At 70.6% G+C, this 196,129-nt stretch carries 166 protein-coding genes and 1 riboswitch (1 of these 167 only partly in view); of the genes, 95 read left to right on the forward strand and 71 right to left on the reverse strand.

The window, feature by feature from the left end:
- The 3 genes in view from ADK66_RS17565 to ADK66_RS17575 are tightly spaced (each overlapping or abutting the next) and all read right to left on the reverse strand, a layout consistent with a single transcriptional unit that may run on beyond the window.
- Positions 1–70: the 5' portion of an LLM class F420-dependent oxidoreductase gene (locus ADK66_RS17565; protein ID WP_053656605.1), read on the reverse strand. Its footprint begins 959 nt before the window's first position; only the first 70 of its 1,029 coding nucleotides appear in the window; it begins with the start codon at positions 68–70; its stop codon lies off the left edge, out of view.
- On the reverse strand, positions 70–1,227 hold the full coding sequence (locus tag ADK66_RS17570; protein WP_053656606.1) for a CaiB/BaiF CoA-transferase family protein: 1,158 nt from the start codon (positions 1,225–1,227) through the stop codon (positions 70–72). The genes ADK66_RS17565 and ADK66_RS17570 overlap by 1 nt, the downstream gene beginning before the upstream one ends.
- The gene (locus ADK66_RS17575) at positions 1,224–2,042 is read right to left on the reverse strand and encodes an enoyl-CoA hydratase-related protein (RefSeq protein ID WP_053656608.1); all 819 of its coding nucleotides are present in this window, start codon (positions 2,040–2,042) and stop codon (positions 1,224–1,226) included. Before ADK66_RS17575 ends, ADK66_RS17570 begins: the two co-directional genes overlap by 4 nt.
- 43 nt (positions 2,043–2,085) lie before the next feature.
- Between ADK66_RS17575 and ADK66_RS17580 the strand changes: the two genes are divergently transcribed.
- Positions 2,086–2,766, forward strand: coding sequence for a GntR family transcriptional regulator (locus tag ADK66_RS17580; RefSeq protein WP_053656610.1), 681 nt, complete (start codon positions 2,086–2,088; stop codon positions 2,764–2,766).
- Between the two features lies 1 nt (position 2,767).
- On the opposite strand, the gene ADK66_RS17585 is transcribed toward ADK66_RS17580, so the two are convergent.
- A complete protein-coding gene (locus ADK66_RS17585; RefSeq protein WP_053656612.1) occupies positions 2,768–4,258 on the reverse strand; it encodes an aldehyde dehydrogenase family protein in 1,491 nt (496 codons plus the stop codon).
- A 74-nt stretch (positions 4,259–4,332) separates the two neighbouring features.
- On the opposite strand from ADK66_RS17585, the gene ADK66_RS17590 reads away from it, so the two are divergent.
- From ADK66_RS17590 to ADK66_RS17600, 3 genes are all read left to right on the forward strand, one after another.
- Positions 4,333–5,484, forward strand: a complete 1,152-nt coding sequence (locus tag ADK66_RS17590; protein ID WP_053656614.1) for an acyl-CoA dehydrogenase family protein — start codon at positions 4,333–4,335, stop codon at positions 5,482–5,484.
- A 442-nt stretch (positions 5,485–5,926) separates the two neighbouring features.
- A complete protein-coding gene (locus tag ADK66_RS32335; protein WP_231640079.1) occupies positions 5,927–6,598 on the forward strand; it encodes a gluconate 2-dehydrogenase subunit 3 family protein in 672 nt (223 codons plus the stop codon).
- Positions 6,599–6,600: 2 nt separating this feature from the next.
- A complete protein-coding gene (locus ADK66_RS17600) occupies positions 6,601–7,872 on the forward strand; it encodes a GMC family oxidoreductase N-terminal domain-containing protein (protein ID WP_231640086.1) in 1,272 nt (423 codons plus the stop codon).
- Between the two features lie 4 nt (positions 7,873–7,876).
- On the opposite strand, the gene ADK66_RS17605 is transcribed toward ADK66_RS17600, so the two are convergent.
- Positions 7,877–10,021, reverse strand: coding sequence for a 3-hydroxyacyl-CoA dehydrogenase NAD-binding domain-containing protein (locus ADK66_RS17605; RefSeq protein WP_053656618.1), 2,145 nt, complete (start codon positions 10,019–10,021; stop codon positions 7,877–7,879).
- Between the two features lie 10 nt (positions 10,022–10,031).
- Complete coding sequence (locus tag ADK66_RS17610; RefSeq protein WP_053656620.1) at positions 10,032–11,246, reverse strand: acetyl-CoA C-acetyltransferase; 1,215 nt, start codon at positions 11,244–11,246, stop codon at positions 10,032–10,034.
- A gap of 184 nt (positions 11,247–11,430) precedes the next feature.
- Here ADK66_RS17610 and ADK66_RS17615 point away from each other — a divergent pair, with 184 nt between their 5' ends.
- Together ADK66_RS17615 and ADK66_RS17620 are read left to right on the forward strand one after the other, a co-directional pair.
- A complete protein-coding gene (locus ADK66_RS17615) occupies positions 11,431–12,627 on the forward strand; it encodes a TetR/AcrR family transcriptional regulator (RefSeq protein ID WP_053656622.1) in 1,197 nt (398 codons plus the stop codon).
- A 148-nt stretch (positions 12,628–12,775) separates the two neighbouring features.
- Positions 12,776–13,939 carry a TetR/AcrR family transcriptional regulator gene (locus ADK66_RS17620; RefSeq protein ID WP_053656624.1) on the forward strand — a complete coding sequence of 388 codons (1,164 nt, stop codon included), beginning with the start codon at positions 12,776–12,778 and terminating at the stop codon, positions 13,937–13,939.
- A 12-nt stretch (positions 13,940–13,951) separates the two neighbouring features.
- Here the strand turns inward: ADK66_RS17620 and ADK66_RS17625 are convergent, their stop codons facing one another.
- From ADK66_RS17625 to ADK66_RS17635, 3 genes are all read right to left on the reverse strand, one after another.
- Entirely contained in the window at positions 13,952–15,169 is a 1,218-nt protein-coding gene (locus ADK66_RS17625) for an oxygenase MpaB family protein (RefSeq protein WP_053656626.1), read from the reverse strand.
- Between the two features lie 146 nt (positions 15,170–15,315).
- Positions 15,316–16,407: an NAD(P)-dependent alcohol dehydrogenase gene (locus ADK66_RS17630; protein ID WP_053656628.1), complete on the reverse strand. Its 1,092-nt coding sequence runs from the start codon at positions 16,405–16,407 to the stop codon at positions 15,316–15,318.
- Between the two features lie 27 nt (positions 16,408–16,434).
- On the reverse strand, positions 16,435–16,905 hold the full coding sequence (locus tag ADK66_RS17635; protein WP_053656630.1) for a DUF4334 domain-containing protein: 471 nt from the start codon (positions 16,903–16,905) through the stop codon (positions 16,435–16,437).
- A gap of 109 nt (positions 16,906–17,014) precedes the next feature.
- Between ADK66_RS17635 and ADK66_RS17640 the strand changes: the two genes are divergently transcribed.
- Positions 17,015–17,953, forward strand: a complete 939-nt coding sequence (locus tag ADK66_RS17640) for an oxygenase MpaB family protein (RefSeq protein WP_053656939.1) — start codon at positions 17,015–17,017, stop codon at positions 17,951–17,953.
- 13 nt (positions 17,954–17,966) lie between these two features.
- Here ADK66_RS17640 and ADK66_RS17645 read toward each other — a convergent pair whose 3' ends face one another.
- Together ADK66_RS17645 and ADK66_RS17650 are read right to left on the reverse strand one after the other, a co-directional pair.
- A complete protein-coding gene (locus ADK66_RS17645; protein WP_053656632.1) occupies positions 17,967–19,835 on the reverse strand; it encodes a long-chain fatty acid--CoA ligase in 1,869 nt (622 codons plus the stop codon).
- A 246-nt stretch (positions 19,836–20,081) separates the two neighbouring features.
- Positions 20,082–20,849, reverse strand: a complete 768-nt coding sequence (locus tag ADK66_RS17650) for an SDR family NAD(P)-dependent oxidoreductase (protein WP_053656634.1) — start codon at positions 20,847–20,849, stop codon at positions 20,082–20,084.
- A gap of 335 nt (positions 20,850–21,184) precedes the next feature.
- Between ADK66_RS17650 and ADK66_RS17655 the strand changes: the two genes are divergently transcribed.
- The 3 genes from ADK66_RS17655 to ADK66_RS17665 all read left to right on the forward strand — a co-directional run bounded on the left by ADK66_RS17655 (position 21,185) and on the right by ADK66_RS17665 (position 25,356).
- Entirely contained in the window at positions 21,185–22,405 is a 1,221-nt protein-coding gene (locus ADK66_RS17655) for an oxygenase MpaB family protein (RefSeq protein ID WP_053656941.1), read from the forward strand.
- Positions 22,406–22,512: 107 nt separating this feature from the next.
- On the forward strand, positions 22,513–23,145 hold the full coding sequence (locus ADK66_RS17660; protein WP_053656636.1) for a molybdopterin cofactor-binding domain-containing protein: 633 nt from the start codon (positions 22,513–22,515) through the stop codon (positions 23,143–23,145).
- A 327-nt stretch (positions 23,146–23,472) separates the two neighbouring features.
- Positions 23,473–25,356 carry an alpha/beta hydrolase-fold protein gene (locus ADK66_RS17665; protein WP_053656638.1) on the forward strand — a complete coding sequence of 628 codons (1,884 nt, stop codon included), beginning with the start codon at positions 23,473–23,475 and terminating at the stop codon, positions 25,354–25,356.
- A gap of 105 nt (positions 25,357–25,461) precedes the next feature.
- Here the strand turns inward: ADK66_RS17665 and ADK66_RS17670 are convergent, their stop codons facing one another.
- Complete coding sequence (locus tag ADK66_RS17670; RefSeq protein ID WP_053656640.1) at positions 25,462–26,655, reverse strand: ROK family transcriptional regulator; 1,194 nt, start codon at positions 26,653–26,655, stop codon at positions 25,462–25,464.
- 383 nt (positions 26,656–27,038) lie between these two features.
- Between ADK66_RS17670 and ADK66_RS17675 the strand changes: the two genes are divergently transcribed.
- The 7 genes from ADK66_RS17675 (at position 27,039) to ADK66_RS17705 (ending at position 34,298) form a co-directional block, all read left to right on the forward strand.
- Positions 27,039–28,157: a substrate-binding domain-containing protein gene (locus ADK66_RS17675; RefSeq protein WP_053656641.1), complete on the forward strand. Its 1,119-nt coding sequence runs from the start codon at positions 27,039–27,041 to the stop codon at positions 28,155–28,157.
- Between the two features lie 117 nt (positions 28,158–28,274).
- Entirely contained in the window at positions 28,275–29,267 is a 993-nt protein-coding gene (locus tag ADK66_RS17680) for a phosphotriesterase (RefSeq protein ID WP_053656643.1), read from the forward strand.
- Positions 29,267–30,313: an ROK family protein gene (locus ADK66_RS17685; RefSeq protein WP_053656645.1), complete on the forward strand. Its 1,047-nt coding sequence runs from the start codon at positions 29,267–29,269 to the stop codon at positions 30,311–30,313. Before ADK66_RS17680 ends, ADK66_RS17685 begins: the two co-directional genes overlap by 1 nt.
- Positions 30,314–31,294 (forward strand): ABC transporter permease, encoded by a 981-nt coding sequence (locus ADK66_RS17690; RefSeq protein WP_053656647.1) that lies wholly within the window; start codon positions 30,314–30,316, stop codon positions 31,292–31,294.
- 19 nt (positions 31,295–31,313) lie between these two features.
- Complete coding sequence (locus tag ADK66_RS17695; RefSeq protein ID WP_053656649.1) at positions 31,314–32,561, forward strand: alanine racemase; 1,248 nt, start codon at positions 31,314–31,316, stop codon at positions 32,559–32,561.
- Positions 32,558–33,358: an ATP-binding cassette domain-containing protein gene (locus ADK66_RS17700; protein ID WP_053656652.1), complete on the forward strand. Its 801-nt coding sequence runs from the start codon at positions 32,558–32,560 to the stop codon at positions 33,356–33,358. Before ADK66_RS17695 ends, ADK66_RS17700 begins: the two co-directional genes overlap by 4 nt.
- A 640-nt stretch (positions 33,359–33,998) precedes the next feature.
- A complete protein-coding gene (locus ADK66_RS17705) occupies positions 33,999–34,298 on the forward strand; it encodes a MerR family transcriptional regulator (RefSeq protein WP_053656653.1) in 300 nt (99 codons plus the stop codon).
- Positions 34,299–34,319: 21 nt separating this feature from the next.
- Here ADK66_RS17705 and ADK66_RS17710 read toward each other — a convergent pair whose 3' ends face one another.
- Positions 34,320–34,754, reverse strand: coding sequence for a DUF6223 family protein (locus tag ADK66_RS17710; RefSeq protein WP_053656655.1), 435 nt, complete (start codon positions 34,752–34,754; stop codon positions 34,320–34,322).
- Positions 34,755–34,969: 215 nt separating this feature from the next.
- Between ADK66_RS17710 and ADK66_RS17715 the strand changes: the two genes are divergently transcribed.
- From ADK66_RS17715 to ADK66_RS17730, 4 genes are read left to right on the forward strand one after another with little or no spacing between them, the layout of a single operon-like run.
- Positions 34,970–36,088 carry a sensor histidine kinase gene (locus tag ADK66_RS17715; protein WP_053656657.1) on the forward strand — a complete coding sequence of 373 codons (1,119 nt, stop codon included), beginning with the start codon at positions 34,970–34,972 and terminating at the stop codon, positions 36,086–36,088.
- On the forward strand, positions 36,085–36,747 hold the full coding sequence (locus ADK66_RS17720; RefSeq protein ID WP_053656659.1) for a response regulator transcription factor: 663 nt from the start codon (positions 36,085–36,087) through the stop codon (positions 36,745–36,747). The genes ADK66_RS17715 and ADK66_RS17720 overlap by 4 nt, the downstream gene beginning before the upstream one ends.
- A 54-nt stretch (positions 36,748–36,801) precedes the next feature.
- Positions 36,802–37,716: a pyridoxal-phosphate dependent enzyme gene (locus ADK66_RS17725; protein WP_053656661.1), complete on the forward strand. Its 915-nt coding sequence runs from the start codon at positions 36,802–36,804 to the stop codon at positions 37,714–37,716.
- 39 nt (positions 37,717–37,755) lie between these two features.
- Complete coding sequence (locus ADK66_RS17730) at positions 37,756–38,658, forward strand: hypothetical protein (RefSeq protein ID WP_053656663.1); 903 nt, start codon at positions 37,756–37,758, stop codon at positions 38,656–38,658.
- A 430-nt stretch (positions 38,659–39,088) separates the two neighbouring features.
- On the opposite strand, the gene ADK66_RS17735 is transcribed toward ADK66_RS17730, so the two are convergent.
- On the reverse strand, positions 39,089–39,571 hold the full coding sequence (locus ADK66_RS17735; RefSeq protein ID WP_231640080.1) for a helix-turn-helix domain-containing protein: 483 nt from the start codon (positions 39,569–39,571) through the stop codon (positions 39,089–39,091).
- Positions 39,572–40,030: 459 nt separating this feature from the next.
- Between ADK66_RS17735 and ADK66_RS17740 the strand changes: the two genes are divergently transcribed.
- The 4 genes from ADK66_RS17740 to ADK66_RS17755 are packed head-to-tail and all read left to right on the forward strand — an operon-like array spanning position 40,031 to position 47,540.
- The gene (locus ADK66_RS17740; protein ID WP_053656665.1) at positions 40,031–41,035 is read left to right on the forward strand and encodes a multicopper oxidase domain-containing protein; all 1,005 of its coding nucleotides are present in this window, start codon (positions 40,031–40,033) and stop codon (positions 41,033–41,035) included.
- Positions 41,036–41,059: 24 nt separating this feature from the next.
- A complete protein-coding gene (locus ADK66_RS17745; RefSeq protein WP_053656668.1) occupies positions 41,060–44,995 on the forward strand; it encodes a ThuA domain-containing protein in 3,936 nt (1,311 codons plus the stop codon).
- Positions 44,996–45,003: 8 nt separating this feature from the next.
- The gene (locus ADK66_RS17750; protein WP_053656670.1) at positions 45,004–46,530 is read left to right on the forward strand and encodes a plastocyanin/azurin family copper-binding protein; all 1,527 of its coding nucleotides are present in this window, start codon (positions 45,004–45,006) and stop codon (positions 46,528–46,530) included.
- Positions 46,531–46,562: 32 nt separating this feature from the next.
- Complete coding sequence (locus tag ADK66_RS17755; RefSeq protein WP_053656672.1) at positions 46,563–47,540, forward strand: hypothetical protein; 978 nt, start codon at positions 46,563–46,565, stop codon at positions 47,538–47,540.
- An 87-nt stretch (positions 47,541–47,627) separates the two neighbouring features.
- On the opposite strand, the gene ADK66_RS17760 is transcribed toward ADK66_RS17755, so the two are convergent.
- The 7 genes from ADK66_RS17760 to ADK66_RS17790 all read right to left on the reverse strand — a co-directional run bounded on the left by ADK66_RS17760 (position 47,628) and on the right by ADK66_RS17790 (position 54,363).
- The gene (locus tag ADK66_RS17760; RefSeq protein ID WP_053656674.1) at positions 47,628–48,605 is read right to left on the reverse strand and encodes a cyclase family protein; all 978 of its coding nucleotides are present in this window, start codon (positions 48,603–48,605) and stop codon (positions 47,628–47,630) included.
- Positions 48,592–49,356 carry an IclR family transcriptional regulator gene (locus tag ADK66_RS17765; RefSeq protein ID WP_053656676.1) on the reverse strand — a complete coding sequence of 255 codons (765 nt, stop codon included), beginning with the start codon at positions 49,354–49,356 and terminating at the stop codon, positions 48,592–48,594. The genes ADK66_RS17760 and ADK66_RS17765 overlap by 14 nt, the downstream gene beginning before the upstream one ends.
- Positions 49,357–49,418: 62 nt before the next feature.
- Positions 49,419–50,489: an extracellular solute-binding protein gene (locus tag ADK66_RS17770; RefSeq protein ID WP_053656678.1), complete on the reverse strand. Its 1,071-nt coding sequence runs from the start codon at positions 50,487–50,489 to the stop codon at positions 49,419–49,421.
- Between the two features lie 159 nt (positions 50,490–50,648).
- Positions 50,649–51,785, reverse strand: a complete 1,137-nt coding sequence (locus ADK66_RS17775) for an ABC transporter ATP-binding protein (RefSeq protein ID WP_082377517.1) — start codon at positions 51,783–51,785, stop codon at positions 50,649–50,651.
- An 8-nt stretch (positions 51,786–51,793) separates the two neighbouring features.
- Entirely contained in the window at positions 51,794–52,663 is an 870-nt protein-coding gene (locus ADK66_RS17780) for an ABC transporter permease (RefSeq protein WP_082377518.1), read from the reverse strand.
- Positions 52,660–53,526, reverse strand: coding sequence for an ABC transporter permease (locus ADK66_RS17785; RefSeq protein WP_053656944.1), 867 nt, complete (start codon positions 53,524–53,526; stop codon positions 52,660–52,662). Before ADK66_RS17785 ends, ADK66_RS17780 begins: the two co-directional genes overlap by 4 nt.
- Before the next feature lie 51 nt (positions 53,527–53,577).
- On the reverse strand, positions 53,578–54,363 hold the full coding sequence (locus ADK66_RS17790; protein ID WP_053656681.1) for an IclR family transcriptional regulator: 786 nt from the start codon (positions 54,361–54,363) through the stop codon (positions 53,578–53,580).
- Positions 54,364–54,601: 238 nt separating this feature from the next.
- Here ADK66_RS17790 and ADK66_RS17795 point away from each other — a divergent pair, with 238 nt between their 5' ends.
- The 7 genes from ADK66_RS17795 to ADK66_RS17825 are packed head-to-tail and all read left to right on the forward strand — an operon-like array spanning position 54,602 to position 61,596.
- Complete coding sequence (locus ADK66_RS17795; protein WP_053656683.1) at positions 54,602–55,522, forward strand: DUF6282 family protein; 921 nt, start codon at positions 54,602–54,604, stop codon at positions 55,520–55,522.
- On the forward strand, positions 55,522–56,463 hold the full coding sequence (locus tag ADK66_RS17800; RefSeq protein ID WP_053656685.1) for a 3-keto-5-aminohexanoate cleavage protein: 942 nt from the start codon (positions 55,522–55,524) through the stop codon (positions 56,461–56,463). The genes ADK66_RS17795 and ADK66_RS17800 overlap by 1 nt, the downstream gene beginning before the upstream one ends.
- Positions 56,460–57,371, forward strand: a complete 912-nt coding sequence (locus tag ADK66_RS17805) for a hypothetical protein (protein WP_053656687.1) — start codon at positions 56,460–56,462, stop codon at positions 57,369–57,371. The genes ADK66_RS17800 and ADK66_RS17805 overlap by 4 nt, the downstream gene beginning before the upstream one ends.
- Positions 57,368–58,171, forward strand: coding sequence for an HpcH/HpaI aldolase/citrate lyase family protein (locus ADK66_RS17810; RefSeq protein WP_197281557.1), 804 nt, complete (start codon positions 57,368–57,370; stop codon positions 58,169–58,171). The genes ADK66_RS17805 and ADK66_RS17810 overlap by 4 nt, the downstream gene beginning before the upstream one ends.
- Entirely contained in the window at positions 58,168–58,941 is a 774-nt protein-coding gene (locus tag ADK66_RS17815; protein WP_053656689.1) for an SDR family NAD(P)-dependent oxidoreductase, read from the forward strand. The genes ADK66_RS17810 and ADK66_RS17815 overlap by 4 nt, the downstream gene beginning before the upstream one ends.
- The gene (locus tag ADK66_RS17820; RefSeq protein ID WP_053656691.1) at positions 58,934–60,172 is read left to right on the forward strand and encodes an iron-containing alcohol dehydrogenase; all 1,239 of its coding nucleotides are present in this window, start codon (positions 58,934–58,936) and stop codon (positions 60,170–60,172) included. The genes ADK66_RS17815 and ADK66_RS17820 overlap by 8 nt, the downstream gene beginning before the upstream one ends.
- Positions 60,169–61,596 (forward strand): NAD-dependent succinate-semialdehyde dehydrogenase, encoded by a 1,428-nt coding sequence (locus tag ADK66_RS17825; protein WP_053656693.1) that lies wholly within the window; start codon positions 60,169–60,171, stop codon positions 61,594–61,596. Before ADK66_RS17820 ends, ADK66_RS17825 begins: the two co-directional genes overlap by 4 nt.
- 76 nt (positions 61,597–61,672) lie before the next feature.
- Here ADK66_RS17825 and ADK66_RS17830 read toward each other — a convergent pair whose 3' ends face one another.
- The 3 genes from ADK66_RS17830 to ADK66_RS17840 all read right to left on the reverse strand — a co-directional run bounded on the left by ADK66_RS17830 (position 61,673) and on the right by ADK66_RS17840 (position 67,469).
- Positions 61,673–64,261 (reverse strand): nuclear transport factor 2 family protein, encoded by a 2,589-nt coding sequence (locus tag ADK66_RS17830; RefSeq protein ID WP_231640087.1) that lies wholly within the window; start codon positions 64,259–64,261, stop codon positions 61,673–61,675.
- Positions 64,262–64,652: 391 nt separating this feature from the next.
- Positions 64,653–65,981, reverse strand: a complete 1,329-nt coding sequence (locus ADK66_RS17835) for an alpha/beta hydrolase (RefSeq protein ID WP_053656698.1) — start codon at positions 65,979–65,981, stop codon at positions 64,653–64,655.
- 111 nt (positions 65,982–66,092) lie between these two features.
- Positions 66,093–67,469 (reverse strand): serine hydrolase, encoded by a 1,377-nt coding sequence (locus tag ADK66_RS17840; protein WP_053656701.1) that lies wholly within the window; start codon positions 67,467–67,469, stop codon positions 66,093–66,095.
- A gap of 238 nt (positions 67,470–67,707) precedes the next feature.
- Between ADK66_RS17840 and ADK66_RS17845 the strand changes: the two genes are divergently transcribed.
- Positions 67,708–69,084, forward strand: a complete 1,377-nt coding sequence (locus tag ADK66_RS17845; protein ID WP_082377535.1) for an NAD(P)/FAD-dependent oxidoreductase — start codon at positions 67,708–67,710, stop codon at positions 69,082–69,084.
- A gap of 34 nt (positions 69,085–69,118) precedes the next feature.
- Here the strand turns inward: ADK66_RS17845 and ADK66_RS17850 are convergent, their stop codons facing one another.
- The 3 genes from ADK66_RS17850 to ADK66_RS17860 all read right to left on the reverse strand — a co-directional run bounded on the left by ADK66_RS17850 (position 69,119) and on the right by ADK66_RS17860 (position 72,111).
- Positions 69,119–69,595, reverse strand: a complete 477-nt coding sequence (locus ADK66_RS17850) for a heme-degrading domain-containing protein (protein WP_053656702.1) — start codon at positions 69,593–69,595, stop codon at positions 69,119–69,121.
- Positions 69,596–69,630: 35 nt separating this feature from the next.
- Positions 69,631–71,085, reverse strand: a complete 1,455-nt coding sequence (locus ADK66_RS17855) for an SDR family oxidoreductase (RefSeq protein WP_053656705.1) — start codon at positions 71,083–71,085, stop codon at positions 69,631–69,633.
- A gap of 129 nt (positions 71,086–71,214) precedes the next feature.
- On the reverse strand, positions 71,215–72,111 hold the full coding sequence (locus tag ADK66_RS17860; RefSeq protein WP_053656950.1) for a siderophore-interacting protein: 897 nt from the start codon (positions 72,109–72,111) through the stop codon (positions 71,215–71,217).
- Positions 72,112–72,218: 107 nt separating this feature from the next.
- Between ADK66_RS17860 and ADK66_RS17865 the strand changes: the two genes are divergently transcribed.
- Positions 72,219–75,392 carry a BTAD domain-containing putative transcriptional regulator gene (locus tag ADK66_RS17865; RefSeq protein WP_053656707.1) on the forward strand — a complete coding sequence of 1,058 codons (3,174 nt, stop codon included), beginning with the start codon at positions 72,219–72,221 and terminating at the stop codon, positions 75,390–75,392.
- A gap of 2 nt (positions 75,393–75,394) precedes the next feature.
- On the opposite strand, the gene ADK66_RS17870 is transcribed toward ADK66_RS17865, so the two are convergent.
- Complete coding sequence (locus tag ADK66_RS17870) at positions 75,395–76,213, reverse strand: ABC transporter permease (protein WP_053656709.1); 819 nt, start codon at positions 76,211–76,213, stop codon at positions 75,395–75,397.
- Positions 76,210–77,190, reverse strand: a complete 981-nt coding sequence (locus tag ADK66_RS17875) for an ATP-binding cassette domain-containing protein (protein ID WP_053656711.1) — start codon at positions 77,188–77,190, stop codon at positions 76,210–76,212. Before ADK66_RS17875 ends, ADK66_RS17870 begins: the two co-directional genes overlap by 4 nt.
- A 223-nt stretch (positions 77,191–77,413) precedes the next feature.
- Between ADK66_RS17875 and ADK66_RS17880 the strand changes: the two genes are divergently transcribed.
- From ADK66_RS17880 to pdxY, 8 genes are all read left to right on the forward strand, one after another.
- Positions 77,414–78,196, forward strand: coding sequence for a trypsin-like serine protease (locus tag ADK66_RS17880; RefSeq protein ID WP_053656713.1), 783 nt, complete (start codon positions 77,414–77,416; stop codon positions 78,194–78,196).
- Positions 78,197–78,402: 206 nt separating this feature from the next.
- The gene (locus ADK66_RS17885; protein WP_082377521.1) at positions 78,403–79,431 is read left to right on the forward strand and encodes an iron-siderophore ABC transporter substrate-binding protein; all 1,029 of its coding nucleotides are present in this window, start codon (positions 78,403–78,405) and stop codon (positions 79,429–79,431) included.
- Complete coding sequence (locus ADK66_RS17890; RefSeq protein WP_053656717.1) at positions 79,428–80,471, forward strand: iron ABC transporter permease; 1,044 nt, start codon at positions 79,428–79,430, stop codon at positions 80,469–80,471. The genes ADK66_RS17885 and ADK66_RS17890 overlap by 4 nt, the downstream gene beginning before the upstream one ends.
- Entirely contained in the window at positions 80,468–81,502 is a 1,035-nt protein-coding gene (locus ADK66_RS17895) for an iron chelate uptake ABC transporter family permease subunit (protein ID WP_053656719.1), read from the forward strand. Before ADK66_RS17890 ends, ADK66_RS17895 begins: the two co-directional genes overlap by 4 nt.
- On the forward strand, positions 81,499–82,335 hold the full coding sequence (locus ADK66_RS17900; protein WP_053656721.1) for an ABC transporter ATP-binding protein: 837 nt from the start codon (positions 81,499–81,501) through the stop codon (positions 82,333–82,335). The genes ADK66_RS17895 and ADK66_RS17900 overlap by 4 nt, the downstream gene beginning before the upstream one ends.
- Before the next feature lie 5 nt (positions 82,336–82,340).
- Positions 82,341–84,047 (forward strand): ABC transporter ATP-binding protein, encoded by a 1,707-nt coding sequence (locus ADK66_RS17905; RefSeq protein ID WP_053656723.1) that lies wholly within the window; start codon positions 82,341–82,343, stop codon positions 84,045–84,047.
- Positions 84,044–85,873 carry an ABC transporter ATP-binding protein gene (locus tag ADK66_RS17910; RefSeq protein WP_053656725.1) on the forward strand — a complete coding sequence of 610 codons (1,830 nt, stop codon included), beginning with the start codon at positions 84,044–84,046 and terminating at the stop codon, positions 85,871–85,873. Before ADK66_RS17905 ends, ADK66_RS17910 begins: the two co-directional genes overlap by 4 nt.
- A gap of 129 nt (positions 85,874–86,002) precedes the next feature.
- The gene (gene pdxY / locus ADK66_RS17915; protein ID WP_053656727.1) at positions 86,003–86,854 is read left to right on the forward strand and encodes a pyridoxal kinase PdxY; all 852 of its coding nucleotides are present in this window, start codon (positions 86,003–86,005) and stop codon (positions 86,852–86,854) included.
- A gap of 53 nt (positions 86,855–86,907) precedes the next feature.
- Here pdxY and ADK66_RS17920 read toward each other — a convergent pair whose 3' ends face one another.
- A complete protein-coding gene (locus tag ADK66_RS17920; RefSeq protein ID WP_053656729.1) occupies positions 86,908–87,834 on the reverse strand; it encodes an acetamidase/formamidase family protein in 927 nt (308 codons plus the stop codon).
- Between the two features lie 329 nt (positions 87,835–88,163).
- Between ADK66_RS17920 and ADK66_RS17925 the strand changes: the two genes are divergently transcribed.
- Entirely contained in the window at positions 88,164–88,940 is a 777-nt protein-coding gene (locus ADK66_RS17925; protein WP_053656730.1) for a cellulose binding domain-containing protein, read from the forward strand.
- Between the two features lie 81 nt (positions 88,941–89,021).
- Here the strand turns inward: ADK66_RS17925 and ADK66_RS17930 are convergent, their stop codons facing one another.
- The 5 genes from ADK66_RS17930 to ADK66_RS32570 all read right to left on the reverse strand — a co-directional run bounded on the left by ADK66_RS17930 (position 89,022) and on the right by ADK66_RS32570 (position 93,689).
- On the reverse strand, positions 89,022–89,819 hold the full coding sequence (locus tag ADK66_RS17930; protein WP_053656732.1) for an SAM-dependent methyltransferase: 798 nt from the start codon (positions 89,817–89,819) through the stop codon (positions 89,022–89,024).
- 147 nt (positions 89,820–89,966) lie between these two features.
- Entirely contained in the window at positions 89,967–90,347 is a 381-nt protein-coding gene (locus tag ADK66_RS17935) for a YccF domain-containing protein (RefSeq protein WP_053656734.1), read from the reverse strand.
- 87 nt (positions 90,348–90,434) lie between these two features.
- The gene (locus ADK66_RS17940; RefSeq protein ID WP_053656736.1) at positions 90,435–92,351 is read right to left on the reverse strand and encodes a glycerophosphodiester phosphodiesterase family protein; all 1,917 of its coding nucleotides are present in this window, start codon (positions 92,349–92,351) and stop codon (positions 90,435–90,437) included.
- 82 nt (positions 92,352–92,433) lie between these two features.
- Positions 92,434–93,165 carry a cellulose binding domain-containing protein gene (locus ADK66_RS17945; protein ID WP_197281559.1) on the reverse strand — a complete coding sequence of 244 codons (732 nt, stop codon included), beginning with the start codon at positions 93,163–93,165 and terminating at the stop codon, positions 92,434–92,436.
- Between the two features lie 68 nt (positions 93,166–93,233).
- Positions 93,234–93,689 carry a DUF742 domain-containing protein gene (locus ADK66_RS32570; RefSeq protein ID WP_355630121.1) on the reverse strand — a complete coding sequence of 152 codons (456 nt, stop codon included), beginning with the start codon at positions 93,687–93,689 and terminating at the stop codon, positions 93,234–93,236.
- Positions 93,690–93,790: 101 nt separating this feature from the next.
- Between ADK66_RS32570 and ADK66_RS17955 the strand changes: the two genes are divergently transcribed.
- Positions 93,791–99,373 (forward strand): GH92 family glycosyl hydrolase, encoded by a 5,583-nt coding sequence (locus tag ADK66_RS17955; protein WP_231640082.1) that lies wholly within the window; start codon positions 93,791–93,793, stop codon positions 99,371–99,373.
- Between the two features lie 96 nt (positions 99,374–99,469).
- Complete coding sequence (locus tag ADK66_RS17960) at positions 99,470–100,129, forward strand: phosphotransferase (protein ID WP_053656742.1); 660 nt, start codon at positions 99,470–99,472, stop codon at positions 100,127–100,129.
- A 29-nt stretch (positions 100,130–100,158) separates the two neighbouring features.
- On the opposite strand, the gene ADK66_RS17965 is transcribed toward ADK66_RS17960, so the two are convergent.
- The gene (locus ADK66_RS17965) at positions 100,159–101,253 is read right to left on the reverse strand and encodes an ROK family transcriptional regulator (protein ID WP_053656744.1); all 1,095 of its coding nucleotides are present in this window, start codon (positions 101,251–101,253) and stop codon (positions 100,159–100,161) included.
- 41 nt (positions 101,254–101,294) lie between these two features.
- Here ADK66_RS17965 and ADK66_RS17970 point away from each other — a divergent pair, with 41 nt between their 5' ends.
- From ADK66_RS17970 to ADK66_RS17980, 3 genes are all read left to right on the forward strand, one after another.
- Positions 101,295–102,521: an MFS transporter gene (locus ADK66_RS17970; RefSeq protein WP_053656746.1), complete on the forward strand. Its 1,227-nt coding sequence runs from the start codon at positions 101,295–101,297 to the stop codon at positions 102,519–102,521.
- An 86-nt stretch (positions 102,522–102,607) separates the two neighbouring features.
- Positions 102,608–102,823, forward strand: a riboswitch (cobalamin riboswitch).
- A gap of 195 nt (positions 102,824–103,018) precedes the next feature.
- Positions 103,019–105,337, forward strand: a complete 2,319-nt coding sequence (locus ADK66_RS17975) for a ribonucleoside-diphosphate reductase subunit alpha (RefSeq protein WP_231640088.1) — start codon at positions 103,019–103,021, stop codon at positions 105,335–105,337.
- Positions 105,338–105,384: 47 nt separating this feature from the next.
- Positions 105,385–106,380 carry a ribonucleotide-diphosphate reductase subunit beta gene (locus ADK66_RS17980; RefSeq protein WP_053656952.1) on the forward strand — a complete coding sequence of 332 codons (996 nt, stop codon included), beginning with the start codon at positions 105,385–105,387 and terminating at the stop codon, positions 106,378–106,380.
- 82 nt (positions 106,381–106,462) lie between these two features.
- Here ADK66_RS17980 and ADK66_RS17985 read toward each other — a convergent pair whose 3' ends face one another.
- The 3 genes from ADK66_RS17985 to ADK66_RS17995 all read right to left on the reverse strand — a co-directional run bounded on the left by ADK66_RS17985 (position 106,463) and on the right by ADK66_RS17995 (position 112,440).
- Positions 106,463–109,282 (reverse strand): glycoside hydrolase N-terminal domain-containing protein, encoded by a 2,820-nt coding sequence (locus ADK66_RS17985; RefSeq protein WP_053656750.1) that lies wholly within the window; start codon positions 109,280–109,282, stop codon positions 106,463–106,465.
- A 202-nt stretch (positions 109,283–109,484) separates the two neighbouring features.
- Positions 109,485–111,272 carry a family 43 glycosylhydrolase gene (locus ADK66_RS17990; protein WP_053656752.1) on the reverse strand — a complete coding sequence of 596 codons (1,788 nt, stop codon included), beginning with the start codon at positions 111,270–111,272 and terminating at the stop codon, positions 109,485–109,487.
- A 421-nt stretch (positions 111,273–111,693) separates the two neighbouring features.
- Positions 111,694–112,440, reverse strand: a complete 747-nt coding sequence (locus ADK66_RS17995; protein ID WP_231640083.1) for a FadR/GntR family transcriptional regulator — start codon at positions 112,438–112,440, stop codon at positions 111,694–111,696.
- A 172-nt stretch (positions 112,441–112,612) separates the two neighbouring features.
- Between ADK66_RS17995 and ADK66_RS18000 the strand changes: the two genes are divergently transcribed.
- From ADK66_RS18000 to ADK66_RS18035, 8 genes are all read left to right on the forward strand, one after another.
- Entirely contained in the window at positions 112,613–113,881 is a 1,269-nt protein-coding gene (locus ADK66_RS18000) for an ABC transporter substrate-binding protein (RefSeq protein ID WP_053656753.1), read from the forward strand.
- 4 nt (positions 113,882–113,885) lie between these two features.
- Positions 113,886–114,869 (forward strand): carbohydrate ABC transporter permease, encoded by a 984-nt coding sequence (locus tag ADK66_RS18005; RefSeq protein WP_197281560.1) that lies wholly within the window; start codon positions 113,886–113,888, stop codon positions 114,867–114,869.
- Positions 114,869–115,696 carry a carbohydrate ABC transporter permease gene (locus ADK66_RS18010; RefSeq protein WP_053656755.1) on the forward strand — a complete coding sequence of 276 codons (828 nt, stop codon included), beginning with the start codon at positions 114,869–114,871 and terminating at the stop codon, positions 115,694–115,696. Before ADK66_RS18005 ends, ADK66_RS18010 begins: the two co-directional genes overlap by 1 nt.
- A gap of 1 nt (position 115,697) precedes the next feature.
- Complete coding sequence (locus ADK66_RS18015) at positions 115,698–116,933, forward strand: mandelate racemase/muconate lactonizing enzyme family protein (protein WP_053656757.1); 1,236 nt, start codon at positions 115,698–115,700, stop codon at positions 116,931–116,933.
- Positions 116,934–117,208: 275 nt separating this feature from the next.
- Positions 117,209–118,237, forward strand: a complete 1,029-nt coding sequence (locus ADK66_RS18020) for a (R,R)-butanediol dehydrogenase (protein ID WP_053656759.1) — start codon at positions 117,209–117,211, stop codon at positions 118,235–118,237.
- On the forward strand, positions 118,234–118,995 hold the full coding sequence (locus ADK66_RS18025) for an SDR family oxidoreductase (protein WP_053656761.1): 762 nt from the start codon (positions 118,234–118,236) through the stop codon (positions 118,993–118,995). Before ADK66_RS18020 ends, ADK66_RS18025 begins: the two co-directional genes overlap by 4 nt.
- A complete protein-coding gene (locus ADK66_RS18030; RefSeq protein ID WP_053656763.1) occupies positions 118,992–119,870 on the forward strand; it encodes an amidohydrolase in 879 nt (292 codons plus the stop codon). Before ADK66_RS18025 ends, ADK66_RS18030 begins: the two co-directional genes overlap by 4 nt.
- Positions 119,867–120,853 carry an aldo/keto reductase gene (locus ADK66_RS18035; protein WP_053656765.1) on the forward strand — a complete coding sequence of 329 codons (987 nt, stop codon included), beginning with the start codon at positions 119,867–119,869 and terminating at the stop codon, positions 120,851–120,853. Before ADK66_RS18030 ends, ADK66_RS18035 begins: the two co-directional genes overlap by 4 nt.
- 46 nt (positions 120,854–120,899) lie before the next feature.
- On the opposite strand, the gene ADK66_RS18040 is transcribed toward ADK66_RS18035, so the two are convergent.
- Positions 120,900–124,448 carry a ThuA domain-containing protein gene (locus ADK66_RS18040; RefSeq protein ID WP_053656767.1) on the reverse strand — a complete coding sequence of 1,183 codons (3,549 nt, stop codon included), beginning with the start codon at positions 124,446–124,448 and terminating at the stop codon, positions 120,900–120,902.
- Between the two features lie 509 nt (positions 124,449–124,957).
- Between ADK66_RS18040 and ADK66_RS18045 the strand changes: the two genes are divergently transcribed.
- The 7 genes from ADK66_RS18045 (at position 124,958) to ADK66_RS18075 (ending at position 135,025) form a co-directional block, all read left to right on the forward strand.
- A complete protein-coding gene (locus ADK66_RS18045; protein WP_053656769.1) occupies positions 124,958–126,469 on the forward strand; it encodes a sugar ABC transporter ATP-binding protein in 1,512 nt (503 codons plus the stop codon).
- A gap of 55 nt (positions 126,470–126,524) precedes the next feature.
- Positions 126,525–127,499, forward strand: a complete 975-nt coding sequence (locus ADK66_RS18050) for an ABC transporter permease (RefSeq protein ID WP_053656771.1) — start codon at positions 126,525–126,527, stop codon at positions 127,497–127,499.
- Between the two features lie 2 nt (positions 127,500–127,501).
- Complete coding sequence (locus tag ADK66_RS18055; RefSeq protein ID WP_053656774.1) at positions 127,502–128,476, forward strand: ABC transporter permease; 975 nt, start codon at positions 127,502–127,504, stop codon at positions 128,474–128,476.
- 11 nt (positions 128,477–128,487) lie between these two features.
- A complete protein-coding gene (locus ADK66_RS18060; protein ID WP_197281561.1) occupies positions 128,488–129,672 on the forward strand; it encodes a substrate-binding domain-containing protein in 1,185 nt (394 codons plus the stop codon).
- 6 nt (positions 129,673–129,678) lie between these two features.
- Complete coding sequence (locus ADK66_RS18065; protein WP_053656776.1) at positions 129,679–130,560, forward strand: sugar phosphate isomerase/epimerase; 882 nt, start codon at positions 129,679–129,681, stop codon at positions 130,558–130,560.
- Between the two features lie 47 nt (positions 130,561–130,607).
- Positions 130,608–133,001, forward strand: a complete 2,394-nt coding sequence (locus ADK66_RS18070) for an RICIN domain-containing protein (protein ID WP_231640084.1) — start codon at positions 130,608–130,610, stop codon at positions 132,999–133,001.
- A 362-nt stretch (positions 133,002–133,363) separates the two neighbouring features.
- Positions 133,364–135,025, forward strand: coding sequence for an alpha-galactosidase (locus ADK66_RS18075; RefSeq protein ID WP_082377526.1), 1,662 nt, complete (start codon positions 133,364–133,366; stop codon positions 135,023–135,025).
- Between the two features lie 209 nt (positions 135,026–135,234).
- Here the strand turns inward: ADK66_RS18075 and ADK66_RS18080 are convergent, their stop codons facing one another.
- A complete protein-coding gene (locus tag ADK66_RS18080) occupies positions 135,235–136,227 on the reverse strand; it encodes a family 43 glycosylhydrolase (RefSeq protein ID WP_255353041.1) in 993 nt (330 codons plus the stop codon).
- Between the two features lie 32 nt (positions 136,228–136,259).
- Entirely contained in the window at positions 136,260–137,285 is a 1,026-nt protein-coding gene (locus ADK66_RS18085) for a LacI family DNA-binding transcriptional regulator (protein ID WP_053656781.1), read from the reverse strand.
- A 359-nt stretch (positions 137,286–137,644) separates the two neighbouring features.
- Between ADK66_RS18085 and ADK66_RS18090 the strand changes: the two genes are divergently transcribed.
- Genes ADK66_RS18090 through ADK66_RS18105 form a run of 4 tightly spaced genes read left to right on the forward strand, consistent with a single transcriptional unit; the run spans position 137,645 to position 141,947 of the window.
- A complete protein-coding gene (locus ADK66_RS18090; RefSeq protein ID WP_082377527.1) occupies positions 137,645–139,000 on the forward strand; it encodes an ABC transporter substrate-binding protein in 1,356 nt (451 codons plus the stop codon).
- Complete coding sequence (locus tag ADK66_RS18095) at positions 138,997–139,968, forward strand: carbohydrate ABC transporter permease (protein WP_053656783.1); 972 nt, start codon at positions 138,997–138,999, stop codon at positions 139,966–139,968. Before ADK66_RS18090 ends, ADK66_RS18095 begins: the two co-directional genes overlap by 4 nt.
- Complete coding sequence (locus tag ADK66_RS18100) at positions 139,965–140,789, forward strand: carbohydrate ABC transporter permease (RefSeq protein WP_053656785.1); 825 nt, start codon at positions 139,965–139,967, stop codon at positions 140,787–140,789. The genes ADK66_RS18095 and ADK66_RS18100 overlap by 4 nt, the downstream gene beginning before the upstream one ends.
- Positions 140,790–140,792: 3 nt before the next feature.
- Positions 140,793–141,947: a serine hydrolase domain-containing protein gene (locus ADK66_RS18105; protein WP_053656787.1), complete on the forward strand. Its 1,155-nt coding sequence runs from the start codon at positions 140,793–140,795 to the stop codon at positions 141,945–141,947.
- A 75-nt stretch (positions 141,948–142,022) separates the two neighbouring features.
- Here the strand turns inward: ADK66_RS18105 and ADK66_RS18110 are convergent, their stop codons facing one another.
- Positions 142,023–142,907 carry an SGNH/GDSL hydrolase family protein gene (locus ADK66_RS18110; protein ID WP_053656789.1) on the reverse strand — a complete coding sequence of 295 codons (885 nt, stop codon included), beginning with the start codon at positions 142,905–142,907 and terminating at the stop codon, positions 142,023–142,025.
- A 291-nt stretch (positions 142,908–143,198) separates the two neighbouring features.
- On the opposite strand from ADK66_RS18110, the gene ADK66_RS18115 reads away from it, so the two are divergent.
- Entirely contained in the window at positions 143,199–144,785 is a 1,587-nt protein-coding gene (locus ADK66_RS18115) for a glycoside hydrolase family 43 protein (RefSeq protein ID WP_053656791.1), read from the forward strand.
- Between the two features lie 140 nt (positions 144,786–144,925).
- Here the strand turns inward: ADK66_RS18115 and ADK66_RS18120 are convergent, their stop codons facing one another.
- Positions 144,926–146,266: a hypothetical protein gene (locus ADK66_RS18120; protein ID WP_053656793.1), complete on the reverse strand. Its 1,341-nt coding sequence runs from the start codon at positions 146,264–146,266 to the stop codon at positions 144,926–144,928.
- Positions 146,267–146,922: 656 nt separating this feature from the next.
- Between ADK66_RS18120 and ADK66_RS18125 the strand changes: the two genes are divergently transcribed.
- The 3 genes from ADK66_RS18125 to ADK66_RS18135 are packed head-to-tail and all read left to right on the forward strand — an operon-like array spanning position 146,923 to position 149,841.
- The gene (locus tag ADK66_RS18125) at positions 146,923–147,930 is read left to right on the forward strand and encodes an ABC transporter permease (RefSeq protein WP_053656795.1); all 1,008 of its coding nucleotides are present in this window, start codon (positions 146,923–146,925) and stop codon (positions 147,928–147,930) included.
- A gap of 40 nt (positions 147,931–147,970) precedes the next feature.
- Positions 147,971–149,023, forward strand: a complete 1,053-nt coding sequence (locus ADK66_RS18130) for an ABC transporter substrate-binding protein (RefSeq protein WP_053656797.1) — start codon at positions 147,971–147,973, stop codon at positions 149,021–149,023.
- On the forward strand, positions 149,023–149,841 hold the full coding sequence (locus tag ADK66_RS18135) for an ATP-binding cassette domain-containing protein (RefSeq protein WP_053656798.1): 819 nt from the start codon (positions 149,023–149,025) through the stop codon (positions 149,839–149,841). Before ADK66_RS18130 ends, ADK66_RS18135 begins: the two co-directional genes overlap by 1 nt.
- A gap of 44 nt (positions 149,842–149,885) precedes the next feature.
- Here ADK66_RS18135 and ADK66_RS18140 read toward each other — a convergent pair whose 3' ends face one another.
- The 5 genes from ADK66_RS18140 to ADK66_RS18160 all read right to left on the reverse strand — a co-directional run bounded on the left by ADK66_RS18140 (position 149,886) and on the right by ADK66_RS18160 (position 154,126).
- Positions 149,886–150,578 carry a FadR/GntR family transcriptional regulator gene (locus ADK66_RS18140; protein WP_053656800.1) on the reverse strand — a complete coding sequence of 231 codons (693 nt, stop codon included), beginning with the start codon at positions 150,576–150,578 and terminating at the stop codon, positions 149,886–149,888.
- 8 nt (positions 150,579–150,586) lie between these two features.
- Complete coding sequence (locus ADK66_RS18145) at positions 150,587–151,981, reverse strand: enolase C-terminal domain-like protein (RefSeq protein WP_053656802.1); 1,395 nt, start codon at positions 151,979–151,981, stop codon at positions 150,587–150,589.
- A 201-nt stretch (positions 151,982–152,182) separates the two neighbouring features.
- Positions 152,183–152,590, reverse strand: coding sequence for an arsenate reductase ArsC (locus tag ADK66_RS18150; protein ID WP_053656804.1), 408 nt, complete (start codon positions 152,588–152,590; stop codon positions 152,183–152,185).
- Entirely contained in the window at positions 152,587–153,693 is a 1,107-nt protein-coding gene (gene arsB / locus ADK66_RS18155; RefSeq protein WP_053656805.1) for an ACR3 family arsenite efflux transporter, read from the reverse strand. The genes ADK66_RS18150 and arsB overlap by 4 nt, the downstream gene beginning before the upstream one ends.
- Positions 153,694–153,751: 58 nt before the next feature.
- Entirely contained in the window at positions 153,752–154,126 is a 375-nt protein-coding gene (locus ADK66_RS18160; RefSeq protein WP_053656808.1) for a helix-turn-helix transcriptional regulator, read from the reverse strand.
- 100 nt (positions 154,127–154,226) lie between these two features.
- Between ADK66_RS18160 and ADK66_RS18165 the strand changes: the two genes are divergently transcribed.
- Both ADK66_RS18165 and ADK66_RS18170 read left to right on the forward strand, forming a co-directional pair.
- The gene (locus ADK66_RS18165) at positions 154,227–154,724 is read left to right on the forward strand and encodes a GNAT family N-acetyltransferase (RefSeq protein WP_053656810.1); all 498 of its coding nucleotides are present in this window, start codon (positions 154,227–154,229) and stop codon (positions 154,722–154,724) included.
- A gap of 53 nt (positions 154,725–154,777) precedes the next feature.
- Complete coding sequence (locus tag ADK66_RS18170; RefSeq protein WP_053656812.1) at positions 154,778–156,196, forward strand: FAD-dependent oxidoreductase; 1,419 nt, start codon at positions 154,778–154,780, stop codon at positions 156,194–156,196.
- A gap of 77 nt (positions 156,197–156,273) precedes the next feature.
- Here ADK66_RS18170 and ADK66_RS18175 read toward each other — a convergent pair whose 3' ends face one another.
- Positions 156,274–156,627 (reverse strand): TraR/DksA C4-type zinc finger protein, encoded by a 354-nt coding sequence (locus ADK66_RS18175; RefSeq protein ID WP_053656814.1) that lies wholly within the window; start codon positions 156,625–156,627, stop codon positions 156,274–156,276.
- 59 nt (positions 156,628–156,686) lie between these two features.
- Positions 156,687–157,634, reverse strand: a complete 948-nt coding sequence (locus tag ADK66_RS18180; RefSeq protein ID WP_053656816.1) for an ion transporter — start codon at positions 157,632–157,634, stop codon at positions 156,687–156,689.
- A gap of 322 nt (positions 157,635–157,956) precedes the next feature.
- Here ADK66_RS18180 and ADK66_RS18185 point away from each other — a divergent pair, with 322 nt between their 5' ends.
- Positions 157,957–159,123: an epoxide hydrolase family protein gene (locus ADK66_RS18185; protein ID WP_053656818.1), complete on the forward strand. Its 1,167-nt coding sequence runs from the start codon at positions 157,957–157,959 to the stop codon at positions 159,121–159,123.
- Positions 159,124–159,184: 61 nt separating this feature from the next.
- On the opposite strand, the gene ADK66_RS18190 is transcribed toward ADK66_RS18185, so the two are convergent.
- The gene (locus ADK66_RS18190) at positions 159,185–160,042 is read right to left on the reverse strand and encodes an SDR family oxidoreductase (RefSeq protein WP_053656968.1); all 858 of its coding nucleotides are present in this window, start codon (positions 160,040–160,042) and stop codon (positions 159,185–159,187) included.
- Between the two features lie 87 nt (positions 160,043–160,129).
- On the opposite strand from ADK66_RS18190, the gene ADK66_RS18195 reads away from it, so the two are divergent.
- The gene (locus tag ADK66_RS18195) at positions 160,130–160,534 is read left to right on the forward strand and encodes a helix-turn-helix domain-containing protein (RefSeq protein WP_053656820.1); all 405 of its coding nucleotides are present in this window, start codon (positions 160,130–160,132) and stop codon (positions 160,532–160,534) included.
- 140 nt (positions 160,535–160,674) lie between these two features.
- Here ADK66_RS18195 and ADK66_RS18200 read toward each other — a convergent pair whose 3' ends face one another.
- Positions 160,675–161,637, reverse strand: coding sequence for a helix-turn-helix transcriptional regulator (locus ADK66_RS18200; protein ID WP_082377528.1), 963 nt, complete (start codon positions 161,635–161,637; stop codon positions 160,675–160,677).
- Between the two features lie 427 nt (positions 161,638–162,064).
- Here ADK66_RS18200 and ADK66_RS32340 point away from each other — a divergent pair, with 427 nt between their 5' ends.
- A complete protein-coding gene (locus ADK66_RS32340) occupies positions 162,065–162,727 on the forward strand; it encodes a hypothetical protein (RefSeq protein WP_231640085.1) in 663 nt (220 codons plus the stop codon).
- Positions 162,728–162,941: 214 nt separating this feature from the next.
- Here the strand turns inward: ADK66_RS32340 and ADK66_RS18210 are convergent, their stop codons facing one another.
- Positions 162,942–163,523: a MarR family winged helix-turn-helix transcriptional regulator gene (locus ADK66_RS18210; RefSeq protein WP_053656824.1), complete on the reverse strand. Its 582-nt coding sequence runs from the start codon at positions 163,521–163,523 to the stop codon at positions 162,942–162,944.
- Between the two features lie 116 nt (positions 163,524–163,639).
- Between ADK66_RS18210 and ADK66_RS18215 the strand changes: the two genes are divergently transcribed.
- From ADK66_RS18215 to ADK66_RS18225, 3 genes are read left to right on the forward strand one after another with little or no spacing between them, the layout of a single operon-like run.
- The gene (locus ADK66_RS18215; protein WP_053656826.1) at positions 163,640–165,208 is read left to right on the forward strand and encodes an LLM class flavin-dependent oxidoreductase; all 1,569 of its coding nucleotides are present in this window, start codon (positions 163,640–163,642) and stop codon (positions 165,206–165,208) included.
- Between the two features lie 54 nt (positions 165,209–165,262).
- Positions 165,263–165,916 carry a helix-turn-helix transcriptional regulator gene (locus ADK66_RS18220; protein WP_053656827.1) on the forward strand — a complete coding sequence of 218 codons (654 nt, stop codon included), beginning with the start codon at positions 165,263–165,265 and terminating at the stop codon, positions 165,914–165,916.
- Complete coding sequence (locus tag ADK66_RS18225) at positions 165,913–167,169, forward strand: MFS transporter (RefSeq protein ID WP_053656829.1); 1,257 nt, start codon at positions 165,913–165,915, stop codon at positions 167,167–167,169. The genes ADK66_RS18220 and ADK66_RS18225 overlap by 4 nt, the downstream gene beginning before the upstream one ends.
- Positions 167,170–167,206: 37 nt before the next feature.
- Here the strand turns inward: ADK66_RS18225 and ADK66_RS18230 are convergent, their stop codons facing one another.
- From ADK66_RS18230 to ADK66_RS18240, 3 genes are all read right to left on the reverse strand, one after another.
- Positions 167,207–167,902, reverse strand: a complete 696-nt coding sequence (locus ADK66_RS18230) for an alpha/beta fold hydrolase (RefSeq protein WP_053656831.1) — start codon at positions 167,900–167,902, stop codon at positions 167,207–167,209.
- 137 nt (positions 167,903–168,039) lie between these two features.
- On the reverse strand, positions 168,040–168,420 hold the full coding sequence (locus ADK66_RS18235) for a VOC family protein (RefSeq protein ID WP_053656833.1): 381 nt from the start codon (positions 168,418–168,420) through the stop codon (positions 168,040–168,042).
- 100 nt (positions 168,421–168,520) lie between these two features.
- On the reverse strand, positions 168,521–168,943 hold the full coding sequence (locus ADK66_RS18240) for an MmcQ/YjbR family DNA-binding protein (protein WP_053656836.1): 423 nt from the start codon (positions 168,941–168,943) through the stop codon (positions 168,521–168,523).
- A 153-nt stretch (positions 168,944–169,096) separates the two neighbouring features.
- On the opposite strand from ADK66_RS18240, the gene ADK66_RS18245 reads away from it, so the two are divergent.
- Positions 169,097–170,899 carry an acyl-CoA dehydrogenase gene (locus ADK66_RS18245; RefSeq protein WP_053656838.1) on the forward strand — a complete coding sequence of 601 codons (1,803 nt, stop codon included), beginning with the start codon at positions 169,097–169,099 and terminating at the stop codon, positions 170,897–170,899.
- A gap of 13 nt (positions 170,900–170,912) precedes the next feature.
- On the opposite strand, the gene ADK66_RS31905 is transcribed toward ADK66_RS18245, so the two are convergent.
- Both ADK66_RS31905 and ADK66_RS18250 read right to left on the reverse strand, forming a co-directional pair.
- The gene (locus ADK66_RS31905; protein ID WP_197281562.1) at positions 170,913–171,089 is read right to left on the reverse strand and encodes a hypothetical protein; all 177 of its coding nucleotides are present in this window, start codon (positions 171,087–171,089) and stop codon (positions 170,913–170,915) included.
- A gap of 94 nt (positions 171,090–171,183) precedes the next feature.
- The gene (locus tag ADK66_RS18250; protein WP_053656840.1) at positions 171,184–171,900 is read right to left on the reverse strand and encodes a spermidine synthase; all 717 of its coding nucleotides are present in this window, start codon (positions 171,898–171,900) and stop codon (positions 171,184–171,186) included.
- A 127-nt stretch (positions 171,901–172,027) separates the two neighbouring features.
- On the opposite strand from ADK66_RS18250, the gene eccB reads away from it, so the two are divergent.
- A complete protein-coding gene (gene eccB, locus ADK66_RS18255) occupies positions 172,028–173,404 on the forward strand; it encodes a type VII secretion protein EccB (RefSeq protein WP_053656842.1) in 1,377 nt (458 codons plus the stop codon).
- An 18-nt stretch (positions 173,405–173,422) separates the two neighbouring features.
- On the opposite strand, the gene ADK66_RS18260 is transcribed toward eccB, so the two are convergent.
- From ADK66_RS18260 to ADK66_RS18275, 4 genes are all read right to left on the reverse strand, one after another.
- Complete coding sequence (locus tag ADK66_RS18260) at positions 173,423–174,028, reverse strand: bifunctional 2-polyprenyl-6-hydroxyphenol methylase/3-demethylubiquinol 3-O-methyltransferase UbiG (RefSeq protein ID WP_053656972.1); 606 nt, start codon at positions 174,026–174,028, stop codon at positions 173,423–173,425.
- Positions 174,029–174,101: 73 nt separating this feature from the next.
- Entirely contained in the window at positions 174,102–174,968 is an 867-nt protein-coding gene (locus ADK66_RS18265) for a carbohydrate ABC transporter permease (protein WP_053656844.1), read from the reverse strand.
- Positions 174,968–175,924, reverse strand: coding sequence for a carbohydrate ABC transporter permease (locus tag ADK66_RS18270; protein WP_053656846.1), 957 nt, complete (start codon positions 175,922–175,924; stop codon positions 174,968–174,970). The genes ADK66_RS18265 and ADK66_RS18270 overlap by 1 nt, the downstream gene beginning before the upstream one ends.
- Positions 175,921–177,315, reverse strand: a complete 1,395-nt coding sequence (locus ADK66_RS18275; protein WP_053656847.1) for an ABC transporter substrate-binding protein — start codon at positions 177,313–177,315, stop codon at positions 175,921–175,923. Before ADK66_RS18275 ends, ADK66_RS18270 begins: the two co-directional genes overlap by 4 nt.
- 115 nt (positions 177,316–177,430) lie before the next feature.
- On the opposite strand from ADK66_RS18275, the gene ADK66_RS18280 reads away from it, so the two are divergent.
- The 4 genes from ADK66_RS18280 to ADK66_RS18295 all read left to right on the forward strand — a co-directional run bounded on the left by ADK66_RS18280 (position 177,431) and on the right by ADK66_RS18295 (position 181,387).
- On the forward strand, positions 177,431–178,468 hold the full coding sequence (locus ADK66_RS18280) for a zinc-binding dehydrogenase (protein ID WP_053656849.1): 1,038 nt from the start codon (positions 177,431–177,433) through the stop codon (positions 178,466–178,468).
- Positions 178,469–179,290 carry a sugar phosphate isomerase/epimerase family protein gene (locus ADK66_RS18285; protein WP_053656851.1) on the forward strand — a complete coding sequence of 274 codons (822 nt, stop codon included), beginning with the start codon at positions 178,469–178,471 and terminating at the stop codon, positions 179,288–179,290. It abuts the gene before it with no gap.
- Positions 179,287–180,624, forward strand: a complete 1,338-nt coding sequence (locus tag ADK66_RS18290; RefSeq protein ID WP_053656853.1) for a hypothetical protein — start codon at positions 179,287–179,289, stop codon at positions 180,622–180,624. Before ADK66_RS18285 ends, ADK66_RS18290 begins: the two co-directional genes overlap by 4 nt.
- A 142-nt stretch (positions 180,625–180,766) precedes the next feature.
- Positions 180,767–181,387, forward strand: coding sequence for a DUF2267 domain-containing protein (locus ADK66_RS18295; protein WP_053656855.1), 621 nt, complete (start codon positions 180,767–180,769; stop codon positions 181,385–181,387).
- Between the two features lie 111 nt (positions 181,388–181,498).
- On the opposite strand, the gene ADK66_RS18300 is transcribed toward ADK66_RS18295, so the two are convergent.
- Positions 181,499–182,815 (reverse strand): hypothetical protein, encoded by a 1,317-nt coding sequence (locus tag ADK66_RS18300; RefSeq protein ID WP_053656856.1) that lies wholly within the window; start codon positions 182,813–182,815, stop codon positions 181,499–181,501.
- Positions 182,816–182,867: 52 nt separating this feature from the next.
- A complete protein-coding gene (locus ADK66_RS18305) occupies positions 182,868–183,383 on the reverse strand; it encodes an NUDIX hydrolase (RefSeq protein WP_053656858.1) in 516 nt (171 codons plus the stop codon).
- A 62-nt stretch (positions 183,384–183,445) separates the two neighbouring features.
- Between ADK66_RS18305 and ADK66_RS18310 the strand changes: the two genes are divergently transcribed.
- Positions 183,446–183,937 (forward strand): type II toxin-antitoxin system PemK/MazF family toxin, encoded by a 492-nt coding sequence (locus ADK66_RS18310; protein WP_053656860.1) that lies wholly within the window; start codon positions 183,446–183,448, stop codon positions 183,935–183,937.
- Between the two features lie 112 nt (positions 183,938–184,049).
- Here the strand turns inward: ADK66_RS18310 and ADK66_RS18315 are convergent, their stop codons facing one another.
- Positions 184,050–184,703, reverse strand: coding sequence for a GGDEF domain-containing protein (locus tag ADK66_RS18315; protein ID WP_053656974.1), 654 nt, complete (start codon positions 184,701–184,703; stop codon positions 184,050–184,052).
- Positions 184,704–184,968: 265 nt separating this feature from the next.
- On the opposite strand from ADK66_RS18315, the gene ADK66_RS18320 reads away from it, so the two are divergent.
- Positions 184,969–185,208 carry a DUF397 domain-containing protein gene (locus tag ADK66_RS18320; RefSeq protein ID WP_053656862.1) on the forward strand — a complete coding sequence of 80 codons (240 nt, stop codon included), beginning with the start codon at positions 184,969–184,971 and terminating at the stop codon, positions 185,206–185,208.
- A gap of 139 nt (positions 185,209–185,347) precedes the next feature.
- Positions 185,348–186,235: a helix-turn-helix transcriptional regulator gene (locus tag ADK66_RS18325; RefSeq protein WP_157552628.1), complete on the forward strand. Its 888-nt coding sequence runs from the start codon at positions 185,348–185,350 to the stop codon at positions 186,233–186,235.
- Here ADK66_RS18325 and ADK66_RS18330 read toward each other — a convergent pair.
- Positions 186,223–186,636 carry a helix-turn-helix domain-containing protein gene (locus tag ADK66_RS18330; RefSeq protein ID WP_053656866.1) on the reverse strand — a complete coding sequence of 138 codons (414 nt, stop codon included), beginning with the start codon at positions 186,634–186,636 and terminating at the stop codon, positions 186,223–186,225. The two genes, ADK66_RS18325 and ADK66_RS18330, sit on opposite strands and share 13 nt — an antisense overlap.
- A gap of 76 nt (positions 186,637–186,712) precedes the next feature.
- Here ADK66_RS18330 and ADK66_RS18335 point away from each other — a divergent pair, with 76 nt between their 5' ends.
- The 4 genes from ADK66_RS18335 to ADK66_RS18350 all read left to right on the forward strand — a co-directional run bounded on the left by ADK66_RS18335 (position 186,713) and on the right by ADK66_RS18350 (position 190,730).
- Entirely contained in the window at positions 186,713–187,645 is a 933-nt protein-coding gene (locus tag ADK66_RS18335) for an NADP-dependent oxidoreductase (RefSeq protein ID WP_053656868.1), read from the forward strand.
- Between the two features lie 81 nt (positions 187,646–187,726).
- Positions 187,727–188,791, forward strand: a complete 1,065-nt coding sequence (locus ADK66_RS18340; protein WP_053656870.1) for a LacI family DNA-binding transcriptional regulator — start codon at positions 187,727–187,729, stop codon at positions 188,789–188,791.
- A gap of 2 nt (positions 188,792–188,793) precedes the next feature.
- The gene (locus ADK66_RS18345) at positions 188,794–188,997 is read left to right on the forward strand and encodes a hypothetical protein (protein WP_053656872.1); all 204 of its coding nucleotides are present in this window, start codon (positions 188,794–188,796) and stop codon (positions 188,995–188,997) included.
- A 122-nt stretch (positions 188,998–189,119) separates the two neighbouring features.
- Positions 189,120–190,730: a serine/threonine-protein kinase gene (locus ADK66_RS18350; protein ID WP_053656874.1), complete on the forward strand. Its 1,611-nt coding sequence runs from the start codon at positions 189,120–189,122 to the stop codon at positions 190,728–190,730.
- 4 nt (positions 190,731–190,734) lie between these two features.
- Here ADK66_RS18350 and ADK66_RS18355 read toward each other — a convergent pair whose 3' ends face one another.
- Genes ADK66_RS18355 through ADK66_RS18365 form a run of 3 tightly spaced genes read right to left on the reverse strand, consistent with a single transcriptional unit; the run spans position 190,735 to position 192,577 of the window.
- A complete protein-coding gene (locus ADK66_RS18355) occupies positions 190,735–191,232 on the reverse strand; it encodes a DinB family protein (protein WP_053656876.1) in 498 nt (165 codons plus the stop codon).
- A 34-nt stretch (positions 191,233–191,266) separates the two neighbouring features.
- Positions 191,267–191,707 carry a VOC family protein gene (locus ADK66_RS18360; protein ID WP_053656976.1) on the reverse strand — a complete coding sequence of 147 codons (441 nt, stop codon included), beginning with the start codon at positions 191,705–191,707 and terminating at the stop codon, positions 191,267–191,269.
- Positions 191,708–191,755: 48 nt separating this feature from the next.
- Positions 191,756–192,577 (reverse strand): helix-turn-helix domain-containing protein, encoded by an 822-nt coding sequence (locus ADK66_RS18365; protein ID WP_053656879.1) that lies wholly within the window; start codon positions 192,575–192,577, stop codon positions 191,756–191,758.
- A gap of 87 nt (positions 192,578–192,664) precedes the next feature.
- Between ADK66_RS18365 and ADK66_RS18370 the strand changes: the two genes are divergently transcribed.
- Positions 192,665–193,006 (forward strand): DUF1330 domain-containing protein, encoded by a 342-nt coding sequence (locus ADK66_RS18370; protein WP_053656881.1) that lies wholly within the window; start codon positions 192,665–192,667, stop codon positions 193,004–193,006.
- A gap of 98 nt (positions 193,007–193,104) precedes the next feature.
- Here ADK66_RS18370 and ADK66_RS18375 read toward each other — a convergent pair whose 3' ends face one another.
- Positions 193,105–193,803: a carbon-nitrogen hydrolase family protein gene (locus ADK66_RS18375; protein WP_053656883.1), complete on the reverse strand. Its 699-nt coding sequence runs from the start codon at positions 193,801–193,803 to the stop codon at positions 193,105–193,107.
- A gap of 82 nt (positions 193,804–193,885) precedes the next feature.
- Here ADK66_RS18375 and ADK66_RS18380 point away from each other — a divergent pair, with 82 nt between their 5' ends.
- Entirely contained in the window at positions 193,886–194,680 is a 795-nt protein-coding gene (locus tag ADK66_RS18380) for a DedA family protein (RefSeq protein WP_053656885.1), read from the forward strand.
- 1,059 nt (positions 194,681–195,739) lie between these two features.
- The coding region (locus ADK66_RS18385; RefSeq protein ID WP_053656887.1) for a hypothetical protein at positions 195,740–196,129 on the forward strand (390 nt) is incomplete at its 3' end.

The raw sequence follows: 196,129 nt of genomic DNA on the forward strand, positions 1-196,129 counted from the left end.
CCCAGGTGGCCACGGCGTCCGCCCCGCTTCTGGGGTCCGTGGCGTAGGCCAGGGGTGTCGCGATACGCATCAGTGGTCTCCTTGTCTCTGGCTGACGGCGCCGTTGTCGAGCCACCGCGGCAGGTCGGCGCCGAGGCCCCAGTCGGTGAGGGCTGTCGCGGTGTCCGCGCCCGGCTCCGGCGGGCTGCCGCCGATCGCCCCGGGTGTCCGCGACAGGCGGGGTGCCACAGCGGGCTGGCGAATGCCGAAGTGCTCCTCGAACGTCGCGCGTGCCACCAGGTGCGGATGGTGCTGCGTCTCGGCGAGCGACAGCACCGGCGCCACGCAGGCGTCGCCACCCTCGAAGAGTTCGGTCCACTCGGCGCGGGTACGGCCCGCGAAGACCTCCGCGAAGCGCGCGCGCAGCACCGGCCATCCGGTGACGTCGTGCTGCGCCGGCAGGTCCGCGTCGGCCAGCCCGAGCCCTCGCAGCAGCTCGGCGTAGAACTGGGGTTCCAGTGCGCCGACCGCCATGTGCCCGTCGTCGGCTGTCGCGTAGACGTCGTAGAACGGTGCGCCCCCGTCGAGCAGGTTGCGGCCGCGCTCGGGTTGCCAGGCGCCGTCGGCGAGCAGTCCGGCGAACAGCGTGGTGAGGTGGGCAGTGCCGTCGACGATCGCGGCGTCGACGACCTGCCCGCGGCCGGTGCTGCGGGCCGTGTGCAGCGCGGCCAGGCAGCCGACGACGAGGTACAGCGCGCCGCCACCGAAGTCGCCGACGAGGTTGAGCGGGATCTGCGGCGGCCCACCGGAGCGGCCGATCGGGTGCAGAGCCCCGGCGACGGCGATGTAGCCGATGTCGTGGCCGGCGGCGTGGGCCAGCGGCCCGTGCTGCCCCCATCCGGTCATCCGTCCGTAGATGAGGCTGGGGTTGCGCTCCAGCGCGGCCTGCGGGCCGACGCCGAGTCGTTCGGCCACCCCGGGACGCCAGCCCTCGATGACGATCGCGGCCCGGTCGGCCAGTCCGAGGACCACCTCGGCCCCGTCGGGATGCTTCAGGTCCACGACGACCGAGCGCTTGCCACGGTTGAGCAGGTCGCGCTTCGGGTCGCCGGCCGGCAGCGCGCCCGGCCCCGGTCGGTCGACCCGGACGACGTCGGCGCCGAGGTCGGCCAGCAGCATCGCGGCGAACGGGCCGGGGCCGATCCCGGCGAGTTCCAGGACCCGGACCCCGGCCAGTGGCCCGCTCACGCGCCGGCCCGGGGCGCGAAGCGGGGCGTACGCCTCTGGACCTGGCTGGCCAGGGCCTCACCGAAGTCGGCACCGCCCAGGGAGGCGGCCATGAGTCGACCGGCGTCGGCGGCCGCCTCGGCGATCCCGGACTCCAGGCCCGCGAACACCTGCCGCCGGATCACCGCCATGGAGGCCGGCGAGCAGTGTGCGGCAAGGTCGGCGGCGTAGGCTTGCGCCTCGGCCAGCACCTCGTCGCGGGGGAGTACGCGTTGCACGAGTCCGATCCGGAGCGCCTCCGCCGCGTCGATCTTGCGACCGGAAATCAGTAGGTCCAGCGCGTTGCCGACGCCGACCAGCCGGGGGAGCAGCCAGGCGCTGCCGTACTCGGCGATGAGACCGAGCCGGCTGAAGGCCGTGGCCAGGCGCGCCTGCGTCGCCATGAACCGCACATCGGCGTACAGGGCGTGGACCAGCCCGAGGCCGGCGGCGCCGCCGTTGACCGCCGCGACGATAGGCGTTCCCAGCGTGATCGGCAGATGTGGCTCGAAGCCGAACTCTTTGGTCAGTTGGTCGCGGTGACGCTCGTCGAGCAGCGCCTCCAGCGCCCCCGGATCGGCGCCCGCGCAGAACCAGTCGCCGGCACCTGTCACCACGATGGCCCGCACCTCAGGATCGCCGTCGGCTGCCAGCAGCGCCGTGTAGTAGTCGCGGAACATGTCGAGCGTCATCGTGTTCCGCTCAGCGGGCCGGTCGAACCAGATCGTGCGTACGCCGGCGTGGGTCGCGGCCCGCAGACCACAACCGGCCGGCTCGGCCTCAAGCACGGAGAACATCGGCGCGTCCCTTGTGATATCTGATATTTGATACTGTTATTGGGTGGCAACCCGGAGCAAGGTCCAAGACGTATCTCATCCCCAGCTCTCCGAGACAGTGGCGAGCCTGCTGCGCGACCGGATCATGTCCGGCCAGCTGCGCCCCGGTGAGCGGATCCGCCTCGAGGAGGTCGCCAAGGAGACCGGGCTGAGCATCACGCCGGTGCGCGAGGCCCTGCTGATGCTGCGCGCCGAGGACATGGTCGAGCTGCAACCACGTCGTGGCCACGTGGTCGCGCCGCTGTTCCGTCAGGACATCGTGGACGTGTTCGCGTTGCAGGGCGACATCGCCGGCGAGCTCGCCGCCCGGGTCGCCGTCAGCATCACCCAGGCCCAGCTCGACGACCTGCGGCAGCAGCACGAGCGGCTGCGCCGGGCCGCCCAGGCCCGGCAGGTCGGCCGGGTCGAGCAGCTCGAGTTCGAGTTCCACCGCGGCATCAACCGGCTGGCCGGCGCACGCAAGCTGTCCTGGCTGCTGCGGACCGCGACGCGCTACACGCCGTCGCGGTTCTACGCCACCGACGCCGAGTGGCGGGCGGGCATGATCGCCGACCACGAGGCTCTGCTGGACGCCCTCGAGGCCCACGACCCGGTCGCCGTGCGGCCGGTCATGGCCCGCCACTTCACCGACGGCGCTGAGCGGCTGGTCAAGCACCTGGACGGTCTGGGGGTGTGGAGCGAGTGAGTCAGTGGCGACCATGACGCCACTTGAACATCGCCAGCGAGGTCCGCATGGCGGAAGCGGCGGGTTGCAGCGCCATCACGTCGATCGGCGGCCGGAACCGCTGCCAGGTGACCGAGCGCGGTCGGCTGAACTCGCGCAGGCCGTCCGCGCCGTGGACCCGTCCGAAACCCGAGTCGCCCACGCCGCCGAAGGGCAGCGACGGCACCCCGGCGTACCCGAGCACCGAGTTGACCGACACGGCTCCCACCCGCAGCCGGGCCGCGAGTGCCAGCCCCTGGCGGCGATGCCGCGTGAAGATGGAGCCGGAGAGGCCGTACCGTGTCGCGTTCGTCCGACGTAGCGCCTCGTCGACGTCGGGCACCGGGTTGACCACCAGCACCGGGCCGAACGTCTCGTCGGTGACCGCCGCGCTGTCCTCGGGGACGTCGGTGAGCACGACCGGCTCGACGAACGGTGGCCGCACCGAACTCGCGTCACCGACCACGGCGCGGGCACCCCGGTCGATGGCGTCGGTGATGTGGCGCAGCACGATGCCGGGCTGGGCCGGCGTGCTCATCGGCCCGTACGGCGCGTCCGGCTCGGCGCCCGGCTGGACCTGCCGCACCAGCTCGGCCAGCTTGGCCACGAACGGCTCGTAAACGGCCTGCTCCACGTAGACGCGCTCGACACCGGCACACGTCTGCCCGGCGTTGCCCAGGCCGCCGAAGACCGCCGCCTGGGCGGCGGCATCGAGGTCGGCGTCGGCCGTGACGATGAGCGCGTCCTTGCCGCCGCCCTCGATCACGACGGGGATCAGGTTCTCGGCGCAGGCGGCCATGACCGTCCGGCCTGTCGCCGCCGACCCGGTGAACGCGATCTTGTCGACCCCTGCGCGGCACAGTGCTGCCCCGGTCGTGCCGTCACCCGTGACGACCTGCAGGACCGGCCGATCGGGGAGCAGCTCACTCCAACGCTCGGCGAGCCACACGCCGACGCCGGTGGTGAACTCGCTGGGCTTGAAGACCACCGCATTGCCGGCGGCCAGCGCGTGCGAGATGGCTCCCATCGGCGTGTAGACCGGGTAGTTCCACGGCCCGATCACTCCGACGACGCCGTACGGCACGTACTCCACGGAGCTGGCCTGGTTGAACGCGAGCAGGCCCGAGGAGACCCCGCGTCGCCTCAGCACGCGTCGGGCGTGCCGGGCGGCCCAGTCCAGGTGCTCGACGGCGAGCATCACCTCAAGCTGAGCCCCGGCGATCGACTTGCCTGTCTCGCTGCGGATCAGCTCGGCCAGCTCGTCGATGCGGTTCGCGATTGCCGCCTTGTAGGTGAGCAGGTGCTGCCGGCGTTGCCGCGCGTCCAGGCCGGCCCACCAGCCTGCCGCCTCGCGTGCCCTGTCGACGGCGGCGCGTACGACAGCTGCGTCAGCTATGTCGTAGTCGGTGCGGGACTCGCCGGTGATCGGGTCGACGAGGTGCAACCGGCGAGGTTGCTCAACGAGGGATGTCATCCGCAGCTCCTGACATTTGATATTCGATAGTTTAGCCTTGCTGTCAATCCCTTTGCGACGCTGGAGGTACAGCTGTGGAATGGAGCGACGAGCAACGATCACTGGTCGCCGCCGTGCAGGATTTCTGTCGTCGCGAGGCAGGTACTCGTGAGCAGCGGCAGCACCTCACGAACGGCGGACGGGAGCCCCACAGTCCCGAGCTGTACCGCAAGATGGCCGACCTCGGCTGGCTGGGCCTGTCGCTGCCGGAGGAGTTCGACGGCGGTGGGGCCGGCATGGTGGAGTTGTGCCTCTTCCTGGAGGAGACGGCCAAGGCGATGGCGCCGATCGGCGGCTTCACCACGTCGATCATCGTGGCCGCCACCTACGAGCGCTTCGGCTCGTCCGAGCAGAAGAAGCGCATCCTCAGCGGGGTGGCCCGTGGCGTCGTCGAGGCGGTCGCGATGTCCGAGCCGGAGGCCGGCTCGGACGTGGCCAACCTGAGTTGCCGCGCCGAGCACCGGGGCGACGTTTTCGTCATCAACGGCCAGAAGACGTGGTGCTCCAACGCCCATCTCGCCGAGCACATCCTGCTTGTCGCCCGGACGTCGGGAAGCGCCGGTGACCACCACGGCCTCACCATGTTCCTGGTCCCGGCCAACGCGCCCGGACTGACCATCTCCGGCATCGACACAATGGGCGGCCGGGAGGTGAACGACCTCTACTTCGCCGACTGCGTGCTGCCCGCCGACGCCGTGGTCGGTCAGGTCGACAACGGCTGGCGGCAACTGATGGCCGGGCTCAACATGGAGCGACTCATCCTGGCCAGCGTCATGCTCGGCACCGCGCAGCGGGCGTTCGACGACGTCATGGAATACGTCAAGAACCGGCAGCAGTTCCGCCGGCCCATCGGGTCGTTCCAGGTGATCCGGCACCGCCTCGCCGACCTGGCCACCGAGATCGAGTGCGCCCGGCTGCTGATCTACAACACCGCGGCCCAGGTCGACAGGGCCCCGGAGAAGGTGCTGCCCCGGGAGAGTTCGATGGCGAAACTCAAGGCCACCGAGACGGCCCGTCGCGTCGCCCTGGACGCCATGCAGATGATGGGCGGCTACGGGTACGCGACCGAGTTCGACATGGAACGCCTGGTCCGATCCTCGGTCGTCTCCACCGTCTACGGCGGCACCAGCGAGATCCAGCGCGAGATCATCGCGAAGACGTACGGGTTGTCCGACCACATGCGGTAAGGCTCAAGCGATACGCCGCCGATGGCACGTCCATCGGCGGACACCCCGGCCGACGAGTGTGCCGAACACTCGCCGGCCGGGGTGTTTTGTTAGGCATGGTTCGACATCACCCGCTCGTCGTCCCCACCTTCCGGTGGGCAGGGGGCCGCGCGCGCACTTATGCCGATCAGTGCGAGGCCCAGAACTCTTCCCAAGAAGTTACGTGTGATTTACAGTGCCGTAAGCACGAAGAGGGTGCCCGCGCCAACGATCGCGGGCCGATCGCCTGTCACCGCCGGTCCGACCGGGCGATGGTGCTTCATCACGGCCGAGTCGTGCTCACCGGGTCCGTCGCCGAACTCCGCGCCGACCGGCGCGCCGTCGCCGAGGCCTACTTCGGCACCGCCCCGCGCCTGGCGCCGGCCACGCGGGATCCCGCCCACCGCTCTGAACGGGAAAAATAATGGAATTATCTGCCAAACAGCGCGCCGCCCTGGCGAGCATCTGCGACACCTTCACACCGGGCGACGGGGCTGACCTCCCGCCGGCCAGTCAGCTCGGCGCGGTCGACATCATGGCCGCGCTGGTTCTGCACAACCCTCGCGCCGCCGAGGTCAAGCAGTTCCTCCAACTGCTGGAACTGTGGGACTCCCGCGCCACCCAGTTGATCCTCGGCGGCGGCGCACGGCGCTTCTCCCGGCAGACCCAGCAGCGCCGCGAGCGGATGCTGCTCGCCCTGGCCGAGTCGAACGTCACCCGCAAGCGGGCGCTCTTCCAGGCGCTCAAGGGCGCGGCCACCCTGTCCTACTACATGGCGCCCGGGCCGACCGGCCGATCGCCGGTGTGGTCCGCCATCGGCTACCCCGGCCCGCTCGGCACCAGGACCGACGCCCCCGAGCCCGCCCTGGCGCCGATCCGCCCGTCCGCGCCGACCACCCTGGACTGCGATGTCGTCGTCGTCGGGTCGGGCGCTGGCGGCGGCACCGCCGCGGCCGTCCTCGCCGGCCACGGTCTCGACGTGATCGTCGTGGAGAAGGGCGGGTACTACGACGACAGGGACTTCGACGGCGGAGAGCTGTCCGGATTGTCGCGGCTCTACGCCCCAGGCCCTCGGCCACCGCGGAGGGCCAGCTGAGCATCCTCCAGGGACAGTGCCTCGGTGGCGGCACCGTCGTCAACTACACCACGTCGTTCCGCACCCCGCCGCGGGTTCGCGACGAGTGGGCTGCGCTGGGCGTGCCACAGTTCGTCACTGACGAGTACGAGCGTTGCCTCGACGCGGTGTGGTCCCGGCTCGGCGTCAACAGCGACCACGGCAGGATCTCGTCTCGTGACGCGCTCATGGAGCGCGGACTGACAGCGCTCGGCTGGCATGTCGACGAGATGCCCCGCAACGTCGACGGCTGCGACACCGGCGTCGAGTGCGGGCGGTGTGGTCTGGGCTGCCGCATCGGCGCCAAGAAATCCGCGACAAAGACCTGGCTCGTCGACGCCCAGCGCGCGGGTGCGCGCCTCCTCGTCGACGTCGATGTCCGCACGGTCACCATCACGGCCGGCAGGGCGACCGGCGTCGCCGGCCACACCGCCGACGGTCACCCGGTGACCATTCGTGCCCGCGCGGTGGTCGCCGCGGCCGGCAGCGTGCAGACGCCGGCCCTGTTGCGCCGCTCCGGCCTCACGAACCCGAACATCGGCCGGCACCTCCATCTGCACCCGGCCACCGGCGTCTGGGGCGTGTTCGCCGAGGAGGTCCGCCCGTGGGAGGGCGGAATGCAGACCCGTTACTCCACCGAACACGCCGATCTCGACGGCCTCGGCTACGGCGTCATCTACGAGACCGCCGCCACCAACCCGGCCACCGCCGTGTCCTTCATGAGCTGGACGGGCGCCCGGAACCACCTGGACCAGATGCGGTCGCTGCCGAACCTCAGCGGGGTCGGCATCATCACCCGCGACCGCGACAGTGGACAGGTCAAGGTCGGCAGCGACGGCGAGCCGGTGGTGCACTACCGCCTCTCCGCCTACGACGCCGCCCACATGCGGGCCGGGATCGCCGGTGCGGCTCGTATCGTCGAGGCGGCCGGTGCCCGCAAGCTGTTCTCCGGCCATCAGCGCGGCAGGATCTGGGAACGCGGCAAGGGATCCATCGAGGACTTCATCCGCCAGACGGACACCTTGGGCACCGCGCCCGGTCAGGTCGCCATGGCCGCCCTGCACATCATGGGCGCGGCCCGCATGGGCGGCAGCAGGGCCACGTCGGTCGCCGGGCCCGACGGCGCCACGTGGGAGGTCCCGAACCTGGTCCTCGTCGACGCGTCCACCTTCCCGGCGTCGTTGGGCGTCAACCCGATGATCTCCGTCGAGGCCATCGCGTACATGAACGCCCAACGACTCGCCGCCGGGATCTGACCGCCTATTCGAACCGCTCGCCCCGGTCGGCCATTGCCAACAGCAGTGGGGGCGGGCTGAACCGGTCACCGTAGCGCTCCGCGAGCACCCGCGCGCGGGCCACGAAGCCCGGCAGCCCGCCCTCGTACTGGTTGATGTACTGCAGGACGCCGCCGGTCCAGCTCGGGTAGCCGATGCCCAGTATCGAACCGACGTTGGCGTCGACCACCGAGGTGAGCACCCCCTCTGCGAGGCACCGCACCGACTCGACCGCCTCGATGAAGAGCATCCGCTCCTTCAGGTCCTCGAAGGGTGTGTCGAGATTGGTTCCGCCGAAGTTGTCCCGCAGGCCCGGCCAGAGACCGACCCGTTTGCCGTCGCGGTAGTCGTAGAAGCCCGCGCCACCCGAGCGTCCCGGTCGACCGAAGTCGTCGATCATCCGGTCGATGACCGCGTCGGCGGCGTGTGGCTGCCAGGTGCCACCGGCGGCGACCGTCGCCGCGGCCGTCTCCTGCCGGATCCTGCGGGGCAGTGTGAGGGTGAGTTCGTCCATCAGCGCGAGGACCGGCGCGGGATAACCGGCCTGGCTGCTGGCCTGCTCGATGGTGGCCGCCGGGATCCCCTCGGCCAGCATCGCCACGCCCTCGTTGGTGAACGTCCCGATGACCCGGCTGGTGAAGAAACCGCGGCTGTCGTTGACGACGATGGGTGTCTTGCGTATCCGACGTACCAGGCCCAGGACCCGCTGGAGCGTGGCCTCGTTGGTGCGCTCGCCGCGGATCAGCTCGACAAGTGGCATCTTGTCCACCGGCGAGAAGAAGTGCAGCCCGATGAACTCCTCCGGCTTGCTGACGCCCTCGGCGAGCAGTGTGATGGGCAGTGTGGACGTGTTGGAGGCGATCAGCGCCTCCGGTGCGACCTGCTCGATCTCGGCGTACACCTTCTGCTTGAGCGCGGGGTCCTCGAAGACCGCCTCGATGGCGAGGTCGACGCCGGCGAGGTCGGCGATGTCCTCGGTGGGCTCGATCCGGGCCAGGATCGCGTCGCGCTCGTCCGGCGTGGACGTGCCCCGGGCGACAGCCTTGTCAAGGACGCCCACCGAGTACGCCTTTCCGCGCAACGCCCCCTCGACGGTCACGTCCTTGAGAACGACCCGCATCCCGGCCCGCGCGCACACGTACGCGATGGCGGCGCCCATCATGCCCGCGCCGATGACCGCCACCCGCCCCAGCGGTGGATGGTCCGCACCGATGTCCCGCGAGCCGGCGGCCTGTACGTCGAAGAAGAGCGCCTTGATCATGTTCTTGGCGATCTGGCCGGTGGCGAGTTCGGTGAAGTACCGCCCCTCGATGGTGAGGGCGGTGTCCAGGTCGACCTGTGCGCCTTCGACGGCGGCGGCGACGATGTTGAGGGGAGCCGGGTAGGGGGCGCCCTTGAGTTGCTTGCGCAGAATGGCCGGCACGGCCGGCAACTGGGCGGCGAGCGCCGGGGTGGACGGGGTGCCGCCGGGAATCTTGTAGCCCTTGCGGTCGTACGGCTGCATCGCGTCGGGGTTGGCGGCGATCCAGGCGCGGGCGGCATCCATCATGTCGGCCTCGTCGGCGGCGATCGCGTCGACCAGCCCGTGCGAGAGCGCGTCCTGCGGTCGGCGCCGCTGACCGCGGAGCAGCCAGTTGCTAAGCGCGTCGGTCACGCCCAGCAGGCGGACGCTGCGCACGACGCCACCACAGCCCGGCAGCAGGCCGAGGGTGACCTCCGGGAAGCCGGTCTCGATGGCCGGGTTGTCGAGGACGATGCGGTGGTGGCAGCCCAGGGCGAGTTCGAGCCCACCACCGAGGGCCGAGCCGTTGATGGCGGCAACGACCGGACGGCCGAGTGTCTCCAAGCGGCGTACGGTGTCCTTGAGCAGGCGGGTTTCCGCTTCCGACGCCTCGGCGTCGGCGGGCGTCAGCCGCAGCAGCGCGTCCAGGTCGCCGCCGGCGAAGAAGGTCTTCTTGGCCGAGGTGATGATCACGCCGGCGATGTGGTCGCGTTCGGCCTCGAGCCGGTCGACTGTCGCCGTGAGGCTCGCACCGAACTCGCTGTTCATCACGTTCGCCGAACGGCCGGGGTGGTCGAGGGTGAGCAGGACGACGTCGTCGTCGCGTTCCCACCGGATCGTGTTGACCATTCGTGACTCCTCAGACTCGTTCGATGACTGTCGCGATGCCCATGCCGCCGCCGGCGCAGAGGGTGGCGAGCCCGTAGCGGCCACCGCGTCGCTCCAACTCGTCGACGAGGGTGCCGAGGATCATGGCTCCGGTCGCTCCCAGGGGGTGCCCCATCGCTATCGCGCCGCCGTTGACGTTGACCCTGTCCAGGCTCAGGCCCATGTCGGCGACGAACCGCAGGACCACTGCCGCGAACGCCTCGTTGATCTCGACCAGGTCGAGGTCGTCGACGCCGAGACCCGCCTTGCTCAGCGCCTTGCGCGCGGCCGGCGCCGGGCCGGTGAGCATGATCGTCGGTTCGGCGCCACTGATCGCGGTGGCGACGATGCGTGCCCGCGGGACGAGGCCGGCGGCCGCGCCGACGGCCTCGCTGCCGACGGCCACCAACGAGGCGCCGTCGACGATGCCGGAGGAGTTGCCCGCCGTGTGGACGTGGTTGATGCGTTCGACCCAGTGGTATTTCTGGAGCGCGACCGCGTCGAAGCCGGCCTGCTCCCCGATGCCGGCGAAGGATGGACGAAGCGAGGCGAGGCTCTCGGCTGTCGAGTCCAGCCGGATGTGCTCGTCGCGGTCGAGGATTGTCAACCCGTTGCGGTCCCGCACCGGGACGACCGAGCGGGTGAAGTAGCCGTTGGCCCATGCCTTGGCGGTCCGGACCTGCGACTGCAGCGCGTAGCCGTCGACCACGTCGCGGTCGTAGCCTGCGATGGTCGCGATGAGGTCCGCGCTGATGCCCTGGGGCACGAAACCGGTGGTGTAGTTGGTTTCCGGGTCCAGTGCCCAGGCTCCACCGTCGGAACCCATCGGGATACGGGACATCGATTCGACGCCGCCGGCGAGGACGAGATCCTCCCAGCCCGAACGCACCTTCTGCGCGGCGATGTTCACCGCCTCCAGGCCCGAGGCGCAGAAGCGGTTGAGCTGGACGCCGGCCACGGTGTCGGGCAGGCCGGCGACGACGGCGGCCGTCCTGGCGATGTCGGCGCCCTGGTCACCAAGCGGGGACACCACTCCGAGCACGATGTCGTCGATCAGCGCCGGATCCAGACCGGGCATCCGCCGCAGGGTCTCCTCGATCAGGCCGGTGACGAGCGAAACCGGCTTAACCCCGTGTAGCGATCCGCTCGGTTTGCCCCGACCACGCGGTGTGCGCAGTGCGTCGTAGATGAACGCCTCGGTTGTCATAGCCAAGCTCCTCGCTACTCACCTCAATGCGAATCCCGCCTAACTTTCGTTGAGCTCGCGGCCGCTTGTCAAGCAACATCCGCCCCTCATGCCCGCTGGCCGCATTCGGCCTGGGTCGATGTCGGCAAGCGAGGCGGCTGAGGGCCATCGCCGCAATCCTGCGAGGTGGCGCTAACGTGTAGGGGTGCGAACAGCAGCCAGCGGCACCGGTCCCGCAGCGACGAAGCGTCCCAAGGATCGCAAGGACCGCATCGCGCTGGCCGGAGCCGAGCTGTTCTGCGAGCGGGGCTATCACGGCGTCTCCGTCGACGAGATCGCCGCCGTCGTCGGCATCAGCGGCCCGGCGGTCTACCGGCACTTCCCGAACAAGTACGCCATCCTCGTGCACGCCACGCGGGAGATGGTCGGCGCGCTGCTCGCCGCGACCGCCGACCCACCGGCGGTCACCGCCGAGGGCGTCCTCGACGTGCTGCTGGGCAGGCTCGCCGACGTCGCGGTGAGCAAGCGGCGCGTCGCGGGGCTGTACCAGTGGGAGGGCCGCTACCTCACCCCGGAGCATCGGCAGGAGTTCGCCGCGACTCTGACCACGCTTGTCGGCCGCCTCGCCGGGCCACTGCGCGAGCTGCGACCCGAACTGACCGCCGAGCAGGCCGAGTTGCTCGTCAACGCGGCTCTCAGCGCCTTCGGCAGTGTGACCACCTACCGCGCGGCGACCACCGGCACCGGCACCGAGCGACTGCTCACCCGGGTCGCCTGGACCCTGCTGCGCGGCGACGCGCCGCAGTTGCCGCCACCGCCGCGCGGCACGCCGGGCACCGCGCCGGTGCGCCCGGCGGCGCGCCGGGAACTGCTGCTCATCGAGGCTATCCGCCTCTTCCGCCGCCACGGCTACCACGCCGTAGCCGTCGAGGACATCGGACGCGCCGCCGGCATGCAGGCATCCAGCGTGTACCGGTACTTTCCCAGCAAGGCCGACCTGCTCGCAGCCGCCTACTACCGCGCCACGGACCGCCTCGCCGGAGCCACCAGCGAGGCGATCACCGAGGCGAGTGACCCGGCCGACGCCCTGCGCCGAGTTGTGCGGGCCTACGTCGCCTTCGCCTTCGGCCAGAGCAACCTCGTCGCGGTCTACCTCGCGGAGAACAACAACCTGCCGGACAAGGACCGCCACCAGTTGCGCGGGGCGCAGCGCCTGCACGTCGAGGAGTGGGTACGACTCGTCCGCGCGGTGCGACCGGACCTGCCGGCGACCGACGCCCGCGTGCTCGTCCACGCCGCTCTCAACGTCATCACCGACATCGGCCGGCTCGGCCGCTTCGACAGTGCCGAGGGTTACGACACCCAGACGGCCCACCTGGCCCTCGCCGTCCTGTACGCCTGACCAGCAGGCATCCGGGCCGGACACCTCAGGGCCGATCGCCCGGTGGCGCCCAGGTACGCCGGCCAGGCGGTGAGCACGGGTCGCGACAGCGCTGTGATTGACTAGCAGGCGTGCTCCTGTCTCCTCCGACGCCTGATCGACTGATCCGGTGACCACCGGGCCGACCGCGGCCACCCGACCTCGCAACCGCAGGCAGGTCATCCTCGAGGCAGCCGGTCAGGTCTTCAGCGAGCGCGGCTACCACGCGGCGTCCATGGAGGAGATCGCCGCCGTCGTCGGCATCAGCGCCGCAGCCCTCTACCGGCACTTCCCGAACAAGTACGCGTTGTTCGCCGAGTGCGCCAACGTCATCGTCGACAAGCTTGTCGCGGTCGTCGACGAGTGGCCGCACGAGGCTGCCCTGACCGACGTGCTCGCCGCCCTCACCCGGGTAACGGTGTCCCACCGCGCGTCCGGCGGCCTCTACCGGTGGGAGGCACGCTACCTCAAGCGCGCCGACCGCCAGCTGCTGCGGACGAAGTTCGCGCACGTCGTGGAGCGGGTCACCGACACGGTACGGCGCGAGTACCCGCTGCCCGACGAGCGCCTGCGGGCGATGGCGGCCCTCGGCGTGATCGGGTCCATCACCATGCACCGCACCTCGATCGCCCAACGCCGGATCGAGGATCTGTTGCTGGCGTCCGCCCTGGGCGTGGTGGCCACCGATCCGGCGACGGCGGAGGGCAGTGCGCGCCTTGTCGAACTGCCCGCCCAGCCCGTCCCGCGCACTCGACGTGCCGAGATCCTGGCGGCGGCCGTCCCCCTCTTCGCGCGCGACGGCTTCGCCAATGTCACGAACGCGCAGATCGCCCAGGCGGTGGGGTTGGCCCCGTCCGCGATCTACCGGCACTACCCCGGCAAGGTCGACATTCTGGTGGCCGCCTGCCTGCAGGCGGCGGGCCTGCTGGCCCAGGCGGTGGAGCGGAGCCTTCACCGGGCGACCGATCCACATCAGGCCGTCGTCGCGTTGGCGGCGGCGTACGTGGCCTACTGTTTCGAGCACAACGCGCTCAACAGCGTCGCCGAGGCCGAGGTCGCCGGCCTGCCGGCCGAGCTCCGGCGGCCCCTGATCCTCGCGCAGCGTGAGCACATCGCCGTCTGGGAGCAACAGGTACGAATGGTCCGCCCGGAACTGGACCCACGACAGGCCCGACTGCTGGTTCACGCCGGCTTCGGTGTGGTCGTCGAGGCCGGGCGCGCCCTGCGCTGGCAGGACGCGCCCGGCCACCGGGACGCGGTCACCGCTCTGGTCACCGGTGCCCTGACGCGGTGAGCACAGGCCGACTCAGCTGCCGGGCCGGTTCATCACCGGGATGGTGATGGGGGTGTGCGACGCCGAGGTGCCGTTGTTGAGGAAGAGCATCGCCAGGCCGCGCACGAAGTGGTCGAAGGTGGAGAAGGTGCGCGGCATGACCGGGGACAGCCCTTCGCGGAACATGATGTACGTCGGCCATCCGGCTTCGATCACGCCTCGCGAGATGAGGTCGCGCGGCAACCGCAGCCAGTTGCCGATCTGGTCGCTGAGCACGTAGCGCGCGAACTCGCGTTGGAATCCCTTGGTGATGCCCAGGTCGAGCGACGAGGTCAGGTTCAACAGGATGTCGGCCAGGTCGATCCCCTCCCGAGTCGGCGCGAGGATCGGCGTCAGCGCGTACTGCGACTGCTCGTGGGCGGCGGCCCAGGTGGCGGGGATGAACTCGTCCCGTACGCCCAGCAGGTGCAGCGCGACCTGCCACATGTGCAGGTACGCCTCCTCCTCCGCCGCCGAGACCCGCAGGCCGTAGCGACGCCACTCCACCAACTTGCTGTGCACGTAGGTGCCCAGGCTGTGGAAGGTGATCAGGATGTCGCCGTTGCTGATCGGAATCGGATGGTCGGTGACCCCCCGCCACGCCGCTGACTGCGGCAGCAGATGCCGCACCGCGGCGTGCGTCAGGCGGGTCTTGGTGGAGGTGGTGATGAAGTTGCCCGTCGGCTTGAAGGCGTCGGGGGTGTTCAGGTCGTAGCCGTAGGTGAAGGTCTTCGCCGCGCGTGACTTCATGTCGGCGCCGCCCTCGGACCAGTAGACGTTACGGGCCTCGCGGGGGATGACAGTGCTCATGATGCCGCTGCCCAGCCCGTACAGCAGGAACAGGTACATGCTCATGCGCTTGTTGAACTGGGCGGCACGGTCCAGCTTGGCCTGGTCGGCCCACGACGGCAGCTTGTTGAACTGCCTGAGGTAGGTGGTGAGTGCGGGGGGCAGACCGCTGGGCACCGGGTCGCCGTTCTTGATGAACGATTTGAACGCGTTGTTGACGGCCGGGATCTGGCCATTGTCGAGCATGGAGGCGACGAGCGGGTCGGTGTCGTCGTCCCACACGTCCCACGGGTCCGTGACCGCGTTGGTCCCGGCGATCGAGTTGGTCGACGACCACGCCCACGCCTTGGGCACGTCAGTCACGGCTACCAGACCCAGCGCCGCGCCGAGGGTCAGGGCGCTTCGTCTGCTGAGATTTTCCATTAGCCACCGCTTTCCGGGCTAGCCGGACATCGCCCTGAACACCAGCTTGAGGTGGGTGCTACAAGCAGGTTTCAAGTTATCCGGGCGTGTGATTTTCTATTAACATAGAGGACCGTAACTCGGTCGGCAAGGGGTAGCGACCCGGGTCAACCGAAGGTGAGCACAGGCTTGATCGCGGAGCCGTCGCGCATGCCGGCCACGGCGTCACCGATGTTGTCGAAGGGAAAGGCGGCGATGAGCCGGTCCAGCGGAAAGAGGCCGCGTTGGTGAAGATCGGCCAGTACGGGGATGAAGCGCGTCGGGTCCGCGTCGCCCTCGATCACGCCGTGGACCCGGATCCCCTTGGTGAGCAGGCTCATGACGTCGAAGGCGACTGTGGCACCGACACCGACGAGGGCGAGGTCGCCCCGGGGACGCAGGAAGGCGACGGCCTGTTGAAGCATCTCCGGACGGCTGGTGGTGTCCACGATGTGGTGTGCGCCGCCACCGGTGAGGTCACGCACGTTGGTGACGAGGTCGGCCGCTTCCGGGTCCAGGCCCGCCGTGGCGCCGAGCTCGACGGCCAGGGCGCGTCGCGAGGCGACCGGCTCGATGACGATGACAGGGGCGCAGCCGCGCACGAGCGCGGCCATGAGCGCGGTGAGTCCGACCCCGCCGGCACCGATGACGACCAGGGAACTCCCCGGCTCGGGGCGCAGGCGGTTGAGTACCGTACCCGCCCCGGTCTGCGCACCGCAGCCAAGCGGCGCGGCGACGACGGCCGGCAGGTCGTCAGGGACCCGGATGGCGTTGCGCTCGTGGGCGAGCGCGAACGTGGCGAAGCTGGACTGGCCGAAGAACCCCGCGTGTACGGGTGCGCCGTCGCGGGACAACGGGGTGGTGCCGTCGCCCCGCCCGCCGGAGGTGTTCAGGGCCCCTTGGCGACGGCAGTACGCCGGATGACCAGCCACGCACTGCTCACACGCACCGCAACTGTTGAAGGTCAGGCAGACACGGTCACCCGGCGCGAGAGTGGTCACTGCCGCGCCGACCTCCTCGACCACGCCGGCACCCTCATGGCCGAAGACCATGGGAGTCAGCCGGCGGGGCCAGCTCGCCTGCATGCTGAGGTCGGTGTGACACAGGCCGGCAGCTGCCATTCGGACCAGCACCTCGTACGGCCGTGGGGCCTCGAGATCCAGGGCCTGGACGACGAACGGCCCGCCTGGGGTGTCGGTGACGGCAGCTCGGATTCGCATGGCGGACTCCTTCGCGAGCGGTCAGCCTCAGGCCGCGCGCTCGAGGACGAAATAGAAGAAGGGACCGTCGGCGGGGACGTTCTTGCCGTTCATGATCCCCATGAGGGTGTTCTCGTCAGCTCGCTTGAAGTGATCGAAGACCGGCTGCCCGTCGTAGACCATGGTGGCGGTCGACTCGCCACGGAACTCGACGGTCCACAGGCTGGCCTCGCCCTTGCCGAGCACGGTGTTGGAGTACAACTCGCCCCTGTCGTCGCGGCAGATCAGCGGCTTGACGTCGGTGCGGGAGACGAAGCGCTTGCCGTACCACCGGACCCGGTCCAGCTGCCCGTTGAGGGGGTGCCCCGTGTCGAGCGCGCTGCCCTTCCACTCGCCGAGAATCTCCTCGGGGCGAACCGTGTCCAACGCGGCCCAGATGTCGTCGAGTTCGGCGGCGGATACCCGGCCGCCCTGTCGGCGCAGCTCGGAGAAGCGGGTTCGGGCCGTGCTCGTGTTCATCGTGGCTTCCTCTCGCCGTTTGTGAAGGTCGTTGGCACCCGGCCGGATGCCGCACGCGGCCTTGACATCGGGCCGCGCCGTCGCCGAACCTGCTGGGGAGGTGATCGCGATGGCTGATGGCGGCCGACGCCGCTGGTTGCGCCGTATCGAGGCACTCGATCCGGTCCGCGACCATCACGAGATCTACCGCATTTCGATCGGCTACGAGTTTCCCTTCGACTACCAGCGGGCGCTGGAGCTGGCACTGCTGCGCACGTACTGCGTGCCGAGCATCTCGGCGCTGCTCGATGCCACCGGCGAGTTCCGGCTCCGCGCCCAGCGGCGGTACGACGACACCGCGCTGCTGATGGCTGAGATGGCCGAGCACGGCTACGACTCGCCGCGCGGCCGGCAGGCGCTCAAGGCCATCAACCGGGCACATCATCGGTACGCCATCTCCAACGACGACATGCGCTACGTCCTGTCCACGTTCGTGTACGAGCCGATCGACTGGCTGGACCGGTTCGGCTGGCGCCGGCTGCACGAGCACGAGCGGCTGGCCGCGTTCCACTACTACCGGGCTGTCGGCGCGCGCATGGGTATCCGCGACGTGCCGGACGACTTCGACGCGTTCCTCGACTTCAAGCGCGAGTACGAACGGGCCACGTTCCGCTACGACCCGAGCAACCAGCGCATCGCCGCACACACCCTGGATCTGTTCGCCTCCTGGTACCCGCGCCCGCTGCGCCGCGCCGCGCGGCTCGGCGTGCTCGCACTGCTGCCCGCCGAGCTGCGCGCCGCCTTCGGGCTCCCGGCCGCGCCGCGCTGGGTGTCCGCCGTGGTCACCTACGGGCTGCGGGGCCGGGCTGCGGCGGTACGCCTGATGCCGCCGCGCGGCACCAGCAGGCTGACAATCGCGCCGGACAACCGCACCTACCCCGGCTACCCGCACGGGTACGAGCCCTCCGACCTGGGTGCACCGCCACCGCCGCCCGACCTCGACCCGAAGTGGCTGGCCCGCCCGGTGCCGCCGCCGAGCACCGGGCCGGAGCCGCCGACCGATCGCTGACAGTGGTGTACGGCTATCCGGTGGTGGACCCGGCCGCCGGGACAGTCGACTGGTAGAGGCCGTCGATGCTGTCGCCGTACCGGTCGACGATGACCCGGCGGCGCAGCTTCAGCGTCGGAGTCAGCTCGCCCGACTCCGGCGTCCAACTCGACGGCAACACCTCGAAGGTCTTCACCTGCTCCGGTCGCGCGAGCCTGGCGTTCGCGGCGTCGACGGCGGCCTGGATCTCGGCGAGCAGCAGGGGGTCCGAGGCCAGGTGGGGCAGCTGCGCGTCGCTGATGCCACGTGCCCGCGCCCACTGGGGAGCGACCTCGTCGTCGAGCACGATCAGCGCTGTCACGTACGGTCGCCGGTCGCCGATCGCGACGGCCTGACCGATGAGCGGATGTGCCCGAAGCAGTCCTTCGATGTACGCCGGCGAGATGTTCTTGCCGCTGGAGGTGATGATGATTTCCTTCTTGCGGTCGGTGATGGTGAGGAAGCCGTCGTCGTCGATCGTGCCGACATCACCGGTGGCCAGCCAACCGTCCGCGTCGACGACCGGCTCGACGCTGCCGTCGGCGCGCAGGTATCCGGAGCACACCAACGGTCCGCGTACGAAGATCTCACCGTCGTCGGCGAGGCGTACCTGCATGCCCAGATGAGGCCGGCCGACGCTGCCGGTACGGAAACGCTCCGGCAGGTTGATGGTGGCGGTGCCGGTGGTCTCGGTCATGCCCCACACCTCCAGCACGTCGACGCCGAGCCCGGCCAGGAACCGCAGAACGTCGACCGGGATCGGGGCGGCGCCGCTGCCGGCCCAGACCATGTTCTGCAGGCCCAGTGTGGACTGGATCGGGCGCAGCACCGTGGCCTCGGCCTGCGCCAACTGAGCAGCCAGATCGTCGGGCACGGCCTCGCCCGCCGCGCGCAGTTCGTACGCCTGGAGGGCGACGGCGCTCGCGGCGCTGAAGGCGGCATGCACGGCGGGCTCCGCGGCGGCCAGATGGGCCTGGACGCCTGCGGCCATCTTCTCCCAGATTCGCGGGACGCCGAAGAACGAGAACGGAGCGACAGTGCGCAGGGCCTTGACGAGCTGGGTGGGGTCCGGGCAGATGGTCACGTGGCCGGCGCGGTAGATGGGGTTGTAGATGCCCAGGAACCGCTCCGCGATGTGGGCGAGCGGCAGGTAGGCCACCGACGGCGCGTGGTCGGGGACGAACACGTTGGCCTCCAGGGCCACGGCCTGGTAGATCACGTTGTGGTGGCTGAGCACGACCCCCTTCGGGTCACCGGTCGTCCCCGACGTGTAGAGCAACGTCACCGGCTGCTCAGGTCGGATCGCGCGCCAGCGTCGCTCGAAGGCGGCGGGGTCGGCCCGGTGCGCGGCCTGACCGACGGAACGCACCTGCGACAGCGGCACGGTCTTCGGGGACAGATCGTCGGGCTCGGCCGCGTCGACCACCACGATCCGGCGCAGGTGCGGAAGGTCCGGCAGGACCGGACGCCAGCGGGCCAGCGCGGCGGCGTTCTCCAGCACTAGCACCTGGGCGCTGCTGTGTAGTGCCACGTAGCGCATCTGGTCGGTGCTCAGCGTCGGATAGATCGTGGAGGGCACCGCGCCCAGGTGGACTGCGGCGAGGTCGACAAGCCAGTGCTCCGGCCGACTCGACATCATGATCAGCATGTGGCCGCCCGGCTCCAGGCCGATGTCGGCCAGGCCGCCGGCGAGCTCGGCGACCTCGCCGTGCAGTTGCGCCCACGTGCGGGTGTCGTCGCGGTCGAGCGTGGTCAGCGCCGGCAGGTCGGCGAAGTCTGTGGCGTTGCGGTGCAGCAGGACGGGAACAGTCAGATTGGCGGCCGTCTTGGCGCATTGGTCGGCAAGAGCGTCGGCGGGGTCCATGGGGTTACTCCTTCAGCCGTAACCGGGCCTGGTGGGGTGAGGCCGGTGTACCCCTCATCGTGGTGGTGGCGAGGGTGCCGCAGCCTGTGACAGCACTGTAAACGAGGGCTAACTTTCTGGGAAGGACCGACTGTCCGCACGGGCTAATCTGGATCGCAGTCGTGACCCGCGCTAGAACTTCGCCTAACCAAACGGCCGCCCCGGGCAGGGGCGGCCGCAGCGGCGCTCGTCGGGACAGGACCGGTGTTACTGCGCGGTCCACCCGCCGTCGACGTGCAGGACGCTGCCGGTGACATAGCTGGCGGCGTCCGACGCCAGGAAGGCGACGGCGCCGACGACCTCGTGCGGCAGCCCGAAGCGGCCCATCGGAATCCGCTCGCGCAACCGCCTCGACCACTGGTCGTGGCTGCGCAGCCCTGCCGTCATCGGTGTCTCCAGGTAGCCGGGCGCGACCGCGTTCACCCGGACGCCGGCGGCCGCCCACTCCAGTGCCAGCGTCCGGGTGAGCTGCTCGACCCCGCCCTTGCTGGCGCTGTAGGCGGCCAGCCGCGGAAGACCGACCTGGCCGTGCACCGAGGACATGTTGACGATGCTGCCCGCGCCCTGCTCGATCATGATCGCGCCGGCGGCGCGGGCGCAGATGAACACCCCGGACAGGTTGGTGTCGATCACCTGCTGCCAGTCCGCGACGCTCAGTTGCTCGCTGCGGTGCAGCGCCGGGCTGATGCCGGCGTTGTTCACCAGGATGTCCAGGCGATCCCATCGTCGCCGGGCCAACGTCACGACGGCTTCGGCAACAGCCTCGTCGGTGACGTCGCCGGCCACGATGTCCGCCGTGCCACCGTTGGCGACTATCTTGTCGCGCACCGCCTCCAACGCGTCCAACCGGCGCGACTGGAGGATCACGGAAGCGCCCGCCTCCGCCAGCCCTTCGGCGATCGCCGCCCCCACGCCCTGGCCGGCGCCCGTCACCCAGGCGACCTTGCCCTGAAGCTGCCCGTCGACCACGCTCATCTCGTTTCCTCTCCTCGACGGTGTCCGTCACGAGCCAGCGTCGCGACGCCCCGCCGTCGACCACGCGCTGTCCCATGTGCACAAGCGCCTCTGCCGCCCGGCCATTTCCGCGGGGCGCCTCTTCGGTCATGGACCGTCCGATCGCGACGGAACACCGCAACCCCTTGCCACAGTGGGGATTGCGGACGGCGTGGCGTCCGTGCAGTTCAGGTTGGGCCGAACATCGACCGTCATCGCATTCGGCCTTGTGATCACCGGCACAGTGTGCTCTCATCTGATACACAGTCGCAACATTTGTTTCACCGTATCAATGGCCTCGACCCCGAGGAGTGAACGTGGAACCAGTCAGCAGACGCAGGATGTTGCAGGTCGGTGGGGCCTTGGGCGCGCTCGGCGCGTTGAGTGCCACCACGCCAGCGCAGGCCGCACCATGGTCCTGGTCCCCAATGGGCTCGGTCGCGGGCGCCGGGGCGGGCACCGATCCGCGATGGGTGTGGGACGAAGAGGCCGACCCTCTGGTCGCCTCGCTGCTCGACAGGGGCGACGCGCCGTTGGTCAACCGGGTGCTGCGGACCTGGACCAGGAACGGGCAGCCGCTGCCGGACGGTCTGCCCGCTGACGTACACCAGTTCATCCAACGTGCCCGTCAGCTTCCGTCCTGGGTCGACCAGGGCAAGCTCGCCACCGCGGTGCAGTTCAACGAGAAGCGGGGGCTCTACCTCGGCGTCCTGTACGGCCTGGCCAGCGGCATGATGAGCACTGTCATTCCGAAGGAGGCCCGCGCCGTCTACTACTCCGAGGGCGGCGCGGACATGAAGGACCGCATCTCCAAAACGGCAAAGCTCGGGTACGACATCGGCACGGCCAACGCCTACCAGCCCACCGGCTCGATGATCGTGACGGCCGTCAAGACCCGGCTGGCCCACGCCGGCGTACGTCATCTCCTGCCGCAGTCGCCGAGGTGGGTGGCCGTCGCCCCGGAGGACATCCCGATCAGTCAGCGGGACATGATGGTCACGTGGCACAGCCTGCCGACCACTGTCATGCGCCAGCTGAATGCGTGGCGGGTTCCGATCCCCACCCGGGAGTCGACAGCATTCCTCCACCTGTGGCAGGTGGCCGCACACATGCTGGGCATCAAGGACGAGTACATCCCTGCCACGTGGAGTGAGGCCAACGCCCAGGCCGACCAGGTCCTCGACCCGGTGCTGGCACCGACCCCCGAGGGCATCGCGCTCGCGGACATCCTGCTCGACCTCGGCAAGGAGATCGACGCCGGCATCCTGAGCAAGCCCATCCTCGGCTCGTTCACGAGGTTCCTGCTCGGCAACCAGATCGCCAACTGGTTGCAGATCCCCCGGGAACCGCTCTGGGACACCCTGTTGCAGACGGCCTGGGGGCCGTTCATCGCCGTCCGGGAGGCGCTGCTTCCGCTTCCCCTCGCGCCGCCGTCGTACTGGCTCTTCGACGAGTTCCTGCGCAAGCTGGCCCTGCTCTTCCTGTCCGAGGGGCAGCAGATCAACATCGAGATCCCGCTCGGCAACCGTCCATCCTGATCGTGCACGTCGCAGTCGGGGACGCGGCCGATGTCGCGTCCCCGACCCCTGCCGACGCACCACACCCAGTTCGCGAGACAGCACACCGATCAGCAGTGAGAACGGCCATGGTGGAGCGCAATTCCCGGGGACGCTTCCCCGGGTACGTGCTGGCCGCGCCGGTGCTGGTGACCGCTGCGGAACTGGTGACGACCCCCGGTGCTGCCGCGCTGCCGTCGTCGGACCCGATGGAGCTGCTCGGCCTCAACGACATCATGACCGCCGTGGCGCTGACCACATCGGCACTGATCGCCGTCGAGGTCAGTGAGGACGGAACCGTCTCGTTCGCGGTGCCCCGAGCCCTGATGGGGCAGACGGCCACCACCTCGACCGCCGCCCTGATCGCCGAGGAACTCTCTGTCCCGCGCGGACGGATCCGCGTCGCACTTGCCGACGCACGGCCGGAACGTGCGGGCACCCCGGCTGCCGGCGGGCCGTCCTATGCGCCGATCCGGGTCGCCGCTGCCATCGCCCGACAACGGCTCCTGAGGGCCGCGTCGACAGTGTTCGACGTACCCCTCGGCGATCTGCGGCTGGAGGCCGGCTTCGTCACCGACGGCGCCGGCCGGAGGGTCGACATCGGCGCCCTCGCCACGAGGGCCGCCAGCCCGAGCACCCTCGCCGTGGCTGTGGAACTCGCCCCGCGCGACGGCCGCACCGTCGTCGGCCATCCGGCGGTCGGGCCCGCGCGCGGGCGCTAGATCCCTTGACAGCGGAAGGTGTGCGCGGCCACACTAATTTTGCTAATTCGATTTAGCGCAGCATCAGGTCCAGAGAGTGCCGGAACGGGTCGTTATCGACGGGCGCGAGCCCGGGTGGCCCAGGAGGAGGCTCTTCACGTCCCACCACCACCAACCCGCGTCCCGTCCCCAGACGCCTTCAGCTCCGGTGGCTCCTCCGGTAGTGAGCCGAATCAAGCGCTGCGCCCCCGGTTGGGGCTCGATCAGTGCTGCCCTCAGTCGACAGTGTCCGAATAGAACCGTGGGTCTGAAAGGCCGTGATATGAGACTACAAAGGTGTGTGCTCAGATGAGGAAGGCGATCGGAAGGCGCGGGTTCGCGCGTGCGGTCGCGTTGCTCGCGTTCGCGTCACTCGGTGCCAGCGCGATCGTCTCCGCGCCGGCTGCCGCCGCCGCCACGACCGCGCTTGTGGAAGGTGCGACCGTCACTGCGGACAGCGCCTCACCGACCGGCTACACCGTCACGTTCGTCTACCACAACCCCAACGCCACGCAGGTCCGCCTGGCCGGCGACCTGACGCTGCTCGACGTCGGCACCGGCACCACGCGGTACCAGCCGGAAGCCTGGCAGCCGGGTCGGTACCACTCCGGAGGCACCGAGTTCCTCAGGGACATGACCAGGGACCCTGCCGGCTACTGGTCGGTCTCGCTCCCGCTGCACGCCGGCAGCCTCAGCTACTGGTACCGGGTCTGGGACCCCACCCAGGGTTGGGTCAACAAGCGCATCTGGGACCCGGCCTCGACCAACCCCCGGCCCCCGGGTGAGTCCTCGTTCCGGGTCCGGAACAACGACGTCCTCGACGCCGTGTACGTGCCGTACGCCGACAAGCAGAACGACCCGGTGCTGAAGGCGCGTTCTGAGTACGAGCTGCCAGTGGCCGACCCCGCGCGGCGGGGCACCGTCCGGTACATCCCCTACACCACGATCCTCGGCGACAGCGGCCACTACCTCGGTGTCTACCTGCCGCCGAACTACGACCCGAACCGCGCCCAGCCGTACAAGGTCGCGTATCTCGCCCACGGCATCTTCGGCGACGAGACCGACTTCATGGTCCCCGCGAACGTCCCGAACATCCTCGACAACATGACGGCCAAGGGCGAGATCGAGCCGACGGTGGTCGTCACCATGGGCAACCACTTCACGGGTACGAGCCTCGGGTTCGCCTCGTACAACCAGACCAACGCCGCGAACAACCTGGTCCAGACGATCCTGCCGCTGATCGAGTCCACCTACAACGTCTCCACCGAGCGGGAGGGGCGCGCCTACGGCGGGTTCTCCTACGGCGGGTCGACCGGCGGCTTCGTCATCCGTAACTACCCGACCACGTTCGGCTTCTACGGGCACTTCTCCGGCAACCCGTCCCTCACCCCGCAGGACTACGACAACATCGCCGCGGCGGTCGGCGACGACGATCTCTTCGTGTTTCTCGGCAACGGCGTCTTCGAGGGCAACCTCAACGCCCATAACGGCATCGCGAACAACTTCCGGGCACGCGGGTACGACGCCTACACCACCCAGGTGCCCGGTGCGCACGACGGGATGACCGCCGGCCAACTGTTCACGATCTTCGCGCGGGACTTCCTGTGGTCGGGGGTCGACTCGGTGTCGGTGACCCCCGCGACCGAGACCCTGACGCGGGGCTGGAACTGGACCCGGCAGTTCGCCGCCCAGGTCACCACCAACGACGGGGTGAGCCCGGCGGTCACGTGGTCGGTCACGGGAGCGACGTCGGCGGGTACGACCATCTCCGCGGACGGTCGGCTCTCGGTGGCGGCGAACGAGACCGCGTCGGCGCTCACCGTCGTGGCGACGTCGGTGGTCGACCCGACCAAGGCGGGCACGGCAGGGGTCACCCTGACGCCCCCGGGCGCGGCACGGGTCGTGGTGAAGGCGAAGGCCGCGCCCGCGTCGATCGTCAGGGGTGGCACGTTCACACTGGACGTCGACCTGCGGGCGCAGACCCAGCACAAGAAGGCGCCGCAGGTGACAGGTGAGATCGCCGTGACCTTCGGTGGCAGCACGCAGGTGGTGTCGCTCACCGATGGCGCGGCCGTCGTCAACCTGCCGACCAGCGGCCTGTCGGCCGGGGGATACCCGGTCCACGTCGCCTACTCCGGCGACACGACCTACGCCTCCACCGCGGCCGTTCATCAGCAGCTGCGGGTGCGGTAGCCCTTCGGCATGGTGGGCCGGCGATCGCACTGTCGTCGGCCCACCATCAGCGGCGCCGTCCGGCCGGAGCCCCGAGTCGGGGCACGGCCCGGCGGCGTCTGACGATCAGGCGTCCGCCGTGGCGGCCAACGCGCGCAGGTCGCAGCCGGCGAGCGCGTCCGACTGGGGTACGTGGGCGAGGTCGGCCTCGGCGAGCCCGAGCCGGCCGTACGCGTTGTGCAGCGCCGCCACCACGGCGCCCAACGCGCCGGAGAGGTCCCCGAGTTCGGCGCTCTGGACGACCGCCGGGGCGGAGGGCACGATCTCCCTCAGCCGACTCCCCAATCGGCCGAGATCGGGTGTGAGCGCGTGGGAGATGCCGCCGCCGAGGACGATCACCTCGGGTTCGTAGGCCACCACGGCGGCGGTGAGGATGATCAGCAGTGCCTGCTCGACGTACTGCTTGACCGGCACCAGGCGGGGATCGGTGGAGTGGAAGACGTCTGCCGCGTTGTCGAACGGTAGGCCGAGGTCGCGGGCGCGGGCGAGGATTCCGGGCCCGGTGATGATCTGTTCGAGTGCGCCGCCCAGCGGGCCGGCCGGCAGGTGCCCGAACTCGCCCACCATGCCGCTGCGGCCCCGGAACAGCCGCCGTTCGATGGCGACGCCGGCACCGAGCCCGGCCCCGATCGTGAACATCACAGCTGTCTGCGTGTCGCGCGCCGCGCCGAAGCGCAGCTCACCCAGCAGCGCGTAGTTGGAGTCGTTGTCCACCTCGATGCCGGTGGCCAGCCGCTTCTCCAGCAGGCGGAGGAACTCCGGATCCTCGACCTGGGGAAGGTTCGGCGCGTTACGGACGGTGCGGTCGTGCTGCCGGACGGCACCGGGCAGCCCCACCGCCACGCAGTCGAGCCGGTCGAGATGATCGCCGACGGTCTGCCGGATGAGGTCGGCCAGCCAGTGGGCCAGCCGGGGGGCGTCGTAGTCGGCCGGGGTGGGGACCGTGCGGCCCACCAGCGGCGTGGCGGCGAGGTCGGCCACCACCAGGCGGACGTTGGAACCGCCGACGTCGACTCCGCAGACCACGCCCCGTCCGGCGGCGATCGCCACCCGTGTCGCCCGCCGGCCCCGGGTGGTGCTCGGGGTGCCGTCGGTCTCGGTCAGCAGCCCTTCGTCGAGGAGTTGTTCGACGATGCGTGACACCGTGGCGGGGGAGAGGTCGGTCTCCTGGCCGATGGCGGTGCGGGTCACCGGGCCGTGGGTGAGGACGTGCGTCAGCACCGTCGACCGGTTCGCGCGTCGCGGCGCCTGTGCTTCCACGTCCACCTCCCCTATTTCTTTCCGACCGAATGTTAAGGCTGCGCCCTGGCCGCCGCAACACCCGAGCGCGTGTCGGTTCGCCCGGCTCCAGGGATACCGCCGGTAGCCCGCGCTGTCGGCCGCATTTCCGTCGTAGCCGGACAGATACCCATCTTTGCGGTCGAACCGCGTGGCCGAAATCTCCGAGCGGGCCTCTTGACGGGTGTGAGCAGGGACGTTAATACTTTCACCCTGAACGGAAATAGAGGCCGCCGCCCCGCCGGTACGGACCGGAGCCGGGGTGACGGCACGGGTCCCTTGTCACGTGCCGTGCTGGTCACGTCGGAACCCCGTCTCAGTCCGGAGCCACCGGCTCCGGGCCCGTTGCTGTGGAGGGAAGAGCTATGAATCTCACCCGTAGGCGTGGGGCAGTTCTGGGCGCGATCTGCGCCCTGGCGCTCATGGTCAGCGCCTGCTCGAACGAGACGTCCGGTGACGACGGCGGCGCGTCGAGCGGCCCTCGCACCGAACCGAGCCTGTCGTTCGTCGGCCCCGGCGGGGAGACGCCCACCGCCGCCGACCAGCTTTCGCTGACCCCCGAGGAGCAGCAGAAGGTCAAGGACGGCAACTTCTCGGCCGCGTTCGTCTGGCACGAGGGTTCCGCGCTGACCAAGGCTGTGGAGTCCGGCGTCCGCAAGGAGTTCGACCAGCTCGGCATCAAGGTGCTGGCCAGCACCAGCGCCGAGTTCGACGCCGCCCGGCAGGCCAACAACCTGCAGACCGTCCTGGCGCTCAAGCCCGACCTGATCGTCACGATCGCTGTCGACCCCACCGCGGCCGCGGCGGCCTTCAAGCCCGCTGTCGACGCCGGCGTCAAGCTGGTCGTGATGACCACCCCGCCGAAGGGCTACAAGGCCGGGGAGCAGATCGTCGGCATCGTCACCGCCGACCTGACCGCGTTCGGTAAGGCCAACGCGGAAATGCTCGGCAAGGCGCTCGGCGGTAAGGGCAAGGTCGGCTACATCTACCACGACGCCGACTTCTGGTTCACCAACCAGCGGGACAAGGCGTTCAAGGACTGGCTGAACTTCCTCTACCCCGACATCAAGATCGTCGAGGAGACCGGGTTCTCCGACCCGGCGCGGACCGAGGACATCGCCACCGCGATGCTGACCCGCCACTCCGACCTGAACGGCGTCTACGTCGCCTGGGCCACCGCCGCCGAGGGCGTGCTCGCCGCGACCCGGCAGCAGGGTCGTACCGACGTCAAGATCGTCACGAACGACCTGGAGGCGAACCTCGCCGCCGACCTGGTCAAGGGCGGCAACATCGCCGGCATCGTCGCCAACGGCTCCACCCGGCTCGGCCAGAGCCTGGGCATCGTCTCGGCCTACGGGCTGCTCGGCAAGAAGGCGCCGGAGCTGGTCGTCGGCTCGCCGATGGCCGCCACCAAGGAGAACATCGCCGAGGCCTGGCGCGACGACTACGGCCAGGAGCCGCCGGCCGAGGTGCGCGCCAACTAACGGCAGGTGACGCGAGGCCCGGGGTCTGTCCCCGACGGGACCCCGGGCCTCACTCCGGCCACGCGACACGGCCGGGTCCGCGAGCCCCCTGCGAAGCGCGATGGAAGGAAAAGTCAGATGGGGTACGTCCAGACAGTCCTCGGGCCAGTGGCCCCCGAGTCGCTCGGCAAGGTGCTGAGCCACGAGCACCTCGGCGCGCTGGTGCCCGGGCCGTGGCTGTCCGGCGGCGCCGGCGACGACCGCGCGGACCTCGCCGTCGACGCCGTACGTGGCCTGCCGGAACTGGGCTTCGGCACGATCGTGGACCTGTCCCCGTACGAGGTGGTGGGCCACGACGTCACACTGCTGCGCGAGGTGGCCGAACGCACCGGCCTGCACGTCGTCGCCGGATCGGCGATCTACCTGGAGCCGTACTCGCCGGGCTGGGCGCTGAACGCCAGCGTGGACGAGATGCGGGAGCGGTTCGTCGCCGACGCCACGATCGGGGTGGGCGACACCGGAGTCAAGGTCGGCATCTTCGGCGAGCAGGCCACCGGGCTCAACGAGATCACCCCGCACGAGGAGAAGTGCCTACGTGCCGCCGCCCGCGCCCACGTGGCCACCGGGCTGTCGGTGAACACCCACACGACGCACGGCACGATGGCGCTGGAGCAGGTCGAGATCCTCCGCGAGGAGAAAGCCGACCTCTCCCGCATCGTCATCGGCCACCTGGACATCAACCCCGACCCGGACTACCTGCGGGCGGTGCTCGCGACCGGCGTCAACATCGCCTTCGACACCCTCGGCAAGCAGTTCTGGGACTTCGTGCTCGCCCCGCTGCCGGACAACCCGCCCGAGGGCGAGTTCGGCAAGCGGGCGTACCACAGGCCCGACCGCGCCCGCCTGGACATGCTCGCGGGGCTGGTCCGCGACGGGTACGCCGACCGGATCCTGCTCTCGATGGACCTGACCGGCGCGGAGGCGTACCTGAACCCGGGCACGCACGGCCGCCTCGGCTACTCGTACCTCGGTCAGGAGATCGTGCCGGGTCTCGCCCGGCTCGGTGTGCCGCCGGAGGCGCTCGACGCGATGCTGGTGGCCAACCCGGCCCGACTCCTGACGGTCGGCTGATGGCCGGCCACCCGAACCCGCGGTCCGACTCGACCGGGTACGTCGCCGGTGTGGACCTCGGCGGCACCAAGCTCCGGGCCGCGATCGCGGATCTCACCGGTCACATCGTGGCCGAGGACGTGCTGGCCACCGACCCGCGCGGAGGGCTGGCCGTCGCCGCGCAGATCGACGCGCTGCTGCGCGACCTCGCCGTCCGGGGTGGCGTTCCGTGGTCCGACGTCCGGGTCAGCGCTATCGGCCTGCCCGGTGCCCCGGACCCGGCCACCGGCACCGTCGACCTCTCCCCGAACGTCTCCGAACTCGGGTCCTTCGACATCCGGGCCGAGCTGACAAGCCGGCTGGGTCACAGGGTCGTGCTGGACAACGACGTCAACATGGCAGCCGCCGGAGAGCGGTGGCTGGGCAGCGGACGTACCCATCGGCATTTCGTCTTCGTGGCAGTCGGCACCGGGATCGGCATGGGCATCGTGCTCAACGGCGAACTGGTCCACGGCGCCCGGGGCGCGGCGGGGGAGATCTCCTACCTGCCACTGGGTACCGACCCGTTCGACCCCGCGAACCAGGTCCACGGCGCGTTGGAGCAGGCGGTGGCCGGCGCGGCCCTGGCCGCCCGCTACCGGGCGGTGAGCGGCGAGCAGGCAAGCGTGCCCGATGTCTTCGACAGGGCCGCGGCCGGCGACGAGGTCGCCCGGACGGCCATCGACGAGGAGGCCCGCTTCATCGCGTTGGCAATCGTCGCGGTCACCGCCGTCCTCGACCCGGAGGCGGTCGTCCTCGGCGGCGGGATCGGATCCCGGGTCGAGCTTGTCGATCCGGTCCGGCGCTGGGTCGCCGCGTTGAGCGCGGACGCCCCGGAGATCAAGACCAGTCTGCTCGGCGACCGCGCCGGCCTGCTCGGCGCCATCGCTGTCGCCCGTACCGAGGCCGGCGTCCACAGCGGTCCGCCGACCCACCACGACCTGCCCGCCCACCTCGGTTCGGCGGCGCGGCCCGTTGCGACCCAGCCCGGCTGGACCGCCTCTTTGGAAACAGCGGAGGGACGATAGATGACCCAGACCGATGCTGCGGTGAAGGCCAGAAGCGGACCGGCCTGGAGCAGGTTCAACTGGCGCGACTACGTGGTCTACATCGGCTTCGCCGTCGTGTTCCTGTTCTTTGCCATCACGCAGGGCAGCAATGGCTTCCTCACCACCAGCAACCTCACGAACATCATCATCCAGACCGCGCCGATCACGGTCATGGCGGTCGGCCTGGTCTTCGTGCTGGCAGCCGGTGAGATCGACCTGTCCATCGGCTCGGTCGTCGCGCTCTCCGCGCTGGTCGGCGCGGTGACGTTGCGGGAGACCGACAGCATGCTGCTCGGCGCGGCGGCCGGGTTGCTCGCCGGCGCGGCGGTCGGCCTTGTCAACGGGGTCTTCGTCACCCTCGTGCGGCTGCCGTCCTTCCTTGTCACCCTCGCCACGATGGGTGCGGTGGCCGGTCTGGCCCGCGAGGTCACCGGCCTCCAGTCGGTGCCGGTCGGCAACGAGGCATTCCTTGCGATCTTCGGCCAGGGCGAGATCTTCGGCATCCCCGGCCTGGTGCTCTGGTCGGTGGCGGCAGCGGTCGTCGGCTACCTCGTGCTGCGCCAGACCCGCTACGGCGCGCACACTCTCGCGATCGGCGACAACGTGGGCGCCGCCCGGGTCAGCGGCATCAACGTGGTCCGCGTCAAGATCATGGTGATGATGGGCAGCGCCATGTGCGCCGCGATGGCCGGTCTGCTCTACGCCGGCCGCTTGCAGGGCGCCCGGTACACCCTCGGCGAGGCCGACCTGATGACCGTGATCGCCGCGGTGATCGTCGGCGGGACCAGCCTGTTCGGCGGCAAGGGCTCCATCGTCGGAGCGCTGCTGGGCAGCCTGCTCATGGGCATGCTCAACAACGGCCTGATCCTGGCCGGGCTGTCCGTGTCCCAGCAGATGATGGCGCGCGGCGCGATCATCCTCGTTGCCGTCTCCGTCTCGCTGCGCGAGCGGCGCAGCTGACCCGGAAGGAAGCTGACGCATGTTTCTGGATCTGCTGCGACGCCGCAACCCGGGCCTCCTGGCCGCTGCCGCGGACCTGCACGGCACTGGTGAGCTGCCAACCAACTGCTACGCGCTGGACCTGGACACCGTGGCGACGAACGCTGCCGCCATCCGGCGTGAGGCCGACCGCCACGGGCTCTCCGCGTACGCGATGACCAAGCAGGTCGGGCGCAACCCCGACTTCTGCCGGACGATCCGCGACGCCGGCATCACCGAGGCCGTCGGCGTGGACCTGCAGTGCGCCCTGGCCGACCGGCGCGGCGGGCTCGGCATCGGTCACCTTGGTCACCTGGTGCAGATTCCCCGGCACGAGGCAGCCACCGCGGCCGCGCTCGCCCCGCGATTCTGGACGGTCTTCAACGACACAAAGGCCGGTGAGGCGGCGGCCGCCAGCGCCGCCGCCGGCCGGGAGCAGGCGCTGCTCGCCCGGATCAGCGCCCCCGGCGACCGCTTCTATCGCGGTCACGAGGGCGGCTACCCGGCCGACGAGATCGTCGCGGTCGCCGACCGGCTCGACGCCCTTCCCGGGGCACGGTTCGCCGGTGTCACGAGCTTCCCGACCCAACTGTTCGATCCGGCCGCCGGCCGCGTGGTGCCGACTGCGAACCTCGACACCCTGCGGACCGCCGCCGCCGCGTTGCGCGCCGCCGGGCGGTCCCACGTCGAGATCAACGCCCCGGGTACGACGTCCGCCGCGATCCTGGGCATGCTCGCCGAGGCTGGTGCCACGCAGGTCGAGCCCGGTCACGGGCTGACCGGCACGACGCCCTGGCACGCTGTCACCGACCTGGTCGAGGAGCCCGCCGTGCTCTACGTCAGCGAGGTGTCCCACCTGTGGGACGGCCGGGCGTACGTCTTCGGTGGCGGGCTCTACGTCGACCCCGTACTGGGTCTGGGCGGCACCCGCGCCCTGATCGTGCCCCGGGGCGGTGGTCTCGACGACGCGCACCTGGTCGACGTGGAGATGCCCGCGCCGGAGGCGATCGACTACTACGCGATGGCCGACGTCAGCGCGGTGCCGTCCGTCGCGCCCGGTGACACCGTCCTGTTCGGATTCCGCCCGCAGGTCTTCGTCACCCGGGCACTGACCGCAGGCGTGACCGGCGTGCGTTCCGGCGTTCCGGCTGTCACCGGCGTCTACGCCGCCGACGGGTCGACGCCGATCCGGCTCGACGACAGCGACCCGCGCACCCACGCGTCCGGCAGCACAGGGAGGGCATCATGAGCACTGTCACCCAGAACACCGTCCCGGCCGGCGACGCGGCCGGCACGGCCGCCCCACCGTTGCAGCTGCGCGACATCCGCAAGCAGTTCGGCGGGGTCGTCGCGATCGAGCGGTTCGACCTCGAACTGGCCGCCGGTCAGATCACCGCGCTGGTCGGCGACAACGGCGCCGGCAAGTCCACCCTCGTGAAGATCATTTCCGGGGTGTACCAGCCGACCGAGGGCGAATTGCGGATGCACGGCCGACCGGTGACGTTCCGGGACGCCTCCGACGCCCGCCGGCAGGGTGTCGAGGTGGTCTACCAGGACCTGGCCCTCGCCGACTCGCAGCCGGTCTACATGAACATGTTCCTCGGCCGGGAGTTGACCCGCGGCCCGCTGCGGCTGCTGGACCGCCGCCGGATGGCGCGGGAGACCCAGGAACTTGTGGACGCCCTGGACGTCCGCATCCCCAGCGCGAAGGCGACGATCAGGGACCTCTCCGGCGGGCAGCGTCAGGCGGTGGCGATCTGCCGAGCCACCCACTGGGCGAGCGGCCTGGTGTTGATGGACGAGCCGACCGCCGCGCTGGGGGTGGCCGAGACCGCCAAGGTGGAGCAGCTGATCATGAAGCTGCGGGAGCGGGGCGCGGCAGTCCTCGTCGTCAGCCACAACCTCGACCAGGTGTTCCGGATCGCCGACCGGGTGGCAGTGCTGCGCCGCGGCCGCCAGGTCGGTGTCCGCAACATCGAGGAGACCAGCCGCAACGAGATCGTCTCGATGATCACCGGTGCGTCGGACGAGGCCGAGCGGCAGTGAGCCCGGCTGCTGCTGGCGATCCGGGGCATCGCCAGCAGCAGCCGGCCGGGCTGATGCCTGACACCTCGCGGCCAGAAAACTTGTGCCCGTTGTCGTAGATATTCTCGACCGGGCCGGTTAAAGTATCTCTCGTTGACAGCAGAGGAACGTAAAGACGCGGACGACCTGACCCGTTGCGAGGTCGCGACGGGCAGAGGGCGGGAAGCCGGCGCACAGCACCGCTTCCGCCCGCATGGCAGTGCAGGTATGCAAGCTCCGGTCGACATGACGGAGGGTCGCAGGTGGGGCCGAGGCACGTTCAGGGTTCCAGCTGACAGTTCGTCGCACGGGCGCGAGGCCATGAAGTTGCGTGGGGTCTCGACGCCAGCGAGCAGTTCAGGCAATGGAAGCAGAGGAAAGGGAGGGTTCTACACCGTTGGATCGCCCGCTGCCGGTCGCTGTTCGGGCCGGGCGGACACCGCAGTTTCCATCGAACGAGAGGTGGTCTCCGGTCACGCTTACGCGATCCTCGCAACCGACGTCTGCACAGCAGGCCGGTGCGGAAAGGACAAGCCGACGAACTCGTCGGTAGATGGTGTTTCAGACCCTGTAACCCTGGGCCCCGGCGCGTCAGCGCCGGGGCCCTCGACGTGGAGGTGAGATGGGCCAAGGACCCGAGGACATGTTCGGCGACGAGGACTTCCCCGCGTACACGATCGGTCGTGCCGCGGAGATCGTCGGCACTACCCAGGAGTTCCTGCGCAGGCTGGACGAGGCCAAGCTGATCCACCCGCAACGTTCGGCCGGCGGGCACCGCCGCTACTCCCGCTACCAGCTGCGGCTCGCGGCGAGGGCCCGGGAGATGGTCGACCAGGGGACGGCGCTGGAAGCCGCCTGTCGCATCATCATCCTTGAGGACCAACTCGAGGAGGCCCTGCGGCAGAACCAGAACAGTCGATGAGCACAGCCGCGCCCGGCCACGTCAGACGGTGCGCCGGGAGCGGCTCAGCGCGATCGAACCGAGACCCAGCGCGGCCACGCCCAACACCAGGGCCACGTACGCGCCGCCACGGCCGTTGCCCGTGCCGATCCCGCTGTCCGAGGTAACCACCACAAGCGCGCCGAGCGCCACGCCGACCAGCCCTGTCGCCAGCGCCACGGCCGCGCCGAGCCGACCGGTGCCGGTGCCGACGCGACTTGCGGGACGGGCCAGGGACAACGCGCCGATGATGACGCCGACCAGTGCCACCACGGCTGCCACTGAGGCCCCGAGCCGCCCGGCACTCATGCTGACGCTGGCGGCGACCGGCTGAGTCGCCGCGTACGCGGCCGCCGGAGCGGTGAGCCCGCCGGCAAGCGTGGACGCGACGACGGCGACCACCAGCCGGGCGGTTGACGGATTCCCTGACGCGTTCATGTGTCCACTCCTTCGTCGTCAATCGTTGTGCTCCGATCCTGGCGTCGGGCGGGCTGCCGGTCGTCCGGCGGCGGGACGCCTTCTCGCCTGCCGTCGAGGGCGTACCCGCCTGCCACGGTCGGGGCAGGCACGGCGTGCGCTACAGCGGGCGCGGTAGTGGTGGCTCGTCCGCCAGGGGGAGTCGCAGGCGGCGTACGCGGGGCTACGGTTCCGGCATGAGCACGGGACGGGTGGGTGTCCGAGACATCGGAATCGCCGTGTGCGTGACAGCGGCGCTGCTCGCCGCAGGGCTCGCCGAGGACCGCGCCCACATTTCCCTGGACCTGCTCGGCCTCGCGCTCCTGGCGGCCAGCGGTCTGGCTCTGGCAGCGCGCCGGCAGGCGCCCGTCGCCGTCCTCGCGGTCAGCGGGTTGTGCGGCGTCGGCTACCAGGCGGTGGGGTTCGACGTACCCGCCGTCGCCTTCCTGTTCGCCGTGTACGCCGCCGTGCGGGCAGGGCATCGCGCCGTCACGATCATCGCCGCCGTACTCATGTTGCTCGCACTGCCGCTCACGGCCCTGGCCCGGCCGTTGGACCTTCCGGTGGGCGAGGCGCTCACACGTGCCCGCGGCGCGCTCGAGGTGGCGTGGCTTGTCGCCGCCGCGGCCGCGGGCGAGGCGTTGCGGCAGGCCGAGCGGCGGGCTGACGAAGCCGAGCGCACCCGGGAACAGGTCGCGCGTCGCCGTGCCGACGAGGAACGGCTGCACATCGCGCGCGAGCTGCACGACTCGCTCACCCACCAGATCTCGATCATCAAGGTGCAGGCCGAGGTGGCCGTCCACCTGGCCCACAGGCGCGGCGAGGCGGTGCCGGAGGCGCTGCTGGCGATCCGGGAGGCCGGCCGTGAGGCGAGCCGCGAGCTGCGCGCGACCCTTGAGGCGCTGCGCGAGGACGGCGGCAACACGCAGTGCGGGCTCGATCACCTCTCCGAACTGGTGGAACGCGCCCGGATGGCCGGCCTGGACGCGACGTTGACGATCGAGGGACAGCGACACGAGGTGCCGGCAGCTGTGGACCGGACCGCCTACCGGATCGTCCAGGAGTCCCTCACCAACGTCGCCCGGCACGCCGCCGCCGCGACGGCGTCGGTCCGCGTCGACTACCGCCCGGGTGCCCTCGCCATCCGCGTCGACGACGACGGCACGGCCCGGCTGGGCACGACACCGACGCCCGGTGTGGGGTTGCTCGGCATGCGTGAACGGGTCACCGCCCTCGGCGGTCGGCTCCGTGCCGAGCCCCGCGACGAGGGCGGCTTCAGCGTCCACGCCGAGCTTCCCGTCGGCCCGACACCATGATCCGCGTCCTGCTTGTCGACGACCAGCCGCTCCTTCGCAGCGGCTTCCGCGCGCTCCTCGACGCCGAAGACGACATCGAGGTGGTGGGCGAGGCCGCCGACGGGAGGCAGGGAGTTGCCCTCGCCCGGCAACACCTGCCCGACATCGCGCTCGTCGACATCCAGATGCCGGTCATGGACGGCATCGAGGCGACAAGGCTCATCGCCGCGGACCCGACCCTGGCCGGGGTGCACGTCGTCATCCTTACCAACTACGGCCTCGACGAACACGTCTTCCACGCACTGCGCGCCGGTGCCGCCGGCTTCCTCGTCAAGGACATCGAGCCGGAGGACTTCCTGCACGCCGTCCGCGTCGCGGCACGCGGCGACGCGCTGCTCGCACCGTCGATCACCCGCAGACTCATCGACAGGTACGTCACCGAGCCGCCCCACCTGCGTGCCCACGCTGGCCTGGCCGGGCTCACCAACCGGGAACGGGAGACCGTCGCACTGGTCGCGCGTGGGCTCTCCAACGACGAGATCGCCGACCGCCTGGTGATCAGCCCGCTGACCGCGAAGACACACGTCAACCGGGCCATGGCCAAGTTGCACGCGCGGGACCGCGCCCAACTCGTGGTCATCGCGTACGAGTGCGGCCTGGTCGTGCCGCGCCCACGCTGAGGTGACCGACAGCAGTGCGGCCAGGCGTGGCGAGCGCCGTGATTAGCTGTCGGAATGATCGCACCTGTTCCCCTCGGCACGTGGCCGACTCCGCTGGAGGCCGCGCCCCGGCTCGCGGCCCGGCTCGGGCTGGCGGAGCTGTGGTTCAAGCGTGACGACCTCGGCGGGCTCGGCGGCGGCGGCAACAAGATCCGCAAGCTGCGCTACACCTGCGCCGAGGCGATCGCGGCCGGCGCCACCACGCTCATCACCTCAGGGGCGCCACAGAGCAACCACGCCCGGCTGACCGCAGCGGCGGCCGCGCGACTCGGCCTCGGCTGCGTGCTGGTGCTCGCCGGCCCACGCCCGCCGGATCGGCGCGGGAACCTGCTGCTCGACGAACTGGCGGGCGCGGAGGTCGTCTGGGCCGGAGACGCCCCGCTGGCCGAGGTGGTGGCGGTCGAGGCGACGCGGCGGTCGGCGTACGCCATCCCCTTCGGCGGCACCTCACAGGCGTCGGTCCAGGGCTATGTGGACTGCGCTCGGGAACTGCGCGACCAGGTGCCGGACATCGACGCGACGGAGGTCGTGGTGGCGCTCGGCTCCGGCGGGACGATGGCCGGGCTGGTACGCGAACTCGGCGCCGAGCGGGTCGTCGGGGTGGACGTCGGCGCCCTGCCCGATCCCCGTTCGACAGTCGCCGGCCTACTGCCCGGCGAGGTCGAGCCGGCCGCGCTGCGGATCGACGGGTCACAGGTGGGCGCGAGCTACGCCACCCTCACCGACGGGGTGCGGGAGGCGCTGACAACGACCGCCCGCGAGGAGGGGATCTTCCTGGACCCGACGTACACCGGCCGGGCCATGGCGGCGCTGCTGGCCGGCAGCTTCCCGCGCGGCGCCAACGTGGTCTTCCTGCACACCGGGGGCCTGCCGGGGCTCTTCGGCCATCCTGGGCTGTTCGGCGGCGGGAAAAGCCGCCAGGATCACTGAACGCAGGCACCTCGAACAGCTCGTGCCATGATTGCCCGCATGGGCAAGCAGCAGCACGTCGGCGGATCCGACCGGCACAGCGGATCGGACACTACCGGCCACGACGCGACAGACGGTGACGCGCGCCTCGCCGCGGCGCAGGACCCGACGACGTCGCAGATGACCCTCATCGATCTGGCGTCCGACCCGTCGCCGGCGGTCCGTAAGGCCGTCGCGAGCCGCGGCGACGCGCCCGCGCAGGCGCTGCGACCCCTGGCCCGGGATCACGACCGCCAGGTCCGCGAGGCCGTGGCGAGGAACCCGTCGACGTCGGTCGGCAACCTGCTGCGTCTGGTCAAGGACGCCGACCGGTGGGTCCGCTGGGCGGTGGCCGGCAACCCGGCCTGCGACGAGTCGGTACGCCAGGCCATGGTCGAGGCGCCCGACAAGGAACTTCGTGGCCTCCTCGCCGAGACCCGCGAGCTGGAGCCGGACCTGGCTGCCCGGCTTGTCAACGACGTCTCACCCGAGGTGCGGGAACGACTCGCCACCCACACCCACGACCCCGACGTGATCAACGCTCTGATGGCTGACCGCACCGGCCGCGTCCGCAAGGGGCTCGCCCGCAACCGGCGGACCACCGCCGCGCAGCGCAGCGCGCTGGCCGACGACCCGGTGGTGGACGTCCGTGCGGCGCTGGTCCGCTCGGTCGAGCTGGACGAGGCGGACCTGGAACGCCTCGTCGAGGACCGTTCGGTGCAGGTGCGACTGGCGATGGCGACGTCCGAGATCGTCCCGCCGCACATCCGCAAGGCACTTGAGCGCGACCCGGACGAGATGGTGGCCTCGGCGGCGCGGGACTTCCGCCCGGCGTCGGGCACCGCCTCCGCGGTGCGGGCGCCCCGCATCGCGCACCGACCGTCCGGCGGGGGTACCGCTCAGGCCGGCGGCGCCGCGCGCTGAGGCGGGGCCGTCCCTGCCCGCTCTGGCCGCCCTGCCCGCCCTGCCCGCTCTGGCCGCCTCCTCGGTACGTGTAGTGGCGCGCTGTAGAGCTGCCCCAAATCTGGGGCGCGCGCGACGCAGCTCGTATCGGATTGAGCCACATCCGGACAAGGGTGGGGCGCCGCCGCCTGCCCCACCGGTGGGGCAGCTCCACAGGACTTGCATGGGCAGCTCCGCAGGACTCGCATGGGCAGCTCCGCAGGACTCGCATGGGGAGCTCCACAGGAATCGCATGGGTATGGGCGACCTGACGATGGGGCGGCACAGGGAGCGGTCGACCTCGGCGCTCAGGCGGATCCACGGCGGTGGGTTGCGGCGACCGTGGTCGGAGTCCTACGCCGCGGGGATGAGGGAGGAAGGGGACGGCGCTAACCGAGGTGGACCGTCGGCGTTACAGGCGCGACGCCCTCGGCTGGGGTGGAGCGTTGCGGTGGGCGACCTGCGGCATCGATGACGGCCGGGCGTTCACCGGGACGTCGCGGCGGGCCAGGCGGTGCAGCAGGGCGCGGATCTGGCGCTTGTCCGAGGCTGGGACGGTCTCGTCGAGCAGCCGTTCGCGGATGCTGCCCATGTCCGCCTCGACCTGCGTGAGCGCCGGAGGACTGGCCGGGGCGGGGGTGCCGGCCATCGCGAGTGGCCGGATCGCGGCAGCGATGGGAAGTCCGAGTGTGGCGCAGAGGCTGCGGACCTTCGACAGTTCCGGGTAGCGCTGCCAGTCGCCGGCGAGCCAGCGGAACAGCGTCGATCGGCTGATGCCCGTGTGTCGCGCGATGTCGCCGACCGTCCAGCCGTGCTGTTCCCGTGCGTCCTCGACGGTCTGGCGAACGAACTGCGCGAACGCCATCTGCGGCGTCGTGGGAGTAGTGTCCGTCATCGGAGGTGCCCCCTCGGTGCTGTGGTGCTCGGCGTACGGCACTCGATCGGATTCGGCGTGGCTGTGGCCCTGATGTGATCTTCTCGCAGTCGATGCCGGAGCGCCTCGTCGTCGGGCACCGCTGGCTTACTCGTTCCAGGTTGGGCGGTTACTCAACCACTGATCGCGGGCGGTTTCCGCGGCACGGGCCGGGCGCTCTGCGGGCGCCGTCCGGAGGGGACGGCCTGCGCCGCTCGATCTTGTCAATCGACCGTTGCCGTGATGTCAAGGTAATCTTCTTGCAATCAGACCTGTACTTTCGTCGATGGATTACATAAGTTGCTGTCATCCACCGAAAGTTATGAGTCTTCCGAGCAAAGCCCGCGACGAGCCTCACCTCAGTCGTGCTTCCGCCCCGTGCTCGGCGGTTGATGCACCCTGCCCTTCGTCGCGTCTTCGCCCGGTCGGGAACGGAGACCCATGGACGATCATGCTGCTGGCCCTCACCGCCAGCTCTCCCGCAGATCGCTGATCGCCACCGGAGCACTGGCCGCCGGCGCGCTCGGCGCGTCCGCCCCGGCGATCGGCACCGCCTTCGGCGGCAGCCCCGCACAGGCCGCCGCCGGCGTCACGAAGAAGATCACCCTCTACGCCGAGCAGTTACCCGGCGGCCTGTTCGGGTACGGGCTGGCGCCCGGCCAGGCCACAGTGCCCGGACCGGTGCTGGAGATCTACGAGGGTGACACCCTGGAGATCATCCTCGTCAACACCACGAACCAGCGGCTGTCGATCCATCCGCACGGGGTGGACTACAGCACCGACTCCGACGGCAGCCCGCTCAACGCCTCGTTCAACAATCCCGGTGAGACGCGCACGTACGTCTGGCGCTCGCGGGAGATGTTCGCCGCCTCGGGCCGGCGGTACATGCCGGGCAGCGCCGGCTACTGGCACTACCACGATCACGCCATGGGCACCGACCACGGCACCGGCGGGATAGCAAAGGGCCTGTACGGGGCGCTGGTCGTCCGACGGCGCGGCGACATCCTGCCGGACAAGCAGTTCACAGTCGTGTTCAACGACATGATGATCAACAACAAGATGGCCCCGGACACCCCGATGTTCGAGGCGAACCTCGGCGAGCGGGTGGAGTGGATCGCCATCGGGCACGGCGGCACCTTCCACACCTTCCACCTGCACGCACACCGCTGGGCGGACAACCGCACCGGCATGCTGGAGGGCCCGGCCGACCCGAGCCTCGTGATCGACAACAAGGACCTCAACCCGGGCAGCTCCTTCGGCTTCCAGGTCCTCGCCGGAGAGGGCGTCGGACCCGGCGCCTGGATGTACCACTGCCACGTGCAGTTCCACTCCGACGGTGGCATGGCCGGCATCTTCCTGGTCCGCAACGCCGACGGCAGCATGCCGCCGGGCGCCGAGGAGGCGATCCACAGGTTCCAGGGCCACACCCACACGCATGGCAGCTGACCGAAACCGAGAGTGGGGACGGGCATGACCAGAAACGTACGACGAGCACTCGCCGCGATAGCGGCTCTCGCGACACTCATCCCGGCGACGTCGGCGGCAGCCGCGCCGCGACCGGCAGCGGCACCACAGGCGGCGCAGCCGCAGAAGACAGCGGTCCTGGTGTTCCACGGCCCGGTGGCCGAGCAGCAGGACCCGGTGGCGCGCGCCGCGGACACCATCCGGCAACTTGGCGCCGGTCATGACATCGATGTCATCACCACCAGTGACCCCAGCGTGTTCACAGCGTCCGGGCTGTCCGCGTACCGCAGCGTGGTCTTTCTCTCCGCGACGGGCGCCGCGCTCAACCGCGACCAGGAGTCGGCGCTACAGAGCTACATGAAGGCCGGCGGCGGCTTCGTCGGCATCGCCGACGCCGCCCGCGCGCAGGTCGACTCGGCCTGGTTCACAGGCCTGATCGGCGCCCGCCCGGCGGGCGCCATCCCGGTGGCCGAGCCGGTCGCCCGGGTGACCGCCAGCGGCGAGAACCCGCCGGACGAGACAAAGGAGAAGCTCACCGACGGCGACGCCAACACCAAGTGGCTGGTCCGCACCGCAACCGGCTGGGTCGCCTACGAACTGAGCGCGCCGAAGCAGGTCACCGGGTACGCGCTGACGTCGGCGAACGACTTCACCGGCCGCGATCCGAAGGACTGGACGCTCCAGGGCTCGGCGGACGGCCAGAGCTGGACCGACCTTGACCGGCGCACCGGTCAGGTCTTCCCCGAGCGCTTCCAAACCCGCCGCTTCGACATCACCACCCCGCGGGAGTTCAAGCACTTCCGGCTGAACATCACAGCGAACAGCGGGGAGCCTCTGATCCAGCTCGCCGACCTGCGGCTGTTCACCGGCGACACAAGCGCGCCGCAGATCCCACCGGTGAACCGGGCGGTGGTCAACATCCTGGACCGCCACCACCCGGCCACCGAGTCCCTGCCGATGACGATCACGCGGTCGGACCGCTGGGACAACTGGGACCCGAACCCGATCGGCACCGTGCACACCCTCGCCCAGGTCGAGGAGCGGCACTACAACCCCGGGCCGGGCGCCAACGGGCCGTTCCACCCGGTGTCCTGGTGCCGGGACTACGACGGCGGCCGGTCGTTCTACACGGGCATGGGCCACACCGAGGGCAGCTACGGCGAGGAGGCGTTCCGCACGCACCTGGCCGGCGCCCTCAACTGGACCACCGGCCGCGTCCGCGGCGACTGCCAGGCCACTATCGCGTCCAACTACAAGGTGGAGCGACTCACCGCTGCCAACCAGACCGGTCAGCTGGACCAGATCGGCGAGCCGCACGGGCTGACCATCGCCCCCGACGGCACCGTCTTCTACGTCGGCAAGGCGGCCTGCCCGACCGGCCCGATCGCGGACTGGAACGACCCGAACGTCGGTAAGGGCTGCGGCACCATCCACTCGTGGGACCCGCGTACCAAACAGGCAAAGCTGCTCACCACCCTCGAGGTGATGGGCAACCGGGGCAGCGGCTCGGAGCTGGTGAAGAACGAGGAGGGCCTGCTCGGCATCGTGCCCGACCCGAAGTTCGCCGAGAACGGCTGGCTCTACGTCTACTGGATGCCGCACGAGTCGATCGACAGGGTGAAGCGGGTCGGGCAGCGGACCGTCTCGCGGTTCACCTACGACCGCGAGGCGCAGAGGATCGACCAGGCCACCCGCAAGGATCTGCTGGAGTTCCCGGTGCAGATCCACAGCTGCTGCCACGCCGGTGGCGGCATGGCGTTCGACGCCAAGGGCAACCTGTACGTCGGCTCCGGCGACAACAACTCCTCCGAGGGGTCGCAGGGCTACTCCGGCAACAACTGGACCCAGGAGTACCAGGGGATCTCGTTCCAGGACGCCCGCCGTACGTCGGGTAACACGAACGACCTCGCCGGAAAGATCATCCGAATCCACCCGGAGGCGGACGGCACGTACACCATCCCGGAGGGCAACCTGTTCCCACCGGGCACCGAGAAGACCCGTCCGGAGATCTACGTGATGGGCGTGCGCAACATCGCCCGACTCCAGATCGACCCGGAGCACCAGTGGCTGACCGCCGGCTGGGTCGGTCCGGACGCCTCGTCGCCCAGCCCCACCCTCGGCCCGGCCAAGTACGAGACCGCCACGATCATCACCGAGGCCGGCAACCACGGTTGGCCGTACTGCATGGGCAACCGGCAGCCGTACCGGGACCGCAGCAACACCGACGCGAGCGTGCTGACCGGCTGGTACGACTGCGACAACCTGAAGAACACCTCACCTCGCAACACCGGTCTGGTGGACATCCCGGCGGCCCGGGACAACATGATCTGGTATTCGCCCGACGGTGGCGGACCGGTCTTCCCGAAGCGCACCGACGGCAGTGGCCTGCCGACGTACGTCGCGGCCGACGCCACATACACCCAGCCCTACCTGCGCGGCGGCGGACAGGCCATCATGTCCGGTCCGACCTACCACCGCGACCGCGTCGACACCGACAGCGGCGTGGCCTGGCCGGCGTACTGGGACGAGAAGTGGTTCATCGGCGACCAGTCGAACGCCAACAACCGCGTCGCCGTCACCGTCGACCCGGCCGGCGTGCCGCAGGCAACCCCGCCGGTGTACGCCGAGACGCTGCGGGCCATCATCCCCAGCGGCAACGGCGACACCCGGCTGCAGAGCTGGATGGACGCCAAGTTCGGCCCGGACGGCGCGCTCTACCTGCTGGACTACGGAGGCGGTTTCTTCAGCCTGCACCCCAACCAGAAGCTGATCCGGATCACCTACACCGGCGGGGCGCCCACTCCCGTACCGTCGGCGAACTCGGTGGCCGTGCAGAACAAGCCGCTGACCATCGCCTTCGACGGTTCCCGCTCCGGCGGCGTCAGCCACCGCTGGGAGTTCGGCGATGGCGCCACGTCCACCGAGGCGAACCCCCGGCACACGTACGCCACTGTCGGCACCTACACGGCGAAGCTGACAGTCACGTACGCCGACGGTGAGACGGCGACGGTGCAGTCCACTGTCACTGTGGGCTGTGCGGTGCCCGATGCCCGGCAGACCGTGTGGCTCGATGACACGGACAGCACGGTGCCGAACCGCACTGTGGGGCAGGGGTGCACCATCAACGACCTGCTCGACGACGAGAGCGCCTGGCCCGACCACAACAGCTTCGTGCGGCACGTGACAGCGGTGACCGACGCGTTGCGGGACGACGACCTGCTCAACGCCCGTGAGGCCGGCACGCTCACCCGTCTGGCCGCCGCGTCGGAGATCGGTCGGGAGGGACGCACCGGCTACGAGCCGCTCTTCGACGGCACGCCCGAGTCGCTTCGCGGCTGGCAGCAGGCGCCGACCGGGTCGTTCGCGATCCAGCCGGACGGGTCGTTGCGGTCCAGCGGTGGTCTGGGCATGCTCTGGCACACAAAGGAACTCGGGGACTTCTCCCTGAGGGTGCAGTTCCGCGACATCGCGCCCGGCGACAATCGGGCCAACACCGGCGTCTTCATCAGGTTCCCCGACCTGCGGACCCCGCTGGAGCAGCGCCCACCGGGCAGCTGCGGCACCGTCGGATCGGCCCGGACCTCGCAGGCGTGGATGGCCATCTACTGCGGACACGAGATCCAGATCTACGACGGTGAGACCGGTGAGCCGCAGAAGACCGGCTCGGTCTACAACTTCGACCCCGTGCCGCTGGCCCAGGCCGGCGTCACCCCGAAGAACCAGTGGAACGACTACGAGATCCGCGTGGTCGGCCAGCACTACACCATGATCCGCAACGGTGTGGTGATCAACGAGTTCGACAACACGCCGGGCAAACAGTCCTCCCGCGCCGGCGACCCACCGACGGACCTGCGGCAGTTCCTGCGCGGCTTCATCGGCCTGCAGAACCACGGTGACAACGACCTGACCGAGTTCCGCAACATCCGCGTGCGGGAACTCTAGGAGAGACGATGCCCCGACGACTGACGGCAGCGCTGGCGGCGCTCCTGCTCACGGTGACCCCGTGGGCAGCGACGCCCGCCTCCGCCGCCCCACGCGCCGCGGACCAGGTGCTGACCTGGACCGCCGACGACGACATCACCCGCTACAAGTCCGCTCCCACCCAGGCGGTGGCCGGTGCGACAACGATCATCTGGGAGAACAGCGCGGCCACCGGAAACACCACAGGGATGCCGCACACACTGACCTTCGACACCAGCACCGAGGGCTACAACCACGACGTCACGCTGAACATCCTTGCCAACCCGTTCGACGTCAACAACGGGCGCCACGAGGCGACAGTGACGCTGACCCCGGGCCGCTACCGCTACTTCTGCACCATCCCCGGCCACAGCCAGATGGTCGGCGAACTGGTGGTCACCGACGGCGGTGGCGGCGACGACACCACACCGCCGACGGTGACCGGCGCCGTGTCGGGTGACCGCGACCAGGACGGCAACTACGTCGCCGCCGCAACGGTGACAGTGACGGCCACCGACGCGGGCTCCGGCGTGGACACCGTCGAATACCAGGTCGACGACACGAGCTTCCAGCCGTACACGCAGCCGGTGCGCGTCACGGCGATCGGCGACCACTCGGTGCAGTTCCGCGCCACCGACCAGGCCGGCAACACCAGCGCTGTCGGCTCGGTGTCGTTCCGGATCGTCGAACCGACCCAGGAGGACACCACCCCGCCGGTGGTGACGGCCGCGCTGACCGGCGACCGCGACGGCGACGGCAACTACGTCGGTACGGCCACCGCCACGCTTACCGCCACCGACGAGGGGTCCGGTGTCGCCACCATCGAGTACTCCCTCGACGGGGGCGCCTTCACCGCGTACGCGAATCCGGTCGTCGTGAACACGGTGGGGATGCACATGCTGCACTACCGGGCGACGGACGTCGCCGGAAACACGTCGGCCGAGCAGATGGCGCACTTCACAGTCGTCGCACCGCCGGCCGAGGACACCACCCCACCCACGGTCTCCGCCACGGTGGCCGGTGACCGCAACGACGACGGCGCGTACGTCGGAGGTGCGACGGTCACAGTCACCGCCACCGACGACGAATCGGGCGTGGCGAAGGTCGAGTACGCGCTCGACACCGGAGCCTGGACCACGTACTCCGGGCCGGTCACCGTCCGTGCCGTCGGCGCGCACACAGTGCGGTACCGGGCGACCGACACCGCCGGAAACACCTCCACGGAGCAGTCGACGACGTTCACGGTGGTGGCCGACGGCACCGACGCCTGCCCCGAGTCCGACACCCGGCCCACGGTGATCATCGACGGCGACGACACAGGTGTGGCAAACGTCGACACCGGCGACGGCTGCACCATCAACGATCTGATCGACGAACACGCCGACCACCCCGGCCACGCCGAGTTCGTCAGGCACGTCGAGGCGGTCACCACCGCGCTCGTGACCGCCGGCACGCTCGACCGGCGGCAGCAGGGCGCCATCGTCCGGGCCGCGGCCCGATCGGACGTCGGCGCATGAGTCCTCGAATCTCACCGACAGGGAGTACAACGATGCCCGGACGTACCGTCGTCAAGCTGGCCACCGTGAGCGCCGTCGTCGCCGCCTCGGTGCTGGCGGTGGCGCCCTCCGCACACGCCGACCTGGTCACCCACTGCATCGGCACCGGCGGCGCGGTGACCGTCCCCAACGACCTACTCGTGCCGGCCGGCAAGTCCTGCTCGCTGACCGGCACCACGATCACCGGCAATGTCACAGTCGCGGCCGGCGGCAACCTGGTGGTCACCGGTGGTCGCATCAGCGGTGAGGTACGCGTCGCCGCGGACGGCTACCTCGACGCCACCGACACGAGCGTCGACGGCCAGGTGGTGCTGGCCGCCGGAGGGTACGGCGTCTTCCTCAAGGCCGCCCAGACCGGCACCGTGACGGTGCGGCCGAAGGGCACCGCGACCATCGACAGCTTCCTGTTCGTGGAGGAGTCGACGATCGTCGGGCACGTCAACGCGAGCGCCGGTGAGGTCCGGCTCGACAGTGGAACCCAGGTGCAGCGCAACCTGAGCAGCACCGGCACCTACTACACCGATGTGCACGACTCGTTCGTCGACGGCACCCTGTCGGTGCTGAACAGCTCCACGGGCAGCGTGGTGTGCGGCAGTGCGGTCCGGGGCCGGGCCACCTTCGCCGGCAACCTGGGCGGGGTGCAGCTCGGCCCGAACGGGGTCCTCGACAGCTGCGCCTCCGGTGGCTACTGGGGTGCGGACGTCAGCATCACCAGCACCACAGGTGGCGTCACCGTGGACGACAACATCATCAACGGCCAGTTGACGGTGACGTCGAACGACCCGGCCGCCCAGGTGGCCGAGAACAACCGGATCCGCGGCGGCGTGACGGGTGACCAGGCGGACGCGACCGCCAACCGGGCCGCCCGGGTGGCCGGCCCGGATCGGGAGGAGGCCGGCGAGCAGCGGGCTGAGGTTCGCCGTACCTCGGCCGAGCGGGCAGCCAGCGCGGCGGGCGCCGCCCGGCTGTAGGTAGCCGGCACCGTAACGCCGGGCCGGACGTCAGCAGGCGTCCGGCCCGGCGCTCGTCGCCGACGTGGCCTCAGAAGCGGTGGGCGCTCACTTGATGGCGAGCGCGTTGGGCGGGGAGCCGACCCCACCCGGGATGTTCAGTGGTTTGCAGGTCAGGAAGAAGTCGTAGCGGCCGTCCTGCGCGCAGCTCGCGGCGAGCTGGTCGAGCCTCCACAGCTCGCCCATTGCCATGCCGAGCAGGGCGATCAGCGGTCGGTGCAGCATGCCGCTGTGGTTCACGCCGCGCTCGGGCGCGCGTTCGCCTGTCACCCGGAAGTCCGAGTCGATGACGGGGTCGGCCTCGACGGCGGGTGTGTCACTGGCGACGAGCGCGATCTCGTGGTCCCACAGCCACCGCAGTGTCTGCTCGCGTTGGGCCAGCCCGGGGGACCGGTTGCGGGTGTTGAACTCGATGCGCTCCGGGCGTGACTTCGACACGTAGTTCTCGGCCCAGCCGGTGCGCAGCAGCAGGATGTCGCCGCCCCGCCACTGGACGCCCTGGTCGGCGGCTATGGCGTCAAGCGTCGGCGCGTCGAGGACCACTGTCGTCTCGCAGTCGTACTCGCGGCCGTGCGTCGCGAAGAAGCGTGCTACGTCCAGCAGCACGCCCCGGCCCGCGATGCCCGACTCGGCCCAGTTGTGGATGCCCAACCGCATCGAGTCGCTCGTGTTGTCGGAGGCCGCGAGCCCGTTGTAGAAACCGTGTCGCGGATGGCCGATGTGGCGCAGCGCGTCCAGCTGCGACGTGGACTGGAGATAGAACGAGTCGAGCCAGTCGTCGCGGTGGAACTCGTTGTTGGCGAACACGTGGTGCGCCGTGGCCGGGCGGGTGCCGGTCGGGTACGGGTCGAAGGCGTTGACGGGGTAGTCGAGGTTGAACCTGCGGCCGCTGCGGACGAGTCGCGCGGCCGCCGCCACCCGCTCGGGCGTCAGGAGGTTGATGGTGCCCAGTTCGTCGTCGCGGCCGAAGACGTCCCAGCTCGAGTGGGGCGGGTCCGCGGAGGAGAGTTCGTCATAGGTCGGCATGTGGCCCTTCACCTGGAGCCTTCAGTTCGTCGCTGAGCGCGGTGGCGGTTGCCAGGAGTTGGTCGAGTGCGGTGGCAAGGTCGAGTTCCCCGGCGCCGAGGATCGCCACGGTGGCGCACATTCCCTGCTCGTCGAAGACCGGCGCCGCCATGGCGAACAGGCCGCCGCTGTGCCGGGCGATGCTGAACCCCTGCCGGCGGGCGGAGTAGATCTCGGACTCCAGCCGGGCCTTGTCGACCGCCGACATTCCCTCGGTGGCGGCGTCAAGCGCTGACGGATCGGCGTACGCGAGGAACAAGTGGGTCTGGGCCGCGGTCATGTCGAGCTTCGAGCCGGCGTGCACGGTCACTACGACCATTCGACTCGTGTCCTCCTCGACGAGGGCGACCACCGGCTCCGTGGCGCCGCGGATGCTGAGCACCGCCGTCATGCGGACGGCGGTGCGCAGCTTCCGCAGGTGGGGGCCGGCGATCTCGACGATGCGTTGGCGTCCCAGGGCCTGGATGCCCAGCTCCAGCATCAGTCCGCCGAGCGCGAACGTTCCCCGACGGGTGCCTCGTTCGAGGATGCCTGCGGCCACCATCGATGCGCAGTACCGGTAGGCCGTTGTGCGGTTCAGGCCGGTGCGTTCGGCAACGTCCGCCGCTGTGAGCTCGAGGACCCGAGGGCCGAACAGCGCTAGGATCTGGCCGACGCGCGCAACGGCCCGGATGTCGGAGCTCGAAGCCTCGGTCGGGTCAAAGTTCGCCATCGCTGAATCGTAGTTCACAGAGGGAACGTTCAGGTTTCAGTGTGACCCGTGGGGGAGTGGCGTCATCCGGCCAACCAATTGGTGAGCTTCGTCGTCACCTCGTTGAAGTTGGTGGCGTACCAGCCGACGTCCTGAAGGACCGTTTCGCCGGTATTGGCGGGGCCGTAGACCTCTACCTTCTTGGCGTTCTGCGAGAGGTTCGACTTGGCGGCCAGGTTCACCGGCGCGGTGCCGAGGGCCTCGGAGATGCCGGCGACGGCTTCGGGGCTCACCACCGTCGGCAGGAACCGTTGTGCGGCCTGGACGTTCGCCGAGCCCTTCGGGACCGCGAAGGCGTTGATGGAGGCGACCGTCACGTCCCAGACGACCGTGACGTCGGTGCCCTCGTCCATCAGCGGTACGAGTCGCGAGTCCGCAAGGAGGAACATGTCGACCTGCTTCGATCCGACCGCCTGTTGCAGCGCGCCGACGTTCGGGGCGAACGTCGTGACGTCGCGGATGCTGTCGAGCTTCTTGAGCGAGCGGTCGACGTCTAGCGGGTAGAGGTCCTTCGGGGCCACGCCGTCGGCCAGCAGCGGATATTCAAGGATGCCGTTCTGGATGTTGGTGAGGATGCCGCGCCGGCCGGGGAACTTCTGGATGTCGAAGAAGTCAGCGATCGTCTTCGGCGCCTTGCTGGCGTCGGGGAACGCCTCGGTGCGATAGGCGAACGGTGACGCGTTGATGAAGTTGCCGATGTAGCACTCGCCGATGGTGCCCTCGACGAGGTCCTTCTTGTCGACAGCGGAGAAGTCGAGCTTCTCGAAGAGGGTCCCGCAGTTCTGGGTGGCGGCCGCGGGGGCGACCGCCACCACGTCCCACAGCACGGAGTTGCTCTGCACCTGGGCCTTCACCTGGGCGACGTCCGGCGGTGAGGAATTGACGAATGTGACGTTGGGGTTCGCGGCCGTGTAGGGCGTCTGGTAGTGCTGGATCATCGCCTCCTGGCCGACCCCGCCGTACGCGACGAACGTCAGTTTGACCGGGCCGTCCGGGTCTGTCGCAGAGGCCGTCTCGCCGCCACAGGCGGCCAGCAGGGCCACGGCGGTGATCGCGCTGATGGTCGCGAGACCGCGACTAGTTCTGGTCACCATCGTCACTTCCTTCGGTATAGGTCCGTACGCGAGCCTGATTGTTCAAAGTGCGGTTCATGACTTCGTAATATGAACGCTAAGCGAGGGTGACGTGGCTGTGCAAGGGCCGTTCAGGCACGATGTTTGGAATACGTCGACCGTTGTTCACGTAGTGAACGATCAGACGGCTACGACACGTTGCTTCTCGATCCGCCACCAGGCGACGATCGACTGGCCGACGCTCAGGTCCGTCTGCATGGCGTCGAACCTCGCGCGCCCCACCGTCCCGCCGCGGCCCAGCGAGAGCGCGGCCGTGCGGTAGGAACCCATGTAGCCGATGTCCCGGATGGTCGCGGCCACCGAGTTCGCCCCGGCCGGCACCGCGCCGCCGTCGGTGACGATGTGGACGTCCTCCGGCCGCACCACAAGGGCGACCTGCCCGCCGGCGCTCGCCCGGGACGACACGGTGCGGGAGTCGAGAGCCCAGACGTTGTCCTCCCACACCACGGTGTCGTCGGCGCTGCCGGACAGTTGGAAGACGTTCGAGTCGCCGAGGAAACGCGCGGTGAAGAGGGTCTCCGGTGCCTCGTAGAGTGATTCCGGCGTGCCCACCTGCTCGATGCGGCCTTCGTTGAAGAGCGCGATGCGGTCCGACAGGTTCATCGCCTCCTCCTGGTCGTGGGTGACGAACACGAACGTCGACCCCACCTCGCGGTGGATCCGTTGGATCTCCAGCTGCAACGAGGACCGCAGGTTGCGATCCAGCGCCCCCAGCGGCTCGTCGAGGAGCAGCGCTGTCGGGCCGAAGACGATGGCGCGGGCGAGCGCGACCCGCTGCTGCTGGCCGCCGGACAGCTGGGCGGGATAGTTGTCGTCCCGGCCGGTCAGCTGGACCAGTTCGAGCACCTCGGCGACCTTGCGCGCCGTCTCGGCCCTGGACACCCGGCGTTCGCGCAGCGGATAGGCGACGTTCTGCGCGACAGTCATGTGCGGAAAGAGCGCGTAGTTCTGGAAGAGCATCCCCAGGTTGCGCTTGTGCGGGGGAAGCGCGCTGACATCGGCCCCGTTGAACGAGATCGTCCCCGCGGTGAGCGTCTCGAACCCCGCTATCAGGTTGAGCGTCGTCGTCTTGCCGGAGCCACTGGGCCCGAGCAGCGTCATGAACTCGCCAGGTTCGATGGTGAGCGAGACGTCCGCGACGGCGGGAACCGCCAGGCCGTAGTCCTTTGTCACACCGTTGAGGCGGATCTGCGTACCGGCCCGCGGCGCAACGGATTCGGGCGCGGGCGCGACAGTGGGGGACGGCGTTGCAGGCATGCGTACTCCTAACGGGTCTTTCCTCGGCTACCCACGAACTGCAGGACGAGGCAGATGATGGTGACCGCGGTGACCACGAGGCTGGATGACGCGGCGATCGTCGGGTCGATCTCGACGGTGACGCTGTTGTACATCTGCACGGGCAGCGTCTGGAACAGCGGAGAGCGCAGGAAGAGGGCGATGACGACCTCGTCGAACGACGTCACGAACGCGAAGATGGCGCCCGTGATGATGCCCCTGCTGATCAGCGGCATCGTCACGCGCAGGAAGGTGCGGTGCGGCGGGGCGCCAAGTGACGCCGACGCGCGCAGCAGCTTCGGGTCGAACCCGCCGAGCGCGCTCGTGACCGACACCAGCACGAACGGCACGGCTATCGCGGCGTGCGCGAGCACGTAGCCGGTGATGGTCCCGACGAGCTGCCACTTCAGGAAGGAGATGTAGACAGCCACCGCGATGACGATCGCCGGCGTGACGATCGAGATCATCAGTACGGTCCGCGCGAAACGCGCCAGCCGCCCGGTCAGGTTGTGCAGGCCCAGCGCGGCGGCTGTCCCCACCACTGTCGCGAGCGTGGCCGAGAGCACTGCCACAAGCACCGAGTTGCGCAGCGAGGTCAGCCACACCGGGTTGGTGAAGAAGTTCTCGTACAGCTTGAGCGAGAAACCCTTCGGCGGGAACTGGAACGTCGACGCGGAGCTGAAGCTCATCGGGATGACGATGAGGGTGGGGAGGATGAAGTACAGCCCGACGAGGATCACGATGGCGGTCAGCCACCACGGGATCGGGTCCACCCCCCGTGCGCGTCGGCGGGTGCGGCGCGGGCGGGGCGCCGTCGTCTCGCCCGCCTCCGTCTGGATGTCACGCAACGCGCGGGTCATGGCTGATCCTTCGTACGAGTGGCGGCGACGACGCCGATAGCCGAGATGGTGCCCCCGAGGCGGTTCGCCCAGGCGACGAGCACGAGGGTGACGACGAGCACGAGCATCCCCAGCGCGCTGGCACCGGCGAAGTCGAGGAGCTGGGTCGTGCGCTGGCCGAGCAGTTGGGCGACGAGCGACTGCTGCGGCGAGCCGAGCAGGGCCGGCGTGACGTAGAAGCCGAGGCTCAGCGTGAAGACGAGGATCAGCCCGGCCACGACGCCGCCGCGCGACAGCGGCCAGTACACCTTCCAGAAGGCCCTGAGGGGATGCGAGCCGAGCCCGCGCGCGGCCAGCAGCAGTCGCCTGTCGATGCCGCTGAGCGCACTGAACAGGGGCAGCACCATGAACGGGAGCAGTACCTGGCTCATGGCGATCGTCACCCCGCCGACCGTCCCGTACAGGACGATGTCCAGGCCGAACTGCTCCAGGAACGAGTGCACCGGACCGTTGCGCTGCAAGATGATGATCCACGCGAAGTTGCGGGCCATCACCGACGTCCAGAACGGGATCAGGACGATCACCAGGAGGACGCCGCGCAGTCGCGGTCCGACCCGGGTCATGAGGTACGCGTACGGGTAGCCGAGCAGGAAGGCGATGACGGTGACCATTGCCGCCGTCATCGCGGTGCGGGCGAGCACCCGCAGCGTCACCCCGTCGGTGAACAGCGTCTGGTAGTGCTGGATCGTCCAGTCCGGACTTCCGGCGCTGCGGACGAGGCTCTGGCCGAGTGGGACGAGCAGGATCACGGTGATCAGTGCGAACGCCGGCACGAGCAGGAGCCACTGCGGGCTCGGGGTGCGCCGCCTCGCGGGACCTGGCATCTTCACGTCCGCCTTCCGCCCGTCATCCCGGGCTCGTGTGTCCTGCATGGGTCAGCTCGCAACCAGCGAGCCAAGGGTCTGCGCCGCCTGCTCGAGCGCGTGGACGCGCTCGGTCGACTGGTCCGCGGGGCGCAACATCGCTGTCGTGCCGAGAAGCGCCATCGCGGCCTGGACGTTGCGGGTGGCGAAGACGGGTACCGCCACCGACACGAAGCCCTCCCGGTCGAGGTCGGCCCAGGCGACCCGGTGGCGCCGTACGTCGACAAGCGCGTGCCGCTCCACTGCGGCCTCGGTCGGGGTGAGCCGCTCGTGTGCGCGGGCCACAGCGGCCGGGTCGGACTGGAATGCCAGGAGGACGCGGGTCTGCGCCGCCCTGTGTTCGAGCACGGTGCCGACGCGCACGGTGAGCACGATTGTTGCCTGGTTGGCCTCCTCGACGAGCGTCACCACAGCGCCTGACCGCCCGAGGAAACTCAGCACCGAGGTGAGCCCGGTCCCGTCCGAGAGCTGACGCATGACCGCGGGCGCGAGGGTGAGGATCTGCTGGCGCACCGACACCAGCGCGGAGAGCTGGTCGAGCAGTGGTCCCGGTCCGAATGCGGTGTTGAGGAACCCGGCACGCTGCAACGACTGGAGATACCGGTGCGCTGTCGTCCGGTTCAGGCCGAGCCTGTCTGACACGAGCGCCGGCGTGAGGCTGCCGGTGTCCTGGTCGAGGAGCGCGAGCACGCTCGCGGCGCGATCGATCGACTGGATGGTGGCCGTCCGGGACGGACCGGCGGGGAGGTCCTGCCTGCCGGTGCGGCGTGCGCGATGGCCGTGACGCTCGCCGCTCATCTCACACCGCCTCCGGGAGTCACGTCGGGCATGTGTCGTGCATGTGTCCGGGCTGTGTCGCAAGTAGAGCAGTCGAAAGTTCATAGGGCAACCCTCAACTTCGTATTGTGAACAGCCGTCGGTGCCTCCGGGTGGTCTGGAGTGCGCTCGGGGCTGTGGACACACATGAGCGTGATCCGTATATTGAACTTTCATTACGCATCCCGAACACGCACCACCGACTCAAGGAGGTACTCGCATGTCCGTCGCCGAGGAGACGCGCACGCCGACGCCCGGGCTGCTCAAGGTGCTGGACGGCGCCGTCGACCTCCATTGCCACTCCGGTCCGAGCCCTTTCCCCCGCCGCTTCGACCACGTGGAAGCGTCGTACGACGCGGCCCGGATCAACATGCGCGCCATCCTGTGCAAGTCGCACCACCACAACACCGTGATGGATCTGCTCGCCATGCGAACGCAGCTGGCGAACGCGCCGACGCCCATGTACGGCGGGGTGGCCCTCAACTCCGAGGTCGGCGGCGTCAACCCGTCGGCGGTCGCGGTGGCGATCAACATGGGTGGCCGCTGCGTGTGGGGGCCGACCGTGTCGGCGGGTCAGCACATCCGCGCCCACAGCCACGACGACGGTTTCCCGAGCGCCACAGGCAACCTCTACGAATCCGAGGTGTCGATCTTCAACGCCGCCGGTGACGTGTCCGAGGAGGCGGACCTCGTCACCCGCCTGGTCGCCGACGCCGGAATCCTGCTGACCGGGGGCCACCTCGACGGCGAGTCGATGTCCGCCTACTTCAAGACGGCAAGCGCGAACGGGGTCAAGCGCATCCTGCTGCACCACCCCGACTTCATCGTCGACGTCTCCGAACCCGACATCGAGACGATGCTCGGCTACGGCGCGTTCGTCGAGCACGAGCTCTCGATGTACCACCCACAGGTGCCCGCACCCCGCTGGCCCATCGAGCGACTCGTCGATTGGATCAACAAGATCGGCCCGGAGCGCACAGTGCTCGACTCGGACCTCGGTCAGCAGGGCAACCCGCTCCCTGTCGACGCGTACATCCTGATCGTCCAGCAGTTGCTCGACCACGGCATCTCCGCCGCCGCCATCCGCCAGATGATCTGCCGCAACACCGCCTACCTGCTCGGTCTCGAGGAGACCAACTGATGCGTACGGCTGAGAAGGTCATCATCACCACGGCGGTGACAGGCTCGGTGAACGTTCCCTCGCAGAGCCCTCACCTGCCGCTGTCGGCGGCGGACGTGGCGCAGGCCGCCGTCGAGGCGGTGGAGGCCGGCTCGGCAATCGTGCACATCCACGCCCGGCATCCGGACGGGCGGCCCGCCTTCGAACCCGAGATCTTCGAGCAGATCATCCCGCGCATCACCGAACGCACCGACGCCGTCATCAACATCACCACCGGCGGTTCGTCGGCGATGACGATGGAGCAGCGGCTCGCGGCGGCAGTCCGGTTCCGCCCCGAACTCGCCTCCATGAACATGGGGTCGATGAACTTCGTGTACTCCGGGATCGCCGACAGGGTGACCGAGTGGCGGTACGCGTGGGAGAAGCCCTACGTGCTCAACACCTACTCCCAGCCGTTCGTCAACACGTTCGACCGCATCGAGCACACGCTGCGCACGCTCGGCGCGAACGGAACCCGGTTCGAGTACGAGTGCTACGACATCGGTCACCTGTACTCGCTCGCCCACTTCGTCGACCGGGGCCTGGCCACGCCGCCGCTGCTGATCCAAGGTGTCTTCGGCATCCTGGGCGGCATCGGCGCCGACCACGAGAACCTCGAACACATGGTGCGCATCGCCGACAAGCTGTTCGGCGACGACTACTCGTTCTCCGCGTTCGCAGCGGGGCGGGACCAGATGCAGTTCGGCACGCACAGCGCCTGGCTCGGCGGGCACGTGCGGGTGGGCCTGGAAGACAGCCTCTGGATCGGCAAGGGGCGGCTCGCCGAGAGCAACGCGCAGCAGGTCCGCAAGATCCGCGATGTGATCGAGGACCTCGGCAAGGAGATCGCCACGCCAGCCGATGCCCGCGCGCTGCTCGCGCTGCGCGGCATCGAAACCGCCGAAGGGAGCCCACGCGCATGAGTACGTATGCCGCAGACGACATCCGGTCGCGCCTGACGACCTCGACCCCCACCCGGGCGGTGGACGTGTCCACGCCCATCAGGCCCGCGCAGTGGATCGAGTTCCACTCCTTCGCCCCGACGGTGGTCGGGCCGAACGGCAGCAGGACCTGGATCGCCCGCGCCGCCAATCTGGTGATCGCCTACACCGAGGCCAGGGCGGGCGACGTGTTCGCCCGCGCCGCGCAACCGGACGAGTACACGGTCCTCATGTACTCGTCCAGCGCCCCCGTCACGGTGTCCACCGCCGGCCGTACGGAGTCGGTGTCCGAGGAGGCGTTCGTCGTCGTACCGCCGGGCGACAGCGAGATCCGCGTCGACGGCGACGGCACACTCATCCGGCTGTTCTCCAACCGGGCCGAGGACCTGTGCGCGAGTGCTGTCAACGCCGCGGCGTACGCCGAACCCGACGAGCGGGTGGCTCCACTTGCGCCCTGGCCCGACCCGGTCGGCGGGTTCGCGCTGCGCGTCTACCGGTTGGCTGACACACCGATCGCCGAGGGCCGGTTCGGTCGCATCTTCCGGACCACCAACCTCATGGTCAATTTCCTCGCCGAGGAGCCGAAGCCCCGCGACGTCCGCAAGTTGTCGCCGCACCACCACGACGACTTCGAGCAGGTCTCACTGGCCGTCAAGGGCCGTTTCATGCACCACATCCGCTACCCGTGGGGCCCGGACTCGACGCGCTGGCGGCCCGACGAGAGCCGTGAGATCGCCACCCCGTCGATCTGCGTCATCCCGCCGCCCACAGTCCACACGACCCAGGGGGTCGGCCCGCACCAGCAGCTCATCGACATCTTCTCCCCGCCGCGCGAGGATTTCTCCGCCTCGGGGTGGGTGTTGAACGCCGACGACTACCCGATGCGGTGACCGGCCTGCCGGGGCAGTCGAGCCGATTCCGCGAGTCCCTCGCCGACGTCCACGCGCCGGCCCTCGGCACGTGGGTGAAGATCCCGGCGATGGAGATCATGGAGCTGGTCGCGCTTGCCGGCTTCGACTTCGCCGTCATCGACCTGGAACACTCGCCGATCACGCTGGAATCGGCGTACCAGCTCATCGGTACCGCGCTCTATCTCGGTGTCGCGCCCCTGGTCCGCGTGCCGGGCACCGACGCGGGTGTGGTGCAGCGGATGCTCGACGCGGGCGCCGAGGGCATCATGATGCCGCACGTCGACACGGTCGAGCAGGCCCGCGCGGCGGTGTCGCTCGTGCGCTTCCCGCCGCTCGGGTCGCGGGGTGTCGGCTCGACCAGCCGGGCCGGCGCGTGGGGTGCCCGCTCCCGCGCGGAGTACCTCCGGTACGGCCAGCGGGAGGTCGTGCTCATCGCGCAGATCGAGAGCGCCGTCGGCGTGCGCAACGCCGGGGCGATCGCCGCGGTCGAGGGTGTCGACGCGTTGCTCGTCGGCGCCGCGGACCTCTCGGTGAGCGAGGGTCGGACCGAATCCGACCCGGCCATCGCCGCCCTGATAGCGGTGACCATCGAGCAGGCGCGCGCGGCCGGCGTTCCGGTAGGCAACGCGGGCGGTTCCACGGTGGAGGCCGTCCGTGCGGCAGTGGACGCGGGATTCCGGTTCACGACCATGAGCAATGACGCGAGTTTGTTCGGCGCCGCCGCGAAGGCGGCCGTCGACGCGGCCAGGACCGTGACGTACGAGTTGGAGGGTCCATGACTGACGCACAGACGAACGCTGCGCCGCTGAGCGGCAAGGTCGTGCTCGTCGTCGGAGCGAGCGCGGGGATCGGCGCCGACACGGCGCGCGTCCTGGCCGCCGACGGCGCGGCGCTGATGCTCGTGGCACGCACCGAGGGACCGCTCGCCGCGTTCGCCACCGAGCTGACCTCGGCGGGGCACGACGTCGCGTATGCGACCGGCGACGTGTCGGACGCCCGGGACGTCGCCCGGTTCGTGGACGCCACCGTCGAGCGGTTCGGCCGGCTCGACGGCGCGTTCAACAACGCGGCGATGACGCAGGCCGGCCGCCTCGACGAGGTCTCCGAACCGGACTTCGACCGGATCATGGCGGTCAACGTGAAGGGCACGTGGCTGTGCATCCGCGAGGAGGTGCGGGTCATGCGGCGACAGGGTGCGGGCTCCATCGTCAACGTGAGCAGCATCGGCGGGATGCGCGGCAGCTCCGGCATGGGCGCCTACCAGGCCACCAAGCACGCCGTCATCGGCCTGACCCGCACCGCCGCCCACGACTTCGGCCCGCTCGGCATCAGGGTGAACGTCATCGCGCCCGGCCCCACCGAGACCCCCATGCTCGCCAAGACCCGGCTGGCCATCCCCGGCGGTGTGGAGGCGCGGGTCGCCGCCACGCCGCTGCGCAAGGTGGGAACCGGAACCGAGGTCGGTGCCACGGCGGCGTTCCTGCTCAGCGACCGGGCCAGTCACCTCAGCGGCGTCGTGCTGCCCGTCGACGGCGGTTTCAGTGCCTGACCCGGGAAACGGCACCGTCGGGACCCTCCGGCTCCCCGCACAGGTGCACTTCGGGTACGGCGCGCGGGCGCAACTGCCGGAGGCCGTCGGTGTCCACGGCCGGCGGGTGCTCGCCGTCGTCGACCCGTTCCTCGTGCGGACCCCGTTCCTCGACGACACCGTCGGCGCGCTCACCGCGGCCGGGCTCGACGTGCGCGTCTACTCCGACATCACACCGGAGTTGCCCGTCGACACCCTGGACACCGCCGCCGCGACGGCCCGGGCGTACGGCGCCGACGTCATCCTCGCGATCGGCGGCGGAAGCGCGCTCGACGCGGCCAAACTGATCGCGCTGCTCTGCGCCCACGGCGGCCCGCTCAGCAGGTACTACGGCGAGAACCTCGTGCCCGGCCCGGTGGTCCCGATCGTGGCGGTGCCGACGACGGCCGGCACCGGCTCGGAGGTGACACCCGTGGCCGTCGTGTCGGACCCGACGCGGGACCTCAAGGTGGGCATCTCCAGCCCGTTCCTGGTGCCGGTAGCGGCCATCGTCGACCCGGAGCTCACCATCGGGTCGCCCGCGACGGTGACCGCGTACGCCGGCATCGACGCGCTCGTGCACGCTGTCGAGTCGTACACGGCACGGCCCTTCGACCTCGACTGGTCCGCTCGCCTGCCGGTGTTCACAGGTCGCAACGCCCTCGTCGACGGCATCGCGCTGCGCGCCGCGGGGCACCTCGGCCCGTGGCTGCCGCTGGCCGTGCGGGAGCCCACCGATCGGCGTGCACGCCAGGAGGTCGCCATGGGCGCGCTGCTCGGGGGGATCGCGTTCGGCTCGACCGGCACCCACCTGTGTCACGCCCTGCAATACCCGATCGGCGCGCTCACCAGGACCCCCCACGGGCTCGGCACGGGACTGATGCTCCCGTACGTCCTCGACGCTCTGCGCGTCGATGCCGACGTCGCCGAGCGGACCGCGACGCTCGGCGCCGCGATCGAGGGGATCCCGCCCGGTGAGGCCTCTGCCGAGCGGACCGTCGCCCGGATCGCGCGGATCAACAGCGAGATCGGCGTGCCCGCGAGCCTCGCCGACATCGGCGTCGAGCGCGCGCACCTGCCGCGGCTGGCCGACCTGGCACTCGGTTCGACACGCCTGATCGCGATAGCCCCTGTCGCGCCGTCGCGGGAGCTGCTGCTAGACATCCTCGAACGCGCCCACGCGGGAGCCCTGGCGGATCGGAGTGCCAAATGACCCTGCACGCGGACCTGTTCATCGACGGGCAGTGGCGGGCCGGCTCGGACGGTGAGCGTTTCGACGTCGTCGACCCCGCCGACCTGTCGACAATCGCCCGCTTCGCCGTCGCCTCGGAGCAGGACTGCATGGACGCCGTCGACGCTGCGGCCGCCGCGCAGGACGGCTGGGCGGCGACCGCTCCGCGCGAGCGCGGCGAGCTGCTCCGCGCCGCCTACGAGATCCTCACCGCCGAGGTCGAGGTCTTCGCCGAACTCATGGTCCGCGAGAACGGCAAGTCCTGGGCGGACGCGATCGGGGAGGCCACCTACGCGAAGGAGTTCTTCCGCTGGTTCGCCGAGGAGGCAGTGCGTGTGCCGGGCGACTACCGGCTCTCGCCCGCAGGCGACAAGCGGATCATCGTGGACCGGCAGCCGATCGGTGTCTCGCTGCTCATCACCCCGTGGAACTTCCCGGCAGCCATGGCGACCCGCAAGCTCGGCCCCGCGCTCGCCGCGGGGTGCACGACGATCCTCAAGCCCGCCCGGGAGACACCTCTCACGGCGGCGTACGTCGTCGAGGTTCTGCGCCGTGCCGGGGTTCCACGCGGCGTCGTCAACCTTGTCACACCGGTCCCGACCGGCCCACTCGTACGGCGGATGATCGATCGTCCCGAGGTCCGGAAGCTGTCGTTCACCGGCTCGACCGAGGTGGGCCGCGAGCTGCTGCACGCCTGTGCCGACAGCGTGGTGAGCGCCTCGATGGAGCTGGGCGGGAACGCGCCTGTCGTCGTGCTGCCCGGTGCCGACCTGGAGACCACAGTCGCGGGCGCCCTGCTGGCGAAGATGCGCAACGGGGGCTCGGCCTGCACCGCTGCCAATCGCTTCTACGTGCACAGCTCCGTGCACGACGAGTTCGTCGCGCGGATGGACGCCGCGCTCGCCGCCGTCTCGGTGGGTCGGGGGCTGGACCGCAGCAACGACCTCGGGGCGTTGGTCTCCGTGCACGAGCGGGACAAGGTGGCCAGCCTCGTGCGGACCGCCGTGTCGGAGGGCGCGACGCTTGTGCGCGGGGGGCAGTCGTCGGCCGACGGTGCCTTCTACGACGCGACGTTGCTCACCGACGTTGCCCACGGCTCGACGATCACCACCACCGAGATCTTCGGGCCGGTGACCGCGGTGGTCCGCTTCGACGACGTCGACGAGGCGGTCCGGATGGCGAACGACACCATCTACGGCCTCATGGCGTACGTCTTCGGCGAGGAGCGCGAGGCCATCGCCGTGGCCCGCCGGCTCGAGGCCGGGATGGTGGCTGTCAACAGAGGTGTCGTGAGCGATCCGTCCGCACCGTTCGGCGGTGTCAAGCAGAGCGGCCTCGGCCGGGAGGGCGGCTCCGAGGGGATCCTGGAGTTCCTCGAGGAGAAGTACATAGCCCTCACCGCCTGACGGCACAACCACGAACCGCACCGGGTCAGCTGAAGTTCCAGCCAACCCGGTGCGGTGTCGTCCCGGGGGAGTCAGATCAGCAGGTGCCGACCTGCTGCCACGGCCCGTTCGGCGTGCCGGGCAGTTGGTTACGCGTCCACCACTGGGCCTTCCAGAGCTTGCCGCCGTGCACGACGGTCTCGCCACCGGTGTAGACCCACGACGAGGTCCAGCTCAGGTGGGTGCCTGTCGCGCACGCCGTCGACGCGCCGACCTGCATCCACGAACCCCACGGCGAGGAACCCGGCGCCTGGTTCTGCGTCCACCACTGCGCCACGTGTGCGGCGCCACCGTGGCTGACGTAGTCACCGCCGGTGTAGACGGTGCCGGCGTCCCACGTCGGGTAGGCGGCTGTCACCGGACCGCTGGTGGCGGTCGCCGGTGGACGTCCGGCGCCGGTCGCGGTGACCTTCACCCGCAGCTCGTGCCCGACGTCGGCGTGCTGCACCGTGTAGTGCTGCCCGGTAGCGCCGCTGATCGGTTCTCCGTCGCGCAGCCACTGGTACGCGAACGACAGTCCGTCGACGTTCCAGGTGCCCGGCGTGGCGGTGAGGCGCTGCTCCCACAGTGCGGAGCCGTTGATGCCTGGCGCGACCTTGTTGAGCGCCGGCGCGTCCAGGTCCCATCCGTCGATCTGCGGCCCGGTCGGCGGCTTCTGGTAGCCGTGGGCCGTCATCCGCCAGTCGGGGCGTACCTCGCACGGAGCACAGTCGGGCCAGTAGTGCGCCGGTTCCCGCCCGGTCACCGGGTTGCGGTAGTGGAACCACATGGGCACGATCGCCGGCCAGGCGATGAACCTGCCGGTGCCGCCCTGGAAGCCCTCCCCGCGTACGCCCATCTCGCTGAGCAGGACGTCCGGGCGGTACCTGGTCACCAGGGTGCTCGGCGCCGGGTCGGGCAGGTCCGGGTTGCGCGGGTTCGCCGCCGCCCAGCCGCCGGCCCAGTTGACCGACTGCCAGTAGAACTCGTCGATGGTCAGGCTCCACACCCGCCAGATGCCGTTCTCCAGCACGAACTCGTCGTTGTACATGGCGCCGTTGAAGGTGCCCGGGTTGTTGATCGACGTACGGGGCTGAAGCAGCCGCGCCCGCAGGGTCGCCGACCGGCCGTCCTCCGACACGATCACCACGGGCTGCGGACGCCAGTGCAGGGACAGGCTGTTACGCATCGTCGACGGGTTGTTTCCGTAGACGGTGCGACCGGCCTGCGCGATGCGTTCCGGCCCGATGAAGTAGCCGGCGAACGGCGAGAGCTTGTGACCGTTGGCCGCGTGGATCTGCGACATCTCCAGGATCCGCAGATCGTCCAGATAGGCGGTGTAGGCCATCGAGACGTTCTCGGCGCCGTCGAACGCCTGCGACCGGTCCAGCCGACGCTTGAGGTCGGCGAGGTCCGTGTTCGGCGGCGCGGTCCCCGCCGGCTTCGCGCTGCGCCCGGCGACGTCGAGGAACGCCGGTACGACAGTTGCTGGCGCGGCGACGCCACCGTTGCCCCAACCGTCGGCGTAGGTGGCGACGATCAGCGGGGTGATCGCCATGTCCTTGAGCTTCCACAGCCCGCCGTCCTTGACGAACGAGTTGCGGAAGACGGAGAACTCCCACGAGGCGGCGCGGGTGTTCGCGTCACCGACCATTGCGAACTCGATGCCCCGGGCGATGGCCTCCTGCCCGTTGGGGCTCACCTCGACGATCGTGTCGAATAGCGGCCGCTCGTTGAGGATGCCCTGGGAGAGGTTTTCCGGCCCCATCCGCTCCATGGCCTGACGGACGCCACTGCTGCCCTGGTAGGCGCCGACGCCGTCGATCCGGACAGTGCCGTCGGAGGTGAAGAGGTCGACGACGTCGGACCACATGCGACGGTCGACGTAGTAGCCGTAGGCGTGCTGGAGGTTGCGGACCGCGTCCTCGTCGTTGAGCCGGCTGATCCGGGCCGCCAACTCGCCGACGGTGGCAGTCGTGGCCGGCGCCGCGCCCGTCGGCGGCGGGATCGGTACGCCTGCCTCGTCGGGGGTGAAGTGGTAGGGAACGATCGGCAGCGCGCCGCCGACGTTGCGCCAGCCGGTGGCGTACGCGCCGGCGTACTGCGGGTAGTAGCGGAGAAGCTCGATCTGCCAGCGGCCGTCCCTGAGGACGTACTCGTTCTCGTAGATTCCGCCCTCGATCCGCGCCTGACCCTCGCCGTCACCCAGGAAACGCAGGCCCGACCAGCGGCCCTTGGCGGTGGTGCCGTCGGCCGAGAGGTTCACCAGAGGCTGGTCGATGACAACTGTGTGCAGCGAGCCCGGCCGGATGCCGTCCATGCCGCCGGCGTCTGCTTCGAGCCACGCCGCGATCGCCGAACGACCGGCCGTCGTCTGATCCCCCCACTGCAACGTGCCGTCGGTGGCGAACAGTTCGGCCATCTCCGACCACCGCCCGAACTGGGCCAGGTGGGTGTACGCGCGTTGGACGTCCTTGACCTCGCGCAGGGACTCGACCCGTTCGACATCCCGGGCCAGCGTGTTGATCGTCGTCGACACCGCCACGTTCGTGGTCGTGCCCTGGGTTTGTGCCGATGCTGCCGGTGGGTTGATGGCCACCCCGGCTATCAGGAGTAGCGCTGTGGCCACACTTGTCACACGTCTCATGCTCACGCCCCTATCCGTTGCCGTTGCCGTTGATTCGCGGAGCCCTCGGGCGAGGGTGTCGGGCAGATTCGCGCCACCGTCCCGGGCGGCAGGCGATGCCGCGAAACGTAACTGAAATGTTCGTCATACGCTAGATCGATTTCGATGGACGAACATTTGGGCGGCGAGGCGGCGCACTTTCGGCGGTTCGGGCAGCGCGCAGGGCTGATCAGGCGACACGGGAGGCGGAACGGCCGGCGTGCAATCCACTTAGCGCGGATACCGGATTGCCGGTATCGCTATCCGCACGCGCCTGGCCAGGCGTGCCGCGTCGGCAGCGCGGCTGGGGCGGTCACGCAGAAGGGCCCGGCCACCGTCACGAGCTGAGATGGCCGGGCCCTCCGACGAGCGGTCAGAAGTCGTCGACGTTGATCGTCACCCGATGGGCGCTCGACTTCCAGTTGGGCACGTTGATTACGTCGTACCCGCCGCCGCGCTGACCCACTGTGACTCGTACGACGCCGAGGTTCGCCGGGGTCGCCGGGATGAACACGTCCATGCCGGTGATGAAGGTCTGACTGAAGAACTCCGGCAGCGGGGCGGTCAGGTCGGTCACCCCGTCGCTGTCGTCGTCGAAGGCGAACAGGGCGATCGTCCTCTTGAGACGCGGCGTGTTCGCGGGGTTGAGGACGTCCCTGCCGTTGATCCAGAGCTTGTCGCCAGCGTCGCCCTGGTCGCCCCACCACTCCTTCTGGCGTTGGATCGTGAGCGCCGTGTGCCTGTCGCTGGTGTCGACAAGCGCGCCGAGACCCTCGCCCGGCACGCTTGTGGCCAGGCGCACGAACGAGTCCGAGCGGAGGAACGGCTGGAAGTAGAAGTGGTGCGTCGGGGCGCCGGAGCGGACGATCGCGAGCTCGTAGCGGGCCGTGGCGAGCACCGGGAACGGCCCGAACGAGCCGTCGCCGGTAAGCGGAACCCGATGCGTCGGCCGGGACGACAACCGGCCGCCGGTGAGGTAGCTGACCGGGTAGACCTCGACTGTCGCCCCGGTGACGCCGATGTTGCTCGGAAAGAGCACCGCGCGCCCGGAGACCCGGGCGGTGCCGAGGATCTGGGGCACGATCCGGGTCGTGTGGGGCTCGCGACCGCGCAGGAACCGGAAGATCTCGCCGAACGACTCCGTCGACGACACGGTCTGCGTGTGGGACTGGTCGGGGAAGTGGACGTTCGCCGCGCCGACGACGGTACGGGCCGGGTCGCCTTCACCCCAGATGGCGAGGGTGGGCACCCCGCCCGGCGGGGAGGCCGCGGTGCGCCCGTCCAGGTTGACGTAGTGCGCGACCCGGGCGGCCCGCGCGGGGGAACTGGCGAGGTAGCCCTGTGTGACGAAGGTGCCGAGGGAGTGCGCGATCAGGTCGACCTTGTCCGCGCCACTCGCGGTCAGGAGACGGGAGATCCGTGCGTCCAGTCCCGCGTACACCTGGGGCAGGATCGTCGCGATGTTGGGCGAGTCGTACTCGTGGGCCTCGATGATGTCGATGGGGTAGCCGTTGCTGGCGAGGCGTTTGGCCTGGGACTGGAACTGCGTGGCCGATCCGGCGCTACCGTGCACGAAGATCACCGGCCGGTACGTCGGTGGGGCGGCGGCTTCGGCGGCACGCGGGGCGGGGACGATGGACAGGCTGACAGCGAGCGCGAGCCCGGCCACCACGGAGAGCATTCTCCGGTGGGGTGTGTGCATGGATCCTCCACCTGACGGACGAAGTATTTGCACTGCTAGCGCAAGTATCGTGTCAGGGTGTGGCGCGACGGTCCACACCTTCCGGGCGGGCGCCGGTCGCGGTGGAGGCGATCAGTTGACCTCTCTGGCGAGCAGGTCGCCCACTGCGGCTCGGACCGGATCGGGGTTCGCCCAACTCCAGTTGGGGTGCGCGCGGTTGGTGAGCAGGGCCAGCACGAGCCGCCGGCGGGGGTCGACAAGGAGCGACGGGCCGGCGAAGCCGGTGTGGCCGAAGGTCCGGGGTGCGGCGAGCCGGCCCATGAACCAGCGCTGGTCGAGGACGACACCGAGGCCGTGCGCGGCGGTCCGGTTGGGACGCTCGGGGTCGACGGCGGGCTTCCCTGCGTTCTGGTTGCTGAGCATCCGGCGCACCGTCGCCGCGGCGAGGATCCGCCTGCCCTGGTAGGTGCCCCCGTTCAGGAGCATCTGACCGATGACCGCGAGGTCGGTGGCGCTGGCGAAGATGCCCGCGTGACCGGCGACGCCGCCGAGGTGGTTGGCGACGTCGTCGTGGACGGTGCCCCGCAGCAGCCCTCGCGACGAGCGGGCGTCGGTGGCGACCAGCCGGCTGGCCCGCGCACTGCCCGACAGCCAGGTGTTGGGGTTGAAGCCGGTGTCCCGCAGGCCGAGCGGGCCGGTGAGGTTGCTCTTGAGCGCCTGGTCGAGCCGCTGACCGGTGACCTTCTCGACGATCCTGCCGGCGACCATGAGCCCGACGCTCGAATAGCGGAACGTGTCGCCGGGCACGGCACCGGAGACCAACCCCGTGGTGAGCACGGCGTTCCACCGGGCCGCGTTGTCGGGCAGACCGGTGACCTTCGCGCCGACCGGCAGACCGCTGGTGTGGGTGAGCAGCATCCCGACGGTGATCCGCTCCTTGCCCGTCCCGGCGAAGGCGGGCAGGTAGTCGCGGACCGGGGCGTCCAGGGCGACACGTCCCTTGTCGACCTGCTGGAGCAGCAGGATCGCCGTGTACACCTTCGTGACCGAGGCGAGATCGAAGATGGAGTCGGGACGCATCGCGACGCGCTGGCCCGGCGGGAGGAGCTTCGGTCCAGCGCCGTAGCGCAGCGCCTCCCCGACAGCGGTGTGGACCGTCGTCTTCCCGTCCACGAGGACGACCGCGACGGCACCGGGGAATCCCTTGTGCTGGACGGTCTGACCGGTGGCGGGCAGCTGCTTGCGGAGCAGCGCCGTCACGTCCTGCGCGTACCGGGCCTGACCAGCCTGCGCGGCACCGCCGCTGGGGGAGGCGGTGGCGCTCGGCGAGCCGGACGGCGCCGCCGCCGAGCCGAAGCCCACCCGGTTTCCGGCCGCGTCGGTAGCGGTCACCGCGTCGCCGGATCCGGCAAGACCGGGCGCCGACGAGCCCTTGTCGCCGCAGCCGGCCAGGGCGGAGGTTGCGGCGGCCAGTCCGGCCCCGAGCAGAGTACGACGAGCCACGGGCATGCCCGAGATCCTGACAGCAGGTCAGGGCGCATTTCAATCGGCCCACCCGAACGTCGACAACGGGCACCCGGCCGGGCGTCCCGGTTGTCACCAGGTGGACACGGTCAGTGGGCGTACGCCTGTTGTGCGACGATCGACGGGAGTCACGCCAGCGACCCGTCCACCGCTCTGCCCGCGCCCCGTTCGCTGGCAGATACGGGGGAGGGCCACGCCCTTCGTACCCCTTTTGGAGAGCACGATGTCCCGCTCCGCCGTCCGGGCCTTCGCCGCGCTGAACGCAGTGCGACCCCCCGACCAGCCCTCCCCGGTCCTGGGTAAGGCAGTGGTGCTTGGCGGCAGCGTCGCCGGTCTGCTGACCGCCCGGGTCCTGTCCGATTACGCGGAGAGCGTGCTCATCATCGACCGGGACGACCCGCAGATCAGCGGCGCGCGGCCCGGCGTGCCACAGGGGACGCAGTTGCACGCGCTGCTGCCCGGCGGCCTGTTCCAGCTCGAGCGACTGTTTCCCGGCTTCCGGAAGCAGGCGATCGCCCAGGGCGCTATCGAGGCGCCCCCGGCCACCCGGCGCAGCTACCTCGACGGCCGCCTCAAGGTGGTCGTCCCCGACGACGCCGACAGCCTGGCGGGCAGCCGACCCCTGTTGGAGGGGCTGATCCGCCAGCACGTGCTGCGCCTGCCCAATGTCAAGACCTTCACCGCCCGCGCCACGGGTCTCGTTATCGAGGGTGAGGCGGTCACCGGTGTCCGCTGCGACGTCGGCGGGGTGCCCGGTGTCGAGGGTGGTGACCTGGTGGTGGACGCCATGGGGCGGTCGAGCCGTCTCTCCGACTGGTTGGAGCGCGCCGGCTGGGAGCGGCCCGCGACGCGGCGGATGCCCGTGCACCTGAACTATGCGACAGCCCTTTTCCGGCGGCCCGAGCAGGACCCACCGGCGAAGGTCGTCCTGGCGCTGCACACCCCGGCGACAATGACTGACGTGGCGGGCGCGGCATTCTTCGCCATCGAGGACGGCCGGTGGATGGCAATGATGGCCGGCTACGGCGACGACCGCCCGGGGAGCACCGCCGAGGACTTCGTCCGTCGGCTGCGGGAGCAGTTCCCGCCGGAGTTCGGCGAGGTCACCGCCAACGAGATGCTCGGCGACGTGCAGACCTACCACCACGCCGACAGCAGGCGTCGGGATTTCCACGCGCTGCGGCGCTGTCCGGCGCGGCTCGTCAGCGTCGGTGACGCCGTCGCCTCGTTCAACCCGGTCTACGGGCAGGGCATGACGGCGGCGGCACTGCATGCGGTCTGCCTGTCGGCGTACCTGCGGTCCGACCCCGACCTGACCACCCCCGCCCGCCACTTCCTCGCCCTACAGAAGGTGGTGGTCGACGCCGCCTGGTCGACGTCGACCTCGGCCGACCTGGCGCTGCCGCACTTCGACGGGCCGTACCCGCGCGGCTACCGCATCTCCAGCTGGGTCAGCCGGCAGATCATCGCGGCGACCATCACGGACGTGGAGACCGCGCGGCGGTTCAACGACGTCGTCTCCATGCAGGAGCACCCGCTCTCGCTCGCCACGCCTGGTGTGATCCTGGGGGCGATACGCGCGAACCGGCGCGCACGCTGACCGTGGACGGCGGCGGGGCGGCCGTCGTCGTCGGCTAGCGCGGGGTCTCGCGGAGGACGTTGACGACGAAGCGGTGGTCGTCCAGCTGCGGAAGCCCGGACACCCCCATCCAGCCGACGACGCCGGTGCCCCGCACCCGCAACGGCACCGCGCCGCCGGCTGCCGCGTACCGGGCGGCGGGCAGACCGTACTTCTGCGTCAACGTCACGTCCTTGTCCCGGCAGAGGCGGGCCATGTACAGCGACGAGCGCTCGAAGCGCATCACCACGCGTCCCTTGCGGCGCAGCCACGCGTCGTTGTCCCGCGTCGAGCCGGGCAGGCCGCAGTGGAACAGCTGACGCCCGGCACGCCACACACCGACCGCGACAGGGAGTTCCCGTTCACTCGCGGCTGCGACGGCACGCATGCCCAACTCGTACGCGTCGATCTCCGACAGGCCGGCCAGCTCCAGCTCCGCCTCCTCGCGCACCAGCTCGTCAAGCGTGGGCCACACGTCCTGGTCGGATGTCATCTGTCTACTCCTCGTCGTACGGGTCGGAACGTGGATCACCAGGCGCAGGGCGCGTAGTCCTTCAGGAAGCAGCCGTACAGGTCCTCACCCTGCTCGCCGCGCACGATCGGGTCGTACACCCGGGCGGCGCCGTCGACAAGGTCCAGCGGGGCGTGGAAACCCTCGTCGGCCAGCCGCATCTTCGTCGGGTGGGGCCGCTCGTCGGTGATCCACCCGGTGTCGACGCTCGTCATCAGGATGCCGTCGGTAAGCATCTCCTCGGCGCTGGTGCGGGTCAGCATGTTCAGCGCTGCCTTGGCCATGTTGGTGTGCGGGTGTCCGGGGCCCTTGTAGCCGCGCCCGAACTGGCCCTCCATGGCCGACACGTTCACTATGTACTTGCGCCGGGCCGTCGCCGCTGCCATCGCCGGTCGCAGTCTGCTGACCAGCACGAACGGCGCCGTCACGTTGCACAACTGCACCTCTAGCAGCTCGACCGGGTCGACCTCGTGCACCCGCTGCACCCAGCTGTTCACCGAATCGAGGTCCGGCACCAGGCCGCCCGCGTCGATGGCGGTGGACGCGGCGATCCGCTCCGGTGAGGCGGAGCCACTCGTCAACGCCAGCGCGGTGAGCGCGTGCGGGGTGAGCGCTGTCGACTCCGCGGCGGCGGTCAGGCTCCCGGCCGGGCCACCGCCCGGCTTGGCGAACGTGATCAGCTCCGGCAGCGGACCGTCCGGCAGGGCCGCGGCCTCCGCGGCGACGAGCTGCGCGTACGCCCCGGGGGAGCGACGCACGGTCTGCGCCGCGTTGTTGATGAGGATGTCGAGGGGACCCTGGCTGCTGACCGAGTCCGCCAGGGCGATCACCTGCGCGGGGTCGCGCAGGTCGATGCCGACGATGCGCAGGCGGTGCAGCCAGTCCGCGCTGTCCGGCATCGCCGCGAACCGACGGACCGCGTCGTGCGGGAACCGCGTGGTCACCGTCGTGTGCGCGCCGTCGCGCAGCAGCCGCAGCGCGATGTACATGCCGATCTTGGCCCGGCCTCCGGTGAGCAGCGCGCGGCGGCCGGTCAGGTCGGTGCGGGCGTCCCGACGCTGCCTGTTTAGCGCGGCGCAGGACGGGCAGAGCTGGTGGTAGAAGGCGTCCACCTCGCGGTAGCGCTGCTTGCAGACGTAGCAGCCGCGCGGGTTGTGCAGGACGCCCGCCGTGGCGCCGACGGTGGGCGACGCGAGCGGGATGCCCTGGGTCTCGTCGTCGATCCGACCGGGGGCGCCGGTGGCGGTGGCCTCCGTCACCGCCCGGTCGGCGGCCAGGATGGCGTCACGCCGCTCCTCGCGCCGACGCTGCTTGATCACCTTGTAGAGGCGCGCGGTGGCCCGCTGCACCCGCAGCACGTCGGGGTGGTCCGGAGGCAGCTCCTCCAATGCCGCGAAGACGCTGAGACAGGTCTCCAGCTGCGCACGGTCGATCGCGTGCTGGGCGTTCTTCGGGTGTGTGTCCGCCGTCATGCGTCTGTGTCTCGTCCCGTTCCCGGTGCCGGATGAGCCGGCCCACCTCAAGTCCGACCCGAAACTGTACGCACCGTACGGCGTCGAACGCATCCCGCGCTCCGTGCCCCGCCCGGAGCGGTGACGGCTTCAGGCAGCGCGGCCGAGTCGCCAGTAGCCCATGAACGCCACAGCCCGCCGGTCCAGACCCCGTTCGGCGACGAGGTGCCGCCGCAGGGTGCGGATCGCGCCGGCCTCTCCGGCCAGCCACGCGTACAGCGGCGTCGCGGGCACCTCGTCGGGGACCTCCCACAGGATCTCGGTGTCCACGTCCACGTCCGAGATCGACTGGGTCGTGCCGCACGGGTGGGTGAGCAGTTCCTCCGCCGCGGCGGCGACGGCGGGTACCAGCTGGCTGCCGTGCCCGCCCGTGCCCCGGGGCACCCAGCGGACCTCGACGCCGTGCGGTGCCGCCAGCGGCAGCACGTCGCCGGCTTCGGGCACCTCCAGCACGACGATGCCCCGCGTGTCCTGGGGGAGCCGCTCGCAGATGCCGCTGATGGCCGGTACTGCTGTCTCGTCGCCGGCAAGCAGCAGGCAGCCCGCCGTCGGCGGCTGGAACTCGATGCCGCCGTGGTCCCCGTCGTAGCCGGCGTCCGGGCCGACGAGGGCGACCTCGTCACCGACGCTCGCCCGCCGGGCCCAGCGCGTCGCCGGTCCGCTGTCGCCGTGCAGCACCAGGTCGACGTCGACCTCGGCCAGGTGCGGACGGACCGCGCGCACCGTGTAGGTGCGAATCGGGTTGCGCCGGTGCTCGGGCAGGGCCCGCCACGCGGCGTACCAGTCCGGCCCCTGCGGCAGGTCCACCCCGCGCCGTCCGGGCAGCGGCAACGCCAGCTTGATCCGCTGGTCGTAGCCGTTGTCGGCGAAACGGTCGAGGTCCGCCCCCGTGAACGTCACACGCGTGAAGGAGGGGCTGAGCCGCTCGACCGCGCGCACGGTGACGGCGAACGAACGCCACGGTGCGACGGGCAGGGTCTGGGTCAGGGTGCCTGGCATGAGGAAAGGCTTACCTAACTTGATGATGAGCTGTCAAGCCGTTCCCGCTTCCGGGCAGGCCACCGCCCCCCGAAAGGGTGAGGGATGCTGGGTCCGTGCAGATCACGATCCTCGGCCCGCTCGCTGTCGACGGACAGCCGATCCGGGGTGAACGGCTCGCCGCAGTGGTCCGCGCGCTCGTCGACGCGCGCGGGCGGGCGGTCTCCACCAGCCTGCTCGTCGACGCCGTCTGGGACGGCAGCCCGCCCGACGACGCCACGGGCGCCGTCCAGGCGTTGGTGTCGCGGGCGCGTCGGCTCGGGCTGCCCGTGGTCGCGGCGCCGGGCGGCTACCGACTGCCCGCCGACGAGGTGACCGTCGACGCGGTCGAGGCACGTGCCCTCGTCGACAGGGCGCGCGCCGCGATGCGGTCCGGCGACCTTCGCGCCGCCCGCGACACCGCCGATCAGGCCCGTGCCCTGTTCGGCGCTGTCCCGGCCCTCGACACCGCCGAGGACGCGAACCTGTTCGCGGACGTCGCCGCGCTGCGCGCCCAGACGGCGCTCGCCGGTGCGGGCCCGGTCGACGAGGCCGACCTGCGTCGGCTCGCCGCGCGTACGCCGCCGCACGAGCCGTCGGCAGCCCTGCTCGTGCGGGTGCTCGCCGCCCAGGGCCGCGAGGCCGAGGCGCTGGAGGTGGTCGAGCGGCTCCGCGAGGAACTGGCCGACCGGTACGGCACCGACCCGGCGCCGGTGATCACGCAGGTCCACCTGGCCCTGCTTCGTGGCGAGCTCACCGCACCGGAGGCCGCGACGACGACGCCCCGCCAGCCGGGGTTGCCCGCCGGGTGGCGCCGGCCGATGACCGCCCTCGTCGGCCGGGAGCGGGACGTCGAGGCCGTGCGGGACGCCCTCACCCAGGCGGCCCTGGTGACGGTCGTGGCAACCGGTGGCGCCGGCAAGACCCGGCTCGCCGCCGAGGTGGCGCGGCGCGCGGTCGAGGCCGGGCAGCCGGTCCGGGTGGTCGAACTCGCCGGCCTCCGCTCACCCGACGAGGTGCTGCCCACGGTGCTCGCGGTGCTCGGTGGCGCGGACACCTCGACCACCGGCGGCAACCTGGGTCTCGAACGGCGGGTGCTCAGCCCGGAGGAGCGGCTGCGGGCCGTGGCGCCGGACGTCGACGGGCTTGTCGTTCTGGACAACTGCGAGCACGTCCTCGGCGCGGCGGCCACCGTCGTCGCGGACCTGCTGGCCGTCACCTCGCCGGAGGTCGCCGTGCTCGCGACGAGCCGGGCACCGCTGGGCCTGGCCGGCGAGACGGTGCACCGGCTGCCCGTCCTGCCGGACTCCGACGCGCTCGGGCTGATCGAGTCCCGGGCGCGGGCCGGCGGCGCCGTGCCGACCTGGGACACCGAGCGGGCGCTCGCGCTGTGCCATCGGCTCGACAACCTGCCGCTGGCGCTCGAACTGGCCGCGGCGCGACTGCGCCACATGCCGATCGACGATGTGCTCGCGGGGCTGACCGACCGGTTCGCGCTGCTCGACGACGCCCTGCGGGGCCTGCCGGAGCGCCACGCGAGCCTGTGGGCGATGGTCGACTGGAGCCGCGAACTGCTCGCCCCCGACGACCAGGCGCTGCTCCAGCGGCTAGCTGTCATCCCCGCGCCGTTCACAGCTGACCTCGCCGCCGTCGTCGCCCAGAGCGCCGACGTCCGACGCGGCCTGGCGACGCTCGTCGAACAGTCCCTGCTGACCCTTGTCGAGGGCGAGAGCCCGCCCCGCTACCGGATGCTCGAAACGGTCCGCGAGTACGGCGAAGCCCGCCTCGACGCGGCCGGCGAGCGGGACCGGGCCATGGCCGGCCTTGTCGACTGGGCCCGGGAGCGGGCCGTCGCCCTCGGCGAGCGGTTCATCGGCCCCGGCCAGATCGAGGCGCTCGACGGCTGTGCCACCGAGCAGGACAACCTGATGGCGGGCCTGCGCTGGGCGCTCGGGCACGACGACGAGCCGGCGGCGGTCGACGTCGCCACCGCGTTGCTCCACCTCTGGACGGTGCGCGGCCTGCACCTGGAGGTCGTCGGGTGGGCGCGGGGTCTGCTGCACGTCGACGATCCGCGGCGGCGGCGACACTCGGCGATCCAGTCGGGCCGGGCCGCCGGCCGACCACTGCCCCACGCCGACCGGCTCGCCTGGATGTGCCTCGTGATCGGCCTGAACGCCGGCATCAGTGGCGAACTGCGCCTCGCCGCGCTGGCCCGCCGGGCCCTGCGGCGGCTCCTTGCCGAGCGGTCGTCCGAGATGTCATCCCGGATGACCGCGCTCGCGACGGCGTTGCCCGGCTTCGACGGGGCCGATCTGGAGAAGAGCCTGACGAGCGCGACAGGGCTGGTCGCGCATCCGGACCCGTACGTGCAGGGGCTCGGCCTGTTCGCCCGCGCGGCGGTACGGGAGAACGGCGGTATGCCGCAGGCGTCGATGGTCGACGCCGAGCAGGCGTACCTGCGCTTCGAGGCCGTCGGTGACCACTGGGGCATGGCGATGTCGGCCGGGGCCGTCGGGCAGTTCCTGATCCCGGCCGGTGAGGCCCGCTCGGCCGAATGGCTGGCGCGCAGCGTCCGGCACATGGAACTCGTCGGTGCCACGCAGGACGCGCGGTCGATCCGGGTGCGGCTGGACATGCACCTTGCCCTCGGCGGGGATCCGGAGGCCGCGCGACGGTTGCGCGAGACGGCGACATCGGGCCAGGCCGATCAGGCCGACGTCGCCCAGGCGCGCCTCGGTCTGGCGCATCTCGCCTGGCAGCAGGCCCGATACGACGAGGCGCTCGCGCACGCCGACGAGGTGAGCCGGACACTGGCCGAGTGGGTCGGGCCGCCGCCGCAGCCGCGTGTCATGCTCCGGGTCGGGTTGGCCGGTCTACACCTGCGGATCGCCGAGGCGCGGCCGGCGTCGGCCGGTGACGTCGACTCCCGGACGGTCGCCCTGCTGACGCTCGCCCGCGACGACGCGCTGGCCTCGCGCGATCTGCCGGTGATCGGGGCGTGGGCGCTGGGCGGCGCCGAACTCGCGGCGTACCGGGGTGACGTGGGCGTCGCCCGCGAACTGGCCGCGCTCGCCACGCGGATCGGCAGCCACGTCGAGTCGTTCTTCCCGCCCGGGTACGGCGAACGGCTCATCGCCACCCTCGGGGACGAGGAGCAGCGTGAGCCGTTGCTGGCCGCGTGGCGGGAGCGGCCGGTGGCCATGGCCACCGCCCGGATCCGCGACCTGATGGGCGACCTGCTCGCCTGAGGTCAGATCTTCCTGCGGTACGCCCGCAGCGCCAGCGGCATGAACAGCGCCACGAAGACGGCGCACCACGCGAGGGTCCACCACACGTGGGAGCCGAGTGGGGTGCCGAGGAACAGCCCACGTACCGATGCGACCAGGTGGGTCATCGGGTTGACGTCCACGAACGTCCGCATCCAGCCCGGCAGGGTGTCGGCGCTGACGAACACGTTCGACGCGAAGCTCAACGGCATGATCAGCGCGAACATCAGGCCCTGTACGGCACCCGGGGTGCGCACCTTCATCGACACGTAGACCGGCAGCCAACTGAGGCACAGGGCGAACAGCACAGCGAGCAGGCACCCGGCGATGGCCCGCACCGGGCCGGTCTCGATCCGGAAGCCCATGAGGTAGCCGATCGCGAGGGTCGAGACCGTGACGATGACGTACCGGACGACGTCGCCGAGAACCGCGCCGACCAGTGGTGCGGAGCGGGGGATCGGCAGCGACCGGAACCGGTCGAAGATGCCCTTGGCGATGTCGGTGTTGAGGTTGACGCCGATGGCGATGGCCCCGGTGGCGATGGTCTGCGCCAGGATGCCGGGCAGCAGGAACTGCAGGTAGTCGTGGGTCGAGCCGGCGACCGCGCCGCCGAAGATGTACACGAAGATGACGAGGAACAGCACCGGCTGCAACGTGACGTCGACGAGCGCCTCGGGCGTACGCCAGGTCTTGATGAGGCTCCGCTTGGTCAGCGCCAAGGAGTGCCGGACGAGCCGGAACGGGCGGGGTTGGCCGACGGCCGTCGGGCGCGCCGGCCCCGTGGTGCCGATCAGGGTGCTCATGCCGCGACCTCCGTGCGGTCTGTGGTGTCGTCGTCGGATGCCGTACGCCCGGTGAGGGTGAGGAACACCTCGTCGAGGCTCGGCAGATGCAGGGAGAGTTCGGTGACCGAGATCCCTGCGGCGGCGAAGCGCGCGACGCTCTCGGTGAGGGCCTTGTCGTCGGTGACCGGAACCGCGAGGACGCCCTTGCGGATCTCGTCGGCCCGCGTGCCGGAGCCGACCTCGGACAGGATCGCCGCGATCCGGGGTAGCTGCGCGGGGTCGCTCGGCCGGACCTCAAGGGTCTGCCCGCCCACCACCCGTTTGAGCCCGTCGGGTGTGTCGTGTGCGATGACCCGCCCGTGGTCGATCACCGTGATCGCGTCGGCGAGCGCGTCGGCCTCCTCCAGGTACTGCGTGGTGAGCAGCACTGTCGAGCCGTTCGACACCAGCGACCGGACCACGCCCCACATGTCCTCGCGCTTGGCCGGGTCGAGGCCGGTCGTCGGCTCGTCCAGGAAGATCACGTCAGGGGAGCCGACGAGGCTGGCGGCCAGGTCCAGCCGCCGCCGCATGCCTCCGGAGTACGTCTTGGCCGGCCGGTTCGCGGCGTCGGTCAGGTCGAACCAGTCGAGCAGTTCGGCGGCCCGCCGCCGGGCGCCGGCGCGCCCCAACTCCAGCAGCGTGCCGAACAACTCCAGGTTCTGCCGCCCGGTCAGGTCCTCGTCGACGGAGGCGTACTGGCCGGTGAGGCCGATGCTCTGCCGGACCCGCTCGGCGTCGCGGACCACGTCGAAGCCGCCGATCCGGGCGGTGCCGCTGTCCGGAGCCAGGAGGGTGGAGAGGATGCGCACGGCTGTGGTCTTGCCGGCACCGTTGGGGCCGAGCACCCCGAGCACCGTGCCCCGGGGCACGGCGAGGTCCACGCCCCGCAGCGCTCTCGTCTTCCCGAAGGTCTTGACGAGGCCGTCGGCCTCGATCACCAGGTCGTTTGTCATGCGGCACAGCCTGCGCGGGTCGCCTGACACCGCGCCGACATGACGCCGACACGACCTGACACCGCACGACCTGACACCGCGCCGGCACCGCCCGGGGGGTGGGCATACCGCCGAGGTACGACCCAGGGAAGATGAGCCATTCAATTCATGATTCTCAATATGATGGCGGCTATCTCGAATGAGGTGCGCTCACGAGGCGTACCGCCATGATGCGGAGGAATGCATGGTTCGCTGGCGTACCCTCACCGGCCTGGTGGCCGCCGCGCTGGCCGCGGCCAGCCTCACCCTCGCGGCCCCGGCCGCGGCCGACAGTCCGATCACGCCGAACGTCGTCGGCGGTAGCCGCGCCGCCCAGGGCGAGTTCCCGTTCATGGTGCGGCTCTCGATGGGCTGCGGCGGCGCCCTCTACAGCTCCCGACTGGTGCTCACGGCCGCGCACTGTGTGGGCGCCACCGGCACCAACACCAGCATCACCGCCACCCTCGGCGCGGTCGACCTCCAGTCGTCGAGCCGGATCACCGTTCGGTCGAACTACGTCTACCGGGCGCCCGGCTACAACGGCAGCGGCCGGGACTGGGCGTTGATCCGGCTGGCCACCCCCGTCACCGGGCTGAGCACTCTGAAGATCGCCACCACCACCGCGTACGACAGCGGCACCTTCACCGTCGCCGGCTGGGGGGCGGCGCGGGAGGGCGGCAGTCAGCAGCGGTACCTGCTCAAGGCGACGGTCCCGTTCGTCAGCGACTCCACCTGCAACGCCTACTACGGCGGCGACGTCATCGCCGCCCAGGAGATCTGCGCCGGCTACGCCAGCGGCGGGGTGGACACCTGCCAGGGTGACTCGGGTGGCCCGATGTTCCGCCGGGACGCCGCCAACGCCTGGATCCAGGTCGGCATCGTCAGCTGGGGCCAGGGCTGCGCCCGGCCCAACTATCCCGGTGTCTACACCCAGGTGAGCTACTTCGCCTCGTCGATCGCCTCCGCCGCGGCGAGCCTCGGCGGCTGAGCGCGACAGTGACCTGATCGACGGGTCAGCGGCCCCCTCGACGCTGGTCCCACGGGCGGCCCGGACGACTGTCCGGGCCGCCCGCCGGCGCGTGCCCCGCCTACCGGCTCCTCCGGCAAGATCGGCCGGTGACCCCGGGTTGCGAGAACGACTCACATCGTTATGTTAGGTTAGCCTCCCCTAACCAAGCGATGGAGTTTAGAGGCATGCGCTCACACCGTTTCCTGGCCGGGTTCGTGGCCCTGGCCGCGACATTGGCGCTGGCCGCCTGTGGCGACTCGACCGAGCCGGAGGAGGCCTCCGCCGCCGGCGGTTCCGCCACCTTCCCGGTCACGATCAAGCACGCGCTCGGCACCACGACGATCAACGAGAAGCCCGAGCGGGTCGCGACGGTGGCCTGGGCCAACCACGAGGTGCCCCTCGCCCTCGGCATCGTCCCCGTCGGCATGGCGAAGGCCAACTTCGGCGACGACGACGGCGACGGCGTCCTGCCGTGGGTCGCCGAGAAGCTCAAGACGCTCGGCGGCACCGCCCCCGTGCTGTTCGACGAGAACGACGGCATCAACTTCGAGGCCGTCGCCGACACCAAGCCGGACGTCATCCTGGCCGCGTACTCGGGCCTGACCCAGCAGGAGTACGACACCCTCAGCAAGATCGCCCCGGTCGTCGCCTACCCCGAGGCACCCTGGGCCACCGCGTGGCGCGACACCATCAAGCTGGAGAGCCAGGCCCTCGGCCTCGCCAAGGAGGGCGACGCGCTGATCGCCGACATCGAGAAGCAGATGACCGACGCCGCAGCGAAGTACCCGCAGTTGGCCGGGAAGTCGGCGATGTTCATGACGCACATCGACCCCACCGACCTGAGCAAGATCGGCTTCTACACGACGCACGACACCCGGGCGCAGTTCTTCGGCGACCTCGGCCTGAAGGTCCCGGCAAGCATCGCCACCCTCTCCGCAGGCACCGACAAGTTCAGCCTCAGCCAGAGCGCCGAGCAGATCCAGGTCTTCAACGACGTGGACGTCATCGTCGCCTACGGTGACGACAAGCTCCTCGCCGCCGCGCAGGCCGACCCGCTGCTGTCGAAGATCCCCGCTGTCAAGCGCGGTTCGGTGGTCATGCTCTCCGGCGCCACGCCGCTGGGCACCGCCGCGAACCCCACCCCGCTGGCCATCGGATTCGTGCTGAACGACTACGTCGCGATGCTCGCCAAGGCAGCCGACAAGGTGTCATGACCACGCTCGACCCGCGTACCGTGCCGGACGCCGCAATGGTGCGGCGTCCGGTGCCGGTCCGACTGCTGTGGTTCGTCGTCGCGATCGCGGTGCTGCTGTTGCTCATGGCGGCATCGGTGGCGCTGGGCTCCCGCAGCGTCGGGTGGTCCGACATCCTCGCCGCGTTCCAGGGCGTGGACGACACGATGGAACAGGCCGCCGTCACCAAACGGATCCCCCGCACCCTGCTCGCCGTGACCGTCGGAGCGGCGCTCGGCCTGGCCGGGGCCGTGATGCAGGGCGTGACCCGTAACCCGCTGGCCGACCCCGGGATCCTGGGCGTGAACATGGGGGCGTCGCTCGCCGTGGTCACCGGCATGGTGATGTTCGGCCTCTCCTCGCCGACCAGCTACCTCTGGGTCGCGATCCTCGGCGCCGCCCTCGCGGCCGTCTTCGTGTACGCCATCGGCTCTCTCGGACGCGGTGGCGCGACGCCGCTCAAGCTCGCGCTCGCCGGCGCCGCCACCTCCGCCGCGCTCGCCTCGCTGATCAGCGCCTTCGTGCTGCCCCGCAACGACGTGGCCGGCAACTTCCGCTCGTGGCAGATCGGCGGCGTCGGCGGGGCCACCTACGACAGCATCCGGCAGGCACTGCCGTTTCTCGCGGTGGGTCTGGTGGTCTGTCTCCTGTCCGGCCGGGCGCTGAACTCGCTCGCCCTCGGTGACGACCTCGCCGCCGGGCTGGGCGAGCGGGTCGCCGTGGTGCGAGGTGTCGCGGGCGCCGGCTCGGTACTGCTGTGCGGCGCCGCCACGGCGGTCGCCGGACCCATCGGCTTCGTCGGCCTCGTCGTACCGCACGTGTGCCGGCTGCTCATCGGGCTCGACCACAGGTGGCTGCTGCCGTTCTCCGCGCTGCTCGGCGCGTCGTTGCTGACCGCCGCCGACGTCGTCGGCCGGGTGGTGGCACGCCCCGCGGAGATCGACGTGGGCATCGTGACGGCGCTAATCGGCGCACCGTTCTTCATCTACATCGTCCGGCGGCAGAAGGTACGCGAGCTGTGAGCACTGCGACTCTGACGGCCGTCACCCACGGCCGGGTCCGCCGTACGCGTCGACGGCGGGTCGTCCTCGCCGTCCTCGCGACCCTCGTCGTCGCGGCGTTCGCCGTCTCGCTGATGGCGGGACGCACCTTCTATCCGCCCGCCGACGTCCTGGCCGTGCTCTCCGGCGAGGACGTCCCCGGCGCGTCCTTCACCGTCGGTACGCTCCGCCTGCCGCGCGCCGTTCTCGCGGTCCTGGCCGGCGCCTGCTTCGGGCTCGGCGGCGTCACCTTCCAGACGATGCTGCGCAACCCGCTCGCCAGCCCCGACATGATCGGCATCAGCTCCGGCGCGAGCGCCGCCGCCGCCTTCGCGATCGTGATGCTGAACCTCGGCGAGGCGGGCGTGTCCGCCTTCGCGATCGTCGTCGGGCTGGCGGTGGCGCTCGTCATCTACCTGCTGTCCTTCAAGGACGGCGTCGCCGGCATCCGACTCGTGCTCATCGGCATCGGCATGGCCGCCATGCTCGACAGCCTCACCGCGTACGTCCTGAGCCAGGCCGCCGAGTGGGATCTGCAGGAGGCGTTGCGCTGGCTCACCGGCAGCCTCAACGGCGTCACCTGGAAGCAGGTCACGCCGGTGGCCGTCGCCATGGTCGTCCTGGCACCGGTGCTGCTGGGTCAGGCCCGCAACCTGTCCATGATGCAGTTGGGTGACGACACCGCGGCGGCGCTCGGTGTCCGCCTCGAACGCACCCGGATCCTGGTCATCGTCGCGGCCGTCGGCCTGATCTCCTTCGCCACCGCGGCCACCGGACCGATCGCCTTCGTGGCGTTCCTGTCCGGGCCGATCGCCGCCCGGCTCGTCGGCCCGGTCGGGTCGCTGCTGCTGCCGTCGGCCCTGGTCGGGTCGCTGCTGGTGCTTGTCGCGGACTTCGTCGGCCAGTTCGCCTTCGACACCCGCTACCCGGTGGGTGTCGTCACCGGTGTGCTCGGCGCCCCGTACCTCATCTACCTGCTCATCCGGACCAACCGCGCGGGAGGCTCGCTGTGACCACCACCCACACGCTCGCGGTCGAGAGTCTCATGCTCGGCTACAAGGACCGCGTCGTCATCTCCTCGCTCGACCTCGTCGTGCCGCCCGGAAAGATCACGGCGATCGTCGGCGCGAACGCGTGCGGCAAGTCGACACTGCTGCGCTCCATGTCGCGCCTGCTCGCGCCCCGCGCCGGCCACGTCCTGCTCGACGGCAAGGCCGTGCACCGGCTGCCGGCCAAGCAACTGGCCCGTACCCTCGGGTTGCTTCCCCAGTCACCGACCGCGCCCGAGGGCATCACGGTGGCCGACCTGGTCGGGCGCGGGCGCAACCCCCACCAGCGGGTGCTCTCGCGCTGGAGCAGGCAGGACGACGCCGCCGTGGCGGCGGCCCTTGACGCGACGCACACCGCCGACCTCGCCGACCGTTCGGTCGACGAGCTCTCCGGCGGCCAGCGGCAGCGGGTCTGGATCGCCATGGCCCTGGCCCAGCAGACGGACCTGCTGCTCCTCGACGAGCCGACGACGTTCCTCGACGTCAGCCACCAGATCGAAGTGCTCGACCTGCTCACCGACCTCAACCTGACCCGCGGGACGACGATCGTGATGGTGCTGCACGACCTCAACCTCGCGGCCCGGTACGCGGATCATCTCATCGCGTTGGCCGCCGGTACGCTGCACGCTGCGGGTGAGCCGGCGCAGGTCCTGACGCGAGAGTGCGTCCGTGCCGTGTTCGGCCTCGAAAGCCAGGTCATCATCGATCCGACGTCGGAGAAGCCCCTCATGTTGCCCATCGGCCGCCATCACGTCGTCCCGTCCGCCGGTGCTCTCTCCCCGCTCGCCGGGGCCTGACGTCGATGGCGGACGACCTCACCAGCGGCGGCGCGGTGCTGCGGCGCGCCCTGCGCCGCCAGCGTGGCAAGGTGCTGGCCGGCACCGCGCTGCTCTGCACCCATCAGGCCGCCGAGGCGCTCGTACCGGTGGCCATCGGCGTGATCATCGACCAGGCGGTCGCCACCGGGGACGTGCCCGCCCTGCTGCTCTCGCTCGCCGGCCTCGCCGTCCTGTTCACGGTCCTCGCCTACGCCTACCGGTTCGGCGCGCGCCTGAACTACGCCGCCGTGGAGACCGAGGCGCACGCCGTACGGGTCGAGATCGCCACCAGCGCCCTGGATCCGCGCGGACACCGCTCCGGTATGCGTGACGGGGACCTGCTTGCCGTCACCGCCTCCGACGCCGAGTTGTCCGCGCTCGTCGTACGGGTCGCCGGGCTCTGCGCCGCGGCGGTCACCGCCATCGTCGTGGCGGCCGTCGCGCTGCTCGTCGTCGACGTCCCGCTCGGCCTCGGGGTGCTCCTCGGCGTACCCGTCGTGGTCATCCTGCTGCAACGGATGGCGCCGCTGCTCACCCGGCGCAGCGCCTCCCAGCAGGAGGCGCTGGCCGCCACGACCGCCCTCGCCGTCGACCTCGTCACCGGCCTACGGGTGCTGCGCGGCATCGGCGCACAGCACCACGCCGCGCGCCAGTACGCGGCGGCAAGCGGCCACGCCCTCGACGTCACACTGCGGGCCGCCACCACCAAGGGCCTGCACCTCGGCCTCACCACAACTGTCAACGGCCTGTTCCTCGCGGCGGTCGCCGGCGTCGCCGGCTGGCTCGCGCTCCAGGGCCGGCTCACCATCGGCGAGCTGGTCGCCGTCGTGGGGCTGGCCCAGTTCGTCGCCGAACCGGTGCAGACGCTCGGGTACTCCGTGCAGCTGTTCGCGATGGCACGCGCGTCGGCGGGACGGGTCGCCCGGATCCTCGGCGCCGCCCCGCTGATCCAGCCGGGCACCGGCGGGCAGCCCGCGCCGAGCCCCGCGCGCCTCGCCCTCGACAAGGTCGGGTACGCCGGGCTCGACGACGTGTGCGTGCGCGTCGACGCCGGTGAGGTGGTCGGCGTGCTCGCGTACGACCCGAGCGAGGCCGAGGCGCTCGTCGCGCTGCTGGCCGGCCAGGTGCCCCGGGAGGACTACCGCGGCACCGTGTACGTCGACGGGGTACCCGCCGAGGACCTGGACATCGACGCCGTACGCAGCACTGTCCTCGTCGAGCAGCACGACGTGGCGTTGTTCGAGGGGACGCTACGCGCCAACCTGGCAGCCGGCGCCACCGTCGACGACACCGTCCTGCACGCCGCCGTACGGGCCGCCGCCGCGCAGGACGTGCTGGAGGCGCACCCGCACGGCATCGACCGCGTACTCACCGAGCGGGGGGCGAACCTGTCCGGCGGGCAGCGACAGCGGATCGGGCTCGCCCGGGCACTCGCCGCCGACCCGCCCGTGCTGGTGCTGCACAACCCCACCACTGCCGTCGACGCGGTCACCGAGGCGCTGATCGCCGAAGGGCTCGCCGGCGCCCGTACGGTGGCCGGTCGGGGCACAGTGCTCGTCACCAACAGTCCGGCCCTGCTGCGGGTCACCCACCGGGTGGCAGTGCTCGACCGTGGACGGGTCATCGCCGAGGGCCCGCACGAGGAGCTGCTCGCCAGCGACGCCCGCTACCGGGAGGAGGTCCTGCGGTGACCGACGAGCCGACCACGACCGGCGCCGAACCTCGGCGGCTGCTGCCGACTGCCACCGCCGCACAGACCTGGGCAGCCCTGCGGGCCGAGTTCGCCCGCCTGCCCGGCCTCAGTGCCGCCGCCGTCACGCTGCTGGTCGCCGCGTCCGCGACAGGGCTCGTCGCCCCATGGGTGCTCGGCCGGCTCGTCGACGACGTCATCGCAGGCTCCGGCACGGCACGGATCGTCGCCTGGGCAGGTGTGATCGCGGGCGCTGCCGTCCTCGCCGGCCTGCTCACCGCGGCCGGTGCGGCGATCGCCGCCCGCCTCGGCGAGACCGTGCTCGCGCGCCTGCGCGAACGGGTCCTCGACCGCGCCCTGCACCTACCGTCGGCCACCCTGGAACGGGCCGGGACGGGGGACCTGATCGCCCGGGCCGGCGACGACGTGGCAGTCGTGACGAACGTGATCACCACGAGCGGGCCTGCCTTCGTCGGCGCGCTGCTGTCCACAGTCCTGACCGCTGTGGGGCTCTTCGCCCTCGACTGGCGGCTGGGCCTGGCCGGGCTGACCGCTGCCCCGATGTACGCGCTGGCGCTGCGGTGGTACCTCAAGTGGTCGGTCCCGTACTACGCCCGCGAGCGGGTGGCGACCGGCGAACGGTCACAGGCGATGGCCGGGGCACTTCGCGGCGCCGCGACAGTGCGCGCGTACCGGATGGAGGACGCCCACGTCGCCCGCATCGCCGACCGCTCCGCCACCGCCCGTGACCTGTCGCTGGAGATCTTCGGCCTGCACACCCGATTCGGGCTGCGGATCAACCGGTCGGAGTTCGTGGGGCTCGCCGCCGTGCTGCTCGCCGGCTTCCTGCTGGTCCGCAACGGCCTGTCGACAGTGGGCGCAGCCACCAGCGCGGCGCTCTACTTCCACCGCCTGTTCAACCCGATCGGCCTGCTGCTGCTCCAGTCCGACGCCGTGCTCCAGGCCGGTGCGAGCCTCGCCCGGCTCGTCGGTGTCACGTCACTGCCCGGAGCCGACGGCCCGGCGTCCGTACCGTCGCAGCCGTCGGCCACGAAGGGCGAGGCGGAGCCCGCGGCGCTGGAGGTGGTCGTCGCCCAGCACCGTTATGACGACGGACCTGTCGTGTTGCGGGACGTGCAGCTGCGACTCGCGCCCGGCGAGCGGGTCGCCCTGGTCGGTGCCAGCGGTGCCGGCAAGAGCACACTCGCCAGCATCGCCGCCGGCATCATCGCGCCCGCCGACGGATCGGTACGCCTGCGTGGCGTACCCCTGTCGCACCTGGGGGAGCACCGGGTCCGTCGGGAGATCGCCCTGATCAGCCAGGAGGTGCACGTCTTCGCCGGGCTGCTGCGCGACGACCTGCGCCTCGCCGACCCGGACGCCACCGACGCCGAGATGACCGCCGCGCTGGACCTCGTCGGCGCCACCTCCTGGCTGCGGACGTTGCCGGACGGCCTCGACACCGGCGTGGGGGAGGGCGGGCGGCAGCTCACCGCCGGCCAGGCTCAGCAACTCGCCCTCGCCCGCCTCGTCCTCGCCGACCCCACAGTGGCGATCCTCGACGAGGCCACCGCGGAGGCGGGCAGCGCGGGCGCGCGGGACCTCGACCGTGCCGCAGTGGCGGCCACCGAGGGCCGGACCACGCTTGTCGTCGCTCATCGACTCACCCAGGCCGCCACCGCCGACCGCGTCGTCGTGCTGGAGCACGGGCGCGTCACCGAAGAGGGCACCCACGAAGAGTTGCTGGAGGCCGGCGGAGGGTACAGCCAGCTCTGGCGGTCCTGGAGCAGCGCCGATCTCGTGGCACCGTCGAAGCCGCTCGCCTGACCGGGACCCATCCCGGCTGGTGCGGCGCGGCGCGCTCCTGTTCGAGCGCGGCCGGCACCGGGAGTGGGTCAGCCGACAGAACCGGCGGGCCGGACGCGCCGCGCCGGCCGCAGCAGCAATGATGGGGCGGTGCAGATCCTCTCCATCCAGTCGTCGGTCGCCTACGGCTACGTCGGCAACTCCGCGGCCGTCTTCCCCCTCCAGCGGCTCGGGCACGAGGTCTGGCCGGTCCTGACGGTCCACTTCTCCAACCACACCGGGTACGGCGCGTGGCGCGGCCCGACCCTCGCGGCGGCGGACGTGGCCGAGGTGATCGAGGGCATCTCCGACCGGGGTGTCCTCGGCACCGCCGACGCCGTGCTGTCGGGCTACCAGGGCGACCCGGCGGTGGGTGAGGTGATCCTGGCGACGGTGGACCGGGTCAAGGCCGCAAACCCGGCTGCGGTCTACTGCTGCGACCCGGTGATGGGCGACGCCGGGCGGGGGATGTTCGTCCGGCCGGGCATCCCCGAGTACCTGCGTGACACAGTCGTGCCGCGCGCGGACATCATCACGCCGAACCACTTCGAGCTGGACTTCCTCGCCGGCCGCACGACGACCTCGCTGGCGGAGGTGCTGGCGGCGGTCGACGACGTCCGCGCGACCGGGCCACGGCACGTGCTCGTCACAAGTGTCCTGCACGGCGATCTGCCGGAGGGTTCCCTGGAAGTGGTGGCCGTCTCCGACGAGGGCGCCTGGGCGGTGACCACCCCGCTGCTGCCGATCAACCCGAACGGCGGGGGCGACGTCACAGCGGCGCTCTACCTCGCGCACCTGTGGACCACCGGCTCACCGGCGACGGCGCTGGAGCACACCATCGCCTCGGTCTACACGGTCCTCGAAGCGACCCTCGCGGCGGGCACCCGGGAGATCCAGTTGATCGCCACGCAGGACGCCATCGCTGTCCCGCCAGCCCGGTTCGCCGCGCGCCAACTCCGCTGACCCGGCGCGGGTCCCCTGCGGTGATCCCGGCGTGCGGCCATCGTCGCGCTGGTTCAGCGCCACGCGTCGTCGCGCAGCACCGCGTGCGCGCCGACGGTCTCGTTGACGATCTGCGTCACCCGTACGTCGATCAGGACACTTGCCAGCGCCACAGCGTCCGGGCGGCTCAGCCCGTGCAGCCGTTGCATAAGGGTCAGCATCGAGTCCAGGGCCATGAACGTGGCGTCGTCCAGGGACGCGCCGACACCCAGGGTCAGCCAGGCGTCCGCGACGCGGGCCACCGGGCCGGTCAGCGGGAAGTCGTCGCGGACGTCGAGGGTCACCGTCACCTCGTCCATCGGGCACTCGATCGCGGTGCCGCCCACCTCACCGTCGCCCTGCGCGGCGTGCCCGTCCCCGACCGAGAACAGCGCACCGTCGACCGAGATGGGCAGCAGCAGTGTGCTGCCGACGGTCAGTTCCTTGCAGTCCAGGTTGCCGCCGCAGGCCCGCGGCGGGATGGTCGAGTGGCGTCCCGGCTCGGCAGGTGGCATGCCGAGCACCCCCATGAACGGGCGCAGCGTCACGGTGTGACCGTGCTGGTTGCGGCCCGTCATCGTCGCCGCGTCCAGCTCCCAGGCGTGCACCACTCCCTCTTCCTCGACGCCGTAGCGCTCGTTGAAACCGCTCGCCCAGCCGCCGGCCACAGTCGTTCCCCAGGCGCCGGGAACTATCGCGTCGAGGCGTACCGCGAGGGTCTGACCGGCGCGAGCGCCGCGGACCGCGACCGGGCCGATCAGCGCGTGCCCGTGGTCGGGCCGGTGCTGCGGGACGCGGGGCCGGTCCCGGTTGCGCCCGCCGGGGTACGGACCGGCGGACCACCAGCAGTCCAGGGTGCGGTAGGTGACGGTGTCGCCGGGGTCGACGGTGAGCACCGGCGGGGCGTCCGCGCGGAAGTGACCGTGCAGCGTCTCGTCGCCGGGGGTGAGGGTGTGCCGCATTCCAGGAGGCTATGCGCCGTGGCCCCGAAGGGACAGCGCCGCGCGGTGTGCGGTGGACAGCCACGGCGCCACCGCTCCGCGTCGGGCGCGACAATCGGTTGTTGTATTGATGTGCGTCGAATGGGATGCTGTGGTCCGGTCGCGCTCGGGAGCCAGCGCGCCCCTCTTTCGACGGACCAGAGGACGCACGAGGTGGCCACGCCATCCCGTGCCGGGCACGTCCTCGCCAACGGCCGCATGCTGATCGCCGTCGGGCGGCCGTCGCGCACGTCCGCACCCGCACGGCCGGTCATCCGCCGCGACGGCGACGTGTCTTTCCGGAGGTACCGATGCTGCGCAAGCTCCTGACGGTGACGACAGTCGTCCTGGCCGGCTGGGCCGCGACCACCGGCGTCGCCGCGGCGGCTCCGACACTCTCGCCGCCCACCGCCGTGGCGGCTCCGACGCCCATCGCCGTGGCCACGCCGACACCTGTGCCGACACCCGCACCGACGTGCCCTCCGGCGCTGCCGATCAGTGGCCGGGTGACAGGTGCGACCGCCACCAGCCTGACCATCACCTACGCGATAGTGCTCAGCCCGCCCTGCGGCTTCGACCCGCCGGTAACCGTCACCCTCTTCGCCGGCCGTGACGACGCCATGCGGTGGCAGAACCCGGTGGCCGAGGCCACCTCCGGGCCGGAGCGCAACGGCACCGTCACCATCGAGCGGCTGACACCCGACACCGAATACTGGTACCGGTTCAGCGACGACAACGACCTGCCCGACCCGTACGTGATCGGCGGAGCGGCCCGGACCCTGCCGCTGGCGGCGTGCCGGGCGACGGCCACCGTCGACTCCCGCTGGGGCGGCGGCTACGTCGCCACCGTCACCGTCCGCAACACAGGTGTGGAGCCGCTGGACCGGTGGCACGTCTCGTGGCGGTGGGCCGGTGACGAGCGCATCCAGGCGATCTGGGGCGGGCTGGCCGACACGGAAGGCGCCGACGTCACCGTCGGAAACGCCTCCTACAACGGAACGCTCGCGCCGGACGCTGTGACGACGTTCGGCATGCTCGTGGCGACGAGCACCGCACCGGCGGAGTTGACGCTGACCTGCGGTCGGTGACCGCCGGGCCGCCCGGGGGCCGGCGCCAGCGCGCCACCGGCGCCGGCCCCCGGGCTTGCGGGCGCAACGCGCCGCAGGTGGTCAGGGCTTGCGGCCCACCGCGCCGTAGGCGTCGATTCCGGTGGCGTCGGCGTCGTCCGGCCGCCACAGCGGGATCGGCACCAGGCCGGGCTCCACAAGGGTCAGCCCCGCGAAGCAGCTGGCGAGGTCCTCCGGGCTGCGCAGGATGTAGGGGACGCCGCCGCTCTCGGCGAGCCGCTGCGCGCCGTCGACCACCGCCGGGCTGGTGTTGGTGCCGTCCCAGAAGACAAGGTGGCTGCCGGAGGCCGTCGCGTCCATCGTCCGCCCGATGATCGAACGCACCACGTCCAGGTCCGGTTCGTAGCCGAGGACGCCCATGTACATCACGGCGATCGGCTCGTCGAAGTCCAGCGTCTGCGCGGCCTCGGCGAGGATCTTCTCCGGGTCGTGGTAGTCGGCGGGCACGTACGTGGTGACGCCCTGCGTCGTCGTGCTGGCCAGCAGCGCCCGGGCGTGCACGAGAACCATCGGGTCGTTGTCGACGTAGACGATCCGCGAATCTGGCGCGATGCCCTGGGCGACCGCGTGGGTGTTCTGCATGGTGGGCAGGCCGGTGCCGATGTCCAGGAACTGCCGGATGCCCGCCTCGGCGGCCAGGTAGCGCACGGTGCGCACCAGGAACCCACGGGACTGCTGGGCCATCAGGACGATCTCCGGATAGACCTCGGCCACGGCGTCGCCGGCCGCCCGGTCGGACTGGAAGTTGTCCTTGCCGCCCATCCAGTAGTTCCAGATCCGCGCCGCGTGCGGCACGTCGGGCTGAAGCTTCGCGGTGAGTTCGGCGTCCGGGCCGGCCATGCCAGGCTCCTATCGAGGGGTCTATTGGTGGCGCGTCCGCCACCGCCGTGGATCGGGGTCGCTTCACGGATTGTCCACTACCGACCGCGCCGGTGCGGACCGGCCCGCCATCGACATTGGGTCGCCGCTGCACCAGCGACCAGGCGATCACGGTACGTCGACGACCTCCCGACCCAGCGGCCAGAACGCGGCCGGAACGAGCTTGAAGTTGGCGATGCCGAACGGGATTCCGATGATCGAAACGCAGAGGGCGATGCCGGCGGTGATGTGGAACAGGGCGAGCCACCAGCCCGCCAGCACCACCCACAGCACGTTCGCCAGTCCGGAGCCGACACCCACGCCCGGCTTGGGCACCAGGGTGCGGCCGAACGGCCACAGCGAGTAGACGGCCAGGCGCAGCGACGCCACACCGAACGGGATGGTGACGACGAGGACGAAGCAGATCAGCGCGGCGAGGCCGTAGCCGAACGCCAGCACGATGCCGCCACCGAAGATGAGCCACAGTACGTTGAGCACGAAGCGAATCACCCCCCAATCATGAGCGACGCTCGCAACCGGGAGGGTGTGAGTCCCCGCCGTCCGGGCCGACGGCGGGGACTCCGGTGCCACGGCGGGCTACGGGCGGGCGAGGGTCCGCGCGTCGGCGGCGATGACGCGCGCGACATCAGCCGGTACGAGCTTGCCTGCCTGCCGCTCGACGTACGTGGCCAGCTGGGCGTACTGGCCGTGGGCCACGTGAGTGCTCATCGCGGTGAGGGCTCCGGGCTTGGCGCCGGAGGTGAGGATCAGGTAGCCGAGGCTCGCCTGGCTCGCCGTCACCGTGAATGTGCTGGTGGTGGTCGCCGTACCGGCGGGCCCGGTGACCTCGGCCGTGATGGTGTGCCGGCCGGCGGCCAGCGTGGTCAAGTCCAGCTCACGCCCGACCGTCGTCGTCGTGCCGTCGAGCGTGACGGTGACGGTGTCGGCGTTCGTGGCCGCGACCGCGAGCACCGGGGACTGCGCCCGGTCCAGGCGCGCGCCGTCGACCGGCGAGGTGATCGCCACTGTCGGCGACGTGTCGGGCCGCTGGAGAAGCGCCGCGTTCCACCCCACCAGCTCGGCCGGGCGGTTGGTGATGACACCGTCGACGCCGATCCGCTCCAACCGCTGCCACAGGCCGGCGGAGTCGATCGTCCAGGCCATCACCGCGACGCCGGCGGCGTGCAGCGGCGCCACGATCTCGGGCCTGGCCAGCAGCGCGTTGCCGTCCGGGTTGTACGCGGTCAGGTGCAGCTCCTTCGAGATCGCCACCGGGTCGGCGTCGAGGTTGCTACGGAGCAGGCCCAGCGGCAGCTCGGGGGCGAGTTCGCGGGTGTACCGCAGGGCGTCCACCTCGAAGCTCTGCACGAAGACGCGGCCCGCCATCTGCTCGTCGCGGATCACCTTGACGATCGTCGCGACCTCGTCGCGCGTGTGCCTGCCCTTGATCTCCAGGAGCAGGTTGCCGCCCCGGGTCCGCAGGTCGGCGAGCTGCTCGGCAAGGGTGGGCACCCGCACGCCGACGTAGTGCGGGCCGAACCAGGAGCCGGCGTCGAGCGCCTTGAGCTGCGCGGCGGTCAGGTTGCGGATGCTGCCCGTACCGTCGGTGGTCCGGTCGACGGTGCCGTCGTGCAGGACGAACGGGATGCCGTCCCTGCTCGGCTGGACGTCGTTCTCGATCCAGTCGGCGCCACCCCGGCGCGCGATCTCCTGCGCGACGAGGGTGTTCTCCGGCGCGGCGGCGGACGCGCCACGGTGCGCGATGACAGTGAACGGGCTGCCCGCCGGGCGGATGTAGCCGTTCGGCGGCAGCTCGGTGACGGTGACGTCGTCGTACGAGACGGTGGCGCCGTTGACGAAGAGCGCCTGCACGCCGTTTGCCGAGCGTTGCAGGCTGCTGGTGCGCATCGCCTCCCGCCCGTCGAAGATCCAGCGGGCCTGGTTGCCGTGCACCTCCACGGCGACGCGCACGTCCCGACCGGTGCCGGCGGCGTACGGCGCGGAGGCGGTGTTCGTCACGACCCAGGCGTTGCCGGTGGTCCGCTGGGCGAATTCGAGACCGTTGGCGGCGGTGGTGCCGCTGCGCATTGTGGCGATCCACCACGGGGTCGCGCCGCTGGCCGGCACGTCGATGCCGAGCGACGCCCAGCGGGTGGCCGCCGAGACCGACTCGAACCGCATCGTCGCTTCGAGCCGGAAGTCGTTCAGGTGCCGCCCGAAGGTGATCTTGTTGTTCTCGCCGGAGTTTGCCGAGGTGCCGTACAGCCGGCCGTTCTGGACCTTCCAGGTGCCGTCGACAGCGTTCCATCCGGCGGGCAGCGACCCGGAGGAGAAGCTCTCCGAGACGACAACGGTGCCCGGCTCGGCGGCGGCGGGCGGCGCGGTCGTCACTGTCACCGCGACGGCGGCAGCACCGGTGACGGCGAGGGCGGCCACGGCCGCGGCGGTCCGGGCGCGCACGGCGGCGAGCCGCGACGCGCGGCCGGGCGACGATGATGCGGGTGGGACAGTCATGGCCGCCACGCTAGGAAGCGCACCCGAACCAGTGATCAATCGAGTGTGGCTGCCGTCGGAACGTCCGGTGTACCACTACCGATCAGCCCAGCCCGCCACACGCGACGCCGTCGATCGTGCACGCCGTGGGGGTGGCGCCGACCGTCGAGCCGTTCACCCGGAACGTCACGCGGACCGACGCGCTGCCGGGCACCTGGCCGGAGCTGCCGTCCGGGACGAAGGTCCACACCGCACCGTCGTGGCTGACCTGCGCGCCCTGCACCGAACTCACCCGCAGTGACTCCCTCGGCAGCGTGACGGTGAGCGTCCACCGCGCCGACGGCACCGAACCGGGATTGCTTATCGTCACGGCGGCGCCGTAGCTGAGCAGCGCGTTGTCCTCGACGGCGAACTCGGCGGCGAGGGCCGCCGGCGTCGGCGGGGCCGTCGACGCATCAGGCGGGGGAGTCTTGGACGGCGACCCGGCCGACGGCGGCGCCGCCGTGACAGTCGACGGGACGGACGCCGTCGGACTGGCCTGGGCCGGCTGCGCCTGCCCCTGGGGCGTACCGACCGCGGGTGTGCCCACTTGGCCGACCGACGGTGGCGGGTCGAGGGTCACCGGCGCCAACTCTTCAGGCGACCGCAGCACGCCGACGACGGAGACCACGGTCGCGACCAGCACCCCCAGCGCCGCGATCACGGCCACCCAGGTCGCCCGCGAGACGTCGCCACGACCGGTGAACACCTGTCGTACGGCAGCGGCGGCGGCCACGATCCGGTCCAGCAGGATGATCGCCACAGTTCGCCGTGGCCGAGGCGGTGGTGCCGGCACTGCCTGTCTCCCCTTCACTTCGTCATCGGGCGTCCGCCCGCGACCGCTCGCGGGTGGCATCCGACCGGTCACAGGGCGCGCAGCCCGACGAGTATCGACTCCAGCAACTCCTGTGACGGCAGCTCCGACAGCGTCGGCGGCTCGTGCGTCTCGACAAGCCCTGCCGCGAGCAGGTCACCGAGGAGGACCCGGACCGTCCCGAGAGGTAGATCCAGCTCGGCCGCGACCTCGGCCACCGACACTGGATGGTGACACAGCTCGACGATCCGCGCCTGCTCGGGAAAGAGCGGCGCGCGCGAAGTCCGCAGTTGCGAGGGGATGCTCGCCGAGCTGGCCGCAGGGGGCCGGTAGGGGCGTCGAAAAGTTTTCAGGCCGGTTTCCTTCCAGTCAACCCATTGACACGGCAAAGGTCTGCGGGAAATATCTGCCACCATCCACCGGATACGCCGGCGCTTGTCTTCGAACCCGATGACAACGATGTCAGGCCGACCGGCCACGTACGACAAATCACTCACAACAACCATCACGACAAGCCCGGACGTTCGACGTACTCGACCGGTTCGAGTCGAAAGGCCCCGCCCCTATGCCGTATCTCCCCCGTGCGCGCACCCTGTCCCTCCGGCTGGTGGCAGCGACCACCGCCGCCCTGCTGCCGGTGGGGCTGGTCGTAGCCGCGCCCCTGGCCAGCGCCGCCCCCAACGCCGCGCCGCCCGGCGCCTTCAGCAGCTCGTTCGAGTCGGCCGACCCTCAGCCCGCCGCCAGTGCCGTCGAGGTCGACGCGAAGGGCAAGCCGGTCCAGGCGAACCTGACCGGGTCGACCCGCCGGGTGCTGCCCGGCACCCTGCTCGGCCAGGTCGCGGCGGTCACCGCCAGCGCCGAGAACCCGCCGAACGAGACGGCTGCCAAGCTCGCCGACGGCGAGCCGTCGACCAAGTGGCTGGCCTTCGACCGGACCGGCTCGGTGACGTACCAGCTCACCAAGCCGACGGCGGTGGTGCGGTACGCGCTGACCGCCGCCGACGACGAGCCGACCCGCGACCCCAAGGACTTCACGCTCCAGGGCTCCACCGACGGCAACACCTGGACCGATCTCGACCGGCGGACGGGGCAGAGCTTCGCCAAGCGGTTCGCCCTCAACACCTACAGCTTCACCAACACGACCGCCTACGGGTACTACCGGCTGGTCATCTCCGCGAACTCCGGCGCGTCCATCGTGCAGCTCGCCACCTGGGACATCAGCGACGGCTCGGACGTCCTGCCCCCGGCCGCGCCCATGAGCACCGCTGTGGGCGCCGGCCCGACCGGCGGGTACACCACGAAGCCGGGCGTCGGCTTCACAGGGCTCGCCGCCCTGCGCTACGCGGGTGGCGCCGAGAGCGACGGCCGGTCGTACGCGACGAACAAGCTGTTCGACGTCGACATCCCGGTCGGCCCGCACACCCGGCTGTCCTACAAGATCTTTCCCGAGTTCACCGGCGGCGACACCCAGTACCCGTCCACCTTCGCGGCCATCGACCTGCACTTCACCGACGGCAGCTACCTCAGTGGACGGGCTGTCGTCGACCAGCACGGCAACCCGCTGACCGCTGCCGGGCAGGGCACCTCGAAGGCGCTCTTCGCCGACCAGTGGAACGCCGTGCAGGCCGACATCGGCGCTGTCGCCCGGGGCAAGACCATCGACCGCATCCTGCTCGCCTACGACAACCCGCGGGCCACCGCTGACACCCGGTTCACCGGCTGGCTGGACGACATCGAGGTGACGGGCACGCCGACGCCGATCGACGGCTCCCGACTGACCAACTACGTCGACACCCGGCGGGGAACCAACTCGACAAGCGGATTCTCGCGCGGCAACAACCTGCCGATCACGGCGGTACCCAACGGCTTCAACTTCTTCACGCCGGTGACCGACGCGACGTCCGACTCCTGGGAGTACCACTACCACCGGACGAACAACGCGGCCAACCTGCCCACGCTCCAGGGCCTCGCGATCTCCCACGAGCCCAGCCCGTGGATGGGTGACCGCAACCAGATGTCGGTGATGCCGGTGGCCGGCGACGGTTCGCTGACCGGGACGCCGGCCAGCCGGGCGGTCGCCTTCCGGCACGCCGACGAGACGGCACAGCCCGACCTCTACCGGGTCACGCTTCAGAACGGCCTGGTCGCCGAGATGTCGCCCACCGACCACGCCGGCATCATGCGGTTCACCTTCCCGTCCGGGTCGCCGACCGGAAGCCTCGTCTTCCACAACGGCACCTTCACCATCGGTACGGACGGCACGATCACCGGCTGGGTCGACAACGGAAGTGGCCTGTCGGCCGGACGGAGCCGCATGTTCGTGTCCGGTGCCTTCGACCGCGCGCCCACGGCGTCGTCGGCGACGTCGGCGACCTTCGACGTCTCGGCGAACCGCCAGGTGACGATGCGGCTCGCGACGTCGTTCCTCTCGGTCGACCAGGCCCGCCGCAACCTCGACCTGGAGGCGACCGGGCGCAGCTTCGACCAGATCCGCGCCGCCGCCACCGCGGCGTGGAAGGACCGGCTCGGCCGCGTCGAGTTGCGCGGCGCGACCGAGGCGCAACTCGTGACCATGTACTCCAACCTGTACCGGCTCAACCTCTACCCGAACTCGCAGTCGGAGAACACCGGCACCGCCGCCAAGCCGCGCTGGCAGTACGCGAGCCCGGTGTCGGCGCCGACCGGCACGTCGACAGCCACCCGTACCGGCGCGAAGATCGTCGACGGGCAGATCTACGTCAACAACGGCTTCTGGGACACCTACCGCACCGTGTGGCCCGCGTACGCGCTGCTGTACCCGGACGTCGCCGCGAAGATCTCCGACGGCTTCGTCCAGCATTACCGCGACGGCGGCTGGATCGCCCGCTGGTCGTCACCCGGCTACGCCGACCTGATGACCGGCACCAGCGCGAACGTGGCGCTGGCCCAGGCGTACCTCAGCGGGGTCAAGCTGCCCGACCCGCTGGCGGCGTACGACGCGGCGGTCAAGGACGCGACTGTCGCGTCCGGACGCAGCGAGGTCGGCCGCAAGGGCATCGAGACCTCGCTGTTCCTCGGCTACACCCCGACCTCCACGGGGGAGTCGGTGTCGTGGGCGCTGGAGGGCTTCATCAACGACTACGGCATCGGCAACATGGCCGCAGCCCTCGCCAAGGACCCGGCCACCCCGAAGTCGCAGCGTGAACGCCTCAAGGAGGAGTCCCGGTACTTCCTGGAACGCGCCCGCAACTACGTGCACCTCTTCGACCCGAAGACGAAGCTCTTCCAGGGCCGCGACGCCTCCGGCGCGTTCCTCGCCGGTGACCCGCTGGACTGGGGTGGCGTCTACACCGAGACCAACGGGTGGAACTTCGCGTTCACCGCGCAGCAGGACGGCCAGGGCCTGGCCAACCTGTACGGCGGGCGCAAGGCGCTGCGGGACAAGCTCGACGAGTTCTTCGCGACCCCGGAGAACGCCGACCGCCCCGGCGGGTACGGCGGCATCATCCACGAGATGCTCGAGGCGCGGGCGGTGCGGATGGGCCAGCTCGGCATGAGCAACCAGCCGTCGCACCACATCCCGTACATGTACGACGTCGCCGGCGCACCGGCCAAGACCCAGGCGGCGGTACGCGAGATCATGCGGCGCCTCTACGTCGGCAGCGAGATCGGCCAGGGCTACCTGGGCGACGAGGACAACGGCGAGATGTCGGCGTGGTACGTCCTCAGCTCGCTGGGCATCTATCCGCTGCAGGCCGGGTCGACCCACTGGGCCATCGGCTCGCCGCAGTTCACCAGGATGACCGTCCGCCGCACCAGCGGCGACATCGTGGTCAACGCGCCGAACAACAGCACGCGCAACGTGTACGTGCAGGATGTGAAGGTCAACGGCAAGAAGCAGCGTGAGGTGTCGATCGACGTGGCCGCGCTCGTCAAGGGCGGCACCATCGACTTCCAGATGGGTCCCAACCCGTCGTCCTGGGGGACCGGCAAGAACGACGTACCGCCGTCGTTGACCAAGGGCGACAAGGCGCCGAAGCCGTTGCAGGACATCACGGGTCCCGGCCTGGGCACCGCCACGGCGACCGGCGGTCAGGACGCCGCGAAGCTGTTCGACGACTCGTCGACCACGCAACTGTCCCTCGGCTCCGCCACGCCGCAGGTCAGCTGGGTGGCCCGGGGCAGCCGGCAGAAGCCGAGCTACTACACCCTCACCTCCGGTGCGGGCGCGGGAGACGCGGCGGACTGGCGGCTCCAGGGCTCCAACGACGGCATCACCTGGAGCACCCTCGACTCCCGCGTGGGCGAGGTGTTCCGCTGGCGCAACCAGACCCGTCCATTCCAGATCGACAAGCCGGGCCGTTACACCCAGTTCCGTCTCGTCGTCACCAAGACCGCCGGTGCGGCACAACCGACCCTCGCCGAGATCGAACTGCTCGCCGGAGGCGACCTCGACCTGGGCGGCGGCGACATCACGGTGACCGCCACGGACGGCGTGCACGCCAGGTCGGGAGCACCGGTGTCGGTGCCACTGGCCACTGTCACCGGAGGCGCCGCCGACAGCTACCGGGCCACCATCGACTGGGGTGACGGCTCACCTGTCACCGACGGCACCCTGACGCTGAGCTCGCGGGCCGTCTACCGGGTCAGCGGCGAGCACACCTACACCACGCCCGGCTACCACCAGGCGAACGTCACGGTCACCGACGGCACCAGCCAGGCGTCGGCGACTGTCGGCGTCGACGTCGCGTACGCGCCGGAAGGCGGCCTCACCGCGGCGTTCGACACCGTCTGCATCGGTGACGAGGGCACCCTCGCGGCGGACTGCGACGCCAAGTCGTGGGCGTACTCGCGGGCCGCCCTGGCGGCGGCCGGTGTCACCCCCGGTCAGCGGCACGAGGTGCCCGGAACGGCGTTGGCCTTCACCCTCCCGGTGATCCCGGCGGGGCAGCCGGACAACGCCACGGGCAACGGCGCGACGATCGACCTGCACCTGCCGGCCGACGCCCGGAGCATCTCGTTCATCGGTGCCGGCACGCAGGGCAACCAGAGCACCACGGGCACTGCGACGTTCTCTGACGGCAGCACCGCCAGCATCCCGATCCAGATGAGTGACTGGACGCTCGGCGGCAACGCCAACGGCACCCCGTCGTACGGCAACGTCGTTGTCGCGAAGTCCGCGTACCGGTTGAGTGGCACCAGCCGGGACGGCGCCCAGCCGTTCCTGTTCGCCACCGCGCCGTACCAGATCCCGGCGGGCAAGACGCTCGTGTCGGTGACCCTGCCGACGCAGACCGGCGACCCCCGCTCGGCGGGCCGGATCCACGTGTTCGCCGTGGCCGACGACGGCACGCCGGCCCCCGCGCTGGCGACCACCGCCCCGGCCGACCAGAAGGCCACCGCCGGGCAGTCCCTCGCGGCGAACCTCGGTTCGGTGAGCGGCGGCGTCCCCGGTACGACGGGCTACCGCGCCCGCGTCCAGTGGGGCGACGGGACGGCTCCGGAGGACGTCACTATCGGCGCGTCCGGTGCGTTGAGCGGGCAGCACACCTACGCGCGGGAGGGCACCTACACGGTGCACGTCACGGCGTGGGACACGCTGGCGAGCAGCACCACGGCCTTCACCGTGACCGTCGCCCGTGGTGGATCGCAGCCGGCGATCGCACTGCCGGGAGCCGGCGCCGTCACGACCGGTGACGCGATCACCGTCGACGGCAGCGGGTTCGCCGCAGGCGAGCAGGTGACAGTCGTCGTCGGCACCGACCCGTCCCGGACCACGACTGTCGCGGCCTCCGCGAGGGGAACGGTACGGGCCTCGGTCCCGACCTCCGGTGACGCGCAGCCCGGCCGGTACGCCGTCACCGCGACGGGTGCGTCCACCCGTACGCCTGCCACGGCCACCGTCCAGGTGACCGGGCGGGCGCAGGCGCCGAGCTATCAGCCCCGGGTGGCGCTGATGACCACGGAGGGGCCGCGCGGTACGTCGATCACCGTTGACGGTTCCGGGTTCGTACCGAACGAGGAGGTCACCATCGCCTTCGGCGACCGCCTCGCGGTCAAATCCGTGCGGGCTAACGGCGACGGGGTGATCTCCGGCGCGACAGTCGTCGTCCCGGGTGCGGCGAAGGCGGGCGCGACAAGCGTCACGCTTACCGGCGCCAAGTCGGCGACGACGGTGTCCCGGCCGTTCACCGTCACCGGCGCGAAGTGAGTAGGCGGTAGCGCAGCCGCGGTGGGCGGGCCGTGACCACGGCCCGCCCACCGCGGGGCGGACAGAGCAGAGCGGCGCGGGCTAGCGTCCACTGCCATGGCCGATCTTCCACTGCTCGCGTCCGGGCGCGACGCCGATGTCTTCGCGCTTGACGAGCTGAGGGTGCTGCGCCGCTACCGCCAGGGCGGGGACACGGCGTCGGAGGCAGCGTTGATGCGCCACCTCCGCACATCCGGCTACCCGATCCCGGCCGTCCACGCTTCGGACGGCCCCGACCTGGTGCTGGAACGACTCGACGGCGAGACGCTCCTGGCCTCGATGCTCGCCCAGCGCACCGACGTCGACACGGCCGCCGACCTGCTCGTGGACCTGCACAACCGTCTGCATGCCCTGCCGCCCCGGTTCAGCGCCGACCCGGCCGCCCGCGTCCTGCACCTCGACCTGCACCCACAGAACGTCATGGTGACCTCGCGTGGGCCGGTCGTGATCGATTGGCGCAACGCCGCCGAAGGGCCGCCCGACCTGGACGTGGCAATGACCGCCCTGATCCTCGCCGAGGTGGCGGTCGGCCCGGACCCGCAACTCGCCGGTTTCGCCCACGCGGGGCTCGACGCCTTTCAGCGACGGGCGGAGCCACCCCGGGCCGGCCAGCTCCGGCGGGCGCTGGGCCTGCGCCGGGTCGACCCCGCGCTCTCCGCCACGGAGAAGGCGGCCCTGGTTCGGGCCGCCGCCCTGGTGCACACCCGAGAGGGCTGACCGGTCGCCGGCCTCGTCCGCCGGCGCCGCTAGAGCGGGGCGAGATCGGGAACGCCGTAGTGCTTGTCGAGGACCTGCATGGCGGCACCGGCGGCGATCACGTCCGGGCCGAGGCTGGACAGCGTCACGTCGGTGGTGAGCCAGTCCGCGCGGGGCACGTCGGTGTGCACTGCCTCCTCGACGGCCGCCAGGTAGGTCTGCGCGTGCCGCAGAAGGTCGGCGCCGGCCAGCACCACGCGGGAGAGGTCGAGGGTCTGGAGCAGGTTGACCACGCCGACGGCAAGGACGCGGGCCGCCCGAGCGATGTCGCCGGCCTCGGCGGCGTGGTGGTGCACGATCTCCAGGCATCCGTGGCGCCCACAGACGCACGGCGGCCCATCCAGGGCGACAACTGTGTGGCCGAACTCCCCGGCGTTCGTGTGCGCGCCCCGGTGGGCGGTGCCGCCCAGCCAGAAGCCTCCGCCGATGCCGGACTCGACCATGATGAGGACGGCGTCGCCGAAGGTCCCGCCGTGCCGCCACGCCTCGGCCGTGATCCCCGCCGTGACGTCCTTGTCGAGGTGCACGGGCAGGCCCAGGTGGGCCTCGGCGAGGTCGCGCAGCGGGACGTCGTGCCAGTGCCGCAGACCGTGGGCGTCCCGGACCAGGCCCCGCGCGTGGTCCAGTGGGCCGATCATGCCGATGCCCACTCCGGTCAGCCGGCCCCGCAGGTCGGCGCCGCCGGGCAGCGCGTCGATGCCGGAACTGAGCGCGTCGAGGAGCTGCTCCGGGGTGAAGTCGCCGGGAAGCGGGCTGACCGCGCAGTGGTGCACCGTGCCGGCAAGGTCGACAAGGACCAGCCGCAGCGTACGGCGGGCGACGTGGGCGCCGATGGCGTACCGGCTGTCGGGCACGATCTCGTAGACGACTGCGGGCTTGCCGATGCCGGGGCGGCGGACGCCGGCGGTGCGGATCAGGCCGTCGGCGCTCAGCCGGGCGAGGACCTTGGAGACGGCCTGCGGTGTCAGGCCTGTGGCGTCGACAACTGTCGACCGCTCGAACGTCCGCACGGTACGTCCCAGCGCCATGACCAGTGCCTGGTTGTAGCCGCGCAGGAAGGTGACGTCGGCTGTGGTGCGCGTCATCTCACCACCCTATTACGCAACGCTGTTGCTAAATTCGCTCGGTGCATGCACTGAGCAGAAATCGACGCCTGGGGGCGGTTCTCGCGTTGGCGCTGGGCGGTGTGGCGGTCGGCCTCACCGAGTTCGCGGCGATGGGCCTGCTGCCCGACATCGCACGCGGCCTGCTCCCACAGCAGTACGCCGTGTCGTCGTCGGACGCGGTGGCCCGCGCGGGTTGGACGATCACCGCCTACGCGCTCGGCGTGGTGGCGGGCGCGCCGCTGATCGCCGCGCTGACCGCCCGAATGCCGCGTAAGAAACTGGTTCTCGGTCTGCTCGTCCTCTTCATCGTCGGCACCGTCGCCTCGGCGATCGCGCCGACGTTCGACCTTGTGCTGGTGGCCCGGTTCGTCGCGGCGCTGCCGCACGGCGCGTACTTCGGCGCGGCGGGTCTGCTCGCGGCGGCACTGCTCGGCCCCGGCAACGAGGCCCGGGGTTTCGCCGCCGTGCTCGGGGGTCTGACCGTCAGCAACCTGGTGGGCGTGCCGGCGGTCACGCGGCTCGGGCAGGCGGTCGGCTGGCGTGCCGCGTACCTGGTCATCGCCGGGGTGTTCGTGCTCACGCTGCTGGCGGTCCTGGCGTTCGTTCCGGAGGTCGTGGCGGCTGTCGACGCCTCGCCGGCCGCCGAGTTGCGGTCCCTGCGGACCTCGCAGGTGTGGCTCGTGGCGGCCACCGGGGCGGTGGGCCTCGCCGGTCTCTTCGCTGTCAACACCTACCTCGCGCCGGTCACCACCGACGTCACAGGCCTGTCAGCCATGACCGTGCCGTGGGTGCTTGTCGCGCTGGGCCTGGGCATGACGGTCGGCAACGCCCTGGGCGGTTGGCTCGCGGACCGGGACCTGCACCGGAGCATGTTCGTCGGCTTCGTCGCCATGATCGTCAGCATCGCCGTCTTCGGCCTCGTCGCGTCGAACCCGGTCGGCCTGTTCGTGGGCGCGTTCCTGGTGGGCGCGACAAGCCTCTACCTGGGGCCGGTCGTCCAGGCACGCCTGATCACCGTCGCACCGGGAGCGCAGTTGATGGGCGCGGCGATGAGCCAGTCCGCCATGAACGTCGCCAACAGCCTCGGCGCCGCGCTGGGTAGCGTCGTCATCGCCGCGGGCTTCGGCTATCTCGCGCCGGCCTGGGTGGGTGTCGTCCTCGCGATTCTCGGCCTGGGTCTGGCGGTGTTCAGCTACGCGACCGAGCGACGGACGCGGGCCGCGCAGCCGGTCGCCCTCGCGGGATGACCCGTCGATCGATGGTGGTGGGCGTCGGCGCCGGCGACACGCCGACGCCGACATGTGGGGTGTGACAAACGCTGCCGCCCCTATATATGGTGTCGATCGCAGCTGGTTCGGCCGCTCATCCAGAGTGGCCGAGGCAAGAGGGAACCCGGTGGAATTCCGGGACTGTCCCGCAGCGGTGAGTGGGAACGACAGCCGACATCAGCACTGGGCCGACACGGCCTGGGAAGCGACGGCCAGTAGGAGACCGGTGAGCCCGGTCGTGCCCGCGAGTCCGAAGACCTGCCAGCGCGCCGTTCACCCGCACCCGGGTGGGCGGCGGTCCGAGGCCGCGTGGGACGGCTGACGCCATCTGATCCACGCCCCGAGGGCGTGGCGTCCGTCGGTGTGCAGTCTCCTCGTGTCCGAGGGCCATCTGGTCTCGAACTCGCGAGGAGTGAGTGGTGACAGTCACCGAGGTAGCCCCGGTCAGCGGCGCGACAGCCGTGCGACGGACGCCCATGCAGGTCCGCAAGCGCGACGGCGCCACCGAGCCCGTGGACGTCAACAAGATCGTCCGGGCGGTGGAGCGGTGGGCCGACGACCTTACCGACGTCGACCCGTTGCGGGTTGCCACCCGCACGATCAGCGGCCTGTACGACGGCGCGACGACAGCCGAGTTGGACAGGCTCTCCATCCAGACGGCGGCCGAGATGATCGGCGAGGAACCGCAGTACTCGCGCCTGGCCGCCCGGCTGCTGGCCACCTACATCGACAAGGAGGTACGCCGTCAGGGCGTCACCTCCTTCAGCGCGGCGATCCGGCTCGGTCACGCCGAGGGGCTCATCGGCGACGAGACCGCCGCGTTCGTCGCCGCGCACGCGGCAACGCTCGACGACGCCATCGACCCGGACGGCGACCGGAGGTTCGAGTACTTCGGCCTGCGTACCGTCTACGACAGGTACCTGCTGCGCCACCCCACCAGCCGGTTGGTGCTGGAGACACCGCAGTACTGGCTGCTGCGGGTGGCCTGCGGCCTGTCCCGTACGCCGGACGAGGCTGTGGACTTCTACCGGCTGATGTCCAGCCTGGCCTACCTGCCCAGCTCGCCGACGCTGTTCAACTCCGGCACCCGGCACACCCAGATGTCCTCCTGCTACCTTGTCGACTCGCCGCGCGACGAGCTGGACTCGATCTACCAGCGGTACGCGCAGGTCGCCAACCTGTCGAAGTTCGCGGGCGGCATCGGCATCGCGTACTCCCGGGTCCGGTCCCGGGGCGCACTGATCCGGGGCACGAACGGGCAGTCCAACGGGATCGTGCCGTGGCTGCGCACCCTTGACGCGAGCGTGGCCGCCGTCAACCAGGGCGGCCGGCGCAAGGGCGCTGCCTGCGTCTACCTGGAGCCGTGGCACCCGGACATCGAGGAGTTCCTGCAGTTGCGGGACAACACCGGCGAGGACGCCCGGCGTACCCACAGCCTGAACCTGGCCAACTGGATCCCTGACGAGTTCATGCGCCGGGTCGAGGCCGACGAGATGTGGTCGCTGTTCGACCCGAACGAGGTGCCGGAGCTGCCCGACCTGTGGGGGGAGCGGTTCGACGCCGCGTACCGGGAGGCCGAGGCGCAGGGCCGCTACGTGCGGCAGGTCCCGGCGCGGGAGCTGTACGGCAAGATGATGCGCACCCTGGCCCAGACCGGCAACGGGTGGATGACGTTCAAGGACGCCGCCAACCGGCTGTGCAACCAGACCGCCGACCCGGGCAACGTCGTGCACCTGTCGAACCTGTGCACCGAGATCATCGAGGTGTCCAGCGACGCCGAGACGGCCGTGTGCAACCTGGGTTCGGTGAACGTCGCCGCGCATCTGACCGGCGACGGCATCGACTGGCATCGGCTGCGCGAGACGGTCCGGACGGCTGTGACGTTCCTCGACCGGGTCATCGACATCAACTACTACCCGACAGCGCAGGCGGCGGCGAGCAACCCGCGCTGGCGGCCGGTCGGGCTCGGGCTGATGGGTCTCCAGGACGTGTTCTTCGCGCTGCGGCTGCCGTTCGACTCGGCTGCCGCGCGGGAGCTGTCCACCCGGATCAGCGAGGAGCTGTACCTGACCGCGCTGGAGACCTCCGCCGACCTGGCCCGCCACGCCGGCGCACACCCGGCGTTCGGGCAGACCCGGGCCGCGCGGGGCGACCTGCAACCGGACCTGTGGGGTGTCGAGGGTACGCAGACCGCGCGCTGGGCGGCGCTGCGCGAGCGGGTCGCGGCGTACGGGCTGCGTAACTCGCTGCTCGTGGCCGTCGCGCCGACGGCGACAATCGCCTCGATCGCGGGCTGCTACGAGTGCGTCGAGCCGCAGGTGTCCAACCTGTTCAAGCGCGAGACCCTGTCCGGGGAGTTCCTCCAGGTCAACACCGCTCTGGTACGCGAGCTGAAGGCCCGTGGCCTGTGGAGCGACGAGATCCGGTCGGCGATCCGTCGTGCCGAGGGGTCGGTGCAGGGCATCGCGGCGCTGCCGGCCGACGTGCGGGAGTTGTTCCGCACCGCGTGGGAGTTGCCGCAGCGGGCGCTCATCGACCTGGCCGCCGCCCGTGCCCCGTTCATCGACCAGTCCCAGTCGCTGAACCTGTTCCTGGCCTCGCCCACAATCGGCAAGCTCTCCTCGATGTACCTGTACGCCTGGAAGGCAGGGCTGAAGACCACCTACTACCTCCGGTCGCGCCCCGCCACCCGCATCCAGCAGGCCACAGTGGCTCTCGTCGCGCCGTCCACTACCGACGCCGAGGCGCTGGCCTGCTCGCTGGAGAACCCCGAGTCGTGCGAGGCCTGCCAGTGACCGCCGCCGACACCACTACCGACCCCGCCGACACGAGGACCACGCACATGCTGCTCGACCCCGGGATGGACCTCACCCTGCGCCCGATGCGCTACCCGCACTTCTTCGACAGGTTCCGCGACGCCATCCGCAACACCTGGACCGTCGAGGAGGTCGACCTGCACGCCGACCTCACCGACCTGGACAAGCTGTCGCCCGCCGAGCGGCACCTGGTCAGCCGCCTCGTGGCGTTCTTCGCCACCGGCGACACGATCGTCGCCAACAACCTCGTGCTCAACCTCTACCAGCACGTCAACAGCCCGGAGGGCCGGCTCTACCTGTCCCGGCAGCTGTTCGAGGAGGCCGTGCACGTCCAGTTCTATCTCAACCTGCTCGACACGTACGTGCCCGACGAGACCGAGCGGTTCGCCGCCTTCGCCGCCATCGAGAACATCCCCTCGATCCGCCGCAAGGCCGAGTTCTGCTTCCGCTGGATCGACTCGCTGAACGACCTGCGGCAGCTGCGGACCCGCGAGGATCGGCGCACGTTCCTGCTCAACCTGATCTGCTTCGCCGCCTGCATCGAGGGGCTGTTCTTCTACGGCGCGTTCGCCTACGTCTACTTCCTGCGCTCGCGGGGTCTGCTGCACGGCCTGGCCTCCGGCACCAACTGGGTGTTCCGCGACGAGTCCATGCACATGGCGTTCGCGTTCGACGTGGTCGACACAGTCCGTGCCGAGGAGCCGGACCTGTTCGACGACGACCTCGCCGACCAGGTTCGTCAGATGATCACCGAGGCCGTCGAGTGTGAGGTCCAGTTCGCCGAGGACCTGCTGGGCCACGGCGTGCCCGGCCTGACGTTGCCGGACATGCGGGAGTACCTCCAGCACGTCGCGGACCGCCGTCTCGCGCAGCTCGGCATCGCCGCGCACTACGGGTCGACAAACCCGTTCGCCTTCATGGAGTTGCAGGACGTGCAGGAGTTGTCCAACTTCTTCGAGCGGCGGGTGTCGGCGTACCAGGTCGGGGTGACGGGCTCGGTCGCCTTCGACGACGACTTCTAGCAGCTGTCGCGCGTGGGGCTCGGCCACCCGCCGCCCGGTAGGCAGGTGGCCGAGCCAAGCTCCCGCGCGGGAGACTGGCGGCTCAGCTCGTGGTGCAGGTGAGGCTGGCCGGTGGGTTGTTGGTGCCGTTCCAGGAGCCGGTGAACCCGAAGGTGGTCGAGGCGCCGGCGGCGAGCGCGCCGTTGTAGGCGGCGTTCGTCACCCGCACCGCCGATCCGGTCTGGGTGTGGGTGCCGCTCCAGAGCTGGCCGATGGTCTGCCCGTTGGGGAAGGTCCAGGAGACGGTCCACCCGTTGATCGGCGCGGAGCCGGCGGTGACGGTGACGGTTGCCTGGAAGCCGCCCGCCCACGAGTTGTCGATGGCGTAGGCGGCAGTCGCCGACCCGGACGGCGGGGGAGTGGAGGTCGGCGTGGGGGTCGCGGTCGGGGTGGGCGTCGGGATCGGCGTCGGCGTCGGAATCGCCGTCGCCGTCGGGCTCGGCGCGACCCCGGGGTACGCCCGGTAGGACTGTCCCGCCTGCACCGTGAGTTCGATGACGTCGGACTCGATCCTCGTGGTGCGGGCCGGGGCGCCGGTGACCGCGTCGACGACCGAGTGGGTCGCGGTGAACAGCCGCGAGCGCAGCCGGACCGTGCCGCCCCGGTCGGCGCCGACCAGGATCTCCTGGGGCTGGCCGGCGCTCCACGCGATTGCCACGGTGTAGCCACCTCGGCCGCGCAGGCCGCTCACCCGGCCCTGCGGCCAAGCGCTCGGCAGCGCCGGAAGGATGTGCAGTTCGCCGTTGTGGCTGTGCAGCAGCATCTCGGCGATGCCCGCGGTGGCGCCGAAGTTGCCGTCGATCTGGAACGGCGGGTGCAGGTCGAACATGTTCGGCGCCAACCTGGCAGTGGTGACCAGGCCGCGCAGGATCCGGTGTGCCCGCGCGCCGTCCTCCAGCCGCGCCCAGAAGTTGATTTTCCAGGCCAGCGACCAGCCCGTCCCGTCGTCACCGCGCAACTCAAGGGTCCGCCGCGCCGCCTCGTACAGCTGCGGGGTGCCCCGGCGGGTGATCTGGTTGCTGGGGTGCAGGCCGTACAGGTGGGAGACGTGCCGGTGGTTGGGCTCGGTCTCCACCCAGTCGTACAGCCACTCCATCACGTTGCCGCGCGAGCCGACCCGGGTCGGAGGGAGCCGGTCGCGGGTAGCGCGGACCTGCGCCCGGAACGTGGGGTCCACGTCGAGGATCTCGCTGGCCCGGGCGCATCCGTCGAACAGGTCGCGAAGGATCTGGTTGTCCATCGTGGGCCCGGCGCAGACACTGGCGTTGGCGTGGTGGGAAAGCTCCGGCGAGTTCGACGGGTTGGTGACGAGCCAGCCCAGGGTCGGCTCCGTCTGGAGGGTGTCCAGGAAGAACTGCGCGGCGCCCTTCATGGCCGGGTAGTGCGCCCGCAGGAACTCGACGTCGCCGGTGAACAGGTAGTGGTCCCAGATGAGGGTGCTCAGCCAGGCGCCGCCGGTCTGCCACATCCCCCAGAACGCGCCGTCGACGACCGAGGTGGCCCGCCATGCATCGGTGTTGTGGTGGGTGACCCATCCGCCCGCGCCGTACTGCACCTGGGCGGTTCGCGCGCCGGCCACCGCCAGATCCTTGATCATCTCGAAGACCGGTCGGTGGCACTCGGGCAGGTTCGTGGAGTTGGCCGGCCAGTAGTTCATCGGCAGGTTGACGTTGATCGTGTACTTCGAGTCCCACGAGGGGGTCATCTGGTCGTTCCAGATGCCCTGGAGGTTCGCCGGCTGGCTGCCGGGGCGCGAGGACGAGATCAACAGGTACCGGCCGTACTGGAACAGCAGCGCCGAGAACTGCGGGTCGGTTGATGAGCTGTGCTGCGCGATACGCTCGTCGGTCGTCCGGTCGGCGGCGGCGGTGCGACCCAGATCGAGGCTCACCCGTCCGAACAGCGCCTGGTAGTCGGCGATGTGCCGGCTGCGCAGCTCGTCGAAGCTACGAGCCCGGGCGGCGGTGAGGTTCCGCCGGGCGATGCCCTGGTAGTCGCCACCGACGTTGCGGTAGGTGACATAGCTGGAGCCGATCGAGATCAGCAGTGTGGCGCTCGTGGCGCCGGAGACCCGCAGCGTGCCGCCGGAGCTGGTGACGGTGCCACCGGTGACCGTGGCGTGGGTCAGGGCCTGGAAGCGGACCGCGCCGGTGACGCCCTCCTGGCTGCCGGACGTGCCGTCCAGGGCGATCGTGGCACCGTCCGGGCTGGACACCGTCGTACGCTGCGGGCTGTCGAACGTCGCGGTGAACGTGAGCGAGGCCGCCCGGTCGACGCTCAGGCGTACCACGATGACCTGGTCCGGCGCGCTGGCGAAGACCTCCCGCTCGTGGCGTACGCCGTTGAGCACGTACGCCACAGAGGTGGTCGCCGTGGTGAGGTCGAGCCGCCGGGCGTACTGCGAGGCGCTCGTCGAGGTGCCGAAGGTCAGGCGCAGGTTTCCCACCGGCTGGTACGCCAGCTGCCCGACCGGGTTGCCGAGCATCGTCTGGTTGATCAGATCCTGCGCCTGCGTCCACTGGTTGGCGAAGACCCGCCGACGGATCTCCGCTATCGATCCGGCACCGCGCGTGTTGCTGGGATCGTGCGGACCACCGGCCCAGACGGTGTCCTCGTTGAGCTGGAGGGTTTCCCGGTCGACGTTGCCGAAGACCATGGCGCCGAGGCGACCGTTGCCGATCGGCAGTGCCCGCAACCAGTCGGTGCCAGCGGATTCGTCATACCACAGCACCAGGTCGTTCGCGGCCTGCGCCTCGGCCGAGGCAGGTGCCGGGCCGTCACCGAGTTGGGAGAGCGGCAGCAGCGCGCCGGTGGCACCCGCTGCGCCGATTTTGAGCGCCTGCCGGCGCGTTACATCTGACATCTCGGGCCTCCTCGGGGCGGCGCTCGTCGCGGTTGAGTATCTCCGCATCGGGTGTCTGCGCTGGTGTAGACCGGTCATGCATCCGACACAATGACGAAACCATAGAGCAATCTGAATGGAAAAGATATGATGCTTGTGGGCCTGGGTGGCCGACGGGGGCGGGCCCGTCTCGTCGTTGCCCCGACGAGACGGGCCGGTGCCGTCAGGCCGGTGCGCAGGTCAGGTTTCCCGGCGGCTCGTTGCTCCCGGTGCTCGCGCTGAGGTAGCCCACAGTTGTCGACGCTCCCGCCGCGAGTTGACCGTTGTAGCCGGCGTTGGCCAGGGTCACCTGGTTGCCCTGCTGGCTGAAGCTGCCGTTCCAGCTCTGCGCCACCGTCTGCCCGCTGGCCAGGGTGAACGTGACCCGCCAGCCGTTGATCGTGCTGGCCCCGGCGTTGGTGACAGTCACCCGCCCCTCGAACCCGCCCTGCCAGCTGTTGACCACCGTGTGGGTGGCCGCGCAGGACTGCCCAGCAGGGCTGGTCGGCGTGGGCGTGGGCGTCGGGATCGGGGTGGGCGTGGGGATCGCTGTGGGGGTCGGCGTGGGCGTCGGGTTGCCGCCGCTCTGGAACTGCCACCAGTTGACGTTGAACAGGTTGCCGCTGCCCCCGGTGAACCGCAGGTACAGATCCTGGTTGCCGGTGGCGCCGCTGACCGCGCAGGAGACGGTCTGCCAGCTCTGCCATCCGCCGGTGCCGGGTACGGAGCAGCTGCCCACCCGGGTGCCGGTGGGGCTGCCGAGGCGCAGCTCGATGCTGCCGCCGGAGGTCGCCGACGCCACCCGGGCGCTGAACGACGTCGCGCCCGCGCCGAAGCCCACTCCCTCGACCTTGATGTAGTCGCCGTTCTCGATGAAGCCGACGTTCATCCCGCCCTCACTGGCCGGCTCCGTCTCGATGCCGGAGCCCCAGGCGATGGTCTCGGCCTCCTGCCGTACGTACGGATTCAGCGTCCCGATCTGCGGTGCGCCGGTCGTGGTCATGTTGATCGTCGGGATGGTGCCGTTGGTGTTGTAGGTGAACTTCTCCACTGCCACCGAGCGGGTGTAACCGCTGCCGCCGGGCAGCGCGCCGTTGTGGTAGAAGAAGTACGAGCCGCCGTTGAAGTCGATGACCCCGGCGTGGTTGGTGAAGCTGGCGCCCTGCCGGGGCATGATCGTCCCCCGGTACGTCCAGGGTCCGGTGGGGCCGGTCGCCGTCGAGTAGCCGATGAACTCCGAGCAGCACTCCGCCGCGAACACGTTGTAGTAGACGCCGTTGCGCTTGTAGACCCACGGGCCTTCCTCGTACAGCGTGGGCCTGCTCGTGTTGCCGGACCGGGCGCCGAAGCCGGCGGTGGTGAGCGGGATCTTGGTGGCGCTACCGCTGTACGAGATCATGTCCGCGTTCAGCTTCACGTACCACAGGTTGGGGTTTCCCCAGTACAGGTACGCCTGGCCGTCGTCGTCGATGAAAACGGTGGGGTCGATCTCGCCGTTGCCCACTAGTGGCCGTCCGATGGCGTCCCGGAACGGCCCGGTGGGACTGTCGGACACCGCGACGCCGATGGCCATCGAGTTGGTCGCCCGCGCGGTCACCGGGACGTACCAGTAGAACTTTCCGTTGCGGGCGATGACCTGGCCGGCCCAGGCGTTGGCGCTGGCCCAGCTGAAGGTGCTGACGTTCAGCGGGGAGCCGTGGTCGGTCCAGTTGACCATGTCGGCGGAGGACCACACACGCCATTCCTTCATCGTGAAGTAGGTGGAGCCGTCCTCGTCGTGGCCGGTGTAGAGGTAGACGCGTCCGTCGTGCACAAGCGGGGCGGGGTCGGCGGTGTAGATGTGCTGGACGATGGGGTTGTCCGCGTGCGCCGCGGTGGCCGGCAGCAGCGTCGAGACGAGCAGCAGGCTCACCAGCCAGGCGCCCGCGCGCCTGAGCCGGGTCCTCGTCGGCGGTGTGGGTGTGGATGTCATCGGTACCTCCCAGGGATGGGACGCTCACCTGACGGATCGAAGAGTGGGACAGGCCGCAGGGCAGGCGGCATCGGCACCGCACGGAGGTCTGTCGTCACCGACGGTGCTCGACTCGGCGCGTGGCGGTGTCGTGGAACGACACGGAGGTTGTGTGGGACGGCCGCAGGCTCCCGCAGGGGCGGGCCGGCGGTGCTCAACGTCCTGTGGAGAGGCCCGGACACCCGCCAGCGGGGCGTTGCTCGTGCGTGGCTCCACCGGCCCGGAGGGGTCGGGTGGAGCGGTGAAGCGTGCCCTGCGCCTCTGCGGCCCGAGCGTAGTCTGTTATCGCTAACATTCACAAGCCATGGACGACTCTGAATCTCGACCAACCCGGCAGTGCACCGCTCCGGTCACGGCCGTGGCGACCCGAGCCGCCCGGTTGTCAGCGCTGCAGCCGCGTCGGGCTGCCCGGTCCGCTGCGACGGACGAGCCAGGCCTCGGTGATGTGGGTGAACATCGCCTGGGCGGCGCCGTCCGGGTCGTGGGCGGCGATCCGCTCGTAGATGCGCCGGTGGCCCTGGTTGGAGGCCACGCACATGGCGCGTTCGGGGCGGCCCATGTACCGCGCGGTGTTGACGACCTGGCTCTCCAGCGACCGGACGACACCTCGCGCGATCCGGTTTCCGGATGCCTGCATGACGGTGTCGTGGAAGGCGCGGTCGTGCTCCTGGTAGGTGAGGTGGTCGTCGACGAGTTCGTCCATCCGGTCGACGAGGGCGCGCAGCCGGTCGATGGTGTCCTGGTCGGCGAGTCGGGCGGCCACATTGGCCATGTCGGACTCCAGCACCCGCCGGGTGACCACCAGGTCGTCGAGGATCGCCAGGCTGTCGTCCTCGGCGATGGTCGCGGCGAGGACGAGTTCGTCGAGCATGTCCCACGCCGACGGCGGGGTGACAAGCGTGCCGCTGCCCTGGCGGACCTGCACGAGGCCCTTCTCCTGGAGGATCTTCACCGCCTCCCGGATGACGGTCCGGCTCACCGAGAAGGTCTCGCAGAGCACCGGTTCGGGGGGCAGTGGGGTGCCCGGCGGGTGAACTCCCTGGACGATCCGGTTCACCAACTCGGCGGTGATGGCTCGTGCCAGGTTGGCCGGACGGCGAGCCCAGGTGGGTGCCGCTGAACCATTCACGGTCGTCTCGTTCGATGCCGTCATGTCCACCTCCGTGTGGCTGCCCCAAGCCACGATTTCGCCCCAGTGTACGGGTAAACGTTGACGTGATACGTCATACGAGTTACGTTCTCGGTCATTCTTGCATCGACGGCCGGTTCTGCGGCCACTCTCCATACGAAGGTGAGCAACGATGAAGCAACGAGCAGTGTGGGCCGCAGTCCTCGTTGCGGGGCTGGCCCTGACGGGCTGTGGAAGCGCCACCGGAACGGGTTCGTCGTCTTCGGGCTCGGCCGACAAGCTGATCGTCTGGGACTGGAAGTCCGGCGAGGCCAGCTCCGCCGCGTACGTGGAGAAGGCCAAGGCCGACTTCGCCAAGAAGCACAAGGACGTCAAAGTCGAGTTCGTCGCCCAGCCGTTCGACCAGTACTACACGCTGCTGGGCGCGGCGATCCAGGCCGGTAAGGGGCCGGACGTCATCCTCTTCAACGGCGGGGGCCAGATCCGTGACCGGGTCGGCTCCCTCCTGCCGCTGGACGAGCACGTGGCCGACGACCGGCAGCGACTGGCCGGCTGGGAGGCGTTCGCCAAGGACGGCAAGACCTACGCCGCGCCGGTGACCCTCCAGGGGCACCCGATCTACTACAACAAGGCGCTCTACGAGAAGGCAGGCCTCGACCCGGCGAAGCCGGCCACGACGTGGACGGAGTTCCTCGCCAACTGCGGCACCATCACCAAGGCGACAGGTGCCAAGTGCTTCGCCGTCGGTAACAAGGAGGGCATCGGCATCCAGTTCTTCCTGTCCGCCCTGGCGTCGGGTGTCCTCACCGGCCAGGAGTACGACGACTGGATCGCCGGCAAGCGGGACTGGAACTCGCCGAACGTCAAGCGGATCTTCCAGCTGTGGAAGGAGACCGGCACCGCGGGGTTGAACAACGACGGGGCGAACTCCACGGCGATGTTCAACGACGCGTTCGCCGTCTTCCAGTCCGCGAAGGCCGCGCACATCATCGGCCTGATGTCCGACATCGGGCACTGGAAGGACTTCAACGAGTTCGTCACGCCCGAGAAGCTCGGCGTCATGACGGCCCCGGTGGTGACCGCCGGCACCACGCCGAGCCTGCCGTACGACGGTGGCATCGGCTACGCGGTCGCCAAGTGGACAAAGGACCCGAAGGTGGCCGCCGACCTGGTGCGGTCGCTGACCTCCACCGACGCGCTCCAGGCGTTCTACGCCAACGCCGGCGCGATCACCGCCGACACGACGATCGACGTGTCGCAGGGCGGTCCTGCCGTGACCACGATCGTCTCGGAGATCAAGACCGGCAAGCCCGCGCCGCACGTGGCGCTCTCCTCCAAGTCGATCGACCTGATGGGCAGGCTCTCCCAGCAGTTGCTGAGCGGTTCGGTCACCGTCGACGAGGTCGTGAAGCAGATGGCCGCTTCCGACGCGGCGGGCTGATCTCGTGCCGATCGGAAAGTCGCTCCCGTCGGTCCGTCCGGTCTCGACCGGGCGGGCCGGCGGGGTGCAGCCCATACCGCCCCCGGAGCCCCGCGTTCGCGGCGCCGCCCGGCGTGCCGCCGGTGGCCGCCGCGCCGAACTCCTCGCGCCGTTCGTGCTCGTCGCCCCGGCCGTCCTGATCCTCGTGCTGCTGCGGCTGTGGCCGCTGCTGCTCGGTGTCAACTTCTCCTTCACCGGCGACGGCGAGCGCGACGGCGCGGCCGTCGGCTTCGACAACTACGTCGACCTGTTCCACGACCCACTGTTCCGGGGCGCGCTGCGCAACGTCGGGTTGCTGGTGCTGCTCCTGCCGGTGGCGGTGGCGATCCCGGGCATCATCGCCACGTTCATCTACCTGCGCGTGCCGGGTCACCGGTTCTACCGCAGCGTCTACTTCTTCCCCGCCGTGCTGTCCCCGGTAATCGTCGGCGCGATCTTCAACCTCCTGCTGTCCTTCGACGGCCCTGTCAACTCCGTGCTCGGCGCGGTCGGCATCGGCCCCGTGGACTGGCTCGGCGACCCGGACGTCGCCATGTTCGCAGTCGTCGGCGTCCACATCTGGGCGACCTTCGGGATGGCGCTCGTGGTGTTCCTGGCCGGCTTCGCGACCCTGGACGGCACGCTGCTTGACGCCGCCCGGGTCGACGGCGCGTCACTGGGCCAGGTCATCCGACACGTCATCATCCCCAGCCTCACCCGCACCATCCAGTTCGTCTTCGTGACCACGATGATCGGGATGCTGACCTCGATGTTCGGCCTGCTCTACGTCATGACCACCGGCGGTCCCGAGGGTTCGACGTACCTGCCGGAGTACTACATCTGGATCCAGCAGGGCCAGATGAACCGTCCGGCGCTCGCGTCGGCCGCGTCGACGGTCCTCTTCGTCATCATGCTCGTCGTCGGGCTGCTGCAACTCAAACTGCTCCGACGATCCGGGAAGGTGGACTGATGTCCCGCGTCCGACTGGGCCGCTGGCTGCTCGTCATCCCGATGGGGTTGCTCGCCCTCGCGACGATCTACCCGCTGTTGTTCACCGCCAACGTCGCGATGAAGACCCGGCGGGAGTACATCCTCGACCGTTTCTCCCTGGCCGACTCCCTGCGCCTGGAGAACATCACCACGGCGTGGAGCAGCGTCGGGATGGCCCGGTACGCCGCGAACTCGGTGCTCGTGGTGGCCTGCTCGGTGTTCCTGCTGCTGCTGTTCGGCTCGATGGCCGGTTTCGCGTTGAGCCAACTGCGGTTCCGTGGCTCGTCGGCGTTGTTCATCGGCTGCCTCGCGGCGCTCTTCGTACCCTTCCAGGTGATCATGGTGCCGCTGGCGCGGATCATGGCGGACACCGGTCTCGTCGACACGTATCCGGGGCTGATCCTCGCCTACGTCGCGCAGTTCCTGCCGTTCACGATCTTCCTGATGGCCAGCTACTACAAGACCATCCCGGCGGAGATCGTCGACGCGGCGCGGATCGACGGCAACAGCGTGTACGGCGTCTACGGCCGGATCATGCTGCCGCTGGGCGCTCCGGCGCTGCTGTCGGTAGGCATCCTCAACACCCTGTTCTGCTGGAACGACGTGCTCATCGCGCTGCTGATGATGCCGTCGGCCGACCATCGCACCCTGATGGTCGGGGTGACCTCGCTACGCGGGCAGTACTCCGAGGACATCCCCACGTTCGCCTCCGGGGTGCTCATCGCCGCGATTCCCGTCCTGGCGATCTACCTGTTCCTTCAGCGCCAGATCGCCGACGGCGTCGCCGCTGGTTCCACGAAAGGCTGATATGCGCATCACCGGGTATCGAACCCTGACGACCGTCCAGCAGTGGGGTCGGCCCGTCGGCGACGCCAACGGCATCCTTCCCCACGGCGTCACCACTGTGCCGATCGTCATCGTCGAGACCGATGAGGGAATCAGCGGCGTCGGCCTGGGGCCGGCCGTGGAGATCGAGGCGATCTTCGCGGCCATCGAGGGGGAGGATCCCCGCGCGGTGACCACACTGTACGACCGGATGCTGCGGCAGACCTTCAAGGCCGGCCACGGGGGCCCGGTGTTCGGGACCGTCGGCGCGCTCGACACCGCCCTGTGGGACATCAAGGCGCAGGTGGCCGGCGAGCCGCTCTGGCGGCTGCTCGGTGGCCGGGACCGACACGTTCCGGCGTACGCCTCCGGTCTGGACATCGGCCTGAGCGACGACGAACTCGTCGCGGAGTACGAGGTCTACGCCGGGTACGGCCTGCGTGCCGCCAAGCTCAAGGGCGGCCTCGACATCGAACGGGACCGGCAGCGGCTCGCCCTGGTGCGCGACGTGCTCACCGAGGCGGGCCACGGCCGTCGACCCGGCCTGATGCTCGACGTCAACGAGGCGTGGTCGCGCAAGCAGGCCGTCCGGCACGTCTGCGAACTGGAGCGCACAGTCGATCTGGTGTGGATCGAGGAGCCGGTGCGGCGGTGGGACGCCGAGGGTCTGGCCGCCGTCGGCCGTGGTGTCCGCGCGGCGGTCGCCAGTGGCGAGAACCTCACCGGACTGGAGCAGTACCGGCCGCTGATCGGCGCGGGCGCCCTCGACATCGTCCAGTCGGCCGCCGTCTGGGGCGTCACCCACTTCCTGCGGGTGGCAGCCCTGGCGCATGCTCACGACCTGCCGGTGAGCCCCATCGGCAACAGCCCGATCGGTCTGCTGCACGCCGCGACCTCGATCCCCAACCACCTGGTGAGCGAGTTGCAGGACCTGCGGCCGCCGGTGGGCCTCGACGTCGACCTGCACATCGCCGACGGCGCCTTCGTCCTCGGCGACGTGCCCGGCCTCGGCATCCGGGTCGACGAGGCGACGATCCTGGCGGCCGGCCACCGGCCGGGCAACCCGAGCGCGGACAGCCCGAACGTCCGTCCGGAGCGGGCCGGCCTACGCCTGCTCGCGGAGGCCGACGATGCCGCTGCCACGCCGGCGCTGCGGGTCGAGTCCCTGCTCGCCGACGCTGTCGCGGCCCACCAGGACGCCGCACCCGTCCGGCGTTGATCCCGCCGGGCCGGCCCGGCCCGGAACCCGCCATCACCGAAAGGACCCCGAGTGTCATCCTCGCTCGTAGCCTCCAGTCGGACATCGACGGCGCTCGCCGCCAGGCCGACGGCTGGCGCCCGCACCGGGCCGCTGACCACGCCGGCAGGGACCACCCGGCCGAACCGACCCAGCCCGACCAGGGCCCGCATCCTCGGGTCGCGGATGCGCGGCAACACGGCAAACGTCCGACCGTACGCAGCGGCGGAACCCCACCACGTCGAGACGGAGCAGCGGTGAAGGCAGTTGTCTACCGGGGGGCACGGGACCTCGCCATCGAGGATCACGCCCCGCAGGCACCAGGTCCCGGGCAGGTACGGATCGAGGTGGCGTACACCGGGATCTGCGGCACGGACCTGCACATCTTCCACGGCGACATGGACGCGCGGGTGGGCACCTCGGCGGTCCTCGGGCACGAGATGTCCGGCCGGATCGCCGCCATCGGTGAGGGTGTGACCGGTTGGTCGGTCGGGCAGGCGGTCACTGTGATGCCGACGCGCGCCTGCGGGCGCTGCCCGGCGTGCCGCCGGGGCGACTCGCACATCTGTCATTCAATGGATTTCCTTGGCATCGACTCGCCGGGTGCCATGCAGTCGTCGTGGACGGTCCCGGCGGATCTGGTGCTTGCGCTCCCCGACGACCTTCCACTTGACCACGCGGCACTCGTCGAGCCGGTGGCGGTGGCGGTGCACGACGTCGGCCGTGGGCGGATCGTGCCGGGCGAGCAGGTAGTGGTGGTGGGTGGCGGGCCGGTCGGTGTGCTCATCGCCGCCGTGGCCCGCGACCGTGGCGCGCAGGTCCTGCTCGTCGAGCCGGACGGCTTCCGCCGGTCGGTGGCCGCGAGGATCGGGATCGAGGCTGTCGATCCGGGGCCGATCGACGTGGTGGCGCTTGTGAACGAGCGGACCGGCGGCGCGGGCGCGGACGTGGCGTTCGAGGTGTCCGGCTCGGCCGGCGGGGTCGGCACTGCCGTCGACGTGCTGACGACCCGTGGCCGGTTGGTGCTGGTGGCGATCCACCCGCAGCCACGTCCGGTGAATCTGCACCGGTTCTTCTGGCGTGAGTTGGAGTTGGTGGGTGCGCGGTTGTACCAGCGTGCGGATGTGGCCGAGGCGATCCGGCTCGTCGCGGCGGGGATCGTGCCGGCCCGGGAGCTGATCTCCCGGGTGCTGCCGGTCGAGGATGTCACCGACGCGTTCGTGGCACTGGAGGGTGGCGGGGGCGTCCTCAAGGTGCTGCTGGACTGGCGGGAGGAGGGCCGATGAGCGCGTTGTTCGACCTTTCCGGACGCACCGCGCTGGTGACCGGCGCCCGGCGGGGCATCGGCCTGGCGATGGCGGAGGCCCTGGCGCTCGCCGGTGCGGACGTCATCGGGGTGTCGGCGCAGTTGGAGTCCGAGGGCAGTGCGGTGGAGCAGCGGGTCCGGGCCGCTGGCCGCCGGTTCACCGGCTTCCGGACGGACCTGGGGGACCGCGCGGCGGTCTACCGGCTGGTCGAGGACGTCGCCGCGCTCGGCCCGGTGGACATCCTTGTCAACAACGGTGGGACGATCGCCCGCGCGCCGGCGGTGGATCACCCCGACGAGATGTGGGATCGGGTGGTGCAGGTGAACCTGTCCAGCCAGTTCGTGTTGAGCCGGGAGATCGGTCGGCAGATGGTCGACAGGGGCCACGGCAAGGTCATTTTCACCGCCTCGCTGCTCAGCTTCCAGGGCGGCATCAACGTGGCGAGCTACACCGCGGCGAAGTCCGGCCTGGCCGGGCTGACCAGGGCGCTTGCCAACGAGTGGGCGGGTCGTGGGGTGAACGTCAACGCCATCGCACCCGGCTACATCGCCACCGACAACACACAGGCGCTGCGCGACGACCCCGACCGCAACGAGGCCATCCTGGGCCGGATCCCGGCCGGCCGGTGGGGACGGGCCGACGACCTGGCCGGCGCCGTCGTCTTCCTGGCCTCCCCGGCCTCGGACTACGTGCACGGCACCGTCCTGCCCGTCGACGGCGGCTGGCTCGGCCGATGATCGCGACGCAGCTGGCCGGACGACCCGGCATCGTCGACGCACACCACCACCTCTGGATCCGCGCCCGGCACCCGCAACCGTGGATCGACCCGCACACGATGGCCGCTATCGACAACGACTTCACCGCGGCTGACCTCGCCCCGGTGGCACGCGCCGCAGGAGTCACCGAAACGGTCGTCGTGCAGTCCATCGCGTCCGTGGCCGAGACCGAACACCTGCTGGGCGTCGCTGCCGATGACCCCCTGATCGGCGGTGTCGTCGGCTGGGTCGACCTCAGCGCCGACGACATCGACGAGCGCATCGACCGGCTCCGTGCCGCACGCGGCGGGCAGCGGCTGGTCGGCATCCGTGATCTGGTCCAGTCCGAGCCCGACCCCGCGTACCTCGACAGGCGTGACGTCCGGCGGGGCATCGCGGCGGTCGGCGCCGCCGACCTCACCTTCGACCTGCTGGTCCGCGACCGCCAGCTGCCCGCGGCCATCCGGCTCGTGCGCGACCTGCCCGAGGTGCCGTTCGTCCTCGACCATCTCGGCAAACCCGCGCTCGGGCAGCGGAGCCTCGGCGACTGGCCCGACGATCTGCGGGCGCTGGCCGCCCAGCCGAACGTCACGGCGAAGCTCTCCGGGCTCGTGACCGAGGTGGACGGGCCGTCCTGGTCGGCCGCGGACCTGCGGCCCGCCGTCGAGCACGCCCTCGACGTGTTCGGCCCGGACCGCCTCATGTTCGGCTCCGACTGGCCGGTGTGCCTGCTCGCCATCTCGTACACCAGGTGGGTCGAGGTGCTCGACGAGCTACTGGAACCACTCGGCGACGCCGAGCGCGCGGCGATCTGGCGGGACACCGCCCGCCGCTCCTACCGGCTGGGGGAGCCGTGATCTCCCGGGCGCTGCCGCGCCGGCCGGCGGTCCACCTCACCGCCCTCGGCTTCGGCGCCGCCCAGGGCGGCAACCTGTACCGGGGGACCTCCGACGACGAGTTCGCCGCCGCCGTGGACGCTGCGTGGGCGGCGGGCATCCGATACTTCGACACCGCGCCGCACTACGGGCTCGGGCTGTCCGAGCGGCGCCTCGGCGCTGCCCTGCGGTCCCGCCCCCGCGACGAGTACGTGGTGTCGACGAAGGTGGGGCGGCTGCTCGTCCCGTCGCCGGAGACCGCACACCAGCGGGACGCCGACGGCTTCGACGTGCCGGCCGACCACCGACGGGTCTGGGACTTCAGCCGCGACGGCGTACTCCGGTCGTTGGAGGCCAGCCTGGAGCGCACCGGCCTGGACCGGGTCGACGTGGTCTACCTGCACGACCCCGACGAGCACTGGGAGCAGGCGGTCACCGAGGCCGTTCCGGCGCTGGTCCGGCTGCGCGACGAGGGCGTCATCGGCGCGATCGGCGCGGGCATGAACCAGTCGGCGATGCTTGCCCGGTTCGTCGAGGAGACCGATGTCGACGTCATGATGTGCGCCGGCCGGTACACACTGCTGGAGCAGGGCGCGCTTGCCGACCTCCTGCCCGCCGCGCAGGCCTGCGGGGTCGGCGTGGTGATCGCCGGGGTCTACAACTCGGGGCTGCTGGCCCGCGACCGGCCGCCGGCCGACGCTGTCTACAACTATGAGCAGGCCCCGCCGGAGCTGATCGAGCGTGCCCGGCAGATCGCCGACGTGTGCGAGGCCTACGGCGTGACCCTGCCGCAGGCGGCACTGGCGTACGTCCGCCAGCACCAGGCCGTCGTCTCGACCGTCGTCGGCCTGCGCGACGTGGCCCAGGTGACCGAGACCCTGCGCCGGTCCGAGGCCGACGTCCCGAACGAGCTCTGGCCGGCGTTGCGCGCGGCCGGGCTGCTCGGGACGTCGACACTTAGCTGACGACGGTGCGCCGGCCACCCGAGGATCGGGTGGCCGGCGCCGGCCGTTATACCGCTGTGAACCGCCACTGCTGGTTGGCGGCGGTGTGGCAACCCCACTGGAGCAGCCGCGCCCCGTCGGCAGTGGAAGCGCCGTTCACGTCGACGCAGAGCCCGCTCGGCACGCTCTTGACCGTGTAGACACCTGTGGTGGCCGTGGCCGTGACGAGGAACTTCTGCTGATTGGCGTTCGAGCACGTGCTCTGTTGCAGGAAAGCGCCCTGTGCGGTGGACCCGCCGACGACGTCGAGGCACTTACCGCTGTGCACCGCCTTCAGATAGACGGCGCCGCTCCCGGCGTCGACGGCCTGCCACTTCTGGTTGTTGCCACCGGTGGCCGCCCACTGGGTGATCTGGGCGCCGTCGGCGGTGGAGACGCCGCTGACGTCCATCAGCTTGCCGCTGTGCTGCGCGGTGAGCGTCCAGGTCTTTCCCGCCACGCCGGTGCCGGTGCCGGGAACGCCGACACCGGCACCTCCGAAGGTGTACGCGTCGAGATCGAACCAGTTGTTGCCGCTGCCCTTGAACACCATGTAGAGCGTCTGTGTGCCGCCGAGGGCGGCGACGCTCACCGGAGCCGTGGACTGGTAGTTGTCCCAGCCGCCGGTGCTGGGCACCGTCGTCGTGGCCAGCAGCGTGCCGGTGGGCGAGCCGGCGCGCAGCTCGATGGTGCCGCCACCGGACGGCGACGACAGCCGGTAGCTGACGTTCGTGATACCCGACAGGCTCATCGGGTTGAACGCGATCCAGTCGTTGTTGGAGATGTCGCCGACACGCTTGCCGCTCTCCGCGGCGGACTGCTCGACGACCCGGACACCGGACTGGCTGCTGTAGTACTCGGCCTGCTTGTGCTTGGGTTGCAGGATCACCTGCGCGGTGCCGGTGAGCGGGGCCGCGCCTCCCGCGCCGCCGTTGTCGGTGTACCTGGCGTTCAGCACGTAGAACAGGTTGGCGCCATCGGGGTGCCCACCGAGCAGGTCGGTGGAGATGGTGCCCGAACAACCCGGATACTCGGTGGTCTCGTGGGCGTGGTCGTCGTGACCGAGCGCCGGGTTGAGGACCACCTTCGAGCAGTCGACAGTTCCGCCGTCGGGATCGGTGACGGTGATCTGGTACGGCACCTTGTCGCCGAAGGTGAGCATGCCTCCGTTGGGCGGGGTGGTGATGGTGACCACCGGGGCGCTGTTGCCGACGGTGATCTGGACGTTGGCGAAGCCCGTCTTTCCGGTGTTGTCGGTGACCTTCAACTGCGCCGTGTAGTTGCCGTTGGAGGTGTACACCTTCGACGGGTTCGCCGCCGTGGACGTGGTGCCGTCGCCGAACGTCCACTGGTAGCTGAGCGTGTTGCCCGGGTCCGGGTCGGCAGTGCCGGCGCTGCTGAACTGGACGGTGAGCGGCGCGCTACCGCTTGTGGGCGTACCGGTGGCCTTGGCGATCGGCGACCGGCCGCCCTGGATGTAGTCGATCCGGTAGAGCCCGGAGTCGCTGTTGCCGCCGCCGAAGTTGGTGCCCCACTCCAGCAGGTAGAGCGACCCGTCCTTGCCGAACTCCATGTCCATCGGCTTGTTGAACCGGGCAGTCGGCAGGAACGGGTTGGTGCGCGTCACCGCCGTGGCGGAGTCGAAGTGCACCTCCTTGATGTAGCTGCGCGACCACTCGTAGAAGAAGTGCACGCCGTCGTAGTAGGGCGGGAACTTCGTGGCGGACGGGTTCGCCGCGTCGTAGCGGTAGACCGGGCCGCCCATCGGTGCGGAGCCGCCCGAGCCGAGCTCAGGGAAGGTCGGCGAGGTGCCGTAGCCGTACCACATGTTGGGGGCGACGACGGGCCGCAGGCTGGTCAGGCCGGTGTTGTTCGGCGAGTTGTTCACTGGCGCGGAGCAGTTGAACTTCGCCCCGACCACGCCGGTGTCCGGGTTGAACGGCGCGTACGGCTGGTTGTCGCCGTGGCAGAACGGCCAGCCGTAGTTGCCGGGCGCCTTGATCACGTTGAGCTCGACAAGGCCCTCGGGGCCGCGGTTGGTGGTGGGCGGGTTGCGGTCCGGTCCGTAGTCGGCCAGGTAGACCCAGCCGTTGGCCGGGTCGATCGAGAAGCGGAACGGGTTGCGGAAGCCCATCGCGTAGATTTCCGGCCTGGTCTGCGCGGTGCCCTGGGCGTAGAGGTTGCCAGTGGGAATCGTGTAACCGCCGCTGGCCTGCGGGCGGATACGCAGCAGCTTTCCGCGCAGGTCGTTGGTGTTGCCGGCGGTGCGGGCCGCGTCGAGGTTGGACTTGCCCGAGCGCCAGTCCAGCGGAGCGTAGCCCTGCCAGTTGGGGTCCAGGTTCGGCGGCGTGTCATCGCCGGTGCCGATGTAGAGGTTGCCGTCCGGACCGAACTCGATGTAGCCACCCGTGTGGCCGGGTTCGGGGAAGGTGCGGTCCCGGTACGCGGGGATGTCGATGATCCGCGCCTCACTGGACAGGTTCAATGTGTCGCCGGTGAGCGTGTAGCGGGAGACGCGGTTGACGTCTGTGCTGCTGCTCGCCGGTGAGTGGTACAGGTACACGTACCCGTTGCTGGCGAAGTTGGGGTCCAACGCCATGCCGGTGAGCCCGTCCTCGCCTCCGGTGTAGACGCTCAGCGTCCCCGCGGTAACTGTGCTGTTCGTGGACGGCTTGAAGATCTTCACCTGACCGCCGCGCTGGACGTAGATGACGCGGCCGTCCGGTGCCACGGCCATCGCCATGGGGTCGACGGTGTTGTCGTCGAGGGTGCGCTTCTCGAAGTTGCCCCAGACGGTGCCGCCGCAGTCACCGGGGAGGTTGCCGGCGGCCCACTTCACGCCACCGAGGACGTGGTTGCGGAAGTTCGTCTCGCTGTAGGACTCGCTGGCGTGGCCCATCGCGGTGGCCCACACACGCCCGCCGCCGGCGTTGCGGCACCAGGAGATCGGGTGGTCCGGGCCCATCGCGCGGGAGCCCGGGTTGTACGTGCGCTCGTCGGCCGTCACCAGGACGTGCACGTTGCCGCGCGGGTTGGTGTCGAAGTTGTACCACTCCTCGCTGCGGTTCCAGCGATCCGGCAGGCCGACCGTCGACGGGTGCTGCTTGTCGGCGACGATGGCGGTGCCGGGCAGCACGCCGGGGGAGTGCTCAGGCATGTGGGCGCCGCCGTTGACGGTCTGGTCCCACCACGGGTACTCGGCCTCGATGCCCATGTCGGTGGCGTTGTGGACGCCGACGATGCCCTTGCCGCTGGCGAGGTAGCCCTCGATGGCCTGGCGTTGGGCGGCCGAGGTCCAGACCATCCCCGAGGTCTGGAACATGATGACGACGTCGAAGGTGGCCAGGTTGGCGGGCGTGAAGACGCTCGCGTCCTCGGTCTGCACCAGTTCGAAGTTGTTGGCGGCCGCCTGCTGCTGGAACATGCTGATCCCGGCGGGGATCGAGTCGTGCCGGTAACCGGCGGTCTTCGTGAACAACAGGGCGCGGAAGGCCGGGGCCGCCGACGCTGGCGGGGCGAGGCCGAGCACCAGCATCAGGCTGGCGATCATGCCCATGATCAATGTCTTGCGACGCATGCCGTCTCCTAGGTCGGGCGGGCAACGGGGTGTGCGACCACGTGCCGGACAGCGCGTCAGGTTGTGTCTGGACACGTGTGTGCACGAGTGCTGGTCGGTCTTCGTGCCGTCCGCCGAAACGGCAGTCAGGTCCGCGGAACGTCACACAGCGTGAGATGGGCGGTGTAGTCGTCCTGCGGGTGTCGACGTCAGGATGAGCTAAGCATCGACATATGTCAATAAATCGGGAACATCCGATCTTGTCGGACGGTGGGATGAGCGAGTCCGACGCCCACGTGTCGACGTCGCTGGCGATTCGGGGGGTGAGCGGTGGCTGCGGCTGTGGATCGAGGATTGCGCCGTCGCATCCAAACATCTATCTTCATACGTGTGATGTTTCGTCGATGTCAAGGAAATGTTTGCACCATAAAAACGTAAGGGACCGTGGCGGGCTGTGAAAGTGCGTCGTGCTCGTGCGCCGAACGGCCTCCGATCCTGCCGATGACTACTATCTGTAAAGGGCTCCCGGGATGTCAGACCCACGGCCGGCGCCGCTGCTCACGCTGCGAGGCATCGGCAAATCGTTCCTCGGGGTCCGCGTCCTCGACGGTGTCGACCTCGATGTCGCGCCCGGCGAGGTGCACGCCGTCGTCGGCGAGAACGGCGCTGGCAAGTCGACCCTCATGAAGATCGTCTCTGGCGCGTACGCCCCGGACGAGGGCGCCGTCGAGTTCGACGGCCAGTCACGCGCCTTCCGTGGCCCGCGCGACGCGCAGCGGGCCGGCGTCGGCATCATCCACCAGGAGTTCAACCTGTTGCCGGAGCGGACGGTCGCCGAGAACGTCTACCTCGGGCACGAGCCGACCCGCCGTGGGCTTGTCGATCGCCGCGAGATGCTCGACCGCACCAGGCGACTGCTCGCCTCCATCGGGGAGACCACGTTGCCGGCCGACGCCCCTGTGGGGCGGCTCGGTGTCGCCCAACAGCAGGTCGTCGAGATCGCCAAGGCCCTCGCCCTGGACGCGCGGCTGCTCATCATGGACGAGCCGACGGCGGCCCTGGCCGACCACGAGGTCGAGTTGCTCTACGGGCTGGTGCGCCGGCTCCAGGAGCGGGGCATCGGCCTGCTGTACGTCTCGCACCGGCTCACCGAGGTCTTCGACCTGTCCAGCCGGATCACGGTCCTCAAGGACGGCCGTCGCGTCACCACTGTGGACACCGCAGCCACCACCGCTGACGAGCTGGTGCGGCACATGGTCGGCCGGGAGCTGTCCAGCTACTACCCGGCCCGGGCCGCCCCCGAGGACGTCGGCGAGGTCCGGCTGACCGTCCGCGACGCGGGAAACCGGAAGCTGCGGGGCGTGACCCTCGACCTGCGTGCCGGCGAGGTCCTCGGCGTCGGTGGATTGCAGGGCTCCGGGCGGTCGGCGCTGGCCCGCGCGCTGTTCGGGGTGGCCCCGTTCACCAGCGGCGAGGTCACGCTCGACGGCCGACCGGTCCGGCTGCGCTCGGCGCGCGCCGCGATGCGGGCGGGCATCGCCTACGTCACCGAGGACCGCAAGGGGGAGGGGATCGTCGCCCGGCAGTCGGTGCTGGACAACGCGTTGCTGGCCAGCCGGGCCGTCTTCGCGACCCGATCCGGTCGTGCCGCACGGACGATCAAGGTCCGTGAGTTGCTCGCCGCCGTCCAGGTCCGCTCGGCCGGCGACGACCAGGAGATCAGGTTCCTCTCCGGCGGCAACCAGCAGAAGGTCGTCCTGGCCCGCTGGCTCGCGATCGACCCCCGGATCCTGCTGTTCGACGAACCGACCCGGGGCATCGACGTCGGCGCGAAGTCGGCCATCCACGACCTCGTGCGCAGTCTCGCCCGCGACGGCGCCGCCGTCCTGATGATCTCGTCGGAGCTGCCCGAGCTGCTCGGCATGAGCGACCGGATCATCGTCCTGCGGGACGGCCGCGTAGCGGGCGAGTTGCCCGCCGGTGCGACAGAGGAGGACGTCGTGGCCCTCGCGGTGGGCACCGTCGCCGAGGTGGTCCAGTGAGCGCGAGGAGTGAGCCGGGTTTGCGAGCCCCGCAGTCGCGAGCCGAGGTGGTCCAGTGAGCGCCCTCTCGCTCCTGCCGGCTCGGCGTCCCGTTCCGGGTGTGTTCGTGGCGCTCGCCCTCACCCTCGTGATCGGCTGGTTGGTCGTCCTTGCCGACGGCGGTCAGCTCTTCAATCCGTCGACCACTGTGAGCCTGTTGCACGTCGCCGCCGGCCTGGGGCTTGTCGCCGTCGGCCAGACCCTTGTCATCCTCGGCGGTTCGCTCGACCTCTCGGTGGCGTACGTGATCAGCCTGAGCACCCTCGTCGGTGCGGAGGCGATGAGCGGCAGCGACGGCGCGGTGCTTCCGGCGATCGGGCTGGCGCTCGCTGTCAGCGCCGCTGTCGGGCTGCTCAACGGGCTGCTTGTCACGAAGCTGCGGATCAACGCGTTCATCGCGACCCTCGGCGTCGGGTTGCTGCTCAAGGGTTACCTCGACAACGGTTACGACGGGCCGGCGGGCGAGACCGCGCCGGCGCTCGTGCGAACGCTCGGTTACCAGCGCGTGGGGCCGGTGCCGGTGTCGTTCCTGCTCCTGCTCGTCGTGACCGGGGCGGTGTGGTTCGCGCTCACGCGTACCCGCTTCGGTCATCACCTGGTCGCCGTGGGCGGCGACCCGGAGGTGGCCCGGCTGTCCGGTGTCCGCAACGACCGTGTCCTCGTCACCGCCCACGTGCTGTGTTCGCTGTGCGCCGGCCTGGCAGGGGTCTACCTCGCGAGCCGGCTCGGCTCGGGCGCACCGAGGGTCGGCACCGAGGGCCTCTACGACCTGGAGTCGATCGCGGCGGTGGTGCTCGGCGGCACGGCTCTGGCCGGCGGGCGTGGCGGTGTCCTCGGCACTGTCGGCGGTGTGCTGCTGCTCGCCAGCATCGACGCCATTTTCAACCAACTTGAGGTCGACGCCTTCTTCAAGCAGGTGATCCGGGGCGTCATCATCATCGCGGCGGTCGCCGTCTACGCCCGACGTGCTCTCCGAAAGGCGGGGTCCTAGCCGTGCGGATCGCCGAGCGCCGTGCACTGCCACTGCGGATCCGCACCGACGGGGTCGTGCCGATCTCCGCGATCCTCGCGGTGCTGCTGATCCTCGTCGCTGCGGTGCAGCCCGACTTCCTCGCGCCGCCGTCGCTGATGTCGTTCCTCGGCCGGTCGGCGCCGATCATCCTGCTGGCCGCCGGTCAGTACTTCGTGATCGTCTGCGGGGAGTTCGACCTGTCCGTCGGGTCCCTTGTCACGGCGCAGGTAGTCGTCGCCGCCCGGCTCATCGACAGCGAGCCGTCCCGTACCTGGCCGGTGGTCGTGCTGCTGCTCGTCGGCGGTGCGCTCGTCGGGCTGGTCAACGGCCTGGTCACCACCGTGCTGCGGGTGCCGTCGTTCATCACCACCCTCGGCATGTTCCTGATCCTCGTCGGCGCTGTGTACCTGTGGTCCGACGGCGCACCCAAGGGCGGTCTCTCCGAGGAGTTCCGCCGCTTCGGCCGGCGGGCCATCGAGGACGTGCCGCTGCTGGGCCGGATCCCGTACGCCCTGCTCGTCCTGGTGGCCGTGGCCGTGCTCGCCGTGCTGCTGATGCGCTCCGACTTCGGCCGCACGCTTGTCGCCGTCGGCGACAACCCGCGCACCGCCGAGCTGAGCGGTGTACGGGTCGGGCGTACCAAGACGATCGCGTTCATGCTCAGTGGCCTCGTGGCGGCGGTCGCGGCGATCCTGCTCGGCGGCTACAGCGGCGTGTCGTTCCAGGCCGGCGTCGGCCTGGAGTTCGGGGCGATCACGGCCGTCGTTCTCGGCGGGGTCGTGCTCGGCGGCGGTCGCGGCTCGGTCGTCGGCGCCATGCTCGGCGCGTTGACCCTCGAGACGCTCTTCGCGCTCATGAACTTCACAGGCGTCTCCGGCGCCCTCAGATCAACCGTCCAGGGCGCGATCATCCTGCTTGCCGTGGCGGTCTCTTCCCTGCGTTCTTCCTCCCGATAAAAGGAGAATCGATGAGACGTACCATTTCCGTCCTGGCCGCGGTGAGCCTGCTGGTGCTTGCCGGCTGCGCCACCGACGAGCCGGCCGCGTCCCCGTCGGCCACCGCCTCTGCCGCCGAGGGGGCGGGCACGGGGGAGCAGTCGAAGTTCTTCGTGCAGGCCGACTACGACAACGAGTTGGCGTTGCTCGACGTCGCCCCGACCGGGCCGGCCGACAAGCCGTGGGAGCAGGTGCTCAACCCGAAGATGGTGGACACCGCGAAGTTCAAGAAGAACGGCCCGCACAAGGTCTGTTTCTCGAACGCGGCGCTGAACAACCCCTGGCGGCAGGTCGGTTTCAAGACGATGCTTGCCGAGGTCGACGCGCAGCGCAGCCGGATCAGCGAGTTCGTGCACGTCGACGCCGAAGGCAAGGACCAGAAGCAGATCGCGGACATCAACGACCTGCTCGGCAAGAAGTGCGACGCGCTGATCGTCTCGCCGAACACCACCGCCACGCTCACGCCGGCCGTCGAGGCCGCCTGCAAGGCCGGCCTGCCGGTGATCGTCTTCGACCGCGGGGTCAACACCACCTGCCCGGTGACCTTCATCAACCCGGTGGGCGGCTACGGCTTCGGTCACGTCGGCGCCGAGTTCGTCAGTCAGAAGATGAAGCCCGGCGGCAAGCTGTTGGCCCTGCGCATCCTGCCCGGTGTCGACGTGCTGGAGACCCGCTGGTCCGCCGCGAAGATCGCCCTGGACAAGGCGAAGGTCGACGTCGTGGGCGTCGAGTTCACCGACGGCGACCCCGCCAAGACCAAGAAGATCGTCAACGACTACATCCAGCGGTACGGCACGATCGACGGCGTCTGGATGGACGCCGGTGCGGTCGCCGTCGCGGCGGTCGAGGCGTTCCAGGACGCGGGCAAGCCCGTACCGCCGATGAACGGTGAGGACCAGCTCGACTTCCTGAAGCTGTGGAAGGACAAGAACCTCACGGCCATCGCTCCGACCTACCCGACGTACCAGTGGCGTACGCCGGTCATCGCCGCGCTGAACATCCTCGACGGCAAGCAGGTGTCGAGCCCGTGGAAGCTGCCGCAGCCGACGATCACGCAGGACAACCTGGACCGGTACCTCGACACGAGCATGCCGCCGCTGCACTACGCCATGTGCGGCTGCACCGACCTGCCCGGCTATCCGCAGCGCTGGAAGTAGCAGTCGATGTACGCCGTCGGCGTCAATCCCTGGGTGTGGGCCTCGCCGGTCGACGACGCGGCCCTTGCCGAGCTGATCCCGCGGATCGCCTCGTTCGGGTTCGACGCGGTGGAACTGCCGATCGAACAGCCCGGCGACTGGGATCCGGTCCGTACACGGGATCTGCTTGCCGCGCACGGCCTGGCGGCGGCCGGTGTCTGCGCGGTCACCCCGCCCGGCCGGGATCTGGTGGAGGCCGCTCCGGCCGTCGTGGAGTCGACGGTGGCGTACCTGCTGGGATGTGTGGCGAGCGCGGCTGCCGTCGGCGCTCCGTGCGTCGGCGGTCCGGTCTACGCATCGGTCGGCCGCACGTGGCGGATGTCGCCGGCGGCCCGCACGGAGTGCTACGCCCAGTTCCGGCGTGCCCTGGCGCCGGTGGCCGACCGGGCCGGCGAGTCCGGGGTGAGCATCGGGGTGGAGGCGTTGAACCGCTACGAGACGAGTGTCGTCAACACCGTCGAGCAGACCATCGAGCTGATCGACGGCCTCCCCCCGAGCGTCGGCATCATGATCGATACCTACCACATGAACATCGAGGAGGCGGACCCCTACGCCGCCCTCGCCGCCGCCGGCCCGTACGTCAAACACGTCCAGGTCAGCGGCACCGATCGCGGCGCCCCCGGCGCTGACCACTTCGACTGGCCCCGCTTCTTCACCACCCTGCGGGCCACCGGCTACCGAGGCGCGGTCTGCATCGAGTCGTTCACGGCACAGAACGCGACAATCGCCACCGCCGCCTCGATCTGGCGTCCGTTGGCCCCATCCCAGGACCGTCTCGCCACTGATGGCCTGCGCCATCTCCGGACGATCCTCGGCGACCCCCACCGCACCCCGACCCCGCCCGGTTGAGGCGATCCGACACCTCCCCACACCCCCTCATGTCAGGAGACCGTCCCGTGCTCCTCTCCTCCAGTCCGCCGCTGCGCCGAATCCTGGCTGGCGCCGCCGCTACAGCGCTGGCCACAGTGGCCGCCGTGGCCGCCTCGGCGTCCCCGGCCCTCGCCGCCACCACCACCCTCTACGCATCCCCCACCGGCACCGGCACCACCTGCTCCGCCACCCAACCGTGCTCGGTGACCGCCGCACAGACCGCGGTACGCAGCCGCGTCAGCGCGATGTCCGGTGACATCGTCGTGGAACTGGCCGACGGGATCTACCGGCTCTCGTCGCCGTTGCGACTCACCGCCGCCGACTCCGGCACCAACGGCTACCAGGTGATCTGGCGTGCCGCACCCTCGGCCCGCCCGACGATCAGCGGCGCCCGGGCGGTCACCGGCTGGTCGCTCGTCGACGCCGGTCGCAACATCTGGCGGGCCAGCGTCCCCGCCGGGCTCGACAGCCGTCAGCTCTACGTCAACGGCGCCGTCGCCACTCGCGCGCGTACCGCCATCAACCGGGCCGACTTCACGTTCACCACCACCGGCATGCGGTTCAGCAACAGCGCGTTGAGCTACCTCAACAACCTCGGCAACCAGAGCCGCGTCGAGGTGGAGAGCGTCGGCTCGTTCACCGACCGCTACTCGCCGGTGCAGAGCATCAGCGGCAACGTCCTGACGATGCAGCAGCCCGCCTGGAACAACAACACGTTCGGCTTCGACACCCTGTCCAGCCCGCACCGGGCCGGTCCGTTCTACCTGGCCAACGCGTACGAGTTCCTCGACTCCCCGGGCGAGTGGTATCTCAATCCGGGCAGCGGCCAGCTCAACTACATCCCTCTCGCGGGGCAGAACATGTCAAGCGTCGCCGTGGAGCTGCCGCAGTTGCAGTCCCTGGTGAACGTCGGCGGCACCTACGACGCGCCCGCGCACCACATCTCGTTCAGCGGCATCACCTTCACCGGCACCAGCTGGCTCGGCCCGAGCAGCAGCAACGGCTTCGCCGACCAGCAGACCGGCGCGCACATCACCGGCACCTGGGCTCGGCCGTCGGACGCGCTGACCTCCTGCCAGGCCGGCTGCCCGCAGTTCGAGGCCACCCGGCCGAACTGGAACCAGATGCCCGCCGCCGTACAGGTCTCGGCGGCGAACACGATTACCTTCAGTGACTCCCAGTTCGTCAACCTGGGACAGACGGCCATCGGCATCGGCAACGACGCCAACGCCCACGCCAGCGGCGTCGGCCTGGGTGCCAGCAACATCACCGTCACCCGCTCCGAGATCGCCCGCAACTCCGCAGGCGGCATCGTGGTCGGCGGCGTACGCGCCGACGCCCACCACCCGGGTGACCAGCGGATGGTCAACCGCAACATCACCATCAGCAACAACCGGGTGCACGACCTCGGCCTGGAGTACCGGGGCGTGGTCTCGATCCTGACCACCTACGTGAACACCGCGCTGATCTCGCACAACGAGGTCTACAACATGCCGTACACCGGCCTGTCGGTCGGTTACGGCTGGGGTGCCAACGACGCGGGCGGTAGCCAGCACTACGCCAACCGTGGCCTGTACAACTACCAGCCGCGGTACACGACGGCCACCACCGCCGCCAACAACCAGGTCATCGGCAACTACGTACACGACGTCATGCAGCAGATGACCGACGGCGGGTGCATCTACACGCTCTCGGCGAACCAGGGCGGCACCATCAACGAGAACTACTGCCTGCGGACCAATGGCTGGTTCGGCCTCTACTTCGATGAGGGCTCGCGCTACTACACCGCCCGCAACAACGTGTTCTCCTCCACCGGCACCTGGGCCACCGCCAACTACTGGTACGCGGAGAACATGGGCAACTTCACCGTCACCAACAACTGGGCGACGAACAACAGCACGAACGTGACGAACGGTGATCGGGGCAACGTCGTCTCCGGCAACGTCACGGTCTCCGGCGGCAACTGGCCGTCGGGGGCGCAGACGGTGATCAACAATGCCGGCGTCCAGAGTGGCGGCGGTACCAACCCGCAGAACGTGCAGATCGTGGGTGTGCAGTCCGGACGGTGCGCCGAGATCGGCGGGTCCAGCACCACAAACGGCACGCAGGCCCAACTGTGGGACTGCGTCGGGGCCACCAACCAACGGTGGACGGCCACCGCGAGCCGGCAACTGATGGTGTACGGCAGCAAGTGCCTCGACGCCACCGGCCAGGGGACCAGCAACGGGACCGCCGTGGTGATCTGGGACTGCAACGGGCAGGCCAACCAGCAGTGGACCATCAACGCCAACGGCACGATCACCGGCGTGCAGTCGGGCCTCTGCCTGGACGCCAACGGCGCCGCGACGGCGAACGGCACAAAGCTCATCCTCTGGTCGTGCAACGGCGGCACGAACCAGCAGTGGCAGCTGCGGAGCTGATTCCGGCTAGCCCCGACCGGCCGTCGCCGACGGTCGGCCGGGGCGCACCGCGCGACGGCGAGCGCCCTCGGTGTCGTCCCGTCCCGCTCGATCGACGGCCGCCATTGTGGGTAGTGGTGTTAGCGCTAATCCCCAGGGAGTGAGTCAGTCGGTGTGTCTCGCCGTGCCCAGGACCGCGTCCTGCGGTCGAGTCTGGTCGGCGGCCATCCACCGAGGGCGGGTTCGCAACATATGGAAGTAGTTGAATTCCTCGAAACGTCTCCGTAACATGACGTGGGCTTCTGTTAACGCTAACAGCACGGCCGTTCACCCCGCCCGGCATCCGTCCGTGGTGGACGACATCACCGAAAGGATGGCTGCGTATGAAGCGAATCATCCGACCCCGCCGATGGGGGCGGGCAGCGGCGGCCGCGCTGCTGCTCGCCGCCGTCCTGGTCGGCATCCGCGTCCCGATGGCCCAGGCGCTGGAGAACGGCGTGGCCCGGACCCCACCGATGGGCTGGAACAGCTGGAACTCGTTCGGCTGCAACATCAACGAGGCGCTGATCCGGCAGACGGCCGACGCCATCGTCAGCAGCGGGATGCGCGACCTCGGCTACGAGTACGTAGTGGTGGACGACTGCTGGTTCAACCCCAATCGCGACAGCTCCGGCAACATCCAGGGCGACCCGACGCGCTTCCCCAGCGGGATGAAGGCGCTCGGTGACTACCTGCATGCCCGTGGCCTGAAGTTCGGCCTCTATCAGGTGCCTGTCGACAAGACCTGCGCCCAGTACTTCGGCGCCTACCCGGGAGCGACGGGCAGCCGGGGCCACGAGGTCCAGGACGCCCGGCAGTTCGCCGCCTGGGGCGTCGACTTCCTCAAGTACGACTGGTGCTCGCCGAACGGCAGCATCGACGAGCAGGTGGCCACGTTCGCGAAGATGCGCGACGCGCTGGCCGCGACCGGCCGGCCGATCGTCTACAGCATCAACCCCAACAGCATCCACGCCAAGACCGGTCCGCTGCGCGACTGGAGCGACGTGTCAAACATGTGGCGGACCACCGAGGACATCACCAACGCGTGGGACACCGGCCAGACCAACGGTTACCCGATGGGGATCCAGAACATCATCAACGTGAACGTTCCCCTGGCCCGGTACGCCCGGCCCGGCGGGTTCACCGACCCGGACATGATGGAGGTCGGCCGGGGCGGCATGAACGACACCGAGATGCGCAGCCACTTCGCGATGTGGGCGGTCATGGCGTCGCCGCTGATCGCCGGCAACGACGTCCGCTCCATGTCGTCGGCGACCCTGACCATCCTGACCAACCGCAACCTGATCGCCATCAACCAGGACTCGCTCGCCCTGCAGGCCACGCAGGTCTCGTTCGACGGCACCCGTCGGGTGCTCGCCAAGCCGCTGGCAAACGGTGATGTGGCGGTCGCCCTCTTCAACCAGGGCGGCTCGACGACGACGATTTCCACGACGGCTGCCGCCATTGGCAAGTCCGGCAGCTCCTTCACGCTTGTGGACGCCTGGAGCAACTCGACAAGCAGCAGCACCGGCACCATCTCCGCGAGCGTCCCGGCCCACGGCACCGTTGTGTACCGGGTCAGTGGCGGTGGCACCACAACTCCGCCGCCCACGACTCCGCCGCCGACGACGTCGAGCGCGTTCGCCAGCGCCGCCTCGGGTCGGTGCCTGGACGTCCCGAACAGCAACACCGCGAACGGCACCCAGCCGGTGATCTGGGACTGCAACGGTGCGACCAATCAACGCTGGACGGCGAACGGCCAGACCCTGCAGTCGCTCGGCAAGTGCCTGGACGCGCCGCTGAACGCCACGGCGGGCGCGAAGGTCCAGATCTGGGACTGCAACGGCGGCGCCAACCAGCGCTGGACCGTCAACGCCAACGGCACGATCAGCGGCGCTCAGTCGGGCCTGTGCCTCGACGTGAACAACAACGCAACCGCCAACGGCACCCCGGTGATCCTCTGGTCGTGCACGGGGGCGGCCAACCAGCGCTGGACCCAGCGCTAGACGAGTGATCCGCCGATCCGAGCAGTGGCGCGGGCGTCCCCGCGCCACCGCTCGGGGGCCGCTGCGAAGGCGGCCGGGTACCTCCATGGGCGTGATTCCGCTCTGGCATCAGGACGCCAGAGCGGAATCACGCTCCGGTGCGGTGCGTGATCGGTCGCGCCGACCAGGAGCCGGCCTGCCGATCCGCCCGGCGACACAGGGCGCTGACGTCAGCCCGTCGCTGCCGCTCCCACCGGGTCCCCGATCAGTCCGGTCGACGCGCGGTAGCGCACCGGAACAGGGTCGGTGATCTCACCGACGAACGTCCCGTCGACGTGGTCGAGGAACCCGATGAGCGACCACGTGCCAGCGGGTCCGGGCACCAGGCGGGGCGCGTACAGGTGTGGGTGCGCGAACGGCTGGGCGGACGCGACGTCCCACGGGCCGCTGACGCTCGCGCCGGGGACCACCCAGATCCGGTGGTCGTCGCTGCGGGCGCTGGAGGTGGCGTCGGTGGAGAAGAGCAGCAGGGGCTGCCCGTCCACGACCGCGACCTGGGGGACCTCCAGGTGGCCGAACCCGGCCGGAGCCGACAGTGGTGGCTGGACCGTCCAGGTGACCAGGTCGGGGGAGGTGGCGTGACCGACGACTCCCCGGGCGTCTGCCGCCCCGGTGTTGGCGCGTGCCGTGATGAGCATGTGCCAGCCCTCGCCGTCGGGATCGGGGAACACCCACGGGTCGCGCCACGCCTGCTCGTACCAGAGGTCCCGGTCGAGCATTTCGTACCAGGTCGGATCGGCCTGCACGATCGGGTCGGTGCCGTGCCGGTGCCAGGTGGTCAGGTCGTCGGAGACGGCAAGGCCGATGCGCTGGACGAGGCCGTTCTCGGCACGACTCACGCCGGTGTAGTACAGATACCACCGCCCGTCCGGGCCGCGGACCGTGCACCCGGTCCACGTCGCCAGGTCGTCCCACGCGGGGGCGTCGGCGGGCACCACGGCGTCGGCGACGAGGCGCCAGGAGCGCAGGTCCGTCGAAACGGCGTGGCCGATCGTGGCGCGGTGGTGGCGGCGGTGCGGGTCGTGCAGGGCGCGGGACGCGCGCAGGAAGAACATGTGCCAGAGGCCGGTGTCGTCCTGCGCGTACCAGCTGTCCCACACCCAGTGGTCGGCTAGACGAAGCATGGCCGGAAACCTAGCACTAAACCGTTTTAGCTGGAACAGCCCGTAACCCGACGTGACGGCCGTGGCGGGAGCTACCCGGCGGGAGGCGCGAGGGACTTGCGGCGACGCAGGGGCATCGGGACCAGCGTCGGCTCGGCGGCCCCGCCGTCAAGCAGCAGCTCGACCGCGCGTCGCCCCATCTGCTCGTGGGGCAGTGCGGTGGTGGCGAGGCCGGGGCGCAGCCAGGCAGCGATCGGGTCGTCGTCGAACGAGATCACCGACATGTCGTCGGGGACGGTCAGCCCCGCCTCGCCGAGCGCCTGGTACGCGCCGAACGCCAGCCGGTCGTTCATGCAGATCACCGCGCTGGGTCGCTGCTGCCTGTTGAGGAGCCCGCGCATGGCGGCGTAGCCGTGCTCGGGCAGCCAGTCGGTGCAGAAGCACTCGGCCAGCAGCGTGACGCCCGCGTCGCCGAGCGCCTGGTGGATGCCGCGCAGACGCGCCCGGGCCGCGAGGGACACCTCGGGGTCGCCCTCCTTGAGCCGGTTGCGCCCGATGAGTGCGATCGCGTCGCGGTGCCCGTGCTCCAGCAGGGCGGTGGCCACGGCGTGGCCGGCCCGGTCGTCGTCGGGAAGCACGCTCGGCAGGGTGTCGGAGCTTGTGGCGTTGAGCAGCACCACCGGCCCGCCGAGGATGGCCTGCGGCACCGTGAGTCGTCGGGTGGCCATCGCCGCGTAGATCACCCCGTCGACCTGCCGGTCGAGCATGGCCTCGATGGCGTACTGCTCGAATGTGGCGTCGCCCTGCGTCTCGGTGATGAGCAGTACGTGGTCCCGCTCCCGGGCGGCGTCCAGGGCGCCGCGGATGAGGCCACCGGCGAAGCGGGTGGTGGCGACGATGTCGGAGACGAAGGCGATGGTGGCCGTCTTGCGGGTGCGCAGGCTGCGCGCGGCGAGGTTGGGCCGGTAGCCGAGTTCCTCGGCGGCGGCGAACACCCGCTGGTGTGCCTCGGCCGACAGCCGGGTGCCCTCCCGGCCGTTGAGCACCATCGACGCGGCGGTCTTGGACAGCCCTGCTCGCCGCGCGACGTCGGCCAGGGTTGCTCTGTTGCGGCCCATCAGTCCTCCGAATCAGGCGCGGCGCCACGGACACCGCTCCCGCCCATCATGATGCGTCGTCGTCCGAGGGCCAGCCCCGGTTCCGCCCGCAGTGGTGTGAACTCGACGTTTCCAGACCGTTGCAGGGTGGTCCTTGACAGCTTCTCGCCTCACGCGCATGCTCTGCTAAATCAGTTTAGCGACCACCTTTTGCGTGCTCTGGTCGCCGCGCTGAGGGTCATTGGTGACGGTACGCGTGCTGCTGCGGTGCGACCGGTCGCGACGTGCGCGTCGTGTCGGTGCTCCGGCTGTGGCGGTCCCGGTGGAGCCGTCCCGCAGCCATGGTCGCGGGACGCGCGGAGGAATCAAGGAGTCATAAAATGGCAGTATTGCTGACAAATTTGTCGCGACGTCGAGCGCTGCTCCTCGCGCCGCTGCTGGCCGTCGGGCTGGCCGCGACGGCCTGTAGCGCGCCGGGCACCGACCGGTCGTCGAACGCAGAGCCCGACGCCGCCGTCAAGACGGAACTGGGCGCCGACCCGATCACCCTGGAGATGTACGCGGAGACCGGCTTCCCGCTGGCCAAGGCACTCGCCGACGAGTTCTCCAAGCAGCACCCGAACGTCACGTTCAACATCCGCGAGGACCAGTTCACTGTGATCGTGGAGAACGCACCGCGGGTGATGGCCTCGGACAACTCGCCCGACATCATCCGGCTGCCCACGATGGTCGACCTGGTGAAGGACAACCTGCTCAAGAACCTGGACCCCTACTTCACCGCGTACGGCTGGGACAAGTTCCCGGCATCGCAGCTGATGCAGTTGCGCGTCGGGGAGAACATCCGGGGCAACGGGTCGCTGTACGGGATGGGGCTGGGTTACAGCGTCACCGGCGTGTTCTACAACAAGAAGCTGGCCCAGCAGGTCGGCATGACCCAACCGCCGGCCACCGTTGCCGAGTTCGAGGAGCTGCTGGCCAAGGCGAAGGCCGGCGGCGTTCAGCCGATCATGCAGTTCAACAAGAACACCGCGGGTATCAACTTCCCGCACCAGGCGCTGCAGAACCAGTTCGGCGACCCGACGCAGGTCGCTGACTGGATCTTCCAGAAGCCGGGGGCCACCTTCGACACCCCGGCCGCGCTGAAGGCCACCCAGACCATCCAGAAGTGGGCCCAGGCCGGCTACTTCCCGAAGGACGCCAACGCCGTGGACTACGCGGCGATGGTGGGGGAGTTCCAGAAGGGCAACGGCCTGTTCATGTTCAACGGTGACTGGGAGTCGGCCAACCTGGACAAGGCGATGCCGGGCAACGTCGGCTTCTTCCTGTTCCCCGCGGAATCCGCAAGTGGCAAGCACGTGGCGATGTCCGCCCCGAACACCTTCGGCGTCTCCGCAAAGGCCAAGAACGCTGACGCCGCCGCGTACTTCCTGAACTGGGCCCACACCAACGCCAAGGCCCGCGAGATCGCGGTGACGGTCGGCGGTTCCAGCCCCGGCGGCCCGAGCGACCTGCCGGTGCCGGCCGCCGCCCCGAACACCGTCCTGGCCGAGACGCTCAAGGCGTCCCAGCAGCTCGGTGCCGAGAACGGCGCTGTCGACTTCACCGCGAACGCGACAGGCGGCATCTTCGCCGCCGCGATCACCCCCGAGATGCAGAAGCTGATCGCCGGCCAGCAGACGCCCGAGGGGTACGTGAAGGCGGTCCAGGCCGAGTACGAGAAGGAACTGTCCCGATGACGTCTGCCCTCGGCAGCGCACCAACCGGGCGGGACGACACGGTGTCGTCGCCGGATCGTCCCGCCCACCCCTCGTCCACGCGGGCCCACCGACGTCGGTGGGCCCGCGCGGCCGGGACCGGCTGGTTGTACGTCCTGCCCGCCCTGGTGATGTACGCGATCTTCGTCCTCCGCCCCCTCGCCCTGACCGTCCAGTACTCGCTGTACGAGTGGAACGGGATCGGCGTGGCCCGCTGGGCGGGTCTGGACAACTACCTCACGGTGTTCACCGACAGCGACCTGCTGAAGATCATCGGCAACGCGATCATCCTGATCGTCTTCTTCAGCTTCATTCCGGTGGCGCTCGGGCTGCTGGTGGCCAGCGTGGTCCGCCGGATCACCACCGGAGCGTTCGGGACCGTGGTCCGGACGATCCTCTTCCTGCCACAGGTCATTCCACTCGTGGCGGCGGGCATCGCGTGGAGCTGGCTGCTGTCGTCGAACGGCCTGATCAACCAGGTGCTGCGCGCGGTCGGTCTGGGCGGCCTCGCCCGCGCCTGGCTCGGCGACTTCGACACGGCGCTGCCGGCCGTGGGCGTGATCGGTGCCTGGGTCCTGCTCGGTCTCTGCACGATCCTGCTTGTCACCGGCATGAGCAAGATCGATCCTGCGCTCTACGAGGCAGCCCGCCTCGACGGCGCCGGGCCGGTCCGGGAGTTCCTCGCGGTGACCCTGCCCAGCCTGCGGCAGGAGATCGGCGTCTGCCTCACCGTGACGATCATCGCCGCGCTTGCCAGCTTCGACATCGTCTACATCTCCACAAGCGGCGGTCCCGGCCTGCAAACCACGGTTCCCGGTCTGGAGATCTACCGCCTCGCCTTCTCGCAGCGTCAGGTCGGGTTGGCCTCGGCGCTGGCGGTCGTGCTGATGGTGCTGGTGCTGGCCTTCGTGCTGCCGATCCAGCGACTGACCCGGGGGGAGAAGCCGTGAACCTGAGCCGACGTGAACAACTGACAGGCCGGCTGTTCCTGATCGCCCTTGTCCTGGTCACCCTGCTGCCGTTCGTGAGCATGCTGTCGGCGGCGTTGCAGCCGCGCGGCACCGTGCCCAGCGGCCTGGCATGGCCGTCGGACCCGCAGTGGGGCAACTTCGCCGACGCCTTCACCGCCGCGAACATGGGCGCTCTGCTGCGCTCCAGCCTGCTCATCGTGGCCGGTGTCGTGCCGGTGTCGGTGCTCATCGCCACCATGGCCGGTTTCGGGCTCGGCCAGCTGCGGGTGCCCGGCGGCCGGTTCGTCTTCGGGCTGTTCCTACTCGGTCTGACACTTCCCTTCGAGGCCGTGGTCACCCCGCTCTACTACCAGATGCAGGACCTCGGTCTGCTCAACACCCGGTGGGCGATCATCCTGCCGCTGATCGGCCTGTACATGCCGTTCGCCGTGTTCTGGATGCGCGCGCACTTCACGAACGTGCCTGTCGAGTTGTCCGAGGCGGCGAAGGTGGACGGCGCCAGCACGTGGCAGCTGTTCTGGCGGGTCCAGGTGCCGCTCGCCCGGCCGGCAATCGCCTCACTGACGATCCTGATGTTCCTCTGGACGTGGAACCAGTTCCTGCTCGCCATCGTCCTCGTCGACGACGCCACCAAACGCACGATGGCCGGGGCTCTGGGTGCATTCCAGGGCCAGTGGGGCACCGACCTGGTGCTGCTGTGCGCTGGCTCGCTGCTCATCCTCACCCCTACCCTCATCGTGTTCCTGATCTTCCAGCGACAGTTCATCAAGGCCCTGATCCAGGGCTCAGTGAAGGGATAGGCAGTGGCCACGCAGCCGCAGATCCACGGCGACGCCGACGACGGCTACGGGCGCGTCGCCGACGTCTTCCGCGACAACTTCGTCTCCCGGGGCGAGGTGGGCGCCGCGGTCACGCTCTACGTGCGGGGACGCAAGGTCGTCGACCTGTACGGCGGGCTGGCCGACACCCGCACCGGGCGGCAGTGGGAGGCCGACACTCCCGTCGTCGTGTTCTCCTGCACCAAGGGGATCCTGGCGATCTGCGCCTACCTCCTGGCGCAGCAGGGGCGGCTGGACCTCGACGCGCCCGTGACGCGCTACTGGCCGGAGTTCGGCCAGCACGGCAAGGACCACGTTCCGGTGCGCTGGCTGCTCACCCACCAGGTCGGGCTGCCGGCCCTGGACCGTGCGCTGACCCTCGACGAGATCCTCGCGTGGGATCCGGTCATCAAGGCGATCGAGGCGCAGGCCCCGCTGTGGCAGCCCGGCACGGCACACAGCTACCACGCGATGACGTACGGCTGGCTCGTCGGCGAGGTGATCCACCGCGTCACGGGGCAACTGCCCGGCGCGTTCTTCCGCGACGCCGTCGCCGAGCCGCTGGCGCTGCGTACCTGGCTGGGGCTTCCCGCGTCCGAACGCGACACCGTCGCCCGGAACCTGGCCCCACCGCCGGAGGCCGATCCGTTCGTCGACCCCGTGGCCGAGCGCGGCATCACAATGGGCGGTGCCTTCGCCTTTCCCGCCGACGCCGACGGCCTGGTCAGCTTCAACGACCCCGCCATCCAGGCCGCCGGAATTCCGGGGGCGGGCGCGGTGAGCACCGCCGAGGGCCTCGCTCGCCTCTACGCGGCCTGCGTGTCCGACATCAGGGGCGGGCCGCTGCTGAGTGCCGCGTCCGTGGACGACGCGGTCGTCGTCCGCTCGCACGGCCAGCAGCGGCACGGCCCACCGGGCACCGGTCAGCGGTGGGGGACCGGCTTCCTGCTGGACTCGCCGCCGGCCCGGCCGCTGCTCGGCGCGAGCAGCTTCGGTCACGACGGCGCCGGTGGGAACCTCGCCTTCGGCGACGCGCGGCACGCTGTGGGTTTCGGCTACGTGGTCAACCAGATGTACGGGGCGGGCGACGAGCGCGCCAACCGGCTGACCGCCGCCGTCCGCTCCTGCCTTCCGGCCTGACCCGATCCGCGCGTCGACACGACGCCACCGGCCCCGCCCTGGGGTGGGCGGGGCCGGTGGCGGACGTGCGTGCGGTCAGCTGTTCAGCGTGGCCAGCAGCGCGGTGGCCATGCCCTGCTCGCCTCGGGCGTTCGGATGGAACGGGGCGGCCGCGTTCTGCGGCACGAGACCTTCGACCCAGCGGGTGCCGCTGCCCTTGCACGCGTCCCGGCCGATCGACGGGGTGTAGACGTCGGAGTAGGTGGCGCCGTTCGCGGCGGCCGTGCGGGCCAGCATGGAGTTGAGTGACTTCTCGATGGTCCGCAGGTACGGCACGTCCTGGTAGGCGACCGGTACGACGGGCCAGCAGCCGTAGCCGGTGTCCGGCACGATCGCCGGGTAGCCGAGCACCACGACCCGCGCGCCGGGCGCGGCCCGGCGGGCCGCCTGGAGCACGGCCGTCACCTTCGGGGCCGTGGCGGCGATCCTGGCCTGGAGCTGGTCGGTGCCCCCGGCCGTGTAGCGGTCCCGGCACGGCGAACCGAGTGGACTGCTGAGGCTCGCCTGCGCGCAGTCGCCGATGATGCCGGCGAAGCCGATGTCGTTGCCGCCGATCTGCACTGTCACCAGGGCGGTGTTCGAGGTGACAGCGTTGATCTGCGGTGGGGTCGCGATGCCCAGTTGGCCGCTGCCGCCGTAGAGGATGTCGTCGGTGGTGGCGCCGGAGCAGCTCACGTCCACGAACGACGACGAGCCCGCGGAGGCGGCGACAAGCGACGGATAGTTGCGGCTGGACCGCAGGCAGTTCAGGTCGACCTGGGTGGGGACCAGCGGGCCGGAGGTGTACGAGTCGCCGAGCGCGACGTAGCGGCCGGTGGGTACGGCGGCGGCGGCGGGTGCGGCGGCGGCGAGCAGCACGCCGGCGGTCGCTGCGGCGAGTGCGGTCAGCCGGAGGGCTGCCCGCAGGAGGGGACGGTTCATGGCGCCTCCCAGAGGCATCGCGGTGGTGGTGCCAAGATCCTCACCCGATGACGCCGTCACCAATATAGACATTCGTCCATAAAGATTGGCAGCTATGGCTCTGGCGCGATGGCGCGCGGGTGTTGCGGGGATACTTCGGGCATGTGTCATCGGTCCCCTTGACAGCCGATGTGAGCGATAACACGATGGCCCTCACGTTCGCGATCCCGGCTGGGCAGAACGCGCCCACGGCGCGGCTGTTCGCCGAGACCCCGTTGACGAACATCCCTCGACCGACCCGGAGCCGCACCTATGGACTTCACACTGGATGACGTGGCGGTGGCGGGTGCCGCGCTTCCACCACCCCGATCGAAGACGATCGAGGTCGTCGGCAAACTGCCGGGCGAGCACAACCCGTTGATCGGGCACAAGTTCGGCGCCGACGGCTTCGGCTTCGTGCACGACGGCCGGGTGTACATGTACCTGACCAACGACACCCAGGGCTACGCCCCGGATCCAGTCACCGGTGTCTCGCCGGCAATCAACTACGGCGACATCAACCAGATCACGGTGATCTCCTCGGAGGATCTCGTGAACTGGACGGACCACGGCGAGATCCAGGTCGCGGGCCCGGACGGGGTGGCACGCTTCACCGCCAACTCGTGGGCGCCCGGCATCGCCAGGAAGGTGGTCGACGGCGAGGAGAGGTTCTTCCTCTACTACGCCAACAGTGGCGACTCCACCAACGTGATCACGGGTAGCACCCCGCTCGGCCCGTGGACCAGCGAGCGCACGAGCACGTTGATCAACGACAGCACACCCGGTGCCGAGGACGTCGCGTGGAAGTTCGACCCGACGCCCTTCGTGGACGACGACGGCCGGACCTACCTCTACTTCGGCGGCGGTCCCGCTTCGACGGGCATGCCGCCGGCCGAACGCTTCAACAACCCGAAGAACCTCCGGGTCATCGCACTCGGCGACGACATGGTCTCCACCGAAGGGGCGGCCGCGGTGGTCGACGCCCCCGTCGCCTTCGAGGCGGGCCACGTGTTCACGCGCGGGGGCAGGTACTACTTCACGTACTCGTCGCACTTCGGCGGGAGCGACTTCGGTGGCAGCCAGCAGCCGATTCCCGGCTACCCCGATGCCGGCCAGATCGGCTACCTGATCTCCGACGACCCGATGTCGTGGCCGAAGGAGACCTACGCCGGCGTCCTCTTCCCCAACCAGTCCCAGTTCTTCGGCGCCGGCACCGGTGGCAACAACCACCAGTCGGTGTTCGAGTTCGAGGGGCGGTACTACTTCACCTACCACGCCCCGACGCTGAACAAGCGCATCAACGGCGACACCACCCAGGGCTACCGCAGCCCGCACATCCAGGAGTTGACCTTCCGCCCGGACGGCACCATCGAGCAAATCGTCGGCACGTACGCCGGGGTGGAGCAGGTCCGCCACTTCGACCCGTACCGCGTCTTCGAGGCCGAGACCTTCGGTTGGAGCAAGGGTGTCGCGACCTCGAAGGCCGACCGCCCCTCCGCGCAGTTCGACGCCGCGGCACCGAACCTGGTGGTCAGTGACATCCACGACGGCGACTGGACGGCGCTGTCGTCAGTGGACTTCGGCGACGACGGTGCACGCGGCGTCACGGCCACGGTGCGGGCCCTCGCCACGGGCGCCCGGATCCAGGTCAGGCTGGATGGTGTCGACGGTCCGGTGGTCGGTACGATCGCGGTCGACAGCCCGGCCGGTCAGTGGGCCGAGGTACGCGCGGAGTTGACGGGCGTCAGCGGCGTGCACCACGTCTACTTCACCTTCAGCGGTCCGGCCGGCGTCGAACTCTTCGAGATCGACTCCTGGGCTTTCGAGGCGGCCACCGCGCCCAGCCCGAGCTGCCGGTGACGATCAGCGCGCAGGCGCCGTGACTCGCGCCCGAGCCCATCCGAGCCACCGACCGTTGCACGCACGACGCAAGCCGATCGCGACGACAGGGGCTCCCCGGACGACGTCGCCCGGGGAGCCGCACATCGCCTGTCGGGGTGTCAGCCGCCAGCCCCGGCCGGCTTGGTCTGGCCGAGCAGCCAGCGCAGGATGCTGCTGTCCTCGTAGGTCGGCCCGAACGCCGCGTGGTAGTCCGGCAACGAGAACGCCGAGTCGGCGTACTCGGTGTAGCGGACAAGGTTCGCGGCCTGCTCCGGGCTCTTGCCCCGGGCCTGGTACGCCTGCCGCAGCAGCGTGGAGGAGTTCCGCGCGCCCGTGACGTTGAGCAGGTGGTCGTGCTCACCGTGGGTGATCCAGACCGGCACCTCGCCCGCCGCGATCGCGTTTGCCTGCGTGGCGTTGACGGGGAACCCGCCGGTCACCAACCCGCCCGCGAACAGGCCCGGACGCTTGGCGAACGCCTCCCACAGCAGTTGGGAGCCGTACGAGACGGTGGTCGCGTACACCCGGCGGGTGTCCACGGGGAACTGACGGACGAACTGGTCGAGCAGCTTCACCAGCAGGTCGGCCTCGGCGGCCCCGCCGACCCGCTGATGCTGCGGCGCCAGGACGATCACGTCCTCGGAACTGCCGGTCCAGCTGGACTGCAACCACGCCGTCGCCGGGATGTCGGCGGCGAGCTGTACGCCGAGGTTGTCGCCGTCCCAGCCCATGCCGTGCCCGGGCAGGACGACCATCAGCGGGTACGTGCGGCCGGGCTGGTAGTTCTTCGGCAGGTGGTAGTGGTACGGCAGCACCATTCCACCGCTGAGGAACGAGCCGTAGGTGAACTCGTCGACAAGCTTGTTGACCGGCTTCTCGGTGACCGGGCGGGACTCGCGCGGTGTGGCCCTGGCGAGCACCGGCCCCTTGCCGGCGCCCTTACCGGGCTGCGCGTGCACGTCCTTGCGCTGCACGACGCGGGTGGGCAGCTCGGGATTGACCTTCACTGTGCACAGGAAGGTGGGGCACTTGGAGACGATGACCGTCCAGCCGCCGGTGTCGGCGGGGTCCAGCTCCACGATGACGTACCGGCCGGGTGCCGACTGCTGGTCCGTCCGGGTGTTCGGCGCGTCGTTCGTGTAGGTGTGGGTGATGGTCCGGTCGGCGAGCTTCGGCAGGTCCTCGATCGGGTTGAAGCGGAAGTTGTAGGTGGTGTCGGCGACCGTGAAGGTGGCGTTGTCGAGGGTGCGGGGGTTGACCGTCGCGCCGTACTCGATGGCCACGGCGGAGACCTTCTGGCCGTACGTGTAGACCGTGGTGATGGGGGTGATGCTGCGGATCCCGTCTCCGCTGCCGTGGGCCGGGCCGGTGCCACCGCCGGTGGCGGCGTAGGCGGTGCCGGAGGCGACGGTCAGGACGAGGGCGGCGAGAAGTGGGACCAGTCCTCTTCGCAGTCTCATGCGAGTCCTTTCTCGAGCGGGCACCCGTCTCTGGCGTTCGACGCCGGGAGGGGGACGGGCGAGTGGCCGCTAAACTGATTTAGCAGAGCATGGTTGCCGCCCTGGTGAGTAGTCAATACCGAGCCGCAAATCGGCGCTGTCAGCCCTCGACTGCCGCCGTCTCCGGGAGTGCGACGGCCGCGACGCGCCGGAATGTCGGGCATCGAGCGGGGGCGCGGACGACATGCTGTGGCGGAACATCGTCTGTTATCGATAACATGCGCACTGGGAGTCGCCGGGCCGGCTGCCTTGCGACGGCTTGGGGCAAGCGCGTTACCGCTAACAGGGCTGCCGGAGTTGCTGCACCGGTGCGTCCGGCGTGGACCTACCGGCGCGTCCGGCCGTCCCGTGCTGCCCGCCGACAGGGCTGAGCGAGTTTGATCAGACGTATGCGCTCCGAAACGCGAGCGGCGACGGCAAAACATGGCGTAGCACCTTGGCAACGTCGATGAATCCGTGGCATGGTAACGCCTGATCAACAGAAACATCTGATCTATCGCGTAGGTGTGGGGCCGTGCGTGACTTCCTGAGGAGGTCCGGTTGCTGACAGGTACTCGGTTCACCAGCGACGCCGTGCCCGTCGTCGGCGAGTCGGTCGGGAAAGGACGGTCCCGGCGATGAGCGCCGTCGAGGCGACCCCGGCAGCGCGGGGCGGCGCGTTCACCGACCGGCTCCGTGAGTGGGTCTCGCACGCCGTCGCCGAGTTCACCGCCGCCACCGCGCTCGTCGTCCTGTTCATCGCGCTGAGCATCGCGAGCCCGTACTTCCTGACGGCGGACAACCTGTTCAACATCGGCGCGCAGACGGCGGTGATCGCCATCATCGCCGCCGCGCAGACGATGGTCATCATCACCGGGGGCATCGACCTGTCGGTCGGATCGGTCGCCGCCCTCGCCGGTGTGACAGGGGCGATTGTCGTCCGTGACCTGGGTTTCCCGCTCCTCGCGGCGACAGCCGTCGCGATCGGCGTCGGCGCGCTGGCCGGGCTCGTCAACGGGCTGCTGGTGACAGTGGCCCGGATTCCCCCGTTCATCGCGACTCTGGGGACGATGTCCGCCGGTCGCGGCCTGGTCTTCATCATCACCGGAGCCGTCGGAGTGTACGGACTGCCCCGGTCCTTCCAACTGCTCGGCAACGGTGAGATCGTCGGCATCCCGTTCGCCGTGGTGATCACCGCCGTGGTCGCCGTGGGGGTCGCGTTCCTGCTGTCACAGACCCGCTTCGGCCAGTACACGTACGCGATGGGCTCCAACCTGGAGGCGGCCCGCCGCTCGGGCATCCGCGTGGGTCGCCACCTGACCGGCGTCTACGTCCTGGCGGGCGTCCTGGTCGGGCTGGGCGGCATGATCGCCGCCTCCCGGGTCAACTCCGGCCAGCCGAACTACGGCATCTCGCTGGAACTCGACGTCATCGCCGCCGCTGTCATCGGCGGCGCCAGCCTCTTCGGTGGCCAGGGCCGGATCGTCGGGACCATCATCGGCGCCTTCCTCATCGCGCTGGTCCGCAACGGCGCCGTCCTGCTCGACATCAGCATTCACTACCAGCAGGTGATCGTCGGCGTGATCATCTGGGCCGCCGTCTACTTCGACCAGTACCGCCGCCGGCGGCTGGAGTCCCGGGGCTGACCCGCCGTTCCCGCAGTCCGACAGAGGAAGGACGCACACCATGGCACACACCACCACCAGCCGGCGGACCCGAGGACGGCGCCTGCGTGCGCCGGGCCTGCTCGCCGCCGCCGCTGTCGTCGCCCTGCTCGGCGCCTGCGGCGGGGTCGAGGTCCGCGACGGCGGCGACGGCGGGTCGACCGACGCCAGCGGTCCGTTGAAGCTCGCCGTCGTGCCCAAGGCCGTCGGCGCCGACTACTGGAACACTGTGAAGGCCGGCGCCGAGTGTGCCGCCCAGCGCGCCGGTGACGTCACAGTGCAGTGGGACGGCGTGACGACCGAGACGGACGTCGAGGGCCAGGTCAACCTGATCCAGAACTTCGTCACCAGGAAGGTCGACGGCATCGTCTACGCGGCCACCGACTCCCGGGCGCTGGCACCGGCCACCGAGCAGGCGCTGGGCGCCGACATCCCGGTCGCGATGATCGACTCCGGCACCAGCCCACAACCCTCGACGGTGCCGCTGTTCGCCACTGACAACCGCGCCGCGGCCGGCGAGGCGGCGAAGTTGCTCGCGACCGAGCTGGGCCCCGGCAACCACGAGGTGGCACTCGTTGAGTTCCAGCCGGGCTCGCAGACGAACACCGAGCGGGTCGAGGGCTTCAAGAGCGGCCTGGCCGCATATCCCAACCTGAAGCTCGTCGGGCAGCAGCCCAGCCGCAGCGACGTCAACGAGGCACGTCGGGTGACCGAGAACATCCTGACCGCCAACCCGAACCTCGCCGGGGTCTTCGCGGCCAACGAGCAGAGCGTGCTCGGCGCCGCCCAGGCCATCCAGGCGGCGAACAAGTCCGGCAAGGTCGTCATCATCGGCTGGGACGCCGCGCCCGACGAGATCGCCGGGCTGCGCAGCGGTCAGATCTCCGCGCTCGTCGTGCAGAACCCGTTCAAGATGGGCTACTTTGGCGTCGACAAGATGGTCAAGCACCTGCGCGACAAGACGCCGTTGGCGTCGGCGGACACCGGCGTCACGTTCGTCACCAAGGCCAACATCGACTCGGCCGAGATCAAGGCAGTGCTCGAACCGAGCTGCGCCAACCCGCCGGTGCAGTGATGGCGACCAGTCCCTCGGCGGTCAGCGACGGCGACCAGCGCCACGTCCCCGACGAGCCGCCGGTGCTCGAAGCCCGTGGCATCGTCAAGCGGTTCGGCCACGTCGAGGCGCTGCGCGGCGCTGACTTCACCGTCGGCAGGGGCGAGGTCGTGGCGCTCATCGGCGACAACGGCGCCGGCAAGAGCACGTTGATCAAGACGTTGTCCGGAGTGCACACTCCCGACGAGGGCGAGATCCGGGTGGGTGGCGTTGCGGTCCGGTTCGCCACCCCCGTCGACGCCCGCTGCGCCGGCGTGGAAACCGTCTACCAGGACCTCGCGGTCGCCGACGACCTCAGCGTCGCCGCCAACCTCTACCTCGGCCGGGAGATCCTGCGCTCCGGGCCGCTGGGCCGGCTCGGGCTGCTCGACAAACGCGCCATGCGGCAGGGGGCCGCCGAGGCCCTCGACCAACTCGGCGTACGGATCCCGCGGGTCACCACACCCATCGCGATGCTGTCCGGCGGGCAACGGCAGTGTGTCGCAGTCGCCCGGGCGATCATCTGGGCGACGAACGTCGTCATCCTCGACGAGCCCACAGCGGCGCTCGGCGTCGTCCAGACCGCCCGGGTGCTCGACGTCGTCCGGCGTGCCCGCGACGCCGGCATGTCCGTGGTGCTTGTCAGCCACAACATGCCGCAGGTCCTGGAGATCGCCGACCGGGTGGAGGTGCTGCGTCTGGGCCGGCGGGCGGCCCGGCTACGCGCCGACGAGGTCACCACCGACGACCTGGTCGCGGCGATGACCGGGAGCACGAGCGTCGAGCGGGACGAACGGTGAGATAGGCAGCCGGGAGAGGGCGGGCACGCGGCTCGACGCCCGCCCTACTCCTCGGGCAGCCACTGCAACGACTCCTCCACCCCGATGAGATGGTTGGCCATCCGAATGCGGGCCCGCTCCGGGTCGCGTGCCACGAGCGCCTTCAGGATCGCCACGTGCTCGTCGTGGGTGCGGCGGTCGGCGCCCTCCTCGTGCAGGCTCCGCCAGAGCCGTCCCCGCACGGTACGCCCGGCGAACGCCTCGATCAGGCCGGTGAGCACCGGATTGTCGGCGTGCACGGCGATGATCCGGTGAAACGCGATGTCGATCTCGATGATCCGCTCGTGGTCCTGCGGCGACTGACCGACGATCCGTGCCGCCTCGTCGAGCAGTTCCTCGGCCTGGGCCAGGGCCTCGTCGGTCATCCTGGTCGCCGCCAGGCGGGCCGCCTCGCACTCCAGCAGGCGGCGGACGGTGTGGATGTGCCGAGGGTCGCCCTGGCCCTGGAAGTCGACGACGAAACCCATCGGGGCCAGCAGTTGCGGCGCGTCGAGGTTCGTCACGTACGTGCCGTCGCCCTGGCGGATGTTGACGATGCCGAGGATCGACAGCGCCGACATGCCCTCACGCAGCGATCCGCGCGAGACACCGAGCGACTCGGCGAGGTCCTTCTCGATGGGCAGCCGGTCCCCAGGCTTGAACGACCCTTCGAGGATCATCCGCTTGATGCCGTTCACGACCTCGTCGGTGCGAGACATGACACCTCCTAGCGGCCGGCCGGGGTGGCCGTCCCACCCGCGACGACGTACGGCTCCGGAGATGACACGGTAGCCGGATCCGCCGCCGCCCAGTAGTGCCCGTCGGGGAACCGGTAGAGGGCTGTCGATTCCGGGCGCATCCGCGTGGAGTAGCCGGGCATGACGGGCAGGACGTACCCGCTGCCCGAGCCGGTGTCCCGCACGACGCACGGGTCGGTGAAGTGCTCGTGCAGGTGGTCGACGAATTCGGTGACCCGGCCGGTGAGATCACCGGAGATCGCGACGTAGTCGAGGACCGAGATGTGCTGGACCATTTCGCACAGCCCGACGCCGCCGGCGTGCGGACACACGGGGACGTCGAACTTCGCGGCGAGCAGCAGCACGGCGACGATCTCGTTGATGCTGGCCAGCCGGCCGGTGTCCAACTGGCAGAAGTCGATCGCCCCGGCCTGGAACAACTGCTTGAACATCACCCTGTTGTGGCAGTGCTCCCCGGTGGCGACGCCGATGGGTGCCACGGCACGGCGGACTGCCGCGTGCCCCAGGATGTCGTCGGGGCTTGTCGGCTCCTCGATCCACAGTGGTTCGAAGCGGGCGAGTGCCGTGACCCACTCGATGGCCTGTCCGACGTCCCACACCTGGTTGGCGTCGATCATCAGGTGGCGGTGCGGGCCGAGGATGTCCCGGGCGATCCCGCAGCGGCGGATGTCGTCGTCGAGGTCGGCGCCCACCTTGAGCTTGACGTAGCCGTAGCCCGTGTCGACAGCCTCCTGGCAGAGCCGGCGCAGCTTGTCGTCGCCGTAGCCGAGCCAACCTGCCGACGTCGTGTACGCGGGGTATCCGGTGCGGGCGAGCTCGGCGAGCCGATCGGCCTTCGTGCTCTCCTTGGCGCGGAGGATGGACAGGGCCTCGTCCCGGGTCAGCGCGTCGGAGAGATAGCGCAGGTCGGCGATGTCGACGAGCTGCTCGGGGGACATGTCGACGAGCAGCCTCCACAGTGGCTTGTCGGCGAGCCGGGCGACCAGGTCCCACGCCGCGTTCAACACGGCCGCCAACGAGAGGTGGATGACGCCCTTTTCCGGGCCGAGCCAGCGCAACTGGGAGTCGGAGGTGAGGTGACGGTAGACCGCACCCATGTCGGCGGCCATCGTTGCCACGTCCATGCCGACCAGCCTGTTGGCCTGGTGCACCGCCGCCGCGGCGACGATGTCGTTGCCCCGGCCGATGGTGAAGGTCAGCCCGTGGCCAGCCAGTGGCACGCCTGCGCTGTCGATGCCGTCGGTGTGCAGTGTGACGTAGGCCGCCGAGTAGTCGCCGTCCTTGTTCATGGCGTCGGACCCGTCGGCTGTCAGCGAGGTGGGGAAGCGGACGTCCTCGACGGTGACGGCGGTGATCTGCGGCATGCGCTCCTCGCCCGATTCGGCAAAAGATCGGATGATCAACAGGAGTATACGGACGCGCCGATCCGGACGTCAACGGCGCTGAATGGCTGTTGACCCCGTATGAATTGCGGATTATGAGAGCCATTCGTTACGATCATTGACTCCATACATCAAATCTTTGTAGATTCCTCGGCGTTCCGGCTAGGTGCCGACTCCGAGCGCTCAGACAGTCGAGGGCAGGTCGGCGATGAGCCGCTGAACCCGGTCGCGGATCTCGTCGCGGATCGGGCGGACGGCGTCGACGCCCCTGCCCGCCGGGTCGTCGAGTTTCCAGTCCTCGTACCGCTTGCCGGGGAAGACCGGGCAGGCGTCGCCGCAGCCCATTGTCACGATGATGTCGGACGACTCGGCGGTGGCGTACTCGAGGATCCTGGGGGTCTGGTCGGCGATGTCGATGCCGACCTCCCGCATGGCCTGCACGACCGCCGGGTTGACCGACTCGGCCGGGGCCGATCCGGCGGAGCGCACCTCGACGGCGTCGCCGGCAAGGTGGCGCAGCCAACCGGCGGCCATCTGCGAACGGCCGGCGTTGTGCACGCAGACGAACAGGACGCTGGGCTTGTCGCTCACGGGGTTGTCCTTCCGGCCGGTGGCGCCTCGGCGCTTGTGGTGAAGAATCGGCGCGCCCACAGGGCGACGTAGACGAGCCCGACCAGGACGGGCACCTCGATCAGCGGACCGACGACCCCGGCGAGCGCCTCGCCGGAGGTGACGCCGAAGGTGCCGATCGCGACGGCGATGGCGAGTTCGAAGTTGTTGCCCGCGGCGGTGAACGCGAGCGTCGTGGTCCGCTCGTAGCCGAGACCGATGGCGCGGCCGAGAGCGAAGGAGCCGGCCCACATGACTGCGAAGTACGCCAGCAGGGGGAGGGCGATGCGGGCGACGTCAACAGGCCTGCTGGTGATGGCGTCACCCTGGAGGGCGAACAGGATCACGATCGTGAACAGCAGCCCGTAGAGGGCGGCGGGGCCGATCCTCGGCAGGAGACGTGTCTCGTACCACTCGCGGCCCCTGGCGCGTTCGCCCAGGCGGCGGGTGAGGTAGCCGGCGAGCAGTGGGATGCCGAGGAAGACCAGGACGTTGCCGGCGAGGTCCCAGCCCGACATGCTCAGTTCGGCGCCGGGCAACCCCAGCCAGCCGGGAAGCACGGACAGGTAGAACCAGCCGAGCAGGCCGAAGGCGAGGACCTGGAACACCGAGTTGAGCGCCACCAGGACGGCGGCGGCCTCCCGGTCGCCGCAGGCCAGGTCGTTCCAGATGATCACCATGGCGATGCAGCGCGCCAGACCGACGATGATCAAACCGTTCCGGTACGCCGGCTGGTCAGCAAGGAAGACCCAGGCCAGGACGAACATCACAGCGGGGCCGACGAGCCAGTTGAGGGCCAGCGAGGAGATCAACAGGTGGCGGTCGCCGGTGACGGTGTCGAGCCGGTCGTAGCGAACCTTGGCCAGCACCGGGTACATCATGATCAGCAGTCCGGCCGCGATCGGCAGCGAGATTCCGCCGATCGTCACCGCGTTCAGGGCGGTGTCCAGGCCGGGAATCAAGCGGCCGAGGAGCAGCCCGGCGAGCATGGCCAGCCCGATCCAGACCGGCAGGAACCGGTCGAGCCGGGAGAGCCTGCCGGCCACGTTGCTCCCGGGCGGGCGCGACAGCAGGTCGGTGCTCATGACCGCACCCCGTGGTCGGCGGAGGCGCGGAGGTCGTCGGGTAGGTGGCGGTCGTCGGTCACGACTGCGCCGGTTCGGTGGCGAGCAGGGCGGCGAGCTGCCGCAGGACGGCCGGCCGGGCCCGGTAGTAGACCCAGGTGCCACGACGCTCGGCGTCGACGAGCCCCGCCTGGCGCAGCGTTCGGAGGTGGTGCGAGATGGTCGGGCCGGTCAGGTCGAACGCGGGAGTGAGATCGCAGACGCAGATCTCGCCACCTTCGGCGGAGGCGATCATCGACAGGAGTTGCAGCCGTACCGGATCGCCCAGGGCCTTGAACGCGGGGGCGAGTGCCACAGCGGTCTCGGCCGGCACGCGGTGCTGAGTCAGGGAGGGGCAGCACGGCGCGTCCATGGCTGGGTCGACGGGTGCGGGGGGAGCCGCCTGTTGTGACATCGCTCTAGGTTGACAGGCATCTAATCAGCGTGCAAGTGTCTGATTCGACAGGCGTCAAGACAGGCGTTCCGATCCCCGTCGACCCGAACGGAGGCCGCCGATGGCCGATATCAGCGTGCGACCCATGGCCGCCGCCGACGCGGGCCCCGTCCTGGCGATCTACCAGGCCGGGCTCGACGCGGGCAACGCCAGCTTCGAGGTCACCGCGCCGACCTGGGCGGCGTTCGACACCACCCGACTGGCCGCGCACCGCTTCGTGGCGGTCGATCGCGCCGGCACCGTGCTCGGCTGGATCGCGGTCTCGCCGACGTCGACGCGCGCCGTCTACGCGGGCGTGGTCGAGCACTCGGTCTACGTCGACCCGACCGCCCAGGGGCAGGGGATCGCCCGACTGCTGCTCGACACGCTCGTCGCCTCGACCGAGGCCGCCGGCATCTGGACGATCCAGTCCGGGATCTTCCCGGAGAACGTCGCCAGCCTGCGCCTGCACGAGCGGGCCGGGTTCCGCGTCGTCGGCGTCCGCGAACGAGTCGGCCGCCACCACGACCGCTGGCGGGACGTCGTCCTGCTCGAACGCCGCAGCCCCACCGTCACCTGACGCGCCAGCATCCACCCGCCCGGCCGACAGTTTCCCGCGAAGGAGTTCCTGACATGAGCGCCCTGGACAACCTGCCCGTCGCCGTCATCGGCGCCGGCCCCGTCGGCCTGGCCGCCGCCGCGCGCCTGCACGAGCGCGGCCTCCCGTTCGTCGTCCTGGAAGCGGGGCACGCCGCCGGTGCGGCAGTACGCGAGTGGGGGCACGTACGGCTGTTCTCCCCGTGGCGCTACAACCTCGACCCGGCCGCCCGCCTGATCCTGGACGAGGCCGGATGGATCGCCCCCGACCTGCAGGCCCTGCCCACCGGGGCCGAACTGGTCGACGACTACCTCCAGCCGCTCGCGCAGTCGCCGCAGCTCAAGCCGCACCTGCGCTTCGGTGCCCGGGTCGAGGCCATCAGCCGTCTCGGCCTGGACCGGCTACGCAGCGCCGGACGCGACACCACCCCGTTCCTCATCCGCCTCGCCACCGGCGACGAACTGCTCGCCCGTGCCGTCATCGACGCCTCCGGCACCTGGCGTACCCCCAACGTGCTCGGCGCGTCCGGCCTGCCGGCCCGGGGCGAGGCCGACGTGGCCGCGTACCTGGAGCACGCGTTGCCGGACGTGCTCGGCACCGACCGGGAGCGGTTCGCCGGACGGCACACACTTGTGGTGGGCGCCGGCCACTCGGCGGCCAACACGCTGCTGGTCCTCGCGGACCTGGCCACCCAGCAGCCGGGCACGCAGGTGAGCTGGGCAATCCGTGCCGACGCGCCGACGCGGACGTACGGCGGGGGGAGCGCCGACGCCCTCCCGGCGCGCGGCGCCCTCGGATCGCGGCTGCGTGAGCACGTCGACGCCGGCCGGATCCGGCTGCTCACCGGCGTCAGCGTGCACACGCTCACCCCGGCCGACGGACGTGTCGCAGTGGTCGTCAGGCGTGCCGACGGCACCGAGGAGACGGTCCTGGCCGATCGCGTCGTCGCGGCCACCGGCTTCCGTCCCGACCACTCGATCACCGCGGAGCTGCGCCTCGACCTGGACCCCACCATGGGCGCCACCCGGGCGCTGGCCCCACTGATCGACCCGAACGAGCACTCCTGCGGCACCGTCCCGCCGCACGGCGTCGACGAGCTGACCCACCCGGAACCCGGCTACCATGCTGTCGGCGCGAAGTCCTACGGCCGGGCGCCGACGTTCCTCATGGCCACCGGCTACGAGCAGGTCCGCAGCGTCGTGGCCGCCCTCGCCGGTGACTGGGCAGCCGCCCGGGACGTCCAGCTCGACCTCCCCGAGACCGGCGTCTGCAACAGCAATCCCGTGGACCCGGCCGCAGGCGACGGCTGCTGCGGGTCGACGCCGTCGGTCGAGCCGCCCGCTCGCGGGCTGGCCACCGGGATCTCCGGTGGACTGCTGGGCACCCCGCTCAACCTGGTCGCGCTCGACGCCGTACCCACCGACGCCCAGGCTGGCGGCTGCTGCGCGAGTTGACGCCCCGCGGTGCCCGCCGACCCGGCGGGCACCGAGGGTCTCGCCAGCCGCGCGTGGCCGACGCCGGCCGCGCGCCGTCACCGGCGGCTGGCGCAGGCCACGCAGGTACGCGCCGAAGGGCGCGCGGCGAGGCGCTCGTCAGGAATCGGGCGGGAACACCGCTCGCACACGCCATAGGTGCCGGCGTCGAGGCGTTGCACAGCGACGTCCAGCTCGGTCAGCCGTCGGCGGGCCGCTGTCAGGACCGCTGTGAGTTGTGCCCGTTCGAAGGCGATGGTGCTGCCCTCCGGGTCGTGCTCGTCGTCGGCGTTCGACGAGCGGGACGCCTCGAAGAGGGCACGTAGGTCGTCGTCGAGAGCACGCACCTGAGCCTCGGTCGCGTCGCGCGAGGCCAGCAGCTCCGCGCGGACCGCCGAGAAATCCCTGTCCATCCGGCCACGCTACTGCCAACCGCCCACGGAAAGCCCTGCCGGCGGGCGACAGCGCGCGTTCACCGCCTGGTGTGGGTGCCGTCGCGGTGCGGGCGACCGTGCCCGTCCTCCCTGTCGATGCGTAGCTCCCGCTCCAACTCGGCGATGACCGCCCGCAGATCGTCCAGCCGCTGGGTGAGCGCGATGCGGTCGACCTCGTCCGGTACGCCGTCGCCGTCCTCGTCGTAGTCGGGGGCCAACCGCTCGGTCATCTCCAACCGGCGCGCCTCCTCCATGGAGTTGACGATGACGGCGATGAGGATGTTGAGCAGCAGGTTGACGGTGATGAGCACGTAGCTGACGTAGTAGACGAGCGTCCACGGCGAGAGGGCCATGCCCTGCGCGATCAGGTCCGGCAGGGTCTCCAGTGACAGCAGCACGAACAGCGTGAGCAGCGACCGCCCGATGTCGCCGTACTCCTCGGGATAGGTGCTGCCGAAGATCAGCCAGCCGGCCATGCCGTACACGTAGAGCGTCACAACGGCGAGGGCGAGGAACCCGGCGACGCCGGGGATGCTGCGCCACAGGGCGGAGACGATGGTACGAAGGCCCGGCGAGAACCGCACCAGCCGCAGCATCCGGGCGACCCGCACCACGCGCAGCAGCGCCGAGTCGCCGTGCAGGCCCGGAATGAAGATCGCCGCGATCACCACGAAGTCGAAGACGTTCCAGCCGTGCCGGAAGAAGTCCTGCGGTCGGCGGCCGTAGGCGGCCAGCCGGATGCCGATCTCGATGACGAAGACCGCGCGGAAGGCCAGTTCCAGCGAGTGCAGCAGGGTGTCCGCCGAGGTCAGGTCGTCGTAGGTCTCCAGCCCGAGGACGATCCCGTTGGCGAGGATGACGATGACGATGACGATCTCGAAGGGGCGCGACCGGGCGAGTCGGTCGCAGTGGTCGGCCCATCGGGGTCGGCGGTGCGGGGACGAGGCCGGCGTGCCCCGCTGCGCGGGCGCGGGTGCTCCACTCACCAGCCAACCGACCCGGTGGCGTGGTCGGAGGCCGTGGGGCGGGCGCACCCGTGACCGTTGTGAAGGCGGTGCGAGGGGCGTCCGGGCATGTCCACAAGCCTAAGCCAAGATCAATAGTCGTGGCCGGCCTGCTCCGCGCGATGCCGCCGCATCCACAGCGGACAGCGGGGCCGCGGGCCAACGCCCTCGTAGTGAGCACTTCTCAGGCGGTGTCGTGGCCGGTAGCATGCGAGTCGCTTCCCTTGCAGCCATCGGGCGAGCCGATCTGGCGAGCTGACCTGGGGAATGTGGATCTCATCCGTCCCAGGTCACGGAGGCCCTCATGTCGTCCCTGCCACAAGCGGTGCCATTCACCATCGACGTCCCCGACGACCTGCTCGCCGATCTGGCCGAGCGGTTGGCGCGCACTCGCTTCCCCCGTCCCACCGCGAGCAGGTGGCGTGCCGGCACGGACCCGGACTACCTTCGCGAGTTGGTGACCTACTGGCGCAGCGGCTTCGACTGGCGTGCCCGGGAACGCGACCTCAACGCGGTGCCGCACTACATCGCCACCCTGGACGGCCGGAGGGTGCACTTCGTGCACCTGCGCGCCGCGGCCTCCGGCGTCACCCGCTCCCCGCTGCCGCTGGTGCTCACCCACGGCTGGCCCAGCAGCTTCGTGGAAATGTTGCCGCTCGCGGCTCGGCTGGCCGATCCCGTTGCCTACGGCGGCGAGCAGGACGACGCCTTCGACGTCGTCGTGCCGTCCCTACCGGGCTTCGTGTTCTCGGATCTGCCGACTGCCGGCCCAGTGACCCCGCCGGTGGTTGCTGACCTGTGGGCACGGCTGATGACGGATGTCCTTGGCTACTCGACGTTCGGCGCGTACGGCGGTGACATCGGCTCCCATGTCACCGGCTTTCTCGGGGCCCGGCACCGGCAACAGGTTGTCGGGATTCACACCCACCATCCGAACCTGCACCCTGTTCTCGACGACGCCCAGCCGTTGTCCGCGGCCGAGCACGCCTACCTGAAGGCGCGATCGACCGAGCACGATGGCGGCGACGACGGCTACGCCGCCATCCAGAGCACCCGCCCGGACACCCTCGCGGCGGCCCTGCTCGACTCTCCCGCAGGCCTGGCCGCCTGGATCGTGGAAAAGTATCGGGCCTGGGGCGACTGCCGCGGCGACCTCGAATCCCGTTTCAGCAAAGACCTTCTGCTCACCGTCACCACTCTCTACTGGGCGACCGGGACGATCGGCTCGTCCTTCAGGCCCTACTACGACGACTCCCGGACCCCGCCGCTTGGGGCTGTCCACGTGCCAGCAGGAGTCCGGCTCACCCCGGAGGACCGGGACTACCCCCGCGAGTACGCCGAGCGCGTCTACCGTGACCTGCGCCAATGGCGCGGCGCGACCCGGGGAGGCCACTTCCTGCCCCTGGAGGAACCCGACCTCCTCGCCGACGACCTGCGAGACTTCTTCCGGCCGCTGCGTCGCGGGGCGTAGACGCGCCCGCCAGCCCGGATTTCCGGAAGGCGCGTCGCGCCGGCGTGACCGCAGTCGCCGGTTACGCGTGCGCGGCCCGGATGGCGTCGCGCAGCGGGGTGCTCGGCCGGCCGATCAAGCGGCTGAGGTCGTCGCTGTCGGTCGTCAATTCGCCGATGGCGATGGAGTGGTCGAGGGCGGCGACGAACCCGGCGGTGCCGGCGTCGAGGCCGACGGTCTCCAGCGTCGAGGCCAGCTCGGCGGGGGAGAGGTCCCGGTGGACGACAGTCGTGCCGGTGACCTCGCTGACGGCAGCAGCGAGTTCGTCGAAGGTGAACGCGGTGCCGCCCAACTCGTAGACGGTGTTGCCGTGCTCGTCGCGGGTGAGCGCCGCCGCCGCGGCGGCCGCGTAGTCGGCGCGGGTCGCGGCCGAGACGCTGCTGCCGCCGGTGGCACCGAGGATCGTGCCGGTCTGCAGGTACTGCGGCAGTTGGTCGGTGTAGTTCTCCGTGTACCAGCTGTTGCGCAGCACGGTGTGGGACAGACCCGAGGCGGCGAGAACCTCCTCGGTGGCCCGGTGCTCGGGCGCCAGCGGGTTCGTCGTGGTGTCGGCCTTCAGGATGCTTGTGTAGATCAGGCGCTCGACGCCGGCGAGCTTGGCCGCGTCGACGACCGCTGTGTGTTGGGCGACGCGTCGGCCGGGAGTGTCGCCGGAGATCAGCAGGAGGCGGCGTACGCCGGCCACGGCACCGGGCAGCGTGACCGGATCGTCGTAGTTGGCCTGGCGGATCTCCACACCGCGTGTTGCCAGGTCGGCGGCCTTTTCCGGGGTGCGGACGACGGCGGCGATCTCGGCAGCGGGTACGCCGGTGTCGAGCAGACGATCGATCACCAGGCGGCCCAGTCGGCCGGTGGCGCCGGTGACGGCATAGGTGGGCACAGCATCCTCCATGGGGTGGTGACGATCCGGAAGCACTTACTAATCTATAGCACTAGTCCGCGAGTAAGCACGGGGTAGGCTGGTGGAGTGACCGACAGGCCGTCCCCTGACCCCGCAGGGCCTACCCGGGAACTCGTCAGCGATGTCTTCGCGCGCGGCTGCACCTCCCGCGCCGCCTTCGAGGACGTCACCTCGAAATGGGCGTCGTTGGTCCTGCTGGCGCTGGGCGAGGGCCGGTACCGGTTCAACGCGCTGCGCCGCCGTGTCGACGGGGTCAGCGAGCGGATGCTCTCCCAGACCCTCCAGATTCTCGAACGCGACGGCATGCTGACGCGGGAGGTCCTCACCACGATTCCGCCGCGCGTCGAGTATTCGCTCACCCCGCTCGGCGCCCGCGTCGCCAAGCGACTACGGGGTCTCGCCGACCTTCTGGAGAGCGCGGTGCCCGAGTTGCAGTCCGCACGCGACGCTCACGAGCGCACCCGGGGTTGAATCGCCCACCGTGCCGTCAAGGGCAGCACCGGCGGACGGCCGGGATGGGCGACCGGGGTGCCGGCCCGGCCGTCACCGGTAGCTGATCAGCTCCACCCTCGGGCATGGCATCGACAGTAACCCTCGGCGGCGCGGCGGGTTCAGGCGTTCAGCGTCTCGCGCGGCGGTACGCCGTAGCTGGCGTGGTACCGGGCCGTGAACCTGCTGTGGCTGGCGAATCCCCACCGGCTGGCGATCGCCGACACGGTGTCCCGGCTCGGGTCGGCCCGCAGCAGGTCGCGGTGGGCCCGATCGAGGCGGATCCGGCGCAGGTACGCCATCGGGGTGGTGCCGAGGTGACGGCGGAAGGCGAGTTGCACCGCCCGCACGGAGACGGCGGCGGCGTCGGCGATGTTCAGCACGCTGATGTCCCGGTCGGCGTTCTCCTCCATGAAGGTGATGGCGCGGCGCATGGTTGCCGTGCTGGCGTCGCGGCGGTCCTCGATGGTCTCGTCGGTGAATGCGGTGTTGGGAAAGATGGAAAGCGCCGCCGCGGCGAGCATCCGCGCGGCGTTGCCGATCACCAGTGACTGCGTGCTGGCGTCCGGATTGGTCAGCACCACGTCACTGACGTAGCTGATGATCTTTCGCCACTGCCGGGCGCGGAGGGCGTTGGCGGCGCTGAAGTCGGTGAAGCGGATCTGGCCTGGTCGCCGTGCCGGTGCGGCAGCGGCCACCTGAGCCAGGACCGCGCGGTCCAGGACGCAGAGTTCCACAGCGCCGGGCTGCCAGCGCAGGTTGAACGGTCGGTCGGGTCGGGCAGTGAGGAAGACGTCACCGGTGCCGAACCGGTGGGTGGCCCCATCGCAGGTGCGATCGACACGGGCGCTGTGGGCGCGGCAGATGATCAGGGCGTTCAGGCCGTCCACCTCGATGTCGAGACGCGACGTCTGATTGAGGGCGGAGACGGCGAACGTACCGGCGTCGAACCGCTGATGGGCGAGGTGGTACGGGCCGTTCCCGTCATGGATGCGCAGGTCGGTGTCGTACGTGGTGGCCAGAAAGCGGTGGATGGCCGCCGGGTCGCTGCTCTCGAATCGTTGAAACCGCACAATTGAGGTCATTCGCTGGCTCCGTCCGGGAGGTGCCGCCGGGTGGACCAGCGCCGGCGGCGTGTTCGGGACGTGTCTGGGCGCGAGAGGGCAGGGTGTTCGCGGCGTGTTGCAGCCCGGCGGTACGGCGGTGGCACCAAGTCCCGCCGGTTACTTCGGCGGGGGAGCGGCCAGGGGAGTGGCCGTGGATCTTCAGGTAATCCCACCAATGTGGACTGGCATTGATGGGATTTCCACCATACGGCAGCTCACCGTCGTCCGGATGGATTTCCGTGATTCAGTGAGTCGACTTCGCTTTCCGGCTATCGCGCCGCTCGATGCTGCGCCTGCGGTGCTAGCCGTCCCGGAGGCGGCGGCGAAACCTTGTTTCTGATCTCCCCGGATGCCCGTGGGCGTCCGGATACCTGCCGGGGGTCCGGCCATCAGGCGGAGGTGAACGTTGGACAGTACCGATCCTGACCGCGTCGTTCGACTGGCGGTCGCCGAGGCGTTGGCGCGGGTGGCCGACGAGGACACCCTCGGGCTGGGCGAGGGCGACGCGCTGGAGAGCCTCGGCGGTGCGCTGCGCGAGGTGCTGCGCCGCGCTCTCGACGACCGCGTGCCGCTGGCCACCCCCGAGTTCGTCGACCTGTGCCGCGACCTGCGCCTGAACCGTGACTCCCTCGACCTGCTGGGGCACCACCTGCTCACCGCGTTGCTGGCGCACCACGTCGGGCCGGACGCCCTGATCCGCGTCGGGGCGCTCCTCGGCACGGTCAGGCGCTACCTGCCCGAACCCCGTCAGCCCGCGCGCCGCAACGCCGGCCCGGAGACCCGGCGGCGGGACGTACGCCGGGACAACAGCGTCGTGGGTCGCTACCAGCGGCCGAAACTGCCCGAGCACCTGCCCAGCCCGCCAAGCTGGACCTGCACCGGATGCGGCAGGGAGTGGCCCTGCGCCACCAAGCAGAGCCAACTGCTCGCCGAGTTCGGCGGGGCGCGCGCCGCACTCGCCGTCTACCTCGGCTCCTGCCTGGTCGCCGCCGCCCAGGATCTGCCGACCCTGCCCCTGCCCCGTGCCCGGCTGCGGTTCCTGGGCTGGCTGCCCCGCGCCCGGATGTGACAACACGCGGTACCGGAAAGCCCTTGGCCGCGCCCTTCAACGGGGCTGGAGAGCCCGTGGGACGACCTCTGGTTCTACTCCAACCCGATGTTCGTGCACGTGCGCTGACCCAGCGCCGCAGCGGTACGGCCCGTCGGCACACCTCGACTCAGGACGGTCGGGGTGCCGGCGGGCCGTACCGCGTCGTCGGTCGTCCGGGCGCGGCGGCGGCCGGTCAGCCGTCGCCGCGGCGGCGAGACCGGGCGGGACGGATGCGGATGTCCCGTTCGGACCGGTCGCCCACCGGGGTCGGCTCGGGCCGTACCTGCGCCACCACCTCACACATGTCCCGCAGCGGGTCGACGGCCTGGGTCGAGCAGGCGACCCGCTGGAGCAGCGCCCGCAGGGTCGACGACTCCTCGGGCGTGAGGGCCCCCAGCAGGTGGGATTCGACGCGGCGCAGCGCGCCCCGCCGTTGCTCCCAGGCCGCGCGGCCGGCGTCGGTGACGTCCACCAACCGGCTGCGCCGGTCCGCCGGGTCCGCCCGGCGGGCAACGTAGCCGGGCTCTTCCAGGTCGTCGATCAGGTACGTGAGCACGGTGCGGTCGATGCCGAGCTCCTCGGCTATCGCACCCTGGTTGCGGCCGGGCCTGTTGATCGCGGCTGTGAGCACCTGATAGCCACGTGGGCCGCCGGGAAAGTCGGCGAGGGCGTGCTCGGCTGCCCGCACGTAACCCCGAAAAGCGATGCCCAGCATCCAGCCCAGGTCGTCGTCGAGCGGATCGGGCCGGTCGCGTACGTCACTGGCTCCCGTCATGCCCCTGACAATAGCGCGGCTCGCGCTATCTTGTTGGCAGGAGATGTTCTATCTGACATAAGGTCTACGCTGTGACGCATCGACCCCGCAGCGTCGCGGAAACGGGAGGCTCACCGATGAGCGACTACGGTCACGACCTGATCTTCGGAACGTTCACCACGCCCGGCAGCGACGACCCGGAGCGCACTGTCGGCCTCGCCGTCCTGGCCGAGCAGGTCGGGCTGGACCTTGTCACCTTCCAGGACCACCCCTACCAGCCGAAGTTCCTGGACACCTGGACGCTGCTGAGCTACGTCGCCGCGCGGACCAGCCGGGTGCACCTGTCGGCGAACGTCACGAACCTGCCGTTGCGCCCGCCCGCGGTGCTCGCCCGCAGCGTGGCGAGCCTCGACCTGCTCAGCGGCGGCCGGGTCGACCTCGGCCTCGGTGCGGGCGCGTTCTGGGAGGCCATCGAGGCGATGGGCGGTCGACGGCTGACCCCCGGGCAGGGCGTACGCGCGCTGGAGGAGGCCATCGACGTCATCCGCCAGGTCTGGGACGCCGACGCGCGTGGGGGAGTGCGCGTCGACGGCGAGTTCCATCGCGTGCTCGGCGCCAAGCGCGGGCCGGCTCCCGCCCACGCCGTGCCCATCTGGCTCGGCGCGTACAAGCCGAGGATGCTTGAGCTGACCGGCCGCCGGGCCGACGGCTGGCTGCCCTCGCTCGCCTATCTCCAGCCCGGTGACCTGGCCAAGGGCAACGAGCTGATCGACGCCGCCGCACAGCAGGCAGGTCGCTCGCCCCAGGCCGTCCGCCGACTGCTCAACATCTCCGGCCAGTTCGCGACCGCCGAACGCGGGCCGCTGCACGGGCCGGTCGAGCAGTGGGTACGCGAGCTGACCGGGTACGCGCTGAACGACGGCGTCAGCGCGTTCATCCTCGCCAGTGACGACCCGGACGACCTGCGCCGCTTCGCCGGTGAGGTGGCGCCAGCCGTACGGGAACGGGTCGCGGCTGAGCGGGACGCCGCGTTGGCGCGTACCCCGGTCACAAAGCCTGCGGCGGTCACGCCGTCGGCGCGGCCGGCCCGTGCGCGGGTGACCGGCGGCGCGTTCGCTGTGGTGCCGACGCCCGACGACGGCAAGCGGCTCAGCGACCGGCAGGTCTGGGACGAGTCGGCCCGCCCGACCGGCCCGACGCCGGATCCGACGCGCACCTACACCCCGCACGAGCAGGCCAACGGCCAGCACCTCGTGCAGGTCCACGACGGCCTGCGAGCGGAGCTGGCCCAGATCCACGACCTCATCGAGCAGGTCGCGGCCGGCGAGATCGACGCCGGCGCCGCCCGCTCGCAGATCAACACGATGACGATGCGGCAGAACCGGTGGACGCTCGGCGCCTACTGCGAGTCCTACTGCCGGATCGTCACCACCCACCACACCATCGAGGACCAGGCTCTCTTTCCGCGGCTGCGGCACGCCGACCCCCGGCTGGCGCCTGTGGTCGACCGGCTGGAGCAGGAGCACCACGTCATCCACGAGGTGCTGGAGGGCGTCGACAAGGCGCTCGTCGCGTACGTCGGCTCGCCGGACGGGTTGGCCGATCTGCGCGCCGCGGTGAACCTGCTGACCGACGCCCTGCTGTCGCACCTCAGCTACGAGGAGCGGGAGCTTGTCGAGCCGCTGGCCCGGCTGGGGGTGAGCTGACCGGCGTCAGGTGGGGGCTTGCCCCGGCCTGATCTGAGAGACTACTCTCGAAACATGTCTCTCAAGAACCCGTACGGGGATTTCGAGATCACCGAGCCGCAGGCGCTGCGGGCGTTGGCGCATCCCGTCCGGCTCGCCATCCTCGACCGGCTCCAGCGGCACGGCCCGGCAACCGCCACCGGGCTGTCGCCGCACGTCGGCGCGACTCCGTCGGTGGTCAGCTGGCATCTGCGGCACCTCGCGACGTTCGGCCTCGTCACCGACGCGCAGGCGGTTCCGGGGGCCGCCAGCAAGCGGGAACGCTGGTGGCAGGCCGCCGCCCGGGGCTTCCGGTTCGCCCTGCCCGACGACGCCGAAGGCCAGGCCGCCGGCCGGCAACTGCGCGGCGAGATGTTCGCCCGCGCCGCCGAGGCGCCACAACAGTGGCTGCTGCACGACGAGCCCCGCCTGGACGACGCGTGGCGCGGGGTGGCAGGCCTCGCCGACACCCAGTTCGTCGCCACAGTCGAGGAGCTGCGGCACCTGGAAGAGGCGATCGAGGAGCTGCTCGCGCCGTACGTGCGTCGCAAGGACGACGACACACAACCCGCAGGCGCGCAGCTCGTCCGGATGCTGCGCTACCTGCTGCCCGAGCCCGGCGACCCGGGAGCGGCGCAGGACGATTCCGAGGTGGCGCAGGGCGAGCCCGGCGAGCCTGCGGCGTCATGACCGCCGTCGATGCCGTACCCGCACCGGTCCTGCACCGCGACCGGCGGTTCCGCACCTTCTGGATCGGCGAGACGGTCTCCCAGTTCGGCGACCGGATCAGCGAGCTGGCACTGCCGCTGATCGCCGTCTCCTTCCTCGCGGTCACGCCCGCGCAGGTCAGCGTCCTCACGGCACTGATCTGGCTGCCCAACCTGCTGGGCCTGTTCCTCGGCGCGTGGGTCGACCAGCGCACCCACAAGCGGCGAATCCTGATCATCGCCGACCTGATCCGCGCGGCGGTGCTGCTCAGCCTGCCGGTGGCGTACCTGTTCGACGCCGTGACCCTCACCCAGCTCTACCTGGTCGCGCTGCTCACCGGCGCCGGGGCGGTGTTGTTCGCGATGGCGCACCAGGCGTTCTTCGTGGCGCTGGTACCGCGGTCCTCCTATGTGGACGCGACAAGCAAGCTGAGCATGAGCCGCTCGCTGTCGTTTATCGCCGGACCGGCCGTCGGCGGGGGACTGGTCCAGGCGATCACCGCGCCGATCGCGATCGTCGTCGACGCGCTGTCCTTCCTCGGCTCCGCCCTGCTGCTCGGCCGAATCCCGGTCACCGAGACGCCCCCGCCGCCGCGCCGGACGTCCACTCTTGCCCTCGTCCGCGAAGGGCTCGTACTTGTCTTTCGCCACCCGGTGCTGCGCGCCGCGCTCGGCTGCACCAGCACCGTCAACTTCTTCACGTTCATCGCCGCCGCGCTGCTCGTGCTGTATGCCAGCCGTGACCTCGGCCTGTCAGCTGGCGCCATCGGCATCGCGTTCGGCGGCGGCGCGCTCGGTGGACTGGCCGGAGCGGCGCTGGCCCCCCGGGTGTCGCGCGCCATCGGTCTCGGCCGCACCGCGATGATCGGCGTGGTGCTGTTTCCCGCGCCGCTGGCACTGACCGCGCTGATCAGCGGCCCGACCTGGGCGAAGGTGGCCATGCTGGCGGCCATCGAGCTGGTCTCCAGCGTCGGGGTGATGCTGATGGACGTCAACCTCAACGCCCTGCTCACCGCTGTCACGCCCGACGACGCGCGGGGCCGCCGGGCCGGTGCGTACAGCGCCGTCAACTACGGGATCCGACCGCTCGGCGCGCTTGTCGGTGGCGCGCTGGGCACGACCATCGGGCTGCGGCCGACACTTGTCGTCGCCGGCCTGGGCGGCATACTCGCGGTCCTGTGGCTGCTCGCGTCGCCGATCCGTCACATCATGACCATCGACGAACAGGTGGCCTGACCGGCCGAGGTCCGGCTGGTGGCGGTGGGGGCCGGGGTCAGCTGGTCTGCTCCAGCAGCAGCCGGGCCAGCTCGGCGGGTTGCGAGAACATCGGCCAGTGGCCCGTGTCCATCGTGACCAGTCGCCAGTGGCCGCTTGCCACCAGCTCGGTGACGGTGGCATTGGGCTCAGGGCCGTCGAGCAGGCACTTGACGTACGTCGCCGGCAGCTCGCTCAGCGGCCGGTTCAGCACGGCCGGCTCGGCCAGCGTCGCGCCCGGGTGCGGGGTGGAGCCCTCGACCAGGCGGGCGATCTGCCCGTCGGTCAGCCCCTGACCGTCGAAGTCAGCCACGCCCAGCGGTGGCCAGTAGCCGTCGTTGTCGGCGAGCTGCGACGCCAACGCCTCAGGCCCCTGCCACCAGCCCGATACGAACGACTCACCGTCGACAGGCACCTCCGAGTCGACGAAGACCACCCGGGTCAACCGGTCGCCGATCCGCTCGGCGGCCTGACCCACCGGGATCCCCGAGTAGCTGTGTCCGACCAGCACCACGTCACGCAGGTCGCGTCGCTCGACCTCGCCGACGATGTCCTGGACGTGGGTCTGCTGCCCGGCGGGCAGACCCCGCTTCTCGGCGAGGCCGGAGAGGGTCAGCGCATGCGCCTCGTGGCCGGCCGCTCGCAACGGCGCCACCACCTCGTCCCACGCCCACGACCCCAGCCACGCACCCGCCACCAAGACGAAATCAGCCATGGCCGAGACCCTAACGCCGACCTGCGACAGTCGATGGCCCGTGGCCGTAGCCCTTGCGCGCCCCGCCCGCCCGGCGCGTGCAGCTGTCGTCGCATCGCCACCCCCGCAGCCTGGGCCTGCGGCCTCGCCTCAGCCCGTCACGGCCAGGTACGGGCCTCGGCCGCGAAGACCTCCGCAGGACTCTCCACCGGCAGTACGCAGAGCAGGTGCCCGCCGGGCGCCCGCAGGATGCGGCACTCCTGCCACTGGGTCACCTCATTGGCCCCCAGGCCGATGAGGCGGGCGGTCTCGGCCGGTACGTCGTCGGTTTCGATGTCGATATGGAAGCGCGGCGTGTCGTCCACCGACTGGACGGCGGTGACCAGCCCTGGCACGGCTCCGTGTAGGCCGACGAACTGCGGCTCGGCGGGATGCGTGCGGGTGGGCGCGCCCAGCGCGGCCGACCAGAACTGCGCGGCCTGTTCGGCCTCCGCCCGTGGTGTGTCGATCAACAGCGCGTACAGGCGACTTCGGTGCATTGAGGCAACCTATCGCCGTCGCCGCCGCGCTGCTCGCCCTCGACAGCCGGCCCGCCGTGCCGGCATGGCCCGACGGGGCTGTCGTGTTTGTAGTCGGGGATCAACCGGGCGGCGGACCGGGACGGTCGACCTGTGCCGCGAGCCGCTTCGGCGCGAGGAGGCAGTAGCTCTCGGTGAGCAACTCGGCCACCTCGTCCCAGGCCGTGTCGTCGTCCACGACCATGCCCAGCACGGTCGGGCCCCAATCGGGCTTGTAGAACGGATGCCCACTCGCCACGAGCCCGGCGATCTCGTCAGGTGGCGAGCGGAAGATCAGCAGGCAGGCCGGCGAATCCGCGTCGGCGGCGCGCGCGTGGGCCGGCTGGCGGGCCGGATCGACGGTCAGCACATGGGCGAAGGTCCGTTTGCGGATCCGCCAACGGGTGCCCACCCAGGCCGGCTCCTCATAGCTCTCCGGCAGCCCGAGGCAGATCGGCCGGAGCCGGTCGAGGACGTCGGGACTGACATCTCCGGGTTTGGTCACGGTCGGTGACGCTAACCGCCAGGTGTGACAATTCCCGCTCGTCGATGTGCGCCGACCGGCTCCGGCGGTGTGGTGCGCGCCCGCCGGATCCGCCAGGATGGGGCCGGAGCCGCCCACCCACCGGCCTGCCGTCCGCGCCCACCGAGGAGTGCCGTGCCGTCCACCCTGCTCTCACGCCGCGACCTGGACTTCCTGCTGCACGACTGGTTGCGGGTGTCCCACCTCGTCGAGCGTCCCCGCTACGCCGAGCACTCCCGGGAGACGTTCGACGACGCGCTGGACCTCGCCGAGCGGGTCGCCACCGAGCAGTTCGCCACGCACAACCGGGCCGCCGACCTCGCCGAGCCGACGTTCGACGGGCAGCGGGTACGGCTCATCCCGCAGGTCCGCGCCGCGTTGGACAGCTTCGCCGAGACCGGTCTGCTCAGCGCCGGGCTGGACGCCTCGGTCGGTGGCCTCCAACTGCCGCACGCCGTTGCCGCCGCCTGCTTCGCCTGGTTCCAGGCTGCCAATGTGGCCACCTCGGCGTACCCGATGCTCACCCTCGGCAACGCGAACCTGTTGCTGGCCCACGGCAGCGCGGAGCAGGTCGACACCTACGTGCGGCCCATGCTGGAGGGCCGGTTCTACGGCACCATGTGCCTGTCCGAGCCGCACGCGGGCAGCTCGCTCGCCGACATCACCACCCGCGCCGAGCCACAGCCGGACGGCACGTACCGGCTGTTCGGCACCAAGATGTGGATCTCCGGCGGTGATCACGAGCTGGCCGAGAACATCGTCCACCTGGTGCTGGCGCGAATCCCCGGCGGACCACCCGGGGTGAAGGGCATCTCGCTGTTCGTCGTACCCAAGGTGCTCGTCGGGCAGGACGGGTCGCTCGGCGACCGCAACGACGTGGTGCTCGTGGGCCTCAACCACAAGATGGGGTTCCGGGGAACCACGAACACCCTGCTCAGCTTCGGCGACGGCGGGCACACCCCGGGCGGTAGCCCCGGCGCGGTCGGCCACCTGGTCGGCACGCCACACCAGGGGCTCGCCCAGATGTTCCACATGATGAACGAGGCCCGGATCGGCGTCGGCGCCGGCGCCACAGCCCTGGGCTACACCGGCTACCTCAAGAGCCTCCAGTACGCCCGGGAGCGGCCGCAGGGCCGGCCCGTCGGCGCGAAGGACCCGACCACCCCACAGGTGCCGATCATCGATCACCCGGACGTACGGCGGATGCTGCTGGCGCAGAAGAGCTACGTGGAGGGCGCGATGGCCCTGGTGCTCTACTGCGCCCGGCTGCTCGACGAGCAGCAGACCGCCCAGGAGCAGGCCGACCGCGAGCGCGCACACCTGCTCCTGGACGTGCTCACCCCGATCACCAAGAGCTGGCCGTCGCAGTGGTGCCTGGCCGCCAACGACCTGGCGATCCAGGTGCTCGGCGGTGCCGGCTACACCCGCGATCACGACGTGGAGCAGCACTACCGGGACAACCGGCTCAACCCGATCCACGAGGGCACCCACGGCATCCAGGCGCTGGACCTGCTGGGACGCAAGATGACCATGCACGGCGGCGCGGGTCTGCTCCTGCTGACCGAGACGATGGGGGACACCGTCACCCGGGGCCGCAAGGCCGGAGGGGAAACCGCCGAACTGGCCGACCGGTTGGCCGGCGCGGTGGACCGGATCGTTGCGGTCACCCGTCGACTGTGGGCCGACGGTGACCCCGTGCTCGCCCTGGCCAACGCCAGCGCCTACCTGGAGGCGGTCGGGCACGTGGTGATCGCGTGGATGTGGCTGGAGCAGTGGCTGGCGCTGCCGCCGGACGGGGGCGGGGACGCGTTCCACGCCGGCAAGCGGCAGGCGGCCCGCTACTTCTTCACCGTCGAGCTGCCCCGCACCGGCCCCCAGTTCGACCTGCTGGAGAGCCGGGACCGGACCACGCTCGACATGCGCACGGACTGGTTCTGAACGGCAAGCCGCCTCACCGTCGACGGCTCTGGTGGTGCATGGCCTGCCGTCCCTTGACCACGCCCCACACGATCACCGCGACGAGCGCGATAAGCCCGATGATGACCAGCCAGCGGACGGCTTCGAGGAGCAGCCCGAGCAGGATGAGCACGCCGGCCACCACGGCGACAACCCAGAGCATGGCACGCATCTCGACCTCCCGTGACCGGCCCGCCTACGGCGGCGACTCCTGATCTTCTTCCCAGGCCGGGCGGCAGTATGCGCAACGGGGCGCAGAAGTCGGCTCAGGCCGCCATGCGGGCGACGTAGACGGTGTTTGCGGACTGGCCCCCGGTCAGCGGGTTGGCGAACGGCACCACGTGCGCCCGCGCGGTCGCGAACACCTCGGTGAGCGCGGCCGTGAACTCGGCGTCCGGCGGATCGTCCGACCAGAGGGCGAAGACGCCCTCCGGGCGCAGCAGCGCGGCGAGCCTCCGCAGCCCGTCCGGCGTGTAGAACGGGGCATGGCTGGGGTGCAGCACGTTGCGGGGTGAGTGGTCGACGTCGAGCAGCACGGCGTCGAACCGCTGATCCGGCGCGGTGCGAAATCCGGTGTCGTCGGCCACCGAGGCGAAGAAGTCGGCGCGTACGAAACGGGTCCGTGGGTCCTCGGCGAGTCCCGCCGCGAACGGCAGCAGCCCGCGACGATGCCAGTCGATCACGTCCTCGATGGCCTCCACCACCAGTAGTGACCGCACCCTCGGGTCGTCCAGCGCGGCGCACGCCGTGTAGCCCAGACCGAGGCCGCCGACCACCACGTCGAGCGTGTCACCTGTCAGCTCGGCCAGGCCCAGCCGTGCCAGCTCGATCTCCGCGACCGGGAACAGGCTGGACATCAGGTACTCGTCGTCGAGCTTGACCTCGTACACCTCGACCTGCAATGCCGGGTCCCGGCGGCGACGCAGGCTTATCGCTCCGATCGGGGTCTCCCGCCAGGCCAGCTCCTCGAAACGCGCGCCCATTGGTGCCTTCCCGCCGCCGGATTCGTCCCCGGATGCTACCGCTCGGGCGATCCTCGGCCACGCAGGGTCCGCGGGACATCGACGCAACGCATATTCTGTGGCCGGCCGATCCAGCGGAGGGACCTTCATGCCGTCGCGGCAGGACCAGCTGCACTCCTACCAGTTCAGCGTCCAGCGGGCGGTCGCCGCCCTTGTCATGCGGGAGACCGACCCGGCGCAGTCACCGTTTCGACGGCTCGCGGGGGCGGCTCTGGCAAGCGTTCTGGTCGCGGCGATCGGGCTTGGCGGCTTCGCGCTGTACGGCCTGTTCGCCGGCGGTGGCAAGGGCTGGCGCGATCCGGGCGCGGTGATCGTGGAGAAGGAGTCCGGCGCCCGCTTCGTCTACCGCGACCAGCGGCTGCACCCGGTGCTCAACTACGCCTCGGCGCTGCTGATCGTCGGCGCGGACCAGTCCAGGACCGTGCTGGTGTCCCGCCGCTCGATCGACGGCGTGCCGCGCGGGCTGCCGTTGGGCATCGCCGACGCACCGGATTCGTTGCCGGCGCCGGGACGGCTCGCGACCTCGCCCTGGACGGTCTGCTCGTCGATCATCGGCGGCGACGAGCCCCGCTCCGCGCTGCTGATCGGCACCGAACCCGTTGGCGGCCGACCGCTGGGCGACGACGCGTTGCTGCTGCGCCACCCGGACGGCGGCCTGCACCTGGTGTGGCGCCAGCGCCGCTACCTGGTCCGCGATCCCAGCCGGGTGCTGGCGGCGCTGGCCACCACGAGCGCCCGGGCGGTGCCGGTGGCGCCGGCCCTGCTCAACTCGCTGCCCGCCGGCGTCGACCTGGCCCCGCTCGCGCTTCCCGGCGTAGGCCGTCCGGCAACGGGGGTGCCGGGCGCGACGATCGGCCACGTCTTCCTGGTGCGCAACTCCGGCGGCGGCAGGCAGTACGCGGTAGCCCTCGACGGTGGGCTTGCCGGCATCACCGAGTTGCAGGCCGGGCTGCTGCTGGCCCGCACCGGTCAGGGCGAGCCGGAGCCGATGACGCTCGGTCGGTTCGCCGCGCTGCCCACGATGCCGGACCTCGCGCCCAGCGGCCCGACCGCCCCACCGCCGGCGCCACCCCGACTCGCCGCCGCCGACGGCCCGGCGGTCTGCACCCGCGTCGGCGACGACGGCGGTGCCGGCGAGGTGCGCTGGGGCGTACGCCTGCCGGACCTGGCCGCCGTGCCGCGTACCGCGCCGGCCGGCGGTGCCGTGCTGGCCGACCACGTGGTGGTGGAGCCGGGTCGCGGCGCGGTCGTCGAGGCCGCCGCGGCGCCGGGAGCGTCCGGCGGCGCGGTGTCCGTGGTCACCGACCTGGGCCGGCGGTACGTCCTCGCCGACCGGGAGGTGTTGGCGATGCTCGGCTACCGGGACGTGCCTCCGGTGCGACTGCCCGCCGGCCTTGTCAGCCTAGTGCCGGCCGGCGCGACCCTGGACCCGGCCGCCGCGCGGGCGGTGGCGGCCCCGGCGTGATCCAGACCAACCCGGGTGTCAGCTGGCCGGGCGGCGTAGCACGCTGACGGCGAAGTCTGCCTCGTCGCGCCACGGGCGCAGGTCCCAGGTGGCGAAGCGGTGCTCCAGGCGCAGCCCGGCGGCGACCGCGTCGGCGTCGAACGCTGTCAACGGGTAGCCGCGCTCGGTGCCGAAACCCACCGCCAGCACGCCGTCCGGGCGCAGGTGCCCGGCGATCCGACGCAGCACCTCCGGCTCGGTGCCGACGGCGACGAACGCGAGGACGTTGCCGGCGAGCACTGCGGCGTCGAACGGCTCGACCTCGCCGAGCGCCGGAAGGTCCAGTTCGGCAAGGTCGGCGACGAGCCAGCGCGGACCGGGGTAGTCGGCCTGGGCGGCCTGCACCAGCGCCGGGTCTGCGTCCACGCCGACCACGGTGTGGCCCCGCGCGGCCAGCGCGGCACCGACGCGGCCGGTGCCGCTGCCGGCGTCGAGGATCCGCGACCCGGGCGCGACGAGGGTGTCGACCAGACGGGCCTCGCCGGCCAGATCGGCCCCCTCTGCGGCGAGTTTGCGGAACCGGTCGATGTACCACTGCGAGTGCTCCGGACCGGTGTCGGTCGCCCAGCGGGTCGGGTTGGCCATACCGGTCACGGTAGCCGGGCCGGCCGGGTCGCCACCGGCGACCCGGAGCAGCCGGCCCGGCAACCGTTGCCGCTCAGCCCTTCTCCGCGCCGCTGGTAAGCCCCTCGGTGAGCAGCCGTTCGCTGGCGAAGAACAGGATCACGATGGGCAGGGTGAGCACCACCGACCCGGCCATCAGCACCGTCTTGGGCACCTCCACGCCGTCGGCGAGCAGGGACAGCCCGAGCGACACCGTCCACCTGTCGGGCTTGTCGACGAGGAACAGCAGGGCGAAGAGGAACTCGTTCCAGGCGATCATGAAGTCGTAGAGCGCGACCGCCATGATCGACGGCGCGGCGAGCGGCAGGCTGACCCGGCGGATGATGCCGAGCCGACCGGCGCCGTCGATGGCGGCGGACTCCTCCAGACTGACCGGGATCGTCTCGAAGTAGTTCTTCAACATGTAGACCGAGACCGGCAGCGTCTGCGAGATGTAGACGAGCACCAGCCCGAACAGCGAACCGCGCAGCCCGGCCCTGGTGAAGACCACGAACAGCGGGATCGCGATGACGATCGACGGAAACAGGTAGACCGCGAGGAACAGGAAGTCGACCTGCCGCCTACCGAAGAACCGCAGCCGGGCCACCGCGTACGCGCCGGGGATCGCGACCAGCAGCGTGAGCACTGTCGCCGCGACGGCGACCAGGCCGCTGTTGCGCATGAAGGTGAGGAAACCCTGGCCGCCGTCGTCGGTGGCCTTGAGCACCTCGGCGTACGTGGCGACGGTCAGCTCACCGAAGCCGACCACCAGCGCGCCGGGGTCGAGCAGCAGACGCTCGATGGGGCGTACCGACAGCACCAGCATGTAGTAGAAGGGGAAGACGGTGACCACCAGGAACGCGGCGATCACCAGGCGGCGCAGCCAGCGCAGGCTCACCGTCTCGACGACGTCCCTGTCCATCAGCCGACCCTCCGTCCGAAGAACCGCAGGTAGATCAGCACGAACACGATGAGCACCACGGCCAGCACGACCGCCTGCGCGGCGGCGGCGCCGATGTCCGTACGCGCGGTGAGGAACTCGTACACCCGCACGCTGACGACCTCGGTGCCGGCGGCCCCGCCGGTCAGCAGATAGACGTCGTCGAACTTGTTGAACGTCATGATGAAGCGCAGCACCCCCAGCAGGGCGATGACCGGCAGCAACTGCGGCAGCAGGATGTGCCGGAACCGTTGGGTGGGTGTGGCGCCGTCGACCCGGGCGGCCTCCTCCAGCTCGCCGGGCACCGCCTGGAGGCGGGCAAGCAGGAACAGGAAGGCGAACGGGAAGTACCGCCACGCCTCGAACACGATGACGGTGGCCAGTGCTGTCGACTCCTGGGACAGGAACGGCACGGGCGCGTCCCAGCCCAGCAGGCGCTGCCCCCAGTCGTTGACGATGCCGAGCTGCGGGTCGAGCATCACCTGCCAGACGAATGTCACGGCGACCACCGGCGCCACGTACGGCAGCAGCATGGACGCCCGGACCAGCGTCCGGCCCCGGAAGGGCCGGCGGACCACCAGGGCCGCGACCAGGCCGAGCACTATCGACCCGACGGTGCCGCCGATGCTGTAGAGAAGCGTCACCCACAGCGTCTCGGCGAAGCCGGGGGTGTGCAGCACCCTGTCGATGTTGTCCATCGTGAACTCGCCGAACAGCCCGGTCTTGCGCAGGGTGGCGAGCCGGACCCGCTGGAAGGCGAGCACCACGGTCCAGACGATGGGGATGCCGATGACAGCGATCGTGACGAGCAGCGTCGGCGCGACGAGCGCCAGCCCGGCCCGGGATTCACGGCGGCGCAGTGTAAGCGGCCGGCGCTTCGGCGGTGCCGGCCGCTCCCCGGTGGGGGAGCGGCCGGTGTCGGGCGCGGTGGTGGTCAATTGACGCCCGCCTTGATCGCCTCGACGTCCTTCCTGGCCCGGCCGGCGGCTGCCGCCGCGTCGGACTTGCCGCCGACGAGGTCGCCCAGCACCTTGGGCACCGGCAGCTCGCCGAGCATCGCGCCGACCAGCTTGCCCTGCCCCTGGCTGAGCCCCCACCGCCCAAAGGTGTCCGGGCTGCGGCGCAGGGTGGCGAGCACCTCGTCGCCGTACACATCGGCGAGGGGTTTCTTGGTGTCCACGCCGGCCTGGCTGGTGTTCCACGCGGTCAGGTACGCCTCCGGCTGGGCCGGGGTGCCCTTGCGGACCGGGAAGCGGCCTTCGGGGGACATGCCGAACCAGCGGGGGTAGCCGTCGCCGAGCATGTGCTCCACGAAGGACTTCGCCGGATCGGCAGCCGCGCCGTCCAGCACCGCCCACGAGCTGATCTCCCCATACTGGGCCGGTTCGGTGCCGTTCGGGCCCCTGATCGCGGTGACGAACCCGCTGTTCTTCGCGAGGAACGCCGGATCGGCCTGGCACTGCGGGCAGGTCGGCTTGGCGTCGCTGCGCAGCCCGGCCAACTCGTCGAGGATGAACGGCGACCAGATCACCATTGCCGCCTTGCCCGCGAAGTAGGTGGCCCGCGTGGTGTCGACGTCCTGCGCGCCCTTCACCGAGCTGGTGCGGATCAGGTCGCCGTAGAAGCGGAACGCCTCGACGCACTGCGGCGAATCGAGGGTGATACCGCCGGAGTCGTCGGTGAGCTGGCAGCCGTTTGCCAGCGCCAGGTGCTCGAACGTCTGCTGGGTGAACACGTCGCTGGGCGCCGTCGCCGCGGTGATCCCGGCGACGCCGCCGGTGTTCAGCTTCGCCGCGGCGTCGGTGATCCGCTCGTACGTGTCGGGGGCGGGCAGGCCGGCGGCGGCGAACAGGTCCTTGCGGTAGACGAGCAGCTGCCCCCAGCCGTCGCTGGGCACGGAGAGCTGTTTGCCGTCGTCGGCGGTCAACTCCAGCGCCCGGGGGGAGAACGTCTGCCTGCCCAGCTTGTCGACGACCTCCGCGTTCGCCGAGGCGTGCAGCAGCTCGTTGCCCGCGAGCGTACGGATGCCGGCCAGGGACACCGAACCGACCACGTCGGGTAGGTCGCCGGCGGCGGCGTTGGCGGCGATCAGGGACGGGAACTGGTCCTCGTTGACGGTGACCAGGTCGACCTGGATCCCGGTCTTGGCGGTGAAGTCCGCGATGATCGCCTTGGTGGCGGTGACCCGGTCGGCGACGTCTTCCAGACTCCAAACAGTGATCTTTTTGCTGTTGCTGTCGGATCCGTCGTCCCCGCAGGCCAGCAGGGTGGACGCGGTCAGTGCCAGGATCAGGGTGGTGGCGAGTATCCGCCTCGGAGGTGCTGACATCGGTGGCACTCCTCTCGAAGGGTACATGCCGGATTCAACCCCTTCGATTGATCAATGACAAGACATATAGCGATTTTTTGCTATCCTGGAGCCCAGTGCTACCGGGATGTGACACATGGGCAACTGGGTCGTCTCCCTCGCCGGGCCTCGGCAGATCAGCCTCGAGCCCTGCCCGCCGGATCCGCTCGGCCCCGGCCAGGTCCGGGTCCGTACCTGCTACTCGGGCATCTCGGCCGGCACCGAGCTGACCCTCTACCGCGGCAGCAACCCCCGGCTCAGCAAAGACTGGGACGACGCCGCCCGGATGTTCGTCCCTCGGCAGACCCCGGTGCCCTACCCGCTGATCGGGTTCGGCTACGAGGAGGTCGGCGAGGTCGTCGAAGCCGCGCCGGAGGTCACCGACCGGCACCCGGGGCAACTGGTGTGGGGCATCTGGGGGCATCGCGCCGAGGCCGTGCTCGCCGCCGACGCCGTCCGTCCACTGCCCGCCGGCCTGGACCCGCTGGCCGCGGTCTTCGCCCGACCCGGCGCCATCGCGCTGACCTCGGTGCTCGCCGCCGACCTGCACCTCGGCGACTGGGTGGGCGTCTTCGGCCAAGGCGTCATCGGCCTGCTCGCCACCCGCCTCGGCGTACTCTCCGGCGCCCGGGTGGTGGCCGTCGACCGGGTGCCCACCCGCCTGGAGTACGCCGCCCGCTACGGCGCACGGACCACTGTGGACGCCAGCGTCGCGTCCGCCGCCACAGTGCTGCGCCAGGCCACCGGTGGCCGGGGCGCGGACGTCTGCCTGGAGCTGTCCGGGGCGTACCCGGCGCTGCACGAGGCCATCCGGTCCACCGCACACGCCGGCCGGGTCGTGGCCGCCGGCTTCTACCAGGGCCAGGCCGACGGGCTCGGCCTCGGCGAAGAGTTCCACCACAACCGCATCCAGTTGGTGGCCGCCCAGGTCTCCGGCCCCACCCCCGCGCCGAGCATGGCCGGCCGGTGGACAGGCGATCGGGTGGCCGAGACCTTCATGGAGCTGGTGGCTGAGCATCGGGTCGACCCGTTGCCGCTGGTCAGCCACATCGTCGACGCCAGCGCCGTCGCCGACGCCCTCGCGCTGCTCGACAGCGGCGCCGGTGACGTCCTCCAAGTGGTGTTGAGGTTCTAGATGACCACCATCGCGCTCGCCTGCCAGGAACAACTCCTGCCGGGCACCGACCTGATCCAGAAGTACGCTCTCGCCACCGCCCTCGGCTACCAGGGCATCGAGCTGCGCGGGCGCGGCGACGGCGCGTTCGCCCGCCGGCTGCCCGAGCTGCGCCGCGCCCGCGCCGCCGGGGTGGTGATGCCCACCGTCTGCGTCGAGATGGACCACTTCATCGGCGACTTCGACCCCGCCCGGTCCGCCGACGCCGTCGCCAACCTGCGCTCCCAGCTGTCGGTGATCGCCGAGCTGGGCGGCGTCGGGGTGATGACCCCGGCGTCGTGGGGGATGTTCTCCCGCCGGCTGCCACCGTTCGAGCCGCCGCGTCCGCCGGCCGGCGACCGGCTGGTGCTCCTCGACGCCCTCGGCGAGTTGGGCGAGCACGCCCGGGCCGAGGGGGTCACCCTCTTTCTCGAACCCCTCAACAGGTACGAGGACCACATGGTCAACCGCCTCGACGAAGCGGCAGCCCTCTGCGCGGCGGTCGGCGTGCCATCGGTCCGGGTGGTCGCCGACACCTTCCACATGAACATTGAGGAGGACGACGTGCACCGGGCACTGCGTGCCGCCGCGCCGTACCTCGGGCACGTGCAGGTCAGCGACTCCAACCGCTACCAGCCGGGTGCCGGGCACCTGGACTGGCCGGCGCTCGTGCGAACCCTCCTGGAGCTTGACTACCGGGGGTGGCTGGCGTTGGAGTGCCGCCTGCGCGGTGACCCCGTCCGGGCCCTGCAACAGGCCGCCACGGTGCTGCGACACGCGCTGCCCCGGCGGGCCGCGGCATGACCGCCGCCCCGACCCGCACCGGCGGGCCGACCGACCTCGGCGCGCTGCGTCAGCTCGCCGTCACCACCCTCGACGCCAACTGGGAACACGACCACACAGTGCCGTCGCGCACCCTCTACCCACACCAGTGGAGTTGGGACTCGGCGTTCATCGCGATCGGCCTGGCCCACGTCCGCCCCGAGCGGGCCTGGCGGGAGCTGGCAAGCCTCTTTCGGGCGCAGTGGGCCGACGGGCGGGTGCCGCACATCGTGTTCAACCCCGCGCTGCGCGTCGGCGCGTACTTCCCCGGACCGGAACTGTGGCGCTCCACCGACGCCCAGGGGGCGCCCGCCGGGCACACCTCCGGCCTGGTCCAGCCGCCGGTGCACGCCCTCGCCGCGCTGCTGGCGTACCGGAGGGCACCCGAGCCGGTCGGCCTGGCCGCCCTGCATGAGCTCTACCCGGCGCTTGTCGCCCAACAGCGCTACCTCGCCGACCGGCGGGACGTGGCCGGCGACGGGCTTGTCTGCATCGTGCACCCGTGGGAGTCCGGGCTGGACAACAGCCCCGCCTGGGACGACCCGATGGCCGCCGTACCCGCCGAGGCGGCGGTGATGCGCGCGTACCGTCGGCACGACACCGCGCACGCCGACGCCGCGCACCGCCCCACGGACCTCGACTATGCGCGCTACCTGGCGATCGTCGCCGCCTACCGCGACCACGGTTACGCCGACCGCGCGCTGGCCGACCACCCCTTCCTGGTGGAGTGCCCGCTGTTCAACGCGGCGTTCGGGGCCGCCGAACACGCCCTCGCCGAGATCGCCGCGTTGATCGGCGCCGACCCTGGGCCGCACCGGGTCCGCGCGACCCGGATCACCGAAGCATTGGTACGTCGGCTGTACGACCCGGCGACCGGCACCTTCCAACCCCGCGACGTGCGTGCCGGACGGCTGCTCGGTGCGCGTACCGTGCTCGGGCTGACGCCGCTGATCCTGCCCGACCTGCCCACCGCACAGGCCGACGCGCTTGTCGTCGAGGCCCGCTCGGCGCGCTTCGGGGTGGCCGCGCGGATGGACCGCCCGCTGCCCAGCCACGACCGGACCGCACCCGACTTCGAGCCGCTGCGCTACTGGCGCGGGCCGAGCTGGCTGAACATCGGCTGGCTGATACGGCGCGGGCTGCTCGCGCACGGGCACCCCGAGTTGGCGGCTGGGCTGCGCCGGTCGATGATCGGGCTGGTCGCCGGGGCGGGCTGCCACGAGTACTTCCACCCGGACACCGGCGCCGGCCTGGGCTCGGCGGCGTTCGGCTGGACCGCCGCGCTCGTGCTCGACCTGCTCGCCGACGAGGTGTAGCCCTCCGTGTCGGCCCTAGCGACGGCGGCCAGCGCCGTTTGCCGGCACCGGCGACGGTGGCCCGCGCTGGCAGCGTCCTTTGCCGGCACCGCCTGCGCTGGCAGCGCTGTTTGCCGGCACCGGCCGTGGGTAACCGCCGGGCGTGACCGACAGCGCGGGCGGCAGCGGGTTTCCGCACTTCATCGACGCGGTGTCCCGACGGTCCGGCCTGCCGACCGAGCAGGCCGCCGCCCTCGCCCGCGCCGTACTCCAGACGATGGCCGAACGCGTCACCGGCGGTGTGCCCGACGACCTGGTCGGGCACCTTCCGGACCAGGTGGACGGCTATCTGAACGACTTCGCGCCGCCCCCGCCGTCGGATGTGTCGCGCCCCCCCTCTGACGTGCCGGGCCCGTCCTCGGATCTGCCCGGCTTGCCTTCGGATCTGGCTGGCCTGCCCTCGGATGAGGTCGGGTTGGCCAACGGCCCGGCCGGTGGTGTCGACGGGGCGGGTGCCGGCGTCGACGGGTTCGACTCCGGCGTGGGTCTCGAAGTCGGTGGGCCTGCTGTGCCCCCGCCTCAGGTGGACGCCGGACCGGCGGAGTTCCTCCGCCGGGTGGGTCAGCGCGCCGGGGTGGACCCGGCTACCGCACGGGCCGGCACCGGGGCGGTCTTCGCGACCCTGCGCGAGACGGTGACCGTACGGGAGTTCCGCGACATGGTGGCACGACTGCCAGGCGATGGCGACGCCACGACCGGCCCGCCCACTCTGCCCGACATCTGACGCCCTGGGCTCGCGGGTAGATCCACTCGGGTTCCTTGAAATCGCGGTATCCAAGGCCCTTGGATACCGCGATTTCCAAGAAGCCGAGTGGATCGTGGACGGCGAACGCCGTCAGGCGCCGGATAGGTCCTCGGGCTCGGCGACCCAGGCGGAAAAGACCGGCACCCCGTGCCACGACGAGCCCCCGGCGCCGCCCGCTCGGGTGTCGGTGGCTACGGCCACCACGGCGTAGGGGTGGCCGAAGCGCAGCTCGGCGATGCGTGCCACGCCCTCCGGCGGAAGACTCACCGTCCCGAACATGCCGGTCACCGCCGCAGCCTCGAAGCCGTACCGGTCGTAGCGGGCCATCGCCACCTGCCGCGCCTCGAAGCCCCGCACTGGCTGGCCCAGCGCTCGTGCCAGCGCCGCCGTGGCGGCCGGGAAGCCCAGCGACTCGGGGGTCAGGTCATGGTCGCTGCGGGCCGACCAGCAGGGAAGCACCGCGCTGTGCCGCTCTTCGCGGCCGTCGCGGGCCCGGGTCCGTACCTGCTCCTCCCGAATCGTCCACAGGGGAGTATCGCCGAGCGGGAGGTCGAACAGGGACCGCCGTCCGTCCGGTTCGGCGCCGTCTACCAGGCCGGCGCTGAGGTGGTACGCGGCGGCCAGCACGTCGGCCGGCGGCACCTCCGGCGCGGCGGCGACTGAGAGCACCACGAGCCCCGCCCCGTCGGCTGTCTGCGCCGGGGCGGCATGCATGACCACGTCACCGGCCCGCGCGGTCGTCACGATTGCGCACCGGTGGCCGTGCCCCGGGCTGCGCAGGACTCGGCGCAGGTCACATGCCCAGACGCTGCCGGGGCCGAGCGTACGGGCGTCGGCTACCTCGAACGGCTCGGCCCACGAGATCCGCGTGGCGAGAGCACTGGCGAGGGCGAAGACAACGTCCGGGCTGACCTTCAGCGGGAAGGTCTCGATCAGCCCGTCGGTGTGCTCGCGCGCCCACGCGTCCAGCCCAGCCTGATCGGGTAGCGCACCCACCTCGGTCGTCGCGGGCAACGCCGCCCGCCACCCGGCCGTACCGTCGAGGTTCTGACCCGGTCGGTGCCACAGCGCCGTTGCGGACGCGACCAGCGGATGCGGCGTGTCCAGCAGCGCGCGGGCGACCCCCGCCGCGGTGAGCAGGTCCGTGCCCAGAGCCGCCGCCAGCCGATCGGCTGCCGCCTCAGATCCGGCCGTCGAGTCGGAACTAACCGCCGGGTAAGAGCCACCTGCCGGGTCGGGGCTGCTCGTTCGGTCGGAGCTCACCGCCGGGTCGGGGTTGGCCGCTGCCGCGCTGAGGGCGAGCAGCAGCCAGGCGCCGAGCGGGGAGGCGACGTGGTGCCGGTCGCCGATCGTGGTGTGCAGCCGCTCGGCGTACGCGGACAGCGGCCCGTGCAGGTCGGTCGTCATGCCCCCACTCTGCCTGCCGCGCTCCGGTCCGGCATCCTCACCGGCGGTCGGGTCACGACCACAGCTCGAACGGCTCGTCGATGCTCTCGCCGGCCAGAAACGGCGTGATCAGCTCAGGGAGCCGGCCGGGGTAGAACCGCCTGGAGCTGGCAACGACCTCCGGCAGCGGCCACCATCGGAAGCCGAAGTAGTCCTCCCGCTCGTAGTCGAGCCGGTGTGCCTCGTCCACGTCCGGCCCCGGCCCGGCCAGCCGCACCGCGACGACCACCTCGTCCTGGACGTGACGCAGCTGTCGGTGCAGGAAACTCGCTCGCCGTCGCCAGGTCGGTGCACCCACCTGGTCGCCGGTGACCACGATGCCGGTCTCCTCGCGCAGTTCTCGGACGGCGGTGTCGCGGTACGTCTCGCCGGGGTCCATGCCGCCGCCGGGCAGCTCCCACCAGGTGCCCAACCGTGGATGGTCCGGGTCGCGGGTGTGAAACAACAACACCCGGTCGTCGGCGTCACAGACCACCACACGTACCGCGCGCCGCTCCCACACCGGCAGGTCGTCGGGCACGTCGCTCATCGGGCCAGTCTGCCGCAGCACCGGCTCCGGGCGCTCGGACCGGGGCCGGTAGGCTGCCCGCCGTGGCTGGTCTGTTGAGGAACGTGGCGCAACGCATCTCCCGGGTCGGCGCGGCGATCCCGTCGCCCCGACGGTCCGGGCCGGCTCCCGCACGGGTGGCCCGTCCCCGGCAGGTCAGCGCGTTGCAGCGGCGGGAGCTGACGTACGCCCCCGAGCAGGACGGCCACGCCGACCCGGGGGAGATCGTCTGGACCTGGGTGCCGTACGAGGACGACCCTCGTCAGGGCAAGGACCGTCCGGTGCTGGTGGTGGGACGGCACAGCAGGACCCTGTTCGGGCTGATGTTGTCCAGCCAGAGCGACCGGGACGGGCAGCGGCACTGGTTCGCGCTCGGCCCGGGCGAGTGGGACCGGGACAACCGGCCCAGTTGGGTCCGGCTGGACCGGGTGCTCACCATGCGCGAGGACAGCATCCGCCGGGAGGGCGCCGTGCTGGACCGGCCCCGGTTCGACCGGGTCGGGCAGGCGCTGCGCGCCGGCTACGGCTGGCGCTGACCGTACGCCGGTAAAGGTCGACCCTGGTAAAGACCAACCGCAGTAAAGACCAACCACAGTAAAGACCGACCCCGGTACAGCCGCCGGCTTGAGCGTCCAGGCGCGGGTACGGTCAGCGCTCCACGAGGCGGGTACGGTCGGTGAGTTGGTGGGCCGGGCGGGCGCCGGAGAGGCTCTTCGCCTGGTACATGGCCGCGTCGGCGCGGCTGAGCGCCTCGGTGAGCTGGGCGGGGCCGGTCACCGGGGCGAGCCCGACGGAGGCTGTGACCCGGACGCTGCTGCATCCGCTGAGCCGGATCGGTGCGGCGACGGTTTCGCTGAGCCGGCGGGTGGCGTGCTCGATCCAGCGCCGGTCGACGGTCGGGCTGGCGAGCAGGCCGGCGAACTCGTCACCGCCGAGGCGGGCGACGAGGTTGTCCCCGGCGAAGCCGGCCAGGCGGTCGGCGACGCTGATCAGCACCTGGTCGCCGGCGGCGTGCCCGTACCGGTCGTTGATCTGCTTGAAGTCGTCGAGGTCGAGCACGATGGCGATCAGCGGCTGGCCGGCGGCGTCGGTGAGGAGCGCGGCAGCGAGGCGGTAGAAGGCACGCCGGTTGGGCAGCCCGGTGAGTGGGTCGTGGCTGGCGGCGTGCCGTTCGGCGGCGAGCTCGGCCTGGAGGTGCTCGATCTCGGCCTCGGCGCGCAGCGCCCGTCGGCGCAGTTGCCAGGAGGACAGCAGCGCTCCCGCCGCACAGATGCCGGAGGCGACGCTCATCGGATCCGGCACGAGACCTCCCATCGCCGCGACCGCCTCCAGCCTCGGTCGACGCGGCGCGGGTGCCGCGTCGGGCCCATTTCTCCCCGTTGGTGCCCACAGTGGGGTCACTCAAAGTGAACGGATAAGCACCGTTCACGTGCGTTATCATGCTCGCCGTCCGGTGCAGATGCAATAGCAGATGCACGTGCATACGTCCGATGTCGATACCGCACCCTCGCCGTCAACCGCTCCTCCCACGGGCACCGGCGGGCTCGTGAGCAGAAAGACGCCTCCCATGCAGCAGCCACCCAATGGCGTTCCGATCCATCAGTTGCCCCCGCTGAGCTGGCTGAAGAGCCGTCGCAGCAACCCCAGCGGCAACTGCGTCGAAATCGCCGAACTGCCCGGGGGAGCAGGCATCGCCGTCCGCAACTCCCGGCACCCGGAGGGACCGGCGCTGATCTACACAGTGGACGAGATCGCCGCCTTCGTACTCGGCGCCCGCGACGGCGACTTCGATCATCTGATCAACTGAGCGCTCCGACAGGCCGGTCCCGGGAACGGGACTGATTCACCGCTCCGGAGGAGTTCATCTCACCGACGGTCCATGGCATGCTTACACGTCGGCCGGGCCGGATGCCCGACCAAGTGGTCGGTATACCGGAGGCCCGCACGTGACGATGGTTCCCGCCGAGGGCGGCCCGACAACGGGGCCGACAGTGCTGCGCATGTTGCTCGGTGCCCAACTGCGCCGGCTGCGGGAGGCCAGCGGGGTGACCCGCGAAGGCGCCGGCTGGGAGATCCGCTCGTCTGAGTCGAAGATCAGTCGGATGGAGCTGGGTCGCGTTGGTTTCAAGGAACGCGACGTGGCCGACCTGCTCACCCTGTACGGCGTCACCGACGGGCAGGAGCGTGAGTCGCTGCTCAAACTCGCCCGGGACGCCAACAGTCCAGGGTGGTGGCACCGCTACGGCGATGTCCTGCCCAGCTGGTTCCAGTCCTACCTGGGGCTGGAGGCTGCGGCGGCGCTGATCCGCAGCTACGAGGTGCAGTTCGTGCCCGGCCTGCTGCAAACTCCGGAGTACGCCCGCGCGGTCGTCCTGCTCGGGCACAGCGCGGCGGACGTGGCCGAAATCGATCGCCGGGTGGCGTTGCGGATGCAGCGCCAGCAACTGCTGCGCCGCGATCGTCCGCCGCAGCTCTGGGTAGTGGTGGACGAGGCGGCGCTACGCCGGCCGATCGGTGGCGTCGAGGTGATGCGTGGGCAGCTCGAGGCGCTCATCGAGGCGACCAGGTCGCCCCACATCCGACTCCAGGTCATCCCGTTCGCGGCCGGCGGCCACGCGGCGGCCGGCGGCGCCTTCACCATCCTGCGCTTCGGCGACCAGGAGCTGCCCGACATCGTCTACATCGAACAGCTCACCAGCGCCCTCTACCTGGACAAGCGCGACGACCTCGACTACTACGCCGTCGCCATGGAACGGCTCTGTGTGGAGGCCGAACCGCCGGAGCGCACTCCGGAAATCCTCGGCCGGCTGCTGAAGGAGGCCTACCCGCACTGACGCGTGCCCGTGTCGTCGTAGCGGGCTCGGGCCTCGTGCACCTCGGCGATGTGCGTTTCTGCCCACGCCTTGATGGCCCGTTGCACGGGCAGCAGGCTCTCGCCCAGCGGCGTCAGCTGGTAGTCGACCCGGGCCGGCACGCCAGCGGTCACCGTCCGGCTCACCAGGCCCTCGCGCTCCAGTTTGCGCAGAGTCTGGGTGAGCATCTTCTGACTGGCCCCGGCGACGGTACGGGCCAGCTCACTGTGCCGTAGCGGCCCGTCGGCAAGTGCGCTCACCACGAGGGTCAGCCACTTGTCGCTGAGCGTCGCCAGCACCTCGTGACCGGGGCATTCGGCCAGGAAGGCGTTGTAGCGACGCCGTTCCCGCTCGCGTCGTTCGTCGGCGGTCATGGTGGCCATGGCGTACCTCCCGGTGCCCAGGGCACCCGAAGGTGCCTCCTTCCCGCCGGAGACTAGCGCTCCTAGCGTCGCCGGTATGAGAGCTGTGATCGTCCGCCGGTTCGGCGGCCCCGAGGTCCTCCAGATCGCCGACGTGCCCCGACCGGAGCCGGGGGTCGGCCAACTGCGGGTACGCGTCGCCGCCGCCGCGGTGAACCGGATCGACCTGTCCACCCGCAGTGGAGCGTTGAGCGCGGCGGGCCTGCTGCCACCGCTGCCGGTCGTGGCGCTGGGCTGGGACGTCGCGGGGGAGGTGGACGCGATCGGTGCGGAGGTGCGGCGGTTCGCTGTGGGTGACGCGGTGATCGGGCTGCGGGACGTCCTCTCCGCGCCGGGTGCCCAGGCCGAGTGGGTGGTGCTGGACGAGGACGCGGTCGCGGCAGCCCCGCGTACCGTCGCCGCGGAGGTGGCGGCGACGCTGCCGCTCATCGGTCTCACAGCGGCGCGGTCACTCGCCCTCACGGGACTGGACGCCGGGCGGACGCTGCTGGTCACCGGGGCGGCCGGCGGGGTGGGTGGTCTGCTGCTCGAACTGGCGGCGCTGCGCGGTGTGCGGACCGTAGCGGTGGCCGACCCACGGGACGAGGAGTTGGTACGCGGGCTGGGCGCCGACTGGTTCGTGCCGCGTACGGACCGGTTGGGCGCGGCGGTGCGCGCAGTGGTTCCAGGTGGGGTGGACGCGGTGGTCGACGCCGCGGTCGTCGGCGTCGCGGCGCACGAGGCGCTGCGGGGCGGGGGAACGTTCGTGGCGCTGGTGGCGCCGTTCGCCCCACCGCCGTTGCGGGCCACCCGGGTCGTCGTTCAGGAGGTCTGCGCCGACGGCGCCCGGTTGGCGGAGTTGTCAGCGCTTGTCGACAGCGGCCAGTTGAGCCTGCGACTGGCCGACCGGTTGCCGCTGGCCGAGGTGGCGGCGGCGCACGAGCGGCTGGCCGCCGGAGGTCTGCGGGGGCGTCTGGTGCTGGTGCCCTGAAGGGTCGCTATTGACCGACGCCGACGTGTCACGCTAATCTCTGGATCGATACAGTTCTGAATCGATCCAGAGGGGTGCCGGGTGAGGCCAACACTGCAAGCCGTCGCGGAGGCCGTGGGTGTCTCCCGCAGCACGGTGTCCAACGCCTACAGCCGCCCCGACCAGCTCTCCGCCGCCCTGCGCGAGCGGATCCTCGACGCCGCCCGGCAGCTCGGCTACCCCGGTCCCAACCCCACCGCCCGCTCCCTGCGTCGCGGCTTCGTCGGCTCGATCGGGGTGCTGTTCACCTCGCAACTGTCGTACGCCTTCACCGACCCCTTCGCGGTCCGCTTCCTCGCCGGGGTCGGCTGCGCCGCCGAGCGGCACGGCACCAGCATGCTGCTGGTGCCGCTGCCGCCGGCCCAGACCGACGCCCGGCGGGCGGTGGAGAACGCCGCCGTCGACGGCTTCTGCGTCTACTGCGCCGCCGACGAGGAATGGGCGCTGGACGTGATCCGGGAGCGTGGCCTGCCGTTCGTCACCACCGCGGCCCGCGAGGACGCCGGCCCCGACGACCGGTTCGTCGGCATCGACGAGCGCGCGGCGGCCTACCGCATCGCCGCGCACGTGGCCGGCCTCGGCCACCGCCGGGTCGCCCTGCTCGCCGACGCCGTGCTGCCCGACGCGTCGACCGGCCCGGTCACCCTGGCCGGGGCGGACGAGGTGTGGCATCCGACCACCCGCGACCGGCTTGCCGGCTTCGCCGACGCGTTCGCCGAGGTCGGCGTCGACTGGGGCGAGTTGACGCTGGTCAGCGCTGCGGGCAACAGCCGGGCCGCCGGAGTCGCCGCCGTCGCCGGGCTGTTCGACAGGCCCGCACCGCCGACAGCCGTGCTGGCCGGCTCCGACGTGCTCGCCCTCGGCGTGCTCGACGCGCTGGCCCAGCGGCCAGGTAACACCAACCCGCCGGTTTCGGTGACCGGCTTCGACGACATTCCCGAGGCCGCGACCGCCGGCCTCACCACCGTCCGGCAACCGGCCGAGGAGAAGGGCCGGATCGCTGCCGAACTGCTGCTCGACCCACCCACGGACCCCGCAGCCGGTCACGTGCTGCTGCCCACCGCGCTCATCGTCCGGTCCTCCACCGGACCTGTCCCGAGGAGTTGACCATGGAATTCCCGACCGGATACGTCACCGCTCTCGACGCCATGAACCGTCACGTCAACTCGGCCCGACCGGACGCCCCCGTCCAGGTCGAGCGGCCCCGCCGGGCGCTGCTCGCGCCGACCCGGCAGGCCGCCGCCGGTGTCCTGCACCGGCTCGCCGACCGGATCCAGCCGCGACCGGTGCCGTCCACCCCCCGCTGCTCCTGACCTGCCCGTCAGGCCCGGTGCCACCCGCGCAACACCCCATTTCGGTACGCGGGGAACGGGCGGGTCGGCACCGGGCGGCGCGGGTGGTCGAGCGGGGAAGGGCCAGGCAGACTGGTGAGGCCATGTCACAGTTCACGCCTGCCCTCCGCCTCCACGACCGCTACGTGCTGCACGAGCGGATCGGCCTCGGCGGCATGTCCGAGGTGTGGCGGGCCGACGACGAAGTGCTCGGCCGGCCCGTCGCGGTGAAGGTGCTCGCCGGGCAGCTCGCCGCCGACCCGCACCTGATGGCCACCATCCGGCGCGAGGCCCGCGCGGCCGCCCGGCTCACCCACCCGCACGTGACCCAGGTGTACGACTACGCCGAGGCGACACTGGCCGGCGGAGTGGTAGTGCCCTACCTGGTGATGGAGCTGGTCGACGGGCACAACCTCGCCGATCGCCTGCGGTCCGGGCCGATGCCCTGGCCGGAGGCGGTCCGGGTGGCCGGGCAGATCGCCGCCGCGCTGGCCGCCGCGCACCGCATCGGCGTGGTGCACCGGGACGTCAAACCGGGCAACGTCATGCTCACCGACACTGGTGCCAAGGTGCTCGACTTCGGCATCGCCGCGCTCGGCGGGCTCGACAGCCGATCCGGCGAACCGCTGATGGGCACCCCCGCCTACTTCGCCCCCGAGCGCCTCGCCGCTGGCCCACCCGACCCGGCCAGCGACGTGTACGCCCTCGGCGCGCTGCTCTACCGCCTGCTCACCGGCCAGGCGCCGCTGCCAGTGCAGAGCTGGGAGGACGCCCTCAGAGTGCACCGGCAGCGCACGCCGGTGCCGCCGCTGCGGGTACTCGGCCTGCCGGCCGACATCGCCGAGCTGACCCTCACCTGCCTCGCCACCGATCCGGCCCACCGGCCGAGCGCCGCCCGGATCGCCCGCCGGTTCGGCACCGCGCAGCCTGTCGAGCCGGAGATGCTGGGCTTCCCGCACTCGGCGGCAGCCCATCCGCCCACCGAAATGATGCGTCTCCCGTCGCCGGCTCCGACGGGCAACCGGTCCACGGAGATGGCGCACGTCCCGTCGTCGACCCAGGCAGTCCACCCGCCCACGCTCATCGACCGCTCGGCGACCCCAGCGGCCCTCGCGCCGCCGGCCACCCCGCCGCCGGCTACCGCGCCGGCCGCTACCGCGCCGGCGGGCACCGCACCCCGTCGGCGTCGGTCCCGCCGGCCGCTCGCCGTGCTGACCGCCGCCGGGCTCGCGGCAGTGGTCGGGCTCGGCGCGCTGCTCACCCAGGGCCCCGACTCGCCTGAGTCACCCGATACCTCGCAGCTCGCCGCCCCGTCCGCCACCAACTCCCCGACGCCCTCGCCCACCACACAGTCGCCGAGGCCGACGTCACCGGCCGCGCCGCCGCCCACCACCAGCGCACCGACTCCGACTCCGACCCGGACGTTCGGCCAGCAGGTGCCGGTGAGCCTGTGGCAGGTGACCGGCGAGTTCACAGCGGTGCTTGCCCAGGCGCAGGCGCGCGGCGACATCGACCGCAGGACCGCCGAGGACCTGCGCGACGACCTCGCCGACCTGGGCAGCCGGCCACGCGACCGCGCCCGCAACATCGCCGACCTGCGGGAACGCATCGCCAAGCTGGTCGAGCGGCGCGAGATGTCGGCGCGTACGGGCGCCCAGCTCGACGCCCTGCTCACCCAGGCGACCACTGCCGCCACCGGCCGCACCGACGACTGACGCGCTACTCGGCGAGGATCTGCTCGCGGAGGATCTCCGCGTGCCCGCAGTGCTGCGCCAACTCCCGCAGCACGTGCAGATAGACCCAGCGCAGCGGCAGCGGCCCCCGCCGGTTTCCGCGCAGCACGTCGTCCAGACCCAGGGCGGCCGTCGCCCGGCGGGACGCCGCACACGCCTCCCGGTGTGCTTGCCGCACGCTGGCGATCGTGTCGTCGGCGTCGAGGAGGAACGAATCCTCCGACGACTCCGGTAAGCCGATCTCGGCGCGGGACCGGCACGTTACGGCCTCGTCGAACCACACCTTCTCGACGAACGTGACGTGCTTCACCAGGCCGAGCAGGGTCGTACGGGACGGCACCAACGACAGGCGCGCCTGCTCCTCGGTCAACCCGTCCAGACAGCCGTCGAGCGCGTTGCGGTGCTCGTCGATGAAAGCCTCGAACTGCTCATGTGCGGAAGCGCCGACCACGTCGGAGGCGAAGGTCACCGGAAGGGACGTCATGACCGCAGCCTAAGGCCACCGGCCGGGACGGTGTTCAACCGAAGGAGACCAGGGCGCCGCGCTCGTCGAAGCGGGCCGTTCCCGCCCATGCGACCTCCCAACGGTTGCCCTCGGGATCGGCGATGTAGGCAGAGCGCCCACCCCAGGGCCGGTCGGTAGGCTCGGCCACCACCGTCGCACCCGCCGCGACCGCTGCGGCGAAAGCCGTGTCGACCTCGGCCCGGCTGTCGACGTTGCAGGCCAGGGTCACCCCGGACCAGCCGCCGGTCGGACCGGGCACGCCGGGTGCCGCCTCGGCGGCCAACTCCGGCAGCGGAAAGAGCGCGAACAGAACGCCGCCGAGCAGGAACGCCGACCAACTGTCGTCGCTGCCCGTCGACTCGGGCCAGCCCAGCGAGCGGTAGAACGACCGCAGCCGGCCCATGTCGCGGGCGCCCACTGTGACAACTGACAGTCGGGAGGGAAGTGCGTCCATGACACCGCTCCTGCCCGGCGCGTACGACATGTCGGCACCCACCGTCCGTCAGGGACGGTGAGCGGCTCCCGGGCCGGCGAGGGCCTGAAGCGACGCGGTGGTCGCCGGATCGGCCGGGAAGAAGGCCTCGACGGCCAATCCGGCGACTGTGACGTCCAGCGGCGTACCGAAGAGGGTGGTGGTGCTGAGGAAGGACATCTCCCGGCCGTCATGGCGGTAGCGCAGCGGAACGACGATGCGTGACACGGCCGTGCTGATCGGCGTCTCGTGGGCGTCGTCGCCGGGGTAGCCGCGAAGCTCCTCGTGCAGGTCGTACAGGATCGGGTCGTTGCTCGTCACTGCCTGCTGGCGCAGCCGGCTCAGCAGATGGGCGCGCCACTGCGGCAGGTTGAGGATGCGCGGAGCCATGCCGTCGGGGTGCAGGCTGAGCCGCAGCACGTTCACCGGAGGGCTCAGTAGGCGGGGGTCCGCGCCAGCGGTGAACAGGGCCACTGCCGGATTGGCCTCGACAAGGTGCCAGTGCTTGTCGACGAGCAGCGCTGGGTACGGGCTGTGAGCGTCGAGGATCTGCCGCACTGCCGCGCGTACCGGGTCCAACTCCGGATCGGTCAGCTCGTGAGTGGAGTACGCGGGCGCGTAGCCACCGGCGAGCAGGACCGTGTTGCGGGCCGCCAACGGCAGGTCGAGCTGCTCGGCCAGCCGTAGGATCAGCTCCGGACTCGGGCGCGACCGCCCGGTCTCCACGAAGCTCAGATGCCGGGCCGACACCCCCGCCTCGATCGACAGGTCGAGCTGACTCATCCCGCGGGTTCGGCGCCAGTCGCGCAGCAACTCCCCGACGCCGCGCGCGGGCCCTGCCGTGGTCGTCACGCCTCGACCCTAGTGACAGCGGCTGCGCACGAACCATTACCTGCGAGGTAATCGACAGGGCACCGGCAGCCTCGGGACCATCTCCCCATGACCGCGTACGGACTTGCGCATCTGCGCACCGCATCCACCCACGCCGACGTGCTGGAGTACCTGCGCCGCATCGACGCCACCCTTGCCCCCTTCGGCGGCCGGTTCCTCGTCCACGGCGGCAACGTCGAGGTCCTGGAGGGCACCTGGCCGGGCCATCTGGTGATCATCGAGTTTCCCGACCTGCCCACGGCCCGCGCCTGGTACGACTCCAGCGACTACCAGGAGATCAAGCCCTTCCGGACACGGCACATCGCCGGCGACGTGATCCTGGCCGACGGAGTCGAGCCCGACCACAGTTCAGCCGAGCTCGCCGCGAGCCTTGCCCGCCAGAGCGCGTGACGGCCCGCCGCCAGCCTGGCCCGCCGAAGCAGGTGACGGCTCGCCACTAGCGAGGCGAGGTGACGGAGGACTCCGTTTCGCCGGCTGGCCCGGTGCCGTCAACCGATGTCGGCCCGGGCCAGCGAGCCGGGCTCGGTGCCCGCCTGTGCGTGCACCTCGCCCGCAGGTGACCAGATCGCCGACCCGCCGGCCGCCTCGGTATAGCCACCACCCGTCGACCCCGCGAAGCTCGCCACCGCCACCCACACCCCGTGCGTCGTGGCGATCCGCCGCGCCCGTCCGTCCGTCACCGCCGCGTCGCACGCCGACTCCAGCACGCCCGCCGCGTACACGTCGATCCCCAGCGCGGCCGTCTCCGCCGCGTGCGCGGCGACGCCCGTGTCCTTGCAGATCGCCAGCCCGACACGCCAGCCGTCCACATCCAGCACCGCCGGCGCGTCGCCCGGCCGGAACCGGCGGGCCTCCACGTCCCCCAGCCACATCTTCCGGTACGCGATCGTCACGCCGTCGCCGGTCACCGCCAGCGTGGCGATGTGCTCACCGGCCACCGGCGCGCCGGCCAGCGCGAGGGTGCCCGTCTCGGCGCACGCCTCGACCAGCGGCGCCAACCGGGGATCCTCGACCGACACGACAGGCCCCTGCAACTCGTACCCCGTCAAAGACAGCTCCGGAAAAACGACAACCCGGGCGCGCGCCGCGCGGACAGCGGCGGCGTGCGCCCGCGCGTTCTCCGCGACATCCAGAGGTGCGCACGGAGGTTGCGCCGCCGCGAGCCGCAGTGGGGTACGGTGCTGCACGCCTCCTCCGGAAGGGGAGGCGTGCTCGGTCGGGCGGTGGCCCGCGTGGCCGACTCTCAGGAACACTTCGTAGCGTGGGGGCATGATTCGAACGTCCCACGCCGTGCTCGCCACCGGAACCCCCGCCGCCGCGGCCGAACCGCCACAGGATGGCATCGTCGGCTACGTCACCGACCTGGTGGAACGACTCGGTGGGCCGGGCGCTGGCCTGGCGGTGGCACTGGAGAACCTGTTCCCGCCGATCCCAAGCGAGATCATCCTCCCGCTCGCGGGGTTCGTGGCCGCGCAGGGCCGGATGAGCCTCGCCGGGGCGATCTTCTGGACGACGCTCGGATCGGTGGTCGGTGCCCTGGCGCTGTACTACATCGGCGCGTCACTGGGGCGTGACCGAACGCGCGCCATCGTGCAGCGGCTGCCGCTGGTGAAGCTCAGCGACGTGGACCGGACCGAGGCGTGGTTCCTACGGCACGGCGTGAAGGCCGTCTTCTTCGGCCGGATGATTCCGATCTTCCGAAGCCTGATCTCCATCCCCGCCGGGGTGGAACGGATGCCGGTACGGATCTTCCTGCTCTACACCACGCTCGGCAGCCTCATCTGGAACAGCACCTTCGTGCTGGCCGGCTACCTGCTCGGCGACAACTGGCACCTCGTCGAGGGCTACGTCGGCATCCTCCAGAACGTCGTCATCGTGGTCTGTGTGGCCGGCGTGGCCTGGTTCGTCGGGTCCCGCGTACTGCGCGCCCGCCGCGCGGCCCGCAACCCCGAGCCCGTCGTTGAGGTCACTCCCGACCCGATCCCCCCGACGCCGGGAGTGCCCGACCCGAGTGGGCGCGGAACGCTCTACCGGAGCGGCTCACAAAACCCCCACGAGCACTGATGTAACGGCAGCGCCAGGCCGGGCCCGGGTGGCTGCGTGGTCGGGGCGGGAGTGCGCGGGTGGGCGCTGTCCGGTCCGGGCGTAGCTGCGTGGTCGGGCTGCGCTGTGGGTGAGGGTGCGCTGTGTGGCGTGGGCGCGCTGTGTGGCGTGGTGCGTTGCCTGAGTTGGATGCGCTGTGTGGTCGGGTGCGCTGCGCGGCATCGGCGTGCTGCGTGAGCTGGCGTGCTGCGTGAGCTGGTTCGCTGCGCGGCCTGGGTGCGCTGTGTGGCTGGTGCACGGCGCGGCTGGGTGCCGGCGCGGTGTCCTGGCCCGCTTTGCCCCCGTATGGGTGGTCCCTAGAGTCAGCGTCTCAGCCCTCCGCCCTCCTTTCAGCGCGGGTTGACCGCACGCAGCCCTTGATCGACTCGGGTTCCTTGTAGTCGGTGTGTCCGGCTGGGGTGGATGCCCCGGTTTCAAGGAACCGAGTCGATCATCGCCTGGGTGCCCGGTTCGGTCGGCGTCCGCAGGCGTGGTGTGGGTGGTAAGTCCACTGGTGGGGGGTTTCGGGGTGTGACCGGTGGCATCCTCAGGCCGGAATCGTGGCGGCCCCGGCCGGGTTACATACCCTGACGATCGCAGTACGGCCGACCGCAGGCCACCCCTCACGGGGAGGATGCACTGCTCGGCCGGAAGCGCTGCCCGGCCCGCTCGACGTGGTCGGAATGCGCGGCCCGGCCCGGTGGTTACACACTGGCTGAGCGACCGCACCAGCGGCGGGCGATGCCCGACGTTCGAGAGCAGAGCCCGCGCCAGCGACTCGCCGGCACCTCAGGGACTGACCCACGGACTTGACCTACGGGCTCGTCCAATCGGCTTTGCGAAACGATGGCCGACCCCGGGAATGGCCCCGGCCCCCGGGTGGTTACACATGGACCGGCCGCTAGAGGCGCCCCCGCGCCCGGCCGCCGTGAATGACTTTCCCCCCTTTGTTGTTTGTGCAGCGCCGGACGAGGTGCTGACACCCGTGCGCCGCCCCCCGGTGGTGTGTGGGTGTTTCCTACCCCCGAAGGAGCTACCCCCATGAACACGATCATTCGTAAGAGCATGTTGTCGGTTGCTGGTCTCGCGTTCGCCGGTGGTGTTTTCGCCGGCCCCATCGCTGCTCACGCCGCCACCCCGGTGGATGGCAAGCCCGTCGCGGTCGCGGTGCAGGCCGGCAAGCCTGACACCGGCAAGTTGATCCCGCACGGTACGCAGGGCGCGCAGTCCCGGATCGCCCTCAACGACGAGCAGACCGCCAATGTGAAGGCGATCATCGCTGCGACGAAGAAGGCTGGCATGCCTGAGCGGGCTGCGGTGATCTCGATCGGTACGAGCCTGCAGGAGTCGAAGCTGGAGAACCTCGGCCACCTGGGTGACCGCAACGACCACGACTCGCAGGGCTTGTTCCAGCAGCGTCCGAGCTCGGGT

The organism is Micromonospora sp. NRRL B-16802 (assembly GCF_001279555.1).
GTDB classification, from domain to species: Bacteria; Actinomycetota; Actinomycetes; order Mycobacteriales; family Micromonosporaceae; genus Micromonospora; species Micromonospora profundi.

Coding starts and splice junctions, on each gene's coding strand:
- ADK66_RS17575 (WP_053656608.1), bottom strand. CDS start 2,042: ATGTTCTCCGTGCTTGAGGCCGAGCCGGCCGGTTGTGGTCTGCGGGCC.
- ADK66_RS17585 (WP_053656612.1), bottom strand. CDS start 4,258: ATGACATCCCTCGTTGAGCAACCTCGCCGGTTGCACCTCGTCGACCCG.
- ADK66_RS32335 (WP_231640079.1), top strand. CDS start 5,927: ATGGAATTATCTGCCAAACAGCGCGCCGCCCTGGCGAGCATCTGCGAC.
- ADK66_RS17605 (WP_053656618.1), bottom strand. CDS start 10,021: ATGGTCAACACGATCCGGTGGGAACGCGACGACGACGTCGTCCTGCTC.
- ADK66_RS17610 (WP_053656620.1), bottom strand. CDS start 11,246: ATGACAACCGAGGCGTTCATCTACGACGCACTGCGCACACCGCGTGGT.
- ADK66_RS17625 (WP_053656626.1), bottom strand. CDS start 15,169: ATGGAAAATCTCAGCAGACGAAGCGCCCTGACCCTCGGCGCGGCGCTG.
- ADK66_RS17630 (WP_053656628.1), bottom strand. CDS start 16,407: ATGCGAATCCGAGCTGCCGTCACCGACACCCCAGGCGGGCCGTTCGTC.
- ADK66_RS17635 (WP_053656630.1), bottom strand. CDS start 16,905: ATGAACACGAGCACGGCCCGAACCCGCTTCTCCGAGCTGCGCCGACAG.
- ADK66_RS17640 (WP_053656939.1), top strand. CDS start 17,015: ATGGCTGATGGCGGCCGACGCCGCTGGTTGCGCCGTATCGAGGCACTC.
- ADK66_RS17645 (WP_053656632.1), bottom strand. CDS start 19,835: ATGGACCCCGCCGACGCTCTTGCCGACCAATGCGCCAAGACGGCCGCC.
- ADK66_RS17650 (WP_053656634.1), bottom strand. CDS start 20,849: ATGAGCGTGGTCGACGGGCAGCTTCAGGGCAAGGTCGCCTGGGTGACG.
- ADK66_RS17660 (WP_053656636.1), top strand. CDS start 22,513: ATGGTGGAGCGCAATTCCCGGGGACGCTTCCCCGGGTACGTGCTGGCC.
- ADK66_RS17665 (WP_053656638.1), top strand. CDS start 23,473: ATGAGGAAGGCGATCGGAAGGCGCGGGTTCGCGCGTGCGGTCGCGTTG.
- ADK66_RS17675 (WP_053656641.1), top strand. CDS start 27,039: ATGAATCTCACCCGTAGGCGTGGGGCAGTTCTGGGCGCGATCTGCGCC.
- ADK66_RS17680 (WP_053656643.1), top strand. CDS start 28,275: ATGGGGTACGTCCAGACAGTCCTCGGGCCAGTGGCCCCCGAGTCGCTC.
- ADK66_RS17685 (WP_053656645.1), top strand. CDS start 29,267: ATGGCCGGCCACCCGAACCCGCGGTCCGACTCGACCGGGTACGTCGCC.
- ADK66_RS17690 (WP_053656647.1), top strand. CDS start 30,314: ATGACCCAGACCGATGCTGCGGTGAAGGCCAGAAGCGGACCGGCCTGG.
- ADK66_RS17695 (WP_053656649.1), top strand. CDS start 31,314: ATGTTTCTGGATCTGCTGCGACGCCGCAACCCGGGCCTCCTGGCCGCT.
- ADK66_RS17700 (WP_053656652.1), top strand. CDS start 32,558: ATGAGCACTGTCACCCAGAACACCGTCCCGGCCGGCGACGCGGCCGGC.
- ADK66_RS17705 (WP_053656653.1), top strand. CDS start 33,999: ATGGGCCAAGGACCCGAGGACATGTTCGGCGACGAGGACTTCCCCGCG.
- ADK66_RS17710 (WP_053656655.1), bottom strand. CDS start 34,754: ATGAACGCGTCAGGGAATCCGTCAACCGCCCGGCTGGTGGTCGCCGTC.
- ADK66_RS17715 (WP_053656657.1), top strand. CDS start 34,970: ATGAGCACGGGACGGGTGGGTGTCCGAGACATCGGAATCGCCGTGTGC.
- ADK66_RS17720 (WP_053656659.1), top strand. CDS start 36,085: ATGATCCGCGTCCTGCTTGTCGACGACCAGCCGCTCCTTCGCAGCGGC.
- ADK66_RS17725 (WP_053656661.1), top strand. CDS start 36,802: ATGATCGCACCTGTTCCCCTCGGCACGTGGCCGACTCCGCTGGAGGCC.
- ADK66_RS17730 (WP_053656663.1), top strand. CDS start 37,756: ATGGGCAAGCAGCAGCACGTCGGCGGATCCGACCGGCACAGCGGATCG.
- ADK66_RS17735 (WP_231640080.1), bottom strand. CDS start 39,571: ATGACGGACACTACTCCCACGACGCCGCAGATGGCGTTCGCGCAGTTC.
- ADK66_RS17740 (WP_053656665.1), top strand. CDS start 40,031: ATGGACGATCATGCTGCTGGCCCTCACCGCCAGCTCTCCCGCAGATCG.
- ADK66_RS17745 (WP_053656668.1), top strand. CDS start 41,060: ATGACCAGAAACGTACGACGAGCACTCGCCGCGATAGCGGCTCTCGCG.
- ADK66_RS17750 (WP_053656670.1), top strand. CDS start 45,004: ATGCCCCGACGACTGACGGCAGCGCTGGCGGCGCTCCTGCTCACGGTG.
- ADK66_RS17755 (WP_053656672.1), top strand. CDS start 46,563: ATGCCCGGACGTACCGTCGTCAAGCTGGCCACCGTGAGCGCCGTCGTC.
- ADK66_RS17760 (WP_053656674.1), bottom strand. CDS start 48,605: ATGCCGACCTATGACGAACTCTCCTCCGCGGACCCGCCCCACTCGAGC.
- ADK66_RS17765 (WP_053656676.1), bottom strand. CDS start 49,356: ATGGCGAACTTTGACCCGACCGAGGCTTCGAGCTCCGACATCCGGGCC.
- ADK66_RS17770 (WP_053656678.1), bottom strand. CDS start 50,489: ATGGTGACCAGAACTAGTCGCGGTCTCGCGACCATCAGCGCGATCACC.
- ADK66_RS17775 (WP_082377517.1), bottom strand. CDS start 51,785: ATGCCTGCAACGCCGTCCCCCACTGTCGCGCCCGCGCCCGAATCCGTT.
- ADK66_RS17780 (WP_082377518.1), bottom strand. CDS start 52,663: ATGACCCGCGCGTTGCGTGACATCCAGACGGAGGCGGGCGAGACGACG.
- ADK66_RS17785 (WP_053656944.1), bottom strand. CDS start 53,526: ATGCCAGGTCCCGCGAGGCGGCGCACCCCGAGCCCGCAGTGGCTCCTG.
- ADK66_RS17790 (WP_053656681.1), bottom strand. CDS start 54,363: ATGAGCGGCGAGCGTCACGGCCATCGCGCACGCCGCACCGGCAGGCAG.
- ADK66_RS17795 (WP_053656683.1), top strand. CDS start 54,602: ATGTCCGTCGCCGAGGAGACGCGCACGCCGACGCCCGGGCTGCTCAAG.
- ADK66_RS17800 (WP_053656685.1), top strand. CDS start 55,522: ATGCGTACGGCTGAGAAGGTCATCATCACCACGGCGGTGACAGGCTCG.
- ADK66_RS17805 (WP_053656687.1), top strand. CDS start 56,460: ATGAGTACGTATGCCGCAGACGACATCCGGTCGCGCCTGACGACCTCG.
- ADK66_RS17815 (WP_053656689.1), top strand. CDS start 58,168: ATGACTGACGCACAGACGAACGCTGCGCCGCTGAGCGGCAAGGTCGTG.
- ADK66_RS17825 (WP_053656693.1), top strand. CDS start 60,169: ATGACCCTGCACGCGGACCTGTTCATCGACGGGCAGTGGCGGGCCGGC.
- ADK66_RS17830 (WP_231640087.1), bottom strand. CDS start 64,261: ATGAGACGTGTGACAAGTGTGGCCACAGCGCTACTCCTGATAGCCGGG.
- ADK66_RS17835 (WP_053656698.1), bottom strand. CDS start 65,981: ATGCACACACCCCACCGGAGAATGCTCTCCGTGGTGGCCGGGCTCGCG.
- ADK66_RS17840 (WP_053656701.1), bottom strand. CDS start 67,469: ATGCCCGTGGCTCGTCGTACTCTGCTCGGGGCCGGACTGGCCGCCGCA.
- ADK66_RS17845 (WP_082377535.1), top strand. CDS start 67,708: ATGTCCCGCTCCGCCGTCCGGGCCTTCGCCGCGCTGAACGCAGTGCGA.
- ADK66_RS17850 (WP_053656702.1), bottom strand. CDS start 69,595: ATGACATCCGACCAGGACGTGTGGCCCACGCTTGACGAGCTGGTGCGC.
- ADK66_RS17855 (WP_053656705.1), bottom strand. CDS start 71,085: ATGACGGCGGACACACACCCGAAGAACGCCCAGCACGCGATCGACCGT.
- ADK66_RS17870 (WP_053656709.1), bottom strand. CDS start 76,213: ATGAGCACCCTGATCGGCACCACGGGGCCGGCGCGCCCGACGGCCGTC.
- ADK66_RS17875 (WP_053656711.1), bottom strand. CDS start 77,190: ATGACAAACGACCTGGTGATCGAGGCCGACGGCCTCGTCAAGACCTTC.
- ADK66_RS17880 (WP_053656713.1), top strand. CDS start 77,414: ATGGTTCGCTGGCGTACCCTCACCGGCCTGGTGGCCGCCGCGCTGGCC.
- ADK66_RS17885 (WP_082377521.1), top strand. CDS start 78,403: ATGCGCTCACACCGTTTCCTGGCCGGGTTCGTGGCCCTGGCCGCGACA.
- ADK66_RS17890 (WP_053656717.1), top strand. CDS start 79,428: ATGACCACGCTCGACCCGCGTACCGTGCCGGACGCCGCAATGGTGCGG.
- ADK66_RS17905 (WP_053656723.1), top strand. CDS start 82,341: ATGGCGGACGACCTCACCAGCGGCGGCGCGGTGCTGCGGCGCGCCCTG.
- ADK66_RS17920 (WP_053656729.1), bottom strand. CDS start 87,834: ATGCGGCACACCCTCACCCCCGGCGACGAGACGCTGCACGGTCACTTC.
- ADK66_RS17925 (WP_053656730.1), top strand. CDS start 88,164: ATGCTGCGCAAGCTCCTGACGGTGACGACAGTCGTCCTGGCCGGCTGG.
- ADK66_RS17930 (WP_053656732.1), bottom strand. CDS start 89,819: ATGGCCGGCCCGGACGCCGAACTCACCGCGAAGCTTCAGCCCGACGTG.
- ADK66_RS17940 (WP_053656736.1), bottom strand. CDS start 92,351: ATGACTGTCCCACCCGCATCATCGTCGCCCGGCCGCGCGTCGCGGCTC.
- ADK66_RS32570 (WP_355630121.1), bottom strand. CDS start 93,689: ATGGTTGTTGTGAGTGATTTGTCGTACGTGGCCGGTCGGCCTGACATC.
- ADK66_RS17960 (WP_053656742.1), top strand. CDS start 99,470: ATGGCCGATCTTCCACTGCTCGCGTCCGGGCGCGACGCCGATGTCTTC.
- ADK66_RS17965 (WP_053656744.1), bottom strand. CDS start 101,253: ATGACGCGCACCACAGCCGACGTCACCTTCCTGCGCGGCTACAACCAG.
- ADK66_RS17975 (WP_231640088.1), top strand. CDS start 103,019: ATGCAGGTCCGCAAGCGCGACGGCGCCACCGAGCCCGTGGACGTCAAC.
- ADK66_RS17980 (WP_053656952.1), top strand. CDS start 105,385: ATGCTGCTCGACCCCGGGATGGACCTCACCCTGCGCCCGATGCGCTAC.
- ADK66_RS17985 (WP_053656750.1), bottom strand. CDS start 109,282: ATGTCAGATGTAACGCGCCGGCAGGCGCTCAAAATCGGCGCAGCGGGT.
- ADK66_RS17990 (WP_053656752.1), bottom strand. CDS start 111,272: ATGACATCCACACCCACACCGCCGACGAGGACCCGGCTCAGGCGCGCG.
- ADK66_RS18000 (WP_053656753.1), top strand. CDS start 112,613: ATGAAGCAACGAGCAGTGTGGGCCGCAGTCCTCGTTGCGGGGCTGGCC.
- ADK66_RS18010 (WP_053656755.1), top strand. CDS start 114,869: ATGTCCCGCGTCCGACTGGGCCGCTGGCTGCTCGTCATCCCGATGGGG.
- ADK66_RS18015 (WP_053656757.1), top strand. CDS start 115,698: ATGCGCATCACCGGGTATCGAACCCTGACGACCGTCCAGCAGTGGGGT.
- ADK66_RS18025 (WP_053656761.1), top strand. CDS start 118,234: ATGAGCGCGTTGTTCGACCTTTCCGGACGCACCGCGCTGGTGACCGGC.
- ADK66_RS18030 (WP_053656763.1), top strand. CDS start 118,992: ATGATCGCGACGCAGCTGGCCGGACGACCCGGCATCGTCGACGCACAC.
- ADK66_RS18040 (WP_053656767.1), bottom strand. CDS start 124,448: ATGCGTCGCAAGACATTGATCATGGGCATGATCGCCAGCCTGATGCTG.
- ADK66_RS18045 (WP_053656769.1), top strand. CDS start 124,958: ATGTCAGACCCACGGCCGGCGCCGCTGCTCACGCTGCGAGGCATCGGC.
- ADK66_RS18060 (WP_197281561.1), top strand. CDS start 128,488: ATGAGACGTACCATTTCCGTCCTGGCCGCGGTGAGCCTGCTGGTGCTT.
- ADK66_RS18065 (WP_053656776.1), top strand. CDS start 129,679: ATGTACGCCGTCGGCGTCAATCCCTGGGTGTGGGCCTCGCCGGTCGAC.
- ADK66_RS18075 (WP_082377526.1), top strand. CDS start 133,364: ATGAAGCGAATCATCCGACCCCGCCGATGGGGGCGGGCAGCGGCGGCC.
- ADK66_RS18085 (WP_053656781.1), bottom strand. CDS start 137,285: ATGGGCCGCAACAGAGCAACCCTGGCCGACGTCGCGCGGCGAGCAGGG.
- ADK66_RS18090 (WP_082377527.1), top strand. CDS start 137,645: ATGGCAGTATTGCTGACAAATTTGTCGCGACGTCGAGCGCTGCTCCTC.
- ADK66_RS18095 (WP_053656783.1), top strand. CDS start 138,997: ATGACGTCTGCCCTCGGCAGCGCACCAACCGGGCGGGACGACACGGTG.
- ADK66_RS18110 (WP_053656789.1), bottom strand. CDS start 142,907: ATGAACCGTCCCCTCCTGCGGGCAGCCCTCCGGCTGACCGCACTCGCC.
- ADK66_RS18115 (WP_053656791.1), top strand. CDS start 143,199: ATGGACTTCACACTGGATGACGTGGCGGTGGCGGGTGCCGCGCTTCCA.
- ADK66_RS18120 (WP_053656793.1), bottom strand. CDS start 146,266: ATGAGACTGCGAAGAGGACTGGTCCCACTTCTCGCCGCCCTCGTCCTG.
- ADK66_RS18125 (WP_053656795.1), top strand. CDS start 146,923: ATGAGCGCCGTCGAGGCGACCCCGGCAGCGCGGGGCGGCGCGTTCACC.
- ADK66_RS18130 (WP_053656797.1), top strand. CDS start 147,971: ATGGCACACACCACCACCAGCCGGCGGACCCGAGGACGGCGCCTGCGT.
- ADK66_RS18135 (WP_053656798.1), top strand. CDS start 149,023: ATGGCGACCAGTCCCTCGGCGGTCAGCGACGGCGACCAGCGCCACGTC.
- ADK66_RS18140 (WP_053656800.1), bottom strand. CDS start 150,578: ATGTCTCGCACCGACGAGGTCGTGAACGGCATCAAGCGGATGATCCTC.
- ADK66_RS18145 (WP_053656802.1), bottom strand. CDS start 151,981: ATGCCGCAGATCACCGCCGTCACCGTCGAGGACGTCCGCTTCCCCACC.
- arsB (WP_053656805.1), bottom strand. CDS start 153,693: ATGAGCACCGACCTGCTGTCGCGCCCGCCCGGGAGCAACGTGGCCGGC.
- ADK66_RS18160 (WP_053656808.1), bottom strand. CDS start 154,126: ATGTCACAACAGGCGGCTCCCCCCGCACCCGTCGACCCAGCCATGGAC.
- ADK66_RS18165 (WP_053656810.1), top strand. CDS start 154,227: ATGGCCGATATCAGCGTGCGACCCATGGCCGCCGCCGACGCGGGCCCC.
- ADK66_RS18170 (WP_053656812.1), top strand. CDS start 154,778: ATGAGCGCCCTGGACAACCTGCCCGTCGCCGTCATCGGCGCCGGCCCC.
- ADK66_RS18175 (WP_053656814.1), bottom strand. CDS start 156,627: ATGGACAGGGATTTCTCGGCGGTCCGCGCGGAGCTGCTGGCCTCGCGC.
- ADK66_RS18185 (WP_053656818.1), top strand. CDS start 157,957: ATGTCGTCCCTGCCACAAGCGGTGCCATTCACCATCGACGTCCCCGAC.
- ADK66_RS18200 (WP_082377528.1), bottom strand. CDS start 161,637: ATGACCTCAATTGTGCGGTTTCAACGATTCGAGAGCAGCGACCCGGCG.
- ADK66_RS18210 (WP_053656824.1), bottom strand. CDS start 163,523: ATGACGGGAGCCAGTGACGTACGCGACCGGCCCGATCCGCTCGACGAC.
- ADK66_RS18215 (WP_053656826.1), top strand. CDS start 163,640: ATGAGCGACTACGGTCACGACCTGATCTTCGGAACGTTCACCACGCCC.
- ADK66_RS18220 (WP_053656827.1), top strand. CDS start 165,263: ATGTCTCTCAAGAACCCGTACGGGGATTTCGAGATCACCGAGCCGCAG.
- ADK66_RS18225 (WP_053656829.1), top strand. CDS start 165,913: ATGACCGCCGTCGATGCCGTACCCGCACCGGTCCTGCACCGCGACCGG.
- ADK66_RS18230 (WP_053656831.1), bottom strand. CDS start 167,902: ATGGCTGATTTCGTCTTGGTGGCGGGTGCGTGGCTGGGGTCGTGGGCG.
- ADK66_RS18235 (WP_053656833.1), bottom strand. CDS start 168,420: ATGCACCGAAGTCGCCTGTACGCGCTGTTGATCGACACACCACGGGCG.
- ADK66_RS31905 (WP_197281562.1), bottom strand. CDS start 171,089: ATGCGTGCCATGCTCTGGGTTGTCGCCGTGGTGGCCGGCGTGCTCATC.
- ADK66_RS18250 (WP_053656840.1), bottom strand. CDS start 171,900: ATGGGCGCGCGTTTCGAGGAGCTGGCCTGGCGGGAGACCCCGATCGGA.
- eccB (WP_053656842.1), top strand. CDS start 172,028: ATGCCGTCGCGGCAGGACCAGCTGCACTCCTACCAGTTCAGCGTCCAG.
- ADK66_RS18260 (WP_053656972.1), bottom strand. CDS start 174,028: ATGGCCAACCCGACCCGCTGGGCGACCGACACCGGTCCGGAGCACTCG.
- ADK66_RS18265 (WP_053656844.1), bottom strand. CDS start 174,968: ATGGACAGGGACGTCGTCGAGACGGTGAGCCTGCGCTGGCTGCGCCGC.
- ADK66_RS18275 (WP_053656847.1), bottom strand. CDS start 177,315: ATGTCAGCACCTCCGAGGCGGATACTCGCCACCACCCTGATCCTGGCA.
- ADK66_RS18280 (WP_053656849.1), top strand. CDS start 177,431: ATGGGCAACTGGGTCGTCTCCCTCGCCGGGCCTCGGCAGATCAGCCTC.
- ADK66_RS18285 (WP_053656851.1), top strand. CDS start 178,469: ATGACCACCATCGCGCTCGCCTGCCAGGAACAACTCCTGCCGGGCACC.
- ADK66_RS18290 (WP_053656853.1), top strand. CDS start 179,287: ATGACCGCCGCCCCGACCCGCACCGGCGGGCCGACCGACCTCGGCGCG.
- ADK66_RS18300 (WP_053656856.1), bottom strand. CDS start 182,815: ATGACGACCGACCTGCACGGGCCGCTGTCCGCGTACGCCGAGCGGCTG.
- ADK66_RS18305 (WP_053656858.1), bottom strand. CDS start 183,383: ATGAGCGACGTGCCCGACGACCTGCCGGTGTGGGAGCGGCGCGCGGTA.
- ADK66_RS18320 (WP_053656862.1), top strand. CDS start 184,969: ATGCAGCAGCCACCCAATGGCGTTCCGATCCATCAGTTGCCCCCGCTG.
- ADK66_RS18330 (WP_053656866.1), bottom strand. CDS start 186,636: ATGGCCACCATGACCGCCGACGAACGACGCGAGCGGGAACGGCGTCGC.
- ADK66_RS18335 (WP_053656868.1), top strand. CDS start 186,713: ATGAGAGCTGTGATCGTCCGCCGGTTCGGCGGCCCCGAGGTCCTCCAG.
- ADK66_RS18345 (WP_053656872.1), top strand. CDS start 188,794: ATGGAATTCCCGACCGGATACGTCACCGCTCTCGACGCCATGAACCGT.
- ADK66_RS18350 (WP_053656874.1), top strand. CDS start 189,120: ATGTCACAGTTCACGCCTGCCCTCCGCCTCCACGACCGCTACGTGCTG.
- ADK66_RS18355 (WP_053656876.1), bottom strand. CDS start 191,232: ATGACGTCCCTTCCGGTGACCTTCGCCTCCGACGTGGTCGGCGCTTCC.
- ADK66_RS18360 (WP_053656976.1), bottom strand. CDS start 191,707: ATGGACGCACTTCCCTCCCGACTGTCAGTTGTCACAGTGGGCGCCCGC.
- ADK66_RS18370 (WP_053656881.1), top strand. CDS start 192,665: ATGACCGCGTACGGACTTGCGCATCTGCGCACCGCATCCACCCACGCC.
- ADK66_RS18380 (WP_053656885.1), top strand. CDS start 193,886: ATGATTCGAACGTCCCACGCCGTGCTCGCCACCGGAACCCCCGCCGCC.